The 204,272-nt window shown below is 67.5% G+C and carries 184 protein-coding genes, 2 tRNA genes and 1 riboswitch; of the genes, 82 read left to right on the top strand and 104 right to left on the bottom strand.

Annotated features, from left to right (window positions below; translation table 11 throughout):
- Positions 1-693: 693 nt before the first annotated feature.
- Together ahcY and AB4Y94_RS12585 are read right to left on the bottom strand one after the other, a co-directional pair.
- A complete protein-coding gene (ahcY, locus tag AB4Y94_RS12590) occupies positions 694-2,181 on the bottom strand; it encodes an adenosylhomocysteinase (RefSeq protein WP_441728169.1) in 1,488 nt (495 codons plus the stop codon).
- 70 nt (positions 2,182-2,251) lie between these two features.
- Complete coding sequence (locus AB4Y94_RS12585) at positions 2,252-2,485, bottom strand: DUF3499 family protein (RefSeq protein ID WP_441728168.1); 234 nt, start codon at positions 2,483-2,485, stop codon at positions 2,252-2,254.
- A gap of 45 nt (positions 2,486-2,530) precedes the next feature.
- Between AB4Y94_RS12585 and AB4Y94_RS12580 the strand changes: the two genes are divergently transcribed.
- Positions 2,531-2,977 carry a metallopeptidase family protein gene (locus AB4Y94_RS12580; RefSeq protein WP_441728167.1) on the top strand — a complete coding sequence of 149 codons (447 nt, stop codon included), beginning with the start codon at positions 2,531-2,533 and terminating at the stop codon, positions 2,975-2,977.
- Between the two features lie 60 nt (positions 2,978-3,037).
- Here AB4Y94_RS12580 and AB4Y94_RS12575 read toward each other — a convergent pair whose 3' ends face one another.
- The 6 genes from AB4Y94_RS12575 to AB4Y94_RS12550 all read right to left on the bottom strand — a co-directional run bounded on the left by AB4Y94_RS12575 (position 3,038) and on the right by AB4Y94_RS12550 (position 10,561).
- Complete coding sequence (locus AB4Y94_RS12575) at positions 3,038-3,544, bottom strand: hypothetical protein (protein WP_441728166.1); 507 nt, start codon at positions 3,542-3,544, stop codon at positions 3,038-3,040.
- Between the two features lie 478 nt (positions 3,545-4,022).
- On the bottom strand, positions 4,023-5,480 hold the full coding sequence (locus AB4Y94_RS12570; RefSeq protein WP_441728165.1) for a DUF5719 family protein: 1,458 nt from the start codon (positions 5,478-5,480) through the stop codon (positions 4,023-4,025).
- Entirely contained in the window at positions 5,470-8,700 is a 3,231-nt protein-coding gene (locus tag AB4Y94_RS12565) for a glycosyltransferase (RefSeq protein ID WP_441728164.1), read from the bottom strand. The genes AB4Y94_RS12570 and AB4Y94_RS12565 overlap by 11 nt, the downstream gene beginning before the upstream one ends.
- Positions 8,701-8,805: 105 nt before the next feature.
- Positions 8,806-9,126, bottom strand: a complete 321-nt coding sequence (locus tag AB4Y94_RS12560) for a WhiB family transcriptional regulator (RefSeq protein WP_441728176.1) — start codon at positions 9,124-9,126, stop codon at positions 8,806-8,808.
- A 204-nt stretch (positions 9,127-9,330) separates the two neighbouring features.
- A complete protein-coding gene (galE, locus tag AB4Y94_RS12555; RefSeq protein ID WP_441728163.1) occupies positions 9,331-10,296 on the bottom strand; it encodes a UDP-glucose 4-epimerase GalE in 966 nt (321 codons plus the stop codon).
- A 106-nt stretch (positions 10,297-10,402) separates the two neighbouring features.
- A complete protein-coding gene (locus AB4Y94_RS12550; RefSeq protein WP_441728162.1) occupies positions 10,403-10,561 on the bottom strand; it encodes a hypothetical protein in 159 nt (52 codons plus the stop codon).
- An 84-nt stretch (positions 10,562-10,645) separates the two neighbouring features.
- On the opposite strand from AB4Y94_RS12550, the gene AB4Y94_RS12545 reads away from it, so the two are divergent.
- On the top strand, positions 10,646-11,605 hold the full coding sequence (locus tag AB4Y94_RS12545) for a GlxA family transcriptional regulator (RefSeq protein WP_441728161.1): 960 nt from the start codon (positions 10,646-10,648) through the stop codon (positions 11,603-11,605).
- A gap of 10 nt (positions 11,606-11,615) precedes the next feature.
- Here AB4Y94_RS12545 and AB4Y94_RS12540 read toward each other — a convergent pair whose 3' ends face one another.
- Positions 11,616-12,380, bottom strand: a complete 765-nt coding sequence (locus AB4Y94_RS12540) for a hypothetical protein (protein WP_441728160.1) — start codon at positions 12,378-12,380, stop codon at positions 11,616-11,618.
- A 349-nt stretch (positions 12,381-12,729) separates the two neighbouring features.
- On the bottom strand, positions 12,730-14,100 hold the full coding sequence (gene manA, locus AB4Y94_RS12535; RefSeq protein ID WP_441728159.1) for a mannose-6-phosphate isomerase, class I: 1,371 nt from the start codon (positions 14,098-14,100) through the stop codon (positions 12,730-12,732).
- 124 nt (positions 14,101-14,224) lie between these two features.
- On the opposite strand from manA, the gene AB4Y94_RS12530 reads away from it, so the two are divergent.
- From AB4Y94_RS12530 to AB4Y94_RS12500, 7 genes are all read left to right on the top strand, one after another.
- Positions 14,225-15,403: an acyl-CoA dehydrogenase family protein gene (locus tag AB4Y94_RS12530; RefSeq protein ID WP_441728158.1), complete on the top strand. Its 1,179-nt coding sequence runs from the start codon at positions 14,225-14,227 to the stop codon at positions 15,401-15,403.
- 80 nt (positions 15,404-15,483) lie between these two features.
- Complete coding sequence (locus AB4Y94_RS12525) at positions 15,484-15,933, top strand: hypothetical protein (protein WP_441728157.1); 450 nt, start codon at positions 15,484-15,486, stop codon at positions 15,931-15,933.
- A complete protein-coding gene (locus AB4Y94_RS12520; RefSeq protein ID WP_441728156.1) occupies positions 15,930-17,159 on the top strand; it encodes an Nramp family divalent metal transporter in 1,230 nt (409 codons plus the stop codon). The genes AB4Y94_RS12525 and AB4Y94_RS12520 overlap by 4 nt, the downstream gene beginning before the upstream one ends.
- Positions 17,156-17,641, top strand: a complete 486-nt coding sequence (locus tag AB4Y94_RS12515; RefSeq protein WP_441728155.1) for a hypothetical protein — start codon at positions 17,156-17,158, stop codon at positions 17,639-17,641. Before AB4Y94_RS12520 ends, AB4Y94_RS12515 begins: the two co-directional genes overlap by 4 nt.
- Positions 17,628-17,990, top strand: a complete 363-nt coding sequence (locus AB4Y94_RS12510) for a PRC-barrel domain-containing protein (RefSeq protein WP_441728154.1) — start codon at positions 17,628-17,630, stop codon at positions 17,988-17,990. The genes AB4Y94_RS12515 and AB4Y94_RS12510 overlap by 14 nt, the downstream gene beginning before the upstream one ends.
- A 5-nt stretch (positions 17,991-17,995) precedes the next feature.
- Complete coding sequence (locus AB4Y94_RS12505; RefSeq protein ID WP_441728153.1) at positions 17,996-19,333, top strand: O-antigen ligase family protein; 1,338 nt, start codon at positions 17,996-17,998, stop codon at positions 19,331-19,333.
- A gap of 20 nt (positions 19,334-19,353) precedes the next feature.
- Complete coding sequence (locus tag AB4Y94_RS12500) at positions 19,354-20,652, top strand: O-antigen ligase family protein (protein WP_441728152.1); 1,299 nt, start codon at positions 19,354-19,356, stop codon at positions 20,650-20,652.
- A gap of 46 nt (positions 20,653-20,698) precedes the next feature.
- Here the strand turns inward: AB4Y94_RS12500 and AB4Y94_RS12495 are convergent, their stop codons facing one another.
- The 4 genes from AB4Y94_RS12495 to AB4Y94_RS12480 all read right to left on the bottom strand — a co-directional run bounded on the left by AB4Y94_RS12495 (position 20,699) and on the right by AB4Y94_RS12480 (position 24,160).
- Entirely contained in the window at positions 20,699-21,274 is a 576-nt protein-coding gene (locus AB4Y94_RS12495) for a hypothetical protein (protein WP_441728151.1), read from the bottom strand.
- Between the two features lie 106 nt (positions 21,275-21,380).
- The gene (locus AB4Y94_RS12490; RefSeq protein ID WP_441728150.1) at positions 21,381-22,373 is read right to left on the bottom strand and encodes a glycosyltransferase family 2 protein; all 993 of its coding nucleotides are present in this window, start codon (positions 22,371-22,373) and stop codon (positions 21,381-21,383) included.
- 81 nt (positions 22,374-22,454) lie between these two features.
- Positions 22,455-23,474 carry a lysylphosphatidylglycerol synthase domain-containing protein gene (locus AB4Y94_RS12485; protein ID WP_441728149.1) on the bottom strand — a complete coding sequence of 340 codons (1,020 nt, stop codon included), beginning with the start codon at positions 23,472-23,474 and terminating at the stop codon, positions 22,455-22,457.
- Positions 23,471-24,160 (bottom strand): acyl-ACP--UDP-N- acetylglucosamine O-acyltransferase, encoded by a 690-nt coding sequence (locus AB4Y94_RS12480; protein ID WP_441728148.1) that lies wholly within the window; start codon positions 24,158-24,160, stop codon positions 23,471-23,473. The genes AB4Y94_RS12485 and AB4Y94_RS12480 overlap by 4 nt, the downstream gene beginning before the upstream one ends.
- Positions 24,161-24,296: 136 nt before the next feature.
- On the opposite strand from AB4Y94_RS12480, the gene AB4Y94_RS12475 reads away from it, so the two are divergent.
- The gene (locus AB4Y94_RS12475; RefSeq protein ID WP_441728147.1) at positions 24,297-25,400 is read left to right on the top strand and encodes a DegT/DnrJ/EryC1/StrS family aminotransferase; all 1,104 of its coding nucleotides are present in this window, start codon (positions 24,297-24,299) and stop codon (positions 25,398-25,400) included.
- Positions 25,401-25,416: 16 nt separating this feature from the next.
- Positions 25,417-26,370: a Gfo/Idh/MocA family protein gene (locus tag AB4Y94_RS12470; RefSeq protein ID WP_441728146.1), complete on the top strand. Its 954-nt coding sequence runs from the start codon at positions 25,417-25,419 to the stop codon at positions 26,368-26,370.
- Here AB4Y94_RS12470 and AB4Y94_RS12465 read toward each other — a convergent pair.
- The 8 genes from AB4Y94_RS12465 to AB4Y94_RS12430 all read right to left on the bottom strand — a co-directional run bounded on the left by AB4Y94_RS12465 (position 26,367) and on the right by AB4Y94_RS12430 (position 34,472).
- Positions 26,367-27,578 (bottom strand): glycosyltransferase family 4 protein, encoded by a 1,212-nt coding sequence (locus tag AB4Y94_RS12465; protein ID WP_441728145.1) that lies wholly within the window; start codon positions 27,576-27,578, stop codon positions 26,367-26,369. The two genes, AB4Y94_RS12470 and AB4Y94_RS12465, sit on opposite strands and share 4 nt — an antisense overlap.
- Positions 27,575-27,919: a DapH/DapD/GlmU-related protein gene (locus AB4Y94_RS12460; RefSeq protein WP_441728144.1), complete on the bottom strand. Its 345-nt coding sequence runs from the start codon at positions 27,917-27,919 to the stop codon at positions 27,575-27,577. Before AB4Y94_RS12460 ends, AB4Y94_RS12465 begins: the two co-directional genes overlap by 4 nt.
- A gap of 104 nt (positions 27,920-28,023) precedes the next feature.
- On the bottom strand, positions 28,024-28,968 hold the full coding sequence (locus AB4Y94_RS12455) for an NAD-dependent epimerase/dehydratase family protein (RefSeq protein WP_441728143.1): 945 nt from the start codon (positions 28,966-28,968) through the stop codon (positions 28,024-28,026).
- A 50-nt stretch (positions 28,969-29,018) separates the two neighbouring features.
- Positions 29,019-30,149, bottom strand: coding sequence for a DegT/DnrJ/EryC1/StrS family aminotransferase (locus AB4Y94_RS12450; protein ID WP_441728142.1), 1,131 nt, complete (start codon positions 30,147-30,149; stop codon positions 29,019-29,021).
- A 159-nt stretch (positions 30,150-30,308) separates the two neighbouring features.
- Positions 30,309-31,640, bottom strand: coding sequence for a hypothetical protein (locus tag AB4Y94_RS12445; RefSeq protein ID WP_441728141.1), 1,332 nt, complete (start codon positions 31,638-31,640; stop codon positions 30,309-30,311).
- 138 nt (positions 31,641-31,778) lie between these two features.
- Positions 31,779-33,320, bottom strand: coding sequence for a DUF2142 domain-containing protein (locus AB4Y94_RS12440; protein WP_441728140.1), 1,542 nt, complete (start codon positions 33,318-33,320; stop codon positions 31,779-31,781).
- A complete protein-coding gene (locus tag AB4Y94_RS12435) occupies positions 33,317-33,739 on the bottom strand; it encodes a DUF2304 domain-containing protein (protein WP_441728139.1) in 423 nt (140 codons plus the stop codon). The genes AB4Y94_RS12440 and AB4Y94_RS12435 overlap by 4 nt, the downstream gene beginning before the upstream one ends.
- A gap of 4 nt (positions 33,740-33,743) precedes the next feature.
- Positions 33,744-34,472, bottom strand: a complete 729-nt coding sequence (locus AB4Y94_RS12430; protein WP_441728138.1) for a glycosyltransferase family 2 protein — start codon at positions 34,470-34,472, stop codon at positions 33,744-33,746.
- A gap of 188 nt (positions 34,473-34,660) precedes the next feature.
- On the opposite strand from AB4Y94_RS12430, the gene AB4Y94_RS12425 reads away from it, so the two are divergent.
- The 3 genes from AB4Y94_RS12425 to AB4Y94_RS12415 are packed head-to-tail and all read left to right on the top strand — an operon-like array spanning position 34,661 to position 38,087.
- A complete protein-coding gene (locus AB4Y94_RS12425; protein ID WP_441728137.1) occupies positions 34,661-35,707 on the top strand; it encodes a glycosyltransferase family 2 protein in 1,047 nt (348 codons plus the stop codon).
- Positions 35,704-36,804, top strand: a complete 1,101-nt coding sequence (locus AB4Y94_RS12420; RefSeq protein WP_441728136.1) for a UDP-N-acetylglucosamine 2-epimerase — start codon at positions 35,704-35,706, stop codon at positions 36,802-36,804. Before AB4Y94_RS12425 ends, AB4Y94_RS12420 begins: the two co-directional genes overlap by 4 nt.
- 8 nt (positions 36,805-36,812) lie before the next feature.
- The gene (locus AB4Y94_RS12415) at positions 36,813-38,087 is read left to right on the top strand and encodes a lipopolysaccharide biosynthesis protein (protein WP_441728135.1); all 1,275 of its coding nucleotides are present in this window, start codon (positions 36,813-36,815) and stop codon (positions 38,085-38,087) included.
- A gap of 32 nt (positions 38,088-38,119) precedes the next feature.
- Here the strand turns inward: AB4Y94_RS12415 and AB4Y94_RS12410 are convergent, their stop codons facing one another.
- Both AB4Y94_RS12410 and AB4Y94_RS12405 read right to left on the bottom strand, forming a co-directional pair.
- Positions 38,120-39,277 (bottom strand): acyltransferase family protein, encoded by a 1,158-nt coding sequence (locus AB4Y94_RS12410; RefSeq protein WP_441728134.1) that lies wholly within the window; start codon positions 39,275-39,277, stop codon positions 38,120-38,122.
- Between the two features lie 109 nt (positions 39,278-39,386).
- Complete coding sequence (locus tag AB4Y94_RS12405; protein ID WP_441728133.1) at positions 39,387-41,678, bottom strand: hypothetical protein; 2,292 nt, start codon at positions 41,676-41,678, stop codon at positions 39,387-39,389.
- Between the two features lie 661 nt (positions 41,679-42,339).
- Here AB4Y94_RS12405 and AB4Y94_RS12400 point away from each other — a divergent pair.
- Together AB4Y94_RS12400 and AB4Y94_RS12395 are read left to right on the top strand one after the other, a co-directional pair.
- Entirely contained in the window at positions 42,340-43,266 is a 927-nt protein-coding gene (locus tag AB4Y94_RS12400; RefSeq protein WP_441728132.1) for an ABC transporter permease, read from the top strand.
- Positions 43,267-44,427 carry an ABC transporter ATP-binding protein gene (locus AB4Y94_RS12395; RefSeq protein WP_441728131.1) on the top strand — a complete coding sequence of 387 codons (1,161 nt, stop codon included), beginning with the start codon at positions 43,267-43,269 and terminating at the stop codon, positions 44,425-44,427. It begins immediately after the preceding gene.
- A 51-nt stretch (positions 44,428-44,478) separates the two neighbouring features.
- Here the strand turns inward: AB4Y94_RS12395 and AB4Y94_RS12390 are convergent, their stop codons facing one another.
- Genes AB4Y94_RS12390 through AB4Y94_RS12380 form a run of 3 tightly spaced genes read right to left on the bottom strand, consistent with a single transcriptional unit; the run spans position 44,479 to position 47,621 of the window.
- The gene (locus tag AB4Y94_RS12390; protein WP_441728130.1) at positions 44,479-45,456 is read right to left on the bottom strand and encodes a glycosyltransferase family 2 protein; all 978 of its coding nucleotides are present in this window, start codon (positions 45,454-45,456) and stop codon (positions 44,479-44,481) included.
- Positions 45,449-46,363 (bottom strand): NAD-dependent epimerase/dehydratase family protein, encoded by a 915-nt coding sequence (locus tag AB4Y94_RS12385; protein ID WP_441728129.1) that lies wholly within the window; start codon positions 46,361-46,363, stop codon positions 45,449-45,451. Before AB4Y94_RS12385 ends, AB4Y94_RS12390 begins: the two co-directional genes overlap by 8 nt.
- Positions 46,364-46,370: 7 nt before the next feature.
- Positions 46,371-47,621 (bottom strand): rhamnosyltransferase WsaF family glycosyltransferase, encoded by a 1,251-nt coding sequence (locus AB4Y94_RS12380; protein ID WP_441728128.1) that lies wholly within the window; start codon positions 47,619-47,621, stop codon positions 46,371-46,373.
- A 228-nt stretch (positions 47,622-47,849) separates the two neighbouring features.
- Between AB4Y94_RS12380 and AB4Y94_RS12375 the strand changes: the two genes are divergently transcribed.
- Positions 47,850-48,689 (top strand): glycosyltransferase family 2 protein, encoded by an 840-nt coding sequence (locus tag AB4Y94_RS12375; RefSeq protein WP_441728127.1) that lies wholly within the window; start codon positions 47,850-47,852, stop codon positions 48,687-48,689.
- Positions 48,690-48,691: 2 nt separating this feature from the next.
- Here the strand turns inward: AB4Y94_RS12375 and rfbA are convergent, their stop codons facing one another.
- The 3 genes from rfbA to AB4Y94_RS12360 are packed head-to-tail and all read right to left on the bottom strand — an operon-like array spanning position 48,692 to position 51,179.
- Positions 48,692-49,579 (bottom strand): glucose-1-phosphate thymidylyltransferase RfbA, encoded by an 888-nt coding sequence (gene rfbA / locus AB4Y94_RS12370; protein ID WP_441728126.1) that lies wholly within the window; start codon positions 49,577-49,579, stop codon positions 48,692-48,694.
- Positions 49,580-49,581: 2 nt separating this feature from the next.
- Complete coding sequence (locus AB4Y94_RS12365) at positions 49,582-50,193, bottom strand: dTDP-4-dehydrorhamnose 3,5-epimerase family protein (protein ID WP_441728125.1); 612 nt, start codon at positions 50,191-50,193, stop codon at positions 49,582-49,584.
- Positions 50,194-50,240: 47 nt separating this feature from the next.
- On the bottom strand, positions 50,241-51,179 hold the full coding sequence (locus AB4Y94_RS12360; protein WP_441728124.1) for a class I SAM-dependent methyltransferase: 939 nt from the start codon (positions 51,177-51,179) through the stop codon (positions 50,241-50,243).
- Positions 51,180-51,343: 164 nt separating this feature from the next.
- Here AB4Y94_RS12360 and rfbB point away from each other — a divergent pair, with 164 nt between their 5' ends.
- The 4 genes from rfbB to AB4Y94_RS12340 all read left to right on the top strand — a co-directional run bounded on the left by rfbB (position 51,344) and on the right by AB4Y94_RS12340 (position 55,231).
- Positions 51,344-52,330, top strand: a complete 987-nt coding sequence (gene rfbB, locus AB4Y94_RS12355; protein WP_441728123.1) for a dTDP-glucose 4,6-dehydratase — start codon at positions 51,344-51,346, stop codon at positions 52,328-52,330.
- 165 nt (positions 52,331-52,495) lie between these two features.
- Complete coding sequence (gene rfbD / locus AB4Y94_RS12350; protein WP_441728122.1) at positions 52,496-53,347, top strand: dTDP-4-dehydrorhamnose reductase; 852 nt, start codon at positions 52,496-52,498, stop codon at positions 53,345-53,347.
- On the top strand, positions 53,344-54,516 hold the full coding sequence (locus AB4Y94_RS12345) for a glycosyltransferase family 4 protein (protein WP_441728121.1): 1,173 nt from the start codon (positions 53,344-53,346) through the stop codon (positions 54,514-54,516). Before rfbD ends, AB4Y94_RS12345 begins: the two co-directional genes overlap by 4 nt.
- Positions 54,517-54,577: 61 nt before the next feature.
- The gene (locus AB4Y94_RS12340) at positions 54,578-55,231 is read left to right on the top strand and encodes a Pr6Pr family membrane protein (RefSeq protein ID WP_441728120.1); all 654 of its coding nucleotides are present in this window, start codon (positions 54,578-54,580) and stop codon (positions 55,229-55,231) included.
- Positions 55,232-55,300: 69 nt separating this feature from the next.
- On the opposite strand, the gene AB4Y94_RS12335 is transcribed toward AB4Y94_RS12340, so the two are convergent.
- From AB4Y94_RS12335 to AB4Y94_RS12315, 5 genes are all read right to left on the bottom strand, one after another.
- On the bottom strand, positions 55,301-56,752 hold the full coding sequence (locus tag AB4Y94_RS12335) for an FAD-dependent oxidoreductase (RefSeq protein WP_441728119.1): 1,452 nt from the start codon (positions 56,750-56,752) through the stop codon (positions 55,301-55,303).
- 100 nt (positions 56,753-56,852) lie between these two features.
- The gene (locus AB4Y94_RS12330; RefSeq protein WP_441728118.1) at positions 56,853-58,061 is read right to left on the bottom strand and encodes an acyltransferase family protein; all 1,209 of its coding nucleotides are present in this window, start codon (positions 58,059-58,061) and stop codon (positions 56,853-56,855) included.
- 8 nt (positions 58,062-58,069) lie between these two features.
- Complete coding sequence (locus AB4Y94_RS12325) at positions 58,070-59,431, bottom strand: LCP family protein (RefSeq protein WP_441728117.1); 1,362 nt, start codon at positions 59,429-59,431, stop codon at positions 58,070-58,072.
- Positions 59,428-59,895: a 5-(carboxyamino)imidazole ribonucleotide mutase gene (purE, locus tag AB4Y94_RS12320; RefSeq protein WP_441728175.1), complete on the bottom strand. Its 468-nt coding sequence runs from the start codon at positions 59,893-59,895 to the stop codon at positions 59,428-59,430. The genes AB4Y94_RS12325 and purE overlap by 4 nt, the downstream gene beginning before the upstream one ends.
- A gap of 101 nt (positions 59,896-59,996) precedes the next feature.
- Positions 59,997-61,163, bottom strand: coding sequence for a 5-(carboxyamino)imidazole ribonucleotide synthase (locus tag AB4Y94_RS12315; protein ID WP_441728116.1), 1,167 nt, complete (start codon positions 61,161-61,163; stop codon positions 59,997-59,999).
- Between the two features lie 109 nt (positions 61,164-61,272).
- Here AB4Y94_RS12315 and AB4Y94_RS12310 point away from each other — a divergent pair, with 109 nt between their 5' ends.
- On the top strand, positions 61,273-61,815 hold the full coding sequence (locus AB4Y94_RS12310) for a GtrA family protein (RefSeq protein WP_441728115.1): 543 nt from the start codon (positions 61,273-61,275) through the stop codon (positions 61,813-61,815).
- Here AB4Y94_RS12310 and AB4Y94_RS12305 read toward each other — a convergent pair.
- Both AB4Y94_RS12305 and AB4Y94_RS12300 read right to left on the bottom strand, forming a co-directional pair.
- The gene (locus AB4Y94_RS12305) at positions 61,812-62,414 is read right to left on the bottom strand and encodes a PH domain-containing protein (protein ID WP_441728114.1); all 603 of its coding nucleotides are present in this window, start codon (positions 62,412-62,414) and stop codon (positions 61,812-61,814) included. The genes AB4Y94_RS12310 and AB4Y94_RS12305 overlap by 4 nt on opposite strands.
- 6 nt (positions 62,415-62,420) lie before the next feature.
- Positions 62,421-63,353, bottom strand: coding sequence for a biotin--[acetyl-CoA-carboxylase] ligase (locus AB4Y94_RS12300; protein ID WP_441728113.1), 933 nt, complete (start codon positions 63,351-63,353; stop codon positions 62,421-62,423).
- Positions 63,354-63,606: 253 nt separating this feature from the next.
- Between AB4Y94_RS12300 and AB4Y94_RS12295 the strand changes: the two genes are divergently transcribed.
- Both AB4Y94_RS12295 and AB4Y94_RS12290 read left to right on the top strand, forming a co-directional pair.
- Positions 63,607-65,178, top strand: coding sequence for an acyl-CoA carboxylase subunit beta (locus AB4Y94_RS12295; RefSeq protein ID WP_441728174.1), 1,572 nt, complete (start codon positions 63,607-63,609; stop codon positions 65,176-65,178).
- A gap of 9 nt (positions 65,179-65,187) precedes the next feature.
- Positions 65,188-65,442, top strand: a complete 255-nt coding sequence (locus AB4Y94_RS12290) for an acyl-CoA carboxylase epsilon subunit (RefSeq protein ID WP_441728112.1) — start codon at positions 65,188-65,190, stop codon at positions 65,440-65,442.
- Between the two features lie 275 nt (positions 65,443-65,717).
- Here the strand turns inward: AB4Y94_RS12290 and AB4Y94_RS12285 are convergent, their stop codons facing one another.
- Genes AB4Y94_RS12285 through AB4Y94_RS12270 form a run of 4 tightly spaced genes read right to left on the bottom strand, consistent with a single transcriptional unit; the run spans position 65,718 to position 70,186 of the window.
- Positions 65,718-66,737 carry a hypothetical protein gene (locus AB4Y94_RS12285; protein ID WP_441728111.1) on the bottom strand — a complete coding sequence of 340 codons (1,020 nt, stop codon included), beginning with the start codon at positions 66,735-66,737 and terminating at the stop codon, positions 65,718-65,720.
- Positions 66,734-68,152, bottom strand: coding sequence for a sensor histidine kinase (locus AB4Y94_RS12280; RefSeq protein ID WP_441728110.1), 1,419 nt, complete (start codon positions 68,150-68,152; stop codon positions 66,734-66,736). Before AB4Y94_RS12280 ends, AB4Y94_RS12285 begins: the two co-directional genes overlap by 4 nt.
- A complete protein-coding gene (locus AB4Y94_RS12275) occupies positions 68,139-68,852 on the bottom strand; it encodes a response regulator transcription factor (protein ID WP_441728109.1) in 714 nt (237 codons plus the stop codon). The genes AB4Y94_RS12280 and AB4Y94_RS12275 overlap by 14 nt, the downstream gene beginning before the upstream one ends.
- Before the next feature lie 41 nt (positions 68,853-68,893).
- Complete coding sequence (locus AB4Y94_RS12270; RefSeq protein WP_441728108.1) at positions 68,894-70,186, bottom strand: class I SAM-dependent RNA methyltransferase; 1,293 nt, start codon at positions 70,184-70,186, stop codon at positions 68,894-68,896.
- Positions 70,187-70,276: 90 nt separating this feature from the next.
- Between AB4Y94_RS12270 and AB4Y94_RS12265 the strand changes: the two genes are divergently transcribed.
- Both AB4Y94_RS12265 and AB4Y94_RS12260 read left to right on the top strand, forming a co-directional pair.
- Entirely contained in the window at positions 70,277-70,993 is a 717-nt protein-coding gene (locus tag AB4Y94_RS12265) for a Maf family protein (protein ID WP_441728107.1), read from the top strand.
- A gap of 131 nt (positions 70,994-71,124) precedes the next feature.
- Positions 71,125-72,909, top strand: a complete 1,785-nt coding sequence (locus AB4Y94_RS12260; RefSeq protein ID WP_441728106.1) for an acetyl/propionyl/methylcrotonyl-CoA carboxylase subunit alpha — start codon at positions 71,125-71,127, stop codon at positions 72,907-72,909.
- 734 nt (positions 72,910-73,643) lie between these two features.
- Here the strand turns inward: AB4Y94_RS12260 and AB4Y94_RS12255 are convergent.
- Complete coding sequence (locus AB4Y94_RS12255; RefSeq protein ID WP_441728105.1) at positions 73,644-75,080, bottom strand: NAD(P)H-quinone dehydrogenase; 1,437 nt, start codon at positions 75,078-75,080, stop codon at positions 73,644-73,646.
- Between the two features lie 302 nt (positions 75,081-75,382).
- Here AB4Y94_RS12255 and AB4Y94_RS12250 point away from each other — a divergent pair, with 302 nt between their 5' ends.
- The 3 genes from AB4Y94_RS12250 (at position 75,383) to AB4Y94_RS12240 (ending at position 79,469) form a co-directional block, all read left to right on the top strand.
- Positions 75,383-76,216: a purine-nucleoside phosphorylase gene (locus tag AB4Y94_RS12250; RefSeq protein WP_441728104.1), complete on the top strand. Its 834-nt coding sequence runs from the start codon at positions 75,383-75,385 to the stop codon at positions 76,214-76,216.
- 92 nt (positions 76,217-76,308) lie between these two features.
- Positions 76,309-78,048: a phospho-sugar mutase gene (locus tag AB4Y94_RS12245; protein WP_441728173.1), complete on the top strand. Its 1,740-nt coding sequence runs from the start codon at positions 76,309-76,311 to the stop codon at positions 78,046-78,048.
- Between the two features lie 119 nt (positions 78,049-78,167).
- Positions 78,168-79,469, top strand: a complete 1,302-nt coding sequence (locus AB4Y94_RS12240) for a hypothetical protein (protein WP_441728103.1) — start codon at positions 78,168-78,170, stop codon at positions 79,467-79,469.
- A gap of 306 nt (positions 79,470-79,775) precedes the next feature.
- Here AB4Y94_RS12240 and AB4Y94_RS12235 read toward each other — a convergent pair whose 3' ends face one another.
- The 3 genes from AB4Y94_RS12235 to AB4Y94_RS12225 are packed head-to-tail and all read right to left on the bottom strand — an operon-like array spanning position 79,776 to position 81,693.
- Entirely contained in the window at positions 79,776-80,048 is a 273-nt protein-coding gene (locus tag AB4Y94_RS12235; protein WP_441728102.1) for a PTS sugar transporter subunit IIB, read from the bottom strand.
- Positions 80,045-80,518 carry a PTS sugar transporter subunit IIA gene (locus AB4Y94_RS12230; RefSeq protein ID WP_441728101.1) on the bottom strand — a complete coding sequence of 158 codons (474 nt, stop codon included), beginning with the start codon at positions 80,516-80,518 and terminating at the stop codon, positions 80,045-80,047. Before AB4Y94_RS12230 ends, AB4Y94_RS12235 begins: the two co-directional genes overlap by 4 nt.
- Positions 80,519-80,571: 53 nt before the next feature.
- Positions 80,572-81,693 carry an adenosine deaminase gene (locus tag AB4Y94_RS12225; protein ID WP_441728100.1) on the bottom strand — a complete coding sequence of 374 codons (1,122 nt, stop codon included), beginning with the start codon at positions 81,691-81,693 and terminating at the stop codon, positions 80,572-80,574.
- 450 nt (positions 81,694-82,143) lie between these two features.
- Here AB4Y94_RS12225 and uriH point away from each other — a divergent pair, with 450 nt between their 5' ends.
- The gene (uriH, locus tag AB4Y94_RS12220) at positions 82,144-83,088 is read left to right on the top strand and encodes a uridine-preferring nucleoside hydrolase UriH (protein ID WP_441728099.1); all 945 of its coding nucleotides are present in this window, start codon (positions 82,144-82,146) and stop codon (positions 83,086-83,088) included.
- A 63-nt stretch (positions 83,089-83,151) separates the two neighbouring features.
- Here the strand turns inward: uriH and AB4Y94_RS12215 are convergent, their stop codons facing one another.
- From AB4Y94_RS12215 to AB4Y94_RS12180, 8 genes are all read right to left on the bottom strand, one after another.
- Positions 83,152-84,468, bottom strand: a complete 1,317-nt coding sequence (locus tag AB4Y94_RS12215) for a thymidine phosphorylase (RefSeq protein ID WP_441728098.1) — start codon at positions 84,466-84,468, stop codon at positions 83,152-83,154.
- Complete coding sequence (locus tag AB4Y94_RS12210) at positions 84,468-84,902, bottom strand: cytidine deaminase (protein WP_441728097.1); 435 nt, start codon at positions 84,900-84,902, stop codon at positions 84,468-84,470. The genes AB4Y94_RS12215 and AB4Y94_RS12210 overlap by 1 nt, the downstream gene beginning before the upstream one ends.
- A 5-nt stretch (positions 84,903-84,907) precedes the next feature.
- Positions 84,908-86,194 carry an ABC transporter permease gene (locus AB4Y94_RS12205; RefSeq protein ID WP_441728096.1) on the bottom strand — a complete coding sequence of 429 codons (1,287 nt, stop codon included), beginning with the start codon at positions 86,192-86,194 and terminating at the stop codon, positions 84,908-84,910.
- Positions 86,191-87,585, bottom strand: coding sequence for an ABC transporter permease (locus AB4Y94_RS12200; RefSeq protein ID WP_441728095.1), 1,395 nt, complete (start codon positions 87,583-87,585; stop codon positions 86,191-86,193). Before AB4Y94_RS12200 ends, AB4Y94_RS12205 begins: the two co-directional genes overlap by 4 nt.
- On the bottom strand, positions 87,582-89,102 hold the full coding sequence (locus AB4Y94_RS12195; protein WP_441728094.1) for an ABC transporter ATP-binding protein: 1,521 nt from the start codon (positions 89,100-89,102) through the stop codon (positions 87,582-87,584). The genes AB4Y94_RS12200 and AB4Y94_RS12195 overlap by 4 nt, the downstream gene beginning before the upstream one ends.
- Positions 89,103-89,248: 146 nt before the next feature.
- Positions 89,249-90,334 (bottom strand): BMP family lipoprotein, encoded by a 1,086-nt coding sequence (locus tag AB4Y94_RS12190; protein WP_441728093.1) that lies wholly within the window; start codon positions 90,332-90,334, stop codon positions 89,249-89,251.
- 144 nt (positions 90,335-90,478) lie between these two features.
- Positions 90,479-91,549, bottom strand: coding sequence for a BMP family lipoprotein (locus AB4Y94_RS12185; protein ID WP_441728092.1), 1,071 nt, complete (start codon positions 91,547-91,549; stop codon positions 90,479-90,481).
- Between the two features lie 63 nt (positions 91,550-91,612).
- Positions 91,613-92,731 (bottom strand): mannose-1-phosphate guanylyltransferase, encoded by a 1,119-nt coding sequence (locus AB4Y94_RS12180; protein WP_441728091.1) that lies wholly within the window; start codon positions 92,729-92,731, stop codon positions 91,613-91,615.
- A 193-nt stretch (positions 92,732-92,924) separates the two neighbouring features.
- Here AB4Y94_RS12180 and AB4Y94_RS12175 point away from each other — a divergent pair, with 193 nt between their 5' ends.
- From AB4Y94_RS12175 to AB4Y94_RS12155, 5 genes are all read left to right on the top strand, one after another.
- The gene (locus AB4Y94_RS12175) at positions 92,925-94,079 is read left to right on the top strand and encodes a glycosyltransferase family 4 protein (protein WP_441728090.1); all 1,155 of its coding nucleotides are present in this window, start codon (positions 92,925-92,927) and stop codon (positions 94,077-94,079) included.
- A gap of 110 nt (positions 94,080-94,189) precedes the next feature.
- Positions 94,190-94,606, top strand: coding sequence for a succinate dehydrogenase, cytochrome b556 subunit (gene sdhC / locus AB4Y94_RS12170; protein WP_441728089.1), 417 nt, complete (start codon positions 94,190-94,192; stop codon positions 94,604-94,606).
- A 14-nt stretch (positions 94,607-94,620) separates the two neighbouring features.
- The gene (locus AB4Y94_RS12165) at positions 94,621-95,073 is read left to right on the top strand and encodes a succinate dehydrogenase hydrophobic membrane anchor subunit (RefSeq protein WP_441728088.1); all 453 of its coding nucleotides are present in this window, start codon (positions 94,621-94,623) and stop codon (positions 95,071-95,073) included.
- Positions 95,074-95,091: 18 nt separating this feature from the next.
- Positions 95,092-96,909 carry a succinate dehydrogenase flavoprotein subunit gene (gene sdhA, locus AB4Y94_RS12160; RefSeq protein ID WP_441728087.1) on the top strand — a complete coding sequence of 606 codons (1,818 nt, stop codon included), beginning with the start codon at positions 95,092-95,094 and terminating at the stop codon, positions 96,907-96,909.
- Position 96,910: 1 nt separating this feature from the next.
- Positions 96,911-97,669: a succinate dehydrogenase iron-sulfur subunit gene (locus AB4Y94_RS12155; RefSeq protein WP_441728086.1), complete on the top strand. Its 759-nt coding sequence runs from the start codon at positions 96,911-96,913 to the stop codon at positions 97,667-97,669.
- Positions 97,670-97,817: 148 nt separating this feature from the next.
- On the opposite strand, the gene AB4Y94_RS12150 is transcribed toward AB4Y94_RS12155, so the two are convergent.
- Positions 97,818-98,384 carry a hypothetical protein gene (locus AB4Y94_RS12150; protein ID WP_441728085.1) on the bottom strand — a complete coding sequence of 189 codons (567 nt, stop codon included), beginning with the start codon at positions 98,382-98,384 and terminating at the stop codon, positions 97,818-97,820.
- A gap of 156 nt (positions 98,385-98,540) precedes the next feature.
- Between AB4Y94_RS12150 and AB4Y94_RS12145 the strand changes: the two genes are divergently transcribed.
- Genes AB4Y94_RS12145 through AB4Y94_RS12125 form a run of 5 tightly spaced genes read left to right on the top strand, consistent with a single transcriptional unit; the run spans position 98,541 to position 102,786 of the window.
- Entirely contained in the window at positions 98,541-99,545 is a 1,005-nt protein-coding gene (locus AB4Y94_RS12145) for a YihY/virulence factor BrkB family protein (protein ID WP_441728084.1), read from the top strand.
- A 43-nt stretch (positions 99,546-99,588) separates the two neighbouring features.
- Complete coding sequence (locus AB4Y94_RS12140) at positions 99,589-100,428, top strand: exodeoxyribonuclease III (protein WP_441728083.1); 840 nt, start codon at positions 99,589-99,591, stop codon at positions 100,426-100,428.
- A gap of 32 nt (positions 100,429-100,460) precedes the next feature.
- Positions 100,461-101,474 (top strand): tryptophan--tRNA ligase, encoded by a 1,014-nt coding sequence (trpS, locus tag AB4Y94_RS12135; RefSeq protein WP_441728082.1) that lies wholly within the window; start codon positions 100,461-100,463, stop codon positions 101,472-101,474.
- The gene (locus AB4Y94_RS12130) at positions 101,471-102,037 is read left to right on the top strand and encodes a GNAT family N-acetyltransferase (RefSeq protein ID WP_441728081.1); all 567 of its coding nucleotides are present in this window, start codon (positions 101,471-101,473) and stop codon (positions 102,035-102,037) included. Before trpS ends, AB4Y94_RS12130 begins: the two co-directional genes overlap by 4 nt.
- Positions 102,037-102,786 carry an HAD family hydrolase gene (locus AB4Y94_RS12125; RefSeq protein WP_441728080.1) on the top strand — a complete coding sequence of 250 codons (750 nt, stop codon included), beginning with the start codon at positions 102,037-102,039 and terminating at the stop codon, positions 102,784-102,786. The genes AB4Y94_RS12130 and AB4Y94_RS12125 overlap by 1 nt, the downstream gene beginning before the upstream one ends.
- A 204-nt stretch (positions 102,787-102,990) precedes the next feature.
- Here the strand turns inward: AB4Y94_RS12125 and AB4Y94_RS12120 are convergent, their stop codons facing one another.
- Positions 102,991-103,875, bottom strand: coding sequence for a hypothetical protein (locus AB4Y94_RS12120; RefSeq protein WP_441728079.1), 885 nt, complete (start codon positions 103,873-103,875; stop codon positions 102,991-102,993).
- Between the two features lie 747 nt (positions 103,876-104,622).
- Positions 104,623-104,755: riboswitch (FMN riboswitch) on the top strand.
- Positions 104,756-105,288: 533 nt separating this feature from the next.
- On the opposite strand from AB4Y94_RS12120, the gene ribD reads away from it, so the two are divergent.
- The 4 genes from ribD to ribH are packed head-to-tail and all read left to right on the top strand — an operon-like array spanning position 105,289 to position 108,887.
- A complete protein-coding gene (ribD, locus tag AB4Y94_RS12115) occupies positions 105,289-106,389 on the top strand; it encodes a bifunctional diaminohydroxyphosphoribosylaminopyrimidine deaminase/5-amino-6-(5-phosphoribosylamino)uracil reductase RibD (protein ID WP_441728172.1) in 1,101 nt (366 codons plus the stop codon).
- Between the two features lie 46 nt (positions 106,390-106,435).
- Entirely contained in the window at positions 106,436-107,161 is a 726-nt protein-coding gene (locus AB4Y94_RS12110; RefSeq protein ID WP_441728078.1) for a riboflavin synthase, read from the top strand.
- Complete coding sequence (gene ribB / locus AB4Y94_RS12105) at positions 107,158-108,420, top strand: 3,4-dihydroxy-2-butanone-4-phosphate synthase (RefSeq protein ID WP_441728077.1); 1,263 nt, start codon at positions 107,158-107,160, stop codon at positions 108,418-108,420. Before AB4Y94_RS12110 ends, ribB begins: the two co-directional genes overlap by 4 nt.
- Entirely contained in the window at positions 108,417-108,887 is a 471-nt protein-coding gene (gene ribH / locus AB4Y94_RS12100) for a 6,7-dimethyl-8-ribityllumazine synthase (RefSeq protein WP_441728076.1), read from the top strand. Before ribB ends, ribH begins: the two co-directional genes overlap by 4 nt.
- Before the next feature lie 71 nt (positions 108,888-108,958).
- Here the strand turns inward: ribH and AB4Y94_RS12095 are convergent, their stop codons facing one another.
- On the bottom strand, positions 108,959-109,405 hold the full coding sequence (locus AB4Y94_RS12095) for a DUF2269 family protein (protein WP_441728075.1): 447 nt from the start codon (positions 109,403-109,405) through the stop codon (positions 108,959-108,961).
- 220 nt (positions 109,406-109,625) lie between these two features.
- Here AB4Y94_RS12095 and AB4Y94_RS12090 point away from each other — a divergent pair, with 220 nt between their 5' ends.
- From AB4Y94_RS12090 to AB4Y94_RS12065, 6 genes are all read left to right on the top strand, one after another.
- Entirely contained in the window at positions 109,626-109,907 is a 282-nt protein-coding gene (locus AB4Y94_RS12090) for a hypothetical protein (protein ID WP_441728074.1), read from the top strand.
- A gap of 349 nt (positions 109,908-110,256) precedes the next feature.
- The gene (locus AB4Y94_RS12085) at positions 110,257-111,627 is read left to right on the top strand and encodes an MFS transporter (RefSeq protein WP_441728073.1); all 1,371 of its coding nucleotides are present in this window, start codon (positions 110,257-110,259) and stop codon (positions 111,625-111,627) included.
- Positions 111,628-112,212: 585 nt separating this feature from the next.
- Complete coding sequence (locus tag AB4Y94_RS12080; protein ID WP_441728072.1) at positions 112,213-113,313, top strand: cupin domain-containing protein; 1,101 nt, start codon at positions 112,213-112,215, stop codon at positions 113,311-113,313.
- Positions 113,310-114,146 (top strand): fumarylacetoacetate hydrolase family protein, encoded by an 837-nt coding sequence (locus AB4Y94_RS12075; protein WP_441728071.1) that lies wholly within the window; start codon positions 113,310-113,312, stop codon positions 114,144-114,146. Before AB4Y94_RS12080 ends, AB4Y94_RS12075 begins: the two co-directional genes overlap by 4 nt.
- The gene (locus tag AB4Y94_RS12070) at positions 114,146-114,958 is read left to right on the top strand and encodes a maleylpyruvate isomerase family mycothiol-dependent enzyme (RefSeq protein WP_441728070.1); all 813 of its coding nucleotides are present in this window, start codon (positions 114,146-114,148) and stop codon (positions 114,956-114,958) included. The genes AB4Y94_RS12075 and AB4Y94_RS12070 overlap by 1 nt, the downstream gene beginning before the upstream one ends.
- A gap of 92 nt (positions 114,959-115,050) precedes the next feature.
- On the top strand, positions 115,051-115,539 hold the full coding sequence (locus AB4Y94_RS12065) for a MarR family winged helix-turn-helix transcriptional regulator (RefSeq protein WP_441728069.1): 489 nt from the start codon (positions 115,051-115,053) through the stop codon (positions 115,537-115,539).
- 87 nt (positions 115,540-115,626) lie between these two features.
- Here the strand turns inward: AB4Y94_RS12065 and AB4Y94_RS12060 are convergent, their stop codons facing one another.
- Positions 115,627-116,910 (bottom strand): FAD-dependent monooxygenase, encoded by a 1,284-nt coding sequence (locus tag AB4Y94_RS12060; RefSeq protein WP_441728068.1) that lies wholly within the window; start codon positions 116,908-116,910, stop codon positions 115,627-115,629.
- A 104-nt stretch (positions 116,911-117,014) separates the two neighbouring features.
- Here AB4Y94_RS12060 and AB4Y94_RS12055 point away from each other — a divergent pair, with 104 nt between their 5' ends.
- Positions 117,015-117,803: an IclR family transcriptional regulator gene (locus AB4Y94_RS12055; protein ID WP_441728067.1), complete on the top strand. Its 789-nt coding sequence runs from the start codon at positions 117,015-117,017 to the stop codon at positions 117,801-117,803.
- Here the strand turns inward: AB4Y94_RS12055 and AB4Y94_RS12050 are convergent.
- The 3 genes from AB4Y94_RS12050 to AB4Y94_RS12040 all read right to left on the bottom strand — a co-directional run bounded on the left by AB4Y94_RS12050 (position 117,800) and on the right by AB4Y94_RS12040 (position 120,519).
- Positions 117,800-118,630 (bottom strand): ABC transporter permease, encoded by an 831-nt coding sequence (locus tag AB4Y94_RS12050; protein ID WP_441728066.1) that lies wholly within the window; start codon positions 118,628-118,630, stop codon positions 117,800-117,802. The two genes, AB4Y94_RS12055 and AB4Y94_RS12050, sit on opposite strands and share 4 nt — an antisense overlap.
- A gap of 67 nt (positions 118,631-118,697) precedes the next feature.
- Entirely contained in the window at positions 118,698-119,582 is an 885-nt protein-coding gene (locus AB4Y94_RS12045; protein ID WP_441728065.1) for an ABC transporter permease, read from the bottom strand.
- Positions 119,583-119,592: 10 nt separating this feature from the next.
- Complete coding sequence (locus tag AB4Y94_RS12040; protein ID WP_441728064.1) at positions 119,593-120,519, bottom strand: ABC transporter ATP-binding protein; 927 nt, start codon at positions 120,517-120,519, stop codon at positions 119,593-119,595.
- 471 nt (positions 120,520-120,990) lie between these two features.
- Between AB4Y94_RS12040 and AB4Y94_RS12035 the strand changes: the two genes are divergently transcribed.
- Together AB4Y94_RS12035 and AB4Y94_RS12030 are read left to right on the top strand one after the other, a co-directional pair.
- Positions 120,991-121,206 carry a hypothetical protein gene (locus AB4Y94_RS12035; RefSeq protein WP_441728063.1) on the top strand — a complete coding sequence of 72 codons (216 nt, stop codon included), beginning with the start codon at positions 120,991-120,993 and terminating at the stop codon, positions 121,204-121,206.
- A 70-nt stretch (positions 121,207-121,276) separates the two neighbouring features.
- Positions 121,277-123,193, top strand: a complete 1,917-nt coding sequence (locus AB4Y94_RS12030) for an ABC transporter ATP-binding protein (RefSeq protein WP_441728062.1) — start codon at positions 121,277-121,279, stop codon at positions 123,191-123,193.
- A gap of 194 nt (positions 123,194-123,387) precedes the next feature.
- Here AB4Y94_RS12030 and AB4Y94_RS12025 read toward each other — a convergent pair whose 3' ends face one another.
- From AB4Y94_RS12025 to AB4Y94_RS12015, 3 genes are all read right to left on the bottom strand, one after another.
- Positions 123,388-124,884, bottom strand: a complete 1,497-nt coding sequence (locus AB4Y94_RS12025) for an MFS transporter (protein ID WP_441728061.1) — start codon at positions 124,882-124,884, stop codon at positions 123,388-123,390.
- A gap of 69 nt (positions 124,885-124,953) precedes the next feature.
- On the bottom strand, positions 124,954-128,061 hold the full coding sequence (locus AB4Y94_RS12020) for an alpha-mannosidase (RefSeq protein ID WP_441728060.1): 3,108 nt from the start codon (positions 128,059-128,061) through the stop codon (positions 124,954-124,956).
- A gap of 110 nt (positions 128,062-128,171) precedes the next feature.
- Positions 128,172-130,025: a phosphoenolpyruvate carboxykinase (GTP) gene (locus AB4Y94_RS12015; protein WP_441728059.1), complete on the bottom strand. Its 1,854-nt coding sequence runs from the start codon at positions 130,023-130,025 to the stop codon at positions 128,172-128,174.
- A gap of 119 nt (positions 130,026-130,144) precedes the next feature.
- On the opposite strand from AB4Y94_RS12015, the gene AB4Y94_RS12010 reads away from it, so the two are divergent.
- Complete coding sequence (locus AB4Y94_RS12010) at positions 130,145-131,587, top strand: helix-turn-helix domain-containing protein (RefSeq protein WP_441728058.1); 1,443 nt, start codon at positions 130,145-130,147, stop codon at positions 131,585-131,587.
- 89 nt (positions 131,588-131,676) lie between these two features.
- Here AB4Y94_RS12010 and AB4Y94_RS12005 read toward each other — a convergent pair whose 3' ends face one another.
- The 7 genes from AB4Y94_RS12005 to AB4Y94_RS11975 all read right to left on the bottom strand — a co-directional run bounded on the left by AB4Y94_RS12005 (position 131,677) and on the right by AB4Y94_RS11975 (position 139,312).
- A complete protein-coding gene (locus AB4Y94_RS12005; RefSeq protein ID WP_441728057.1) occupies positions 131,677-132,279 on the bottom strand; it encodes a TetR/AcrR family transcriptional regulator in 603 nt (200 codons plus the stop codon).
- Positions 132,272-133,156, bottom strand: a complete 885-nt coding sequence (locus AB4Y94_RS12000; RefSeq protein WP_441728056.1) for an alpha/beta fold hydrolase — start codon at positions 133,154-133,156, stop codon at positions 132,272-132,274. Before AB4Y94_RS12000 ends, AB4Y94_RS12005 begins: the two co-directional genes overlap by 8 nt.
- Positions 133,157-133,204: 48 nt before the next feature.
- Entirely contained in the window at positions 133,205-134,020 is an 816-nt protein-coding gene (locus tag AB4Y94_RS11995; protein ID WP_441728055.1) for a M23 family metallopeptidase, read from the bottom strand.
- 188 nt (positions 134,021-134,208) lie between these two features.
- Positions 134,209-134,976 carry a 3-hydroxyacyl-CoA dehydrogenase gene (locus AB4Y94_RS11990; RefSeq protein WP_441728054.1) on the bottom strand — a complete coding sequence of 256 codons (768 nt, stop codon included), beginning with the start codon at positions 134,974-134,976 and terminating at the stop codon, positions 134,209-134,211.
- Position 134,977: 1 nt separating this feature from the next.
- Entirely contained in the window at positions 134,978-136,186 is a 1,209-nt protein-coding gene (locus AB4Y94_RS11985; protein ID WP_441728053.1) for a thiolase family protein, read from the bottom strand.
- A gap of 112 nt (positions 136,187-136,298) precedes the next feature.
- Positions 136,299-137,096 carry a TrmH family RNA methyltransferase gene (locus AB4Y94_RS11980; RefSeq protein WP_441728052.1) on the bottom strand — a complete coding sequence of 266 codons (798 nt, stop codon included), beginning with the start codon at positions 137,094-137,096 and terminating at the stop codon, positions 136,299-136,301.
- 716 nt (positions 137,097-137,812) lie between these two features.
- Positions 137,813-139,312 (bottom strand): NAD-dependent succinate-semialdehyde dehydrogenase, encoded by a 1,500-nt coding sequence (locus tag AB4Y94_RS11975; protein WP_441728051.1) that lies wholly within the window; start codon positions 139,310-139,312, stop codon positions 137,813-137,815.
- 209 nt (positions 139,313-139,521) lie between these two features.
- On the opposite strand from AB4Y94_RS11975, the gene AB4Y94_RS11970 reads away from it, so the two are divergent.
- From AB4Y94_RS11970 to AB4Y94_RS11940, 7 genes are all read left to right on the top strand, one after another.
- Positions 139,522-140,247, top strand: coding sequence for an IclR family transcriptional regulator (locus AB4Y94_RS11970; RefSeq protein WP_441728050.1), 726 nt, complete (start codon positions 139,522-139,524; stop codon positions 140,245-140,247).
- 178 nt (positions 140,248-140,425) lie between these two features.
- Positions 140,426-141,907 carry a fumarylacetoacetate hydrolase family protein gene (locus AB4Y94_RS11965; RefSeq protein ID WP_441728049.1) on the top strand — a complete coding sequence of 494 codons (1,482 nt, stop codon included), beginning with the start codon at positions 140,426-140,428 and terminating at the stop codon, positions 141,905-141,907.
- Positions 141,892-142,677 (top strand): GntR family transcriptional regulator, encoded by a 786-nt coding sequence (locus tag AB4Y94_RS11960; protein WP_441728048.1) that lies wholly within the window; start codon positions 141,892-141,894, stop codon positions 142,675-142,677. The genes AB4Y94_RS11965 and AB4Y94_RS11960 overlap by 16 nt, the downstream gene beginning before the upstream one ends.
- 2 nt (positions 142,678-142,679) lie before the next feature.
- Positions 142,680-144,227 carry a 5-carboxymethyl-2-hydroxymuconate semialdehyde dehydrogenase gene (gene hpaE, locus AB4Y94_RS11955; protein ID WP_441728047.1) on the top strand — a complete coding sequence of 516 codons (1,548 nt, stop codon included), beginning with the start codon at positions 142,680-142,682 and terminating at the stop codon, positions 144,225-144,227.
- Between the two features lie 91 nt (positions 144,228-144,318).
- Positions 144,319-145,404 (top strand): 3,4-dihydroxyphenylacetate 2,3-dioxygenase, encoded by a 1,086-nt coding sequence (hpaD, locus tag AB4Y94_RS11950; protein WP_441728046.1) that lies wholly within the window; start codon positions 144,319-144,321, stop codon positions 145,402-145,404.
- Positions 145,405-145,406: 2 nt separating this feature from the next.
- Positions 145,407-146,192 carry a 2-oxo-hept-4-ene-1,7-dioate hydratase gene (gene hpaH / locus AB4Y94_RS11945; RefSeq protein ID WP_441728045.1) on the top strand — a complete coding sequence of 262 codons (786 nt, stop codon included), beginning with the start codon at positions 145,407-145,409 and terminating at the stop codon, positions 146,190-146,192.
- Entirely contained in the window at positions 146,177-146,995 is an 819-nt protein-coding gene (locus AB4Y94_RS11940) for an HpcH/HpaI aldolase family protein (RefSeq protein WP_441728044.1), read from the top strand. Before hpaH ends, AB4Y94_RS11940 begins: the two co-directional genes overlap by 16 nt.
- A gap of 57 nt (positions 146,996-147,052) precedes the next feature.
- On the opposite strand, the gene AB4Y94_RS11935 is transcribed toward AB4Y94_RS11940, so the two are convergent.
- From AB4Y94_RS11935 to topA, 16 genes are all read right to left on the bottom strand, one after another.
- Positions 147,053-147,385, bottom strand: coding sequence for a hypothetical protein (locus AB4Y94_RS11935; protein WP_441728043.1), 333 nt, complete (start codon positions 147,383-147,385; stop codon positions 147,053-147,055).
- Between the two features lie 103 nt (positions 147,386-147,488).
- Complete coding sequence (locus AB4Y94_RS11930; protein WP_441728042.1) at positions 147,489-148,202, bottom strand: GAF and ANTAR domain-containing protein; 714 nt, start codon at positions 148,200-148,202, stop codon at positions 147,489-147,491.
- A 9-nt stretch (positions 148,203-148,211) separates the two neighbouring features.
- Positions 148,212-148,970 carry a GAF and ANTAR domain-containing protein gene (locus AB4Y94_RS11925; RefSeq protein WP_441728041.1) on the bottom strand — a complete coding sequence of 253 codons (759 nt, stop codon included), beginning with the start codon at positions 148,968-148,970 and terminating at the stop codon, positions 148,212-148,214.
- Between the two features lie 10 nt (positions 148,971-148,980).
- Entirely contained in the window at positions 148,981-149,316 is a 336-nt protein-coding gene (locus AB4Y94_RS11920; RefSeq protein WP_441728040.1) for a DUF7882 family protein, read from the bottom strand.
- A 53-nt stretch (positions 149,317-149,369) separates the two neighbouring features.
- Entirely contained in the window at positions 149,370-149,708 is a 339-nt protein-coding gene (locus tag AB4Y94_RS11915; RefSeq protein ID WP_441728039.1) for a hypothetical protein, read from the bottom strand.
- Between the two features lie 57 nt (positions 149,709-149,765).
- Positions 149,766-150,497, bottom strand: a complete 732-nt coding sequence (locus AB4Y94_RS11910) for an alpha/beta fold hydrolase (protein ID WP_441728038.1) — start codon at positions 150,495-150,497, stop codon at positions 149,766-149,768.
- 79 nt (positions 150,498-150,576) lie between these two features.
- Positions 150,577-151,176, bottom strand: a complete 600-nt coding sequence (locus tag AB4Y94_RS11905) for an isochorismatase family protein (protein ID WP_441728037.1) — start codon at positions 151,174-151,176, stop codon at positions 150,577-150,579.
- A 77-nt stretch (positions 151,177-151,253) separates the two neighbouring features.
- Positions 151,254-152,669 (bottom strand): D-alanyl-D-alanine carboxypeptidase/D-alanyl-D-alanine endopeptidase, encoded by a 1,416-nt coding sequence (dacB, locus tag AB4Y94_RS11900; RefSeq protein ID WP_441728036.1) that lies wholly within the window; start codon positions 152,667-152,669, stop codon positions 151,254-151,256.
- A gap of 190 nt (positions 152,670-152,859) precedes the next feature.
- A complete protein-coding gene (locus AB4Y94_RS11895) occupies positions 152,860-153,843 on the bottom strand; it encodes a Gfo/Idh/MocA family protein (RefSeq protein ID WP_441728035.1) in 984 nt (327 codons plus the stop codon).
- Between the two features lie 2 nt (positions 153,844-153,845).
- The gene (locus AB4Y94_RS11890; RefSeq protein WP_441728034.1) at positions 153,846-154,553 is read right to left on the bottom strand and encodes a DUF998 domain-containing protein; all 708 of its coding nucleotides are present in this window, start codon (positions 154,551-154,553) and stop codon (positions 153,846-153,848) included.
- Positions 154,554-154,765: 212 nt separating this feature from the next.
- A tRNA-Thr gene (locus AB4Y94_RS11885) sits at positions 154,766-154,838 on the bottom strand.
- Positions 154,839-154,888: 50 nt separating this feature from the next.
- Positions 154,889-155,524 (bottom strand): TetR family transcriptional regulator, encoded by a 636-nt coding sequence (locus AB4Y94_RS11880; RefSeq protein WP_441728033.1) that lies wholly within the window; start codon positions 155,522-155,524, stop codon positions 154,889-154,891.
- A gap of 74 nt (positions 155,525-155,598) precedes the next feature.
- Positions 155,599-157,107: an alpha/beta hydrolase gene (locus tag AB4Y94_RS11875; protein WP_441728171.1), complete on the bottom strand. Its 1,509-nt coding sequence runs from the start codon at positions 157,105-157,107 to the stop codon at positions 155,599-155,601.
- A 74-nt stretch (positions 157,108-157,181) separates the two neighbouring features.
- Positions 157,182-158,381, bottom strand: coding sequence for a DNA polymerase III subunit delta' (locus AB4Y94_RS11870; protein ID WP_441728032.1), 1,200 nt, complete (start codon positions 158,379-158,381; stop codon positions 157,182-157,184).
- 297 nt (positions 158,382-158,678) lie between these two features.
- Positions 158,679-159,308: a dTMP kinase gene (tmk, locus tag AB4Y94_RS11865; protein ID WP_441728031.1), complete on the bottom strand. Its 630-nt coding sequence runs from the start codon at positions 159,306-159,308 to the stop codon at positions 158,679-158,681.
- Positions 159,305-162,286 carry a type I DNA topoisomerase gene (gene topA, locus AB4Y94_RS11860; RefSeq protein WP_441728030.1) on the bottom strand — a complete coding sequence of 994 codons (2,982 nt, stop codon included), beginning with the start codon at positions 162,284-162,286 and terminating at the stop codon, positions 159,305-159,307. Before topA ends, tmk begins: the two co-directional genes overlap by 4 nt.
- Before the next feature lie 223 nt (positions 162,287-162,509).
- Here topA and AB4Y94_RS11855 point away from each other — a divergent pair, with 223 nt between their 5' ends.
- On the top strand, positions 162,510-162,746 hold the full coding sequence (locus tag AB4Y94_RS11855; protein WP_441728029.1) for a hypothetical protein: 237 nt from the start codon (positions 162,510-162,512) through the stop codon (positions 162,744-162,746).
- 62 nt (positions 162,747-162,808) lie between these two features.
- Here the strand turns inward: AB4Y94_RS11855 and AB4Y94_RS11850 are convergent, their stop codons facing one another.
- From AB4Y94_RS11850 to AB4Y94_RS11830, 5 genes are all read right to left on the bottom strand, one after another.
- A complete protein-coding gene (locus AB4Y94_RS11850; RefSeq protein ID WP_441728028.1) occupies positions 162,809-163,174 on the bottom strand; it encodes an Rv3654c family TadE-like protein in 366 nt (121 codons plus the stop codon).
- Positions 163,150-163,566 carry a TadE family type IV pilus minor pilin gene (locus AB4Y94_RS11845; RefSeq protein ID WP_441728027.1) on the bottom strand — a complete coding sequence of 139 codons (417 nt, stop codon included), beginning with the start codon at positions 163,564-163,566 and terminating at the stop codon, positions 163,150-163,152. Before AB4Y94_RS11845 ends, AB4Y94_RS11850 begins: the two co-directional genes overlap by 25 nt.
- The gene (locus AB4Y94_RS11840; protein WP_441728026.1) at positions 163,547-163,813 is read right to left on the bottom strand and encodes a DUF4244 domain-containing protein; all 267 of its coding nucleotides are present in this window, start codon (positions 163,811-163,813) and stop codon (positions 163,547-163,549) included. The genes AB4Y94_RS11845 and AB4Y94_RS11840 overlap by 20 nt, the downstream gene beginning before the upstream one ends.
- Positions 163,814-163,964: 151 nt before the next feature.
- Positions 163,965-165,026: a type II secretion system F family protein gene (locus AB4Y94_RS11835; protein ID WP_441728025.1), complete on the bottom strand. Its 1,062-nt coding sequence runs from the start codon at positions 165,024-165,026 to the stop codon at positions 163,965-163,967.
- Positions 165,023-166,174: a TadA family conjugal transfer-associated ATPase gene (locus tag AB4Y94_RS11830; protein WP_441728024.1), complete on the bottom strand. Its 1,152-nt coding sequence runs from the start codon at positions 166,172-166,174 to the stop codon at positions 165,023-165,025. The genes AB4Y94_RS11835 and AB4Y94_RS11830 overlap by 4 nt, the downstream gene beginning before the upstream one ends.
- Positions 166,175-166,745: 571 nt before the next feature.
- Here AB4Y94_RS11830 and acs point away from each other — a divergent pair.
- Positions 166,746-168,692 carry an acetate--CoA ligase gene (acs, locus tag AB4Y94_RS11825; protein ID WP_441728023.1) on the top strand — a complete coding sequence of 649 codons (1,947 nt, stop codon included), beginning with the start codon at positions 166,746-166,748 and terminating at the stop codon, positions 168,690-168,692.
- 128 nt (positions 168,693-168,820) lie between these two features.
- Here acs and AB4Y94_RS11820 read toward each other — a convergent pair whose 3' ends face one another.
- Together AB4Y94_RS11820 and AB4Y94_RS11815 are read right to left on the bottom strand one after the other, a co-directional pair.
- Positions 168,821-169,291: a RidA family protein gene (locus AB4Y94_RS11820; protein ID WP_441728022.1), complete on the bottom strand. Its 471-nt coding sequence runs from the start codon at positions 169,289-169,291 to the stop codon at positions 168,821-168,823.
- A 2-nt stretch (positions 169,292-169,293) separates the two neighbouring features.
- A complete protein-coding gene (locus tag AB4Y94_RS11815; RefSeq protein ID WP_441728021.1) occupies positions 169,294-169,467 on the bottom strand; it encodes a hypothetical protein in 174 nt (57 codons plus the stop codon).
- Between the two features lie 50 nt (positions 169,468-169,517).
- Between AB4Y94_RS11815 and AB4Y94_RS11810 the strand changes: the two genes are divergently transcribed.
- The 5 genes from AB4Y94_RS11810 (at position 169,518) to AB4Y94_RS11790 (ending at position 174,293) form a co-directional block, all read left to right on the top strand.
- The gene (locus tag AB4Y94_RS11810) at positions 169,518-172,070 is read left to right on the top strand and encodes a transglycosylase domain-containing protein (protein WP_441728020.1); all 2,553 of its coding nucleotides are present in this window, start codon (positions 169,518-169,520) and stop codon (positions 172,068-172,070) included.
- Between the two features lie 56 nt (positions 172,071-172,126).
- Entirely contained in the window at positions 172,127-173,062 is a 936-nt protein-coding gene (locus AB4Y94_RS11805) for a metallophosphoesterase (RefSeq protein ID WP_441728170.1), read from the top strand.
- Positions 173,063-173,333: 271 nt separating this feature from the next.
- A tRNA-Pro gene (locus tag AB4Y94_RS11800) sits at positions 173,334-173,407 on the top strand.
- Positions 173,408-173,481: 74 nt separating this feature from the next.
- Entirely contained in the window at positions 173,482-173,841 is a 360-nt protein-coding gene (locus AB4Y94_RS11795; RefSeq protein WP_441728019.1) for a nuclear transport factor 2 family protein, read from the top strand.
- Positions 173,811-174,293, top strand: coding sequence for a VanZ family protein (locus AB4Y94_RS11790; protein WP_441728018.1), 483 nt, complete (start codon positions 173,811-173,813; stop codon positions 174,291-174,293). Before AB4Y94_RS11795 ends, AB4Y94_RS11790 begins: the two co-directional genes overlap by 31 nt.
- Here the strand turns inward: AB4Y94_RS11790 and AB4Y94_RS11785 are convergent.
- Positions 174,290-175,489, bottom strand: coding sequence for an LCP family protein (locus AB4Y94_RS11785; protein WP_441728017.1), 1,200 nt, complete (start codon positions 175,487-175,489; stop codon positions 174,290-174,292). The genes AB4Y94_RS11790 and AB4Y94_RS11785 overlap by 4 nt on opposite strands.
- A gap of 266 nt (positions 175,490-175,755) precedes the next feature.
- Between AB4Y94_RS11785 and AB4Y94_RS11780 the strand changes: the two genes are divergently transcribed.
- From AB4Y94_RS11780 to AB4Y94_RS11745, 8 genes are all read left to right on the top strand, one after another.
- Complete coding sequence (locus AB4Y94_RS11780; protein ID WP_441728016.1) at positions 175,756-176,850, top strand: acyltransferase family protein; 1,095 nt, start codon at positions 175,756-175,758, stop codon at positions 176,848-176,850.
- A gap of 3 nt (positions 176,851-176,853) precedes the next feature.
- Positions 176,854-178,338, top strand: coding sequence for an O-antigen ligase family protein (locus AB4Y94_RS11775; RefSeq protein ID WP_441728015.1), 1,485 nt, complete (start codon positions 176,854-176,856; stop codon positions 178,336-178,338).
- Between the two features lies 1 nt (position 178,339).
- Positions 178,340-179,410, top strand: a complete 1,071-nt coding sequence (locus tag AB4Y94_RS11770; RefSeq protein WP_441728014.1) for a glycosyltransferase — start codon at positions 178,340-178,342, stop codon at positions 179,408-179,410.
- Entirely contained in the window at positions 179,407-182,514 is a 3,108-nt protein-coding gene (locus AB4Y94_RS11765) for an oligosaccharide flippase family protein (protein ID WP_441728013.1), read from the top strand. Before AB4Y94_RS11770 ends, AB4Y94_RS11765 begins: the two co-directional genes overlap by 4 nt.
- Positions 182,511-183,983: a glycosyltransferase gene (locus AB4Y94_RS11760; protein ID WP_441728012.1), complete on the top strand. Its 1,473-nt coding sequence runs from the start codon at positions 182,511-182,513 to the stop codon at positions 183,981-183,983. Before AB4Y94_RS11765 ends, AB4Y94_RS11760 begins: the two co-directional genes overlap by 4 nt.
- Complete coding sequence (locus AB4Y94_RS11755) at positions 183,980-185,095, top strand: hypothetical protein (protein ID WP_441728011.1); 1,116 nt, start codon at positions 183,980-183,982, stop codon at positions 185,093-185,095. Before AB4Y94_RS11760 ends, AB4Y94_RS11755 begins: the two co-directional genes overlap by 4 nt.
- On the top strand, positions 185,092-186,171 hold the full coding sequence (locus AB4Y94_RS11750; RefSeq protein ID WP_441728010.1) for a glycosyltransferase family 2 protein: 1,080 nt from the start codon (positions 185,092-185,094) through the stop codon (positions 186,169-186,171). The genes AB4Y94_RS11755 and AB4Y94_RS11750 overlap by 4 nt, the downstream gene beginning before the upstream one ends.
- 271 nt (positions 186,172-186,442) lie before the next feature.
- Positions 186,443-188,809: a NosD domain-containing protein gene (locus AB4Y94_RS11745; RefSeq protein ID WP_441728009.1), complete on the top strand. Its 2,367-nt coding sequence runs from the start codon at positions 186,443-186,445 to the stop codon at positions 188,807-188,809.
- A 418-nt stretch (positions 188,810-189,227) separates the two neighbouring features.
- On the opposite strand, the gene AB4Y94_RS11740 is transcribed toward AB4Y94_RS11745, so the two are convergent.
- The 7 genes from AB4Y94_RS11740 to AB4Y94_RS11710 form a co-directional block, all read right to left on the bottom strand.
- Positions 189,228-190,331 (bottom strand): glycosyltransferase family 4 protein, encoded by a 1,104-nt coding sequence (locus AB4Y94_RS11740; protein ID WP_441728008.1) that lies wholly within the window; start codon positions 190,329-190,331, stop codon positions 189,228-189,230.
- A complete protein-coding gene (locus AB4Y94_RS11735; protein WP_441728007.1) occupies positions 190,328-191,737 on the bottom strand; it encodes a polysaccharide pyruvyl transferase family protein in 1,410 nt (469 codons plus the stop codon). The genes AB4Y94_RS11740 and AB4Y94_RS11735 overlap by 4 nt, the downstream gene beginning before the upstream one ends.
- 3 nt (positions 191,738-191,740) lie before the next feature.
- Positions 191,741-192,697 carry a glycosyltransferase gene (locus AB4Y94_RS11730; protein ID WP_441728006.1) on the bottom strand — a complete coding sequence of 319 codons (957 nt, stop codon included), beginning with the start codon at positions 192,695-192,697 and terminating at the stop codon, positions 191,741-191,743.
- Between the two features lie 88 nt (positions 192,698-192,785).
- On the bottom strand, positions 192,786-193,721 hold the full coding sequence (locus AB4Y94_RS11725) for a hypothetical protein (RefSeq protein ID WP_441728005.1): 936 nt from the start codon (positions 193,719-193,721) through the stop codon (positions 192,786-192,788).
- Positions 193,714-195,372, bottom strand: coding sequence for a polysaccharide biosynthesis tyrosine autokinase (locus AB4Y94_RS11720; RefSeq protein ID WP_441728004.1), 1,659 nt, complete (start codon positions 195,370-195,372; stop codon positions 193,714-193,716). Before AB4Y94_RS11720 ends, AB4Y94_RS11725 begins: the two co-directional genes overlap by 8 nt.
- 175 nt (positions 195,373-195,547) lie before the next feature.
- Positions 195,548-196,513, bottom strand: coding sequence for an alpha/beta hydrolase (locus tag AB4Y94_RS11715; RefSeq protein ID WP_441728003.1), 966 nt, complete (start codon positions 196,511-196,513; stop codon positions 195,548-195,550).
- Positions 196,510-197,565, bottom strand: coding sequence for an acyltransferase family protein (locus AB4Y94_RS11710; RefSeq protein WP_441728002.1), 1,056 nt, complete (start codon positions 197,563-197,565; stop codon positions 196,510-196,512). The genes AB4Y94_RS11715 and AB4Y94_RS11710 overlap by 4 nt, the downstream gene beginning before the upstream one ends.
- 134 nt (positions 197,566-197,699) lie before the next feature.
- Here AB4Y94_RS11710 and AB4Y94_RS11705 point away from each other — a divergent pair, with 134 nt between their 5' ends.
- Positions 197,700-198,215: an acyltransferase gene (locus AB4Y94_RS11705; protein WP_441728001.1), complete on the top strand. Its 516-nt coding sequence runs from the start codon at positions 197,700-197,702 to the stop codon at positions 198,213-198,215.
- Positions 198,216-198,256: 41 nt separating this feature from the next.
- Here the strand turns inward: AB4Y94_RS11705 and AB4Y94_RS11700 are convergent, their stop codons facing one another.
- Positions 198,257-198,961 (bottom strand): SOS response-associated peptidase, encoded by a 705-nt coding sequence (locus tag AB4Y94_RS11700; protein ID WP_441728000.1) that lies wholly within the window; start codon positions 198,959-198,961, stop codon positions 198,257-198,259.
- A 68-nt stretch (positions 198,962-199,029) separates the two neighbouring features.
- Here AB4Y94_RS11700 and AB4Y94_RS11695 point away from each other — a divergent pair, with 68 nt between their 5' ends.
- The gene (locus AB4Y94_RS11695; RefSeq protein ID WP_441727999.1) at positions 199,030-199,191 is read left to right on the top strand and encodes a hypothetical protein; all 162 of its coding nucleotides are present in this window, start codon (positions 199,030-199,032) and stop codon (positions 199,189-199,191) included.
- 17 nt (positions 199,192-199,208) lie between these two features.
- Here the strand turns inward: AB4Y94_RS11695 and AB4Y94_RS11690 are convergent, their stop codons facing one another.
- A complete protein-coding gene (locus tag AB4Y94_RS11690) occupies positions 199,209-199,952 on the bottom strand; it encodes a GDSL-type esterase/lipase family protein (protein ID WP_441727998.1) in 744 nt (247 codons plus the stop codon).
- A 217-nt stretch (positions 199,953-200,169) separates the two neighbouring features.
- Between AB4Y94_RS11690 and AB4Y94_RS11685 the strand changes: the two genes are divergently transcribed.
- The 4 genes from AB4Y94_RS11685 (at position 200,170) to AB4Y94_RS11670 (ending at position 202,213) form a co-directional block, all read left to right on the top strand.
- Positions 200,170-200,727, top strand: coding sequence for a hypothetical protein (locus AB4Y94_RS11685; RefSeq protein WP_441727997.1), 558 nt, complete (start codon positions 200,170-200,172; stop codon positions 200,725-200,727).
- A gap of 23 nt (positions 200,728-200,750) precedes the next feature.
- Positions 200,751-201,122, top strand: coding sequence for a hypothetical protein (locus AB4Y94_RS11680; protein WP_441727996.1), 372 nt, complete (start codon positions 200,751-200,753; stop codon positions 201,120-201,122).
- An 82-nt stretch (positions 201,123-201,204) separates the two neighbouring features.
- On the top strand, positions 201,205-201,582 hold the full coding sequence (locus AB4Y94_RS11675; protein ID WP_441727995.1) for a hypothetical protein: 378 nt from the start codon (positions 201,205-201,207) through the stop codon (positions 201,580-201,582).
- A gap of 58 nt (positions 201,583-201,640) precedes the next feature.
- Positions 201,641-202,213 (top strand): HhH-GPD-type base excision DNA repair protein, encoded by a 573-nt coding sequence (locus AB4Y94_RS11670; protein ID WP_441727994.1) that lies wholly within the window; start codon positions 201,641-201,643, stop codon positions 202,211-202,213.
- Between the two features lie 156 nt (positions 202,214-202,369).
- On the opposite strand, the gene AB4Y94_RS11665 is transcribed toward AB4Y94_RS11670, so the two are convergent.
- Entirely contained in the window at positions 202,370-203,989 is a 1,620-nt protein-coding gene (locus tag AB4Y94_RS11665) for a deoxyguanosinetriphosphate triphosphohydrolase family protein (RefSeq protein ID WP_441727993.1), read from the bottom strand.
- Positions 203,990-204,272 lie beyond the last annotated feature (283 nt).

Genomic DNA, 204,272 nt, shown 5'->3' with positions numbered 1-204,272 from the left:
GAGCCAGGATCAAACTCTCCGTAAATGTTTGATTGCACGACCACCGAAGTGACCGGCACATCTAGAGTGCCCAGCCGCCGGAATAGGCGAACCAGACACAAGTTTGAAACTGACAGAACAAATCATTACTGACTTGCTTTGTTGTTTAATTGTTTTCCAAAGGAATCTCATACGCGGTACCCCCTAGAAAGGAGCCCTACGAACGAGGTTTTTGGCATTTGACATTGTGCACGCTGTTGAGTTCTCAAGGATCGGACGCACCCGACTTCAGGCCTTACGGCTGTCGCTCCGGGGCAACTTCTCTACCTTACCCACTGGCCTTTCGCCTGTCAAATCGAGCGTTTCGCGCCATCCGGACGGTGTTGAACACATGCCCGAACCACGCCACTCGAACCGGCAAACAGTCCTGTGGGAGGATTTTTAATCGTAGGCGTCAAAGCAGCTTCCTACAAGAGGAATTGTTTGCTTTTCAGCTTAGGATTTGGTCCCGCTTGAGGCCGGGAAGCTCTTCGGCTTTCCCGCACCTGTGGGGTGACGAGAGATGACATTACGCGGATTCCGGGGGGCCCGCAAATTGCGCGTGCAGCCCGGGCGTGTCACGCTCTTCACCCCGCGAAACCGGGGCTGTCGCCGCCCCACCGCAGGCGGCATCGACGACAACCCCGGTTTCAGCGGGATGGGCAACCGGGCGGATCAGTAGCGGTAGTGGTCGACCTTGTACGGACCGTCGACGGGTACGCCGATGTATGCGGACTGCTCCGGCGTCAGCGTGGTCAGCTCGACCCCCAGAGCGTCGAGGTGCAGCCGCGCCACCTTCTCGTCCAGATGCTTGGGCAGCACGTACACGCCGATCGGGTACTGCTCCGGGTAGCAGTACAGCTCGATCTGCGCGAGCACCTGGTTCGTGAAGGAGTTGCTCATCACGAACGACGGATGTCCGGTGGCGTTACCGAGGTTCATCAGTCGCCCTTCGGAGAGCACCAGGATGCTGCGCCCAGTCGGCAGCCGCCACTCGTGCACCTGCGGCTTGATCTGCACCCTCACCGCACCCTCGAGGGACTCCAGTCCGGCCATGTCGATCTCATTGTCGAAGTGGCCGACATTCGCCACGATCGCGAGGTGCTTCATACCAAGCATGTGCTCCGTCGTGATGACGTTGAAGTTTCCGGTGCCGCTGACGAAGATGTCGACCTGGTCGACCACCGACTCGATGCGCGCGACCTGGAAGCCGTCCATCGCGGCCTGCAGCGCGTTGATCGGGTCGATCTCGCTCACGATCACCCGTGCGCCCTGGCCGCGCAGGGCCTCGGCGGCTCCCTTGCCGACGTCACCGTAACCTGCGACGAAGACGACCTTTCCGCCGATCAGCACATCCGTTGCCCGGTTCAGTCCGTCAGGCAGTGAGTGACGGATGCCGTACTTGTTGTCGAACTTGGACTTGGTCACCGAGTCGTTGACGTTTATCGCCGGGAACAGCAGCTGCCCCGCGGCGGCGAGCTCGTACAGCCGGTGCACGCCGGTCGTGGTCTCCTCCGTGACGCCCTTGATCTCACTGGCGATACGGGTCCACCGGTCCTCGGAGAGGTCGAGCGAGCGGCGCAGGGTGTCGAGCACGACCGCGTATTCGTGACTGTCGGCATCCGTGGCGGCGGGGACGGCGCGGGCCTGCTCGAACTCGCGTCCCTTGTGCACCAGCATGGTGGCGTCGCCACCGTCGTCGAGGATCATGTTCGGGCCGGCCCAGGTCTCCCCCGCGGCGGCGGCCTCGACGCTCCAGTCGAAGATCTGCTCGGTGCACCACCAGTACTCCTCGAGCGTCTCGCCCTTCCAGGCGAACACCGGAACCCCGGCCGGCTGCTCGGGTGTGCCGTTGGGGCCGACCACGATCGCGGCGGCCGCTTCGTTCTGGGTGGAAAAAATGTTGCAGCTGGCCCAGCGCACCTGTGCGCCCAGGGCGACAAGGGTTTCGATCAGCACCGCGGTCTGCACTGTCATGTGCAGCGAGCCGGCGATGCGGGCGTTGGCGAGGGGCTTCGACTCGCCGAACTCGGCGCGGAGAGCCATGAGTCCGGGCATCTCGTTCTCGGCGAGGCGCAGCTGGTGGCGGCCCTCCTCGGCGAGGGACAGGTCGGCGACCTTGTAGGACGGAACGGTGGACGTGGGCGGTGAGACGACAGTCATGCGACTATCTAAGCATTCCGCCCCCCAAGACGGAGGGTCAGCCTCACGGGGGCGCGCGCAGGTGCCGGGCTTAGGCGCCGGAGCCGGCCTCGTCGAAGAGGTCGCCCATCACCTTGTGCCGCACGACCTGCCACCCCTTCGGTGCGGAGGTGCGCTGGGCGTGCCGCTCGCACAGGTCATAGGTGTGCGGCTCGTGGGTAGCCGAGAGCGGGCCCAGGACAGCCATGGAATCGGCGTACACATAGGTGAGCGTGGCCACGGCCGGGTCCGGGCAGGTGATTCGGGAACACGGCCTGTTTGACATCGCCTTTCAGAGTACCCTCACCGGCAGCGGAAGTAGGATGGCGACATGCCCAGGTCACGTCGTTCCGCTGCTCCGGCGCCCCTGCAGCGCGGGCGGGGACACGACCGCCACGGCCGCGGCATCCGTAGTTCTGCGACCGGTCCCTACCTTCCGCCGTTGCGCACCCGGATCGACCTGTTCGACATGACTGTCGCCTCGACGGTCGAATATCTGCGCGGGGTGTGGCCGGATGAGCTGGGAGACGTGAGCTTCGAAATCGCCGCGGGCCCGCACGCCGTCGTCCCCGGTGTCGGGGTGGAGCGATGGGCCGTCAACGCCGCGGCCCGGCGGGTGATGTTCTACCGTCTCCCGATCCAGCGGCTGAGCCGCCTGCACCGCGACGACGAGCTGCACCAGCGCATGGTGATCGAGAGTTGTGTGTTCCGCGCGGTCGCGGAGTTGCTGGGCAAGGACCCGTGGGACCTCGCGCCGGAGCGCTTCCGGCACTTCTAGGCTGCGGTTTCAAGCGGATGCCGCTCCGCCGGCCCCGGCGTCAGGCGCTGCCGGTCGGGTTCAGTCTTCGCTGCCTCGTTGCCATCGCCCGCTGGCGTCGCCGGTTGCAAGCACGAGGGCGGCAACCGACATGGCGAGCATGATGATGCCGAGCGGGTTCGAGAGGCCGACCACGAGGTCGAGGCTCTCGGATGAGGTGAGGCTGCTGAGGATGGTCTGCAGCCCGGTCGCCGTGATGTCGGGAATGGTGAACCCCAGCAGGATGCCACAGGCCCACGCGACGGCAAGGGTCGCGATGGTGGCGGGCCGGGTCGGGCGGCCGCGGTGGGCGGTGCGCACGAGGGCGAGTCCGATGAAAAGGTGCAGTACGACCAGCACCAGGCCGAGGGTGAAGGCGAACACCGGGGTCAGGTCGCCGCCGATGCCGAAGAGGTGGCGTCCGCCGACGACCCAGGCAGCGAGGACGACCCCGCCGAACGCGACGATAACGCCGGGAACCGTCGACCGGGGCCCGGTCGGGGCCGGTATCTCGTTGCCGGCTGCCGCGTGGGAGCTCGCTGTGTTCACGTACTACAGGGTATCGCCGGGGACTCGGTGCGGCGGCGGCTGTGGCGGGTGGCGGTGGCGGGTGGCGGGTGGCGGTGGCGGGTGAGCCGATGCGCACGAGGCGGCCGACGGCATCCGCTCGGATGCGCGACGAACGGCCTCCTGAGAGCTGGTATCCCGGCACGAAAACATCATGCCGGGCCGCCAACGGCTCGATCGGTGATGTTTTGGTGCACCGAGCGCCGATTCGTGCTGTTTTGGCGCACACGGGAGGTGAGCGGATGCACCTAGGGCGGCCGACGGCATCCGCTCGCGTGCCAGAACGTGGCGCGGCTTCCTTCGCGCTGCGGTTTTGTCCACGCGCGCATGGCATGCCAGCCGCGCGTGGACAAATCCTCAGCGCGAGGGAAAAGAAAGCGGCGCGAGGGAATGGAAGGGGAGGGAAGGCGGAAGAGGGAAGGCAGCCGAGAAGAGGGTGCAGCCGGTGCGCCTCGAGGGGTTAGTGCGCGTAGACCCTGATCGGCGTGGCCAGAGGCCCGGCCGGACTCACCGGGAAGGACGACAACTGGCCGTCCCCGGTGTATCCGACCGACGCGACGATGTGCTTCGCGCCGGTGACGATGTAGCGCCCGGACGGCGCAAACGGCGCGATGATCGACTCGCCGGACGGAACCGTCAGTCGCACTGACACACCGGCGACGTCGGTGACCGTGAGGTCGGCATCCGCTTGGCCCGCGTTGTAGAGATGCAGGCTGGGCGACGGGCCGTCCGCCACGGCGACCATGAAGCTGTCGGTGAGGGTGCCGGAGGCGGCGAACCAGGCGAAGTCCTTGCCGGTGGTGCCCGCGGTGGACGTGCGGGCGGCGGCGACGATCGGCTTGTCGGCGGTGAGCCGCACGGTGAAGCTGCCCGGGGCGAGGCTGTCGAGTGGCACCTCGGTGGCGACACCCGGTTCCAGATTGACCTTGAGCGATGTTCCGCCGGCGGTGCCGTCTTCGCTGATCAGCCCCACCTGCACGGTGGCGTGCTCGGTCCCGGGCACCATCACCCGCACGGTGGAACTCTCGTCGGTGAACTCGTCATCGGCGGATGCCACCGAACCCGCCGGCGGCGGCGTGATGATGACGCCGGGGATCGTCTGCTCGAGCGCGGCCGGGCTGGTCGGCCCGATCATCTCGACGCCACTGGGCTGGATGCCGTGGATCACGCTCTGCTCGAGCGACGCCGCGACTTGCCCGCCGCGCGCCTCGACATGCACGATCGGTGACTTGAGGTTCGGTGCGAGGCCGGCGAGCGAGACGATCCGCTGGGTGCCCGGCTGCACCAGGATCCCCGTCGACCCGGGCGCGTCGATGCGGCCGGTCTCGCTGTACACGGTCAGGTTGACGGTCGCGAGCACGGTGCTCGGGTTGCTCAGCAAGACAAGGCTGGTGTGGCCGATGTCGGTGGACCCGCCGACCAGCCAGCTGTCGCTGACAGCTTCGGCGCAAGCCGAGGCGGCGAACCCGGCGATGGTCTCCCCGGCAGCGGTCTGGGATTGGCTGCCGGCGACCAGCGGTGCAGCGGAAGCCCCGGGTTCGACCGGCACACTCAGCAGTTGCGGGGTGCCGTCGCTGCCGGCATCGGCGTTATCGACGGCATTGAGGTCGGTGACCTCCGGGCGGATGTCCTTCGTGTCGTTTGCGGACGCCCTGGCCCCGAAAACGCTTACCGCCGAGCCGACCGATGTCGCAGCGGATGCCTGGCTCGAGTCCTCGGCCAGCGTCAGCAGCGGACCAGCGCAGACGCGCTGCTGCTGGCCGGGCTGCGGGTCGATGACAGCGGATGGCGGCGTCTTCTGGACGGTTGGCCAGTCCACCACAGCGCCGGCACTGACGGCGGCCGCGATCACGGCGAGTCCGACGAGGCCGGCGGCGGCGCGCGCGCCCAGGATGGCAACTCCGCGCTTAGTGGGCATTGGTCTCGTCCTTGATCGTGTGGTGGATCGTGTCGTCGGCGTCGGTGCTGGCCGTGTCGGTGCTGGCCGTGTCGGTGCTGGCCGTGTCGGTGCTGGCCGGGCTGTTCTGGCTGCTCGGGCCAGTGGATGCCGTGTCGCCGGCAGGTGCGTCGGCTCCCTCCCCGTGAGGTACGTATAACGCACCTTCGTTGGCGTCGGGAAGGTGCGTTATACGTACCTCAGTGGCGGGGGCGGAGGCGGGGGCGGAGGCGGAAGCGTCGGCGGAAGCGTCAGCAGAAGCGTCCCCGGCCGTCGGAGCAGTTGCCGCAGGAGCGGAGGCCGCGGCAGCATCCGCCGCGCCAGCCCGGGCAGCGCGCTTCTTCTCCCTGGCGGCGCGTCGGATGGCCTCGCGGTTCGCCAGGCGCACGGCTTCACGGTTCGCACCGGTCGGGATTGAGAGCAGCACAGTCGCACCGAACACCAGAACGAGGGCCAGCAGGGAGAACAGGCGGAACGGTTCCCCGGCGTTCGGCGGGATTTGTCCGGCGCCCGCGGCATCCGCTGTCGCCTCATGCTGCCAGAGCCGTCCGAAGTCGGTGTCCCCCACCGGGGCGAGGGCCGCATTGCCGTCCAGGGCCGTGGTGGCGCGGAGCATCGCGTCGGCCGCGTCGGGACTGACCGGCGCGGCGGCCCCGGGGCCGGTGGTCACGACATCCGGTGGACGCAGCACCACGAAACGGATGCCGAACTTCGCCAGCTGCCCTGTCGCGTCGAGTCCGCTGCGGGAGACGAGGTTCCCGGCGAGGGTGGCCAGCTCCTTTTCGGCGGCAGAGAGCGTGGTGTCGGTGGCGCCGAGGGTCGACTGGTCGTCCAGCGTGACCCCGGGTCCGCGCACGACGGTCGCGCGAATCCCACCGTCTGGCTGCGGCACGATCTCGAGGGTGCCGACTCGGCTCGTCGTCGCCGCTTCCGCCGTGACGAAAGCGGGCAGCGAGCGCTCCCCGCCCTTGGCGACCACTGATGTGCCGAGCGCCATCGACGCGGCCAGCGGCGCGGCGACGATGAGCGCACCGACCGCGGCGGCAATAGCCGGCACCAGCGCGTAGCTGCGGGCGTTCCGGAACGCGAACAGTGCGGCCCCGATGATGCCCATCCAGTACAGGCTGAGCCCGGAACCCGCCCAGACGCTCGCGGTCTGGCTGCCGACGGAACTGAGGAAGAGGTGGGTCGCCGCGAGCGCCGTGGCGAGGCCGAACAGCGCGGCCACGAGAGCGAAGGCGGCGCTGCGGGCTCCGGGAAGGAAGAGCGAAACCACGGCCGGCACGGCCAAGAGCGCCAGCAGGAACGGCACGACGATCACAGCGTTGACTGTCGGTACACCGAGGGCGGTGAGAATCGGCAGCCACCCGCCCAGCTCGCCGGTCGGGAAGCCGAGCAGCAGCTGCCAGAACGAGGCGGGCGGGTCGAACACGGGTGCGCCGGGGTCGGCCAGGAGAGCGAGCCAGTTGCCGCGCATGCCCTGGTCGATGATGAGCGGCGCGGCCAGGACCAGCGCCGGGATCGGGATGCCGATGAACCGCATGATGCTGCGCCCGCTGACGACCACGCAGATCAGCCAGCCCGCCACAAGCGCGGGGGCCAGCGAGGGCGCACAGGCGACGATCGCAGCGAACAGCAGGGCAGCGGATGCCGATGCCGACCACGAGCGCGCCGCCGAGTACCCCGCGAAGAACAGCCACGGCAGCAGCAGGTGCACCAGCACGGCGGACGGACGGCCGGCGGCGATGGCGCTCAGGAATGGTGGCGCCAGCACCCAGAGGATAGCCACGATCGCGCGGAGCCCGCCGCGGTCGGTCAGTCGGGTGGCGGCCATCCAGGCACCGAAGGCAGCCAGCGGAAGGGCGGCGAAGTAGAGGAGCACCAAGGCGAAGGACGGCGCCCAGAAGGTGAGCGAGCCGAGCACCGCGAGCACTGCGGCGAACGGGTCGGCGGCGCCGACGAAGCCGAGGCCGGTGTCGCGCCAGCCGTAGAGCATGGTCTGCCAGAGTTCGGCCGGGGAATCATCGAGCGGGAGGAGTCCCCCACCGCTGAGGGTCTGGGCACCGAGCAGCGGGGCGAGGATCCCGACGCCCAGCACAGCGGCGGCGAGCACGGTCCAGGCGCCCCCACCGGAGAAGAAGCGGATCTCCGGGCGCGCGCCGCGGATGCCGGCCAGGCTCGCTTCGCGGCGGAGCGCGTGCCGTCGCCTCACTTCGGCAGCGGTGATCCGCAGCGTCGCGATCGATCCCCAGCCGAGCTTCCGGGTGGCCGCGAACTGCTTGCGGGCTGCGCCAACGCGCATCCCGTTGAAGGCGACGGCGAGGGCGGCGGCGAATTCGCCGAGGATGGCCCCCGGTTCCTTGCGCAGGAGTTGCCAGATGGAGCGGAGGAACGCCAACGGCACCAGCGAGAGCCAGTGGAACGGGACCGCGGCAGCCGGCGCGTAGACCATCCGGCGGTGCAACTGCGCGGTGCGGATGACCCGCAGCCGGCGGCGCCGCCACTTGCCACGGGATGATCCGTTGAGCCCGGCGACGCCGTCACCGGCAGAGGTGACCCTGGCCGACGGCGCGACCGAAACCCGGTAGCCGGCCAGCCGCACCCGGATGCAGAAATCCAGCGAGTCGTCGACGACCGGGAGGGCAGGGTCGAAACCGGCCAGCTGCTCCCACACCGTGTGCCGCACCAGCATGCCGGCGGCGCTCACCGCGAGCACGTCGCTCAGGTCGTCGTGCTGGCCCTGGTCGAGCTCGCTCTCCACCAGGGTCACCGTCGTGCCGAAGGGAGTGATCGAATGACCGAATTCGTGGATGTAATCGGAGGCGTCCCACTCCATGATCTTGGGACCGGCGACCGCGACCGAGGGTGCGATTTCGAGTTCGCCGAGCAGGGTGGCCAGCGCGGTGGGCTCCGGCGCGGCGTCCTGGGCCAGCAGCCAGAGCATCTCGTTGTCATCCTGCGGCGGGGCTGTGACGCGGACCGCGGCGTTGATCGCCTGGCCGAATGTGAGGTCGGCGTCGGCGGCGATGAACTGCGTGGGACCGAAAGCGGCGAGCATCGCGGCCGTCGCATCCGTTGACCCGCAGTCAACAGTGATCACGATGTCCGGCGGGCGGGTCTGGGATTTCAGCGCCTCGAGAGTTCGCTCAAGGTGTTTCGCGCCATTACGGGCGACAAGGATGGCGGTGACTCTCGGTTGCATAACGGGGACAGCCTAGGTCGGGTAACGCCCGACACCGCTCAATGACAGGGGCGCGCCCGAAATCGGTGCGCGAAATGGCGCGGCCGGGTGGGGAAAGGCGGGAAGTTAGCCGGCGCGCTTTCGAAGTTTGCGGCGTTCGCGTTCGGAGAGGCCGCCCCAGATGCCGAAGCGTTCGTCGTTGGCCAGCGCGTACTCGAGGCACTGCGCCCTGACCTCGCATGAGGCACAGATCTTCTTGGCGTCGCGGGTCGACCCGCCTTTTTCGGGGAAGAAAGCCTCGGGGTCCGTCTGTGCGCAGAGGGAATCCGACTGCCACGCCAGCGGGTTGTCTTCGGTCGCTTCTTTGCGAACTCCCGGAACTCCCAAACGAACAGGATCGATGAACCAGTCATCGGGTACCCCGGAACGATACTCAGGTATAGCCATATCGTCTCCCACCCATTGTGCCAACGCCCAAGGTTTGCGCGTCACTGACTAATTACACCGGTGTAGTTCCCTCGCGTCAAGTCGCAAATCATAAACTCTCAATATTCGCTGGAGGGTTTCGACGCGCCGGGGGCCTCTAACGATTCTGGCTGTGGGCGAACAGGCGGCACGGACGGCGCCTGGTTCGCCCGCCTTGAATCAGATTCAGGCGGATGCCGCCTGCCGCGACTCCCAGGCGCTCCGCACCATGTCCTCGAGGCTGTGTCGCATCCGCCAGTCGAGGTCGCGCGCGGCGAGCTCGCCGGACGCAACGATGCGATCCGGGTCACCCGGTCGGCGCGGGCCGATCTCCGGTTCGAAGTCGATCCCGGAGACGCGGGCGACCGTGTCCATGATCTGCCTCACCGAAACGCCCAGGCCGGAGCCGAGGTTGTAAACCGGTTCGATGGGCTGGCCGGCGTCGAGGCGCCGGGCGGCAGCGACGTGGGAGGCGGCCAGGTCCGCGACGTGGATGTAGTCGCGCACGCAGGTGCCGTCGGGGGTGGCGTAATCATCACCGTTGATGCGCGGGACGCGGCCATCGACCAGGGCGTCGAAGACACGTGGGAACAGGTTGTGCGGGCTGGTGTCACGAAGATCGGCAGCGCCGGAGCCGACCACGTTGAAGTAGCGGAGACTGGTGTGCCTGAGCCCGGCGGCCACGGACTGGTCGCGCAGCAGCCACTCCCCGATCAGCTTGGACTCGCCGTAGGGCGATTCCGGGCTCTTCGGGGTGTCCTCGGTGACCAGGTCGGTGTGCGGGGTGCCGTACACGGCGGCGCTCGACGAGAACACCATGTTGGTCACGCCGGTCTGCTGCATCGCGGCCAGCAGGACAGCCGTTGCGGTGACGTTCTGCTCGTAGGTGTGCAGCGGGCGCTGAACCGAGACACCGGCGTACTTGTATCCGGCAACGTGCACCACCCCGGTGATGGAGTGCTTGCTGAGCGTGGTCGTGAGCAGCTCGCCGTCAAGGATGGTGCCGCGCGCGAACGGAACGCCGTCGGGTACGAAGCTCCGGTGACCACTGGACAGATCGTCGACCACGACGACGTCGATTCCCTCAGCCCGGAACGCACGAACTACGTGGGACCCGATGTAGCCGGCCCCCCCGGTGACAAGCCAAGCCATGTGACACCCTCGCTGGTTGCTCGAGCGCTCGCGCGCTGCGTGCGGCAGACTCCTGTCGCCGCTTCGAATCCAACACTAGCGGGGCGTCAGAGAGGGCCGGTGGTGATCAGCCGATGAGCTGGCCGCGGCCGGGACTGAACGCCTCAGGACCCCGGTTGCGCTCTCGGATCTCCGGGCGACCGTAACCGTCGTCCTTCAACTTGAGGATTGACGCCAGCACACCCCAGAGCACCAACGCGGCGATGACTATCAAGATGAGTACCATGGCAGAAATTCTATGTATTGCGATTTCCTGCCGCGAGTGGCAGGATTGCCACTGATCGACATATTTCTGCCAAAGGAGCGGGACATGCTCAACAAGGTCGTCTGCGTCACCCTCCCCGGCATGGCGCCGTTCGAATTCGGGGTGCTCTGCGAGGTCTTCGGCATCGACCGGAGCGAACAGGGCGGCCCGAGCTTCGACTTCCACGTCACCGCGGCGGAACCCGGGCCGGTTCGCACCAAACTCGGCTTCGACATCATCGTGACGGAAGATCTCGCATCCGCTGACGACGCCGACCTGATCGCGATCCCGGCTTACCTGGCCGGTACGGACATCCACCCGGAGGTCCTCCGCGTGGTGCGCGAGGCGGAGGCGCGCGGCGCCTGGGTGCTCAGCGTGTGCAGTGGGGCGTTCGTGCTGGGAGCGGCGGGCATCCTGGACGGCCGGCGCAGCACGACGCACTGGATGTACACGGACGACCTCGCCCAGGCATACCCGCGGACGACCGTTGACCCCGACGTGCTCTTCGTCGAGGACCGCAGGGTTGTCACCGGCGCCGGTACCGCGGCCGGCATTGACGCCGCCCTGCACATCGTGCGCAAGGAACTCGGCGCCGCTGCGGCGAACAACATCGCCAAGCGGATGGTCGTTCCCCCGCAGCGCGACGGCGGCCAGTCGCAGTTCATCCAGTCACCGGTGGTCGAATGCCAGAGTGACTCCTTCGCGGCCGTGACGGAGTGGATGCTGAAGAACCTCGAGCAGGAACTGACGGTGGACCAGCTGGCGCGCCAATCGCTGATGTCGTCGCGCACCTTCGCCCGCCGGTTCCGCGCCGAGCTCGGGACGACGCCGACCGCGTGGCTCAACCGGCAGCGCCTGCTGCGAGCGCAGCAGCTGCTCGAGGAGACCGACCGGGGCCTTGAGGAGATCGCGAGTGATACCGGCTTCGGCGGGGCAGCGGTAATGCGGCACCACTTCATCAAGGTGTTGCAGACCACGCCGACCGCGTACCGCCGCACGTTCGGCAGCCAGCGCGTCGCCAGCTGAACGTTCCCGCCTATCGTCCGCTGGTTGCAACCTTCGGGACGTCGCCGCATCGGGACTCCATCGCGGCGGTAACCCGCGCGTCATCAGCGGGCAGGCCCGTCGCCACCTGTGAGGAGCCGCCGTTCACCGCCTCGGCGCCGTCCTTCGATACGTCCACCAGGGTCTGCGTGATGTCGTAGAGGTTGTCGTCACCACGGCTGGCGAGCAGGCCGAGCAACTGGCGGCCACCGTTGTCAGTGGCGCAGGAGACGCCGGTGCCCGTGTCGCCGAACCCGTTCAGTAGGAAGCGGTAGGGTTCGCCGTCCACTCCCTTCGTGGTGACGAAGGCGCAGTCGACGAAGGCGTGCAGGGTGGCAGTGCGGCTGTCGTCGAGCACCGTGATCACCACCTCGGTCTCGAGGGGCGCGGACCAGCCGCTGTGCCTTCCCGGGCCGGCGAGGTCGTCCCTCAGCACGATTGTCGCGCCCGACGCGGTCTGGATGCCGTACTCGAATTGCGGGGACTCGGCGTAGAACTCGGTGTCGGGCCGGCCGTCGCCGTCGACATCATCGATGGTCGCGACATCCGAGCCGCTCGGGATACTCCCGCCGTTCGCGGCGCACCCGGCGGATGGGCCGGTGGGTGGGGCCGAGGACGTGGGCGTCGACGCAGTCGAGGCGGCGGTCGGCGTCGCACTGGAACCCTGATCTGGCCCCACACTGGTGCATCCGGCGAGCACCAGGGACAGTCCGACCATCCACAGCAACCCCAGTCCGGGTTTTCGGTGTGCGCTCATCTGGTCAGTCTGCTCGGTGGCGCGCCGCGCGTCTATGTTCAGCGTCGTCCTCCAGCGATTCGGTGGCCAGTTAAGGAGAATGCTGCCACCGCAACAGGATCCACCCGGAATTCCGGGCCACCCCGTGGGGCGCCGCGGCCCCGCGACGGGAATCTCCGGAGTCAGCCCCGGGTCTTCGTCCTCCCGCGGTCATAACTCCTGCGATTCGCTGAGCATTGCAGCGGACTTCGGCGGAATGATGCGGAGTCTGGTGAGGGCGCCGTCGAATAGCAGGAGTTATGCAGGCCAGGGGGCAGCACCCCAGCGGTTGAGGCGGAAAAGCGAGCCGCATCGGCCGGGGAGGGCTTGATCAGGCGGCTGTGGTGGCCAGGAAGACCTCGCCGGCGCCGGCGAAGGTGAGCGTGCCCTCGTCGGGCGTGATGTAGACCGCCTGGCCGCGTTTCAGGGAAACGGATGACGTCGCACCGGCCACCAGGAACCCGCCGGCCGTGCAAATGGCGATCCCCGGTCCGGCCAGGGTGACTTGGCGCATCGGCACCGCCGGCTGCGGCCCGGTCGAGCCCCCCGCCGGAGCCGATGCCGAAACCGCGGTCGGTGCCGAAGCCGGGACCACGCTCGGTGCCGATGGCGTGGCCTCGAGGTGCACCAGCTCGAAATCCGGCACGTCCGGCCGGTACACGGCCACTCCCGGAGACGACTCCGGCACGGGCTCGAGGTATGGCACCGGGACCGGCTCGAAGTTCAGCACCTCCAGCAGCTCGTCGACGTCGATGTGCTTCGGGGTGAGCCCCCCACGCAGCACGTTGTCCGACGCTGCCATCAGTTCCACCCCGAGCCCGGAGAGGTAGGCGTGGATGTTCCCGGCCGGCAGGTACAGCACCTCGCCGCGCCGAAGCGACACCCGGTTCAGGAGCAGCGAGATCACGATGCCGGGGTCACCGGGATAGACGGAGGCCAGCGACTGCACCGTCGCGAGCTCCCTCTGGAAGTCCACCTGGGCCCCGCCGGACGCCAGGAACGCGGCTTGCGCGGCGAGCGCCGTCACGCGTTCCACCAGCCACGACACCTCGCCGCTGTCCTCACCCCGCCCGTCGCGGAGCAACCAGTCGACGGCGTCGCGGAGCGGGTCAGGACTGGAAAGCCGGCTCTCGAGCGCATCAAGCGCGGCCGGCTGCGGGTCATCCATGGTGGCGTCCAACACCCGCAGTTCCTCAAGCAGCGAGCGCACCGAGGACAGAGCCCGGAAACCGCACAGGGCCTCGAAGTTCTCGCTCAGCGCGTAGATCAGCTCGGGCTTGTGGAACGGGTCCTTATAATTGCGGTCCGCGGCGTCCAGCGGCACGCCCGCCTCGTTCTCCAGCTGGAACCCCTCGCGGGCCTGCGCTGGCGTCGGGTGGGCCTGCAGCGAGAGCGGGCTCCCGGCGGCGAGGATCTTCAGCAGGAACGGCAACCGCGGCGCGCCGGCATCGGCGAAGAGCGACCCGGGCTGCGACCAGCCCGCACCCAGCGCGGCGCCGGGAGAGGAGGCGATCCACGACGCCACGTCCGAGGCGCCGCCGACGGCTGACGGGTCGAGGATCCGGGACGGCGATCCGGCGTGCGCCCCGAGCCACAACTCGGCCTCCGGCTTTCCGGACGGTGGCGTTCCGAGTAGCGAAGCGATCGCGGTGTGTGAACCCCAGGCATAGTCCCGCGGTGTATTGGTGATGCCCACAAACATGCTGCGCTCCTGCTCTCGCGGTTTAGACCAAACTACCAATCGCTTTGAGCCGGCCGGCGTGCAGCCTTAGGCTGACGGACACTGGCCGCCCGAGTGGGCGGTCGCCGTCTGTAATGGAGCGACAATGACCTTCGAGATACTCGGCAGCGACTTCTACGGATACCAGAGCCTGCTGACGGACCGGGAACAGTCGGCGCTCTCCGACATCCGCGCCTACCTCGAGTCCGACGTTCGGCCGATCGTGAACGGATGCTGGGAACGCGCCGAATTCCCCGCTGAGATCGTGAAGCCGCTGGCCCAACTCGGCGCATACTCGTTCGCCTGGCCGGAGACCCGCTCGTTCGAGAATTCCGCCGTGTTCCGCGGTTTCGTGGCCCTGGAACTGGCGCGGGTGGACGCATCCGTCGCCACCTTCGTCGGCGTGCAGAACGGGCTGGCCATGGGCAGCATCTCCATCACCGGCTCGCAGGAGCAACGCGACGAGTGGTTGCCCAGGCTGGCGAGTGGCGACGTGGTCGGGGCGTTCGCACTCACCGAGCCACTGTCGGGCTCCGACTCGGCGCAGGGCCTCCGCACCGTCGCCACCCGCGACGGCGACAACTGGGTGCTGAACGGCTCCAAGCGCTGGATCGGCAACGCCACCTTCTCCGACATCGTGATCGTCTGGGCGAAGGATGCCGCTGACGGTCAAGTGAAGGGATTCATCGTCCCGACCGACACGGCCGGCTACACCGCCACCCCGATCGAGAACAAGATCAGCCTGCGTTCGGTCCAGAACGCCGACATCACGCTCGAGAACGTGGTGGTGCCGGAGAGCCTGCGGCTGCAGAACGCGAACTCCTTCAAGGACACCGCCAAGGTGCTCCGGCAGACCCGCGCCGAGGTGTCGTGGGCGGCCGTCGGGAACGCGATCGGCGCGTACGACGCGGCCGTCGCCTACTCCAAGGAGCGGGTGCAGTTCGGCAAGGAGATCGGCGGCCACCAGCTGGTGCAGGACCTCCTGGTCAAGAGTCTCGGCAACATCACCGCGTCGATCGGCATGGTCGTGCGGGTGTCGCAGATGCTCGACGAGGGCACCCAGCGCGATGAACACTCCGCCCTCGCGAAGTCGTTCACGACGACCAAGATGCGGGAGACCGTCAGCTGGTGCCGTGAACTGTTCGGCGGCAACGGGATCACCCTCGACTACGACGTAGCCCGGTTCTTCGCTGACGCGGAGGCCATCTACTCCTACGAGGGCACCCAGGAGATGAACACTCTGATCGTTGGCCGGTCCATCACGGGCACGGCCGCATTCGTCTGAGCGTCTTCGCGTTCTGACCCGCGTTCGGGCGTCACCATCGCTCCTTGTCGAGCGAGAGAACCGGCGCTACCGTCACAGTTATGGCGCATTCGCGACGCTCCGTCGCCCTCTTCGGTTCACTCGTCATCGCCCTGCTCCTGGCCGGGTGCGCGTCGACCGGGGACCAAGTGGACTCCGCGATCCGCGCGTCTAACTCCGCCGTGCAGTCGGCCACGCTCGGCCTCACCTTGCACGGCGACGACCGCGCCACTGACGCGGTGACCGCCACGACGCTCGACGACGCCAGGACCGAGCTGGTCGCGGAGGGCACAACGGTCAGCGAACTGTCCGCGGCCTCCCCATCGGAAGCCCGTAACCGCCAGTCGGCGCTCACGCTGATCCGTGCCGCAACGGATGCCGTCAATGACGCCTCAGACTCGCTCTCGGCCGGTCGGAACCTCGCCACCCCGACGGCCACGCTCAAGTCCGTCGGGAAAAAGCTCACCGCGCAGGTGAAACAGGCAGAACAACGCTCGGAGCAGACCCAGTGAAGCGCCTGTTCGGGGTCGCCCTCGGCATCCTGACCGCCATCGGCGGGTTCGTCGACATCGGCGACCTGGTCACCAACGCTGTGGTCGGCTCACGATTCGGCCTCAGCCTGGTCTGGGTGGTGCTCGTCGGCGTCGCCGGCATCTGTTTGTTCGCCAACATGTCCGGGCGGGTCGCCGCCGTGAGCGGCCGGGCGACATTCGAGATCATCCGGGAGCGGATCGGCCCCCGCGCAGGCCTCGCGAACCTGGGGGCGTCGTTCTTCATCAACCTGATGACCCTGACTGCCGAAATCGGCGGCATCGCCCTCGCCATGCAACTGGCTACCAGCGTCGAACCGATGCTCTGGATGCCGATCGCCGCCTTCGCCGTCTGGATCGTGATCTGGCGGGCGAAATTCAAGATCCTGGAGAACGTGACCGGGCTCCTCGGTCTCACCCTGATCGTCTTCGCCGTCGCGGTCTTCATGCTCGGACCGAACTGGAGCGACCTCGCCCAGCAGGCCATCCAACCGACAGTGCCGGCCAAGGAACAGCCGACAACCTACTGGTACTACGCGATCGCCCTCTTCGGCGCGGCGATGACCCCGTACGAGGTGTTCTTCTTCTCCTCCGGCGCGATCGAAGAGAAATGGACCGCGAAGGACCTCGGCCAGTCGCGGATCAACGTGCTCGTCGGTTTCCCGCTCGGCGGCCTGCTGTCGATCGCGATCGCGGCCTGCGCGACAATCGTGCTGCTGCCGAAGTCGATCAATGTGACCTCGCTGTCCCAGGTGGCGCTGCCGGTCGCGGAGGCGGGCGGAAAGGTCGCCCTCGCGTTCGTGATCGTCGGGATCCTCGCCGCGACCTTCGGCGCGGCCCTGGAAACAACATTGTCGAGCGGGTACACGCTCGCCCAGTACTTCGGCTGGTCCTGGGGCAAGTTCCGTCGTCCGGCGGAGGCCGCCCGGTTCCACCTGTCGATGATCATCTGCCTCGTCATCGGGGTCGGGGTGCTCATGACCGGCGCTGATCCGATCCTCATCACCGAATACTCGGTGGTGTTCTCGGCGATCGCGCTTCCCCTGACCTACCTGCCGATCCTGATCGTCTCCAACGACCCGCAATACATGGGCAAACACGTGAACGGGCGGGCGACCAACGCCATGGGCATGGTCTACCTCGTCATCATCGTCGTCGCGGCAGTCACGGCGATCCCCCTCATGATCATCACAGGAGCAGGAGCATGAGTATGAATACCAGCCGCAACCCCGCGTCGAGCAACAAGGCCGCCGGCACCGCCGCCACCCGCACTGCCTCCAGCCGTGTCGAACCCACCCTGCTCGAGGCGCCGCCCCCCGTGGCCGGGCTCGTGCTGGACGCCCAGCTGCACCTGCTCGACCGGCAGGTGCTCGACCGCAACGATGTGCCGGTGACCACGGTCGACGACATCGAGATCACCGGCATCGACTTCGACGAGCCGATCGAACCCGGCTCCCCGGCGCCGACGATCTGCGCGCTCCTCACCGGACCGGTGCTGGCGACCCGCATTTTCGGGGGCCGGCCGCCGGAATCGCGGTGGGAGCGCATCCGCTGGTCGCACATCGCCGACATCGACACCGTGGTGACCCTCGGTGTGGACGGCGACTCGCTCGACCTCACCTGGACCGAGCGTTGGGTGCGCGACAAGGTGATCGGACGCATCCCGGGAGGCCGCCATGATCCTGAGTGACCTGCTCGGACGCCCAGTGGTCGACGCCGACGGCACTCGGCTCGGCACCGTGCTCGACCTGCGCTTCGTCATCGACGGCGCCCCCGGCCAACTGCTCGCCGACGCCCGGCTCGACGGCCTGGTGGTGAGCCCCCGGAGCCGCCGCTCCTACCTCGGCTACGAACGCGCCGAGGTGAACGCCCCGGCGATCATCAACGCGATCGTGAATTGGCTGCACCGGGGCACCTTCTATGTGACGTGGGAAGCGGTGGCGGTGGTCGACAGGGACCAGGTGCAGTTGCGGCCCGGCTATCGCCGGTTCGACGCCCGCATGCCCGCCCGGCACGTGGGAACCACGCCACTATCCTGAGAGCTATGCCACCCGTCCGCAGCCGCTTCGTCATTCGCACGTTTGCGACGCTCGTTCTGTTCACGGTGCTGGCCGGACAGTTCTGGCGGAATCTCCTCGGTTGGTGGGGATTCGGAGCGATCGCGCTCGTCGTCGTGGTCGGCAGCCTCATCGGCCTGGCCCGACTCAAGCCGGACTGGATGTGGCGGAAGTTCCCGAAGTCGCTCGGCGTCTTCCTGGTGCTGGCCACCCTCTCCATCGCCTGGTCGTTCTACCCTGGCTGGAGCGCCCTCGGCGTCGGCCTGCAGTGGATCACCACGATCGCAGCCCTGTTCCTCGCCCTGAGCCTCACCTGGCACGAGTTGCTCCGCGCTCTCGGAGCCGCTCTGCGCTGGGCGCTCGGCCTCTCACTCCTGTTCGAGCTCATCGTGGCGGTGTTCATCCGCCACGCCATCCTGCCGTTCTGGGTCTCCTACGACCTGGAGAAGATCCCGGCCGCCTTCTACTGGTCGCGGGGGCTGCTGCTGACCGGCGGACCGATCGAAGGCATCGTCGCCAATCGCAACCTGCTCGGATTCCTGGCGCTGCTTGCGGTCATCGTCTTCGCCGTGCAGCTCACGGCCGGAACGGTCAAGCGCGGCTGGGGCATCGGCTGGCTGGTTCTCGCCGCGGGGATGCTGGGGCTCACCCGGTCCGCCACGGTCACGGTGGCGGCGGCGGCGGTCGCCGTGGTGTTCCTGTTCGCGCTGTGGGCGCGGCACCGCGGACCCGACCGGCGACGCACCGTTTACGCGGTGGCGGCGGCATCCGTTGCCGCAGTGATCGCCGCGCTGGCCCTGTTCGCCCCGTGGCTGCTGAGCCTGCTCGGCAAGAGCGACGATCTGACCGGCCGCTTCGACATCTGGGGCGCGGTGGTGCAGCTGGCCAGCCAGCGGTCCGCGTTCGGGTGGGGGTGGGTGAGCTACTGGAACCCGTTCGTTGAGCCCTTCGACGGGCTGGCGGTGCGCAAGGGCGTCGAGTACCTGCAGGCGCACAACGCGTGGCTGGACGTGTGGCTCCAGCTCGGAGTGATCGGCGTGGTCGCCTTCGCCGCCCTGGTGCTGTCGACACTGTGGCGGTCCTGGTTCCTGGCCGTCGACCGGCCGGTGTCGGCGATGGCGCCGCCGATCGAGCCCGTCGCGGTGATCGAGCGCGCTCCGGTGACCTACCCCGCGTCCACCCTCCTCCCCCTGCTGCTCATGGCGGCGCTGCTGGCGCAGAGCCTGGCCGAGAGCCGGCTGCTGATCGAATACGGCTGGGTGCTGCTGGTGGTGCTGGCCGTCACGACGAAACGGCAGCAGGCGACCATGGCCACGATGCCGTAACCCGGTACCGTGGGAACCACATGAATGCGCGTCCGAACGCCCCGCTGCCCGACCTCGTTCGGCACTTCTTCGAGTCGCCGCGGTTCGCGTCGGCGCTGACCCTGGTTGCCATCGCTACCGCGTTCTCCACCAACCTGATTCGCAGCCTGATCGGCTGGCCGGGGCTGATCGGCGTCATCGCGGGTATCGCAGTGCTGTGCACGCTCTCGATGTACGCCCGCCGCGCCGGTATCGAATGGCACGGCCTACTGCCGATCTCGATCATCGTGTTCATCGGCTGGAGCGCCATCTCGGTGTTCTGGAGCGGCTACAACTGGATCTCCGTCGGCGGCGTCGCCTACCAGCTGGGGTTCGCCTTCCTCGCCCTCTATGTGGGTCTGGTGCGCGACACCATCCAGATCGTGCGCGCCGTCGGCGACGTACTGCGGGTCCTGCTCGGGGTGTCGATCGTGCTCGAGGTGCTCTCCGGGCTGCTGCTCGACCTCCCGATCGAGTTCCTCGGGATCGAAGGCAACATCGCCAGTCTCGGCCCGATCCAGGGCATCTTCGGCTCCCGGAACACGCTCGCCCTGGTCGCCCTGATCGCCGCAATCACCTTCATCGTGGAGCTGCGGGCGCGCTCCGTGGTGCGAGGCCTCGGCGTCGGCTCCCTCTGGCTCGCCGCGATCTGCCTGGTGCTCACCCGCTCCCCCGTCATCATCGTCGCCTCACTCGTGGTGGCCATCGCGGCCCTCGCGCTGTACACGCTGCGCCGAACCCCGGTCGAAGGCCGATGGATGCTGCAGATCGGCCTCCTGGGCGCCACCATCGTCGCCGGCATTGGCGGATGGATCGCCCGGGCCCGCATCGTGGAGTACCTCAACGCGGGCAGCGAGTTCGAGGTGCGCGTCACGCTGTGGCGCGAGATGTGGCGGTTGGTGGGACTGCATCCGCTGGAGGGCTGGGGCTGGGCCGGTCTCTGGCCGCAAACCGTCACCCCCTACGGATGGCTGGAGTTCGTCACCCGCAGACCGCACGACACCGGGCTGAACGCATTCCTCGACGTCTACTTTCAGATCGGCCTGATCGGTTTCATCGCCTTCGTCGTGCTGTTCGGGCTCGCCTTCGTGCGATCCTGGCTGTTGGCGTCGAACAAACGCCCGGTCGTGTTCGTCTGGCCGGCCCTGGTGCTTGTGGTCTTGCTCGTGGTCTCCGCCGCGGAGAGCACCGTGCTGGCGGAGTTCGGCTGGATGCTGCTGCTGGTCTGCTCGGTCAAGGCCGCGCAGGGCATGAGCTGGCGGAGCGCGCTGCCCCGGAGCCCCCGCGTAGACGTGACCTGACCCGACGCAGTCAGAAGATTTCGTTGACGGATCGCGAGAGTGTGAATCAGCGCCCCGAATCGGCGACACACGTAACACCCGACTCACGTGACGTGCATGTGACTCCGGTCAGGCTCAAGGATTCGCCATAGGGCAGGACCCGTACCTCGCCGTCGAAAGCGCCGATGAACGGCGCATCGTTGCGGCAACTCGGTTTGGGCTTCGCCTGGCCTATGCTTTCAATCCCGCCGGTGTAGTGAACTTCAGCTGGACACGGGTCGTTCGCATCCCCCCGCTGTGGAAGCGGGAAGTCGAACTCCTTGAGAGCGCAACCCCAGAACACCTCGGCGTCGGAGGAGTACTTGTAAATTCCGCACCCGATATTTCCGCTGGGGGTGCGAAAGTCGACGCCCGTCTCCGCGGATTGCGTGAACTGCGAGTAGAGGGCGGGGTCGGCGGAAGAGGCAGACGTCGCATCGGGCGTCGGATCCGCCGAGGCGGTCGGCGTCGGCGTGACTGGTTCATCGGTCGAAGACACCACCGGCGACCGCCCAGCCGGGAGCGGCTCTTCCGCCTGACCGGCGCAGCCTGTCAGCGCTACAGCGATGAGTAGTGGAAGTGCTAGCCCTACGAATACTCGCATTCGTCATCCTTCACCTCGCCCAGCCGTGCGTGAAGTCCAGGGGGACGCTTGTGAAGTCTCGTTGGCGGCACGCGGCCGGGTGAACCGGGCGCTCCAAACCGGTAAGTCAGACCGGCTGCACTAGGTCACGCAGCACATCCTGAAGGCCCAAGCCGTAGCGGTTGTAGGCTCCGGTTCGCCACTCCTGCAGGATCGGTCGGACGCGCAGGAGCCGGGCAGCGGGCAGCATATTGCGCATTTGATCATGTGCGACCTTGGCGTCGATCTTGGCAAGTGTTCCCGGCGACACGACAGGCCGGAAATCGCGCGCGCGCTCCTGTAATGCTTCGGCTCGAGCAAGCAGTCGTCGATTGCGCGCCGAACGAGGCGCGCGCAGTCGTCCCAGCTTGCCTGCGGCGTCAAGGCTTGAGGCGCCGATCTGATTTCCGCCGTGTTGCCGATAATCGATGAGCGCCTCGGCAAGCAGATCGACCTCCCCCGTCACTGCCCCGACCATCGCCAGCCACTCGTCGTGCACCCAAGATTCGGGAAACGGGACAGCGCGCTCGACCAGATTGCGACGCACCATGGTTGTTGCTCCGGTGACGATATTGCGGCGAAGCAGGGCATCGAGAGCACGTCCCTGGTGCACCGAATCTTCGTCTGACCTCGATACGCCAAGTGTGGCGAGAAGGGTTAGTCCGGTGGGCTTCCCCTTCGCGTCAACGAGGCGCGCGTCGGAGCTGAGAAGCAATAAATTCGGTCGACGCCCGAACTCAGCGACCATTCGTTCGAAGCGTTGTGGGTGCCAAAGATCGTCCTGATCGCTCAGTGCAATCAAATCGCCGTTGCATGCGGTCAGCGCTTGCTCGAAGTTTCTCGTGACACCGAGCGGTTCAGCGTTCCGAAGGATGCGCGGCATCACGGCACAAGCGCGGTTTTCGGCTTGAAACTCCTCGATCGTGTCGGCGACAAGGTCGAGAGTGCCGTCAGACGAGCCGTCGTCGGAGATGACAATCTCATCTGGAACAAGTGTCTGCTGCAGGATGCTGCGGATCTGTTCCTGAATGAATGCTGCGCCGTTGTACGTGCACAGCGCCACTGACGTTACCTGTGACATCGCGAGTCGCGCCTCTGTCCAACGGACAGCACACCGAGGACCATGCCGGACATCGCTGTCTGAGACCCCCTGGTCTGCGGCTCAGCGGTCGTCATGACGGTCGGCATTGTAGATTTCTCCCTCCTGCAGGTGCCCGTAGGCGTCATCCGACTGGAACCTCGCGCTCTCAGCCGCGATGCGCCTTCTCAGGATGACGGCGAAGAGCACTGCCACTCCAGCGGCAAGCAGGTCGGCGGCCGAAAACAACATTCGGGATACAAGGCTCATTGCGGTGGCTTGGGGCACAGTCAGAAGGAGGGTCATTGCAGCCACGAGGATCGCCTCTCGCACGCCGACGCCCGAGGGGAAGACGAAGGCAAAAAGCCCAACCGTGAACCCCAGTGACATGGCTCCGGTCAAGAGGATGAGGGTTCCGAAATCGGGATCGACGAGGGAGTTGACCAGCACCCACAGGTGCACGCCATACAAGACGTAGGACAGCAGTGCCCACGCGACAGCGCGAATCACGACGCCGAACGTCACTTCGTGCTCGAGCGGTGAACGACGAAACAGCTTGAGCACGAGGGACGCGAGCCATGTCATCACGCGCGGATGCAGACAGACGAGCCCGATGGGAAGCAAGAGGAAGAACCACAGCAGGTAAGCGTGCCCCTCAACCACCACAGGAAGGGCGAGCGATCCGAGGATGAGTGAAGAGACGACGCCTATGCCCGCCGCGTAGAGCCCCGCCACGAGCACCCTCGGTCGGAGGATGCCATATTGCCGGCCGAGTTCCATCTGCATCACGTAGGACCAGACCGAACCCGGCACGTATTTGCCCAACTGGCCGACAAGCATCACCTGCGCTCCGCGCGCTACGGGAACGCGCGGGCCCAGGCCGTTGAGCACCGTGACCCAACTCATCGTGCCGGCGGAAAGCCCGGCAAGGACCAGCGCGAACGATAGCACCAGCGACTGCCAGGAGATTTCGGCGAGTGCTTGAGACACGGCTCGCCATTGGCTAACCAGATAGAACACCGAGAATCCGACGACAACGGCGAGGAGCACATAGCGGAGCACGAGGAAGATCTGCGGCGCTTTGTCCTTGGTCCACGTGCTCAAACGATCGCTCCCTGGAACCAAGCGACATCAGCCTGCATGTCAGCAATATTCGCGGCCGTCCCCGGGTATCCGGCATGGGAGGCGAGCCTGGTTATCTCCTCCACCGTCGAACGGCTGATTCCCGCGCGTTCCAGACCCACTGAGTTGATCCCGTCCGCCCGGCAGGGGCTTCCATATGCCTTGGAAAACGGGGGAATGTCCCTCGTGACCACGGATGACATTCCAACCATCGCGAGGGCACCGACCACCCTGCGTTGATGAACCGTCGTTCCGAGACCCAGGTTCGCTCCGCGGCCGATCTTCACATGCCCGCCGAGAGCCACACCGGAGGCAAGAGTCACGCCGTCGGCCAAACTGCAGTCATGTGCCACGTACACCCGGTTCATGATGAAGAGGTCATTTGCCAGCATCGTGGGTTCGTGCCAGCCCCCATGCACCTGCACGTCTTCCCGCAGGACATTCCTGTCACCCAGCGTGACACCGGGTCCTACGCCCGATGCGATCCAATCCTGCGGATGCGGAAATCCCCTGACCTCCGGTGGGCAGCCAATCTTCACACCGGCACCGATCCAGTTGTCATCCCCGATGACCACGTTCCCGCCGATGACGGCATACGGACCGATTACGTTGCCGGTGCCCACAGTGACATGTGGGCCAATGATAGCCGTCGGGTGCACATGATTCATCGGGTGAGTCTTCCCTGGTCTGCAGTGTCGCTGCCGGTACCGCGCCGATCGCTGCGGTCCTCGTTCTTGGCACGCCCTAGGATGGTTGGGTGTTTGCGTAGCCGCAACATCCGAAGCGAAAAGAACAGTGGGTTTCATGATACCGATAACGGTGGTCGAGTTTGGCGAAGCAGAGGAGGCGCTGGTTCTGGAGGTGCTCCGGTCCGGAAACATCGCACAGGGACCCAAGGTCAAGCAGCTCGAGGACGCGTTTGCTCAACTCGTCGGCGTGAAGCATGCGATTGCCGTCAACAACGGCACGACCTCGCTGGTGGCAGCCATTGAAGTGCTGGACCTCCAGCCCGGCGACGAAGTCCTCACCAGCCCGTTCACGTTCGTTGCAACACTCAACGCGATCCTCGAAGCGGGGGCGACAGCGACGTTCGCCGACATCAGCGAAGACGACTTCAACGTGACAGCTGCTACCCTCTCGGCCGCACTCACCGATCGCACCCGTGTCCTGATGCCCGTGCACCTTTATGGGCAGATAGCCGACATGGAAGGAATCTCAGGACTGGCGGCAGAGAAGAATCTCGGGATCGTCGAGGACTCGGCGCAGTCCCATGGTTCTACTCAGAACGGACGCGGGGCAGGCAGCTTCGGCCTGGGATCGTTCTCGTTCTATGCAACCAAGAACCTGACAACCGGTGAAGGCGGGATGATCACCACCGACGACGACGTTCTCGCCGATCGTTTGAGGGTCCTCCGCAACCAGGGCATGAGGGCGCGCTACCAGTACGAAGTCGCTGGGCACAACTACCGGCTGACAGACCTGCAGGCGGCGGTCGGCATCCCGCAGATCGGTCGCTACGAGGCTCTCGTCGCCGCGCGCCAGCGCAACGCCGCCTACCTCGCCGCCGGCCTCAGCAGTGTGCCCGGCATTGTCACGCCACGGCAGCTAGACGGCCGCCGGCACGTTTGGCATCAGTTCACCATCAGGGTCACTCCTGAGTCCGGTGTCACCCGCGAAGAGTTCGTCGCCAAGCTCGGGGAGTTCGGCGTCGGCGCGGGGATCTACTATCCGAAACTCGTGTTCGATTACGAGACGTACCATAATCGCGACGACGTGAAGGTCGGCACGTACCCGGTGGCCGAACGCATCGTACGTGAGGTGGTCTCCATTCCGGTGCATCAGAATCTGTCAGCGTCAGATCTCGACACGATCATCGAAGGCGTCGCCCGCGCGGCGTCGGCAAACTAAGAGGAGACTGCGCTCTATGTCCAACCCCCGAATCCTGCTCATCGGTGCCGGCTCTATGGGTTCTCTGCACGCCAGAGTCATCTTCCAGTCGCCGCTCGCGGAGTTGGCTACTGTGGTCGACCCGCGCCGGGACGTGGGTGGCGTCATTGCCGAGCGTTTCGGTGCCACGTGGTCACCGGAGTTGGAGAGTCTCGACGGTATCGACGGCGTTGTCATCGCGGCGGCAACCGAGGCGCATCATGCACTTGCGCTCCAGGTCTTGAGGGCGGGCATTCCCCTTCTGGTCGAGAAACCCGTCGCCGACGGGCTCGACAAGACGCTTGAGATTCTGGGACTCGCCGGCGACCTTGGCGTGCCCATCATGTGCGGGCTACTTGAACGCTTCAACCCGGCGGTCATGACGGCGAAAGCGCTCTTGAAGGATCCCGTGTATGTCACAGCCACCCGTCATTCCCCATACGCTCCGCGAATTCGCACCGGCGTGAGCTGGGACCTGTTGGTTCACGACGTCGATCTGGCGGTGGGCATCCTGGGCGGCGCCCCGAACGTGGTCTCCGGGTCATTGGCCAAGTTCCACCCTGACTCCGTCCCCGGGGCAGAGGACGTCGCCGAGGTCGTACTCGGTTTCGAGTCCGGCGCTATCGCTCACATCTCGGCCAGTAGGGTGGGGCAGCGGAAAATCCGGTCGCTGAGCATCCACGAGCTCGATAGGTTGGTCGAGGTGGATCTTCTCCGACGCGACGTCACGGTCTACCACCACGTTTCCAGCGAAGCGGCCAACGATGACGGACGCGGCTTCAAACAACAGACGGTCATCGAGATTCCCGAACTGATCACGTCGCAGGAGCCCTTGGCAGCCCAGTTGCAGCACTTCACCGGTTTGATCGAGGGAACGGTTGATGCTGACATCGAGCGAGAGTCGATTATTCCGAGCCACAGCGTCGTCGAGCAACTCAAGCAGCTTCGCTAGGGCCGCCCGGCGGCCATGTCGCCGAGCACCTGAAGGTGTTTTTCAGCGACCTTCTCGATGGTGAAGTGCTCGTCGATCAAACCCCGTGCATTTCCGGCCACTTGGGCACGCGCTGCAGCCGGATCGGCCAGTACCTTCATGATCGTCCGAGCGAGCGCTTCCGGGTCCGCACGTTCGTCCAGTGGTCCGTAGAACGGGGCGACGAACAGCTCCCGGCCGTCCACGACCTCGAATTCAACGAAGTTGTCCGGGCGGATGGCGGCAACGACCGGAATGCCCACGGCGAGGGCCTCCAGACTCGCTGTTCCGAAACCCTGGCCCTCCAACTCGTGCACCTCGAGATCCGCAGCGGCGAGGTAATCAGGAATATCGCCTTGCGGCAGCGGGCCAAGCGCGAGAATCGCATGGTCCACACCGAGTGCTTTCGCCCTGTGCAGGAACTCGTCGTGATAGACGCGGCCGATGACAACGACCGCTGTGTCCGGATACCTTTCCAAAACGGTCGGCAATGCTTCGACCAGAGCGACCCGGCTGCGCTGCGGAATGACGTGACCGAGGGAGAGAAGAATATGCCGATCCCCCAGTTTGTGCCGCTCTCGAGCGACTGTGGCATTCCCGCCTCGCAGCGCGTTCGGGTCGATCCCGACGGGAATGTACGTCTTACCCGATATGGAGCGTCGGTATCTGGAGTGGATGTAGTTGTCCATCAGCACATCCATCACGACCAGCTTCGGTCGGTGCAATTTCATCAACGGGTTGACGAGCAGCGCATCACCCATTCGATAGATGAAGTTGTTGAGCGCGTTCGGGCTGTAGAGACGCGTGTGGATGCTGAGCAGTGTTGGGACCGTGTGTTTGCGAGCCCAGGCACCTGAGATCCATGTCAGGTCGAAGAATTGCCCGTGTTGGTGGATCACGTCTGGCCTGAACCCGTCGAGCAGGTCGTAGACCGTTCTCTTCGCCGTGGGAGACACAGTGAACGCGATGTCGAAGTTCGCTGCGAAGCGAGTCTTGGGCAATGTCCAGGCGGGGACCCTGACGATGCGCAAGCCGTCACGGCTCTCCTCCGCCGGCGCACCCTGGTACCCGGCGGTCAGGACGAGTACTTCGTGGCCCGCTTGCGCATACTTCTTCGCCAAATGGTCTGCGAGGTGCGCAGATCCTCCAGGGCGCGGCGGGAAGAAGTTGTTTACTACGACGATTCTCATGCCGGCGCTTCACCGATGATCTGCGGGTTGGACGGGTCACTGAGGTCGACGTGGCCGACGACTCGTGCCGGCACACCGGCTACGACGGTTCGGGCAGCGATGTGATGCGTGACGACGGACCCGGCCCCCACAATCGCCTCATCGCCGATGGTGACGCCCATGTTCACGACCGCATTCGCCCCGATGAAAACGCGATCACCGATGCTGACGGCAGCCTGGTCGACAGTCGGGTATTCACGACCGGAGATGCAGCGCCGCGCACTGCTATGGGTATAGATGTGAACGCCGGAGGCGATGTCGCACCCGGCGCCGATCCTGAGCCCACCGGATCCGTCGATCACGGTGAAGGCACCAATCCAGGTGCCTTCACCGATCGATGGATTGCCGACAATCCAAGCCTGCTCGTGGTACGGATTCGCTGGGAGCCTGCCAGGCGTGCCCGGACTCACTGGTTCTGGGTCTCGAAACGGATGAGGTCCGTCATACCCTCGCCCACCGGGATCGTGTATTCGAAGCCGATGACGTCCTTTGCCCGCTGCACATCCGCCGCCCGACGGCTCACCAGCACATCACGCGGATTGAAAATCGGTTCCACGTCGACGCCGATCGCGTCGATCAGGATGCGCGCCAGCTCGGCGACACTGGTGTCAATGCCTGTGCCGACGTTTATCGGTACGTTGCCCTGCTCGGAGTCCACGGCGAGGACTACTGCGCGCGCGATGTCGTGCACGTGGATGAAGTCCATCGACTGCTCGCCCTTGCCGTCGATGATCGGCGCCTCGCCCTTGCGCAGTCGGTTGACGAAGTGGTTGATCACGGAGGTGTAATACGCCGTGGTCTTCTGTCCGGGGCCGTACACGTTGAAGAACCGCAGCGCGATCCAGGAGAGACCGGTACGACGCTGGTAGTAGGCGAGGAGGTCTTCGCCGGTGCGCTTGCCGATGCAGTACGGAGTCAGCGGGCTGAGGGTGTCGTCCTCGTGCATGGGCAGCTTGTCCGGGTCACCGTAAACGGAGGCGCTGGATGCGTACACAATCCGCTTGATTCCCTGCTCGGCAGCCGCAGCGAACACGTTGTGCGATCCGACGATGTTCACGTCGACGGAGCTGAACGGGTCAGCAACGCTCTTGTTGATGGAATCGGCAGCCAGGTGGATGACGCGGGTACAGCCCTTCATCGCGGCGGCGACTGCGGCGCCGGAGCGTACGTCCTGGTCGATGACCTCAACATTTCCAGTTGCGACCAGCGCGTTTGCGCGGTCGCGATCCCCGCGGACCATGTTGTCGAAAATGCGAACCCTGTAGCCCTTTTCGAGTAGCTGATTCACGACATGAAGTCCGATGAAGCCGGCGCCGCCGGTGATGAATACTGTCTCGTTTTTCGGTGCCACTATGTTCGTTCCTTCTGTTGTCTGCGGTTTCACGAGTCGGTGTGTTCCGGTCAGGATCCGATGGCGGCGCGCAGGGTTGCTGCAACGCGGTCCACTTCATCCTCGCTGAGGTTGGCATGCATCGGGATGGCCAGGTGCCGCAGGAACAGGTCGGCGCTGACGGGAAGATGACCGGAGAAGCCGTATACGGGCTGAATATGCGACGCGTAGGTTCCGAAGTTGCACTGGATGCCGTTGGCTTTGAGGTAGGTGGCGACCCTGCCGCGGTCGACGTCGGGGTCCAGGGTGACCACGTACGACTGCCACGGGTGCACCCGATCCTCCAGAGCGACCGGCGTGGTGACGCCGTCGAGGTCGCCCAGGAGTTCGCCGTACTGGGCGGCGACCGCCTGACGGGCGGCGACCAACGTGGTCAACCGGTCCAGCTGAGCGAGCATGATGCCTGCCGCGACGTCGGAGAGTCGATAGTTGAAGCCCAGTTCGTCAAAGGTCGGGATGGGCAGGTCGGTGCTGTTCTCTCGCGACAGGGCCGGTGCGATGCCATAGGTGTGCAGTTTCCGCGCGTGAGCGGCCAGGTCCGACTTGTTGGTTGTGAGAGCTCCGCCCTCGCCCGCGGTGATCCCCTTGCGGCCATGGAAGCTGAAGGTGGCGATGTCAGCCAGGCTGCCCGCCGGTCGACCCTTGTAACTGGCCCCCGCCGAACAGGCGGCGTCTTCCATCAACCACAGGCCGTGCCTATCGGCAATGGCGCGGAGTTCGTCATAATCTGCGGGCTGCCCGAACACGTCGACGGCGAGGATGCCGACGGTGCGTGGGGTGATGGCGGCCTCAACCGCCGCAGGGTCAACGCTCCAGATGTCCGGGCGGATGTCGGCGAAGACCGGCGTTGCGCCGGTCCACGCGACAGAGTGCCCGGTGGCAGGGAACGTATAGTCGCCGACGATGACTTCGTCGCCAGCCTGCGCGCCGAGCACGGTCAGCCCGAGATGCAGTGCGGCACCGCAATTGTTCGTGGCTAGCGCGTCGGTTACCCCGGTGACCTCAGCGAATCGTTGCTCGAATTTCTGGCAGGTCGGCCCGGCGCCGGAGAGCCAGCCTGAGGCAAACACATCAGCGATTGCTCTCAGTTCTTCCTCACCAACGGTGGGCTGGCCGAGTGACACGACATCTGACAAGAACATCCTCAATCTCTTGAATTGGCACCTATCGGTGCACACCCCGGCATAGTCTAATCGTCCCCCGGTCCGACGAATTGAGCCCACGCTCAGCCGAGCAGCAAGCATCGCTCACGGAGGGAACGCTTCCATCCTCCATTGGCACGTGTGCCTCTCTACGCGTCCTCACGCAAAGCGGCAAGCGAAAACGACCACAAAGACGAGCAGGAGGACTGCGTAAGCTGTCGCGATCAAACGGGACGACTTTGACGTCATGAGCATTCCCGCAGCGAGGAGGAATCCCGGTAGGACGGGAGCGCCGTATCGCGGCGGCAGCTGAAAGAACATGCCTTGTATCGCCACCATCGCCACCACAAGGACCGGAGCAAAGATTGTGGCCGAAATCGCCACAGTCCAGGCGAGGGCGTTCTCGAGTATTCCGACCTTGCGGACGAGCAACCACCCGATGACTCCAGCCACGCATAGCCATGATGCCGGAGCGATTAGGAAGCCCGGTATCGTGTATGCAAATGAACCGGCGCCGCCCGTCACGACGACGTTCGCATTGATCGTGCCGGGCAAGAAATTCATGAGCTGTTCACCCAGGCCCAATTGGCCGAGGGTCGGTCGAGCGAGGATCTCTTGATAGGGGGGATCTCCCACGGCAATGGCCGCCCGGATGGTCAACCAAAGTAATTCCGACGCCCCCGCGGCAACAAGTATGACCATGGCAAGGCGGATGAGATGCCAAGGACGCGGCAACTCGTCCTCCGCCATACCCCTCCGTTGCGCGACGATCTTTGCCACAGCGACAACAACGAGAAGGAGAACCACAAGGCCCACCGCGAGCATGTTAGTGACCTTGAACAACACCGCCGCGGATCCGAGTGGGACCAGCCACCAGCCCGTCATGCCGCCCTGCAAATACCTGATGGCCACCCAGAGCATAAGCGCACCGAAGAAAAACGACGGCGCGTCGGTGTTGACGTAGGTGTACGTCCACCAGGCGAAAGGCGTTGCGATGAAAACGAGCCCCAACGCAAGAATGGCGAGCTTTGGAACTCGCATCGCTCGCATCAGAAGGTAGAACGCCAGCAGCCCGCCAGCAAGCCAGAAGAAGCCGGTCAGCCGGTAGGACGGCACCTCGCCCAGTGCCGTCAGGGTCTGAATGACTTTGCCCGCCAGCCAGGTCAGGACGAAATAGAGCGGCGTGTAGGCGTCGGCTGATGTCAGTCCTTCTTGCGGATACAGCCCCCGCTGGGACTCGTACACGCTGCCACACGGTGCTCCCATTGCGCCGTAGGGCTTGACTCCCTCACACGACATTTGTTGCAGAGCCTGGTGACCGATGGCCTCTCCCTGCTGGGCAATCACGTCACTCGGAAACTTGAAAAGGTAGTCGAGATAGACCCATTCATCGATCGGCGATATCTGGTCGGTATGCCTCAGGGCAACAGCGAGGCACATTGCGAGTGCCGCGAGAATCAGAAGCGCCGGTACACCGAACCGATACGCCATCGGTTGGATTCGGCTCAGTGCAATCTGTACCCGGATTCCGGCACCAGTTCTCGAGCTAACGCGTAACAATTCACTACAACCTTCATGATGGTGGTCCGCTGCGCAGGCTTAGCTCTGCCGGGAACGGTTATCCGATCACTATAGGCGAGGCGTTGCCACGGCCTCAGCAGGAGCGTCGCGCGTGGTTGACCTCACCGGATCGCGCTGGCGAGAGAATGAGTACACGATGAGGCCGGCAAGCATGAGGCCGAAAGCCATGGTGCCGGTGTACCACATGCCCATCGGGCTGATGGGAAGGCCCCACCACCACTCAACGGACAGGTCAAGGTCCAGGCCCGCGAGGTCAACCCCGGTCACGTATCTCTCGATGTTCACATGCAGCGCGACGGCATTGGCCAGGAAGATACCACTCGCCGCTCCCACGAGCTGGACTCGCGACAGCGCGTTTCGGCTGATTCCGAAGAGTGACACACCGGCGAACATGATGAGCAGTGGGTAGATATAGCGCGGCTGCACGTAGGACCCTACGACCACTCGATCGTGAAGCAGAATGTACATCGGGACCACTACCAGGCTTCCGCCCACCATCGCGAGGGAAAGCCCCTTCCGCCAGTCCAGTGTCCGCACACCTACGAACACAACCGCAGAGAACACCGCGACAATCGTTACCCACACGATGCCAGGAAGATCTGTGTCCAGCCACCCAAGGCCCCAGAACCCGAGCGCACCGATCCACAACTGTGGAAGGAGTTGCAGGTTCAGTATGGCCAGGCCGGCGAGATTCCCCCCCGGATCGCCGTCGAACGCTTCTGGATTCAACACCCCGGATTGGCTTCCGGACAGGAAGAGAATTCCAGACACAATGGCGAGCAGCAAGGGCAAAATCGCCAGCACCGCGTAGCGTCGTGTCTTCTCGACCGTCAGGACTACGCCGACGGCCATAGCCAACACGCCGTAAACCGCCGCGTCCGTCCGCGCCCCGGCGCCCACGACTGTCAGGACCGCCGCTAGTATCCCGAGTCCGAAACGTCGTGACAGCCGTTCCTCTTGGAAATACGCGGTGACGGCGATCCACAGGGTCAATGCAGAGATGACTGCCCAGCCACTGGGGTTCACACTCGGGACAAGGAACATACCGAGCGGGACGATGGAAATCGCACCACCCCAGACAAATGGGACCCGTCGCGGCTGCGGCAGGAGGAAGAAGAGCAGCGTCCCAAGGGCGACAGCAAGGAAGGCGTTGAACACGCGCATGAGAGTGATGGACAGGGAAATGTCAGGTCCCGCGAAGACGCTCATCACTGCATAGAAAACCGGCGGGTAGCCGCCGGTGAAATTGCCCCGGTTGGTGTTCGTCATGACGTCTGACGGCTTTTCCGGACACGACGCGCTGGCCATCGGCTGGCCGGCGTAACACTGACTCGCCTCGAGCAGGGCGGCGGGGACCCTTCGCTGGCTTGATGCATCCCCGGTCTCGCACAATCCCTCTCGGATGCCGCCACCGCACCAGATGCTCGCCATGTGGTAGTCGTCATCCGGGCTGGACCCAACCGGCGACGCAAGAGCCCAGCTCACCAGAGCCACGAACAGCATGACGGGGACCAGGACCGCGGGGAGCACGCGTGCGAGGGGGCGGCGTCCGACCATGAATTTCTCCGACGCCTGAAAGCGAGATGTCATCTCTCCACTTCCTCGTTCACAGCCCGCTCATCCCTGCCTACTTCGCTCAATCCGAATTCCTCTGTGTGCAAGCGACCTTCAAGGGAGCGAATGCGCAAGTCCTGGAGCGCAGACATCTCGGCGAGCGTCCGTGTCTCGTTCTCGAGATCGGTGAGTTCGGCGCTGTGCTGGAGGCAAACCAGCACAAGGACCGCGATGCTTACAAAGAAGACGAGGTTCGTCGGAAGGCTCACACCGACCAGGTGCGCGGCGAAGGCGAGCACTCCCGGGAAGATGCCGATGACCAATGCCAACGTCCCGGCTATCAACCACCATACGGCATGTCGTTCCCTCAGCCGCCGCCGGCGGAGCATCTCGACGACAACCCCCAGCGTCACGAGCGACGAGAGAATCCCAAATACGTACGCAACCGCGCTCACAGCATCAAGCTTTCACTGCAAGCGACGACGCGGGGCGCAGCAGAGCAAACCCGAGAGCGAGGAAAGCGCGGCCCAAATAAGTTGCCGCCTTCACTGCATGATGCGATGGCTGCCCTCCAGCTCGAGGCCGCATGGACACGGGCACCTGTTCTATGACGCATCCGGCGCGCGAGGCAATCACCAACGCTTCGACCGTGTCGCCAAGGTATTCTGCCGGAAGGTGTGACGCGAACAGGCGCACCGCCCGGGGTCCGCACGCCTTGAAACCCGATGTTGTATCGGTCAGCCGGGTTCCCGCAGTACGGCTGAGGATTGCCGCTAGAACCGACATGGCGAACTTGCGTAGTCCTCGAACTGCATACTCTCCCTCGCCGGCGAAACGCGCACCAATGACAACATCCGCCCGAGCCAAGCAGGCGAGAAGTGCCGGCACGTTAGCTGGGTCGTGCTGGCCGTCCGAATCGATCTGAACGACGTTGTCATATCCGTTTTCGAGTGCGTATTTGAAGCCGAGCCTCATCGCTCCCCCGACACCAAGGTTGAACGGGAGCACAGCGACAAGGGCCCCTGCCTCCCGGGCGCGGCGCGTCGTGTCGTCGGAGGACCCATCATTGACGACGAGGCAGCATGCGTCGGGCAGCTTCGAGCGGACTTCCCTGATCACGTTCCCGACCGCTTCTTCCTCATTAAACGCAGGCATCACGATAAGAGTGCGTTCGAGCAAGGGTCCCATGGACACCATACTAACGAGGTGGTGCCTGTCAATCTGGGCGTCCCTCTGGCGGAGCGCTGACTCCGCCCTCGCCGGACCCTCAGAAACCAGCTGGGTAGAATACGACAGGAGGGCAGCCCACCTCACAGTATTCGGGCAAGAAGGAGCAGTGCTTGGAGCAGGCGAGGGACAGTACGATCGCGCCATCGGTGTCCGTCGTGATCCCGGCATACAATTCAGCACGGTGGCTGGCTTCGACGATCGCGGCGCTCACAGTAGCGCTGCACCGGACCGCCTGGACCCCGGAAGTCATCATCGTCGACGACGGCTCCACCGATGACACGATCGCGGTCGTGAACGCGATCGCCGCATCAGCGCCGTACCCGGTTCGACTTCTCAACCAAGAAGAAAACAAGGGACGTTTTCTCGCACGTTGGGAGGGGGTCAGAGCCGCCCATGCTCGCTCACTGCTCATCCTCGACGCCCGGGTCACCATGCATCCGGATTCCCTCAGATACCTCCAAGGCTCAACTCCGAACGGCGCTACGACTGGTCCGTGGAACGGCCATGTCATCACCGAACCGCTGTCGCCACTCGTGGGTCGGTTCTGGGAAGTCCCGACGCACCTGTTCTGGGGAGAGTACCTGGCAAAGCCCCGGCCTATGGTCATCACACCCGAAAACTTCGACAAGGTTCCCAAAGGCACCGGGTGCCTCTTCATCGACAAGGAACTGTACCTGGACGCGTGCACCGCGTCGTGGCCGGAAGAAAACGCCCACCTCGTCTCGGACGATACGAAACTGCTGCGGTTCATCGCGGCTCACTCTCCGATCCGGATCGATCCCGGTTTCTCCGCTACTTATCTGCCCCGCACAACAGTCTCAGGATTCCTGACGCATAGCTGGGACCGGGGGACGCTGTTCGTGGACAGCTACGCAGGCACCAGCCGCCTCCGAAACGTGATCCTCAGGAGCCTCGTTGTGGCACCGCCAGCGGTGCTTGCGTTGCTGGTCGTCCTCGCGGTGTTCGGCCAGTGGTCCGTCGTCGCCTGGCTGGCCGCTGTCGTCCTGTTCGGCCTTCTCATACCCGCCGCCGCCGCCGCCCTTCGCGCCTGCCCGCCTCGCGCCTGCCTGGCCTATCTCGTATTCATCCTCCCCTTCGGCGCCTGCTTTTGGGCGGGACTCACCAGGGGCACGATACTTCACCGAAAGTCTTTCGCCCTGCGGGAGCCGCTCACACAAGGGGTTAATCCGTGATCATCTTCATCTTTGGAACAACGGCAGAGGCGATCAAGGTCGCCCCTATCGCCCGGAGGCTACAGGAACGCCACATCCCTTACCAGCTGTGGCTCACTATGCAGCACACCACAGCCTTGAGGAACATTCTCCCCGAGCTCGGGCTGCGTATGCCGGACCGCCTGATCGCTGACGGCCGCAACGGGCAACCCTTACGTGGATTCGCGGATGTCGCCCACTGGCTATGGCAGATCCTTCGATGGCTCCGGAGGAACGGGAGGGGTCTCCGGCAGTCCTTGCCGTCGAATACCGTCATCGTGGTCCACGGCGACACCCTGACGAGTGTTGTCGGGGCGCTCATCGCACGGAGGCTCAAGGTGCAGTGCGCACACGTCGAGGCCGGTCTTCGCTCGGGCAATTGGCGCCATCCTTTCCCCGAGGAACTCGACAGGAGGATCGTCGGGGCTCTCGCATCAATCCACTACACGCCTTCTGAAGAAGCGACGAACAACCTGGCCGCAAAACGGAACGTCGTCCACACGGAGGGGAACACGGTGATCGACGCCGTGCTCGACCAAGGCGACGATGCCGGCTCGAATGGCGAGAAGTTCGGCGTTGTCCTTCTCCATCGGTTTGAGTTCATCTCCAACCAGCCGCTCGTGGAGGAAACAGTCTCCATCCTGGCCGCCACAAGCCCGTATCCGCTGAAGTTGATTGTGGACGCGTACTCCGAACATGCGGTCAAGGAAGCAGCCCTCAGCCACGGCAAGGGACGATTGACTCCCCAACCAAAGCTGAGCCATCAGGAGTTCGTCGGCTTGATGAAAGGCGCCGAGTTCATCGTCACGGACTCCGGAGGCATTCAAGCGGAGACGGCTCTCCTCGGAGTCCCGACGCTCATCCACCGTAAGACGACGGAGCAGGGTGAAGGCCTCGGAGCGAACATCGTGCTCTCGGAGTGGAAGTCCGAGCGGTTGTCCGCTTTCCTGAAGAATTTCGGATCATATCGGCGTCCCATCCAACGACCGGAACATTCGCCGTCCGACATCGTGGTGAACGACCTCGTCGCGAGAGGGTTCGCCACAAGCGACGCCCCACGACAGAGTTCCCCCTTTTAGGAGAGCGTATGTCGGCTAGGAGGATCGGTGGTCTCGTTTCACAGCACGGACGAGCGATCCTGGAAATTGGACTGGTCAGTGTTTTGGGAATTCTCGCGACAGCAGGATTCCAGATTGTGTCGCTTCGCGGCCTCGGCGCGGAACAATACGGGCTGCTGGCTTCTTTTCTCGCGCTGATCAACGTCGCTGCGATCGGGAGCTCGGCGTTGAGAAATTCGGTTGCAGTGACCACTGCGGACGTCACGCGACCGCCGCAAGCCAGGAACCCGCGTCGTGGCCGACTGGACAGCTCGATGATCGAGGCGCTTGTCCTCGGCGGAGCATGCACATGCGCCATCGTGTTCCTGTCGCCATGGTTGGCAAGCTCGTTGGCCGCCAATGCTCCGGCTGTCATTTTCACCGCAGCAGCGATGGTCCCATACTTTCTTTTTTCCCGCGCCCAGGGCCTGCTCCAGGGCTCAGGGGACTCTCGATCCGTCGTTTGGTGGTCCACAGGCGCACAACTCGTCCAGATTGCCCTCGCCGTCGCGGCACTTCTTCTGGGCTTCGGCCCCTTGGGGATTCTGGCCGCCCTGGTTCTTACCGCCGCCTTCGGCGCTTTCGGCGCCAGCATCCAAGCTCGAGGTTTTGGGGTTCCCGGCGTCCGCAGGCCGTTCTCGTTCAACAGTTCTGTCGTCCTCCTGATCACGATCGCATTCGCCTGGCTGACCAACATTGACGTTGTGCTCGTCCGGGCTGGAGCTCCTGAAGATGTCGCCGGCGCTTACGCCGCCGCGGCCGTCCTGGTGAAGACGACGCTAATCATCCCGGCGACGCTCGCCTTGTACCTGCTTCCCCGCTTTGTGAGCCGTCGGAAGGATGCCGCGATGACGAGGCTCGGAGTCAATGTCACGCTCGGAATCACATTGATGGCGGGTCTCGCAATGTTCTTCGTCGTGCTGTTGGGCGGTCCGTTGATCGTGCAGCTTCTCTTCGGCCCCGGCTACCAAGCGAGTGGAAGGATTCTGCCTTGGTTCGCATTGGCGTGGTTGCCGTGGGCATTGGTCCAGGGCGTATTGACCAGGCTGACGGCCGCCAGCTCGAAGGTTGCGCTTGCGGTTCTCGTGCTGGCGATAGTCGGCCAATGGATCACAGCGACAATTCTCCTCCCCAACGTATTCGCCATGATCCTGGCGAATGGCTGCCTGGGTCTCGTAGTCTTCGTCTGCCTCTTTGTGATCCACCTTCGCCCCGGGCTGTCCGGTAAAGGCGCTCTGCCCGCGAGCCACGTCATCCACGCCTAGCACCGGACTGCGCCGAGTGTGCCTGGGCTGGCCTATTTCGCGTCAACCCCCGGATGCGCGCTCCTCGTGCTTCGGGCCTCTGAACGGCTACGAATCCCGGTCCCCACTCGTTTGGACAAGTCGTGTGCTGGCTTCTCCACGAAACGATGGAACAGCACGGCCAGAATGAAGCTCAGCGCAACGGCAAGAAGTGCGGAGAACTTTCCAATGTGCAGCGCAAAGGCCACCGCGATGACGATCGGCAGATGGACCAAATACAAGCTGTAGGAAATCGTGCCGAGGTAAACCAACGGTCGCCAACTCAGCAATGCGGTGAGGGGCCCCCACAGCTGTGCGGTCACGATCAGCAAGCAAATGCCCACGAGCACGACAGGCAGGGTTGTTACCCGTGGCGGTAGCCCAATGTGCTGCAGCGATGGCCCGAGGAGGAAGAAGGAGCTGAGTGCACAGACGCTGGAAAGCGCCAGCACTGAACCAAGAACGTGCGATCTGCGACTGCCTGTTGCCAGGAAGGAGGAGAAGAAGCGTGCGACCTGCGGCCAATGCTGGGCAAGCAGCGCACCGAAGAAGAAGATGGGAAGGTACGACGTCGTGGGATCGTTGTGGGACCAGCCGGCGATGCAGGCGAGTCCCGCCGTGATTCCCGCGGCAAACGGATGTCGCCGCACCAGGAAGACGTAGAGCGGCAGCGCGAGGGAGAAGAGGACTTCCCACTGCAATGACCATAGAACTCCCAGCGAGGTCGAAGTTCCGCCGATCAGCGTGACATCGCGAAGAATCGAGCCCAAGGCGTAGTCGGTGGGGAGGCCATCAAGTGTGCCCCCGTCACTCGGTGTTGCGACATGAGGAACCAGAGCGTATGAGATCCACGCGAGCCCGATCGCGAACAGGACCGGCAGATAGAGCCGAACGATTCTGCTCGGATAATATGCCTCCCAGGAAAACGACGGTCGCAAAGCTGACCTCGTGAGCACGAAACCGGAGAGCACGAAGAAGAGCCACACCGACTCTGCGCCGAGCCACAGCGAATGCAAAGGCGTGTAAGCAAGCAGATTGTTGACAACGCCGGTCACCGGAGTGAGCTGGATTGCGGACTGGAGCGCCGGAAAATTGGTCGCGAGCGTGTGGTAGAGGAGTACTGCTACGGCGGCAATCCCGCGCAGCGAGTCCAGCTCTCTATTTCTCGTCACGCTTCTCCATCACCGCTGCAAGGTGTTCGCAGCTCCCTGAAACTTTACCGGAGGGCGCTCACCCGGAATTACGCCGAATCGGCGCGGATCAACGGGTGGTGAGCCGTCGTCAGGCGTTCGGTCCAGTCGGGATTGCAGCCGCGAACGATTGCACCACATTCAGCCAGCTGCCATTACCGATCAGCTCTCCGAGGCGAGCCATCGAGGTCACCGGCCGCTTTTGCCCTGCCACCAGCTGGAAGATTGCCCCATCCGCTGTCCTGATGAACGATGGCGCCGGGGCACCCTGCTTCATCTGGCCGCAGGTGAACTGGTCGACGGCCACGTAATCGAATGGATACAAGGACTCGCGCGATGCATCCACGGGATGCACCTGGCCGCCCGCAGACACATACTTCTGGGGTCCGCATGACAGGGCAAACTTCATGAGTTTCGCGTGCAGCGGATAGGCCTGCAGGATGTCTTCGCTGGCGTACACCAGCCCCCCGAATCCCGCTTCTGACGGGAAAACAAAGTCCGAGAAGGCAATTCTGCTGGTCACCCCGTCGATGAAGTACACCGTTGCGTTCTGCGGCGATCGTACGAGAGTTCCTGCCGTCAGGGCGACCGGACCAGTGGTCAGCATTGAGATCACGCTGCTGGGGACGACCGAAATAACAGGACTACCGTCTGTGGTAAGGGCGAGCAGTGCTCCCCAACCACTGATCGGGCGGATGTCGTTGGCCATGACAATGTACACGCTTGCTGATTCAGGCGACTTGATGAAGGAGCCGGCTTGGATCAGGCCCTTGGCAGGGTACGAATCGGTGAATCCCGGGGCAACCGCAATCGGGGCGTGAGCGTCCGAGAGGCCCCCCGCCGTGAGTTCGTAGCGACCGTCGGACGCGAGCACGTTCACGGGGCCACCGCCATTCGCTGTGACCAATCCTGAGAACTGTTTCGGGGCGGCCGGGATCAGCGCCATGCTTGCAGCGGACAGGGCCCCGGTCGTTCGAGCCACCGCTCCTATTGAGCCTTCGGAGCCACGAGCGATTCCGTGGCGCAGCCCTCCAGCCAGAAGCACGTAATCCCGCGTTGACCGCGTGAGCGCGAAGGCACTGTCGCGGATCACGGGAGCGGCGAGGGGAAGAGTGGCAACGGCTCCTTCCGTCAGGACGTTGTATCCGGAGGGGAGGCCGGCAAGAGCCTGGGACTGGTCGTCGAGAATCTCACGCTTCGTGCCAGCAGTGACGAAATAGCGGTTTCCCGCGGTTGTGCCGAGCACCGGGCCCAATGCGGGACCGGTGGAAAACGACGCGATCTGCGCGTCGGTCAACTGAACGTAGCCATCAGCCGCGCACGATCCCCCGTAGTCAACCGCCTGGCCGCAGGACACGACGGGAAGCTTGATCCCAGCATCGTAGAAGTAAATGGCACCGTTGTTGGCGCGAATGGTCCGTCCGACCAAGTGGGACGTTGTGAAGCGGTCCAGGTAGCTTTGGGAGACAAATCCGACTTGACCCAAAGGAGAGAGAGCCCCGACGATGTCCATGCTGGGGACGGGGTACTTGTAGTCGCCCGAAACCAGGAAGACACTCGCGTTGCTTGGCGTGCGGAGCAGGCTGGAGGACACGTTCGGGGACCCGAACCAATCGGTGAACATCCGCCAGAAGTTTCGGTTCCCATACGCGCCACAGGCGTCTCCGGTGCCGTACAGGTTGGCGAGTGCACTCGCGTTGGGCTGGTAGGGCGTGTAGTTGTAAAGGCCGGCAGTTGCCTGGTTCTGGATGAGCACGGCGCTCGACCCACACGCGGCATTCGGATTGAAGCGGATGTTGTTCACGCGTCCGGCAATGTGATTCCAACCGGTCGGGTTGGCCGCGTAACGCTTGAATTGCAGCGCCGCCATGTAAACCTGGTTGAAGAAGCCATAGTACGCGGTGTCGCAGTCCGCCGTGTCGGGGCAGCCATAACCGGTTGCGGAACGGTACTGCCTCTCTGTGGGCCAGGTGTCCGTCACGAGGCCCTGCTCCTTTTCGAGGAGTACGAGGAGCGCCTTCTGACTGATCCCGCACGCGATGCCGACCCTCGTGATGATGGTCGCTGCGCTTTCGCTCGGCGCGCCCAGATACGAATTACAGCGTCCTGCTTCGGCCGCGCGAGTCGTTGTGGCCTGACTGTAATTCTTGAGACAGGTGTAGCCCGACCTGCAGGCCGACACCTTCGAGTCCAGAAAACTTTGCACCTCAGAAGCAACCATCGCGCCACCGTCGAAGAACGTGGCGTCACTGATGATGTTGCCTGGATCGAACTGACGGGCATCCGCCGCCTGGGCAGCGGGCGCCGGGCCTGAAACAACCGTGACTCCCGCCCCGAGAAGGGCAAACGCGACCGCCACGGCCAGGATGCGCTTGAGTTTCACGGAATCTCCAAATTCACAGGGGATGACGTCACCGATCCAGATGACACCGACGAGTATGCGAGGGTCACAGTCCACGACCCTCGGCTGAAGTCAGACGTTGGAACGCTGACAGATCCGCACGATGTGCTCATCCTGTCAGCCTGCCCAGTGGTCTTGGAGACAAATTCTGATCCATTACCCGCGAATTGAAATTCACAGGCTCCACCGTCTTCGACGAATCCGGCGACAAATCCGGAGACCGTGACGTGTAGGCCGTCGACATCCACTGCCGCGACGACGATCGACGCGTCTGCCGTCGGTGTCGGCTCTGGCGTGGGCTTTGCTTCCGGCGAAGGTTCAGACGGTGCAATAGAACCTGTCGTTTGGGGCGCCGGCGGGTCGGCTGTGCAGGCGGAAAACAGCACAGCGGTCATCACCGCGACAACCGTCGCAGCGCTCCAAGCCGCTCGTCCCCTCACGCCCACCCCCAACATGCTGTCGCCGCTGACACGGCTCTGAATAGACTATCGCCCTGATGCGTTGGATGGTCAGAAGCCAGCACACAGATATTTCACCTAGAATCAACGCTGTTCCCTATATGGACGAATGAGACCGGCCCGAATCCTGGTGGATCTTCGGAGGCCCCGAACAAAGTGGGCGGTCGACCTGACCAGAAATGAGCATGATGGAGGCTGACGCCCGCACGCGCGCAGCGACAATCGCAGCAGAGCCACTCGAGCTGATAGGACAGAGCTCGGGCTTTATCAAGGGAAGTTCGAAGTCCCTGGCGGAAATCTGGGGCCAGCGGGAACTTCTCGGGCTGCTCGTGCGGCGTGAGGTCAAGGCCCGCTACAAGAACAGCTCCCTCGGGATCGTCTGGAGCCTTTTCCGGCCGCTGGTCCAGCTGCTCATCTACTACTTCGCCATTGGCCAGATTTTGGGTGCAGCCCGCGCTGTCCCTGATTTTGCGATTTTTGTCTTCATCGGGCTGACAGTGTGGAGTTTGTTCAGCGAGATTGTCTCGAGCAGCACAACCTCCATGCTCGCCAATGCCGGTCTTGTGAAGAAGGTGTACCTTCCTCGGGAGATCTTCCCTCTCAGCTCCGTCGGCGGGGCGCTATTCAACTTCCTCGTGCAGGTCGTCGTCTTACTTGTCGCTATCGCCGTCGTGTCGCACTTTCCCGCTGATGCGCGCCTGTTGCTCGCTCCCGTCGCCGTCGTGACACTTGTCGCTTTCGCGACGGCGATCGGGCTCGTGCTTTCCGCCGTCAACGTCTATCTGCGCGACACTGAGCACCTCGTCGAGATCGCGCTCGTTGTGCTCTTCTGGACGTCGCCCGTGGTGTACTCGTTCACCTTTGTGCACAACGCCCTGCACGGGAACTGGCTGGAACAGCTCTACCTGGCGAACCCCGTGACGATAGTCATCATCGCCATGCAGAAGGCACTCTGGGAGGCGGGCAGCTCCGCCACAGGGGCCCTGCAGCAGGCCTGGCCGCCGAACCTCGAACTGAGATTGCTTCTTACGCTGGCGGCGAGCCTGGTGCTGCTATGGCTAGCTCAACGGCTTTTCTCACGACTACAGGGCAATTTCGCCCAGGAGCTCTAAATGACTTCTCCCACCCTGGTCCGACTGGACGACGTCTCCAAACGCTTCATCCTCCACAAGGACAAGTCGCTCAAAGAACGCATCGTGAATTTCAGCACTTCGCGTAAGCACCGTGACGATTTCTGGGCTCTGCGGGATGTGAACTTCGATATCCATCTGGGGACCACCGTGGGGCTGGTCGGGCACAACGGTTCAGGCAAGAGCACGCTGCTCAAGGTGATCGGCGGAATCCTTCAACCGACCACGGGTACGGTTGCTCGCAGAGGACGGTTGGCGGCCCTCCTCGAGCTGGGAGCGGGATTCCACCAGGATCTCACCGGCAGGGAGAACGTCTACCTCAACGCCGCCATCCTGGGCCTGTCGCGGACTGAGACCGAGAAAGTCTTCGACGAAATCATTGATTTCTCGGGAATCGAATCGTTCATCGACACGCAGGTCAAGTTTTACAGTTCCGGTATGTACGTGCGCCTTGCCTTCGCCGTCGCAGTGCACGTCAACCCGGATCTCCTCCTCGTCGACGAAGTGCTCGCGGTGGGCGACGAGCCGTTCCAGCGCAAATGCATGCAGAAGATCGCCCAGTTCCAGAGCGAAGGGCGCACGATTGTCCTCGTGAGCCATTCGGCAGACCAAGTCGGCACGCTCTGCGACCGCGTCATGGTGCTGCACGGCGGACTCGTGCTTCACGACGGCGACCCTGCTGAGGGCATCCGGATCCTGCGCGACGGATATGAGACCGACAGAAAGGCCGACCCGCACCTGGCGTCGACGACTCCGCCGTACATGTTCGAGTCGGTAACTGCCACAACGCACGTGACGGAGCGTGGGGTGGACATCGAAGTGGATGTTCGGGTTGAGATTCATGACCCGCAACCGGATTGGGGCATCGGATTGTCCATCGACACCCCGTTGGGGGCCACCCTCTACGCGGTAACCACCTTCGACATGGATGTGTCGCTCCCCAACGTGCGCGGCGTCCACGATGTGACCTTCACATTTCCGAACGTGAGCGCCGGCGCCGGCAAATACATCTTCAACTTCGGACTCGGCAACCGATCGGGAACCAACTGGGACCAAGCGCCGGCGTCCGCCAGCTTCGATATGCCCCCTACCGCCATCGGGCACGGCATACTGCGCCTCGAGCCGACAGTGGTCGCGCACTAGTCCAGCCTCGCCCGTCCTCTTCACAACGGCCGCAGCCGGGTCTCTCGAGCATCAGGCGGTCTTTCGGCTGTGCTCCAGGGAATCGGCGCGAAGAGCTTCGTCGTCGGCGAGGTCAACCAGTGTGGACGACCGGTAGCTTCTCCACTTGGTGACTTGATAGAGGGGATTCACGATCAACCAGTAGAGTTTCCGTTTCCGGCTGAAGTCGCTGTCGCGCAGGATTCTCAGCGTGTCGCCTGCAATACCACGGATAGTCAGGCGCAGCTGATCCCGGCCCGACATCTCGGGAATCAAAAATCCGATTTGGCGAAGACCGACGGTTTCATCGAAGATACGACGGCGGTACTCGGCCCTGGTCAGATCATTTGAGTGTTCGACAGCCGCCCGACCTGCGTACGCCTTGTGATAGCCGGCCTCGATCAGGTCCTTGCCGAACAGCTGGTCCTCGGCATACCGCACGTCGCGATACGGAATCGTGTTGAGGAGGAACTCACGGCGAGCCGCTGAGTTGACGTCAGAGTAGAACCCGATGGCGTTGAGGACGCCTTCGCTTTGCACAAACGAGTCCTTGTAGAAGATCGACGTTCCAAAATCGGGTCCGAAGCCAGCGAAAACACCTTGGATCTCATACTTCAGCAGTGGGAAGCAACGGCTTCTGGGCACCTGCTTTCCCATGACGGCAACGATCCGGTCATCCAGTTCGAACGGTTTCAAGAGCTCGTACAGCCAACGGTTGGAAACCGGTACGGCATCGTGAGTCAAGTATGCGATGAACTCGCCGTGCGCCAATTCAGCGGCGAGGTTTCGCGTCTTGCCATGGCCGAAGTCGGCGTTCGCGATCTTGTGCAGGCGAACCGTCGGAAAACGAGCAACAGCGGCGAGTGTGCCGTCGGTCGACCCCGAATCGATGACGAGTACTTCAACGCTCCCCTGCAGCTCCTGCGTTGTCACCTGTTCGAGGATTCGCTCGATGTAGTCCGCTCCGTTGTAGGTCAGGATGGCTACAGTGGCGCGTGGGGTTTCAGGCATCAATTTGTTCCTGGATCTCGTTGTAGACGAAACGGACACCGTCGTCCAGTGCTGTCAGGCGTGCCTCACCGAACTCGTCGCGGTACCGCGAAGTGTCAAGGACGACACGGTCCACGAAGGTGAGAGGCCGCGGGTGGTCCTCGATCGGGAAGTCAACCCCGGTTACGCGGCGCAGCGAATCGATCACTTCATTGACGGAGTAGCCCTTGCCGCTGCCGAGGTTGTAAAGGTCGTATCGGGTCGGCGTGCCGACGAATGGGATGATCATGCGCACGAGGTCTTCGACGTAGACATAGTCGCGGACCATGGATCCATCGCCCAGCCGAACCACGGGGCTTCCGAGCGCAATCTGTCGGAGCGCGATAGGGATGAGCCCCTGCTTCCGGTTCGGCTTTTGTCTGGTCCCGTACGGATTCGACACGCGAAACGATGTCGAATTAAGGCCGTGCTTGGTTCGGAAGTAGTCGAGGTAATGCTCGATCGTAAGCTTGCCGATTCCGTACGGTGAAATCGGGAGGGCGCGATCGGTCTCCGAATAATCCGACTTGCCCTGGGGGCCGTAAATCGCCCCTCCGGTCGAGGAGAAATAGAAGCGCTGAATTCCCGCTTCGACCGACGTCTCCAGAAGCTCGACCGTCTGAGCGAGGTTGGTGCGGATATCCAGTGTCGGGTCGCTCTCCGCCGTGGCGGGGGTGGTCGTCGACAGGAAATGGAATACGTACTCCTGTCCGGCGACGGCCTCTTCGAGGTCAGACCGGCTGAGAAATTCCCCAACCATGATTCTGGGTGAGGTCGCGGTGAAGGTCGGCACTGTTGAGCTGAACCGGTCGAAGGCGGTTACCTCATGACCGGCGGAAGCGAGGGCATCGACGAGGTGTGAACCGATGAAACCATTCGCGCCGATCACGACCGCCTTAGCCACGCATGACCCTTTCAAACGAGTCAAGGAACTGGCGTCCAGAGTCCTGCCAGTTGACCGCGAGCACCGATTCTGACATGGCGGTGGAACGCTCAACGGCTTCGGGGTGATCGATCACGTCGGCAAGTTTCCGAGCAATCGCGATGGGAGACGGCGGGACGTAGGCGATGTACGGGTTGTCGGACACCATACGGTTGTTGGGCCCGTCGTTCACTACGGGCGTCACACCGCTGGACAGCAACTCAAGCGGGAGAAGTGACATGTTGGACAATGAGAGGACCAAGCCTGCTGCGCAGCGGTTGTAAACCGAATTGAGTTCTGAAATGTCGAGGCTCGACAGATTCGTGTAAGTGAACGGAATGTCCCAGTTGGAGACGTCCCAGCCGGCCAGGTTGATGCGAACATCAGGTTTGAGCCTCGCGAATTCCGCCAGCGCCATAAGCCCGAACTCAAAGGCCCGGCGCGGCGTAACCGGTCGGGCGTAGAAGAACACTTCGTTGCGCGGGCCGAAGTTCGTCACGCTGTAATGGGTCTTGTCAACGGCGAAGTCGAAGTGGTCCGTGGTCATTCCGTATTCGGATGCGAGCTTGTGCGCGAGCCAGCTACCAGCCGTGATTCCATGGAAGCCGAATTTGTAAGTATTCTCGGCCAGCAGCGACTGAGTCCCCAGCGGGTAGAAGCTGGCCTCATAGTCCTGCACGAAATAGAAGCGTCGTGCCGCCGATTTGTCGAGATACACCGGGTAAGCGGTCTCCCAACCGGTGGCGAAGATCGCTTCGGCTCCCGCGTGTACGCCTCGGCTCGGGTCGTACATCGAAATGTCCGCCGCGACCTCGGGATACGCCGAAGCGGTACGCAACATCGCGCGGATGTCGGTGATGCTCACCGGGTGTTCATCCGTCGTATACAGGTAAATCGTGCAGCGGTGACCAGCCTTCTCCGCGAAATCGATGAACCTGAACAGGTTCTGGTGTCCGCCACTCTCAAGGCCAGGGGGCGACATGATCCAGGCTATGTCGACCGGGCCCTCCTGGACCGAAATCGGCGCAGTGCGCCACTCCGACGGCTGCGTCCAGTCCAGGCGCGCGGCTTCATCAGCCCTGACCAACATGATGGGCTTGTACACCGTCAGCTTCTGGCTCGCCTTGGCGAGGCTCCGCGCGGCGAACGCACGTGGCCCCTCAGCCCGCAAGACGCGGACCGGTCTCATCGCGGCACGCGAACCTTTGGCGACCAGGCTCCCCACGCCTTCTTCCCTCAGGATTCGGGCGCTCCGGCTCACAATGCTCACAAGGTGCCTCTCGCTTGTGCCGACAGAGTGTTTTCAGTGAGAGTTCGCATAACCATGCAAGTGTACCAATCGGCACCGCTCCGCCCCGCGGCTCAGCATCCGAGGACAGGTCGCCGAGGCTCTCACGGTCCAAAGGTATGCTTGAGGGTGATGTCAAATCCTCTCCTCGAGTCCACCGTCGTCGTGACCGTGACCTACAACTCGAGCACCCATCTCATGGGATTTCTCGATTCGGTGCGCACGAGTGAAGACGTCGCCATGCCGGTGATCGTCGCCGACAATTGCTCGGCGGATCTGGACGCTGTCAGAGGGATCACCCGCACATACGAGAGCCGTTTGGTGGAAATGGCTTCCAACCTCGGCTACGGCGGTGCGATCAATGCCGCGATCTCCATGCTACCGGCGCAGGTTCAATATGTCCTGATCTCCAACCCGGATGTGCAACTGCACCCCGGAGCGACGAGTGCGATGCTCGACGTGATCGCCAACGACACCCAGGTGGGTTCCGTGGGACCTCGCGTCCTCAACGTCGACGGCAGCACCTATCCGTCCGGACGACAACTTCCCTCCCTGCGTACCGGCGTCGGCCATGCGCTGTTTGCCCGAATCTGGCCGGACAATCCCTGGACGCGGGCGTATCGGGCCGGAAGCGACGGTGGGGACGCCCGGCGGTCCGTTGGCTGGCTTTCGGGATCCTGCCTCCTGGTGCGGCGCACGGCATTCGAGGAGGTGCAGGGGTTCGACGAAGGATTTTTCATGTACTTCGAAGATGTGGATCTCGGGTACCGGCTGGGGAAGGCGGGGTGGAAGAACGTGTATACGCCGAGTGCGACGGTGGTCCACACGGGGGCTCACTCCACCAGCACAGAATCGGAGAAGATGCTTCGCGCCCACCACGACAGCGCTTACCGTTATCTGGAGAAGAAGTACTCCGGTCCTTTTCTTGCGCCCGTCCGTTGGGTTCTCAAGGCCGGCCTGAGCTTGCGGCTCCGGCTCCTGGCGCGAGGCCAGCGCACGCCCTGATCTCAGTTTTCGCGTGAATCCAAACCGCCATCGGAGACCAGCCCGACGAGGTACCGCCCGTATCCGCTCTTCTTGAGCGGTTCGGCCAGAATCCGAAGCTGTCCGTCACCGATCCACCCAGCTCGCCAGGCGATCTCCTCAATGCAGCCGACCTTGAAGCCCTGGCGATCCTCAATAACGCGGACATACTCTGAGGCCTGCATCATCGATTCGAAGGTTCCCGTGTCGAGCCACGCCGTTCCGCGGTCGAGCACCTGCACGTGCAACGTGCCCTGCTCGAGGTATCGCTCGTTGACAGTGCTTATCTCCAATTCCCCGCGCGCACTCGGCTTGATAGTCTTGGCGATCGCCACCACCGAATTGTCGTAGAAGTAGAGTCCGGGAACGGCGTAGTTGCTCTTCGGCTTGACCGGCTTCTCCTCAATGGAAAGTGCGGTCATGGACTCGTCGAACTCGACAACACCATAGGACGTGGGGTTGCTGACGTGGTACGCGAAGATACGCGCCCCTTTGAGATCGGCGTTGCCGCGCAATGAGGCGCCCAGTCCGGCACCGTGGAAGATATTGTCACCGAGTACGAGCGCAACGCTCTGGTCGCCGATGAATTCCTCGCCGATGATGAACGCCTGGGCGAGGCCATCCGGCGACGGCTGCACGGCGTACTCGATGCTGATGCCGAGCGCCGACCCGTCACCGAGGAGGGCGCGGAACTGCTCGTTGTACTCGGGGGTCGTGATGATGAGGATCTCGTTGATGTCGGCCATCATCAGCGTCGACAACGGGTAGTAGATCATCGGCTTGTCGTAGATGGGCATCAGCTGCTTGGAAATGCCCTTGGTGATCGGCCACAACCGGGTACCCGAACCGCCGGCCAGGATGATTCCGCGCATGGTCAGTTGCCTCCGTTGTTGAGCGACTGGTAAAAGGCCCGGGTTGCGGCCCAGGCGGGAAGCGATCCGGCTGCTGCGGCGGCCGAGAGTCCCGGCGCGTCGGTGTCTTTCGGAGAGAGCAGGGGCTCGCCAGCTTCTGGCGGGAATACCAGCGCCACATCGGGGTCGAGCGGGTTGATGCCGTGCTCACGGGACGGGTTGAACACGTCCGTCACGAGGTAGCTCACGGTGGCGTTGTCGGTCAGTGCCACGAAGCAGTGGCCGAGGCCTTCCGCAATGTAGATTGCGCGCCGGTCAGTGTCGTCGAGCAGCACCGTGTCCCATTGTCCGAAGGTCGGTGAGCCGACGCGAATGTCGATCACGTAGTCGAGAACAGCACCATGAGCGGCCGTAACATACTTGGCCTGGCCCACCGGAATGTCGGCGAAATGGATACCGCGCACCACACCCCGTTTCGATACCGACGTATTCGCCTGACGAAGGTTCAAAGAGTGCCCGATAGTCTCCTCAAGCTTGTCGAAGCGGTACCACTCGAGGAATACGCCTCTGTCGTCGCCGAACTGCTTGGGGGTGATCTCATAAGAGTCGGGGATTTTCAGTTCACGGATGAGCACTGGTCAAGTCTACCAATTAGGTCTTTTGCAACTGAGCCGGGTGCCGGTCAACCTCGACGTCCATGAATGACATCGCTGGCCTTGCGCAACGGTCCAGTGACTTTCCAGCTGGTGCTCTGCCGGAGCTCGTTGATTTCGGCCCCGAGTCCGACCAGTGACTGATCACGAGCCGCAACCTCGTGTTGAGCCTTCTCGAGTTCGCCACGCAACGACGCAGCCTCGCTCAGGGCCGCCTCGAGCGCATGTTGGCGGGTGACAGCAGCCCCCAACGCCTCGTAGGCGGCTCGGATGTCGTCGCGGTGATCGGCCGAGGCGTCGACAAGGGACTGCAAGCGCTCGGGAACGTCGGTGCCGACCGCGAGAACCCCGAGCCCGTGATTGTGTGTGAAGTCAAAGGATGGGAACTGACGGGATACCTCGGCCCAGAACTGCCAGACGCCGAAGCCTTCCTGGTGTTCCGCGATGTCGTGGAAGATCACGACTCCACGGTCGGTGAGCTTTGGCAGCCACGCCTCGAAGTCGTGACGAACGTCGTCGTACCCATGGCGTCCGTCAATGTGCAGGAGATCGACGGAGGCATCGGGGATCGAGCCGAGGCTGTCGTCGAAATAGCCGCGCAACAGCCTTGAAAACGAGGAGTACTCGGCGGAGTTGATTGCAGTGACGCTCTCGAATACGTCCTCACCGTAAAAACCCGCCTGGTCGTCACCCTCCCAGCTGTCGAGGGCAAAGGCCTTCGTGCGGAGGCCCAACCGGCGTATCGCCTCGCAGAACACAAAATATGAGAATCCGTTGTGCGTACCGAGTTCGACAATCGATGCCGGTCGGATCGCGTCAACCAGCCAATACGCAAACGGCGCGTGCTCAAGCCAGGCCGAGTCGACCACGTGGCGCGGCATCCAGTACGACACGTCGCTGATCCACGGTTCACTGTTCACGGTGCTGGCCCCGCTCGTCGGTTCAAGTACTGTCGGAAATTCGGTCATTGGTGGCTCCCCGTGCGTCATTGCGTGGAAAGTCGGTGCTTCCCTGGTGAAGTCCAGCTTTCCAGCTCCCGACGGGATCAACAACTAATCGCGAACGGAGTTCCCAGAATGCCGTCCGATAGAATCGCTGAGGCCCACAAGCGAACGGAACGGTTACCTCACCTATGAAGATCCTCGTCACCGGCGGCGCCGGCTTTATCGGCTCGAACTTCGTTCGCCGCACACTGGAAGACGCCTACCCCGGGCTGGAAGGCGCAGATGTCGTCGTGCTCGACGCGCTCACCTACTCCGGTAACCTGGCCAACCTCGCATCCGTCGCCGACTCCCCCCGGTACAGCTTCATCAAGGGCGACATCCGCGACGGCGCCCTGCTCGACCAGCTGTTCACCGACATCGACGCGGTTGTGCACTTCGCCGCCGAATCCCACGTGGACCGCTCGGTGCGCGACGCCTCCATCTTCGTCGAGACCAACGTGCTGGGCACCCAGCAGCTGCTCGACGCGGCCCTGCGCAACAACCTCAAGCGCTTCGTGCATGTCTCGACCGATGAGGTTTACGGTTCCATTGCCGAAGGTTCATGGGATGAGGAACGGCCGCTTGAACCGAACTCGCCGTACTCCGCGTCGAAGGCCGGCAGCGACCTGCTCGCCCGCAGCTACCACCGCACCCACGGCTTGAACGTGTCGATCACGCGCTGCTCGAACAACTACGGGCCCTACCACTTCCCCGAGAAGGTCATCCCGCTGTTCGTCACGAACCTGATCGATGACAAGCACGTTCCGCTCTATGGTGAGGGCAACAACATCCGTGATTGGTTGCACGTCGACGACCACACCCGCGGCATCGCCATGGTGCTGGTGAACGGCCGCGCCGGCGAAATCTACAACGTCGGTGGCGGCACCGAACTCACCAACAAGGAGCTCACCCAGCTGCTCCTCGACGCCACCGGCAAGGACTGGTCGTATGTCGACCGCGTGACCGACCGCCTCGGCCACGACCTGCGCTACTCGGTGGACATCTCCAAGATCCAGGCTGAGCTGGGCTACCTGCCACAGGTCCCGTTCGAACAAGGTCTGGCCGACGTGGTGCAGTGGTACCGCGACAACCGCGAGTGGTGGGAGCCGCTGAAGGCCCGCGCGGCGCTGAACTGACGCGACTGATCGAGCTGGATCTCGACACGCTCGATCACCGCCCGACACGCTCGATCACGGCACTCGACAAAGCTCGACCACCGATCTCGACAGGCTCCATCGCCGCGGTGTCGACGGGGCTCACCAATGTGGGCGGCCCCAGTGTTGCCAGAGTTTAGGAGAGACATGAAATACCTCATCACCGGGGCCACCGGCATGCTGGGACGCGACATGCAGGCCGCCCTCGACGGGCGTTCGTTCACCGCGTTGGGTCGCGCCGACCTCGACGTCACCGACCTCGCAGCGGTAACGGATGCCGTCGCCGGCCACGACGTGATCATCAATGCGGCCGCCTACACGAAGGTCGACGATGCGGAGTCGAACGAGGACGCGGCGTACGCCGTGAACGCCGTCGGTGCACGAAACTTGGCCCGTGCCGCATCCGCCGGTTCGGCGAAACTTGTGCAGGTCTCCACTGACTATGTGTTCAACGGCAACGCCACGACGCCGTACCAGGAAGACACGCCCGTCGACCCGATCTCGGCGTACGGCCGCACCAAGGCCGCCGGCGAGCAGTTCGCACTCGAGGAGAACCCGGCAGGCTCTTACATCGTGCGCACAGCGTGGCTCTACGGCGCGCACGGACCGAACTTTGCGAAGACCATGCTGCGGCTGGCGGGCTCGCACGAAACGGTCAACGTCGTTGACGACCAGCTCGGCCAGCCCACCTGGACGGCGGATCTCGCGCGGCACATCGTGCTGCTGCTCGATTCGGACGCCCCGGCGGGCGTCTACCACGGCACCAACTCCGGCATCGCCAGCTGGTACGACTTCGCGCGCGCGGTGTTCGCAGCGGGCGGCCTTGACCCGGAGCGGGTGCTGCCGACCGACAGCAGCCAGTTCGTGCGCCCCGCGCCACGGCCCGCATATTCGGTGCTCGGTCATGACGCCTGGCAGCGCGCCGGGATCGAACCGATGCGAGACTGGAAACTGGCGCTGGACGAGGCAGCGGCCGCTGGAGTCCTTGGAGGGTCATGATCACGCTGCGGGTTGTCGTCGACCAGATGGTCGCGCCAGTGCCCGGGAGCCTGGGCCGCTACACCGAGGAGCTCACCAAAGCCCTCATCGCGACAGCACCCAAGGACTGCGTCGTCGAGGGGATTGTCTCCTCATCGCCGCATGAGCAATACGAGTACCTGGAGACTGCGCTGCCGGGCCTCGCCTCGCTGTACAAGACCACCCTGTCGCGCCGGGAACTGGCCAGGGCGTGGCAACTGGGCGTGACGACCTCGCCCGGGCCGGGCATGATCCACTCCCCCGGGCTGCTGGCGCCGCTGCGGAAGCACGACATCCTCAATGACGGCACCCAGGTGGCCGTCACCGTGCACGACGTGTTGGCGTGGACACACCCGGAATCCCTCACGCCGACCACCGTTGCCTGGACCAAGAGCATGATGAAGCGCGCCCGGAAGCACGCCGACGCGGTCGTCGTGCCCAGCCATGCAGTGGCCGACCAGTTGGCACTCATCGTTGACTTCGGCGACCGGGTGCGGGTGATCGGCATGGCTGTTCCGAGCGCGATGCGTCTGCCGTCGGGCTCGCTCGACCCGCGCTCAACCGACGGCGCAGCGCTCATCTCAGCCCAGGCCGCGGCGCTGGACTTGCCCGCGGAGTACATCCTCACCGCGGGGACGCTCGAGCCTCGGAAGGCGATCACGTCGCTGATCACCGCGCTCGGCATGCCCGGCGCACCCGACGTTCCGCTGATCGTGCTGGGTCCGGATTCATGGGGCGAAATCGAACTCGCATCCGTTGCCGATGAGGCCGGGCTCCCGCCCGGGCGGGTACGCGCGCTGCCCGGGCTGAGCGACGCCGAACTGGCCGTGGTGATGGCGCGGGCGTCGGTGTTCGTCTACCCGAGCCTCGACGAGGGGTTCGGGCTGCCGATCATCCAGGCATTCCATTTCGGCACCCCGGTGATCCATTCCGATGCGCCGGCGCTCGTGGAGACGGGCGGCGAGGCCGGCCTTGTCGTCGAACGCGATGACGCTCCCGGGTACCCGGGAAGATTGCTGGAGGCACTGAACCGGGTGCTGGAGGACACCACCCTGGCCGACCGCCTCAGAATTGTCGGCAGCGACCGCGCCAAGGCCTTCAACTGGCGGGACTCTGCCGAGCGAGTATGGCAGCTGCACGCTGACCTCTGAGGCCCCCGGGATGCAGACATGAACGCATGGCGTCGCATCACGGCTCGGACCGGTGTTTCGGGTGCGTAGGATTTTCGGTGCCGCCCGCTTACTCGCCGCCCTCACCGGAGTGGTGGCGCTGGTCGGTGACTTCAACTACACCCTCGGCACCAGCCCGTTCGCCATCGGGAACTTCTTCAGCTACTTCACCGTGCAGAGCATGATCCTCGGCATCGCGGTGTTCATTCTCGCCGCCGTCAATGCTCTCCGCCAGCCGGTCGACCCGCTCTGGCTGGACATGGTGCGCCTGATCGCCACCACGTTCATGGTGGTGTCGGGAATTGTGTTCGGATTCATCCTGGTCGAGGGGACACTCCGGGGGATTCCGGTGTGGTCGCCGTGGTCGAGCCAGATTCTGCACTTCTGGCTTCCCGGCTTCGCCCTGCTGGACTGGCTGTTCGCGCCCGGTCGCGACGCACCGTGGAAGACGATCCCGTGGGTACTGGTGTTCCCGTCGGTATGGGTGGTGTTCACGATGATCCGCGGCACGTTCGTGTACTGGTACCCGTACTTCTTCCTCGACCCGGCAATCGTCGAGATCCCGTTCGAATTCGGGCTCTACCTGTGCGCCATCATCGCGATCTTCACCGGGATCACGGCGCTGCTGCTGGCAATCAGCCGCCTGCCGAGACTGGAGCATCTCCGGGAACGGTGGGGGCGCCGGCGGCTGCGCTGACCCCATGGTCGAGACAGTGGTCGAGCCCGTCGAGACCGGGGCTCGACTACCGGGCTCGACCACCGAAGGCTAGGGCGTGGGCGTCGGCGTCGGCGTCGGCGTGCCAGTCGCCGCCGGGTCGAAGAAGGCCTCCAGGTTCGCGAGGGCACCGTTCAGAGCGTCGTCGTCGCTGCCCTTGGCCTGGGCCTTCGCCGCGTCTCCCCCGACCAGCGCAACCAGCACCGGTTCGCCGGTGAGCGGCATCAGGTTGTACCAGAGCGGATACGCCGGGTCCCCGCCGACAATCGTCCACACCGTCGCGTCCGTCGACCAGAAGGGCTGATCGAAACGCAGCACCAGCTTCTCCTGCAGGCCCATGCCGAGGGAGCCGATCGCGCCGCGGTGAGCGAACGGGAGCGGTGGGTCGAAATCGATCGAGTTCGACTGGAGCACCCCGAGCGGCACCGTGATGATCACCCGGTCGGCGGAGAGCGACTCGCCACGCGAGAGCCGCAGGCTGACACCTTGTTCGGAGTAGGTCACCGCGCTGACAGTGCTGTTCGGGAGGATGTCCAATCCCTCCAATTGCGCAGAGACGACGGCGTCGAACGCGCCGGTGACGAATCGGTCGTCCTCGTGGCTCAGTGTGGGATCGCCGGCGTACCAGGAGGACAACTGGCTGGCGTTGGCGCCGGTCGGCGCCACGACATCCGTTGTCACGTAGGTAGCGAGGCGGTCGGCATCCGAGACGCCGGCATCATCCGGATCCGTAGTCACCTTGTCGGAGCCTGAGCCGGTGAGGGCGTCCGCGATCGACACATCGGCCGGCTGGGCGACTGCCCACTCGATCGCGGCAGTCACCGCATCGGGGCCGGTCGTCTTCGGTTCAACGGATGCGCCACTGCCGGTGCGCTGCTCTGGGTTGACGGTGAAGGATGCCACGTCAACGCCCAGCTGCACGAGGTCGTCGACCAGGGTGTTCTTCGACGATTCACGCACCCATTCCGCTCCGAGGTCGATCGGAAACGGCCAGTCGTTGCTTTCGACCGAGTGGATGCGGCCCCCGGAGCGTTCCCTGCCCTCGATGACCACCACGTTGAAGCCGGCATCGGCAAGCACACGGGCGGCCGTCGCGCCGGCCATGCCCGCGCCGACCACGGCGATCCGCTCTCCTGCACCGGCCGCGCTGATGGCCTGCCCGGCGGCACGGCGGCCTGACGCGCGGGCGCCCTGCACCGTGCCGGGATTGGTGGCATCGGTATGCTCGCCGGCGAGGAAGACGCGGTCCTCGACCGGCTCGGTCAGCGCGGTGCGCTGCTCAGGGCTGGAGCCGACAGTCTGGTAGCTGGCAGCGCCACGGGAGAAGGGGTCGGTGGACCATGAGGTCCGCTGGAAGGCGCTCGGCTTCGGCACGTTGCCGGTCGGCGGGTTCGGGGTGGCCGTGGCGGTGGGGCTGGGGGTGGGCTTTTCAGGCGTGCAGGCGGCGACGGCCAGGACCGTGAGCCCCGACATCGTTCCGAGCAGAAAGGTTCGCCGCTTCATAGTCATCCCTCGGTCACTGTAGCCGGGGGCGGGGGCGGATGCCAACGGCGGCTCGCCGTGGCCGCGCCCCAACGGGTGCCAGCGCCCAAGCTGCCGTTCGTCACACTATGGAAGCCGTCTTCTCGCTGTCCGACGCGCTCGACTTGTGCATGACACGAGTGACCCACCCGCCGATGTCGCGCGACCAACCGTGGCTGCGTGACTCGACCAGCCAATAGAAGCAGATGGCAACGATGACCGCCAGGACCAGACCGATAACCATAGCGACGGCCTGCGGCATGCCCCGGAGCAGATGGCTCGTGAAAATCAGAACCGGGACATGAATGAGGTAAAGGCTGAACGAGATCGAGCCGAGGTACTTCAGTGGCCTGCCGCGCAAGAGCCGTCCGAGTGCCGGCCAGCCCAGTGCCGACACCACGAGCCCGCCGGCGGCAAGGGGCGTGAGTGCGTGGAGCGCACCGGTGACGTAGGCAAACTCCGGCGAAAGCGGACCCGTGAGCCAAGCGCCTACCAGCAGTAGGGCAGAAATTGCGAGGATCGCGGTCCACGTGAGGTTGCGCAACCGGGTGCGGTTGACGCGGCGCGCCAGCGACTCGATCCGGGAGAGATTCGTGGCGATTACCGCACCCACCAGGAAGACCGGCAGGTAAGTAAGCCCTCCTGATCCGGCCTGGGTGCCGAGCCACATGACAATGCAGCAGAGGCCAACGACCGCAGGCCACCAGTTGCGCGCCCACACCGCCACCACGATGAACATGGGCAACGCTAGGGAGAACAGCAACTCCCATTGCAGCGACCAAAGGGGGTTGTTGATGAGGAAGTCCCCTCCGAGCAGATCCACTCCACGCACGACCCGGTCCCACGTCAATGCGGGGATGCTGTAGGTGTTCAGCCAGGTTGCCCCTGACTGGAAGGCGTTTTGGGGCACCAACGAAATGAGCAGTGCCGCCAGGAGGACTGATGCCACAACGGGAATGAACAACCTCACCACTCGGCGCGGATAGTACGACATCCAGTTGAAGGTTCCAGCGCGCAGCACGGGCAGCGTCAAGACCAGCCCGCTCAACACGAAGAATACGACGACGGCTTCTCCGCCGGCACTGACGAGTTTCAGAGGACTGTAGCTGAGCCACCACAGGAGCGAATCCCGACCTGGAAGGGTCCCTCCCAAATACACGGCGGAAATCCCTGGGGTCAGAAGGAGCGTGTGGTGAAGCAGGACGACTGCGGCGGCAAGTCCACGAAGACCATCCAGTGCACCGAGGCGCGATGGCGGTAAGACGAGGCTCGGCTGGCCGATACTGGTCACGAGGCCTCCTAGTCGGCTGACGGGCTGGGCGGTGGCGCCAAGGCGGCACTGATCAGCGCACGGATCTGATCGTAGTCCGGATCCTCAGGGTCGATGTTGTTCTCAGGCGTCAACTGCACAGGGACGATCGGTAGTTTCTTGGTCTTTGAAGCCAAGTCGACGAAGTAGCCGAGCATTCCTTGCGGGATGTCGGTCTTGACGACTTGGGCACCGGCGGCAGCAACGGCCTGAAACTTGGTGAGCACATTCGCTGGATTCGCCTGCGCGAGGATCGCTTCCTCCAACTGGTGCTGGCGGTTCATCCGGTCGTAGTCGCTCGTGCCGTGCCGCGATCGCGCGTACCAGAGGGCGTGATAGCCGTCCATGTGCTGCTTGCCGGGCTCGAACCAGAACGCCACCGTAGTGAAGGTCTCGTCGGTGTGTACCGGGACGCGTTCCGTGACGTTGACATCGACGCCACCGAGCGAGTCCACGAGATCGGCGAAGCCCTGCATGTCGATGAGGACGTAATACTGGATCGTCAGGCCGGTGATGCCTTCGGCGGCGTCGCGCATGCCCTCGATCCCCGGCTCACTGCCTTCGGCCACCGCGTTGGGGTACATCTCCGGGCTTTTCAATTCCACCTCGGTGAACACCGAGTTGAGCATGCAGGCGTCCACCTCGCATCCGTCGATCGCGCCATAGCCTTCCGGGTATACGGCGGCGAGGGGCGAATCAGCGGGGAATGGGAAGTCGACGAGGTTGCGCGGGAGGCCGATCATCGCGGCTTTGCCCGTCTCCGCGTCGATGCTGACCACGGAGATGCTGTCGGGGCGAAGGCCGTCACGGTCGGGCCCGGCGTCGCCGCCGAGGAGGAGGACGTTGTATCGTCCGTCGACCGGCGGTTCGGTGGGGCCGGCGACGAAGACCGAGGACAGGAACCCGCTGGCCGTGGTGGCGACGTAAGCGCCGTAGGCGGCGGTTCCGCAGACCGCGACCATGACGATGGTGGTGAAGACGGCGATCAGCGGCCTGGCCTTCGGCGCCGCGCGCACCAGCCGCACCAGCCGCAGGGTGTCGAGCGTGAGGATCAGCCAGACCACGGCGTAGAACGCGAGCACCAGTGCGGCGACCCACAGGCCGATCGTGTTGGTGAAGATCGTGAACACCATGGTGGGCCAGAGCAGGTATGACACCCCGACGAGGAGGGCGAGCGCCAGCAGCATGAGGGTCGCGCCCAGCCCGAACCGACCCAGCCGGCGACTGCCGGCGAGCACCTGCGCGGAGCCCGGGATGAGGACGTTGAGTACGACAAGCCACCAGCCCCGCCGGGTCATGACCTGGGGCGAGGTGAGATTGGGATGCCGGATCGGGCTGCTCACGCTGCTCATAGCTTCGTTTGCAAGTCGCTGTTCTTCTGCTCCACCAGCGCCGCGAGGGAATCGGCGTAGTCCGCGAGTTGGGCCTGCAGGCCGGTGTCGGAGGTGGCGAGTATCTTCACTGCCATGAGCCCCGCGTTGCGCGCACCGCCGATGGAGACCGTGGCGACCGGGACACCGGCCGGCATCTGCACGATCGACAGCAACGAGTCGAGGCCGTCGAGGCGGCCGAGCGGCACGGGCACGCCGACAACGGGCAGGGTCGTGACCGCCGCGAGCATGCCGGGGAGGTGGGCCGCGCCGCCGGCGCCCGCGATGATCACCTTGAGTCCACGCCCGACGGCGCTCGTTCCGTAGTCGATCATTTTCTGCGGGGTGCGGTGGGCGGAGACGACCTGCACTTCGAACGGGACGCCGAAGTCGCGGAGCAGCTGCGCCGCGTCGCTCATCACGGACCAGTCGGAGTCAGACCCCATCACGACGCCCACCACGGGTGCTGCGGCGCTGGGCGTTCCGGGGTCTACCGACACGCTGTCGGACTGCGGAGAGTTCTCTGGCACGCAGTCGATCTTATGGGTCAGTCCTGAAAGAAGGCCGCAGTGGCACGCGCTTCGTAGGCGACATCGTCCAGATCATCGCCGCCCGCGGTGACGTGTCCCACCTTGCGGCCCGGCCGTGGCGACTTGCCGTAGTTGTGCACCTTCACCGTCGGGTGCGCCGACAGCGCCGCCGGGTACCGGTCGAACAGCGTTCCGGTCGCCGGGCCGCCGAGGATGTTCACCATGACGGTCCACGGGTCGCGGGCCCCGGTTGCCCCGAGCGGAAGGTCGAGCACCGCGCGCAGGTGCTGCTCGAACTGGCTGGTCGTGGAGCCATCCATCGACCAGTGGCCGCTGTTGTGCGGCCGCATCGCCAGCTCGTTGACCAGCAGGCGCTCATCCGTTGTTTCGAAGAGTTCGACGGCCATGACGCCGGTGACGCCGATGCCCTCGGCGACCGCGATGGCGATGTCGCCGGCGATGTCGGCGAGCTTGCCCGCGGAAGCCGGGGCGGGGGCGATGACCTCGGCGCAGACGCCGTTCCGCTGCACCGTCTCGACGACCGGCCAGGCGAGGATCTCGCCCGAGGGGCGGCGTGCGACCAGTTGCGCCAGTTCGCGCCGGAAGTCCACCAGCTCCTCCACCAGGAGCGCCCCGCCGTTGGCGTCTTCCGCGAGCGCGGCGAACCAGTCGTCGGCGTCATGCGCGTGCGACACGACGCGCACGCCTTTGCCGTCGTAGCCGCCGCGAGCCGTCTTCACCACGGCGCGGCCGTCGTGAGCGGCGAGGAACTCGCCCAGTTGTTCCGGGTTCTCGACCCGGGCCCAGTCCGGCACCGGCAGCCCGAGATCGCTGAGCTTCTGGCGCATCAGCAGCTTGTCCTGCGCGTACAACAGTGCGTCAGGGCCGGGGTGCACGGGCACGCCGCGTTCCACCAGTTCGCGGAGGATCTCCTGCGGAACGTGCTCGTGGTCGAAGGTGATCACGTCGACGGTCTCGGCGAACGCGAGCACGACATCGCGGTCACGGTAATCGCCGACGCCGAGTGCCGCCAGGTCGGCGGACATCCCCTCGTCCTCCGCCAGTACCCGAATCTCGATGCCGAGGTTCACCGCCGCGGGGATCATCATCCGGGCCAGCTGGCCTCCGCCGATGACACCAACAATCGTCGCCATGTGTTCACCAATTTCTGTGCGAGCTTTCATATCGCCATAACGCAAATCTCAGGATGCGCCGCCGGCAGCGCCGTAGACTGCCGATCGCTTTGTTCTATCTTTGCTCAGTTGAGTCGATGCACGCGACCGGACCGGATACATGACGACACTCGCCGAGAACCGCAACCGCCTGTGGCCATTCCTGGCCCAAGTGGCCAAGTTCGGTGCCGTCGGGCTGGTCGGATTCGCGGTCGACGTGACCGTGTTCAACCTGTTGCGAACTACGGTCTTCGACCCGCACCTGGTGCATGCCGGCCCGATCTACGCGAAAGTGGTCTCCACCGTGCTGGCGATCCTCGCGAACTGGGTCGGCAACCGTTACTGGACGTTCAGCCGTGACCGCCAGTCACAGACCCTGCGTGAGGGAATCGAGTTCTTCGCGGTCAGCCTGGCGGGCATGGGGATCGGACTGCTCTGCCTGTGGTTCACCCACTACGTCCTCGGCCACACCAGCGTGCTGGCCGACAACATCTCGTCGAACGTGATCGGCCTCGCCCTCGGGGCGGTATTCCGCTTCGTGCTCTACCGGTACTGGGTGTTCGCTCCGAGCCGGCGGGCGGCATCCGTTGTGCCTGACGGCACCGGTGCCCGGCAGGTGGCCACGCGCTCCAACCCCACGGTCTCGCCGTCGGCCGGCGCCTAACGGCGGCGCGACTTCGACAGGGTCGACCAGCGCACGGAATCATCGCCGAGCTCCGAGGAGACCCGGCCGGTGGCCGCCTGGTCCTGGCGGCGAATGCCGATCATGGTCTGCGAGCTTTCCATCAGGTCGTGCAGCGCCTTTTGCACGAGGTCGGCGTTCGGCACATCCTTCAACACGAGCGGATGCTCCATCCCCGAGTTGATGCGCACGTCGCCGGACCCGAACGCCGACTGCAGCCAGGACTTCCGCACCGTCACGTCGTAGCCGCGGCTGTGCAGCAGCTCCTGCCGGGTGCGCACGAAGAAGCCATGGCGGAAGATGATGCGGCGGGTGGTGATCGTGTACCGCCGGTTCAGCCAGAACACCAGCGGCAGCAGCCACAAGACCACGATCAGGAACGCGGCGCCGGGGATGACGGCGGCGTTCTGCCACCGCTCGGGCAGGTTGCCGTAGAAGTAACCCGTGGCCCCACATACCGCGAGCAGCAGAAGGGTCGGCCAGAACAAAGCGCGGGCGTGCGGACGCAGGCGCGCGATAATGCGCTCGGCCGGAGGATCGGCGGCCGGCGCACCATAGGTCGCACCAGCACTATTCGTCATATCCAATTAATACCGTAGGTGGGTCACATCTCCGGCGGCGACAGCCTGCAGCTCGTTATCTGCCTGGTCGCGCACCACCAATCGGCCGTGCACATCGAGGTCAACGGCCGTGCCGACCAGGTCGGCGCCACCGGGGAGCTCCACCCGCACGGCTTCGCCGAGGGTGCCGCAGAGTTCTGCGACTTCTGCCCGCAGTCCACTGGCGACCGGGTCGCCGCCGGCCGCCAGGTACCGGCGGTAGAGCCGGCCGAGTTCGGTCAGGTACCGGGCGAGGACCGCGTCGGGGTCGGGGGCACGGCCGGTGACCAGCAGCAGCGACGTGGAGGTGAGTGTGGGCAGGTCATGCTCGTCGAGTGCCACATTGAGGCCCGCGCCGACGACGAGGCCGTTGGCGCCGGGCAGCAGCTCCGAGAGGATGCCCGAGACCTTGTACCCATCGATCAACACATCGTTCGGCCACTTCAGGGTGACCTCGTGGCGCGGCGCCGCGTCTTCCGGCTCGGTGCCGTTGTGCGCCGGATTCTTCTTGCCGCTGGACTTGCCAGTGCGCTGGCCGTCACTCGGGGCGTGAGCCGCTGCGGCGGCCGTGGCGGTGGCGGCCTCGACCACCTCGCGGACGGCGATGGTCATCGCGGCGCCGGCGAGGAGCGGGAACCAACCGAAATGCTCCGCGCCGAGCGGCTCCCGGTTCACCGAGGGGCGAAGCAGCACCGAGATCGCCAGGGATTTGCCCGTCGGGGCGAGCCACGAGCGACCGAGTCGGCCGCGACCCTGGGTCTGGCTGTCGGTGACGACCACGGACAGGTCGGGCCAGGCGGCGGCATCCGTTCCCATGGCGTGCTCGACCAGCACATCGTTGGTCGACCCGGCCTCCGGCAGGTATTCGAAGCGCGCGACCGCCTCCCGGCTCAACGCGAATTCGCGGTCTGTGACATCCATGCGGCCCTCTTCCCGTGCACAACTCCTGCAATTCTCTCGGAAAGTGACCAAAAGGGCACTCTGGAGCCTCGAACCGCTCGAATTGCAGGAATTGTGAAACGGGCGGGGGCCGCAACAACCGGATGGAGCCCGAAACAAGGGATTCGTCCAGCGAACCCGGCCAGATTTGTAGACAATCGTCAACGGTTGGCCGGAAGGACTGGCCGGTAGAGTGAACGGCGTGACTGAGAACACCCCCGCTTCGGCCAACGACATGTACACGACTGCCGGACGGCTCGCTGACCTCAAGGAGCGCTATCACGAAGCCGTGACAGCAAGTGGCGAGGCCGCCATCCAGAAGCAGCACGCCAAGGGCAAGATGACGGCGCGGGAGCGGATCGCCGAGTTGCTCGACCATGGCTCGTTCGTGGAGCTCGATGAGTTCGTGCGACACCGCACCCACGCGTTCGGCATGGACAAGAAGCGCCCATACGGCGACGCCGTCGTCACCGGGACCGGCACCATCCACGGCCGCCAGGTCGCGGTGTACTCGCAGGACTTCACCATCTTCGGCGGTTCGCTCGGCGAGGTCGCCGGCGAGAAGATCATCAAGGTGATGGACCTGGCGTTGAAGACCGGGGTGCCCATCATCGGCATCCTCGACTCCGGCGGAGCGCGGATCCAGGAGGGCGTCGTCGCCCTCGGCAAGTACGGCGAGATCTTCCGACGCAACACGGCCGCATCCGGCGTGATCCCGCAGATCTCGATCATCTGCGGCCCCGCGGCCGGTGGCGCGGTCTACTCCCCCGCCCTCACCGACTTCGTGATCATGGTCGACAAAACCAGCCAGATGTTCGTCACCGGCCCCGACGTGATCAAGACCGTCACCGGTGAAGACGTGGGCATGGAGGAGCTCGGCGGGGCCCTCACCCACAACAAGGTCTCCGGCGTCGCGCACTACCTGGCCAGCGACGAGTCCGACGCTCTCGACTACGCGCGCACCCTGCTCAGCTTCCTGCCCGACAACAACCTGGCCGAGCTGCCGGTGTTCGACAGCGAGGTCGAGCTCGAGACAACGGATGCCGACCGCAAGCTCAATACGATCATCCCGGACGCGCCCAACCAGCCCTACGACGTGAAGACGGTGATCGAGCACATCGTCGACCACGGCGACTTCCTCGAGACCCAGCCGCTGTTCGCACCGAACATCGTGGTCGGCTTCGCCCGGGTGGAAGGCCGCTCGGTCGGTATCGTCGCCAACCAGCCCAACGCCATGGCGGGCACCCTGAACATCGAGGCGGGCGAGAAGGCGGCCCGGTTCGTGCGGTTCTGCGACGCCTTCTCGATCCCCATCCTCACCCTTGTCGACGTGCCCGGTTACCTCCCCGGCACCGAGCAGGAGTGGACCGGCGTTATCCGCCGCGGCGCGAAGTTGCTCTACGCCTACGCCGAGGCCACTGTGCCGCTGGTGACCGTGATCCTGCGCAAGGCGTACGGCGGCGCGTACATCGTGATGGGTTCCAAGCAGCTCGGCGCCGACATGAACCTCGCCTGGCCGACCGCGGAGATCGCCGTGATGGGCGGTCAGGGTGCCGTGAATATCCTGTACCGCGCCGAGATCAAGAAGGCCGAAGACGCCGGTGAGGATGTCGCCGCGGTGCGCACGCACCTGGCCAACGAGTACACCTACAACGTGGCCAGCCCGTTCCTGGCCGCCGAGCGCGGCGAGCTCGACGGCGTGATCGAGCCGGCTGCAACCCGGGTCTCGATCACCAAGGCGCTCCGGGCGCTCCGCACCAAGCGGGCCAGCCTGCCGCCCAAGAAGCACGGGAACATCCCGCTCTAGGCGGGCGTCATGGCAGCGGCAGTGACACCAAGTGGTGCGACACCGGAGCACTTCGACCGGTCCCAGCTCGAATTCGTGACCCGCGGCGTCAGCGACGCCGAGGTCGCGGCCGTGACAGCCCTGCTGCGCGGCCTGCTGCAGGAGGAATCGGATCAGCTTCGCCGGTCACCGCAGCGCACCCGGAGTGCGTGGGACCGCGGCCAGCGCGCCATCCGCTCCAAGGTCGAGCCCGGGGCCGGCCGCTGGAGAAGCTTCACCGGCTGAGCGGATGCGGCCTGTCCCCCTAAATGACGACTTTGAGCGGGCCGTCGGCCAGTGCACTATAGATAGTGCTAGGTGTCTCGCTTGCGAGTAACACCACCAATCATTCGCCCACTAGGGTAAGCAGGCGAATGCTTTGGGGGCGAGTCAGGGTGATATTCGGGTTGTCGCCCTGACTCGGAACTTCGAAAGGGGATCGGCTTCGGCCGGTCCCCTTTTCGGGTCTCGGCGGGCTCGGGGTCTCGACAGGCTCGGGTCTCGACAAGCTCGACGGGCGGTCAGGCAGGGACGCGCGGGATCTCCAGCCACAGGTCGACCTCGTCGTCTGAGGAGTCCTGGCCGAGGGCGCTGACGCTGGTGTCTGCGCTGCTGAGTCCGACGACCGTGACGGCGGTCGCAGACCCGTCGGCCGCGGTGCGCGCGATGATCTTGTCGGCCGCGGTCCGGCCGATCGCCGCCGCGAGCTTGTTCAGCACGACCTCCAGCTCGCTGTCCCCGAGGTCGTCGAGGCCGCCCTCGTCGAGCAGGGTGACGATAGCGCCGCGGCGGCGGGCCGCCATGACCTCCTGCCGCACCTGGTCGTTCAGTAGCTTGCGGCCGCGGATCTCGTCCCGAATCGCCGCCTCGAGGTAACGGCACTCCTCTCGCTGCAACTCGGTGAGTTCGCCGCCACGGTCGACGATGCGGCGCAGCATCGGCGCGGCCAGCCGGTTGGTGTGCGCGAGTCGCACCTGGCGCTCGTACAGGTGCGCCTCCTGGGCGGCCTGCCATTCGGTCGCCTCCCGCTCAGCCAGCGCGTACTGCCGGGCGTCGCGCCCGGCCTTGGCCAGTGCACGGGCCAGCAGCACTGCCGCTGCCACCCAGACCATGCTGCCGATGGCCCCGGAGGACGGCAACGCCCCCGGACCGGCCCACACGACCGTGTGCAAGCCGAGGAAGCCCACCCCGATCCAGGCCACAGTCTGCCGTTTGCGGGTGGCCGTGATCGTCATCAGCGTGCCGACCGCCGCCACATACCAGGTGGCGTAGCCGTTGGCGGCAGACCCGTCGAGCTGGCTCGCGACCAGGAGCGGCAGGGCGGCGGACACCGCGAGGTTGAAGAACGACAGCCACACCGGCATCCGCATCGGGCTGGTCGGCCAGAGGCTGAAGATCGTGGCCACGCCGTACAGGATCATCGCCGCGATCGACGGGATGGGCGAGTCCGGGGTGCCGAGGGAGTAGATGCCGAGCACAATGTGGTAGCCGGAGAACAGGGCGGCCAGCCCGAGGACCAACCCGCGGGGAACGGTGATCATGCGAGCCCACCCGGCCGATCGTCCGCAGTATCGTCGAGGCCGAGGGCGGGCAGTTCAGCGGCGGAGAACTGGCTGACCAGCCGGTCGGATTTCGCATCGGGCCGTGGCCACTCGATCCGCACCGAAGTGCCGTGACCCGGCCTGGTGCGCACGGTGACGGCGCCACCGGCGCTGATCACGCGCTCCTGGATCGAGATCCGGAGGCCCAACCGCTCAGTGGGGACGGCATCGAGGTCGAACCCGATTCCCGCGTCGGCGACCTCGATGGTGCACCCGCCATTCCGGTTGGAACTGAGGGTGAGTGTTCGTGAGAGTGAGGCATCCGCTGGGCCGGCGTGTTGCATGCTGTTGACCATGGCCTGCACGGTCGCCGAGTAGAGGGCGTCACTCGTGTGCACGGGGAGGGCGAGGAACTCACTACCGTCTTCGATGATGGTGAACGGGCCGGCAAAGGCATTCGCCGCCTGACGGATGCGGTGACTCAGCCGGGTGAACGGGATCACGGTCTCGTCGCCGACCGGCACCTGGCCGGCGTCATTGAGCCGGGCGATCGCCTGCCGCGCCATGTCCGCGGCCAGCTCCGCCTCCTGGGGACTGCGTGCGGCGGCGGCGGAGAGGAGCGTGGTGAGCACGCTGTCGTGCACGATCGAGTCCACCTCGACCCGCTCGATCTCGGTGGCATGCTGGCGCACCGCCATCCCGTACTTGCCCAGGGCGTTGGACTGGGCGATGTCCACGGCCGCTGTCGCCTGCCGCAGCATGAAGATGATGATCAGCACCACCTGGCCGAGCAGGATCGCGTACACCGCGTCGAGGGAGGCCAGGACCACGTCGGCACCGCCGCCCGAGGGCAGCATCCGGATCGCGCCGTAGGTCAGCGGTGCGATTAAGGTGTACGCGGCCGCCCACCAGAGCGGGAACGCGATCGCGGCATAGGACGTGGCCACCGTGCACACGTACCAGAGCCAGGGCTTGCCATCAAGGACCTGGCTCGGGTCGCGCGAGAGGAACGGCCACGCGACGAGGGCCAAGAGGTAGATGATGGCGCCGGCGCCGGTGGCGGTCCGGATGTGCGACTTGACGATGGTGGCGAGCACGACCAGGAGAATCACCAGCCCGAGCACCAGGGGGCTGATGAGGCCGAGGAGGGGAAGCCGCTCGTCGGCCTGCCCCAGCATGACCGGCAGCGACTGCAGCGCGAAGACCAGCCCGATCCCGCCGACGGCGCGGGACAGCACGGTCTCGATCTGCCGCTGGCTGATCGGGTTCAGCGGCGATTTCGCTTCGCCCAGCCGGTCGGAGCCAGGCTTGACGGAGGCGGGTTTGCCCTGCTTGGCAGGCTTGGCCTGGCGGGCCCGGGTCAGCGGCCGGCCCGATGACGGCCCGCCGGTCTCCGCGGGCTCAGGCGCGCGCATCCCCGCCGTCCGGGTCGAGCCCGGGCAGGATGCCGTCTTCCACGGCACGGCGCAGGAGGTCGACCTTGGTGGGCGCGGGACGCCCGACTTCGACGTATTTGACCCGGATCCGGTCGAGGTATTCACGGGCGGTGGAGTGCGCGATGCCGAGTTGCATGGCCACCATCTTCAGCGGCAGCCCCGAGGCGTACAAGTGCAGCACGTCCCGTTCACGGCGGCCGAGCTGGGCCTTGGCGAAGTCACGGTCGGCGTCGATCGCGGTGGCCCACTCGAGGTTGTTCAGCACGTCGCCGCGGGCAACGGATGCCACGGCCGCCATCACCGTCGTGGTCGGCGACGACTTCGGGATCACCCCGGCGGCACCCGCGGCGATGGCCTCGCGTACCGACGCCACCCGGTCGGCGATGCTGTGCACGAGCACCGCGGCGCCGGTCGACTGCACCAGGTGCACGTTCTCCGTCACGACCGAGCCGTCACCGAGGGAGAGGTCGAGTACGATCACGTCGCAGACCCGTCCGGCGAGGCCGTCGACCAGTTCTCGCACTGTCGCCGCGGTGAGGATCACCTGGAATCCGGCGTTCTCGCACGCGGCGCTGAGCCCGAGTCGCACCGATTCATGGTCGTCGACGATGCCGACGCGAACCGGGTGACCGGTCGTCGCGTCGGCTGGGGGCGGGGCTGTGGTGGCTGTAGGGCTCACGATGCGGATTGTCCTTTGTTCATTGACTGAGCCAACGATAGCTATTTCGAGAGCAGGGCGACGGCTTCGACATGATGAGTATTGGGAAACAGGTCGAATGCCCGCAGGGTTTTCAGCTGGTAACCGTGCCCGGCGAACAGCGCGACGTCCCGGGCGAGTGCCACCGGGTCGCACGCCACATAGACCACCTGCGCAGGACCCAGGGTGCCGAGCTGGTCGACGACCTCCCGCCCGGCGCCGGAACGCGGCGGGTCGAGCACGACTGTCGCCGCGGCCAGCCGGCTGCGCTCCGCGGCACTGGCCTCGCTGACCAGGCGGCGGAGGAACCGGTCGACCCGGTCGGTCTGCGCGCTGGCGCCCACCCATTCGGCCAGGTTCGCGGAGGCGAAGTCGGTCGCCTGCGCGTCGCTTTCCACCGAGGTGACGCGAGTGGTGGGCCCGAACTTGTCCCCGACGGCGGCGGCGAGGAGGCCCACGCCGCCGTACAGGTCGAGATTGGCCGCCCGCGGGTCGAACGCCGTTTCGTCAATGGCCTCCTGAACCGCGCGGTACAGCGTTTCTGCGGCGCTGGAGTGCACCTGCCAGAAGCCGGCGGCGTCGAGCTGGAACTCCCGCTCGCCGACGCGCTCACGAATCAGGTTCGGCGGGGTGGCCTTGCGCTTGCCCCTGGCGTCGCGCTCGGCCACGAGCACCTGCACCGCGCCATCGGTCGGGGCGACGATGTCAACGGATGCCGCGCCGGGGAACAGCTGGTCAAGTGGTGCGGCGGCCTCGACGGCGCGTTCCGCCAGCGGCAGGTCGTCGACCTCGATCACCCGGTGGGAGCGGGCCGCGAACGGTCCGATCGAGCCGTCGTCCGCCACGTGCAGGCTGATCCGGGTGCGCCAGCCGGTGCCGTCCAGCTCGTCCCCGGGCGAGGCGTTCGCGCCCACCGGGACCGGCTCGACCGAGGCATCCGTTTCGATGTGGGCCATGCGGCTCATGGCGTCGGCGAGCACCCGGCGCTTGAGTTCGCGCTGGAAACCCAGTTCGATGTGGCCGAATTCGGCGCCGCCGGCGCGGTCCTCCGGGGCCCGCTCGAGGGCAGCGGCCGACCAGATGTGCGGCTGCCGCTCGGGGGCGGCGGTGAGCACCTCGACGGTGTCGGCGCGCCAGAAGCTCTTATGGTTGGCGTCGGTGAGCCGGGCGCGCACCCGCTCGCCCGGGAGGGTGTCGCTGACGAAGATCACTCGGCCTTCGTGCCGGGCGACGAAGATACCGCCGTGGGCTACGTTGGTGACGTCGAGTTCGAGTTCGGTGCCGACGCCGGCCTGGTTGTCATTGCTGGTGCCCATCTATCGAGCATCCCATACCGCTTCGACGGCCGCACGCCGCGGGCTGTCACTGGCGGTCACTGGGCTGTCGCTGAACAGTTGAAAGGAACTATGCGCCTCTATCTCGCCTCCACGTCCCCCGCCCGGCTGACCCTGCTGCGGTCGGCGGGAATCGAGCCGGTCACCATCGCCCCGGAGGTGGACGAGGACGCGGTCGCCGCGGCGGCGGCCGCCGTGCAGGGCACGCCGCTCACCCCTCACCATGTGGTGGAGCTGCTCGCCAGGGCCAAGGCCGAAGCGGCCGTGGAGTTGCTCGCCGCAGCCGCGGACGGCACGGGTGCTGTCGACGGGACGGGTGGGGTCGACGGGACGGGTGCTGTCGACGGGACGGGTGCGGTCGACGGGCTGATCCTCGGCGGTGACTCGGTGTTCGTGCTCGACGGTGTGATCTACGGAAAGCCGCACACCGCCGAGAAGGCGCGCGAACGTTGGCAGTTGCAGCGCGGCCGCACCGGGCAGTTGTTCTCCGGGCACTGGCTCATCGAGCACGCCGGCGGCCGCGTCGGCCGCTCATCCGGGGCTGTCGCGGTGGCCGACGTCACCTTCGCAGACGACATCACCGATGCCGAACTCGACGCCTACATCGCCACGGGTGAGCCGCTCTTCGTCGCGGGCGCCTTCACCATCGACAGCCTCGGCGCGCCGTTCATCACCCACATCGACGGCGACCCCTCCACGGTGATCGGGCTCTCCCTCCCGACGCTCCGACGGCTGGTCAATGGCCTGGGGTATGCGTGGCCGAGCCTGTGGAATCGCCCGCGCGCCTGACCGGCGCCGGGCCGGGGTCGGGACCACCGGCGACGTGGATCCGCAACTGTAGACATCCGTCACGGTTTGGCTCATATTTTTGTGGGACGGAACCAAAAACGCCGAGAGACGGCGGAATAAGCTAAGGGACTGTGCCACGTATAACGAAGGTCCTCATAGCCAATCGTGGCGAAATCGCCGTGCGGGTGATCAGAGCCGCGAAAGACAGCGGCATCACCTCGGTCGCCGTCTACGCCGACCAGGATCGGGACGCACTCCACGCCCGCCTCGCCGATGAGGCCTACGGGCTCGACGGAAGCACCAGCGGCGACACCTACCTCGTGATCGACAAGATCCTCTCCATCGCGCGTCGGGCCGGCGCTGACGCCGTGCACCCCGGCTACGGCTTCCTCGCCGAGAATGCCGACTTCGCGCGTGCTGTGATTTCGGCAGGGCTGGTCTGGATCGGGCCGTCGCCCGAGGCGATCGAGCAGCTCGGCGACAAGGTCTCCGCCCGGCACATCGCCGAGAAGGTGGGCGCACCGATGGCGCCCGGCACCCTGAACCCGGTGACGGATGCCGCCGAGGTACTCGACTTCATCGACCAGCACGGGCTGCCGGTTGCGATCAAGGCCGCGTTCGGCGGCGGCGGTCGGGGCCTCAAGGTGGCGCGCACCCGCGAGGAAGTGCCTGAGCTGTTCGACTCGGCGACCCGTGAAGCCGTGGCTGCCTTCGGCCGCGGCGAGTGCTTCGTGGAGAAGTACCTCGATGCGCCGCGTCACGTGGAGACCCAGTGCCTGGCCGATGCGCACGGCAACGTGGTCGTCATCTCCACCCGCGACTGCTCGCTGCAGCGCCGCCACCAGAAGCTCGTCGAGGAGGCGCCCGCGCCGTTCCTCACCGAGGCCCAGACGGCCGAGCTGTACCGGGCGTCGAAGGCGATCCTGGCCGAGGTCGGTTACCTCGGCGCCGGCACCTGCGAGTTCCTGATCGGCCAGGACGGGACCGTGTCCTTCCTCGAGGTCAACACCCGCCTGCAGGTCGAGCATCCGGTGTCCGAAGAGGTCACCGGCATCGACCTGGTGCGGGAGCAGTTCCGCATCGCCGAAGGCGGCGTGCTGGACTACGACGACCCCGTCCCCGTCGGCCACTCCTTCGAATTCCGCATCAACGGTGAGGATGCCGGCCGCGGGTTCATCCCCTCCCCCGGACCGGTGCACGTGTTCCGCCCGGCCGGTGGCCCCGGCGTGCGCGTGGACAGTGGAGTCCAGGCCGGCGACGTGATTTCCGGATCGTTCGACTCGCTGCTCGCGAAGCTGATCGTCACCGGCGCCACCCGCGAGGAAGCGCTGGACCGTGCCCGCCGCGCGCTCGACGAGTTCGAGGTCGCCGGGTTGCCCACTGTGCTGCCGTTCCACCGGGCGATCGTGCGCGACCCGGCCTTCGCTCCGGCTGACGGCGAACCGTTCTCGGTGTACACCAGGTGGATCGAGACCGAGTTCGAAAACCACATCGAGCCCTGGAGCGGCAGCCTCGACGACACCGCGCCCGCCGACAAGCGGCACAGTGTGGTGGTGGAGGTCGAAGGCCGCCGCATCGAAGTGATCTTGCCGTCCCGCTTGATGCCGGGCGCCGCGTCCGAGAACACGGCCGGCCCCGCGCCGCGTCGTCGCGCCGGGGCGCACGCCGTGCGCTCCGCCACCGGCGACGCCGTGAAGGCGCCGATGCAGGCCACAGTTGTGAAGGTGGCCGTCGTCGAGGGCGACGTCGTCGTCAAGGGCGACCTGCTGCTGGTGCTCGAAGCGATGAAGATGGAGCAGCCCCTCACCGCGCACAAGGACGGTGTAGTCGGACCGGTGGCCGCGACGGTCGGGTCGACCGTGTCGAGCGGGCACCTGCTGCTCAGCGTCCTCGACGCCGCCGGGGTCGCCGCCTAGCTCCTCGCGCCCACCGCGGCTTGTCCGCCGCATCGCGTGCCATTGTGTGTTCTCTCCGCGGCCCTTGCGGCTCCAGGACCGCTCGACGAGGCCGGCTCTCGTCGCCGCCGCGTGGCTAACTCCTGCAATTTGTGCGCTTTGCGACGGCGCCGCCCCGCGATTCCGGGGGAGTGTGGCCGGGCGCAGTACGAATTGCAGGAGTTACGCACGGGTCGCTGGGGCCGGTGCGGGCGGGGAGCGCCGGGCACGGGGCTGTTGAGCGACGGGCCGGGGCGATGGGGCAACGGGCCCGGGCGGTGGGGCAACGAGCCCGGGGCGGTGGGGCAACGAGCCCGGGGCGGTGGGGCAGTCGGACGGGCCCGGGCGGTGGGGCAACGAGCCCGGGGCGGTGGGGCAATCGGACGGGCCCCGTAAGGCACTGGACGGGCCCGTGAGCCAGCGGGCCGGTCCCGTGGGGCAATGGGCCGGGTCGATGGTTCCAGACCCGGGCGTGCGACACCGACTGTCGTGGCTCCCGCATGGCTAACTCCTGCAATCCGCGAGTGGAGCGTAGGCGCCGCCGCGTGATTCCGGGGAAGTGTGGCCGGGCGCAGTACGAATTGCAGGAGTTACGCACCGGGCGTTGGCTAGAAGTACCGGAATTCGGCTTCCGCGGAGGGAATGACCAGCGGATAGCAGCAGCCAGCAGCCAGCAGCCAGCAGCCAGCAGCCAGCAGCCAGCAGCCAGCAGGACGCTAGCGGACGATGTGCATCGCGCGGGCGGCATCCGTTATCGAGCCGGACAGCGACGGGTAGACCGGGAAGGCGCGGGCGACCTGGTCAACGGTGAGCCGGTGCTCGACCGCGAGGGCGAGCGGGAAGATGAGCTCGCTGGCCTTGGGGGCGACGATGACGCCGCCGATGACGGTGCCGCTGCCGGTGCGGGCGAACAGCTTGACGAAGCCGTCCTTGATCCCCATCATCTTGGCGCGCGGGTTCGATGCGAGCGGCAGTTTGTAGATGTCGCCCTGCGCGATGCCCTCTTCGATCTGCTTCTGGGTCCAGCCGACCGTGGCGATCTCCGGCTGGGTGAAGATATTGGAGGCCACGTTGCGGATCTCGATCGGGTTCACCGCATCGCCCATCGCGTGCAACATCGCGGTGCGGCCGGCCATCGAGGCGACGGATGCCAGCGGCAGCTCGGTCGTGCAGTCACCGGCCGCGTAGACGTTCGGCATCGACGTGCGCGACACTCGGTTGACCCGGATGTGCCCCGATTCGGTGAGTTGGATCCCGGCCTCTTCCAGGCCGATCCCGGCGGTGTTCGGCACGGACCCGACGGCCATCAAGCAGTGGCTGCCCTCGACGGTACGGCCGTCGGACAGGGTGGCGAGAACGCCGTCCGTGGTGCGCACGATCGACGAGGCGCGGGACTTCGAGAGCACGACCATTCCGTTGCGCTTGAACACGTCCTCGATGACCCGGGCGGCGTCGGCGTCCTCGCCGGGCAGCACCTGGTCGCGGCTGGAGATGAGGGTGACGTCAGCGCCGAGGGCGCGGTACGCGGAGGCGAACTCGGCGCCGGTCACGCCGGACCCGACCACGATCAGGTGCTCGGGGACTGCCTTGAGGTTGTAGAGCTGGGTCCAGGTGAGGATGCGTTCCCCGTCGGGGACGGCCGTGTCCAGGATGCGCGGGCTTGCACCCACCGACACCACCAGGGTGTCGGCCTCTATCCGGTCGAAGTCGGTGCCGGAATCGCCGGGAGCGGTGGACACGATGATGCCACTGGTTCCGTCAAGTCTGCCCTCACCGTGGACCAGGCGCACGCCGGCATGGATCAGGCTGGCCTTGAGGTCCTCGGACTGTTGCCGGGCCAGGCTGAGCAGCCGCTTGTTCACGGCGGCGAGGTTGATCGCGACATCGGGGCGGGCGGGCTTGCCGCTGGCGCCGCGCACGAAGAATTGCACGCCCAGGTCGGTGGCGTCGCCGATCGAGTTCGACGCTTCCGCAGTCGCGATCAGCGACTTCGAGGGCACGACGTCGGTGATCACGGCGGATCCGCCGACCCCGACCCGTTCAACCAGGGTCACGTCGGCGCCCTGTTGCGCTCCCGCCAGCGCCGCTTCGTAACCGCCAGGCCCTCCGCCGAGTACTGCAATGCGCTGCTTGCGTTCGAACTCATAGGCCATTGCTCTATTCTCTCCCACCCGCTTGCAGTGCGACAAAACGGATGCCGTCGGCCGGCGCGGCTGGGTCCGCCGGCGGCGTGGGTGCGGGCGGGCGACGGTGGGCCGCGGCGGGCGGGCAGCAGCGGGCGGGCCGCACGTCGGCGCGACTTGATCGGCCGGCGGCGGGCGACCGGCCTGAGCGGGCGCGGACACGGTGGCGGGCTGTGTCGCGGTGGGGTTGCCGGCATCCGGTGCCTGCTGCTCATCTGAGCGCCGAAACCCGAATTCGCACTCCGAATGAATGGGGGAATTAGAGTGATGGGATGCTGAAGACCCAGACCAACCCACTCGACGCGCCCGAGGCTGACCCGTTCGACGTCGCACGGACTGCCGCCGCCGAGATCGCCGCCGCGACCGGCGTCCCACGGCACGACATCGCGCTCACCCTGGGCAGTGGGTGGGGCAAGGCCGCCGACCTGATCGGCGAGACCACGCACACCATCCCGGCCCACGAGATCACCGGGTTCAGTGCGCCAGCGCTGGAGGGGCACGTCGGAACGCTGCGCTCGGTGCTGACGCCGGACGGCAAGCGCGCCCTGGTGATCGGCGCGCGCACCCACTACTACGAGGGGCACGGGGTGCGCCGGGTGGTGCACAGCGTGCGCACGGCGGCAGCGACCGGGGCGACCACGATGATCCTCACCAACGGCGCGGGCGGGATCAAGGAGTACTGGACGCCCGGCACCCCGGTGCTGATCAGCGACCACATCAACCTCACGGCGGACTCGCCGCTCGAGGGTGCAACGTTCATCGACCTCACGGACCTGTACTCCACGCGGCTGCGCGACCTCGCGCGCAGCATCGACGCATCGCTCGATGAGGGCGTGTATTGCCAGTTCCGCGGACCGCACTACGAGACGCCGGCCGAAGTGCAGATGGCGAAGACTATCGGCGGGCACATCGTAGGGATGTCCACCGCGCTGGAGGCGATCGCAGCCCGCCAGGCCGGAATGGAGATCCTCGGGCTGTCGCTCATCACCAACCTGGCGGCGGGCATCCAGAAGTCGCCGCTCAGCCACGGCGAAGTGATCGAGGCCGGCAAGAACGCCGAGGCCGCAATCAGTGCCCTTCTGGCCAAGATCGTGGCCGCACTGTGAGTGGGCGTCACGCCGGCACCCCCGGCGGCGAAGCCGCGGACCACACTTGGGGCGGTTCCGAAGAGGGCCTTCCACCAACCCAGGCGATTCCGGTGCTGCCCCCTGACGCGGCGACCGATGCCCCGGGTACAGATGCCCCGGTCATCGCCACTGCCGAAGCCTGGCTCGCCCAGGATCCCGACCCGGAGACCCAGGCCCAACTGCGCCTCCTGCTCTCCGGCGCGCACAGCGGCGACGCTGCGGCGATCGCCGACCTGCACTCCCGCTTCGACCAGCGGCTGGCCTTCGGCACCGCGGGGCTCCGCGGCGAAATCGCGGCAGGCTCCAACCGGATGAACCGCGTACTGGTTTCGCAGGCCGCGGCCGGCCTGGCCGCCTACCTGCTGGAGCAACACGCAAACGGCAGTGGCGCATCCGTCGTGATCGGCTACGACGGACGCAAGAACTCGCAGGTCTTCGCGAAGGACACCGCCGAGCTGATGGCCGGCGTCGGGGTGCGCGCCATCCTGCTGCCGCGGCTGCTGCCGACGCCGGTGCTCGCGTTCGCGGTGCGCCACCTCGATGCCAGCGCGGGCGTGATGGTGACCGCGTCGCACAATCCGCCGAATGACAACGGCTACAAGGTGTACCTCGGCGGCGAGAACGAGGGGTCGCAGATCGTCGCGCCCGACGACGCCCTGATTGCGGCATCGATTGTGAACGTCGCCGCGACCCAGCTGGTGCCGGAGATGCCGCGCGGGGAATATGAGACGGCGGACGAGTCGGTCGTGCAGGCCTATGTCGACGCCACAGCGAGTGTCGCCGCTCCCCCGCGCGCCCAGGTCAACGCGGTGTACACGGCCATGCACGGCGTCGGCTGGGACACCACCCGACGCGTCCTGGAGGCGGCCGGCTTCGAGTTGCCCACCCTGGTCGACGCGCAGATCGCGCCGAACCCGGCCTTCCCGACCGTGGCGTTCCCGAACCCCGAAGAACCCGGCGCGATGGACCTCTCTTATGAGACGGCCCGCGAGGTCGATGCCGAGCTGATCATCGCGAACGACCCGGATGCCGACCGGCTGGCGGTGGCGATTCCCGACCCGTCATCGCCGGACGGCTACCGTCGGCTGAGCGGCAACGAGGTCGGGGCGATCCTCGGTTGGCGTGCCGCCATTTTGGCGACGGATGCCGCGCGTGCGGCCGGCGCGGGCGACCGCGGTCCGGTGGGCACGCTCGCCTGTTCCATCGTGTCGACTCCGGCGCTTGCCGCCGTCGCCGACGCCTACGGGCTGGACTTCGCGGACACACTCACCGGGTTCAAGTGGGTGTCCCGTGCTCCCGGCCTGATCTTCGGCTTCGAAGAGGCGCTCGGCTACCTGGTGAACCCGGGGACGGTGCGGGACAAGGACGGCATCTCCGCCGCCGCCGCGTTCCTCTCCCTGGCCAGCGAGCTGAAGGCCGACGGCGTCACCATCGCCTCGCACCTGGACGCGTTCAGCGAGAAGTTCGGGCATTACGCGTCGGGGCAGATCTCCGTGCGCGTGACGGACCTGGCGCAGATCACCACGGTGATGACCCGGTTACGGGACACGCCTCCGGCCCTGGTGGGCGGCATCCGCGTCGATCGCATCGAAGACCTCAAGGACGGCTTCGAAGGACTGCCGCCGAGCGATGTGCTTCGGATCTGGCTTGCCGACGGGTCGCGGGTGATGGTGCGGCCGAGCGGCACCGAACCGAAGCTCAAGGTGTACCTCGACACCCACAGCTCCGACGGAACCGTGCCGGAGCGAAAGTCTGCGGCGGCGGCGGCGCTGGCCTCACTCGACGCCGGGATGCGCGAGCTGATCGGGTAGCTCTCGGTCGGTCGCGCCGCTGAAGCACGTGTAACGCACCTTCGTTTGCGCCGGGAGGGCGCGTTATACGTATTTCTGCGAGCGGTCGAGTGGGTGGGGGCGTATGCCAGACTGACCGCATGAGTACTGTGGGCGCACGGGTACGGGTCAACGGCGACCTGTGGCTGGCGTTGGCGGCGGTGGCGGCGTCTGTCGTGGGGACTGGCCTGACGTGGGTCGGCTGGGTGAGCCTCGGACAATCCGACTCCAGCCCGGTGCGGATCGTGGCGCTCGCCCTGACCGGCTGCCTCGCCCCCGGCCTGCTGGTGGCGGCGGTGATCCGGCTGCTGTGGCGGCGCGGCGCGATGTCCGGCCGCATGGCGGTCGTCGCGGCGTCGCTCGGCGGCATCGCCCTGGCCGCAGCAACTATGACGGCACTCTCGTTCGGCCGGGGCATCGCCGAGGCGGACGGCGAGGCGCCTCAGACACTCTTCGCCGACCTCGTGTTGGTGTTCTTCGCCACCGCCATTGTTCTCGGCACGGTCGCAGTCGCGCTCGTGTTCGGCAGTGTGCTGGGCCGAACCAGCCTCCACCGGGGGCTCGTGACCGTCAGCTCGATCGTCATCGGACTCGTCGGGGTGGTCCCGATTGGGGTAGCACTCATGACCGGGACCACCCTCTTGGCCATCGCCTTCGTTGCCGTGCTCCTGGTCCTCCAGTCGCGGCAGGCGGCGCTGGTCGGCGGCGCCAGCCGCGTTGGTTCGACGATGCTCCGAAGCGAACCGGGCACCACAGGGACAAGCGAGACGGCACCGAGCGTTTCCGGCGTGCGCGCGACGCCGGCCGGTCGGGCTGTCGGGCGGGCACCGCTCGTGCTCGCACTGGCCAGCAGCTTGCTGGGACTGTGCGCCGCTGCGTTCGCCCTCTCGGGAAGCGTCTGGCCGCTCGGCGCGGGACCGGAGTTCGACAGCACCTCGGCCATGGGCTACGGCGTCGCGGCAGGGCTGGTCGCGGCGATTCCTCTCGTCGCGGCGCTGGCGCTGACGGTTGCGCGGCGCCGACCGCGGCATCCGTTGTGGTGGTCGACCTGGGCGCCGACCGGCCTGATCTGTGCGGCGCTGCTGATGGTCGCTGCGACGTCGCTGCAGAATGCGCTGAGCGGCGGCAGCGGGACCCTCCTCGGCTGGAACCTGCTGGCCTGGGGCCTGGCGCTGTATGCCGCGGGCATTGCCCTCGTCGTCGGGATGCGAGTGCCGCTGAGCGGGATGGGACGCGTGGCGACGTCCGTTCTGATCGGCGCCGGAGTCGCTGCGGCGACGGCCTTCGGCACGTTTGCACTCCCATTCGTGGCCCCACTGGTCGCGATTGCGCTGGCTTTCTGGGTCATCCCGAGACTGAACGGGCGCGAGGTGGGTTCTGCCGGCACCGAAATCGCCGGCTGACAGCGCGGTCGTCTGCACAACTCCTGCAATCCGCACGGCGGCTGATACCAGATCCGCGGAATCCCGCGGCCGGGGGTACAGTCTGTGCGCGGTTTGCAGGAGTTGTGCGCGCGGGCCCCACGAGACCGGCCGCGGGCAGAGGGTTTCGTCGGCTGCGGAGTCCCACCGACGGAGAAATCGGCCGCAGTGGGTGAGCCGGGGCGCCGGCCAGTCGGACTCAGTCTTGGCGCGGGCGACCTGAGACGGGGCGGGCGACCTGAGACGGGGCGGGCGACTTGAGCCGGGGCGGGTGACCGGCGCCGGGGCTCAGCCCAGCGCGGCCTCGAGTTTTGCGCTGATCTCGTCCAGGTCGAAGTAGTTGTCGATCACGATCACGTCGGCGTTGGTCTTGCCGATTGCCCCCACCAGCTCCGACGAGGTGAGAATCACCTGGGCGTCGGAGGCCACCGCGGCGACGCTGGCGACGTCCGATGCGGTCACGTTGGCGTCGATGCCGAGCCGGTCGAGTGCCCGCTCGGCGTTGACCTTGAGGATCGCCGAGGTGCCGATCCCGATCCCGCAGATGGCGACGATCTTCACGGTGCCGCCCGGTTCACTCCGGCGCCCGACGTGGTGCCGAGGAGTGAGCGGATACCGTCGGCATCCGTCGCCCGCGCCAGCGCCGGGATCACGCTGGCGTCGTTGAAGACGTTCGCCAGCTCAGAGACGAATCGCACGTGCTCGTCGGAGCTGGTGACGGCCAGGCCGACGATCACGGAGACGGGGTCGTTGTGCGGGTGCCCGAAGTTCACCGGGTCGGCCAGGGTGACTACGCTGAGCCCCTCGGTGAGCACGTCCTTGCCGGGGCGGGCGTGGGCCAGAGCCAGACCAGGGGCGATCACGATGTAGGCGCCGAATTCGTCGATCACGCCGACCATCCGTTCGGTGTAGCCATCGGTCGTCGCACCGGAGCGGGCCAGCGCGGCTCCGGCGGCGGCCACCGCCGCCCGCCAATCGGCAACGTGCAGGCCGATGGCAATGGCGGCGTCTGGCAGGGGAGGAAGCGGCATGGTGGCTTTCAGGGGGAATCGGTGGCGAGGCGGGTGGTGCGGACGATCGGCCGTCAGGCCGTTTCGAAGCCGGCGGAAATCGCATCCGTCAGTTCTTCACGGTCTTCGAGCGGCAGGAACGCGGCCTGCGCGGCGTTGAGCTGGAAGACCTCGAGGTCGTCGAGGTCGTAGCCGAACGCGTCGCTGAGGAGGGCGAGTTCCTTGGTGAGGCTGGTGTTGCTCATCAGCCGGTTGTCGGTGTTCACCGTCACCCGGAAATCGAGCTGGTAGAGGAGGTCGAACGGGTGGTCGAGGAGGTCCTGGCCCCAGGCCGCGATCGCGCCGGTCTGCAGGTTCGACGAGGGCGCCAGCTCCAGCGTGATCTCGCGGTCGCGCACCCACTGGGCGACCGGCCCGAGCGTGACGAAGGTGTTCTCGTCGTCTTCCCTCTCCACGGTGATGTCCTCGGCCAGGCGCACGCCGTGCCCGAGGCGCAGCGCACGACCGTCGAACAGGGCGCCACGGATGCTGTCCAGCCCGTCGGCCTCGCCGGCGTGCACCGTGACGGGGAAGAATTCCTTTGCCAGGAAGTCGAAGGCGGCCACGTGGTTGCGGGCCGGGAATCCGAGTTCGGCGCCGGCGATGTCGAAGCCGACGACGCCGTTGGTGCGGTGGCGGAGGGCCAGCTCGGCGATCTCCATGCCGCGGTTGTTGTGGCGCATCGCGGTGACCAGCTGGCCGATGCGGATTCGCGAGCCGGACTGCCCCACGTGCTCGATCCCGGCCTCGATGCCTTCCTGCACCGCTTCGACGGCCTGGTCGAGCGTGAGGCCACGGGCGAGGTGCTGCTCGGGGGCCCAGCGGAGTTCGCCGTAGATGACGCCATCGCGGCCGAGGTCCTCGACGAACTCCCTGGCCACCCTGGCAAGGCCCTCGCGGGTCTGCATCACGGCCGTGGTGATGTCGAAGGTCTTCAGGTACTCGACCAGCGAGCCGGAGTTCGACTGGTCCTCGAACCAGGTTCCGAGGGTGGCGGCATCCGTTGCGGGAAGTTCGAAACCGATCGCGTCGGCCAGTTCGATGATCGTTTGCGGGCGCAGGCCACCGTCGAGGTGGTCGTGCAGCGAGATCTTGGGGAGCGAGTTGATGCTCGTTCCGCCGCCGGGCAACAGGTATTCCTCGATGGTCGCGTTCACGGTGTCTAATCTATCGGCGCGCGGGCGATTCCCGTCTCTCGGTTTGCTGAACGTCCGCTGCACGTTCAGGCGCGTCGGCGCTGCCTGTTCATACTGCGGTTTCGTGCAGCGGTTTCGTGCGCGCGGTTTCGTACGCGCGGGGGTTTCCTGCGCCACCTGCCGCTTTTCTCCGTTCGCGCTGAGGATTCGGCCACGCGCGGCGGGCATGCCATGCGCGCGTGGCATGTTCCTCAGCGCGAGCACGTTTGCTCAGCGCGTGCACGTTTCCTGCGCCACCTGCCGCCCTTTCCTCCGTTCGCGCTGAGGATTCGGCCACGCGCGGCGGGCCTGCCATGCGCGCGGAGCGCTTTCCTCAGCGCGTGGCATTTTCCTCAGCGCGAGGACGTTTCCCCAGCGGGAGCGGATGCCGCGGGGCGGCCGACGAGGGCTGGTTACCGTAGATTTGACGGCATGCCGACCAAGATCATCCTCGACTGCGACCCGGGCCACGACGACGCGATTGCGATGCTGCTCGCGCACGGCAACCCGGAGATCGACCTGGTGGCTGTCACCACAGTGATGGGCAACCAGACCCTGGACAAGGTCACCCGTAACGCCCTCTCGGTCGCCCGGGTGGCCGGCATCACCGGTGTGCCGTTCGCCGCCGGGTGCGCGCGTCCATTGGTGCGGGAGATCGAGACGGCGCCGTCGATCCACGGGGAATCCGGGCTGGACGGCCCGGTGCTGCCCGAGCCGACCATCGCGCTTGATTCGCGGCACGCCGTCGACCTCATCATCGACACGATCATGGCCCACGATCCGGGCGAGATCACCCTGGTGCCCACCGGCGCGCTCACCAACATCGCCCTCGCGGTGCGGAAGGAGCCGCGCATTGCGGCCCGGGTGAAGGAGGTGGTGCTGATGGGCGGCGGATACCACGTGGGCAACTGGTCGGCCACCGCCGAGTTCAACATCGTGATCGACCCGGAGGCCGCGCACATCGTGTTCAACGAGAAGTGGCCGCTCACCATGATCGGGCTTGACCTCACCCACCAGGCCCTCGCCACCCCCGACGTGGCGGCGCGGATCGCCGCCGTCGGCACCGCCCCGGCCCGGTTCGTCGGCGAACTGCTCGAGTTCTTCGCCCACACCTACAAGGACGCGCAGGGCTTCGAGCACCCGCCGGTGCACGACCCGTGCGCCGTCGCCTACGTGATCGACCCTTCCGTGATCGCGGTGCGCCGGGCGCCGCTCGACGTCGAGCTCACCGGAACGCTCACCCTCGGCATGACGGTGGCCGACTTCCGGTCGCCGGCGCCGGACGACTGCACCACCCAGGTCGCGACCGACCTCGACCACGAGAAGTTCTGGTCACTGATCATCGACGCGCTGGAACGGATCGGCGACCCCGCGTAGCCGCCACCCCGTCGCGTCTCCCGCCGAACCAGGCCGGCGCGACGGGGAACGAACGGCGGCCGGTCAGCCGATGCGGTCGGCGATCAACGGGCCGCCGTCCCGGACGGGGTCGCCCGGGTCGCCGATCCGGTAGGCACCCTCGACCGACTCGAGCGCGCGCGGGAAGCGGGCGGGTTCGTCGGCGCTGAGCGTGAACAGGGGCTGGCCCTTGGTGACGGTGTCGCCGGGCTTGGCGTGCAGGTCGACGCCCGCGGAGTGCTGCACCGGGTCGCCCTTCCGGGCCCGCCCGGCGCCGAGACGCCAGGCCGCGATGCCAAACGGCAGTGCGTCCTGCTGCACGAGCACACCGTCGCGCTCCGCGACCACGGTGTGCGTCTCCTTCGCAACCGGCAACGCCGCATCCGGGTCACCTCCCTGCGCGCGAATCACCTGACGCCACTTGTCCATCGCGCGGCCGTCGGCAAGCGCCGCCTCCACGTCGACGTCGGTCCGGCCGGCCAGCGCGAGCATCTCCCGGGCCAGCGCCACCGTGAGCAGGGCGATGTCGGCCGGGCCGCCGCCGGCGAGCACCTCCACCGATTCGCGCACCTCGTTGGCGTTGCCGATGGCCAGGCCCAGCGGCACGTTCATGTTCGTCAGCAGAGCGGATGTCGCCACACCGGCATCCTGCCCGAGGGCGACCATGGTGCGTGCGAGTTCCCGCGACTGCTCGATGTCTTTGAGGAAAGCGCCGGAGCCGAACTTCACGTCGAGCACGAGCGCCTTGGTTCCCTCGGCGATCTTCTTCGACATGATCGAGGAGGCGATCAGCGGGATCGACTCGACCGTTCCGGTGATGTCGCGGAGCGCGTACAGCTTGCCGTCCGCCGGGGCCAGGCCGCTGCCGGCGGCAGAGATCACACCGCCGACGTCCCGCAGCTGGGCGAACATCTCCTCATTGCTGAGGTTCGCCCGCCAACCGGGGATCGACTCCAGCTTGTCGAGCGTTCCGCCGGTGTGGCCGAGCCCGCGGCCGGAGAGCTGCGGCACGGCGACGCCGAATACGGCGACGAGCGGCATCAGCGGGAGGGTGATCTTGTCGCCCACCCCGCCGGTGGAGTGCTTGTCGGTGGTGGGTTTGCCGAGGTCCTCGAAACTCATCCGCTCGCCGCTGTTGATCATCGCGAGGGTGAGTTCCTTGATCTCGGCCCTGGTCATCCCGTTCAGGTAGATGGCCATGATCATCGCGGCCATCTGCTCGTCGCCGACGTAGCCGCGGGTGTAGGCGTCGATCAGCCAGGCGACCTGCGCCTCTGACAGTTCGCCCCGGTCGCGTTTGGTGTGGATCAGGTCGACGACGTCGAACGGTTCGACAGCGCCGGCTACAGGAGGTGATGCCATCAGCGTTCCGTTCCGTAAGCGTTGAGGGTGCGTGGCCCGAACGCGTCGGGCAGCACCTCATCGATGGTGCGGATGCCGGAGACGGTCTCCAGCAGCATTCCCGGCGCGGCGTGTTCGAACAGGAGCTGCCGGCAGCGGCCGCACGGCATCAGGGTGGTCCCCTCGCCGTCCACGCAGGTGAAGGCGACCAGTTGCCCGCCTCCGGTCATGTGCAGGCTCGACACCAGCGCGCACTCGGCGCACAGGGTGAGCCCGTACGAGGCGTTCTCGACGTTGCATCCGCTGATCACGCGGCCGTCGGTGACAAGCGCGGCGGCGCCGACCGGGAAGTGCGAATACGGCACGTAGGCGTTCGTCATGGCGGCCGCTGCGGCCTCCCGCAGCACGCTCCAGTCGATGTCGCCGGAGACCGGCACGGCCGGGTTTCCTGTCATGCCGCTCATTTGATGTACGGCTTTCCGTCGGCGGCCGGCGCCCTGGACTTGCCGACCAGGCCCGCGACCGCGAGGATCGTGACGACGTACGGCAGCATGAGCATGAACTCGCTCGGCACGGGCGAACCGATGATGCCGATCACGTTCTGCAGGTTGGTCGCGAAGCCGAAGAGGAGGGCCGCGAGGGTGGCCTTGATCGGGTCCCACTGGCCGAAGATCACCGCCGCGAGGGCGATGAAGCCGGCGCCGGCGGTCATCTCCTTGTTGAACGAACCGACCGAACCGAGGGTGAAGTACGCCCCGCCGAGGCCGGCGACCGCGCCCGCGAGCGACACGTTCCAGAACCGGGTGACGCCGACCTTGATGCCGACGGTGTCGGCGGCCTGCGGGTGCTCACCGACGGCCCGGACGCGCAGCCCCCACCGGGTGCGGAACAGGCCGAACCAGACGGCGAAGACCGCGATGTACATGATGTAGATGATGATGGTCTGCTGGAACAGCAGCGGGCCGATGATCGGGATCTCACTGAGCAGCGGGATGTTGATGCGCTGGAACCGCGGCGGGGAGTTCAGCGCCCCCGGGTTGGCCGTCATCACGGTGGAATACAGGAAATTGGTGAGGCCGGTCACGAGCACGTTCAACACCACGCCGACGATGATCTGGTCGACGATGTACTTGATCGAGAACGCGGCGAGCACGAACGACACCAGGGTGCCGGCCACCATCGCGCCGATCAGGCCGAGGTACGGCGACCGGGTGACCGAGGCGATCATGGCAGAGACGAACGCGCCGGCGAGCATCTGGCCCTCGATGGCGATGTTGACCACACCGCTGCGTTCGGAGATCACGCCGCCGAGGGCGCCGAAGATCAGCGGGGCGCTCAGTGCAACGGTCCCCAGCAGCAGCCCGTAGACCGGAATGGATGCGCCGGCGCCGGCCCAGGTGAGGAAGGCGACCAGGAACAGGAAACCGAAGATCGCGACCAGCCACAGCGGAACCTTGCGATCGGCGCGCACCATCCAGACGCCGAGGATCGTGATCAGTGCCATCAGGACGGTCATGATGACGCAGGTCGCCGTGGTCGGCACGTCGATAGCCGGCAGCTGGACCAGGTTGCGGTCCTGGGTGAGCCGGAACTGGGTCGATCCCGGGCGGGCCAGGAGCACGAACAGGACGAGGGAGAGGACCGTGACAACGCCGAAGGCAATGGGGGCCTTCCAGCTCTTGAGCACCGTCTTCTCGAGGACGATCGGGGCGACTGCCCCGTTAGGAGCCTGCTGGATTGTGGTCATTTCAGGGCACCGGCCTTCTGCCGCTGAGGCGTTCTCTGTTGCGATGCTTTCCGGAAGACGCCGGGGGTGGGCAGCCGGAACACCGCGCGCACGAGCGGCGGGGCGGCGATGAACAGCACGATCAGCGACTGCATGACCAGCACGATGTCGATCGGAACCCCCGCGGCGGCCTGCATGGAGAAGCCGCCGGCCTTGAAGGCGCCGAAGAGGATGCCGGCCAGGAAGATTCCCCAGGGGCGGGAGCGTCCGAGCAACGCCACGGTGATCGCATCGAACCCGATGCCGGCGTCGATGCCGGAGCTGAAGCCGGTGGTGACGGTCCCGAGGATCTGGGACACCCCGGCCAGGCCCACCAGGGCCCCGGAGATGACCATCACCCAGATGAAGATGTTGCCGACGTTGATGCCGGCGACCCGTGCGGCGTTGGGGTTCTCGCCGACGGCCCGGAACTTGAAGCCGAGGCTCGACCGGGCGAGGATCCACCAGACCACGATGGTCGCGATGATCGCGAAGATGAAGCCGAGGTTGAGGCTGTACTGGTCGCCCAGCAGCTTCGGGAAGATCGCGGTGTCCTTCATCGCCGGCGACTTGGGGTTGTTCGAGCCGGGCGCCTGCAGGGCTCCGGGGGTGCGGAGCAGGTAGGCGATCAGGTAGAACCCGACGTAGTTGAGCATGATGGTCGTGATGACCTCGTTCGCCCCGGTTCGGGCTTTCAGCAGCCCGACCAGGCCGGCCCAGAGCGCCCCGCCGATCATGCCGCCGATGATGGCGACGATCATGTGGATGCCGGCCGGCAGCTCGAGCGAGAATCCGATCCAGCCGGCGACCCCGATCGCGATGAGCATCTGGCCGCGCCCACCGATGTTGAACATCCCGGCGCGGAACCCCAGGCCGACACCGAGTCCGGCGATGATCAACGGCGTCGCGAAGGTGAGGGTCTGGGTGAGCGGCTTGATCCCATCGGCGAATCCCGGGCGCCGGAAATTGTAGATCGCACCCTGGAACAGCGCGGAGTACGCGCTCGAGACCGACTGCCATGCGGCACCCAGCATGTCCCCCGGGCGGGAGAAGAAGTAGCCGGCGGCCGCCTGCACGTTCGGGTCGGTGAGGGCGATCAGGATGCCGCCGACGATCAGTGCCAGCAGGATCGACAGGACGGAGATCATCGCCGACCCCCCGACGATCTCATTCAGCACGACCCGGGTGCGGGACGGCGGCTCCTGGCCGGCGCGGATCGCGGCGCTCGCGGCCTCCGTTGTGACGGCTCCGGTTGTCCCGTCCTGGGCCTCGGCGGCCCGGGCGGCGTCCTCATCCGCTCCCGACGGCGCGGCTTCGGTGCCCTCACGACCCGGCGGCACCTGGCCGCGGCGGGGAACTTGTGGATCGCTCATGCTGCTACTCCGGTTTCGGGCACGGGTTCTCCGGCCATCATCAATCCGAGGACGTCACGCGGGGTGTCACCCGGGACGATGCCGACGATTCCGCCGCGGTACATCACTGCGATCCGGTCGGCGAGAGCGGTGACCTCGTCAAGTTCGGTTGACACCACGATCACGGCCACGCCCGAGTCGCGGGCGGCGATGATCTGCCCGTGCACGAATTCGATCGAGCCGACGTCGAGGCCACGGGTGGGCTGCGCGGCGACGAACAACCGCAGTTCACGGCTGAGTTCCCGCGCCAGCACCACCTTTTGCTGGTTTCCACCCGACAGCTTCCCGACCGGGGTGGTGATGCCCTGTGCCCGGATGTCGAATTCCTTCAGCTTCTTCTGTGCGAATTCGGCGAGGTAACGCAGCTGGAGGCCCGCGGATCTCACGAACGGGTGGCCGTCGGAGCGGTCGAGCATGAGGTTCTCGGCGATCGTGAACGCGCCGACCAGGCCGTCCTCGTTGCGGTCCTCCGGAACGAATCCGACCCCGGAGTCGAGCACATTCTTGACGCTCAGCTTGCGCAGCGACCGGCCACCGAGGGTGATCTCCCCGGTCACCCGCGGCTGCAGGCCCATGATTGCTTCGGTGAGCTCGGTCTGCCCGTTGCCCTGCACCCCGGCGATGGCGAGGACCTCGCCCTCCCTCACGTCGAAGCTCACCCGGTTCACGACCAGCTGGCCGTGCTGGTCGATGACCGACAGGTCGGAAACCATGAGTGCGGGCTCTCCCGGCTTGGCCGGGCCCTTGTCGATCATCAGGTCGACGGCGCGTCCCACCATCAGCGACGCGAGTTCCTCGTTGGTGGCGGTCGGTGAAGCCTCGCCGACCACTTTGCCCAAACGGATGACGGTGATGCGGTCGGCGACTTCGCGCACCTCGCGCAGTTTGTGCGTGATGAACACGATCGCGGTGCCGGACGCCTTGAGCTGCTTCATGATCGCCATCAGCTCGTCGGTCTCCTGCGGGGTGAGCACGGCGGTCGGTTCGTCGAAGACGAGCACTTTCGCGTCCCGGGAGAGTGCCTTGATGATTTCGACTCGCTGCTGCACACCGACGGGCAGGTCCTCGACCAGCGCGTCCGGGTCGAGGTTGAAGCCGAACCGGTCGGAGAGCTCGCGCACGGTCTTGCGGGTGGCCTCGACGTCGAGTCGCCCGCCGAACGTGGTCTCCTCATGCCCGAGCATGACGTTCTCGGCGACGGTGAAGACGGGGATCAGCATGAAGTGCTGGTGCACCATGCCGATCCCGGCGGCCATCGCATCGCCGGGGCCCTGGAAGTGCTGCACCTCGTCATCGAGGAGGATCTCACCTTCTTCGGCCTGGTACAGGCCGTAGAGCACGTTCATCAGCGTGGACTTGCCGGCGCCGTTCTCACCGAGGAGGCAGTGGATCTCGCCGGGTTCGACGGTGAGGCTGATGTGATCGTTGGCGACGAGCGAACCGAATCGCTTGGTGATGCCGCGAAGTTCGAGCTTCATGGTTAGTCAATCTACCTTCCGGCGTCCGCTCCGTTGCGTCCATCCAGGGTCTGGTTCTGGGGTCTGGTCTAATCGGGTGCTGCTCGGGTTAATCAGTGCCGGGGAGGCCAGCTGGGCAGCTGGCCTCCCCGACGCCTGTGTTGGTGCTACTTCGGTGACGAGGGCGACTCGACCTTGATCGAGCCGTCGATGATACCGGCCTTGATGGTGTCCAGTTCACCCTTCAGCGCCGGGTCGACCTTGGACTCGTAGTCGTGGAACGGGGCCAGTCCGACGCCGTCGTTCTTCAGGTTGCCCACGTACGGGGACTTGTCGAACTTGCCTGCTCCGGCAGTGGAGACGACATCTTCGACGCCCGGCTTGATGCCCTTCATCACCGAGGTGAGGAACAGGTCTGCGTTGGCCGTGTCGGTCTGGGTGACGTCGGCGTCGACGCCGATCAGGACGATCCCCTTGTTCGCGTCGCGCACAGCCTCGGCCGCACTCTTGTAGATCGGGCCACCGACCGGCATGATCACGTCGGCGTTCTGGTCGATCAGGCCCTGTGCCGCCTGCTTCGCGTCGGTGCCGGCGTCGAAGCCGCCGGTGAAGGTGCCGTTCTGGCTTGCGACGTCCCAGCCCTTGACCTGGACGTTCTTGCCCTTCTGCTTGTTGAAGTAGTTCACGCCGTCAACGAAGCCGTCCATGAAGATCGTGACCGGCGGGATGGGCAGGCCGCCGAAGGTTCCGACGACGCCGGTCTTCGAGTAGCTGGCGGCAGCGTAGCCGCCCATGAATGCGGACTGGGCGGTGTCGAAGACCAGGGACTTGACGTTCGAGGCGTCGATCGAGCTGTCATCTATGATCGCGAAGTCGACGTCGGAGTTCGCGGCGGCGGCATCCTTGGTGGCAGCGGCGAGGTTGAAGCCGACCGTCACGATCAGCTTGCAGCCCTGGTCGATCAGGTTGGTGATATTCGGCGCGTAGTCGGTGTCGGAGCTGGACTGGACGCTGATCGGCTTGACGCCGAGCTTGTCCGCCGCTGCCTTCAGGCCCTCGAGGCCGAGCTGGTTGAACGACTTGTCGTCGAACCCGCCGGCGTCTGAGACCATGCAGGGAACGAAGTCGCTGGCGGCCTTGCCGGTGTCGCTGGACCCGCCGGTGGACGGGGCTGGGGCACAGGCTGCCAGGAGGGCGAGGACGCCCACCATGGTGAGACCGCTGAGCGCGGCCTTACGGGTTGTGATGCTCAAGAATGACCTCCAAGGTGCGGCCCTGCCCTGGGCAGGGGCTGTGTGGCTACAGGCTACCGAACAATGTCCTGCTCAGATGAGCAAAATCGGATCGTCGTTGAACAGTTACCAACCCGAAATCATCGGGCGCCCAACCGGCCGCGTTCACCTCGGGGAACTGGGGCTGTCGGCGGTGACGATGCCGGCGATGATCGCGGCCCGGATCTGGTCCACTTCCTTGGCCAGGGCATCCGTCACCAGCGCGGCGCGGTCATGGAACGGCGCGATCTCGACGCCACCGTTCTTGAGCGTGCCGACGAAAGGCGTGTTGTCGAACTTGCCGTTCATGTCGTCCCCGACGATGGCGACCACGGCGTCCTGCGTGTTCTTCAGCACGCTGGTGAGAACGATCGGCCGGTACTCGGCCGGCAGCGTCTCGTAGCCGTCACTGTCGACCCAGATCAGCGAAGCCGTCCCGGACTCGAGCACCGCGGCCGCGGCACCCTCGCCGACCTGCCCGGCGACCGGGAGGATGACGTCTGCGCCCTGGTCGATCAGGCCCTGGGCGAATGACTTGCCCTTGTTCACGTCTTCGAAGTCGCCGGTGAACGAGCCGTCCTGCGTCGCCTTGTCCCAGCCGAGGAGCAAGACCTGGGTGCCGTGCACTTCGTTGTACTTGGCGACGCCGTCGGAGAAGCCGTCCATGAACAGGGTGACGGGCGGCTGGTTGCCGCCGCCGAAGGTGCCGACCTTGCCGGTCTTGCTCACGCCCGCCGCGAGGTAACCGGCCAGGTAGGCGGCCTGCGCGGTGTCGAACACGATCGGCTTGATGTTGGGGCCATCCACCTGCTCGTCGACGATGGAGAAGTGGATGTCGGGGTTCTTCGCGGCCTCAGCGGTCGTGGCGTCGGCCAGCTCGAAACCGACCGTCAGCACGAACTGGCATCCGCTGCCCACCGCTTCGGACACGTTCGGGGCGAGGTCGGTCTCCGTGGTGGAGACGAGCGCGCTCACGTCGATGCCGAACTTCTGCTTGGCCTGTTGCAGGCCCTCCCAGCTCGACTGGTTGAAGGAGCGGTCCTGCAGACCGCCTGAGTTCGTCACCATCCGGGCGCAATAGGAGCTGTCGGGGCTGTTGGTTGCCGTGCTCTTCTCTGGCGCGGGCGCGCAGGCGGCGAGGACGGCAACGGATGCCAGGACGACGACAACGGGGAGGATGAAACGACGGCGTGACATGGGGTGCCCCTTGAGCTGTGGAGTGCTGTGTGTGTTGAGTCTAGGAGATTGCGGATCCGAGGGTCAGAGCACGTCGCTGGAGCCGGAGAGCTTCAGCGCGTCCACGACGGACTTCACCTTCTGGGCGTTCGCGCTGGTGGTGACCAGGAGCGCATCGGGGGTGTCGACCACGACGATGTCCTGCACGCCGACCAGCGCGATCATCCGCCCGGTGTGGCTGACGACGATGCCGCTGGACGAGTCCGCCAGCACCCTGGCGCCCTCGCCGAGGATGGCCAGGTCCCGCTTGCGCCCCCCGGAATGCAGCTTGGCGATGGAGGCGAAGTCCCCCACGTCGTCCCAGTCGAACTGCCCGGGAATCACGGCCAGCTTGCCCTTCGCGGCGACCGGTTCGGCGACGGAATAGTCGATGGCGATCTTCTTCAGCCTCGGCCAGACCTGGTCGACCACGGCCCCGCGCGCCGGGGTGTCCCAGGCGTCCGCGAGTTCCAGCAGCCCGGCGTGCAGCTCGGGCTCCGACGCGGCGATCTCCTCGAGCAGCCGGTCGGCGCGGGCGATGAACATGCCGGCGTTCCAGAGGTAGTGGCCGTTGGCGAGGTAGCGCTTGGCTGTGGCGAGGTTCGGCTTCTCCACGAATGAACCGACCGAGAGCGCGTTCGGCGCCCCATCGATCTGGAGCGGCCTGGAGCACTTGATGTAACCGAAGGCGATGGCGGGCTCAGCCGGCTGGATGCCGATCGTGACGATGTAGCCGGCATCCGCTGCCACGACCGCCTCACGCACCGCCTGGTGGAACAGCGGCGCGCTCTTGATCACGTGGTCGGCGGCGAAGGACCCGATGATGACGCCGGGCTCTCGCTTCTGCAGGATCGCCGCGGCCAGCCCGATCGCGGCGGTGGACTCCTTGGGCTCGCTCTCGAGCACCACGTTGGGGTCGGCCAGTTCGGGCAGTTGCGCCTCCACTGCCGCGCGGTGGGCGCGGCCGGTGACCACCATGATCCGCTGGTCGCCGGACAGGGGCGCCAGCCGGTCCCAGGTGTCACGGAGCAGTGTCTGCCCGGACCCGGTGAGGTCGTGCAGGAACTTCGGCGCGTCGGCGCGGGAGAGCGGCCAGAGCCGCGAACCGATGCCGCCGGCCGGAATCACACTGTAGAAGCGGTCGAGTGCTGAAGAGTCAGGCATCCAGCCAGACTACCCGGGCATATCCGAGTGGCCTTCTCCGGCCGATACCGCGCAGAGTCAAGGAGGATCGAGGCCGGTGTGCCGCATGCGGGCGAGCTGCCCCTGATTCTCCTGAATACGTGCGGCCAGTCACCGAAGCGGGCGTTCACCGGCGCGTAACCGGCGGGCCATTCCGCCCGAATAGGGTGCGGGCATGCGGGTCGCGGTCATCAGCGAGAGCTTCCTCCCCACGGTGAGCGGGGTCACCACGAGCGTCTGCAAGGTGCTCGAACACCTGGCCGCGCACGGGCACGACGCGCTGGTCATCGCGCCGGCGGGAGCCCCGGCCGAGTACGCCGGGTTCCCGGTGCACACCGTCCCCGCCGTCGCCTACCGGCAGTTCCCGGTCGGGGTGCCGAGCCCTCAGGTGCAGCGCTTGCTCGCCGGGTTCCGCCCCGATGTGCTCCACGCCGCCTCGCCGTTCCTGCTCGGAGCGCAGGGCATCGCCGCGGCAAACCGGCTCGGCATTCCCTCGGTCGCCGTGTTCCAGACCGATGTCGCCGGGTACGCCCGCCGCAACCACCTCGGCCGTGCCTCCCGGCTCGCCTGGCGCCTGGTGAAGTGGGTGCACGACGGCGCCGACCTCACCCTGGTGCCCTCGACCGCCTCCATGCGCGACGTGCAGCGCGCGGGTTTGGCCCGCCTCGATTTCTGGGCCCGCGGCGTCGACCTCGACGGTTTCCACCCGAACCGGCGCGACGACCCCGCCGCAGCCCTGCTGCGCGGCCGGCTCTCCCCCGCGGGCGAAACGGTGATCGGCTACGTCGGCCGGATCGCGCCCGAGAAACAGGTGGAGCGGATGCGCGCCCTCCGCGGGATGCGCGGCTTCAGCCTGGCCATCGTCGGCGACGGACCGTCGCTGCCCGCGGTGCAGCGGGAGCTGTCCGGTATGCCCGTGACCTGGCTGGGCCGCCTGTCCGGGTCGGCGTTGCGGGACGCGTACGCCGGCTTCGACATGTTCCTGCACACCGGGACCGAGGAGACGTTCGGCCAGACCATCCAGGAGGCGCACGCCGCCGGGCTGCCGGTCGTGGCCCCGCGCGCGGGCGGACCGGTCGACCTCGTCGACCACGGACGCGACGGATTCCTGTTCCGGCCGGACGACGACGCCGACCTCCGCCACTTTTCGTCGCAGCTCGTCGACGACGGCGCGCTCCGGCGCCGGATGGGAGAGGCGGGCCGACGGGCGGTGCTCGGCCGGTCGTGGGAGCGGGTCTGCACCGACCTGCTCGGCCACTACGACCGGGTCATCGACCACCGCCTGGCTTTGCGGGCGGTGGCCAGCGTGCCGCTCCGGCTGCAACGTTAGGCTGCCCTAAGAAAAAATCCTGTGAGGCGGCACATAAGATGGATGTGCGTTCATTCACGCGTTCACGGCCCCCACGTGCGAGGCCACGATGAAGCCTGGGAGGGTTGTTCATGCCAGATCAAACGGCGGGAACCCTGACATATCAGCAACGGACGACCTCGCGTCGCCCCGCAGGAACCCTGTACCGGGGCCGGGAAGGCATGTGGTCGTGGGTGCTGCACCGCATCACCGGCGTCGCGATCTTCTTCTTCCTGCTGGTGCACATCCTCGACACGGCACTGGTGCGCATCAGCCCCGAGGCGTACAACACGGTGATCAGCACCTACCAGACGCCGATCATGGGCCTCGGTGAGACGGCCCTCGTCGCCGCGATCGTCTTCCACGCGTTCAACGGGATCCGGATCATCCTGATCGACTTCTGGAACGCCAAGTACTCGAAGATCATGTTCTACGTGGTCATCGGCCTCTGGGTGGTCACGATGCTCGGCTTTGCCCCCCGCCACCTGATGAACGTCTTCAGCCACTAGGAGGGGGAACAGACATGTCAACCGCTATTGAAGCCCCCCGCAGCCCCTACACCCGTACGCCCCGCAAGCGCGGCGTGAACTGGGAGAAGTGGGGCTGGATCTACATGCGCGTCTCCGGCGTCGTCCTGGTGGTGCTGATCTTCGGCCACCTGTTCGTGAACCTCATGGTCGGCGAAGGCGTCGACGCACTGAACTTCGCGTTCGTCGCCGGCAAACTGGCCACCCCGTTCTGGCAGATCTGGGACGTCCTGATGCTCTGGCTCGCCCTGATCCACGGCGGCAACGGCATGCGCACGCTGGTCAACGACTACGCCTCCGCCCCGCTGGTTCGCGGCATCCTCAAGTCGGCCATCCTCGCCGCCGTTGTCGTGCTCATCGTGCTCGGCACGCTCGTGGTCTTCACGTTCGACCCGTGCCCGGCCGGTTCGCCCGCCGATCTTCTTCCCTCGTTCTGCTCGGCCAGCTAGGAGCTGCAAAAACAAACCATGTCAACGGATGCCACTGTGACCGCGCCCTCGGAGTCCACCGTCATCGACGGTGTGCACTACCACCAGTACGACATTGTGATTGTGGGAGCGGGTGGTGCCGGCATGCGTGCCGCCATCGAAGCCGGGCCCGGCGCCCGGACCGCCGTGATCTCCAAGCTCTACCCGACCCGCTCGCACACCGGAGCGGCGCAGGGCGGCATGGCTGCCGCCCTCGCCAACGTCGAGGAAGACAACTGGGAGTGGCACACCTTTGACACGGTCAAGGGCGGCGACTACCTCGTCGACCAGGATGCCGCGGAGATCCTGGCCAAGGAGGCCATCGACGCGGTCATCGACCTCGAGAACATGGGCCTGCCGTTCAACCGCACCCCGGAGGGCAAGATCGACCAGCGCCGCTTCGGCGGCCACACCCGCGACCACGGCAAGAGCCCGGTGCGCCGCGCCTGCTACGCCGCCGACCGCACCGGCCACATGATCCTCCAGACGCTGTACCAGAACTGCGTCAAGCGTGGCATCAACTTCTTCAACGAGTTCTACGTGCTCGACCTGATCATGACCGAGGTCGACGGAGTGAAGAAGCCGTCCGGCGTCGTCGCATACGACCTCTCGTCCGGCGAGCTGCACGTGTTCCAGGCCAAGGCGTTCATCTTCGCCACCGGTGGCTTCGGGAAGATCTTCAAGACCACCTCCAACGCCCACACCCTCACCGGTGACGGCGTCGGCATCATCTGGCGCAAGGGCCTCCCGCTGGAGGACATGGAGTTCTTCCAGTTCCACCCGACCGGCCTGGCCGGGCTCGGCATCCTCCTCACCGAGGGAGCCCGCGGCGAGGGTGCGATCCTCCGGAACGCCAGCGGTGAACGGTTCATGGAGCGCTACGCCCCGACCATCAAGGACCTCGCCCCGCGCGACATCGTCGCCCGCTGCATGGTGAAAGAGGTCGCAGAGGGTCGCGGCGCCGGCCCGAACAAGGACTACGTGTACCTCGACTGCACCCACCTCGGCGCCGAGGTCCTCGAGACCAAGCTTCCCGACATCACCGAGTTCGCCCGCACCTACCTCGGCGTCGACCCGGTCACGGAGCCGGTGCCGGTGATGCCGACCGCGCACTACGCAATGGGCGGAATCCCGACCAACGTCAACGCCGAGGTGCTCAGCGACAACACCACCGTCGTCCCCGGCCTCTACGCCGCCGGCGAGTGCGCCTGCGTCTCGGTGCACGGCTCCAACCGCCTCGGCACCAACTCGCTGCTCGACATCAACGTATTCGGCAAGCGCGCCGGCAACAACGCCGTCGCCTACGTCAAGACGGTCGACTTCACGCCGCTGCCTGAGGGTGCCGCTGACTTCGTTCGGAACCTGCTTGAGGGCATCCGCTCGTCCACCGGCACCGAGCGCATCTCCGTGCTGCGCAAGGAGCTGCAGGAGATGATGGACACCAAGGCGCAGGTGTTCCGCACCGACGAGTCGCTGGCCGAGGTCACCCAGACCATCCACCAGCTGCGCGAGCGCTACAAGAACATCGGCGTGCAGGACAAGGGCCGCCGGTTCAACACCGACCTGCTCGAAGCGGTGGAGCTCGGCTTCCTGCTCGACCTCGCCGAAGTCGTCGTGTTCTCGGCCCGCAACCGCAAGGAAAGCCGTGGCGGCCACATGCGCGACGACTACCCCGACCGCGACGACGCCAACTACATGAAGCACACCATGGCGTACCTGACCGGGGACCCGCACTCAGCGGATGCCGGAGACCACATTTCGCTGGACTGGAAGCCCGTCGTCATCACGCGCTACCAGCCCATGGAGAGGAAGTACTGACGTGAGCACTGCCACCATCGACAAGCCGGCCGTCCCCGAGACGATCGAGTCGTTCACCGTCACCCTCATCATCCGCCGCTTCGACCCCGAAGTGGACGACGAGCCGCGCTGGCAGGACTTCGACGTCGAGATGTTCCCGACCGACCGCATCCTGGACGCGCTGCACAAGATCAAGTGGGAGCAGGACGGTTCGCTCAGCTTCCGCCGCTCCTGCGCGCACGGCGTCTGCGGTTCGGACGCGATGCGCATCAACGGTCGCAACCGACTGGCCTGCAAGACACTGATCAAGGACCTCGACATCACCAAGCCCGTCTACGTGGAGGCCATCAAGGGCCTGCCGCTGGAGAAGGACCTGATCGTCGACATGGAGCCGTTCTTCGACTCGTTCCGCGAAGTGCAGCCGTTCCTGGTCTCCAAGCAGGCCCCCAAGGACGGCAAGGAGCGCATCCAGACCGTCGCCGAGCGCGCCCGCTTCGACGACACCACCAAGTGCATCCTCTGCGCCGCCTGCACCTCGAGCTGCCCGATCTTCTGGACCGACGGCCAGTACTTCGGCCCGGCCGCGATCGTCAACGCGCACCGCTTCATCTTCGACTCGCGCGACGACAACGCCGCCGTGCGACTCGACATCCTCAACGACCAGGAAGGCGTGTGGCGCTGCCGCACCACCTTCAACTGCACCGAGGCGTGCCCACGTGGCATCCAGGTGACGCAGGCGATCGCCGAGGTCAAGCAGGCGATCATGCGGGGCAAGGCGTAGGTCTCGGTTCCGCATCGTCGTCGGCCCCACCCGGCCGGCGGCGACAGCGGATGTGCCGGTGCCGGTGCCGGTGCCGGTGCCGGTGGCCGCATCGTCGCCGGCTGCGGCGCGTCGGTTGCTCGTCGACTACTGCTCGACTACTGCTCGTCTATTGCTCGTCGAAGTCGTCGCTGCGGCTCCGCAGCGCAAACAGCGCCAGCAGGGCTGAGAGCACGACCAGCGCCCCGGCCAGCGGCAGCAGCCGGACCGCGGCGAATCCGGCGGGGGCCGGCTGCGACTCCGGGGCCGGCACGAAGTGTTCGGTGGCCAGGACGCCGCGGGCGTGGGCGCGCCACGCGACATCCTGGCCAGCGCCGGTGGCGGCCAGAGCAAGCTCGATGACGCCACCTCCCCCAGGTCCGACCGCGCCAGTGTCGGGTTTAGCGACGGTCAGGGTGATCGACGGGTTCATGCCGATCGGGGTGGAGGTAGCCGACGGCGCCGCCTCGGGTTGCGGCGCCGTCGGCGGTTCGGGGATTGAAAGCCGGCCCGGGAACGAGTGTTCGCTGGCCTTCGTCAGCGCCTCGTCGGCATCCGCTGTGGCAGCGTGAGCGGTGCCTGTCGAAATCGCGGCGAGCAGCAGCACTGCGACCGCCGCGATGGCGCAGTAGGCAGGAACAGTGCGCGGGGAATGGGTGGTTTCCGCGTTCTGCAACGTGCGCTGGGGTGTCGACATGACAAACCATCCATGTTCGGGTATGGATAGCCGGCTCGGGTTGGGTCAGCACTGGAATACTGGCAGAGCGCGAACCGGGGGCACAAGACTTGAGCACCCCTCAAGTAGTGTTTGCGCCCCGAATTGGGGGCGTTGTCGCGCGGCTAGGCTGGCCCGATGACGATCATCGCCATCATCGACCGGGTCAAGGCCCTGAAGGTGGTGCGGGTTGTCGTGCACTACTCGGAGAGCAGTGGCGCGATCCTCGCCGGCGGCATGTCATACCAGGCCATTTTCGCTGTCTTCGCTGCGCTCTGGGTGGGCTTCTCCATCATCGGGCTGTGGCTTTCATCGAACAGCGAGCTGACCGATTCGCTCTACGCCCTGATCAACCAGTCCATCCCCGGATTGATCGGCGCCAACGGGATCATCGACCCCAGCCAGCTCGCCGCCGCGAGCGTTCTCAGCTGGACCGGGGCGGTGGCCCTCGTCGGCCTCCTGCTGACGGCCCTGGGCTGGTTGTCCACTACGGCGCAGGCGGTGCGCACCATTTTCGGCATGCCGCGGAACACCACGTTCTTCCTGCTGGTGAAGCTTCGCGAGCTGGGCCTCGGAATCCTCTTCGGGCTCACCCTCATCGTGTCGGCCCTGATCTCGCTCGGCAGCACGTCCACGCTCAGCTGGCTGTTCAGCCTCGCCGGCCTTCCGGAGGACTCGTTCTGGTTCACCGCCACAGCACGCGGCTCCGGCCTGCTGCTGGTGCTGCTGATCGACACCGTCACCCTGGCTGCCCTGTTCCGGGTGCTGTCGCAGGTGCGCATCCCGCTCCCCCGGCTGGCTGCCGGGTCGCTGCTCGGGGCGATCGCACTGGGAGTGCTCAAGGTCCTGGGGTCCACCCTTCTCGGCGGCGCAGGGCGCAACCCGCTGTTGGCCACCTTCGCCGTGATCCTCGGGCTCCTGATCTGGTTCAACCTGACCAGCACCGTGACACTGCTCGCCGCGTCCTGGATCGCGGTCGGCATGACGGATGCCGGGTTGTCGCCCGAGCGGACGCGAGCGGTGATGCCCGATCCGGGGGCTGCGGCTGGGGCGAGTGCTGGGCCGGGGGCAGGTGTTGCGGGGGCTGGCGCGGCCGGGGAAGGCGCCGCCCGGACTGGCGCGACCGGGGGGCGGGGAGCCTGACGGCCGAACCGGTGCTGTCGGCGGCCCAAACTAGAATTGAGCCATGTCGACGTCCAAGCCGCTGCGCATTGCCACCATCAACACCAACGGCGTCCGCGCCGCGTACCGCAAGGGCATGGGCGACTGGCTGGAGAACCGCGACGTCGACATCCTCGCCCTCCAGGAGGTACGCGCGTCCACCGAAGACCTGGAGGCGCTGCTGGGCCCCGAGTGGTCGATCATCCACGATGCCGCCACGGCCAAGGGCCGCGCCGGCGTGGCCCTGGCCAGCCGGTCGTCGGCGTCGATCCACCGGGTGGAACTGGGCGCGGAGGACTTCGACAGCGCCGGCCGCTGGCTTGAGGCCGACTACGAGGTCAACGGCACCATCGTCACGGTCGTGAGCACCTATGTGCACTCCGGCGAGGCCGGCCACCCGAAGCAGGACGAGAAGATCACTTTCCTCGACGCGATGCTCGCCCGGCTGCCGGAAATCGAGGCGCACAGCGAGCACGCCGTGATACTCGGCGACCTCAACGTGGGCCACCGCACGCTGGACATCAAGAACTGGCGCGGGAACGTGAAGCGCGCCGGATTCCTGCCCGAGGAGCGCGCATACTTCGACCGCATCGTCGGCGCGGAAGACCACGAGCAGTACAACGCCGGGGCCGGCCTCGGCTGGGTCGACGTCGGGCGTAAGTGGGCCGGCGAAGTCGACGGACCGTACACCTGGTGGTCCTGGCGCGGACAGGCCTTCGACAACGACTCCGGTTGGCGGATCGACTACCAGCTCGCAACCAGTCGGCTGGCCGCATCCGTTGTCAACTACGCCGTCGACCGGGCCGCGGCCTACGACGAACGATGGTCGGACCACACGCCTGTCGTCGTCGACTACGCCATCTGACCACCCCTTCGCTTCACGAGAGTTTCTTCACTATGACCACAAAGACCCGCCTGTACTCCGGCATGCAACCGTCGGCCGAGTCGCTGCAGATCGGCAACTACATCGGTGCCCTCCTCAATTGGAAGGCCCTGCAGGAGACGCACGACGCGTTCTTCTCGATCGTCGACCTGCACGCCCTGACCGTGCCGCAGGACCCTGCCCTGCTGGCCGCCAACACCCGCCGCACCGCCGCGCAATACATCGCCGCGGGCATCGACCCGGCGTCGTCGACGCTGTACGTGCAGTCGCACGTGCCAGCCCACGCCGAGCTGGCGTGGCTACTGAACACCATCACCGGGTTCGGCGAGGCCAGCCGGATGACCCAGTTCAAGGACAAGTCCGCCCGGCACGGCGCCGAGGCGACCACCGTCGGGTTGTTCGCCTACCCGGTGCTGATGGCCGCGGACATCCTCCTCTACGACACGGAGATCGTGCCGGTCGGCGAGGACCAGCGCCAGCACGTCGAACTCACCCGCGACCTCGCCACCCGGTTCAACGCCCGCTTCGGCGAGACGTTCGTGGTGCCGGAGGCCTCGATCGTGCGCGAGACGGCGAAGATCTACGACCTGCAGAACCCGACCGCGAAGATGTCGAAGTCCGCCGAGTCGCATGCCGGGGTGCTGTGGATGCTCGACGAGCCGTCCGTCACCGCCAAGAAGATCATGCGGGCAGTGACGGATGCAGAGGGCGGCGTGGTGTTCGACCGTGAGAACAAGCCCGGGGTGGCGAACCTGCTCACCATCTATTCCAGCATCACCGGGCGCACCATCGCCTCACTCGAGGACGAATACGCCGGCCGCGGCTACGGTGACTTCAAGAAGGGCCTCGCCGAGGTGGTGACCGGAACGTTCGGGCCGGTCCGGCAGCGAGTCATCGAGATGCTCGACGACCCCGCCGAGCTCGATCGGACCCTCGCCGCGAACGCGGACCGTGCGGCGGCGGTCGCCGGCGAGACCCTGGCGCGGGCCTACGACCGCGTCGGGCTGCTGCGGGGCCGTACCCGATGAGGCCGGTCGAGCTGGAGTCACCGCTGCTGCGCCTGGACCAGCCGGTACTCACCGACGCCGAGTCGATGTATGAGTTCTGCCAGGATCCGCTGTTCGAACGTTTCCTCACCGTCCCGTGGCCCTACAACCTCTCCGACGCTGAAACATTCATCGAACGGTACATACCGGGAGCGTGGAAGGCCGACCGGGAGTACACCTGGGCGTTGCGCGCCCCCGGCCGCCCCGAACTGCTCGGCGTCATCGGCCTGCGTCTGCCCAGCGGGTCGATCGGGTTCTGGCTCGGTTCCCCCCACCGCGGCAACGGCTACATTGCCGAGGCATTGCGGATGGTCGCCGATTGGGCCTTCGCGGAGGGGATCGTCGACGCGATCCACTGGGAATGCCTGATCGGGAACAGAGCGTCGGCACGTGTTGCCCGGAAGACCGGGTTCACCTTCACCGGGCAGGGACCGTCACTGGCCCCCTACCGCGACGGGTCGCATCCGCTGTCATGGCAGGGCTGGTTGAAGGCCTCGGACGAACGCGCCACGAAGGACGGGTGGCCCGCGGAGGTCACGGGCTGATGGGCGGCCGAGAAGCGGCGCCGGAAGTCGTGCTGTTCGACCTCGACGACACCCTCTTCGCACACCGGGAAGTCGTTGACGCGGCCATCGTGCGGCACCTCCACGCGGTGGGCGGCCCGTTCACGGCGGTCGACCCGTCGGCGGCCGTCACCCTCTGGTATGCCCTCGAGGAGGAGCACTACCACTCCTACCTGGCGGGCGCGCTGGACTTCCAGGGGCAGCGGAGGGCCCGGGCCCGCGATTTCGCGGCCGCCCACGGCGTGGAGCTCACCGAAGCCGAGGCCGGGGCATGGTTCGACGCCTACTTCGCCCACTACGAGAGTGGCTGGAGGCTGCACGACGACACGCTGCCCTGCCTGGATGCGCTCGAGGCGGCGTTGCCCGGGGTGCGATTCGGGCTGATCACCAATGCCGGGCTCGCGTACCAGCTGCGGAAGCTTGAGTTCACCGGCCTGGCCGAGCGGATCGAGCATGTGGTCGCGTCGGGCGCGCTTGGGTTCACCAAGCCGGATGCGCGGATCTTCACCCACGCCTGCGATGTCTTCGGTGTGGCTCCTGCGGCGGCGGCCTACGTCGGCGACCGGCTGCGGACCGACGCGATCGGGGCCGCGGGGGCCGGCCTGACCGGCGTCTGGCTCGACCGACGCGGCGCATCCGTCGCTGAGGCTGATGCCCTCGACGCGGCGCGACTCGGCGTGGTCCGCATCAGCGGCCTGGCCGAGTTGCCGGCCGCCCTCACCGCCGCCTGACGCGCCTCTGGGTGCCCGCGGGGGCCCGCCGGTGCCCACGGGGGCCGGCTTGGGTGCCCGCGGGGGCCTGCTGGGTGCCCGCGATGGTCTGCTGGTGCCTCCGCTCTCACCCCCCACGCATAACTCCTGCAATTCGTCGCCCGACCGACATGAGCGCTGCTCTATCTCGCGGAAGTTCCCCCCTGGCGGCGCGGACTGCAGGAGTTATGCGCGAGTGCTTCCGTTGCGACAGATTTGAACCAGCTCCCTGACCGCCCGGACCACGCCCTCGGGGTGGAACATGATGTCCTGGTAGAGGACGCGCAACGAGACGTAGTGCAGTTCAGCAAGACGGCGGTCGCGGGTTCGATCGCGGACGTGTTCGTCCCACGACTTGTGGTGTGCCTGGCTGTCGGCCTCCAACACGACGCATTCCTCGACCACCATGTCGACTCGTCCGACACCTGGGATCCATACCTGAATGTGACACCTCATGCCCGCGTCCACGATGAGCCGGCGCAACACCGTCTCCTGCCCCGCATCGGCTCGCGCATCGATCTGAAGCTGCAATCCACTGTGCTTCGCCGGAACCGCAGCGAAAATCTCGGGAAGGTCGCTTGTCTGAATCTTCCCGTCGTGGAGTGCGGTGTCCAAAGCGGCAAGAGCGAAGTTCGCCGTTTGGCACCGAATGATGTGCGCCAAGGCGTCTCTGGCCCCCACGCAGTATTCCGTGCCGTCCGCAGTGTCGATCAGCGGCCACCAGTGCACCGTGACGCCGTCGCGCTGGCCGGCGGAGAGAGGAAGTCGTCGCTGCCCGGGGTTTCGCAATCGCGATGCGGACCGCTCCACATGGAGGTGGGTGAATCGCGAGTCGAACACAAATATCCCGAGTTCCCGTGCTGCGGAGATGCACGTCAGCCGGCCACCGACCCGTACTGCTTCAACGGTGTGCCGATCAGTGCCCGGCAGCGCATAGTGATCGCGACGAACGCGGATCAGCTCCGCGGATCGGACCGCTTCGGTAATGGCGTGCCCGGTCAGCCCCGACCCAATCAGGTCGCCGCGCGAAAAGATGCGGCGAGTTCCAAATTCAGCGTCCGAATATTCCATACTGACGAGGGTGGACGCCCGAAAGTCTCGTCGGGGACGCAACCGACGGATCTGTGGAGAGGCCGCTGCGACATTCTCCTGTGCATAACTCCTGCAATCAGCCTCAACGGGGCGGGCGCTGCGGTGCGGCCCGGGAAGCGACGGGAGCCGCATCATCGGAAGGCAGGAGTTATGCCGGGCAGCTTGCGACGCCCGGGGCCTTCCAGCACCGGCCGCACCGTGGAACTGTATTCGCCCGCTGCGTTCCCGCTCTCGCTCCGTTCGGCTCCGTTCCGCTCCTGCGCTCCCGCTCCGTTCGGCTCCGTTCCGCTCCTACGTTCCCGCTGCGTTCCCGCTCCCGTTCCCGTTCCCGTTCCCGTTCCCGTTCCCGTTCCCGCTGCGTTCCCGCTCCGCTCCCGTTCCCGTTCCCGCTCCATACCCGCTACCCTCCCGCTCCGTTCCGCTCCGGTTCCCGCTCCCGCTCCGGTTCCCGCTCCCGCTCCCGCTCCCGTTCCGCTCCGTTGCCGCTCCGTTCCGCTCCGGTTCCTGTTGCGGCTCGCGCCGCGCCCGGGATCGTAACTCCTGCAAAATGTTGTGACCCCAGTTTGCCGGACGCGGAAACATGCGGTTGCTGACTACAGCACGATCAAATAGCAGGAATAATGCAGCGGGCGGCGGCCGCACACGGCGCACATTGTGTTTAAAAGGCGGGAATGTGACGCGGGAATAACTCAAGTGGACGCGCGTTGAGCTATAACTGAGAGAAGAAACGTGCTCCGGGGTCGGTGTGAATCCGAACCGGCGGTGAAAGTCCGCGAGCCGTTCCGTTCGAAAGGGCGAAACGGTTGAGCTGGTGAAATTCCAGCACCGACGGTTAAAGTCCGGATGGGAGGCGCACGGGTCGGTTGGATTCTCGAATCCGATCGGCAGGTTTCGCGTTGCGCGACCGCACCCCGGAGTTCGTACCAGACGAATGAGGAGCGGATGCCTGATATGGCGAGCGCAGAGACGGCACCGATTGCCGCGCCCGACGCGGCAACCAAGCGCGCGACGTCGAGCGCCGCTGTACCTGCGGACGACCGCGTTGACGTTGGCGTCGACGTTGCCGGGGCCGGCAACGCGGACGTTGCCCCGGCCGGCAACGCGGACGTTGCTCCGGCCGGCAGCGCGAACACCACCCAACCCGGCAGTGCGGACGTTAACGGAGCAGGCCGTGCGGACCTTGCGGGTTCCGGTGGCACAAATGTTGCCGGAGCAGGCAGCGCAGACCTGGTGGATGCAGGCAGCACGAACGCAGCCGAAGCCGGCAGTGCGGAGGACGTTACGACGGACGTTGCGGCTGCTGGAAGCGCGGATGTCGCTGCTGGCGGCTGGTCGAGCGTTCCCGCAGGCGACCGCGCCGAGGGTCGCTTCGGCATCGAGTACGCATCCGTGATGCGCCGCGCCCTCGAGCTGGCCGCAAACGGACCAGCCGCCGGCGTCAACCCGCGGGTCGGCTGCGTCATCCTGGATGCGAACGGCCACACCATCGCCGAAGGCTGGCACCGGGGCGCCGGCACAGCCCACGCCGAGGTCGACGCGCTCGCCCAGCTTCCGGCCGGCGCCGGACGTGGCGCCACTGCCGTCGTCACCCTCGAGCCGTGCAACCACACCGGCCGAACCGGCCCCTGCGCCGTCGCCCTGATCGACGCCGGCGTGTCCCGGGTCGTCTACGCGGTGAGCGATCCCGGCGAACACTCGTCGGGCGGGGCCGAGCGGCTCCGCGCCGCCCACGTCGAAGTCGAGTCCGGTGTGCTTCTCGACGAGGCCGCCGTATTCCTCGGCGACTGGCTCACCGCCGCCCGCCTCGGCCGGCCATTCGTCACCCTGAAATGGGCGTCGAGCCTCGACGGTCGTGCCGCCGCCGCCGACGGCACCAGCCAGTGGATCACGGGACCCGCCGCCCGCGCTGACGTTCACCGCCGCCGCGCCGCCGTTGGAGCCATCGTGGTCGGCACCGGCACGGCCCTCGCCGACGATCCTGCGCTCACTGCTCGCGGCGCCGACGGCCGGCTCCTGCCCCAACAGCCGGTCCCCGTCGTCATCGGCACCCGCAGCATTCCGGGCAGCGCCGCGATTTACTCGCACCCGCATGCCCCGCTCTTCTTCGGGCACGACGATGACGCCGTCGGTATGAGCAGCAGTGACAGCAGCAGCAACGGCGGAAGCGAAACCGCGGCGGCCCCCGGCATCGACCTCAGCGGTGTGCTCGAAGACCTGCACAGCCGCGGCATTCACCGGGTCTTCATCGAGGGCGGTCCTACCTTGGCCAGCGCCTTCGTCAGCGCCGGACTGGTCGACGAATACCTCGTCTACCTCGCCCCCACGCTGCTCGGCGGCAGTCGACTCGCCCTCGGCGACATCGGCGTCGACACGATCGGCGAGCAACGCCGGCTCCGCATCGACAGCGTCGAACGGCTCGGAGACGACATCCTCCTCGTCGCCCACCCGGCGAACGCCGACAGCCCCACACCAGCCCCTGGCCACACGCCCTGACCCGCACCAACACACGCACCGACTCACGCACCGACAAGGAACCAACATGTTCACCGGAATCATCGAAGACATCGGCACGATTGAACGCATCGACAGATCAGCGGATGCGGCCCGCCTCACCATCCGCGGACCCCGCGTGCTCGAAGGGGTCCGCCACGGCGACTCCATCTCGGTCAGCGGCGTCTGCCTCACCGTCGTGGCGAGCACCGCCGACACCTTCACCGCCGATGTGATGGCCCAGACACTGACCATGTCGACCCTCGACGGTGCCGTCGACGGCGCATCCGTCAACCTGGAACGCGCCGCCCTCGTCGGCGACCGCCTCGGCGGCCACATCGTGCAGGGCCACATCGACGGGACTAGCACCGTGCTCGCCATCACGCCCGGCGACGGCTGGCAGGTGCTGCGCTTCAGCCTCTCCCCCGCCCTCGCGCCGCTCGTCACCAGCAAGGGGTCCATCGCGATCGACGGCGTCTCACTCACCGTGAGCAACATCAGCGACGCAACCGAGCCCCGGCAATGGTTCGAGGTCTCGCTGATCCCGGAGACCCTCACAGCCACCACCCTGGGGCGACGTGCCGTCGGCGACACGGTCAACATCGAGACCGACATCCTGGCGCGCCACGTCGAGCGGATGCTGGCTCTCGCCACCGCGGGCGGCCTCGCCGGCCAGGCCGCGGCATCCGTCGCCACACCCCACGCGACCACAGAATCCACCCTCACCGCAGCGAACATCGCCGCAGCAGACACAACCACCAGGAGCGCATCATGAGCCTCGCCGATATCCCCACCGCCCTTGAGGCCCTCCGCCTCGGCAAGCCGGTGATCGTCGCGGACGACGAGGGCCGCGAAAACGAAGGCGATGTGATCATCTCCGCCGAACTGGCCACCCAGGAATGGATCGCCTGGATGGTGCGCAACACCTCCGGATTCATCTGCGCGCCGATGAGCAACGACATCGCCGACAAGCTCGACCTGCCGGTGATGGTGCTCGCCAACGAAGATCCGCGCGGCACCAACTACACCGTCACCGTCGACGCCGCCGACCGGCTCAGCACCGGTATCAGCGCGGCCGACCGGGCCCACACGCTGCGCGTGCTCGCCGACCCGACCTCCGAGCCGTCGAGCCTCAATCGCCCCGGGCACATCCTGCCCCTGCGGGCGATGGACGGTGGCGTGCGCGAGCGGGACGGCCACACCGAAGCCGCCGTCGACCTGATGAAGCTGGCCGGCCTGGTGCCGGTCGGGGCGATCTCCGAGATCGTGGCCGAGGACGGCGAGATGATGCGGCTGCCCGCCCTGATCGAGCTCGGCGAGCGCGAGGGCATACCGGTGATCACGATCGCCGAGCTTATCGACTACCTGCAGGAATTCCACTGCGACACCGATCTGCCCACCATCAGCGCCATCCTCGAGTCGCCGCGGGTGGACTTCGAGGTGGAGACCACCGTCCCCACCACCCACGGCCCGTTCAAGGTGCGCGCGTACCGCGACCGGATGACCGGCGCCGACCACGTCGCCTTCGTGGCGGGCACCCCCGCCAACGGCACGCTGGTGCGGGTGCACTCCGAGTGCCTCACCGGTGAAGCGTTCGGATCGCTCAAGTGCGAGTGCGGGCCGCAGCTCGACGCTGCGCTGGACACCATCCAGACCGAGGGCGGCATCGTCATCTACCTACGCGGCCACGAGGGCCGGGGCATCGGCCTGATCAACAAACTCCGCGCCTACAAACTGCAGGAAGACGGGCTCGACACCCTCGACGCCAACCTCGCCCTGGGGCTTCCGGCGGACGCCCGCGACTACGGCGCCGCGACCGGCATCCTCGACGAGATGGGCATCGCCTCCATCCGGCTGCTCACCAACAACCCGGAGAAGGTGCGCCAGCTCGAGGCGCGCGGGGTCACCATCACCGAGCGGGTTCCGCTGGTCGTCGGGGTCGGCGACCACAACGAAGGCTACCTCGCCACCAAGCGTGACCGCATGGGCCACCAGATCGAATCGCACGACATCGTGAAAGGAACCGCACTATGAGCGGAGCAGGATCGCCCGAACTCGAGGTTGACGGCACCGGCCTCACCATCGTGATCGTCGCCGGGCAGTGGCACGAGGTGATCACCGACGGACTGATCGCCGGCGCCACCCGCGTCCTGGAGTCTTCGGGCGCCACCTTCTCCGTGGTGCGCGTTCCCGGCAGTTTCGAACTCCCGCTGGCGAGCAAGGTCGCGCTGGAGAGCGGAGCGGATGCCGTCGTCGCCCTCGGAGTCATCATCCGTGGCGGAACACCGCACTTTGAATACGTATCGGCAGCGGCAACGGATGGCCTCACCCGGGTTGCGCTGGACACCGGAAAGCCGGTCGGATTCGGCCTGCTGACCCTCGATGACGAGCAGCAGGGACTGGATCGTGCCGGTCTGCCCGGTTCCAAGGAGGACAAGGGCGAGGAAGCGGCATCCGCTGCACTGGTCACCGCCCGCCTGCTGGCCGGACTCCGCGGCTAGACCGAAGCATTGGTCGAGCTGGTCGAGGCTCAGCGGTCTCGACCAGTTCGATCAACGGTATGGACGGAGCGCTACGGCTTCCACACCATGAGCACGACCACGGCGACCAGCAACAGCGAGGCGACCCCGCTGCCGGCGGCGATCGCCGGATAACGCGGGGCGGCGCCGGTGGCGAGACCGCCGCTGCCGGCGAGCGCTTCGGCAGCCTTGCGCATGGTCGGAACGACCAGGAACAGGGTGAGGCCGAGTGCGATCACGTAGAGGATGATCGACCAGAGGATCCACGGCGTCGTGATGGACAGGTTGAGCTTCGGGTCCGCGGTCCCCATCACACCGAAGCCGAAGACGACGACCACCAGCGACAGCAGGCTGAAGATGTTGGTGGACTTCGCCAGCACCTCCACCTGGGAGCCGTTGCCGGCCCGGATCGCGCGCATCGCGGTCATCGGCAGGATCGCCATCGGGCCGACGATGAAGACGGCCGTCACAACGTGCAGGATGTTCAACACTGTTTCCATGCCCCCAGCCTAGCCAGCCGTTCGCGCTGTGCTTTCCGGCACGCGCTGTGCTTTCGTACACGCGCTGACCTTTCCGGCACGCGCTGACGTTTCGTACACGCGCTGACCTTTCCGGCACGCGCTGCGGGCGTGCCCGCCGCGCGTGGCCAAAACCGCAGCGCGACGGGACGGAGAGTGTCGCACGGGGTTTGGAGAGTGTCGCACGGGGTTTAATGAGCGGATGTTCACCCACATCGCGATCCACCACCCCCGTCCCGAGTACCGCGACGAGCTGATCGGCTCGATGAAACGGGTCGCGTCCGCCGCGGAAGGGTCAGCGGGCCTGGTACGCATCGGTCCTTGGCGCGAGGAAAGCGGCGATCGCCTGGTCGGCCTGTCGATCTGGGAGAGCAAGGCTGCGTTCGACGCGGCCGGCCCGGCCATTTTCGCTGCCGTCGCCGACGACCCCTTCGACCTGTGGGATTCGCGGCCGCCGGAGAGTTTCCACCTCGAGGAGCTGTAGCCCGCCGTCGCACATCAGTGCCAGCCCGTCGCGCTGAGGTTTTCGCCACGCGCGGAGGGCCTGCCATCCGCGTGTGGCCAGAACCACAGCGCGAGGGAGGGACGAGGGGCGAGGGGCGAGGGGCGAGGGGGCGAGGGGGCAGGGTCGGGCAGCAGGCCCGCAGGCCCGCAGGCCCGCAGGCCTCGGTGTGATGCGATTTCTCCGCGACTCCATGCGGGCGTATGGTAATTGACGGCCGCCACAAGCGGCCGCTCTCTTTGTCCGTGCCACTCGCTGCCGCCGACGCCTGACCGACGCCCGCGCTTTCGTGGCCTTTGTCCGCACTATTTTCGAAAGCCGCACCTCTTCTATGTCAGCACCCACAACATCCGTCGCGCCGGGGGCCACGTCCGCGCCGGCCAATCCGCGCAGCCGCGTGATCCTCGCCAGCCTAATCGGCACGACCATCGAGTTCTACGACTTCTACGTGTACGCGACGGCGGCGGTGCTGGTCTTCCCGCACCTGTTCTTCCCCACCGGCAACGAAACCACCGCGCTGCTGTCGTCGTTCGCCGTGTTCGGGGCCGCGATGGTCGCCCGTCCGCTCGGGGCCGTGTTCTTCGGCCACCTCGGCGACAAGGTCGGGCGCAAGACCACGCTGGTGGCGGCCCTGCTCACGATGGGCATCGCCACCTTCCTGATCGGCGTGCTGCCGACCTACGCGATCGTGGGCTGGTTCGCCCCGTTGCTGCTGGTGCTGCTGCGCCTCGCCCAGGGCTTCGCACTCGGCGGCGAGTGGAGCGGTGCGGCCCTGGTCGCGACCGAGAACGCCCCGAAGGGCAAGCGCGCCTGGTACGGCACCTTCCCGCAGATGGGGGCGCCGATCGGCTTCATCATCGCCAACGGCCTGTTCCTGCTGATCGCGCTGATCCTCCCGTCGACCGACCCGACCCGTCCGTCCGACGCGTTCCTCGACTGGGGCTGGCGGATCCCGTTCCTGTTCTCCGCCGTCATGGTCATCGTCGGCCTCTGGGTGCGCATGCGCCTGGTGGAGAGCGACGCGTTCACCAATACCGTCAAGCGCGGCAAGGTCGTCAAACTGCCACTCGGCGCCGTGATCAAGTCCAACTGGCGCCAGCTGGTCCTCGGCACATTCTTCATGCTCGCCACCTACGTGCTGTTCTACCTGATGACCACGTTCTCGCTCAGCTACGGCCGCGCGCCCCTGGTGGCGAACGAGGTCTCGAAACTGCCCGGCCTCGGCTACAGCTACAACACCTTCGTGTTGATGCTGATCGCCGGCGTCGTGTTCTTCGGCATCTTCACGCTGCTGTCCGGCCCGTGGGCGGACAAGTTCGGACGCCGCAAGACGCTGATCTGGGTCACCCTCGGCATCATCGTCTTCGGCCTGCTCTGGGTGCCGCTGCTCGGCGCGGGCTTCATCGGCGTGATGGCGTGGCTGATCATCGGATTCTCGCTGATGGGCATGACGTTCGGCCCGATGGGCGCCTTGCTGCCCGAGCTGTTCCCGACCAACGTGCGGTACACCGGCTCCGGCGTCTCCTACAACGTCAGCTCGATCCTCGGCGCCGCGGTGGCCCCGTTCATCGCGGTCTGGCTGTGGGGCCTCGCTGACGGAAGCCCGTTCCTGGTAGGCGTGTACCTCGCCGTCATGGCCGTGATCACGCTCATCGCGCTGCTGCTCGGCAAGGAGACCAAGGACGTCGACATCGACCGCTGAGTCGGTACTGATTCAGCACCACGCATTTCGAATCGAGCGGATGCCCCGGCCACGTTGGCCGGGGCATCCGTCGCTGGCGAGGGCATCCGCTCGTTGTCCGGGCGTCCGTCGTTGGCCGGGGCATCCGCCCGTTTGCCGCTGCTCGGCCTGCGATCCGGCTGCGCCCCCGCGGATACGCGTGCAATCGGGTGCGATCGCATGCAATCGGGTGCAATCGCATCACGCTTCGTGCACCGGCGTGCTTCGCGCTGAGGAATTGACCACGCGCTGTGGGCCTGCCATCCGCGCGAGGTCAAATCGTCAGCGCGTGCAAGAAAAGTCAGCGTGAGGGAAACCATTCGACAGCGCCGAGGGGGCGAAAACCTCAGCGTGTGCAGGAATCCGCAGCGCGACGGGGGCAAGCACGGCGGGCGCACGCAAGGATCCTCAGCGCGACGGGGAAGCACGGCGCGGGTACGGCGCGGGGAAGCACGCCTCCGCGGCGCGGGGACGGATGCTCGGCATTCGCGCGTAATACGCGTGCGGAACCCCGCCCCGAGCCATATAGTTGGCGTACTGACTAATTCGATTCGAGGAGGAATGCGGATGCCTGAGGGTCCCGACCTGATGAACGCCCCGGTCGACGCTGCCACGCAGCTCGAGCTCGACCGGCTCTACGCGGGCTTCGAGGCGGAGAACCTCGCCCCGCTGTGGACGCAGCTGGGCGACCTGATGCCGATGGTCCCCGCGCCGAAGGCGGTCCCCCATGTCTGGCGCTGGAAGACCCTCTACGACCTGGCTCGGCGCAGCGGCGACCTGGTGCCGGTGGGACGCGGCGGCGAGCGCCGGGCGATCGGCCTGGCCAACCCCGGGCTCGGCGGCGCCGCGTACGCGACGTCCACCCTGTGGTGCGCGATCCAATACCTCGGCGGCCACGAGACCGCTCCCGAGCACCGGCACAGCCAGAACGCCTTCCGGTTCGTGATCGAGGGCGAAGGCGTCTGGACTGTCGTCAACGGCGACCCGGTCGCCATGCGGCGCGGGGACTTCCTGCTCACCAGCGCCTGGAATTTCCACGGCCACCACAACGACACCGCGAACCCGATGGCCTGGATCGACGGCCTCGACATCCCGCTTGCCCACTACATCGACTCCGGCTTCTTCGAGTTCGGCTCCGAGCGCGTCACCGATGAGGCGTCCCCGTCGATCTCGCGGTCCGAGCGGCTCTGGAGCCATCCGGGTCTTCGCCCGCTGTCGGTGCCCGACGCCCAGGTCGCCAGTCCCCTGGCCGCCTACCGCTGGGAGCACACCGACGCCGCCCTCCGCGAGCAGCTCGCGCTCGAGGATGAGGGCTACCCGGCCACCCTCGCGCCCGGCCACGCCGGCATCCGCTTCAGCAACCCCACCACCGGCGGCGACGTGATGCCCACCCTGCGGGCAGAATTCCACCGCCTTCGGGCGGGAGCGTCCACTGACCCGCGGCACGAGGTCGGCTCATCCGTCTGGCAGGTGTTCGAGGGCAGCGGCACGGTCGTGCTCGGTGACACCGAGCAGCGGCTGGAGACCGGCGACCTGTTCGTGGTGCCCTCCTGGGTGCCGTGGTCGCTGCATGCCGACACCCAATTCGACCTGTTCCGTTTCTCCGACGCCCCACTCATGGAGCGTCTCCACCTGAACCGCACCTATGTACCGGAGGTCTCCCGATGAAGCTTGCCACCCTGAAACTGTCCGACGGCACGCGTGCCGTGCGCATCGACGAGGACTCCGCCGTGGAGATCCCGGGCTACGCGAACGTGGGCGAGCTGCTCGCCGCGGCAGACTGGTCGACGGCGGTCGACGGCGCGGCCGGCCCGTCGCATCCGCTCGCCGACATCATGGACGACCAGTGGGCCGCCGTGATCCCCCGGCCGGGCAAGATCGTCTGCGTCGGCCTCAACTACCGCAACCACATTCTCGAGATGGGCCGCGAGCTGCCCGAATTCCCGACGCTGTTCGCCAAGTTCCCCGAGGCGCTCATCGGCCCGTTCGACGACATCGACCTGTCGACAGTCTCCGACCAGGTGGACTGGGAGGGTGAGCTCGCGCTCATCATCGGCACCACCGCCCGCAAGGTGGGCGTCGACACGGCGGCCTCGCACATCGCAGGCTTCGCCGTGCTCAACGACGTGACGATGCGCGACTACCAGTACCGCACCCCGCAGTGGCTGCAGGGCAAGACGTTCGAGGGCACCACCCCGCTCGGGCCGTTCCTGGTCAGCCCCGACGAGGTTCCAGCGGATGCCCGCCTGCGGACGCTCGTCAACGGCGAGGTCGTGCAGGATGTTCCGCTCGAAGACCTGGTGTTCGACCCGGCAACGCTGGTGGCCTACATCTCGGAGATCATCACCCTGAACCCGGGCGACGTGATCGCCACCGGCACGCCCGGCGGCGTAGGCCACGCCCGGAAGCCCGCCCGCTACCTCGCCGCCGGCGACGTGCTGGAGACCCGGATCGACGGCGTCGGCGCCCAGCGCAACGTCGCCGGCCGCCAGGGTGAGTAATGAACGCGCGGCACGACCAGGTCACCGACCCGGAGGTGCAGCGCACGTTGCTGCTCGCCCGGCGGGGTCAGGCCTATTTCAGCCGTAAGCTCGCCGAGCTCACCGACGCAGAGCTCTACCAAGCGTCGCTCCTGCCCGGCTGGAGCCGCGCGCACGTCGTCGCCCACGTCGGCTACAACGCCCGCGCACTCACCCGGCTGCTCGAATGGGCGAACACCGGCGTGGAGTCGCCGATGTACGCCACCACGAGCCAGCGGAACCACGAAATCGAGCTGGGTGCCACGCTGCCGGCGGCGGCGCTTCGCAACCTGTCGGAGCACGCCGCCGTGCACCTCACGGTGGAGTGGCGCGACCTCCCCGCCGACAAGTGGACGGTGCCCGTGCGCACCGCACAGGGCCGCACCGTCCCGGTGAGCGAGACCGCCTGGATGCGCGCCCGCGAGGTGTGGCTGCACGCGATCGACCTGGACAACGGGGGACGCTTCAGCCACCTGCCCGACGAGTTCGTGCGCCGGCTGCTGCCGGAGATCGCCGCCACCTGGTCCACCCGGGCGACGACCGGAGCCGACCAGATCCCGGCCCTGGTGCTGCACCCGGGCCAGGACGACGTGATCCTGGTCACCGGTTCCGGCCAGGAGACGGATGCCGCGGCAGCGGATGCCGGGGCAGCGGATGCCGCCAGAACGGATGTCGCCCCAATGGACGTCTACGGCTCCTGGACCGACCTGCTCGCTTGGGCGACCGGCCGGACGGACAGCGGAGCGGTCGACGCCACCGGGCAACCGGCAGCCCACGCCCCCCGGTGGTTGTGACCGACGGCGTTGCACCGGACAGGGTTGTGACCGACGGCGTTGCACCGACTACGGTTTCAACGAACAGGGTTGTGGACGATACGGAGCGGACGATGGGTATCGACCCCGAGGTGCACGGCGACCTGCCGGACGAACTCCAGCCGTACAGCGGGTTCCTGATCCGGCGCGCGCAGCAGCTGCACCTCGACGTCTGGGCCGACGGGTCGTTCAACGGGATTACCGGAATCCAGTTCGGCGTGCTGGTGCTGGTGGAACGGCATCCGCTGCTCGACCAGAAGACCCTCGGCGCCCACCTGGCCCTGGACCGGTCGACCATCGCGGGAATCGTCTCGCGGCTGGAGCGGCAGGGGCTGATCACCCGGAGCGTCGGCGACGCTGATGCCCGCCGGCGCCTGCTCGAGCTCACACCGGCCGGCGCAGATGCACTCGTGGAACTGCGGAGGCACGCCGCGCTGGTCGACCAGCGCCTCACCGCGCCACTGTCCGAGCCGGAGCGGCTCGAGCTGCGGCGGCTGCTCGGCGTGCTGATCACGCACCACACCGCGCCGGCGGCCGGGGAATCTGAGTCGCTGCGCGAGTAGCGTGGGGCCACTCGCGGCGCGTTCGCCGGTCCCATGCTGCGGCCGCCGGTCCCGGTCAGGGGTGAGCGGCGTCAGGCGAGTGCCGCGTCAGGCGAGTGTGGCGACCTGGTCTGCGCCGTCCACGGAGGCGCTGCGAACGGATGCCCCGGTGCCCGTAGCCTCGCCCGCCGCCTTGTCCTGGTAGATCCAGTCTATGTAGTCGAAGTCATCGTTCGCGCGGTTGCGGAACAGCTCGTTGCGCAGCACGCGGGCGAAACCCTCGACATGCCAGGACTTGCCCCAGAGGCGGGCGTTCTTCTGGATGCGGGCGGTGCGAGCGGTGCGCACGGCCTGGTAGCTGGCGAACGCGTGCTGCCAGCCGTCCGCCGCCTCGGTGAACGCGGCGGCCACGAGCGCGTCGGCGATCGCCTCGGCGTCTTCGATGGCCTGGCACGCCCCCTGGGCCAGGTACTGCAGCATCGGATGGGCGGCGTCGCCGAGCAGCACCATGCGACCGTCGACCCAGGTGTCGATCGGCTCACGGTCGTACATCGGCCAGTTGCGGGTGCGGTCCAGGTGCTGGACGCCCTCACGGATCTCCGGCACGCACGCGGCGTAGGCGTCATCGAGTTCGCTCACTCCACCCCAGGGCACTTCGCCGCGCTCGTAGCCGGGCGAGTGGAAGACGGCGACCTGGTTGAGCATCGAGCCATTCCGCAGCAGATACCGCACCAGGTGGCAGCCCGGACCGACCCAGACGATCACGTCCTCCAGTTTGTCGGCATTCGGGACCTGGTCGATCGGGATGGCGCCGCGGTAGGCGACGTACCCGGAGGGAACCGGCTGGTCGTCGGAAAGCGTGGTCCGCAGCCTCGAGTTGAGGCCGTCGGCCGCGATGACGATGTCCGCCTCGTAGATCGTGCCGTCCTCTGCGGTCGCGCGGGCGCCGAATCCGTCACTCCGCACGTCGATGATCGTGGTGCCGGTGACGAGGTCCACCCCGGAATCCCGGGCGGCCTTGAGGATGATGGCGTGCAGGTCGGTGCGGTGCGCCACCACGTACGGGGCGCCGTAGCGCTCCGCGAATTCGCCGGTCAGTTCCTGCCGGGTGAGTTCTTCACCGGTGACCGCATCGAGCACGACGAGGTTCTGCGGGGTGACTCCCACGGCGATCACCTCGTCGAGCAGGCCCCACCGGCGGAGGATCCGGGTCGCGTTCGGACCGAGCTGAAGGCCCGCACCCACTTCGCCGAAGGCATCCGCTCGTTCGACCAGCGTGACGGCGACGCCGGTGCGACGGATGGCGGTGGCTGCGGCCAGGCCGCCGATGCCGCCTCCGACGACGAGGACGGTGCGGTCTGCGGACAGCGGGGCGGGAGTGATCTGGTTCATCGATCACCTCTCTGTGATCTTGGTGCGGCGGGCAGCGTCGGCGTTCGCGCCGAGGGTGTGTCCACTCTGCCGACGACGGCGGGGCGGTGCAATATGATTCTGTTGTGCAGAATGTACCCCTCGGGAAGCGGCCGCGATACGCGGTGGAGTCCGTCGACGGGGCGCTGCAGTTGTTGCAGATCCTCCGCGACGAGGGTGAACTGCGGGTCGGGGACGCCGCCCGGATGCTGGAGACATCGCCGTCGACCGCGCACCGGCTGCTGGCGATGCTCGTGTACCGCGGGTTCGCGGTGCAGGACGAGGGCCGGATGTACCTTCCCGGTCCCGGGATGAGCGTTCCGCCGGTGCGGTCCGGGTGGGCGCGCGAGATCCGCGACCTGACCCGGGACCGGTTCGAAGCGCTGGTCGCCGAGACCGGCGAGACCGCGAACCTGATGGTGCGGTTCGGGACCACGGTGCGGTTCATCGCCACCTTCGAGGCCAACGGCGCTTCACACGTGAGCGACCGCCGGGGGCAGGTACTGCCGGCGCGCCTGGCCTCGGGCGGCAAGGCCATGCTGGCGAACCTCAGCGACGCCGCACTCACCCGCCTGTACCGGTCTGAGGCGGCGGAGTTGAGCGGCGACCTGATGCCGGAGCGGGCCTTCGCCGCGTTCCAGCGGGAACTGAACGGGGTCAGGCGCCAGGGTTACGCCGTCAACCGGGAAGAGACCGAGCCCGGGGTGGGCGCGGTGGGCATGGCGTTGCCCTCCCCCGCCGGGGTGTCGCGGGTGGCGTTCTCGATCGCGGTGCCGGTGGAGCGGTTCAACCAGCGACTGGACATCACGCTGCTTGCTGCGGCACGGCGGTTCAGCGCCGACCTGGCCGACCTGCTGGGTGCCGGATCGGCCTAGTCCAGGAACAGCGCCCGGAGCCGCTTCGTCGTGAACACCAGCCCGACCAGGATCATCACCAGGTAGTAGAGCACGTGCCAGAGCAGGCCGACGCCGACGGCGCCGGTGGTGAGTCCGCGCACCAGCTCGACCCCGTGCCAGAGCGGCAGGGCCTGGATCACGTACTGGATTCCCTGCGGGTACACCGAGAGCGGATAGAAGGTGGCCGAGAACAGGAACATCGGCAGCATGAAGAAGTTGATCCAGTCCATCTGCTGGAACGTCTTCATGTAGCTGGTGATCGCCATCCCCAGGCTGGCGAAACCGAATGCGATCAGCAGGACCGCGGGCAGCGCCAGCAGCGCCCACCACGACAGGTTCAGCCCGAGGACCTGCATCACGACCATGAACCCTGTGGCGTACAGCGCCCCGCGCAGCAGCGCCAGCGAGATCTCGCCGAGCGCAACGTCAAGCGGGCCGAGCGACGTGGACAGCATCCCCTCGTAGAGCTTCGCGAAGTGCATCTTGAAGAACACGTTCCAGGTGGAGTCGTAGATGGCGCCGTTCATGGCGGCAACGGCCAGCAGCGCCGGCGCGATGAACGCCGCGTACGGCACCTCCTCCCCGCCCTGGGTGGTGATCGTGCCGACCAGCGCGCCGAGGCCCAGTCCCATCGAGAGGAGGTAGAAGATCGGCTCGAAGAAGCCGCTCAGCACCACCAGCCAGTTGGTGCTCTTCGTGGCCCGCCAGCCGCGCACCATCACGCTGCGCGCGTTCCCCGCGTAGAGGGAGCGCAGCGGTCGCTGCGGGGCGACGGATGCCGTCAGGTCGGTGTCGATGCCGGTCATGTGTCCAGCCCGCCCACTTGTGTCAGCCCGCTCACTTGTGTCAGCCCGCTCACTTGTGTCAGCCCGCTCACTTGTTCAACCTCCGCACGGTGACCCGCCGGGCCCACAACCAGCCGACCGCGAGCAACGCGGCGAGGTACAGCACGTGGGTGACCGTCAGCCAGATCGGCTCGACGGCTCCATAGGCGAACACCCGCGAGAGCTGGGTGCCGTGCCAGAGCGGGGAGATCCAGCCAATCCACTGCAGGTACACCGGCAGCACGGCCAGCGGGAAGAAGGTGCCGGAGAACAGGGTCATCGGGAGGATCACGAACCGCACGACCATGGCGATCTGGCCGGTGTCCTCGGTGAGGGTCGAGGTGTACCCCATCAACACGGCGCCGAACCCGAGCCCGGTGAGGAGCGACGAGAACACGACGAGGAAGCCGACCGGGGACGGGATCGCGCCGAACAGCAGCATGAACACGTAGAAGATGCCGCAGGTGACGAACATGCGCACCGCAACCGAGATGACGATGCCGTTCATGATCTGTCCGGGCTGGATCGGCGCGGCGTTCATGCCGTAGAAGATGGGGTTCCACTTGAAGCCGAGCAGGATCGGGTAGGTGAATTCCTCGGAGGCCACGGTGATCGCGGCACTGCAGAGGAGGGCCGGGGCGACGAAAGCGAGATAGCTCACGCCGTTGACCGCCCCGGCACCGAGGTTGCCGTCGACCAGGGTGGCCAGGCCGACGCCCATGGCGTAGAGGTAGATGATCGGGTTTCCGATCGCGGTCATCACGACGGTCTGCCCGTAGGAGCGCATCACCCGGAACCGGTGTTCGGCGACGTACCACGAGCCCCTCCGCCGAGCCTTGGCTGTCTCCCGGATCGCCCGGGTGCCGGGCGCACCGGACCCGGCCGCCTTGTCGGCGGGAGTGGCGGCATCCGCTGCTGTGTTGGGCTCGGTCATGCTGGAGCGCTCATTCGATCAGGCTCCGCCCGGTCAGCCGAAGGAAGACGTCTTCGAGGCTGGATCGGCGCACCAGGCTGGTGATCGGTTCGAGGCCCGCCTGCGTGATGCGCACCAGTTCCGCCTCGCCGTTGTCGGTGTAGACCAGGATGCGGTCGGGCAGCACCTCGAGGCGTTCGCCGATGCCGTTGAGCCGGGTAGCGACCTCGGCGTTGCGTTCGGAGCCGAAGCGCACTTCGAGTACCTCGCGGGTGGAGTAGCGGCGGATCAGGTCGGCCGGCGACCCCTCGGCCATGATCCTGCCCTTGTCAACGACGACCAGCCGGTCGCAGAGTTGCTCGGCCTCGTCCATGTAGTGCGTGGTGAGCAGGAGGGTCGTGCCCTGCTCCTTGAGCCGGAACAGGCGGTCCCAGAGGATGTGCCTGGCCTGCGGGTCGAGTCCCGTGGTCGGTTCGTCGAGGAGCAGGATCCGCGGGTCGTTGATCAGGGCGCGGGCGATGGTGAGGCGGCGTTTCATGCCGCCGGAGAGGTCGTCGACCTTCGCCTTGGCTTTGCCCTCGAGCTGGGCGAAGGCGAGGAGCTCGTCGGCGCGTTCGGCGACCTGCTTGCGCGGGAGGCCGAAGTAGCGGCCGTAGACCAGGAGGTTCTCCCGAACCCGGAGTTCGGCGTCCAGGTTGTCGGCCTGGGGCACGACGCCCAGGCGGGACCGGATTTCCGGCCCGTAGTGGTCGGGGTCGAGCCCGATGACGCTCAGGTTGCCGCTGGTTCGGGTGGAGACCGCGCCGACCATGCGCATCGTGGTGGACTTCCCCGCGCCGTTCGGGCCGAGCAGGCCGAACGACTCTCCCGGCGCAACCTCGAAGGAGATTCCGTCGACGGCGGCGAAGTCCTTGTACTTCTTGACGAGATTCTGGGCGACGATGACAGGTTCTGGCACAGTTCCCCAGCGTAGACCGGGCCACTGACATCCGGCAGCGCAGCCCCTCACCTCGTTGCCGCCCCTGTCCTCGTTGCCACCCCTGTCCTCGTTGCCGCCCCTCCCCCTCCTTGCCGCCCCTTCCCTCCTTGCCGCCCCTCCCCTCTCTCGCGCCGCGAGTGCGGGCAAAGTGCCGCCCCGGCCCGGTGGTAAGCGGCACTTTGACCGCACTCGCGGGAGGACTGGCGGCGGGGATGAGCACGGGCGCGGGAAATTGCACCGGGCGCGCGATATTGCGTCGGGCGCGCGACACTCCGTCGGGCGCGCGACACTCCGTCGGGCGCGCGATATTGCGTCGGGCGCCCGACACCCCGTCGGGCGCGGGGGATTTCGGGTGCCGGGAGCGTTTTCGCGCGCCGGGCGGAAGGGGCCAGCCGCGACATCCGTCAACCACGGTTGACGTGAGCGGATGCGTCAACTAGCGTTGACACCATGGGCAGCGATACTCTCTCCACATTGACCGGCGAGGCCGGTTCGGACGACCCGATCACCGCGCTGACGGCGGTCAAACGGATGCGCGTCGAACTGGACCGCGTCGAAGCGCTCGCCGTGCGCCGGGCCCGCAACGCGAACGCCTCCTGGCAGCTGATCGCGATCGCGCTCGGAGTCACCCGGCAGGCGGTGCACAAGAAGTACGGTCGCCACTAGGAGCAGGCCCCAGACCGAGTCGGCGCCCGCTCCCAGCGAACCCCGGAGCGATGACGGTTAAACTCGGTTGGTGAGCACCAGCACCAGCACCACCCGGCCATCCAGCACCCCACCAGTCGCGCCATCACGGGCGAGCGCCCGCGCGGCGCGGCGGAAGCGGGATGAAGCGGGACCACGCGCCAAGTTCAGCCAGCTGCTCCCCTACCTGTTCGAGCACAAGAAGGTGCTCGCGTTCGTCACAGTGCTCAGCGTCCTCGGCGCGGCAGCCAGCCTGGCCCAGCCACTCCTGGTCAGCCAGGTCATCGACATCGTCGGCAAGGGGCATCCGCTCGGGGGCATCGTCTGGGGGCTGATCGCCCTGGTCGTGGTGTCCGGGTTGATCAGCGGCTACCAGCACTACCTGCTGCAGCGCACGGGCGAGGGCGTGGTGCTCTCCAGCCGCAAGCGGTTGATCGGGCGGATGCTCCGCCTGCCGATCTCCGAGTTCGATACCCGCCGCACCGGTGACCTGGTCTCCCGTGTCGGCTCGGACACCACCTTGTTGCGCGCCGTTCTGACCCAGGGACTGGTCGAGGCGATCGGCGGTTCCCTCACGTTCGTCGGGGCCCTGATCGCGATGCTGGTCATCGACCCCGTGCTGCTGGGGCTCACGGTGCTCGTGATCGCCGTGTCGGTGGTCACTGTCACACTGTTGTCGCAGCGGATCCGCACCGCGAGTCACGCCGCGCAGGCCAAGGTCGGCGACCTGGCCTCGAGCGTGGAACGCGCCATCAGTGCGGTGCGCACCGTGCGCGCCTCCAACGCCACGGCTCGTGAGATCGCCGCAATCGAGGAGGATGCAACCGGTGCCTGGCGGATGGGAATCAAGGTCGCCAAGATCTCCGCCCTCGTGGTGCCGATCGCGGGCATCGCCATGCAGGTGTCATTCCTGGTCGTGCTCGGCGTCGGCGGATTCCGGGTAGCCAGTGGCGCCATTACGGTGGCGAACCTGGTCGCGTTCATCCTGTTCCTGTTCATGATGATCATGCCGCTCGGCCAGGCGTTCGGGGCTGTCACCTCGGTGAACTCGGCGCTCGGCGCACTCGGCCGGATCGAAGAGATCATCAACCTGCCGTCAGAGGACCAGTTCGACCGCGACATCGCCCCGCTGGCGATCACGGTGGGAGCCGCCAATGCGTCGGTGAATCCGGATGCCGCAGCTATCGCGTTCGAGGACGTTCACTTCGCGTATGCGGCGGCGCCTCTCGCCGATCCCGTGGCCGGGGACGGCGCGACACCCGTCGGCGCACCACCGGAGACGGAACGCGGGCCTGTGCTGCGCGGCGTGTCCTTCAGCGCTCCCCGCGGTCTGCGCACCGCACTGGTGGGCCCATCCGGTGCGGGCAAGAGCACGATCCTCGCCCTGATCGAGCGGTTCTACGATCCCAACACGGGCACGGTTCGGCTGGGCGGCCTGGACATCCGCTCACTCGATCGCACCGCCCTGCGATCGCAGATCGGTTACGTCGAGCAGGATGCCCCGGTGCTGGCCGGGTCCATTCGTGACAACCTCACACTGTCATCCCCTGACGCGACCGACGACGAGTGCATCGCAGTGCTCCACGCGGTGAATCTCACCGAGGTGCTCGAGCGCGACCCGGCAGGCCTCGGTGCACCGGTGGGCGAGGACGGTGTGATGCTCTCCGGAGGGGAACGCCAGCGTCTGGCGATCGCCCGCGCACTGCTCGCCGCGCCGCCGATCCTGTTGCTGGACGAGTCCACGTCGAGCCTCGACGGCGTGAACGAGCAGAAGATGCGCGCCGCGATCGACGCGGTCGCGGCGGATCGCACGCTGATCGTGATCGCGCACCGGCTGTCGACCGTCGTCGACTCCGACCAGATCGTAGTGCTCGACCACGGTCAGGTGGTCGGTACCGGAACGCACTCCGAGCTCGTAGCCAGCACACCGCTGTACCGGGAGTTGGCCAAGCACCAGCTGCTCGTCTAGGTCTGGGACTCCCTCGGCCCGGGCTCTCTATGCCCGGACACTCTCGGCCTTTCTGCTGAAGTACGTATAAACCACCTTCGTCGTCGAAACGAAGGTGGTTTATACGCGCCTCACCGCGGAAACGCAGCGCGAAAACGCAGCGCAGAAACGGGCCGCGGGACGACGCAGGACCGCGCGGGTACGACGAGCGGAGGCTACCCCAGGTGCGCGGCGGCCGGTACGGCCAGCAGGTCCGCCTTGTTCGGTCGGATCAGGAAGAACGAGACCGGCGCCGCGAGCAGCATCAATCCGGCCGCCCAGACGAAGACCACCGAGTATCCGCTGACGAAAGCCTCGAGTTGCGCCGTCGATGACACCGCGTGCGAACCGAGGTACCCGGACACCGCAGACGCGTACAGGGCGGTGAACAGTGCGGCACCCACAGACCCGCCGATCTGCTGGGTCGCGGTGACGGCTGCGCTGGCGACCCCGGCGTCGTGCTCGTCGATGCGGGCCAGCGCCACGTTCTGCAGTGGCACGAAGACCGCGGCGAGGCCGATGCCGAGCAGGATCACACCGGGGAGCACCTCAAACACAAAATTGCCCTGCACCGTGATGAACGAGAGCCAGAACAACCCAGAGGAGGCCACGATGGGCCCGACGGTCATCGGCAGGCGTACGCCCATCTTCGGCAGGATGCTGGAGAAGAACGGCGCGCAGACCATGATCGTGGCGGTCATCGGGAGCGACGCGACTCCGGCCTGCAGCGGCGTGTAGCCGAGCACGATCTGGAAGTAGAAGGTGAGGAAAAGCAGCGCCCCGATCAGCGCGGTTCCGTTGAGCGCGGAGACCAGGAACGCACCGGCCCGGATGCGGTTGGTGATTACCCGCAACGGCAGCAGCGGGTTCGTTGCCCGCTTCTCCACGAGCACGAACACCGTCATCAGCACAACGCCCACGGCGAGCGGCACGATGGTCTCCCACCGGCCCCATCCCGACTCGGCCTGGGAGAAGCCGAAGACCACGGATGCCAGCCCGGCGACGACGAGGATCGCGCCCGGCAGGTCGTACCGCGTGTTCCCGTGCGCGCGGCTTTCCCGGATCAGCGGGATTCCCGCCAGGATCGCGACCAGGGCGATCGGGATGTTGACCAGCAGGCACCAGTTCCAGTTGACGTACTCGGTGAGCACGCCGCCCAGCACCAGGCCCACCGCGGCACCGCCGCCGCCGATGGCGCCGAACACGGCGAAGGCCTTGATCCGGTCCGTGCCGCTGGGGAAGGTGAGGGTGAGGATGGCCAGGGCCGCCGGCGCCAGCAGCGCGGCGAACGCGCCCTGCAGGCCGCGGGCGATCAGGAGCTGCGTGGTGGACTCGGCCACGCCGCCGATCCCGGATGCGATCGCGAACCCGACCATGCCGACCAGGAAGGAGCGCTTGCGCCCCCAGTAGTCGGCGATGCGTCCACCGAGGAGCAGCAGCGAACCGAACGCCAACGCGTACACGGTGACCACCCAGGTGCGGTCGCCGTCCGACATGCCGAGCGCCGTCTGCGCGTCCGGCAGGGCGATGTTGACGATCGTGCTGTCGAGCACCACCATCAATTGCGACAGGGCGAGGACCGCGAGCAGCAACCAGCGACGCGGGTGCCCGGCATGGTTGGTGACGGTTGGTTCCGGGATGGTGGTCGGGCGTTCAGGCGCGGCGGTGCTCATCGAGACGGGTGTTCCTTATCGAACAGAGAGGGGGAATGGCCGTGCAGAAAAGCAGGCCCCAGAACCTTACTAGGTCGAGCTGGCCGGCACCCGCCCGCGGGTGAAGCGGAGGGTGACCAACTGGAACGGGCGCAGCTCGAGAATCGTCGCCTGGCCGTCGGCACCGACGACGGCACCGACGACGGCGCGGGGCTCGGCCACCGGGCGTTCCAGCAGGTCGGTCTCAACGCCATCCGCTGCGTCAAAACAGCGGATGACGCGCGCTCGCACCCGGGATCCGTGCGCTTCATAGAGACGCACGATCACGTCACCGCTGCGGTCTTCGGCCAGTTTGACCGCCTCGATGACGACGGCGGGGGTGTCCACCTCGAACAGCGGCGCGATCGCGTCGCCGGCAACACCCCCCACGGTGCGGAGCGGCAGGTTCAGCCGGTAGCCCTCGGCCACGGCGTCGGGGATCCCCGCCCCGACCAGCAGGGAGACGCCGAGCGCGTGCAGACCCTGGTCGGCCTCCGGGTCAGGGTACAGCGGCGCACGCAGCAGGGAGAGCCGCACCGTCGTCGCGGGACGACCCGCGGCATCCGTGGTTCGGGTGATGTCGTGGCCGTAGGTGGAATCGTTGGCGACGGCGACGCCGTAGCCGGGTTCGCCGACGTGAACCCAGCGGTGCGCAACGGTCTCGTACCGGGCGGCATCCCACGACGTGTTGGTGTGGGTGGGCCGGAAGACGTGGCCGAACTGGATCTCGGACGCCGCCCGCTCGGCGTGCACATCGAGCGGGAATGCCAGTTTCAGCATCTTCTGCCGTTCGTGCCAGTCGATCGAGAGGGCGAGGTCGATGGCGGCGCTGCCGGGCGCGAGGGAGATCTGCTCCACCAGGCTGGACGATCCGAAGCTGCGCGTCACCCGCACAACGGCGGTGGTCGCGTCGCCATTGGCGCCCGGTTCCGCTATGCCGCTCGAGATGATCTCGACGCTGTCGGCGTCGGTCAGGTCCCGCACTGTGTGCTTGTAGTCCGCGTCGAGGTCCCAGGCGTCCCACTGCGTGGGCGTGTCCCGGTGCAGCTGCAGCAGATTCCCACGGGAGCCGGCGGGGATCAGCTCACGGTCCGCCACCAGGTCGCGCACGGAGCTGAACAGCCCGTCGGCGTCGATCGTCACCGCCACGAACGCGTTCCGCACGACGGTCCCGGCCGGCGTGTGCTCGGCCGTTGCGCACACCGCCGCACCCACCCGGGCATCCGCCGCGCCCTCCGGCATCCCGCCGAGCGCCGGGACACCGCCGTGGGCGTATGGCCCTGCATTGACGGTGACCGACCCATCGCCCGCCCCCGTCAGCGCCCGCACCGACTCCTCGATCAGCGACCCGAGCACCCCGGCGACCTCGGCGTAGTTGCGCTCGGCCTCGCGATGCACCCAGCCGATCGACGAGCCGGGCAGGATGTCGTGGAACTGCTGCAGCAACACGGTGTGCCAAGCCGCCTCCACTGCGTCATACGGGTACTCGGCGAGTCCGCGAACGGATGCCGTCGCCGCCCATAACTCGGCCTCGCGCAAGAGGTGCTCACTGCGACGATTGCCCTGCTTGGTTCGGGCTTGCGAGGTGTAGGTGCCGCGGTGGAACTCGAGGTACAGCTCACCCGACCACACCGGCGGCGCTGCGTATTCGGCCTCCGCCGCCTCGAAGAAGCGCCTCGGCGTGGACAGGGAGACGGCCGATGAGCCCTCGAGCGACGCCGTACGCCGGGCGGCAGCGATCATCTCCCGGGTCGGCCCGCCGCCGCCGTCGCCCCAGCCGAACGGGATCAGTGAGGTGTTCGCCACCCCCTTCTCGGTGAACAGCCGCTCGGCCCTGGCCAGTTCCGCCCCGGAGAGCTGGGAGTTGTAGTCGGCGACCGGCGGGAAGTGCGTGAATATGCGGCTGCCGTCGATGCCCTCCCAGCGGAAGGTGTGGTGCGGGAAGACGTTGGTGTCGTTCCAGGAGACCTTCTGGGTGAGGAACCACCGCGACCCCGCCGCGACCGCGATCTGCGGAAGCGCCCCCGAGTAGCCGAACGAATCGGGCAGCCACACCTCGAGCGGCTCGACCCCGAACTCCTCCATGAAGAATCCCTTGCCGGCCACGAACTGGCGCACCAGCGCCTCGCCGCCGGGCATGTTGGTGTCCGACTCCACCCACATCCCGCCCACGGGCACGAAATTGCCGGCGACGACAGCGGCGCGGACCCGGTCGAACAACTCCGGGTAGTACTCCTTGAGCCAGGCGTACTGCTGCGCGCTCGACGCGGCGAAGGCGAAGTCCGGGTTCTCCTCGATCAGGGCGAGCACGTTCGAGAAGGTGCGGGCTACTTTCCGCACCGTCTCCCGCACCGGCCAGAGCCAGGCGCTGTCGATGTGGGCGTGGCCGACCGCGTGCATCCGGTGCGCGCTGGCGTTCGCCGGGCTGGCCAGCACTGCGGCGAGCACCCGGCGGCCAGCGGATGCCGTCCCGCACACGTCCTCCGGGTCGACCACGTCCAGGCACCGTTCGAGGGCGCGAAGGATTTCCGCACGCCGGGCGCCGCTGGCCGGAAGCTCCCGCATGAGCCCGTCGAGGGTCCAGATGTCCTGCGCGAGTTCCCAGGCGGGAACGTCGCGCACCGCGACATCCGCTTGCCTGAAGGTGTACCGCGGACCGGGCGTCGCGGTCCCCCATTCGCCGTCGGGTGTTGGCGCGAAGGTCCAGGCCTGGGACAGGTCGGGGTTCGATGCGGCTTCGACGTAGAGGTCGAGCGTGTCACCGGGGCGCGCGGTGGTCGGGATCCATCGGCTCAGGGACTCGATCGCCTTCACGATCACGCCGTCCGGCGTGTACGCGGTGCCCTCGGCCTGGAAACCGGGCACGGCAGCCGTGAAGCCCAGGTCCACGACGACCTCGATCGCGGCATCCGCGTCGAAGTCCCCCGGAACGATGCCGGTGAGGTGGAACCAGGTGGTTCCCCACGCCCGGCCCCAGTCGGTGCCGACGGGGAACGGCGTGAACGGTTGCCGCACCGCGTCGCTGAACGGCACCGGTTCCCCTGGCGCTTCCCACGCCTCCACCACGAGCGGCGACACCGCGCGGTACATCGCCGGCTGGAGGCGTTCCCGCACGAACCGGTCGATCCGCCCCTGGACAAGCTGTGCGTCGTCGTGCATGACTGCAGCCTACTCAGGGGCCCTCAACGCGCGTGAGGTGCCAACAAGCCCTAGTGGGCGACGACCGGGATTAGGACTTGTTGGCACCTCAGGGTGAAGCAGGGCGGATGCTACTGCTTCAGCTGGTAGCGCAGGCTCGCGAGCTCAGCGTGCAACGCGGCAGGCACCTTGGCGCCGAACTTGCCGAAGAACTCCTCGGTCAGGTCGCACTCGTCAAGCCAGGAGTCGCGGTCGACCCGGAACAGGTGCTCCACAGCATCCGCCGACAGGTCGAGACCGTCGAGGTTGAGGCCGTCCGCAGCCGGAAGCAGTCCGACCGGGGTTTCGAGCGCCGCGGCCTTCTTCTCGACCCGGCGGATGATCCACTCGATCACCCGGGAGTTCTCACTGAAGCCCGGCCACAGGAAGCTGCCGTCGTCGTCCTTGCGGAACCAGTTGACCTGGAAGATCGCCGGGGCGTTCACTCCGAGCTCCTTGCCCACCCGGAGCCAGTGCGCCCAGTAGTCGGCCATGTTGTACCCGCAGAACGGCAGCATCGCGAACGGGTCGCGGCGGAGTTCGCCGACGGTTCCCTCGGCTGCCGCGGTCTTCTCCGAGGAGATGGTGGCTCCCATGAACACGCCGTGCTTCCAGCTGCGCGCCTGGGCGACCAGCGGCACGTTGGTGGCGCGGCGGCCGCCGAACAGGATCGCGTCGATCGGCACGCCGTTGACGGCGTTCCAGTCGTCGGCGATGGACGGGCACTGCGCGGCAGCGACAGTGAACCGGGAGTTGGGGTGCGCCGCCGGGCGCCCGGAGTCGGGCGTCCAGTCGTTGCCTTCCCAGTCGATCAGGTGCGCGGGAGGGGTGTCGGTCAGGCCCTCCCACCAGACGTCGCCGTCGTCGCGCAGTGCCACGTTGGTGAAGATGGTGTTGCCCCACATCGTGTTCACGGCGGTGGGGTTGGTGGTCTCTCCGGTGCCGGGGGCCACGCCGAAGAAGCCGGCCTCGGGGTTGATCGCCCAGAGGCGGCCGTCCTCACCCTGGCGCATCCAGGCGATGTCGTCACCGATGGTCTCGACGGTCCAGCCCGGAATCGTCGGGCGCAGCATCGAGAGGTTGGTCTTGCCGCAGGCCGAGGGGAACGCGGCGGCAACGTGGTAGACGCCGCCCTCCGGCGAGGTGACCTTGATCAGCAGCATGTGCTCGGCGAGCCAGCCCTCGTCGCGGGCCATCACCGAGGCGATCCGCAGCGCGAACGCCTTCTTCGCCAGCAGCGCGTTGCCGCCGTAGCCGGAGCCGAACGAGTACACCTCGCGGGTCTCCGGGAACTGCACGATGTACTTCTCGTCCGCGCACGGCCATTCGACGTCGGAGCGACGGGTACCCGTCGGCGACACCAGCGGGTAGCCGACGCTGTGCACCGTGCGTACCCAGCTCTCACCGTCTTCGATCATGCGCACCACCTGCGCACCCATCCGGGTCATGATCCCCATGTTGAGCACCACGTAGGCGGAGTCGGTGATCTCCACGCCGAGCTGGGAGATCGGGCCGCCGAGCGGCCCCATCGAGAACGGCACCACGTACATGGTTCGGCCCCGCATGCTGCCGGCGAAGACGCCGGTGAGCGTCTCACGCATCTCGGCCGGGTCGGCCCAGTTGTTGGTGGGGCCGGCGTCGTCAGGGTCGACGGATGCGATGAAGGTGCGGTCCTCGACACGCGCGACGTCTTTCGGGTCCGAACGGGCAAGGAAGCTGTTGGGGCGCCATTCCGGGTTCAGCCGGGTCAGCTTTCCCTCGGCGACCAGCTGCTTGGCCAACGTGTCGGCCTCGCGCATGGAGCCGTCGCACCAGACGATCTCATCGGGGCGGGTGAGGCGGGCGATCTCGTCGACCCACGACTGCAGGTTGGGGTCGGTCGTCCCGGTGTGGGAGGTCGACTCGGGGGTTGCTCCGGTCTGCGTGTGGTGAGCTTCGAGGGTCATCGCCTGGCCTTTCCTTCGGGTGGGCAATTTTGTGCCTAAATCAACAATGATTCAAGATTTCGCCCTTGCCCAGCCCTTATCGCCGTTAAGAACGGAATATCTTTCGCTATTCTTAAGGAATGGCTTCCCACCCCACTGACCTCGTGACGCTCGGTCATCGCATCCGTCACTTCCGCGGCGAACACGGCCTGACGCTCGACCAGCTCGGCGAGCGTGTCGGCCTCGCCGGCAGCCAGCTCTCGCTGATCGAGAACGGGCGCCGGGAACCCAAGCTCAGCGTCCTCACCGAGATCGCCGCCTCGCTCGGTGTCGAGCTCACCGACTTGCTGAGCACCGAGGCGCCGAACACCCGGGCTGCGCTGGAGATCGAGCTGGCCCGGGCGCAGAAGAATCCGCTCTACGGCGCGCTCGGCCTGCCGGCGGTGAAGGTGACAAAGGGTATGCCTCTGGCGGCGCTCGAATCCCTGGTCGGGTTGCACCGGGAGCTGGCGCGCCGGGCGAGCGAGGCGATTGCGACGCCGGAGGAAGCCCGCCGGGCTAACACCGAGATGCGCGAGATGATGCGCGCGCGTAACAACTACATGCCGGACATCGAGGAACTGGTCGAGGAGCGGGTGCGGGCCTCCGGGCACGTGTCGGGGGCACTCACGCACCGCGAGGTCAGTGTGATGGCGGAGCAGCTCGGCTTCAGCCTCATCTACGTAAATGACCTGCCGCATTCGACCCGGTCGATCACCGACCTGGCCAACGGGCGCATCTACCTGCCCCCGGCGTCCATCCCGGGCGGCCACGGCCTGCGGTCGATGGCGTTGCAGGCCATGGCGCACCGGCTGCTCGGGCACCAGCGGCCCGACAGCTACGCCGAGTTCCTCTGGCAACGGCTCGAGATCAACTATTTCGCGGCCGCGTGCCTGATGCCGAGGGAAGCCGCCCTGTCGTTCCTGGCCGAGGCCAAGTCCGAGCGCGAGCTGGCCGTGGAGGATTTCCGTGACGCGTTCGGGGTAACCCACGAGGCGGCGGCACTGCGCTTCACCAACCTGGCCACCACGCACCTCGACATCCCGCTGCACTTCCTCCGGGTCAACGGCGACGGCGCCCTGCAGAAGGGCTACGAGAACGACGACCTGCCGCTGCCGGTGGACGTGACCGGGTCGATAGAGGGGCAATACGTGTGCAAGCAGTGGAGCGCCCGCAGCGCGTTCACCCACACCAACCGCACCACCGAGTTCTACCAGTACACCGACACTCCCGCCGGCACGTTCTGGTGCGCCACCCAGACCGGAGCCACGGATGCCGGTGAGTTCTCCATCAGCGTCGGGGTGCCGTTTGCGCAAGCGAAGTGGTTCCGCGGGCGGGAGACCACCCAGCGCGCGGTGTCACGCTGCCCGGACGAGTCCTGCTGCCGTCGCCCGTCCGGCGAGGTCGCGTCCCGCTGGGCCGGCCAGGCCTGGCCGAGCGCCCGACTGCACGCGCACGTGCTCTCACCGCTGCCCTCCGGTACCTTCCCGGGCGTCGACGACACCGAAGTCTACGAATTCCTCGAGTCGCACGCCGCCGAGTAGGTTCGCGCTCTTCCGGCCGGCCGGCGCCGCGTCGAGTGGCCCACTCGGCGGAGCTGCCGTCCAGCGATTCGCGTGGACCGCCGTGGCGGTCAGGCGTGCGCTTCGGGTGCAGCGGCGAGACGCTCGATTCCCGCAATCACTGTGTCGACGACCAGCGCGAAACTCCGGTCCAGGTCGTCGGGCAGGCCGAATCCGCCCCCGAGCTCGAGCACCACGAACCCGTGCAGCGCCGACCGGAGCAGTCGCACCGCGTCGACCGTGCGCTCCGGCGCGAGCCCGAAACCGCGCAGCACCCGGGCCAGCGCCGTGACCGTGGCGGCGCCGGCCTCCGTGAGTTCGGTGTCGTCGGGGTCGCCCGGGCGCCCCGCGACCTGGGTCGCCGCGTACCGGCCGGGGTGCCGGCCGGCGAATTCGCGCACCGCCGCCATGCTGGCCCGCAGCGCGTCCGGCCCGGCACGGCCGATCGATGCTGCTTCGATCACGGTGGTGAGCTCGGCGACGGATGCCACGGCGACGCTCCGTCGCAGGTCGGCCAGCGACCCGACGTGCTTGTAGAGGCTCGGCACCGCCACCCCGGTGCGGGCGGCGACCGCGGCGAGGCTGAGTCCGTCGAAGCCACCGGTGCCGCCCCCGTCGACCAGGTCCAGGGCGGCGTCGGTGACGGCCCGCCGGCTGAGACGTGCCCTAGGCACGCGACGCCCAGGCATCCGCTGGCCCGCGCAGCGAACCGAGGAACTCGAGCGTGGCGGGAACGGTGATGTCGGGCCGCTGCGCGTGCGGGTAGTGCCCGGCGTCCGGGACCAGTTCGGTGGTCACGCCAGCCGGCCCGTTGAGCCCGGCGAGCCACTCGTTCTCGGCGGCGGGATCCTTGTAGTCCGGGTCGCCGGTGCCGATGAAGGCGCGGATCGGGGCCGTGATCTCGCCGAGCCTGGCCTCAACAACCGAGTGGTCGAGGCTGAGCGCGAGGTCGCGGAATGAGCGCAGCCGGCCGGGTTCGCCCAGGCTGCTGCGGATGGCGGCCACGTGCTCTGGCAGCCACGGGGCCCGAACGCCGCGGTTGAGCGAACGGTAGTAGCCGGCCCAGAAGGCCGCTCCCCACGGCTTGGCGATCGCCGCGCGGTAGAGCGTGCGGTTCATCATGTGGACGAAACGGGACGCCGACGGTTCGCGCAGCATCGGGCCGTAGAGCACCAGGCCGGCAATTGCGGCCGGGCGCTCGGCGGCCGCCCAGGCCGCAGCGGCGGCACCCATCGAGTTGCCGAGCACCACCGCGGGGACGCCGAGTTCGTCGATCAGGGCGAGGATGTCCAGGGCTGTCGGGACGTCGCCGTGGGTGCGGAACGTGGTGTCGCTCTGGCCGTGGCCGCGGAGGTCCATCACGGCGACGCGGTGGCCGGCCGCCAGCAGCGGCGGCACCAGTTCCCGGAAGCTGGAGCGGAGGTCACCCATGCCGGGAACGGCGACCACGAGCGGGCCGGAGCCCTCGACCGAGTAGGCGATGCGTCCTTCCGGACGGGCCAGGTAGTGCACGCGCAAATACTGCGCTGACGGAGGGGTTGACGTGTCCATAGCCAAAAGGCTAATGCCATTAGCCTAGATGTGCAAGAGCCACTTTCTTCAGCTGGCGTACACGGCCAACCAGGCCAACGGGTCGGTGGGCTCGGTTCCCCCGAGCAGGATCTCGAAGTGCAGGTGCGGCCCGGTGCTTTGCCCGGTGCTTCCGACATTGCCGACGAGTTCGCCGGCCGTGACGGCCTGGCCCGCGCTCAACTGGAGCGAGCCCCGGATCATGTGCCCATAGACGCTGCTGACCTGGCGTCCGCCGATGATGTGGTCGATGACCGCGTGCACGCCGAGGCCGCCGTCGTCAACGGCGGAGACGGAGCGGACGACGCCGTCGGCGATGACCTGGATCGGGGACCCGACGCCGGGAGTGAGGTCGGCGCCCTTGTGGAACGTCGAGCAGCCCGCGCACGGGGCTTCGCGGGGACCATAGCTCCCGCTGACGGCCGTGGACGCTGACACCGGCCACAGTACGAGGCCGGAGGCGGTGTACGCGGCGGGCGCAGCGGCCGGGACGGCCAGCGGCGGGGGAACGGCGACGGTGTAGCCGTCGTGGGCAACCAGCGCGGGCGAGCCGGTGCCGGATTCGAGGGTTTGCACGGCCGCGACGACGGCGCCGGCCGGCGCGGTGGCAAGTACCTGGGCGCTGGCGGCCGCGGCCGGGACCGAGCAGGTGATGGCCATCAGGGCCACCGCGAGCATGGCGCCGCCGGCGGCGAGGCGGGTCCGCAGCGGCGAACGGAGCGAGTCCTGGTGCCGAATGCCGGCGCTCCGCGCAGACCGGGTGCGGCCACGGGGACGGGTGGGGACGTCGCTGGGCGAAGCGTGCCTGGGCGTGCGGGCAGAGGGCAGGGAGGAGGTAGGGGGCATGATGGTGCGACGAGGTGTGGGTCGGGGTGGATGGCGCAGCGAGTGGCGCGAAAGGCCGGGCGTGCGCAACGGGTATCCGAATACGGTACGCTGCGGGCCTGAAAAACCCCTGACCGGCCACGATCCCGTCCGGCCACGATCCCGTCCGGTACGACCGGGCCGGGCGCATCCGCTGGCCGGACGAGAGGTTACCGGGGCTGCATCCGGATCGCGCCGTCGAGCCGGATGGTCTCCCCGTTCAGCATCGGGTTCTCGATGATGTGCCGCACCAGGGCGGCGTACTCTGCCGGGTCCCCGAGGCGCGCCGGGTGCGGTACCTCGGCCCCGAGTGAATCGCGGACCTCCTGTGGCAAGGCGCGCAGCATCGGGGTGTCGAAGGTACCCGGCGCGATGGTCATCACCCGGATCAGCGACTTGGCGAATTCCCGGGCCAGCGGCAGGGTCATAGCGGCGACAGCACCCTTCGACGCCGAGTACGCAGCCTGCCCGATCTGCCCGTCGAACGCGGCGACGGATGCGGTGTTCACGATCACCCCGCGTTCCGGAGTCGGCCCGACCGGCTCGGTGGCCTGCATCGCGGCAGCGGCCAGCCGGATGGCGTTGTAGGTTCCGACCAGGTTCACCCGGATCACCCGCTCGAAGTCCTCCAGCGGCTGCGGGCCGTCGCGGCCGACAGTCCGGGCGCTCGGCGCGATACCGGCGCAGTTCACCACGATGCGCAGGGGGCCGAGCACGGTCGCCGCCTCGACGGCGTTGTGCACGTCGCCCGCGCTGGTGACATCGCCGGCGACGAACACGGCGCGGGAGCCGAGCGCCGCGACGATCTCGTTCCCGGGGGCGCCGGGCAGGTCCAGCAGAACGACGGCCGCCCCGGCGTCGTGCAGCGCGGTGGCGGTGGCCAGTCCGAGGCCGGACGCGGCTCCGGTGACCAGCGCGGAGCATCCGTGGATCAACACCTCAGAGCCTCTCGATGATGGTGGCGTTGGCCATTCCGCCGCCCTCACACATGGTCTGCAGGCCGTAGCGCCCGCCGAAGGACTCGAGCTCGTTGAGCAGCGTGCCGAGCAGCCGGGTGCCGGAAGAGCCGAGCGCATGCCCGAGCGCGATCGCGCCGCCGCTCGGGTTGACCTTGTCGGGATCAGCGCCGACGTCCCGCTGCCAGGCCAGTGGGACGCAGGCGAACGCCTCGTTCACCTCGTACACGTCGAGGTCGCCGATGCCGAGGCCGGACCGCTCGAGGATCCGCCTGGTCACCGGGATGACCCCGGTCAGCATGAGCAGCGGGTCGCTCCCGGTGACGGCGAAGCTGTGGAACCGGGCGCGCGGGATGAGCCCGAGCCCGGCGGCGCGGTCGGCGCTCATGATCAGGGCAGCGGATGCGCCGTCGGTCAGCGGTGAGGAATTGCCCGCGGTGATCTTCCAATCCAGTTTCGGAAAACGCTCAGCCAGGAGCGGCGTGTAGAAGGAGGGCTTCAGTCCGGCCAGGCCGTTGGCCGTTGTGCCGACCCGGATTGTCTCGTCGGTGGTGACGACGGTGCCGTCCGGAGTAGTGACCGCGACGATCTCATTGGCGAAGTTGCCGCTGTCGGAGGTGACGGTGGCCAGCCGGTGCGAGCGCGCGGCGAAGTTGTCGAGCTGTTCGCGGCTGAGGCCCCACTGGGCGCTGATCAGTTCGGCGGAGACGCCCTGGCTGACCAGGCCTTCGGGGTAGCGCTCGTGCATCAGCGTGCCGAACGGGTCCGGCCTGCCGTCGCCATCACCGTCGCCGTCGTCCCTCGACGAGCCGAGCGGAACCCGGCTCATCGACTCCACCCCGCAGGCGATGACCACCTCGTACTGCCCGGCAATCACGCCCTGGGCCGCGAAGGTCGCAGCCTGCTGGCTGGAGCCGCACTGCCGGTCGATGGTGGTCCCCGGCACAGTCTCCGGGAAGCCAGCAGACAACAACGCGGTGCGCGAGATGTTGTAGCTCTGCTCGCCGACCTGGCTGACGCATCCGCCGATCACGTCGTCGACAAGCGCCGGGTCGAGGTCGTTGCGGCTGACCAGTTCGGCGAGCACGCCGGCCAGGAGGTCGGCCGGGTGCACGCCGGAGAGGGCGCCACCGGGCTTGCCCCGGCCGGAGGGGGTGCGAACCACATCGATGATGACTGCATCGTTGCTCATGAGGCCCAGCCTAGGCCGACTGCCGCGCGGCGAGCAGGGCGGTGGGCGAGAGCCGGCGGCGCTCAGGCGGGCGGCGCACGCCGGCGGCGCTCGTAGCTGCCTCCGGGAGCGGTCAGCCGGAGAGGGCCCACATGGCGACTGCGCTGGCTGCGGCGACATTGAGCGAATCGATGCCGTGCTTCATCGGGATCTGCACCACAGTGTCCGCCGCGGCCAGGGCCTCCTCGGTGAGGCCGGGGCCCTCAGCGCCGAGGACCAAAGCCAGCCGTTCGTGGGACGAGCCGTCGAAATCGCGGAGGCTGACGGCATCCGCCGTCAATGCCAGCGCGGCGACGTGGAAGCCGTGCCGGCTGAGTAACTCGCGGGTGGCGGCCCAGTCGCCGGCACGAGTCCACGGCACTTGGAGCACGGTGCCCATCGAGACGCGGATGGCGCGGCGGTAGAACGGGTCGGAGCAGCGCGGGGTGACCAGGACGGCGTCCGCGCCGATAGCGCCGGCTGAACGGAAAATGGCGCCCACGTTGGTGGGGTCCGCGACGTTTTCGAGGATCACGATGCGCCGGGCATGCTCGAGGAGTTCGTCGGGGTCCGGCAGCGCCGGCCGGTGCATGGAAGCGATCAGGCCGCGGTGCAGGATGTAGCCGGTGAGTTCGGCGAGGAGCTCGCCGGGTCCGGAGAACACCGGGACGGTGGCGCCGACCAGGGCGACCGCCTCATCGACCGTGCCGCCGAGGGCGAGCACCGAGCGCGGGAGGTGGCCGGAGGCGAGCGCGCGCTCGAGCACGAGCGCCGATTCGGCCAGATAGAGGCCGTGCTCGCTGCCGCGCGCCTTCTTGAGCGCGACATCGGTGAGGTGGGAATAGTCGGCCAGCCGCGGATCGCTGAGGTCACTGATCTCGATCACGGGCACCCCAGAATCCTACCGAGGCGGCGGTGGGGCGAAGCCGCCTCAGCGCAGCGGTCCTGTCCCGGCCAAGCGTCGTGGCACGCGTCATCCGAGGGCCACGTGCATAACTCCTGCTATCCGCGATTCCACGGGAACAACATCCGCGGAATGCAGCGGAAGTGGAGACCCGCCGTCGACGAATTGCAGGAGTTGCGCACCGGGGCGGCAATCACGGCAGCGGGGCCCGGCCCGGAAGCCCGGCAGCAATACCGGACGCACGACGGCAGCACGGGGGCGGCGGCCACGGCAGCGGGGCCCTGCCCGGACGCACGACGGCAGCACGGGGGCGGCGGCCACGGCAGCGGGGCCCGGCCCGGAAGCACGGCGGCAGCACGGAGTCGCCTCAGCGCAGCCGTCCTGTCACGGGACTGGCATCGTGGCACGCGTCATCCGAGGGCCACGTGCATAACTCCTGCTATCCGCGGTCCCACCGGAACTATATTCTCGGAATGAAGCGGAAGTGGAGACCCGCCGTCGACGAATTGCAGGAGTTACGCACGGGGGGGGCGGCGGCCACGGCAGCGGGCCCGGCCCGAAGCCCGGCGAAAGCACAGAGCCGCCTCAGCGCAGCCGTCCTGTCGCGGCGGCAGAACCGGGGGGCGCGGCGGCAGCGGGGCACCGCCCGGAATCACCCAGCAGCGCCCGGAGGGCGCGTGCCCTCCGGGCGCCGGAGGCGCCAGTCAGACAGCGAATGGGTCGGGCGTCAGCGTGTACTTCGTGGAGAGGTACTCGTGGATTCCCTCGAAACCGCCCTCTCGGCCGAGCCCGGACTGCTTGACCCCGCCGAACGGCGCCGCGGCGTTGGAGATCACGCCCAGGTTCAGGCCCATCATGCCGGTCTGGAGGCGATCGATCATCCGCTGCCCACGTGCGAGGTCCCGGGTGTACACGTAACTGACCAGCCCGTATTCGGTGTCGTTGGCGATGCGCACGGCATCGTCCTCGTCGGTGAACGGGGTGATCGAGAGCACCGGCCCGAAGATCTCTTCGCGCAGGATGTCGCTTCCCGGTTTCACCCCGGAGATCACGGTCGGCTCGTAGAACGTTCCCTCGCCCTCGATGGCCGACCCGCCGGTGAGCAGGGTCGCGCCACGACCGACGGCGTCCTGGACCAGCGCCGCAGCCTTCGCGACCGCCTTGTCGTCGATCAGCGGCCCGATGGTCACGCCGTCTTCGGTGCCACGGCCGATCGTGAACGCCTTGACCTTGTCGGTGACGCGGCGGGCGAACTCGTCGGCGATCGACTCGTGCACGATGAACCGGTTCGCGGCGGTGCAGGCCTGCCCGATGTTGCGGAATTTGGCCGCGATCGCGCCGGCGACGGCCTTGTCCAGGTCGGCGTCCTCGAACACGACGAACGGGGCGTTGCCGCCGAGCTCCATCGAGGTGCGCAGCACTCCCTGCGCCGACTGCTTGATCAGGTTCTGCCCGACCGGCGTCGAGCCGGTGAACGAGAGCTTGCGCAGTCGCGGGTCGGCGATGATCGGCGCGGACACCTCTGACGTCTGCGATGTCGTGATCACATTGACCACGCCCGCGGGGAGGCCCGCCTCGGCCAGCAGCGCCACCAGGAACAGGGTGCTCAGCGGGGTCAGCGCCGCCGGCTTGATCACGACGGTGCAGCCCGCGGCGAGCGCGGGAGCGATCTTGCGGGTGGCCATGGCGAGGGGGAAGTTCCACGGGGTGATCAGGTAGCACGGGCCGACCGGATGCTGCGACACGATCATCCGCCCGGTGCCCTCCGGGTTGGTCCCGTAGCGGCCGGTGATCCGCACCGCCTCCTCGCTGAACCAGCGCAGGAACTCGCCCCCGTAGGCGACCTCGCCGAGCGACTCGGCCAGCGGCTTCCCCATCTCCAGGGTCATCAGCAGTGCGAAGTCGTCCTTGCGCTCCTGCAGCAGGTCGAAGGTGCGGCGCAGGATCTCCCCGCGCACCCGCGGCGGAGTCGCCGCCCAGCTCTCCTGCGCGGCGACGGCCGCGTCGAGGGCCGCCGCGCCATCGGCGACAGATGCATCGGCGATGGTCTTGACGACCTTGCCGGTCGCCGGGTCCTGCACGGTGAGGGTGCGCCCACCCACAGCGTCCACCCACTCCCCATTGATGAACAGCTGGCCGGGCACGCGCGCGAGAAGCGCTGCCTCCGCGTTCGACGTGGTGCTCTCTACCGTGGTCTGGGACATGTTTCCTCCTTGAAAAGTCTGGGTCAAATCTATCGGCTTAGGCCGTCCGACTCCGCGACCGCATTGGTGCAGCGGATGCGACGGCTTCAGCCGGCACACAACCGCAGTGAGCGCCGGACGATGTGCGCAAGGCGCGGGCAGCTCAAATTCGATAATAGAACTTCGCGTTCGATAGAGGGACGCTCCGCCGTCGATGGGAGAATACCGACGTGACCTCCTCCCCCGCTGCGCGCGCCGCTGCCACGACGCCGCATTCGCAGACCCTGTCGCGCGGCATCCGCGTGCTGGAGATCCTCGCGGAGTCGGACACCCCGCTGAGCATCGCCGAGCTCTCCGCAGCCCTGGGCGTGCACCGTTCGATCGCCTACCGCATCCTTCGGACGCTGGAAGATCATGGTCTCGTCATTCGGGATGCCGCCGGTGCGGTGCTGCTCGGACCCCGCATGGCCGCTCTCGCCCGGGGCGTCTCCCGCGACCTGCAGGCCGCTGCGCTGCCCGAACTGACCGCGGTGGCCAATGAGCTCGGGATGACGGCGTTCGTGGCGGTGCTCGACCGCGACGAGGTCGTCACGCTGGTCAGTGTCGAGCCGAGGCACGCCCACGCGACCGTCGCGCAGCGGCCGGGCACGCGGCATCCGCTCGCTGTCGGTGCGCCGGGTATCGCGATCCAGTCCAGCTTGAGCGCCGCCCAATTGGCGATGCTGGCCCCGAGCGAGGTGCGTTCGGATGCCGCGCGGGAGGTCCGTGAGATCGGCTTCGCGCGCAGCCATGACGAGGTGATCCCCGGGATGTCCTCTGTGGCGGTGCCGCTGGTGCTCCCCGGCCGGGCGCCGGCCGCCGTGGCGGTGGTGTACATCGCCAACGGCCAGGACGCCGCCACCGCCGCAGCCCGGCTCGCCGTTGCAGCGGCGGCCATCCGCACCGACCTCGGCTGAGTCACGGCGGCGGCCCGAACCGGCACCTCTGCAGGCCCGAAGGTGCACCCCGCAGGCCCCGACGCGCGCCCGGCGCAGGCCCGAACGGGCACCCCTGGGGCCCCCAACAGGAACCCTTGCATTCGCCGCGCGATCGTATATCATTTGAAATACGAACGCAGCGCCGCGAGAGGAACTCATGTCGCAGGACCCCACACCATTCGCCGTGACCCCGGGGAAGGTGATCGCACTGCACCTGAACTATCCCTCCCGCATCGCGCAGCGCGGCCGCGTTCCGGAGCAGCCCTCCTATTTCCTGAAGCCGGGCACGTCGGTGAGCGCATCCGGCACCCCGATCGAACGCCCGGCCGGCACCGAGCTGCTCGCCTTCGAGGGTGAGATCGCCCTGGTCATCGGCCGGAGCATCCGTCGGGTGAACCCGGAGGAGGGCTGGGCCGCGGTCTCGGGCGTCACCGCCGCGAACGACTTCGGCGTCTACGACCTGCGCCACGCCGACAAGGGCTCGAACCTGAAGTCCAAGGGCGGCGACGGGTTCACCCCGCTCGGCCCGGCGGTGATCAACGCATCAGACGTCGAACCGGATGCCCTCCGCGTGCGCACCTGGGTCAACGGCGAGTTGGTGCAGGAGGACACGACGTCGGAATTGGCCTTCCCGTTCGGCCGACTGGTCGCCGACCTCTCGCAGTTGATGACGCTGGAGCCGGGCGACGTGATCCTCACCGGAACGCCAGCCGGATCCTCCGTGGTCCAGCCCGGCGACGTCGTCGAGGTCGAAGTGGATGCCCCGACCGCGCCCGGCGCGCCCAGCACCGGGCGACTGGTCACGCCGGTCGTCGCGGGCACGGTTCCGATGGCCGAATTCGGCGCCGGCCCCCAGATCGACGACCTGCAGCGGGCCGAGGCATGGGGGTCCGCGGAGGCTGCCGGGCTCCCGGTGGTCGAGCCTGTCGAGACCCGCCCGTCCGCCCTCCTCACCGACGAATTGAAGGCGAAAATCAACTCCGTCGGCACCGCCACCCTCAGCGCCCAGCTGCGCAAGCGGGGGCTGAACAACGTTTCGATCGACGGGCTCCAGTCCACCCGGCCGACCGCTCGCCTGGTCGGCCTGGCACGCACCCTGCGGTTCATTCCCAACCGGGAGGATCTCTTCGCTTCCCACGGCGGCGGCTACAACGCACAAAAGCGCGCCTTCGATTCGCTGGGTCCGGGCGACGTGCTGGTGATCGAGGCCCGCGGCGAGACCGGCACCGGCACGGTCGGCGACATCCTCGCCCTCCGTGCCCAGGTCAACGGCGCTGCCGGCCTGGTAACGGATGGCGGGGTACGCGACGTGGCCGCCGTCTCCGCCCTCGAGATCCCCACGTACTTCGCCAACGCGCATCCGGCGGTGCTCGGCCGCAGGCATGTGCCCTGGGACACCGACCTCACCATCGCCTGCGGCGGCGCGGCCGTGCAGCCCGGTGACGTGATCGTCGGCGACGCCGACGGGGTGCTGGTGATCCCGGCGCGGCTGATCGAGGAAGTCGTCGCAGACGCGATCGAGCAGGAGCGCGAGGAAACCTTCATCGCCCTCATGGTCGCGGCCGGTGAGGGAGTCGATGGACTGTATCCGATGAACGCGGAGTGGAAGGGACGGTACCAGGAATGGCTGCGGAAGTAGCGGACTGGACACTTCGGCACCCCCAGGACGGCACCGTGCCGACCACCGGCGCCCGCTCGACCACCGGCGTCAGCAAGTCGCAGCTGGCCTACCAGTGGATCAAGGCACGCATCACCGACGGCACCTTCACGCCGGGATACCGGCTGGTGCTCGGCACCATCGGCAAGGAATTGGGCATCAGCGTCGTTCCGGTGCGGGAGGCCGTCCGCCGGCTGGAGGCCGAGAGACTCGTTACCTTCGAGCGCAATGTGGGCGCCCAGGTCGCAATGATCGAGGAGACCGAATACCTCTTCACGATGCAGACCCTGAGCGTCGTCGAGGGCGTCGCGACCGCCCTGTCCGCGCCTTTCATCACCGCCGTCGACATCGCACGAGCCCGCACGGTCAACCAGGCGATGAACGCCTCCCTCGACGACCTCGATCCGCACCGGTTCACCGAACTCAACCTCGAGTTCCATTCGATCCTGTTCGAGGACTGCCCGAACCCGCACATCCTCGACCTCGTGCACCGCGGCTGGAACCGGATGAATGTCCTGCGCGACTCGACGTTCAGCTTCGTGCCCGGTCGGGCTCGCGAATCCGTCGCGGAGCACGAGAACCTGCTGCGCCTGATCGAGTCCGGAGCGGATGCGCTCGTGCTCGAGTTGGCCGCGCGCGGCCACCGCACCGGCACGCTGGATGCCTTCCTCGCCTACCAGGCCTCACACCAGGCGCCAGAGGCCACGCCCCTCTCCGCTGACCCGACCGCCGCAACACGAAAGAGAGCCTGACCATGGCCCAGCCGACCGCGCCCGGGCAGACCGCATCCGTGCGGACCACCCACTATTTCCCCGAGAACCTGCCAACGAGCATCCGTCACTTCATCAACGGCGAGTTCGTCGACAGCCTGGGCGGCGCGACATTCGACGTGCTCGACCCGGTGTCGAACCAGACCTACGCCACGGCTGCCGCCGGGCAGAAGGAAGACATCGACCTCGCCGTCAGAGCGGCGACCGACGCATTCAGGAACGGCCCCTGGCCACGGATGCTTCCCCGCGCTCGCGCCCGGGTGCTGAACCGGATCGCCGACGCCATCGAAGCCCAGGATGCCCGGCTCGCCGAGCTCGAGTGCTTCGACACCGGGCTGCCGATCACGCAGGCCCTCGGCCAGGCGCAGCGGGCGGCCGAGAACTTCCGGTTCTTCGCCGACCTGATCGTTGCGCAGACCGACGACGCCTTCTCGGTTCCGGGTCGCCAGCTCAACTACGTCAACCGCAAGCCGGTGGGCGTGGCCGGGCTGATCACCCCGTGGAACACGCCGTTCATGCTGGAAAGTTGGAAGCTCGCCCCCGCGCTGGCGTCCGGCTGCACCGTGGTACTGAAACCTGCCGAGTTCACGCCGCTGTCGGCGAGCCTGTGGGCGGAGATCTTCCGCGATGCAGGGGTGCCGGAGGGGGTGTTCAACCTGGTCAACGGTCTCGGCGAGGAGGCGGGGGATGCGCTGGTGAAGCACCCAGGTGTGCCGCTCATCTCGTTCACCGGCGAGACCACAACGGGGCAGACCATCTATCGCAACTGCGCCGCCAACCTCAAGGGCATGTCGATGGAACTCGGCGGAAAATCGCCGGCCGTCGTCTTCGCCGACGCCGACCTCGATGCGGCCATCGATTCGACCCTGTTCGGCGTCTTCTCGTTGAACGGCGAGCGCTGCACCGCCGGGTCGCGCATCCTCGTGGAACGGAGCATCTACGACGACTTCTGCGAGCGCTACGCCGCCCGCGCCGCACACATCGTCGTCGGCGACCCGCATGACCCGGCGACGGAGGTCGGCGCGCTCGTGCACCCCGAGCACTACGACAAGGTGATGAGCTATGTCGAGATCGGCAAGGGCGAGGGCCGGCTGCTGGCCGGCGGCGGACGCCCGGAAGGACTGCCCGACTGGCTGGCCGGCGGCAACTACGTCTCCCCCACCGTCTTCGCCGATGTCGCGCCGAGCGCCCGCATCTTCCAGGAGGAGATCTTCGGGCCGGTGGTGGCGATCACGCCGTTCGACACCGAGGAGGAGGCCCTGGCGCTGGCCAACGGCGTCAAGTACGGCCTGGCGGCGTACATCTGGACCAGCACCCTCGAACGCGCGCACAGGTTCGCGCAGTCCGTCGACTCTGGCATGGTCTGGCTGAACTCGCACAACGTGCGCGACCTCCGCACACCGTTCGGCGGGGTGAAGGCATCAGGCCTCGGCCACGAGGGCGGATACCGGTCGATCGACTTCTACACCGAGCAGCAGGCCGTGCACATCACCCTGGGGGAGGTGCACACCGCCCGCTTCGGCGCCCACTGAGACGGTGGTCGAGCCTGTCGAGACCCGATCGCGACAGGCTCGATCACCGCGACAAGCTCGATCACCGCGACCCACTCAACGAGGAGACCCCATGGCCGACCACAATCCCAACCCCATCCCCACGCCGTCCTCTGTGCCGCCGGACATCCTGCGCTGCGCCTACATGGAGCTGATCGTCACCGACCTCGCGAAGTCGCGTGAGTTCTATGTCGACATCCTCGGGCTGTACGTGACCGAGGAGACGGACACCGAGATCTACCTCCGCTCATTCGAGGAGTTCATCCACCACAACCTGGTGCTGAAGGAGGGGCCGGTCGCCGCCGCCGCCGCGTTCTCCTACCGGGTGCGGAGCCCGAAGGACCTCGACCTGGCGGTCGCGTTCTACACCGAACTCGGATGCCGCGTCGAGCGCCGCTCGGAGGGGTTCGTGACGGGCATCGGCGACTCGGTGCGGGTCGAGGACCCGCTCGGCTTCCCGTATGAGTTCTTCTACGACGCCCTGCACGTCGAGCGCCTCGCCTGGCGCTACGAATTGTACGGCCCGGGCGCCCTGGTGCGTCTGGACCACTTCAACCAGGTCACGCCAGACGTGCCCCGCGCCCGCAAGTACATGGAAGACCTCGGCTTCCGGGTCACCGAGGACATCCAGGATGAAGACGGTGTGACCTACGCCGCCTGGATGCGCCGGAAGGACACCGTGCACGACACCGCGCTCACCGGCGGCGACGGTCCGCGGATGCATCACATCGCGTTCTCGACGCACGAGAAGCACAACATCCTCTACATCTGCGACAAACTCGGCGCGCTGCGGAAGTCGGACCTGATCGAACGCGGCCCCGGACGCCACGGCGTCTCCAACGCGTTCTACCTCTACCTTCGCGACCCCGACGGTCACCGGATCGAGATCTACACCCAGGACTACTACACCGGCGACCCGGATAACCCCGTCGTCACCTGGGATGTGCACGACAACCAGCGTCGCGACTGGTGGGGTAACCCGGTTGTCCCGAGCTGGTACACCGATGCCTCCCCGGTGCTCGACCTGGACGGTACACCGCAGCCTCTGGTCACCCGCCACGACCCGGGCGAACTCGATGTCACGATCGGCGCGGACGGGTTCTCGTACACTCGCAAAGATGACACCGAAAAGGGCTTCAAGCTCGGGAACACGCTCTAGAAATGCTTGATTCATCAGTCATTGGGGAGATCGCCGACGAACTCGTGGAGGCCGGTAGAACCCGGGCCACCGTCCCCCTGCTGACCGTTCGCCATCCCGGCATGACGGTCGACGACGCCTATGCCGTGCAAAGACTGTGGGCGGAACGCGGTGTCGCGGCCGGCCGCCGTCTCGTCGGACGCAAGATCGGCCTCACCTCCAAGGTCATGCAGGTTGCCACCGGCATCACCGAACCCGACTACGGCGTGATCTTCGGTGACGAAGTCCACCAGAACGGTGCGAGCATCCGCTTCGACAGCTTCTCGAACGTGCGGATCGAGGTCGAACTGGCGTTCGTGCTCGGCAAGCCGCTCAGCGGGCCCGACTGCACGATCTTCGACGTGCTGGCTGCGACGGACTATGTCGTGCCGGCCCTCGAGATCCTCAGCTCCCGCATCGAGATGGCGGGCCGCACCATCGTCGACACCATCTCGGACAACGCGGCGATGGGCGGCATGGTGCTCGGCGGCAACCCGGTGAAGGTCGGGGACGTCGACCTGCGCTGGGTGTCAGCCCTGCTCTACCGCAACCAGACCATCGAGGAGACGGGAGTGGCCGCGGCGGTGCTCGGTCACCCCGCTGCGGGCGTCTACTGGCTGGCCAACAAACTCGCCCAGCACGGCGCCGGTCTGAAGGCCGGCGAGATCATCCTGGCCGGCTCGTTCACCCGGCCGATGTGGGTGGAGAAGGGCGACACCGTGCACGCCGACTATGGACCACTAGGAGCAATCACATGCCGATTCGAGTGAGCGCCGAGCGCACCTTCCGCGACGCGCTGGCGAGCGCGACCCGGCCGCAGATCGGGATGTGGGTGTGCTCCGGTAGTCCCCTCGTCGCCGAGATCTGCGCGGGAAGCGGGCTCGACTGGCTGCTGATCGACACCGAACACAGCCCGAACGGGCTGGAGTCGACGCTCAGCCAGTTGCAGGCCGTGCACGGGTACCCGATCGTTCCGCTGGTGCGCGCCCCGACCGGAGAGCGCGTCATCGTGAAGCAACTCCTCGACCTCGGTGCGCAGAACCTGCTGATCCCGATGATCGACACCGCCGACCAGGCCCGCGACATGGTGGCAGCGGTGCGGTACCCGCCGCAGGGCGTCCGCGGGGTCGGCAGCGCCCTCGCCCGGGCTTCGCGCTGGAACCGCATCGAGGATTATCTTGCCAATGCCAACGAGACGATTGCCCTGTTCGTACAGATCGAGACAACGGATGCCGTGGCGAACGTCGCCGAGATCGCCGCCGTCACGGGCATCGACGGCCTCTTCGTCGGCCCGTCGGACCTTGCGGCGTCCATGGGCCTGCTCGGCCAGCAGGACCACCCCGACGTCATCGCGGCCGTCTCGCACTGCATCCGCACGGTGTCCGCGCTCGGCAAACCCGTGGGCGTCAACGCGTTCGCGCCGGCCACGGCAGGGCGCTACCTCGACGCAGGGGCCGACTTCGTGCTGGTGGGCGCGGATGTGGCGATTCTCGCCCGGGCATCAGAGAAACTCGCGGAGACCTTCATGGGCGCAGGCCCGGGCGCCGAAGCGGAACCACGGCCCAGCTACTGAACAGGAGAGGGGGCGGTCACGACCCGAATACGCGACCGCCCCAGGGGTTGGTGCGCTTCACCAACCCAGTTCGGTGATCAGTGCCAAATTCTCCTCGTTCATCGGCTCTCCCCGTTGCACCGGCTGTGGAGTGGTGTGGCTGGCCAGGAAGTCGACTTCGTCCGGATCCACGAGTTCCGGCGTGTCGACGGACGCCGGCACGCTCACCAGCGGACTGCCGTAACCGACGGTGAGCTGTGCCCTCACCGGAACTCCTCCCTCGTCGATGATCGGAATATCGACCAGATCGTTCGTGCGCCGACTCGGGAGGGCGTTCGAATAATCCATCAGTGCGCTGCCGATATCACTACCCGTCAGAATCGACCCACCGGTATGAAAGATGCGCATCATGTCGGACCTCCGTTGCTCTCGATGCGAACATCAAGCCGGGGTCAGGGGCTCTATCCAGATTTTACTCCCGGGCCCGACAATACGCACCGGGGACATTCAATTGCTACAGGTCAAACGAATGCCTGACCACATCGTCCGCGACCTGCACCAGTGGGAGCCGGTGCGACCGGGCATAGTCACGAAGGACAGTGAAGGCCTCGTCCATGTCGACCTGGCGCCGGTGGGCCACCACTCCCTTGGCCTGCTCGATCGTGACCCGGCTGTTGAGCGCATGCTGGAGTTGCTGCCTGGCCAGGTCGCTCTCACGGATTGCGCGTTCCTGAAGAATGCTGATGGTCGCCACATCGGCGAGCGCCTGCACCATCCTCGAGTCGCGCTCGTCGAGTCCTCCGGTTTCGTCCCAGAACAGGTTGAGCGACCCGATCATGTCGTCCCGTAGTCGCAGCGGTGCGGCATGGAGTGAGATGAATCCCTGCTCCAGCGCACCACTCCGGAACTGTGGCCACTTCTCCGTCAGGACTCGCAGGTCGTCGACGGATACCGAACGGCCCGTGGTGTAGCACTCGAAGCAGGGACCGCCGCCCAGGCGCAGTTGCAGGAGTTCCACGAGCCGGCTGCGTTCATTGGTGGACGCGACGACTTCAAGATCGCCGCTCTCATCGGCCAACAGGATGCCTCCCGCCGACGCTCCGAAGAGCATCGCGCAATTCTCCATGAGGGTGTGGAGCATATCAACAACGTCGTAGCCGACGACCAGCGTGTCGGCCAATGTCACAAAGGTCTCGACGAGTTGAGTGTCGCGCATGTTTGCCGCCATGATCCGATCCTAAATCTCAGGGTTGTTCGAAGAGAGGTCAAGTCGCCGTTCGACGATTTCAGTCGCGACCTCGCGCACAGATCGACCCGCGGAGAACGCGTGGCCCCGGATGACGATCAAGGCGTCGGACGCCGAGAGGCCCAGCTGTGCCAATACCATCCCGGTCGCCTGGTGGACGACTCGTCGTGAGAGCCGGGCATCCGTTTCGGGGTCGTCCAACCCGTACCGATCGCTCTCGCTCAGCGCCTTGCGCAACACCTGTCTGGCGGCGATCGCGGCCAGCCCCTCCGCCCCTTCGACTTGGGTCTCGGTGAGGGAGCCGGGTTCCCGCGCGTACAGGTCGACAGCCCCGATGACGAGGGAACCCACGATCAGCGGGAAGGCGAACAGCGCCCCGACGCCGTCATTCCGGATGGCCTCGCTGAAGACGGGCCAGGATGATTGGGATCCGCGTTGGACGTCGCCCGTCAGGACCGGCCGCCTGGTGGAACGGGCCTGCCAGCAGGGTCCCTCACCGATGTCGATCTGGAGTTCGTCGAGCCGTGCAGCCTGCTTGTCTGACGCGCAGACGGTCTCAGTTCCGAACGTTTCGCCCAGGATCGAGACGGCGGCGCCGGCAACCGGCAGCGCACCGACGAAGGGCGCACACAGGCTGGTCTTACGCTCATACGCGTTCGACAGCTCGTCCGCGGCAGCGGCGAAGCCCGCTCGCTCTGGCTCGTCTTCAGGATAGTCCGATGCCGCGTCCACGGCGTGGAAAGCCGACACCGACCAGCGTTCAGCCCGGCCGGTCGCCCGGGTGGTCGCCGTGCCCTTCTTCCGGCTCCGGCACCAGTTGCAGTCCGCCTGCGCTGTTCGCGGTGACCAGCAACTCATCGATCCAGGCGCGGTTGAGGGTCGGCTGCCGGCTGCCGTTGAACACGAATTGGAGCGGGATGCTCGGATGCAGCCAGATCGTGCTCCGTCCGCCCCCACCTTCGGAGCCGTGTTGCCACGACATGGCGAACTTCTCATCCCGGCGCAATTTGGCCAGGATCGCGACTTTGAGGTGGGCGAGCGCCCGGTCCTCGATCTCGATCGCAGTGCCCGCCGAACCGTAAATCAGCTTGCCCATGGTGTCCTCGCTGTTTCGTCCCCGGGATGGCTCGAAAGCGGTGACGAACGGAGCTACTCCAGGTCCTCATCCTCGAATATAGAGGTGTCGGGAGCCGGAGTCATAGTGGCAACGTTGGGATGGTCCAGGGTGCGAACCCGGTCTTGAAGTCGACCCACCGTGTCGCCGGTGTCCGGATCCGGGTATCCGCTTTCCACGTGGACCGCGGAAAGCTGGCTGGCCGGCCCGACCACCAGCCGCACCGTGAGCACGTCACCGTTCGTGTCGACGGCCGGCACCTCGACAACGTCGGCGTTCTGGCTGCGACCGAGCGCCGCGGTGAGATCCACCAATGCGTCCGCGACCGAGTCGGTGGTCAGGAACGACTCGCCGGCATAGGAAACCCGTTTCATGCCTTCACTGTGACCCCGGTCACCACATCGGCCAATGGGGTTGACGTCACGGAAGAATCAGGCCAGAAAGGCGAGTGCCGCCGGTGTGAACTGGGGCGACGCCAACGCATTCAGGTGGGTGCGGCCGGGGAGTTCGAGGTAGCCGGCGCCTCGCGCGCGGGCGACCTGGTCGACGCCGACCGGGATGGGGTCGGCACCACCGGCGACGTAGAGCACCGGAAGGCCGGGAGCGACGTCGAGGGACGCCCCGGCGACTCCCTGCACACACGCCAACAGGGCGAGCCGGTCGGCACCTGCGTTGACCGCGGCACCCACGACCGCGGTGATCGTCGGGTCGTCCGGAATGACGCCGTCGATGACAAAGCGGCGCACGGCGTCCAGGTCCCAGGTGGCGAAGAGTTCGAGGGGGCCGGCACCGCCGAGCACAATTTTCCGGATCCGCTCGGGCGCCAGCCGGCTGAGCGCCGCAACCACCCGGGAACCCATCGAATAGCCGATCACGTCGACCTGGTCCAGCTCGAGCTGATCGAGCACGGCGACGAGGTCGGCGGCCAGTTGCCGGGGCGCGTAATCTGCGGCGCGGTGCGGCTTGTCGCTGCGGCCGTGGCCGCGGAGGTCGGGGGTGATCGCGCCGCGGCCGGCCTCGCCCAACGCGGCAACCCAGCCGGTGCGGCGCCACGTCGCATCCGCTGTGGACGCGAATCCATGCACCAGCAGTGTCGGCCGGTCGCCTGGCGCGAAGTCGTAGGCGATCCGCACCCCGTCGAGGCGCCGCGCGAAGTCGGTCACTCGCCCGCCCCGCTCCGCGAACCTGCACTTGTTGGGGTTATAACGCACGGATAACCCCAACAAATGCGTACTCGCGGGATCATGCGGCGGGGGTGACGGCGGCGGAGGTGGCGAGTTCGGCACCGGCGTGGGCGAGTTCGGCGAGGGCTGCTTCACTCGCGTCCCGAGCCACACCGGCGACCAGGTCGGTCAGCACGCGCACGCGCTGGCCGTGTTCGAGGGCATCCATGGCCGAGGCGCGCACGCAGTGGTCTGTGGCCAGGCCCACGATGTCGACATCCGTCACGCCGTGCGAGGTGAGTAGCTCACCCACCGTCTCGCCGGTGTCGGTGGTGCCCTCGAAGATGGAATATGCGGGCTTGCCCTGGCCCTTGCGGATATGGAAGGAGACCGTGTCGGTCGCCAGCGCCGGATGGTATTCGGCCCCGGTGGTACCGGCGACGCAGTGCACCGGCCAGCTGGTCACGTAGTCCGGTGCTGCGTCGCGCGCGAAATGGCCGCCGTTGTCGTTGTCGATGTCGTGCCAGTCCCGGGATGCGAAGACGTAGCCGTAGGAGTCGGCATGCTCGGCGAGCAGCCTGCTCACCCCGGCCGCGACCGCGGCACCGCCCTCAACGCCGAGGGCTCCTCCCTCGGTGAAATCGTTCTGCACATCAATGATGAATAGTGCCCGGGTCATGCTTCACTCCTCATTCGTCAGTATCTCTTCGTCAGTGTCCACATCACTGTCTTCCTGAGCGGATGACTTTCGGCGAGTCAGTAGTTGGAAAGGTTGTTCCCGCAGCGGAAGAAACCGGTGGTGATGGTGTCGAGCGCGGTCTTGGCGTTGTCGCTGACATCGCCGAGAGCGTAGATGGCGAAGGTGAGCGGTGTGCCGTCGGCCGAGTGGATGATGCCGGCCAGCGTATACCCGGTGTCGATCCATCCGGTCTTCGCAAAGACCGCGCCGTCGGCCGCGGCGTTGACGCCGCTGAACCGGTCACTGTAGGAGAGTGATCCGGTCTTGCCGGCGACCGGCAAGCCGTCGTAGATGACGCCGAGGTTGCCTTCACGGGCGTTGATCTTGATGAACAGCCGGGTGAGGTAGGACGGCGGCACAGCGTTGTTGTCGCTGAGCCCCGACCCGTCGGCGATGACAATACCGGCGGTGTCGATACCGTACGGCGCCAGGCCGTCGACGGTCGCCTTCTGCAGCGCACCGAACGTGTTTCCGGCGCCGGCCTTGACGGCGGTGAGCCGGGCGAGCATCTCCGCGAGCGCATTGTCGGAGACGATGAGGGCTTGCTGGATCAGGGTGGACACCGGCTGCGACTGCACCGATGCCAGGGCGGCCGCGCCGGCCGGAGCGGTGCCGCGGGTGACCGTGACACCGGGTGCGCCGGCATCGGCCAAGGCGTCGGCGAAGGCGGCGCCGGCCCGCCCGATCGGGTCACCACTGCGCGCCGATGTGCTGCGGGCCGGATTGTCCCGGTCACCGTCGACTTGCAGTGCGGTTATCTCGGGCATGTAACCGTCACGCAGCTCCTTGCGGTTCCAGCTCGGTTCCCATCCCGGGTCGCCGAACATCGAGGAGTCGAGCACCAGGCTGCTGATCGGCGTCCCGGCCGTGGCAGGATCAGCCTGCCAGGCGGCGACGGTCTGGGCGGCCAGCGTGTCCAGGTGCGGCGCGCCCGCATAGGCGGATTCCTGGCCGGAGGGCAGCCGGGACAGGGTGAGGTCTCCCCCTCCGACGAGTACGACGGACCCCGGCTCCGCGCCCCTGGCGACGGTCGTGGTGGCGCGGTAGTCGGGGCCGAGCACGCTCAGAGCGGCGGCCGAGGTGAGTACTTTCAGCACGCTGGCCGTGCGCGAGGGCGTGGTGCCGCCCCGGTCGAACAGCACTTCACCGGTGGTTGCGTTGGTCACCTGGGCCTGGAAGTTGGCGAGCCTCGGGTCGGTGGCCAGCCCGGCGACGGAGCACGTGCGCACCCGGCTCGCTGCGGTGGCGGCGCCAGGCACCGGGCGCGGAGGCGGTGTGGTAATCGTGGGGGTGGGCGAGACGGCGACGATCGCCCGCGGGGACGGGTCAGACGTGCCGGTGGCTGCTCCCGCGAACACCGCTCCGGTTCCGAGCAGCGCAAACGCCACGACACCGGCCGCCACGATCGCGGTCGTGCGGCGCCGCCGTTTCATCCCTGTTTCCCGTGTTTCCCGTTCCTCCACCCGAGCATTTTACCGGTGCATTGTGGGAGGAAGCCGGGTGTCGATCGAGGCTCCCGGCTCCGCGAAAACGCACTTGTTGGGTCTAAAACGCTCTCATAAACCCAACTACTGCGGGTTCGCGGGAGAACACGGCGGGCCTGGGAGGCTCGGCTCGGGCCTCTTACTCGCCCGGGTAGCGCAAGCCGATCTGGCGGCGGATCTCGTCGAGGGTCTCCATGATGGCCACCGATTCCTCGCCGGAGAGGATGTCGCTGCTGGTCTTGCCTGCGGCGACAAGCTGCTCCGCCTCGGCGGCCTGGAAGTGCATGCCGCGGCCGGTGACCTCAGCGGTGAACGTCTCGACGACGTCGCCCGCGGCGTCGTAGTGGCGGAAGGTCGTCGGCGAGTACCAGACCGCATCGATCTCGATGCGCCCCTCGGTGCCGAGGATCGTGGCCCTGTTGGGCCCCTGGGTGTCACTGGCCGACACGGTGGACGCGATCTGCCCGCCGGGGTAGCGGAAGACGGTGGCGACCTGGGCATCCGCTCCGGTGTCCTTGAACGACGCGGCGGCCAGGATGGTCTCCGGGCGTCCGAACAGGGCGGATGCGAACGACAACGGGTAGATGCCGAGGTCGAGCAGCGCGCCGCCGCCGAGTTCGAGCGCGTTGATGCGGTGCGCCGGGTCGTCCGGGAGGTCCTGGGTGTGGTCGGCGATGAGGGTGTGCACGTCGCCGAGCGCGCCGGTCGCGAGGATCTCGCGCAGGCGCACCATGTGCGGCAGGAAACGGGTCCACATCGCCTCGAGGACCAGCAGGTTCTTCGCCGCCCCGAGATCAACGATCTCGCGAGCTTCGCGGGCGTTCAGCGCGATCGGTTTCTCGATCACGACGTGCTTGCCGCCATTCAGCGCCAGCGCCGCGTTTTCGGCGTGGAACGGATGCGGCGTGGACACGTAGATGATGTCGACGTCGGGGTCGGCGACGAGGGCTTCATAGCTCGCGTGGGCGTTGGGGATGCCGAACTGCGCGGCGAAAGCGTCGGCTGACGGCTGCGATCGTGAGCCGACCGCCTGCACGGTGAAGCCGTTGAGCACCAGGTCATTGGCGAAGGCGTGGGCGATTCCGCCGGTGGCAAGGACTCCCCAGCGCAGTGCATCAGTCATGATCAGAGCCTACCGATGTCCGGTAGATGACGGATGCCCGCACAGACGACAAAAGTCCAGCCGAGGATCCCGACCAGGCAGATCCGCTCGGCAAGGCCGAGTATCCAGGGCGTCACCGTGAAGCTGAGGCCCAACGCCACCAGCCCGACGGTAGCCAGTGCCGCGAAGCCGATCGCGGCCCGGCGGGTAGCGCGGCCGTGCGGCGCCCGACCGGGGCAGACGGCCAGCACCCAGCTCGTCAGCACGAGGACGGCCGCGAGGGCGGCGACGAAGCCGACTGTTGCAACGGTGAGGTGCACGATGCCGACGCTGGTGTGCGTGATGACGGGAACGCCGTCCTCTCCGGCCCCGCCCGCGGGGGCCACATCGGTGGGGAAGAACGCCAGGAGCGCCGACGCCGCTCCCCCGGCGGCGAGGAGCGACACGCCCACCGTGCGACGTCGCGCCGAACGGCCGACCCTCCGGATGGCGAGGATCGCGCACGCCGTCGTGGCGGCCCGGCCGAGGAAGTTGAGGTTCATGATCCAGCCGAACGGGCCGACCGCGAGGTTGCTCTCGGCGTCGCGCACGGCGCTGTAATGCGGGAGCAGGAATTGGAGGACGACGTCAACCGCGACGTAGGCGATCACGCCGACCATCGCGGCGGTCGCGAACCGGCGCCGCCGGGTCGTCGCATCCGTCGTCACCGGCGTGGTCGCATCCGCTGTCACCGGCCCAGCCTCTCACGCGCGCCAGCCGCTCGCCCGCGCAGGGTGCAAGATGAGATTTCGTCGGCAAAGCTCTGGCGTGTCGCACGAGCCGGAGCGTATCCTGCGGATACCCGAACAGACCCGGTCCCCGTCCCCATGAACCACGGTGGCCGGGTCGCGGTCTGTGGCGAGGCCTGCAGCGAGGGTCGCGGTGGGTGAGCAGCACTCTACTGGGCCGCCTATCAGAATCGAACTGATGACCTATTCATTACGAGTGAATCGCTCTACCGACTGAGCTAAGGCGGCGTGTTCCACAGGATTTCCTCGCGGAAATCTCGGTGACACAGCATCAAAGCTTACCGGGTCTGGCGGGTGATGTTGTACACCGCGGTGAATGAGGCATGCACCTGCTCGGAGAGCGGCGTCGCCCCTGCGCCCTCCGCCCACCGGCGCCAGGCATGACGCGTGGCGGCGACGGCCACCAGGGTGAGGAGCAGCGCACGGTCGGCGAGCGCGGCCTGGTCGTCCGCCAACTCGGGATGATCGGCGAGGAACCGTCGTTCGATGACGGTCTGCAGGCGCTGTTCGAAGTCCCGCATGGTGGCCACCCGCATGCCGAACAAGTACGTGTTTCCCTTCAGCACCGCCCGGCGGAGCTGATGGATCTCGCGGTCGTCCTCGACGCGCTTGAGGCTCGCGGACATCAGGTCGGCCAGGCCCGCCATGATGTCACCCCGGCCGCCGTTGACGAACCGCTCGATTTCGTCCGATGCGGCGAGGCCGGGGACGTCTCCCACCAGCGCGGCGTCCTTGGACGGGAAGTAGTTGAAGAACGTACGCGGGGAGATGTTGGCCACCCGGCTGATGTCGTCGACGGTGACCTTGTCGATGCCGCGTTCGAGGGAGAGGGTCAGTACCGCATGCTGGATGGCCCGCCGCGTCGCGAGGCGCTTTCGTTCCCGGAGGCCCGGTCCTTCAGGTGTCGGGGACATAGGCTAATCATTCCACGGAGCGGTCGCGACCGGACCGGCAACCGGTCGAGTGCGTCGGTGGTTGGGTCAGGGCGTCAGCACTTCGGATCGTTCTTCGGCACTGTCCCGTCCAGCAGGTAGTTGTCGACCGCGTCGTTCACGCAGGAGTTCGACTTGTTGTATGCCGTGTGCCCCTCACCGGTGTAGGTGACCAGGTGGCCGCTGTCGAGCTGACGGGCCAGGTTCTGCGCCCAGACGTACGGCGTCGCCGGATCGTTCGTCGTGCCGACGACGAGAATGGGGTCGGCGCCGCTGGCGTGGAGCGCGGTGCGCTCCCCTGCGAACGTGTACGGCCAGTTGGCGCAACTGATGTCGCCGAACGTCATGTACTTTCCGATCACCGGCGCGGCCTTCTCCAGTTCGGCCGCCTGGGCGCGCATCGAGGCCGGGTCGTCGTTGTAGCCGTAGTCGACGCAGTTGATCGCGGTGAACGCCTCCGACGAGTTGTCCGCATAGCTGCCGTCTGGGTTGCGTCCGTTGTAGGCGTCGGCGAACTGGAAGGCGTAGGCGGCGTCCCCCTGCATGACGCTGGCGAACATATCCCTGAGGTACTTCCACGCCGTCGCCTGGTAGAGCGGGTAGATGATCGCCGTGAGGAGCGCGCTGGAGCCGAGCCGACGGCCATCCGCTGCGGTGATCGGGCTGGCGTCAACGGAGTCGAGCAGCGCACGGACGGTGGCCATACCCTCGTCCACGCTTCCGGTGAACGGGCATTTCGAGGCCGCGAGGCAGTCGGTGAGGAAGGCGCGCAGGGCGCTTTCGAAGCCTTCGGCCTGGATGCGGGTCACATCGAAGTTGCTGGTCGACGGGTCGACCGCGCCGTCGAGCACGAGGCGCCCGACCTTCTTCGGATACAGGTTGGCATAGGTCGCGCCGAGGAAGGTTCCGTAGGAGTATCCCAGGTAGTTCAGGGTCGTGTCGCCGAGTGCCGCCCTCAGCAGGTCGAGGTCGCGGGCGGCGTTGATGGTGTCGACGTGGCCGAGCAGGGCCCCGGTGTTGGCCTGGCACGCGGCGCCGAAGTCGGCGGCTGACTTCTCGAGTTCGGCGATCCAGGCGTCGCTCCCGCGTTGCGCATCGGGGAGGCCGTAGAGGTACTCGTCCATCTGGGCCGGCTCGTAGCATTTCACCGCCGACGAGCGTCCCACTCCGCGCGGGTCGAAGCCGACGATGTCGTAGCCGGTCCGCAGCTTCGCATCCGTTGCATAGTTGAGTGAATCCTTGATGAAGTCGTAACCGGATGCGCCGGGTCCGCCCGGGTTCACCAGCAACGACCCGAGCCGCTTGCCGGTCGCCGGGTGACGCACCAGGGCGAGGTTGATGTCGCCGGCGGCGGGGTCGGTCCAGTCCATCGGCGCCGTGGCGGTGGCGCACTGCAGCCCGGAGCCGCATTCCTTCCAGGCCAGGGTCTGGCTGTAGAACGGTTCCAGTGCGGCGTCGACCTTCTCTCCGGTCGGGGTGGACGTCGCCGGCGCCGGCTTCGGGAGGAACCAGGGCACGCATCCGCTCAACCCGAACGTGAGGGCGAGCGCGGCCGCCATCACCATGAGCGCACGAGCGTGGCGTCTGCTGGTCACTGATTCCTCTTTCGTGCCTGGTGTGGGGGTCGAGCTGGTCCGGGCTATCGGCGGATCGCCGACACCAGCATGGCCTCGAGGGCCAGCGCCGGGGCGACGTTCGATTCGATCCGCTGCCGAGCGAGCGCGATCGCGTCCATTGTCGCCAAGGTTGCTTCGGGTGTGCTGGATGCCGCTGCGGACTCCAACTCGCCCAGGATCTCGCGGTTGATCACCGACGCCGTGCGCCCCAGTTGCACCATGATGATGTCCCGGTAGAGCGTGGTGAGGTCGACCAGGATGCGATCGATGCCGTCGTTGAGGCTGCGCTTGGCACGCCGCTTCTGGTCGTCTTCCATGTCTTTGAGCTGGCTGCGCAGGCGCATCGGGATCGCCTGGCCGTCCTCGAGACCGAGCGAGCGCAGCACTCCGGCGCGCTCCTCGGCGTCTTTGAGCTCGGTGATGGCCTTGGCATCGTCCCCGGCGAGCGAGATCATGCGGGCGGCCGCGTTCACTGCGGTGGAGACCGAGCGGATGCCCAGCGCTGTTGCCAGCGTCTCCTCCCGTCGCGTGCGCGCTTCGGCGCTCGTGGCGAGGCGGTGCGCCATTCCGATGTGGCTCTGCGATTGCCGGGCGGCTCGCTCGGCAACCTGAGGGTCAACCCCGTCGCGGCGCACCAGCAGGTCGGCGACGTCATCGACGCTCGGAACCCGGAGGCGCACGGTGCGGACCCGGGAACGGATGGTGGGCAGGAGGTCGGCCTCGCTCGGGGCGCAGAGGATCCACACGGTTCGCTCCGGCGGTTCCTCGAGTTCTTTGAGCAACACGTTGGAGGTGACCTCGGTCATTCGGTCGGCGTCCTCGACGACGATCACCCGGTAGCGGCCGACCGAAGGCGAGTAGTGCGAGCGCTTCACGATCTCCCGCGCGGTGCCGATCTTGATGATGACCCCCTCGGTGGTCAACACGCCCAGATCGGGATGGCTGCGGGCCTCGACCTGGCGGCGGGTGGCTTCATCGCCCTCGGGGGTGCCGGGCGAGATGAGCGCCGTCGCGAAGGCGAACGCGAGGTTGGAGCGGCCAGACCCGGGCGGCCCGGTGATCAGCCAGGAGTGGGTCATCGAGCCGTGCGAGGCGGTGGGTGGAGGTGTTTCGGTGCTCGCGGCCGTCGAGGCCGTCGCGACCGACTCCCGCGGTTCCTCTGCGGCGGCACGGAAGATGGCGATCGCCTCGGCCTGTCCCGTCAGGTCGTCCCACACTGCCATGGGTCAAGGCTACCGTCCGCCGCTGACAGCCGGCTCCGCATGCGCGAGCCGCGGCATCCGCTCCCGCGCCAGGGTATAGGGCCGCGCCCGTCCGCTCGCGCTGAGGATTCCTGCACGCGCGGATGGCAGGCCCTCAGCGCGTGGTCACTTCCTCAGCGCGAGCGGGTGAAGGGGAGCGGGTGGGCGCGGGTGAAAGCAAGCAGGTGGGCGCGTGTGGGCGCGGATGAGGGCGGCAACAGCCCCGGCGGCCGGGCAGGGCCGGAGAATGCGGAGAGGACAGGGAGGACGGGCGCCGAGTCAGGCCCGGAGCGCGAGAATCTCAGCGACCTTCGAGCGGATGCTGTCGGCCAGCGTCTCCACCGGGAACGATGCGTCGAGCACGAGGAAACGGTCGGGCTCGGCGAGGGCCAACTCCAGGAAGGCCTCCCGCACCCTGCCGTGGAAGTCGTTCTTCTCCGCCTCCAGGCGGTCGAAGCGCTTGTTGTCGGCGTCGAGCCGGCCGCGCGCAACGGTCTCATCGAGGTCGAGCAGGATCGTGAGGTCGGGCAGCAGTCCCTCCGCCGCCCAGAGGGAGAGATCGCGCACTTCGCCGGCGCCGAGCACTCGGCCTGCGCCCTGGTAGGCGACGGACGAGTCGAGGTAGCGGTCCTGGATCACAATCTCGCCGCGCGCCAACGCCGGCCGCACCTTGGTCCCGATGTGCTGGGCACGGTCGGCCGCGTACAGCAGTGCCTCCGCGCGCGGGGAGATATCGCCACGGTGGTGCAGCACGATCTCGCGGATCTCGACGCCGACATCCGTTCCGCCGGGTTCGCGCGAACGCACCACCGTGTTGCCGAGCCCCTCGAGCCAGTCGGTCAGGAGCTTCGCCTGGGTGGACTTGCCGGAGCCGTCTCCGCCTTCGAACGTGATGAACAGGGCGGTCACGACGCGGGGGCCTCCGCGGCCGCCGCGGCTTTGTTGGCCGCCCTGGTCGCCGCCGCCTTCAGTGCCGCAGCCGAGCGCGCCGGACTGGTGGTCGGCACCTTCTTTGCAGCCGCAGCGGTGGCCTTTTTTGCGGGCGCCTTCTTCACCGCAACTTTCTTGGCGGGTGCCTTCTTGGCCGGCGCCTTCTTCGCGGGCGCCTTGGCGCGCGGCTTGGCCGGCCCCTTGGCACGCTTGTCGGCGAGCAGCTGTACCGCCCGGTCGAAATCGATGTCCTCGATCATCTCGGCCTTCGGGATCGTCGCGTTGGTCACGCCGTCGGTGACGTAGGCGCCGAAACGTCCGTCCTTGATCTTGATCGCCTTGCCGCTCTCCGGGTCAGGCGCCTCGAATTCCTTCAGCGCGCTGGAGGCGCGACGGGCACCGTACTTCGGCTGCGCGAACAGCTCGACGGCGCCCGGAAGGTCGATCTCGAAGATCTGGTCCTCGCTGGTGAGCGACCGGGTGTCGGTGCCTTTCTTCAAATACGGACCGAACTTGCCGCCCTGCGCGGTGATCTCGCTGCCGGTCTCGGGGTCGAGGCCGACGACCCGGGGCAGGTTGAGCAGCGCCAGCGCGGTGTCGAGGTCGATCGTGGCGAGATCCATCGACTTGAAAATGGATGCCGTGCGCGGCTTGGGACCGGCGGGCGCCTTCTTGGCCACCGGCTTCTTCTTCGGCTTGGTCGTGACCTCGCCGGTTGCCGGGTCGACGGTCTCGACAGGCTCGACCACCGCGGCGGCGGCCTCGTCAGCCGACACCTCGGGTTCGGGGTCAACCTCGGTGACATAGGGGCCGAACCGGCCGTCCTTGCCGACGACGAGCTTGCCGGTCTCCGGGTTGGTTCCGATGACGCGGTCGGTGATGACCGGGGCGTCGATAAGTTCGCGGGCCTTGGCCGGGGTCAGCTCGTCCGGCGCCAGGTCCGGCGGGATGTTGACGCGACGCGGCGGGACCGTGCCGTCCGGACCGACCGCGGCCGCGGCATCCGTGTCGACAACCTCGAGGTAGGGGCCGTACTTGCCGATGCGCAGCGTGATGTCGTCGCTGATCTTGACCGAGTTGACGGCGCGGGCGTCGATCTCACCGAGGTTGTCGATGACCTGGCGGAGACCGCGGTGCTTGTCGGAGCCGAAGTAGAAGCTGTTGAGCCAGTCGACCCGCTCCGCTTCGCCGTCGGCGATGCGGTCGAGGTCGTTCTCCATCTCTGCAGTGAAGTCGTATTCGACGAGGTCGCCGAAGTACTCTTCGAGCAGTCTCACCACGGAGAACGCGATCCAGTTGGGCACGAGGGCCTGGCCGCGCGGGGTGACATACCCGCGGTCGGTGATGGTCGAGATGATCGACGCGTATGTGGACGGACGCCCGATGCCGAGCTCCTCGAGCTTCTTCACCAGGCTCGCCTCGGTGTAGCGGGCGGCCGGGGTGGTTTCGTGCCCCTTGGCCTCAACCTCGAGCAGGTTGAGGGTCTGCCCCTCGGTGAGGGGCGGCAGCTTCGACTCGGTGGGGTCGGTCGGCGCGTTGCGCTCTTCGTCTCTTGATTCCTCGTAGGCGAGCATGAAGCCGCGGAAGGTGATCACGGTGCCGCTGGCGGCGAACTCGGCGATCGCACCGGATGCCGCGGGGTGCGCGGCCGTACCGGTCGGGCCGGCCGAGATGGTGACGGATGCCGTCGACCCGGTGGCGTCGGCCATCTGCGAGGCGACGGTGCGCTTCCAGATCAGGTCGTACAGCTTGAAGTCGTTGCCGCGGAGGCTCGACGACAGCGATGCCGGCGTGCGGAAGGTGTCGCCCGACGGGCGGATCGCCTCGTGCGCCTCCTGCGCGTTCTTGCTCTTGCCCTTGTAGAGGCGCGGCTTGTCGGGCACCGTCTCCGGGCCGTACAGCGCGGCGGCCTGCTTGCGGGCCGCGGTGATCGCCTGCTGCGAGAGCGACGGCGAGTCGGTTCGCATGTAGGTGATGTACCCGTTCTCATACAGCGACTGGGCGACGCTCATCGTCTGGCGAGCCGTGAACCGCAGCTTGCGCGCGGCCTCCTGCTGCAGCGTCGAGGTGGTGAACGGCGCGGCAGGGCTGCGGCGGTACGGCTTGGAGGCGACCCTGGTGACGGTGAGGTCGACGTCCGGCTGCTTCAGCGCTTCGGCGAGCGCGAGGGCGGATGCCTCGTCCAGCGTGGCCGCGGTGACCTTCGGCTTGAGCGCGCCGGTGTCGTCGAAGTCGCCGCCGGTGGCGATGCGGTCACCGTTCAGGCGCACCAGCTTGGCCTCGAAGGCGGTGGCGTCGGCGCTGCCGGCGCCAGCGGATGCCGCGAGCTGGGCGACCAGGTCCCAGTAGCTGGCGGAGACGAATGCCAGGCGTTCGCGCTCCCGGTCGACGACGAGTCGGGTGGCGGCGGACTGCACGCGACCGGCCGAAAGCCCCGGACCGACCTTGCGCCAGAGGACCGGGGAGATCTCGTAGCCGTACAGGCGGTCGAGGATGCGCCGGGTCTCCTGGGCGTCGACCAGGGCGGTGTCGAGGTCGCGGGTGTTGTCGACGGCCTGCAGGATGGCGTCTTTGGTGATTTCGTGGAACACCATGCGGCGAACCGGGACCTTGGGGGCCAGGACCTGCAGCAGGTGCCACGCGATGGCCTCGCCTTCGCGGTCCTCATCAGTTGCGAGGAGGAGTTCGTCGGCGTTCTTCATCGCGCGCTTCAGCTCGGCGACGGTCTTCTTCTTGGCGTCGGACACGACGTAGTACGGCTCGAAACCGTTCTCGACGTCCACGGAGAACTTCCCCAGCGGGCCCTTTTTCAGCTCCGGCGGCAGGTTCTTCGGTTCGATGAGGTCGCGGATGTGCCCGACCGAGGACAGTACCTCGTAGTCGTCGCCGAGATATCCGGCGATTGACTTCATCTTGGTCGGCGACTCAACGATGACCAGCTTCTTAGTGCCTGGCACCAGACTCCTCTTATATGCGTGTGTACTGCTTAAGTTGTGTGCGCGCTGTCAGCCCTGGACGTGCGCGATTGATCAAGGCACACCATACACATAGGAATGGAGTGACCGCCTAATCAAGTGTGCGCGCCTTCGACGGCGAGTGCACCGCACATCGTCGGCGAGTTCATCGCGTGTCGCTGCCGTTTACCCTTGCCAGTTTCCGGTTGGTGAGGACAATGGAGGCATGGCTACAGCATCCACGGACACCTATACCGCCAAGCTGACGGACGGCCCTCTCGAAGGAAAGACGATCACCACCCAGTTCCTGGATTCCGGTGAACCACAACCCCGACTCGAGATTCCGGCCGACTCCGGCAAGCGTTACCTCTACGCTCGAGGCTCCGGCCTCGAATTCGAGGCGGAGGGCTCCGAGCGTCCGACGGCCGTCGACTACCGCTACCTTGAGGCCCTCTTCGAATAGTAGCCCCCGACGGCCCGCCACCTGGCAGCGCGCGGCGACGCCCGGAGGGCGAGTGGGCCGTTTCAGCCATCGGGCGGTCCGGCCCGGGCCCGTGCGACGATGTCGAATCCCGCGACCGTGCGACCGACGGTGACGGATGCGATCAGTCCGTCGACCACGCACTCGCCGACGGATGCTCCGTTCAAGGCCGCTGCCGCTGCCGCCATCTCGCAGGGCACGCCGCCGATCGCGCCTGAGGCCGTGTCTGCTGCGGCCAGGGCTGCCGCGTCGGCCGCGTTGTGAACCGACTGCCCCACCGCCAGCAGGGCACAGGCTGGGACCACCAGGGCCGTCAGCATCATGGTCACCCCGATGACCGCCAGGCCGAGGATCGAACCGGATCCCCGGTCAGCGTCCAGCAGCCTTACAGTCCCCCGGCCAGCGCGCACGATTCCGCCTCCACCGTCAGGCCGAGTCCGGCGAACGGGCCGAATGTGCTCGGCGCCGCCAGATGGGCGCAGACGAATTCTCCCCGTCGCTCCGAGGTGAACGATGCGCCGGGAACAGCCACCCGAACCGGGCCGCCGGCTCGGGCGGCATCGTCCCCGCGGGCGAGGGAGCGGGCGGCGTCTGCGGCGGCGTTGGTCATGCGCACCTGCTGGCCGACGACCTGGACGGCACCGAGGCAGCAACCCAGCACCAGCACCACGGCCGGCAGCACCACGGCAAACTCCGCCGTGACGCTGCCGTCTTCCCGTCTGCTGGCCGGCTGTTGACCGGCCCACCGCCGCTCAGCCCACCGCCGCCTAGCCCACCGCTGCCTAGCCCACCGTGAGCGCATTGCGGACCAGTTCGGTGAGGATCCCGCGGACCTCGTCACCGCGGAGGATGATGATGAGCAGGCCAGCGAATCCCACCGCCGCCATGGTCGCAACGACGTACTCCGCCGTGGCCGCCCCCTCGTCGTCCGCGAGTCGCGACAACAGGCGGCGGGTCGCCGTTCGTCCCGCCATCACGGGGCCGGTGACAGTGGCCCTCAGGGTGGCACCTGCCCGCTCCGTTGCTCGCACCGGGGCTTGATTCGTCATGGGATTTCTCGCTTTCCGCGCCGGTGAGGTGATGGGGTGGCGCACTAGTGGTGATGGGATTGGGGTAACCCGAACGGACGGCACGAGCACGGCCAGCCTTGTCGATTCGGCGCGCCCACTGCGCGGCAACGGTGTGATCAGTGCAGAACTTTCACAACGTGGCAACTGTGGAGGAGAGCACACTGATCAGGAGCGGGACCACTCCGAGCAGCATGAAGGCGGGCAGCACGCAGACCGCGAGCGGGATCATGAGTGTGACCGAAAGTGTGGCGGCGCGGCGCTGCCCCTCGCTCCGGGTGGCGCGCCGCACCTGCTCGGCTTCGCTGCGCAGCAGTTCCGCCGCGGGCACACCTGCCCTCGTCGACAGCGTGAGCACGGGGCGGATCAACCGTTCGGAATTGGATCGGTCCAGCCCATACCGCTCCGCCGTGTCGTCGACCAGGCTGCGGGCTCGGTCAATTGAGCCGCCGCCGGCCATGCCGATTGCCGTGAGGTCCAGTTCCAGACCGGGAGCGGCATCCGTCAGCCGGGCAGCCCGGATCAGCCGCTGGTTCCAGCGTTGTCCCGCGAGCATCAGCGTGACGCCGCCGGCGAGGCATACCAGCCCGGGAACGGTCGCGAACAAGGTCTGCAGCGTGTTGAAACCCATCAGGCCGCCGAACACGATGCCGATCACCGGCAGCCCCATCACCAGACGGGCCGTGGCCGCGGGGCCGGCGAGGGCGACGTGCAGGTCGCGCTCGAGCTGACCGAGGTCGCGGAAGGAGGCCGCCAACGTGCGGAGGGACTCCGCCAGTGGCGCTCCCGCGCCGGTGGCCACGCGCCAGGCCGCGGCCAGGCCGAGCCAGGCGCGGCATACCTGGCCGTCGAACCGAGCGGCCTCCCGCGCGACGGCGTCCGCAATGCTGTCACCGAGCGAGCCGGCCGACGCGGCCGCTCGAATCACGGTCACGGTCGACGACTCGGCCGGGGCGGCGGCATGCTCGCCCGGGTAGCCGGCTGCGGCGGACTCGCCGGGGCGCTCGGGCACGTCGTCCGCGAGCTCGGGCACGAGGTAGGTCCAGGCCGACACCGGTGACACCCCCGCTGAGAGCAGCACCGCCAGCCGTTGCGCGACGGCCGCGACCTCCTCGATCGGCGGCTCCCTGGCCGTCCGGCGCCGCCGGCTCGACCGTCGACCTCCGGGCGCGGTTGTTCCGGCGCGGTGCCTCATGCCGCCTCAACGGCCAGGCGGCCGTGGGTGTCGAGGGTGAACCGCCCGAACTGGGCGATCCGCCTCACGTTGTCGGTGCGCTCCAGGTGCACCACGACGTTGATGGCGCTGACGGTCTGGCGAGCGATCGCGTCCTGGTTCATCCCGGCCAGGGCGCCGAGCGCCTCGAGCCGCGCCGGAACGTCGCGCAGCGAGTTGGCGTGGAGCGTGCCCGCCCCGCCGTCGTGCCCGGTGTTCAGAGCGGCCAGCAGCTCACGGATCTCGGCGCCGCGGCATTCGCCGAGGACCAGCCGGTCGGGGCGCATCCGCAGTGCTTCGCGGACCAGGGCCTCCAAACCGATCCGCCCGGCACCTTCGAGGTTCGCCTGCCTCGATTCGAGAGCCACGACGTGCGGGTGGTTGATTCGGAGTTCTGCGACGTCCTCGATCGCCACGATCCGCTCGTCCGGCGCGGCCTCCCCGAGCAGCGCCGAGAGCAGCGTGGTCTTTCCGCTGCCGGCGGCGCCGGTGATGAGGAAATTCTCCCGCGCGTCGATCGCCGCACGGAGTCGCCCGGCCAACCGGAGCGCCGGCTCCCCCGAACCGCACAGTCCGGCGTCGACGAGCGTCGACAAACTGAGCCGGTCGGCACGCGGCAACCGGATCGAGAGCAGGGTGCCGGTACTCGACACCGGCGGCAGCACCGCGTGCACACGGATGCCATCGGCCAACCGCACGTCGACGCACGGACTTGCCTCGTCGATGTGCCGGCCGCCGAGCGCGATCAAGCGCACCGCGAGTTCTCGGAGCGCGGCCTCATCCCGCCTCCAGTCGGGACGGAACTGTGGACCGGCGCCGGCGTCGACCCACAGCCCGGCATCACCGTTGATGAACAGGTCGGTGACGTTCGGCTCGGCGGCGAAGCCCGCCAGCGGTCCGAGGGCCGACACGTCACGGGTCGCGGTGCCCCCGTTCACGACAACGGGCGCCGGCCAGGCAGGGCGCGGGCCGTCGGATCGGACTGCGACGGATGCGTCAGCTCTGGCACCTGCGCCTGCGCCTGCGCCTGCGCGAGTTACCCCGACCGGGCGGTCCGGGTCGAACCAGGACGGCGCCGGGCGTTGTTCTGTCGATTCGTACGACGGGACTGCCACATACGGCTGGTACATGCGACGAAGGTACGCCGCGCGGTGATGCCGCTGAGCGCATCCGCTACCAATCGGTGCACAATCCGGCGCCCCCGCGGCCTGTGGAAAACGCGCCACCGCCGGGGGCGCGTTAAAAAGAAGGGGGCGGTACCTATTGGGGGGAACAGGTACCGCCTCGGTGCCGCGCTGATTGGGGGGAACCATGCGCGTCACAGGTCATGAACTCTCGTTCAGACGATCCCCAGCATACGCGGCAGCGGGGGTTTTACAAAGCCCCATGCCGTCAATATTGGGGGCACTCACAGAAACTCGATTCGTGACCCCCATCGGTCTCGCCCGGGAGGCGAGACGAGCGCGCGCCGAGACGGCGAAAATCGCGTGAAACGGCGGCCTGGACGGGCACCAGCGACAGCTGTGACAGTGCCGCGCCGAGCGGGTCGGCCGACGGGAGTAAGGTGCTGCAGGGGAGCGCGAACACCGTGAGGAGTCGCGCACCGCTCTGACCGGGTCACAGCGAACACCGCAGCCACGGCCAGAACGCACCGCACCGTCACAGCCAAACAGCACTTCGCAAAGGAGCGACACACCACCCATGACCGTTCAGATTGACCACCTGCTCGACGAGTCGCGTCGATTCCCACCCACCCCGGAGTTCGCCGACCAGGCCGTGGCCACCCCACAGCTCTACACGGACGCGGCCACCGACCGGCTCGCATTCTGGGCGGACCAGGCTCGCGACCTGCTGCACTGGGACACACCGTTCACGCGGACACTGGACTGGTCCAACCCGCCGTTCGCGAAGTGGTTCGACGACGGCCAGCTCAACGTCGCCTACAACTGCCTCGACCGCCACGTCGAAGCCGGCAACGGCGACCGGGTCGCCATCCACTTCGAAGGCGAACGAGGCGACTCCCGGGCGATCACCTACGCCGAGCTGACCGCCGAGGTCAAGCGGGCCGCCAACGTGCTGCTGAAGCTCGGCGTGAAGACCGGTGACCGCGTGGCGATCTACCTCCCGATGATCCCGGAGGCCGTGGTCGCGATGCTCGCCGTCGCGCGCGTCGGCGCGGTGCACTCGGTCGTGTTCGGTGGTTTCAGCGCCGAGAGCCTGCGCGCCCGCATCGACGACGCGAACGCGAAGCTCGTCATCACCTGCGACGGCGGCTACCGCAAGGGCAAGCCCACCTCGCTCAAGCCGGCAGTCGACGCCGCCCTCGTGAGCGGGGACTCCTCCGTCACCGACGTCCTGGTGGTCAAGCGCACCGGCGAAGACGTCGAGTGGAACGACCGTGACCTGTGGTGGCACGACGAACTCGCATCCGTCGACGCCGAGCACGAGGCGCAGAGCTTCCCGGCTGAGAATCCGCTGTTCATCCTGTACACCTCCGGCACCACCGGCAAGCCCAAGGGCATCCTGCACACCAGCGGCGGGTACCTCACCCAGTGCGCGTTCACCCACAAGAACGTCTTCGACTTCAAGGCCGAGACGGATGTCTACTGGTGCACCGCCGACGTCGGCTGGGTCACCGGCCACAGCTACGTGGTCTACGGGCCGCTCGCCAACGGCGCCACCCAGGTGCTGTACGAGGGCACCCCGGACACGCCGCACCCCGGCCGCTGGTGGGAACTGATCGAGAAGTACAAGGTATCGATCCTCTACACGGCCCCGACGGCGATCCGCACCTTCATGAAGCTCGGCCGCAAGATCCCGCAGCAGTTCGACCTGTCGAGCCTCCGCGTGCTCGGGTCGGTGGGCGAACCGATCAACCCTGAGGCCTGGATGTGGTACCGGGAGGTCATCGGCGGCAACGTCACCCCCGTGGTCGACACCTGGTGGCAGACCGAGACCGGCGCGATCATGGTGTCCGCCCTGGCCGGGCTGACCGCTACCAAGCCGGGTTCGGCGCAGGTGCCGATTCCCGGCATCAACGTCGACGTGGTCGATGACGACGGCAATCATGTCGGAGCCGGAAACGGCGGCCTGCTCGTGGTCACCGAGCCGTGGCCGTCGATGTTGCGCGGCATCTGGGGCGACCCGGAGCGGTTCAAGGAAACCTATTGGGACAAGTTCGGCGACAAGTATTTCGCCGGCGACGGCGCACGCCTCGACGATGACGGCGACATCTGGCTCCTCGGCCGGGTCGACGATGTCATGAACGTCTCCGGCCACCGTCTCTCGACGGCGGAGATCGAGTCGTCCCTGGTGGCGCATCCGCTGACCGCTGAAGCGGCCGTGGTCGGCGCATCCGACGAGACGACCGGCCAGGCCGTGGTGGCGTTCGTGATCATCAAGGCCAGCCAAGCGGATGCCGCCTCGCACGAGGACGTCGCGGAGATCCTGCGGGCGCACGTTGCGCAGCAGATCGGCGCCATCGCCCGGCCGCGGCAGATCTTCGTGGTGAGCGAACTGCCGAAAACCCGCTCCGGCAAGATCATGCGGCGGCTGCTGCGCGACCTGGCCGAGGGCCGCGAGATCGGCGACACCACCACGCTCGCGGACGCCACGATCATGCAGGTCATCACGGAGACGATGCGCTGACCCGTCCATCCCGCTCGCGCTGAGGAAATGACCACACGCTGAGGGCCTGCCCTCCGCGCGTGGAAGAATCCTCAGCGCGAGCGGGCAGGCGCAGGCGCAGGCGCGAGCGCGCGAGCGGGCAAGGGGGGTCAGGCGAAGGTGACGACGAGCTCCACCTCGACGGGCGAGTCCAGCGGCAACACCGCGACTCCGACCGCGGAGCGCGCGTGGATGCCACGGTCACCGAAGATCTCGCCGAGCACCTCGGACGCTCCGTTGATCACGCCGGGCTGCCCCGTGAACGACGGGGCGGATGCGACGAATCCGGTGACCTTGACAACCTGCGTCACCCGGTCCAGCGACCCGATCATCGATTTGACGGCCGCGAGGCCGTTGAGCGCCGACTGGCGGGCGAGGGCACGGGCGTCCTCGGCCGACACCAGGCCCTCGCCCTCACCGACCTTGCCGGTGGCCGGCAGCTGGCCGGACACCATCGGCAGCTGGCCGGAGGTGAAGACGAGGTTGCCCGACACGATCGCCGGAACGTACACGGCAACCGGGGGAACGACATCCGGTAGCTCGATGCCCAGCTCGGCCAGGCGTGCGTCGATCATCGACATGGTTACGCTCCCTCAGTCCCTGAGCCGGCAGCCGGGCGCTTGAGGTAGGCCACCAGGCCGCCCTCCGGGCCCGTGACGACCTGCACGAGTTCCCAGCCTTCAGCGCCCCAGTTGTTCAGAATCGCGGCCGTGTTGTGAATCATCAACGGCGTCGTGAGGTATTCCCAGGCCGGCATGTGGCTCCCATTCAGGTGGTTTTTCAGCTTTATCCCTTAGCCTCAATTCTATGTCTGCCAAAAATCGTACGGCGAAGGGCGTTGTCGGTGGCCTTCTGGGCTTCATCGGCATGAGCGCCGTCGCCGGTGTTCTCGTTACCGCTGCCGTCACCCCCGCCCTCGCGCTTTCCGGCATGGCGGCGACCAACACGATCAACGTCTTCGAGAACCTGCCGGACTACCTGGCCATCGACCAGTTGTCGCAGAAAAGCAATATCTACGCCACCCAGAGCGACGGGACGCCAGTTCTGCTGGCGTCGTTCTATGACCAGAACCGGGTCGAAGTCGGCTGGGACGGCATCAGCCAGTTCGTCAAGGACGCTGCTGTCGCCGGTGAGGACCCCCGCTTTTACGAGCACGGCGGCGTCGACCTGCAGGGCACCATCAAAGGCGCGGTGCAGACCGTGGCCAGCGGCAACACCCGCGGTGGCTCCTCGATCACCCAGCAGTATGTGAAGAACGTGCTGGTGCAAAAGTGCGAGGTGATGAACGACCTCAAGAAGCAGAAGACCTGTTATGAGGCGGCGACCGAGACCAGCCCAGACCGCAAGCTCAAGGAGATGCGCTTCGCCATCGGCGTGGAGAAGAAGTACTCCAAAGACGACATTCTCCGCCAGTACCTGAACATCACCGGCTTCGGTGGCACCGTCTACGGCATCGAGGCCGCGGCGAACTACTACTACAGCACCACGGCGGCGGCACTGACCCTGCCGCAGGCGGCGAGCCTGGTCGCGATCGTGAACAACCCGTACAAGTTCCAGCTCGACCGGCCGGAGAGCGAAGCCAACGGTGCAGCGAACGGATACGCCGCGAACAAGGAACGACGCGACTACATCCTTGGCGAGATGCTCAAGTACAAGAAGATCACGCAGGAAGAGCACGATGCGGCGATCGCGACGCCGATCGAGCCGGTGATCCAGGAACCCAGCACCGGATGCCAGACGGCCGGCGCCAATGCCTACTTCTGCGACTACGTGACCAAGATCCTGCAGAACGACCCGGTCTTCGGAGCGGATGAGGACACCCGCCTGACGAACTTCAAGCGCGGCGGTTACGACGTCTACACGACGCTCGACCTCGACCTGCAGAACGCAGCCGTGGCCACCATGAACGAGAACGTTCCGAAGGTCGCCGACGGTTGGCCGATGGGCAGCGTCATCAGCAGCGTGCAGGTCGGCACCGGCCGGGTACTGGCGATGACCCAGAACAAGGACTACAGCCAGGACCAGGCGACGCTCGACAGCGGCGCGAACTTCAGCGCCATCAACTACAACACCGACATCAACTACGGCGGCTCGAGCGGATTCCAGCCCGGGTCGACGTACAAGGTGTTCACCCTGGCCGAGTGGTTGAAGGAAGGACACTCGCTCAACGAGCGTGTCGATTCGCGGCGTAAGGCGAACTGGGGCACCTTCCAGGACAGCTGCGACGGCCCGCAGACCTACCCCGGCTGGAACCCGAAGAACGACTCCAACGAATCCGGCGCGAACTACAGCGCCCTGGAATCGACGATCAACTCCATCAACACGGGCTTCATCGGCATGGCCAAGAAGCTCGACCTGTGCGGCATCCGCAAGACCGCCGAGAGCTTCGGCGTGCACCGCGCCGATGGTGATCCCCTGCAGCAGGGCGCCAGCTCCGTGCTCGGGACCAACGAGATCGCCCCGCTGACCATGGCCGTCGCCTTTGCGGGGATCGCCAACAACGGCAACACCTGCTCGGCCATCGCGATCGACAAGATCGTGGGCCCGGACGGAACCGAGCAGCCGGTTCCGAAGTCGGCGTGCAAGCAGTCCGTCGATCCCGCCGCGGCCGCCGGAATGGTCTACGCGATGAAGCGGGTGCTGACCCAGGGCAGCGCGACGCAGTCATACGGAGCGACCTCACCGCGGGTGCCGATGATCGGCAAGACCGGAACCACCGACGGAAACGTGGACACCTGGATGAGCGGCGCGAGCACCAAGGTCGCCACGGTCGCCGGCGTCGTCAGCCTGCGCGGCGACGGCTCGGCAGGAACCAACCAGCGCAACTACCGTTTCGACAGCGGATCCGCCGCGACAGCACGTCACCGGATGTGGCCGGACGTGATGTCGGTGGCGAACGCCAAGTATGGCGGGGACGACTTCACCGAGGCGTCCACCAACGTGATCCGCGGCACCCAGGTCCCCGTTCCCGACCTGCGCGGCAAGTCGATGGCTGAGGCGCAGTCCGCGGTGGAGTCGGCCGGTTTCGTCTTCGCAGACGGCGGCGCCACCGATTCGGAGATGCCCGCCGGAACAGTCGCGAACACCGACCCGGCCGCCGGCAGCAGCACCGGGAAGGGATCGACGATCACCGTGTACTCGAGTAACGGGTCGATGGTCCTGCTCCCGAACGTCGTCGGCCAGGACGAGAACGCCGCCAAGACCGCCCTCAACGGCTTCGCCGTCGAGAAGCGCGACCAGGCAGTGACCGACCCCGCGCAGAACGGAAAGGTCATCGCGAGCGAGCCAGCCGCCGGCACTGCGGCGAAACCCGGCAGCACCGTGACCCTCGTCGTCGGCAAGCTCGGCGGCGGCGGTTGAGCAGAGGAGTGAACCCGCTCACCAGCGGCGGCAAGGTACTCGCAGCGGCGGCCGGTATGGCCGCCGGGGCGGGGCTTGCCGCGCTCGCGTGGGGGTCGCTGGTGGAACGGACGCAGTACACCCTGCGCGAGGTGACGGTACCGGTCCTGCCTGCCGGAGCCGACAGCATCCGTGTCCTGCATCTCTCGGACCTGCACATGGCCCCGTGGCAGCGGGACAAGCAGGACTGGGTGCGCACCCTCGCCGACCTCGCGCCCGACCTGGTCGTGGACACCGGCGACAACCTCGGCCATGCCGACGGGATCGCCGGCATCGCGTATGCGCTTGAACCGTTCGCGGGGATCCCCGGGGTGTTCGTGAACGGTTCGAACGACTACGTCGGCCCCCAACTGAAGAACCCGCTCAAGTATTTCGCGGGACCGTCGAAGCGGCGCATCGGTTCGCATGAACCGCTGGACATCGCCCGCCTGCACGGCGTCTTCGCCGACCTCGGCTGGACCGGCCTGAACAATGCGGCCGGCGCCCTCGACATCAACGGCACCCACCTCGAGTTGTTCGGCGTCGATGACCCGCACATCGGGCTGGACCGGCTGGAAGTCATCACGGGCGCCATCGACGAGTTGCGGGCCAGTGACCCGCTCTCCGATGAGACCTGGCCTGATCCGTCCGTGGCCGCCGACCCGCGCCCGACCGTGACCGTCGGCGTCGCGCACGCTCCGTACCAGCGGGTGCTGAACTCATTCGTGAACCACGGCGCCCAGCTGATCCTCGCCGGCCACACCCATGGCGGACAGGTCTGCGTGCCCGGGTTCGGCGCCCTCGTGACCAACTGCGACATCCCCCGCCGCCAGGTCAAGGGGCTCAGCCTCTGGAACGCCGGGCTGCACACCGCCTACCTCAACGTTTCGGCGGGCCTCGGCACGTCGATCTACGCGCCCGTTCGTTTCGCCTGCCCGCCCGAGGCCACGCTGCTGACGCTGACTGCTGCCTGAGCAACGGTGCCACCCCGGGAGCGGGAAAACGCTCCCGGCACCCGAAGCGGCACTCCGCCCGCCTCCGGGCACCCGAAAACGCTCCGGGCACCCGAAATACCCCGCGCCCCGTGCGTTCTTGCGCGCCCACGCGGCGCGGGCAGCAGCCGCGAGCCTGGCGGAGGGGATCGGGCGCGGTTCGGGGCCTCGACAGGCTCGACCACCGTCGGCCGAGCCCATGGCGTGCAACCCCCCGGCGCAGCGTCTATACTTATTGAGGCCCACGGGCCATCGGGGTATGGCGCAGCTTGGTAGCGCGCGTCGTTCGGGACGACGAGGTCGCAGGTTCAAATCCTGTTACCCCGACAGAATCACCAGCAACACCTGTGAAACGCTCCCGCCTCTTGAGGCGGGAGCGTTTCTGGTTGTACAACTGGGGCATGACTGCGAACGTAGCTGCCTGGATCGATGCGTACCGAGAGGCCTGGGAGTCGAATGACCCCGACGACATCAGGGCGTTGTTCACGGCGGATGCCACCTACCGCACCGAACCCTTCGCGGCGCCCTGGAGCGGCCACGACGAGATCGTCCGCGGATGGTTGGCGGCTGCGGACCAACCGGGTGACACCACATTCGACTGGACGACTCTGGCTGAAACGGATGACGTCGCCATCGTCGAAGGGACGACCCGGTATCGCGACGGCCGCTTCTACAGCAACCTGTGGGTGATCCGCCTGACCCCCGGTGGCCTCGCCCGCGAATTCACCGAGTGGTGGATGGACCAGTCGACCCCCTCGTGACGGTTGCAACGATAACCAGGCGGGTCACCCTGTGGCTCACCTTCGCCTATGTGGTGGTGCTGGCGCTGATCGCCTTCTGGCCGACACCGGTCGACCGGAATGCCCACGGCTCCCTGCTCGCTTTTATCTCCTGGCTGCACAATCACGGGGCGCCGCTCTGGGTGGACTACGACTTCGCCCAGTTCTCGGCGAACGTGGCGCTCTTCGTGCCGGTCGGGTTGTTCGTGGGGATGCTCGCCGGCGCACGCCGGTGGTGGCTCGGCATCGTGGTCGGGTTCTTCACGAGCTGCGCCATCGAAATCGGCCAATTCATGTTCCTGCCTGAGCGCTACGCCACCGTCGACGACGTCATCGCCAACACCATCGGCGCGGTGGTCGGCACGGTGGTTGCGCTGCTGGTGCTCTGGGCGATCCACGCCCGGCACGGCGCCCCGCGGCGGCGGGCGGCTTAGCGGGGCTCGCCGAAGGTGGCGGTGACGGCGTCGCGGCGGGCGGCATCCGTTGTCGGAAGGGTGAGGAAGACGACATCAGAGCGGATGTTCCGGAGCTCCAGCTGAAGATCGGCCAGGTAGCCGGAGGTGAGACCGGCGTCGACCGCGACGAACGGGGCCATTCGACGGGCGAGTTCGCTCAGGGTGCGGAGGGTGGTGAGCGTCTCAGCACGGACGGCGGCGGTGAGCATCGCCCGCAGGAGCAACTGCTGGACTTCGGCGCGGACGACACCGGTGCTGGTGCCGGGGGTGCCGGATGTGCTGGCCATGCCGGCGGTGCCGGGGGTGCCGGTCATGCCGGCGGCGCCGGGGGTGCCGGGGGTGCCGGCGTCCGGGCCACGGACCCAGTCCAGGGCTGAGGCACCCTTCAGGCGCACGGCACCGGCCGGGAAGGCGCGGCCGCCCGAGGTGAATCGCGCCGGGTTGTCCAGGGTGACGCCACCCAGGGTCTTCGTTGCTGCGGCGAAGCCGGCGAGGTCGACGGCGCCGACGTGGTCGATGTGGGTCGCCAGCAGGTCTTCCGCCGCCCGGACCGCACCGGCGACGCCGTCGGCGGCGAGCGCCGCGCGGATGCTCGTGTCGGCGGTCCCGGTGTCCGCGCCGGCGGCGACGGCAGGTGCAGAAGTGGGCGCGGCACCGGGATCGCTGTGCGGCACGGGCGCGGCACCGGAGTCGCTGAGCGGCACGGGCGCGGCACCGGAGTCGCTGTGCGGCACGGGCGCGGCACCAGGGTCGCTGAGCGGCACGGCCACTACCGAGACACTCTTCCGGTCGGCGGGCACGTGAACGACCATTGCGGCTCGCAACGCGTCGGCGGTCAGGAGCCCGAGCACGCCCTTCGCGGCCGGGGTGCTCGATGCGCCGACAGCGTTGCTGCCGCCGTCCACACCGAGGACCAGGATGTTCTGCACCGTGCCCGCGATCGCCGCCGGAGCGTCGGCGCGACCGGGAACACTGGGCCCACCAGCCGCGGGCTCCGTGCCGGGGCCCGGCAAGGCATCCGGAATCGTCTGGAACCGGCTGTTCAGGCCGGCGCCCACGTTCCATGCGTTCACACCCGCGACGCTCGCGACGGTGATCAGCAGCGCGCCGACCAGAGTGGCAGCGATCCACCAGGCCGTCCGGCCGGCAGGGAGCCGCGGCATCGGTTTTCGCATGGGCACCCTTCCTGTGACACTCGGGCGGACGGTGGCTTCACTCTAACCCTGCACCCTGTTGGTAACTCCTGCAGATCGGGCCCGGGGGTCGGGAGCAGCCCCGTGATTGCGTGGGACTGGTCGAGGCAGCACGACGAATTGCAGGAGTTACGAACAGGTGACCAGCCTGAGACGAACTCAAACCGGGTTCACCGATCCCTGTACCGCTCGCACCAAAGCGGTTATCGTAGCGAGAACGAGCCCACACCGACCCGACGGGAGGCATCGTGCCACGAACCCGAGTCGACTGGGTGGATGCGGCGAAGGGTGCTGCCATCATCCTTGTCGTGCTCATCCACTCGTCGCAGTGGACCACCCTCAGCGGCCTTGCGCCGCGCTACTGGACCACCATCAGCCTGGTGTTGGTGCTGTTCCTGATGCCGACGTTCTTCCTGGCCTCCGCCCTCTTCGCGCACACCATCGTGAACCGGTCCTGGCGGGAACTGTGGCGCACCCGGCTGAGCATCTTGGTCTGGGCGCTCCTGGTCTGGACGGTGGTGCGCTACCTCTATTTCCTCGCGGTCCCGAACCCCACCGGCATCGACGGCACCGCACTGGTCGACCTGGTCCTGGCCCCGGTCCGGCCGAGTAACGGGCTCTGGTTCCTCTACGCCCTCGCCCTGTTCTTCGTGGCCGCGAAGCTGATGCACGGGCGGGTCGACTGGCGCATCCAGCTGGGTGTCGCCGCGGCGCTGTCGGTGTGGTTCTTCGCCCGCGCGGACACCGGCAACATCGCCTGGAACGGCATGGGCCGCTATGTGTTCTTCTTCATGGTCGGCTATTTCTTCCATGGCGCCATCACCCGGTTCGTAGAACGGCGCGGCCTCCCCACCGGCCTGCTGTTCGCGGTGCTGTTCCTCGGCTTCGCCGCGATGGTGCTGGGTGTGCGCTCCCGGGTGCCGTTGATCACCGGGTCGCTGGTGGTCGCCAGCCTGCTGGCGATCGCGGCCGGCCTCCTCATCGCCCGCTACCTCACCCGGTTCAACGGGATGCGCTGGCTCCCCTACATCGGCCGCACCACCCTCCCGGTGTACGTGCTGCACATCTTCTTCGTCAACCTGCTCACCCTCGCGCTGGTTCCGGCGAGCGGGCAGGGCTGGCTGCGCGCGCTCGGCCCGGCACTGCCGGTGCTGGTCGCCGCGGTGTCCGTGGCGCTGGCGCTCGGCGTGTGGCGGGTCACCCGGGACCTCCCGGTGCTCCGCTACGGCTACGCGGTGCCGACCTGGTTCTCCGGCCGCCCACGCCCGGCCGTCGAACCGGTTGGCGCCGGTTCGGCCGGCAGCGGCGCGGTGGGCGCCGAGTCCGACAGGCGAGGGCGGTAGCGGATGCGCTGGTCGACAATGCGCGGGAACCGGCTGCGGGTGGCTGCCCTGGTTGTGTGCAGCGCGCTCGCGGTGCTGGCCGCCAGCGTGGTCCTCCCCCGTTACGTCACCGAGCTGGGATTCATCGTGGTGCCGTTGTTCGTCATCGCGGTCCTGGCGCTGGGGACGTTGTTCCTGATTCCGGTCGAGGTGATCCCCGCCGTGGCGCTCACGATCTTCGCCCTGCTGCCGCCGCGGGTGCTGCCCCAGGACGGCCCACTCGGCGCCCTGCCGCTGACCACGATCGTGCTGGTGGTGTGGGCGTTCCGCCGGATCGTGCTCGACCAGGGCAACGAGGCTCGAATCGGCGATGAAAACGCGACGCCCGGCGGCTCCACTCCCTTCAAGACGGCCACCGTCGTGTTCGGCGGCCTGTTCTTCCTCTGGGCGCTGGTCTCGGTTTTCCGCTCCCCCGACATGCAGACCTCGCTGGGCTGGCTGATCAGCTTCACCGCCGGCGCGCTCCTTCCGCTTGTCGTCGGCAGCGCCCGGCGCGAAGCCGCGCACCTGCAACGCACCTGGATGGTGCTCGGCGGCTGGCTGGGCGCGTACGCGCTGGTCGAGGCGATCCTGCACGCGAACCTGCTCTGGGGCGCCCTGTACAACCTGATCGGCCTTCCGAACGCGCAGCACTGGGCCGTGTACCGGGCCGGCGCCTCGTTCGGGCATCCGTTGCTCGCAGCCCTGTTCTTCGCCGTCGCCGTCGCCCTCGCCGTCGGTATCTGGCTCACCTCCCGCTCGGCCTGGGCCCTGGCCGCCGCCGTGTTCAGCGGCCTGGGACTTGCGGTGACGGTCTCCCGGGGCGCCATGCTCGCCGGTGCGGTGGCGGCCGCCTTCGCGTACCTCGCGGCCCTCCTGATCCGCGGTGAGAAGCGGTGGAGCCGCTTCGCCGCGGGCGCGGGCCTCGCGGTCGTGGGAGTCGTCGGAATCCTGCAGTTCGACGCGTTCTCCGCCCGCGACACCTCGGCGGAGGGCGAGCTCTCCACCGGCGCCCGCGACCTGGCCTGGTGGGTGGCCATCCAGGCCGGCCACCTCACCAACTGGATCGGCTCCGGCACCGGAACCTCCGGGATCACCGGTCGGCGGTTCACCGACGTCGTGATCGAGAACTCCCTGCTGCAGTTACTGATCGGCGTGGGAATCCCGGGCCTGCTGCTGTTCGCCCTGATGGTTGGTTCGGCGTTCTTCCACGCGCTCAGCATGCGGGCGGTGGGCGCCGCGGCCGGCATCCTCGCGTTCTCGATCTGCATCTCAAGCTTCAACGCGCTAGACGGCGTGCGTTCGATGCACCTGCTGCTCGGTTGCCTGTTCATCCTGACCCTCAACCCACCGGCGCCGGCCGGGTTCGCGACAGCGGATGCCGCTGTCGGGTCGAGAGCCGCGACCGGGGTTCCGGCCGCTCGGCTCGAGGCAGGACCGCGCGTGCCCATCACCGGAAGGAGAAAGTGACGTGGCGCCATCCTCCCCCACTTCCCCCCGCACCGGCCGGCCGCTGACCGTGCAGCTCTCGCTCAGCCCGCCGGACGGCACCACCCGCTACGTCGACCAGGTCGTGGAGGGTGCGCCGACGGACGTGGCCTTCCGTTTCTTCTCCTGGCGCGCGGCACTGTTCGGCGGGTACGACGTCTTCCACGTGCACTGGCCGGAGTTCCTGGTGCGCGACCCGCAGCCGGTGAAGGCATTCCTCCAGCGGCTCTCCCTCCGCGTCCTGCTCCTGCTGCTGCGGGTGCGACGGGTGCCGATCGTGCGAACGCTCCACAACCTGCGGCCGCACGAGTCCGGCCATGTTGCCGAAACCCGGGTGCTTGACGCGCTTGACCGTCGGACGGCGGCCTTCATCAAGCTCAATCCGACGACGCCGCTGCCCCCGAGCGCCTCGAATTCCGCCGAGGTGGTGACCATCCCGCACGGCCACTACCGCGGCCGGTTCCGGTCCGACGCACAGCCGGTACCAGGCCGCATCCTGCACTTCGGACTGATCCGCCGGTATAAGGGGGTGGAGACGCTGCTCGGCGTGTTCAGGTCCCTGGAGGATCCCGGGCTGCAGTTGCGCATCGTCGGGCGTCCGTCCGACGGCCTGGGGGAGGTCATCGAACGGGAACAGGCTTACGATGCCCGGGTGAGCTCTGTGCTCCGATTCGTGCAGGATGCCGAGCTCGTTGATGAGGTCGGCCACGCCGAGCTCGTTGTACTCCCGTACCGCGAGATGCACAACTCAGGGGCGATCCTGGTTGCCTTGTCGTTGAACCGGCCGGTCCTCGTTCCCTCGTCCCCGGCCAACGCGGTGCTCGCCGAGGAGGTCGGACCCGGCTGGGTGCACCAGTATGAGGGCGAACTCACCACGGAGATCCTGGGCGGCACACTCGACGACCTGCGTGCGCGCCCCCGCACAGAGCCGCCCCGGCTCGATGGTCGGGACTGGATGACCATCGGCGCTGCGACCAGCGGGGTGTACCGACGGGCCCTCGCCCGCAGCCGCCCGGCACGCGCTGACGCCGCAGCGCTCGAACCCGTGCGATGAGCGAGGACGCCGCCCGGGCAGCAGTGCCCGGTTTCCCCACCACAGTCGGCCTAGGCCGCACCGCGGGCAGGGGCGCGGCGACGACACTGAGCGGGCAGGTCATCCGCATCACCGTGCAACTGACCGGCATCATCATCCTGGGCCACCTGTTGGCGCCGAGCGACTACGGCCTCATCGCATCCGTCACCGCGGTCATCGGCATCGGGGAGGTATTCCGGGACTTCGGGCTGTCGTCGGCGGCCATCCAGGCGCGTCAGCTCAGCCGCCACCAGAAGGACAACCTGTTCTGGGTGAACAGTGCGATCGGCCTGGCGCTGACCGGGGTGGCGATCGCGTGCAGCGGCCTGATCGCCGGCCTGTACGGCGATGCGCGGCTCGGGCCGCTGACCCAGGTGCTCGCGTTCACCTTCCTCCTGAACGGGCTGGCCACCCAGTTCCGCGCTGACCTCAACCGCAACTTCCGTTTCGTCGCGCTGACCGGCACGGAGATCGCCGCGCAACTCGGCGGGCTGGTCATCGGGGTGGTGATGGCGACCACCGGGTGGGGTTACTGGTCGCTGGCGGGGCAGCAGGTGAGCCAGGGCGTCCTGGCGCTGCTGTTCCTGGTGCCGGTGACCAGGTGGTTCCCGCGCGGGTTCCACCGGGGCACAGACATCGGCCACTTCCTGCGCTTCGGCTCGAACGTCTTCGGCACCCAGATGCTCGGCTATGCCAGCCGCAACGTCGACTCCGTGGTGATCGGCGCGACACTCGGGCCCGGTCCGCTCGGCCTGTACAACCGGGCGTTCCAGTTGCTGCTGCTGCCGCTGAACCAGATCAACGCGCCGTCCACCCGGGTGGCGCTGCCCGTGCTGTCGCGGTTGCAGGACGAGCCGGAGCGGTATGGCCGGTTCATCACCCTCGGCCAGCGGATCATGCTGCACCTGGTGACCCTCGTGCTCGCGCTGGCCGCCGCGCAGGCCGCACCCATCATCCTGATCACTCTGGGCGACCAGTGGATCGGTTCGGCGCCGATCTTCCAGATCCTCAGCGTCGCCGGGTTCTTCCAGGTCGCCGGGTACGCCACGTACTGGGTGTTCCTCTCGAAGGGGCTGATGCGGCAGAACTTCTACTTCTCGCTGATCACCCGGCCGCTGCTGATCGTGTTCGTGCTGGTCGGTTCGTTGTGGGGCGTGTACGGGGTGGCCGCCGGCTACTCCATCGGCATGGCGCTGTCCTGGCCGTTCAGCCTGTGGTGGATCAGCCGGGTGTCCGATGCCCCGGCTCGCGACCTGTTCCTGGCCGGCGCCCGCGCCGCGGTCGGCTACGGGGTCGCCGCCATGGCGTCCGTCGCGGCGACGCTCTGGGTTCCGTCGGGGTGGCCGGTGGTGAGCCTGGTGGTGGGGGCGGCGGCGTTGTTCGCAGCGGTGGCGTTAATCGCACTGGCGTGGCCGGCGTTCCGGCGAGACGTGCTGGCGATCGTCGCGAGCCGGGAATTCCTGCTGGGGGCGCCCGGATCGGGTCGCCGGCGGATGCGCGGGCTGCAGCAACGCGGGCGGCGCACCTGGAATGCGCTGGTGGCCGCGTCCGGGGTGACGTCGGCCCTTGACCGGGTGGTGTTCCGGCGGGCTGTGCGCGGGGCCCGGGCAGAGGAGGCCGCGGATCCCGCCGCCGACGGGCGACGGTGGCACCTGCTGATCGCGCCGCCGGGGGCCGGCAACATCGGCGACCAGGCGATGGTCGAGGCGTTCCTCGAGAACACCACCGGCGACGTGCGGATCGTGGTGCGCACGATGAACGACCTCCGTCTCCCGGAGGCGCACGCCGCACGCGCCGACATGCACGCGCTGCCCGCACTGATCCACGGCGTTGAGACGGCGCACCGGCGCGACATCGCCGCGCTCGGCCGGCTGCTCTCCGCGGCCCGGTCGTTGACCGTGGTCGGCGCAGACGCGATGGACGGTGCGTACGACGCGCGGGCATCCGTTCGGCGAGCGGATGTCGCCACCCTGGCCGCGGGGATCGGTGTCGACGCGCGCATCCTCGGTTTCAGCTGGAACAGCCGGGCGCGGGCAGGTGCCCGCTGGGCGGTGCGGCGGGCGGGGCGCGCCGGGGTGCGGCTGCTGGTGCGCGACCCGATCTCCGGTGCCCGGGCGCGGCGTGCCGGGTTCCGCGGCGTCGTCGACACCGCCGATGCGGTGTTTGCCGCGCACACCGTCTCAGCCGATGTGGTCGACCGGCTGCTCGGCAGCTCACCGCCGGCCTACGCCGTGGTGAACCCGAGCGGCCTGGTCGGCCGCTCGATGGACCAGACGAGCGAGTACACGGTGATCGTGCGGGCCCTGCTCGAACGCGGGATCGGCGTGATCCTGCTGCCCCACGTCATCCGGTCGAGTGCGAGCGACCTGACCGCCTGCCGGGCGATCGCGGCGCGCGTCGATGATGCCCGCGTGGTGCTGGTCGACCAGCAGCTCAGCCCGGCCGAGGTGCGCGGGCTCTGCGCCTCCGCCCGACTGGTGGTGGCCGGGCGGATGCACCTGGCGATCCAATCGTTGTGGAGCGCGGTGCCGGCGATCACGCTGTCCACCCAGGGGAAGGTCGCGGGCCTGATGCAGTTGTTCGGCGCGAAGTGCGAGCGACTCTGCGTGACGCCCGGCGCCGGCCTCGCCCACCGGATTGTGCCGCTCGTCGACGAGTTGCTCGCCGATCGCGCGGGTTGGAGTGCCGGCGTCGTCGCGCGCCTGTCCGCCGTGCAGCACTTGGCCGACGTGAACTTCCAGGGGCTGAGGGCGGTCGACCGCGCGGGCGACGAGGCGGGTGGCGAGGCGGCCGACGTGGCGGCGTCGGTCGACCGCCCGGCGGCAGTAGACAGGGCGGCCGAGGCCGGCGAGCCCCTGCGTGCGGGAGCGGGCATGGCCGGCGTTGGAGCGGGAGCGGACGGGCGTCCGGGCGACGCCCTGCAGCTGGCCGGCGTCCCCGCACGCCCGGGAACCGGCTGGCCGGCCGGCCCGGCGAGCGCCGTGGTCAGCGGGGCCGCTCCGGTGGCCGGCCCGCACGGCGGCGCGCTTGTCACACCCCCCATCAGCTCACCGTTCAGTCCACCAGCGAGGCAGGAGACACCATGACACCCGCCGAAACCCCCACCCAGCCGCCATGGTCCCCGCAACGGATCCTGTTCGTGGTGTCGTCGCTCCACGGCGGCGGCGCGGAGTTCGTCGCCCGCACCTGGATGGGCTGGCTCGCCGAACGCGGGCACGATGTCTCGGTGGTGCTGGTGTCCGAGTCGCCAGGCGCGCGCGACTACCTCCCGGACGGCGTGCGCCTGCTGCGTTTGACCGCGCTCCCCGGACAGGTGGCCAAGGCCAATGCCCTGCGGGCACTGCTGTTCGCGACCAAACCGCAGGTCGCGATCGCCTTGCAAACACACCCGAACCTGGTGCTGCTTGCCGCGTCGCGCATGATGCCGCGCGCCGAGCGGCCGAAAGTGGTGATCAGCGAACGCAACGTCGTGTCGCTGGGGCTGCCGGGGGCATCCGCTTCACATCGCGCCAAGGTGCTTGCCGCACAGCGCCTCTACCGGCTCGCCGACCACGTGATCGCGATTTCGCACCCGGTCGCGGCGGAGTTGATCGCCGGGTTCGGCGTGCGCGGCGAGCGGGTGACCGTGGTGCCGAATCCGGCGACGGCCAAGGTGGCGGCCACTGTGGCGACGGCCACGGTGGCGACGGCCACGGTGGCGACGACGCGGGCAGCGGATGCCGTGGTGCTGGTCGCGACGGGCGGCGCGGGGAGGGATGTTGGCACAGTTTCGGGCGGCACTGTTACCGGCGGCACGGTTACCGGCGGCACGGTTACCGGCGGCACGGTTACCGGCGGCACTGTCCCGAGCGGCACTGTCCCGAGCGGCACGGTCCCTGGCGGCACGGTCCCTGGCGGCACGGTCCCTGGCGACACTGTCCCGAGCGGCACTGTCCCGAGCGCTGTCACGGGCGGTACGGATGGCTCGACCGGAACGGCCGGCGCGTCGGCGCGGCGACCGGGATCCGACCGCGGAATCCAGATCGTGGTCGTCTGCCGGCTGGTGCCCCAGAAGCGTCCGTTGCTCGCCATCGAGGCCGCCGCGGAGCTGGCCCGGCGCGGGATCAGCGTGGAGATCATGACATTCGGCGACGGTCCACTCCTGGGCGACCTCGCCGACGCCGCCGACCGAGTCGGCGTGGACTTCTGGCACCGCGGCTGGGTGGAGAACTGGTTCGCGGCGCTGGACGACAACGCCGTCGTGGTGCTCCCCTCGGATCGCGAGGGATTCGGCAACGTTTTAGTCGAAGCGGCAGCGGCCGGCTATCCTGCCGTCGCCGTGTCCGGCGCGCTCGGCGTGGCCGACGCCATCGTGCCCGGGATCACCGGCGAACTCGCGCTCTCGGCCAACCCGGTCGACCTCGCCGATGCGATCCTTCGAGCCGCCGACCTGCCACTGGACCGGGCGCTCATCGAGCCGTGGCTGCGCCGGTTCTCGGTCGAAGCCAGCGGTTCGGCGCTGGAGAGCGTGCTGGCGCGCACGGTGGGCGTCGCATCCGGGCAGCGGTACCCATGAAGATCTTCGCCTCCGTGCTGGGCCAGGTCGACAATGTGGGCGACACCGTGCTGCGCCGCGCCTTCCTGGAGGCGTTGCGCCCGGCCGGCGAACTGCAGCTCTTCGTCGGCGAACGCGACGACTCGTATCTCGGCGCCCTGGGCCTCACGGACGCCGATACGGTGTTCCGCTCGTCGGCGAGCTGGCGACGCGAGGTCTCACGCACCAGCCTGCGCGAGGCATCCGTTTACGCGTTCAACGCGGGCGAGATCGAGGTGCGCCGCTCCTACGCCGGGCAGTACCTCCGGCTCGCGCCCTTACTGCTCGCGTCTCGGCTTCGCGGGGGCCACGCAGTACATGCCGGTTTCGGCATACGTCGGCCGAGCTGGTGGCGGGTGCCGATCGGGGTGACGCTGCACATGTGTGACATCGTGTCCTGGCGCGACCACGAGAGCCGCGCGGCCATGGGCCTCGGCCGGGTGGCACCGGATTGGGCGTTCGCCGTCGGCTCCCCCGACGCGCACCTCACCACCGGCTGGAGCGACGCCGATCGCGGGCTGCTGGCGGTGTCGATGCGGTACAACGGACCGCGACCGGATGCGACCTGGACGCGCTCGGTACGCCGGCTCGCCGACCAGCACGGTCTGGAGATCGTCACGGTCGCCCAGATCCTGCGCGACGGACCCCTCGCGGCTGAACTGGCCGCCGAACTCGGGGGCACCGCGGTGGTCTGGAAGGGCCCGGACCACGCGGGGCAGGAGGCACGACTGCGCGAGACGTACCGGCACACCCGGCTGCTGGTCACCAACCGGCTGCACGCCGCGGTGATGGGCCTCACCGAGGGCGCGCTGCCGCTGGCACTGACGCAGGCCGGCAGCGTTCAGGGCAGCGTTCAGGGCACCGTCGCGAGCAGCGTACAGGGCACCGTCGCGGGCAGCGGCAAGGTTCCCCGGAGCCTTGCTGCCGCCGGGATCCTCGGCGTGTCCGTCGATGCCGGGCTCGCCGACTTCCCCGCCCTCGCGCGCACCGCCCGCGACGTGCTCAGCCGCCGGGAGCCGATCCTGCAGCACGTCGTCGACGCCCGCGCCGACCTCCGGACGCTCGGCGAGGACATCCGGAGGCTGGCAGTATGACGCGTCGCCGGGACCATGCTCCGCCCTCCGAGGATGCCGCCACGGAGCCGCCGACGGTCAGCATCATTGTCCCGGCGCACAATGCGGCCGACTACCTGGAGGCCACGGTCACGGGCCTCCTCGGACAGACTTTCGCCAGCACCGAGGTCATCGTCGTCGACGACGGTTCGACGGATGCCACGGCCGTCGTCGCACGCCGCCTCGCCGACCAGCACCCCCGGGTCCACTTCCTGTGGCAGCCCTTCAACGTCGGCGTCGCCCGGGCGCGCGAACGCGCCGTGCGACACGCCCGCGGCGCCTACCTGTGGTTCGTCGACGCCGACGACCGGCCGGTAACGGATGCCGTCTCCCGCCTCGTCTCCGCCGCCCGGCGTACCGACGCCGACGTGGTCATCTGCGGCGCCGAGTTCGTCTACCCGGACGGACACACGCGTGCGCTTCGGGCTCCACAGTTGCCGGTGCCGGTGTCAGGCGAGACGGCGTTCCGGATGCTGCTCCTGGGCGACATCAGCGGGCACCTGTGGAACAAACTGTTCCGTCGAACGCTGGCCGAGCGAATTGACTTCACCGCCGCGCGCGTGCACTCGGACCTCGCGATGACGGCCCAGCTCCTCGCCGCCGCACGGCAGGTCGCCGCCATCCCCGACATGCTCTACTCCTACATCCAGCGGCCCGGGTCGATCCTGCGTTCCGGGACACGGCGACTGGAATCCCTCGAGCTGGTCGAGCGGGCCGTCCGGGACGCGGCCGGCACCCTCGATCCGCACCTGCTTCGCTCCCGGCCGTATCGCTACTTCGAGCTTCGGTTCATCGCACTGTCGGGGCTGAAGGACGTGGTGACCGGGCCATATGATCGCGCCGAACGCACGGCTCTCGTCGCGACGCTGCGCCGCCGGGTCGGGCTCAACACATTCGTGGACCTCGTCGTCAGCCGCGACTGGAAGCGTCTGCTGCTCGCGGCGTCGGCGAAGCTCTCGGTGGGACTCCACCGGCTGGTGCTGCGGTTCGCCGGCGCAGACGAGCGCCTGCCCGCTGCAGGACACCCGACGGACAGCGCCCGGCACCGGGCGGTTTGACCGGCCGCAGTGCACCTGTATTTCATCCCTCCCGTTTCTATCGCCCCAGTTCATCCCTCGTTTCATCCCCCAGTTCATCCCTCGGTTCATCCCTCGGTTCATCCCTCGCGTTTCATCGCCCTCGGAAAGGCTGATTTTGGAGCATCCAGAACCCGAAGAAGGGCCGGTCAGCGGCCAGCTCGCCACGGAATCAGGGGCCGGCTCACTTTGAACACACAGAGGCCAACGCTTAGGGTGAGTGCGGCTCACTACTGAAAGGCCCCCCGACATCTTGGATATCCGCCCGACGCTCCGCACCTCGCTCCGCCGCACCATGCTCAACCGCACCGCACTCAACGGCACTCCGCTCAACCGCACCGCGCGCGCCACCCGCCGCAGCAGCTCCGCGCGCCCGAATATCCTGTTCCCCGCCGCTGTCGCGGTCGCCGTCGCCGGACTCCTCATCGGAACCATGGCTCCCCTGGCCGCCGCCCCGGCGAGCGCCGCAGTCTCCTCCGAGGCGAGCACTCTCGCGCCGACCATCATCGGGGCCGCCTCCAGCGACATCGCCTACGACGGCGCATGGCGTTCCACCGCCTCGACGAAGGATCAGAGCGGTGCGATCCGTTTCCTCTCCTCAGCCGGGTCGGCGTCGTACACCTTCACCGGAACATCCGTCGGCTGGGTCACCCGCCTCACCAGTTCGTCTGGCATCAGCACGGTCAGCATCGACGGCGCCGTGGTGGCGACTGTCGACGGCTACGCGGCAGAGACCGCTTACCGCCAGCTCGCATACGCCACCGACACCCTCGCGCCGGGCCAGCACACCATCACCGTCACCCGCACGGGGCAGAAGAACCCCGCGTCCACCGGAACCAACACGATCGTCGACGCTTTCGGCGTGGCCGATGTGGCCGTTCCCACGCCACCGGCAACCGATGCCCCGCTGCCGGTTCCCGCGCCCGAGTCCGTTCCCGCTCCCGAACCCACCCCCGCCCCTGAGGCCATCGAGGCCGACGCCGCGCCGGTTGACGCGACGCCCGTTGCCGCCGCACCAGCCGGTGTGACCGTCGGGGTGTACGAGAACACGTCGGCACCGGTGAAGTACTCCGGCGCCTGGCGCACCATGAACTCGGGCAGCGACAGCGGCGGGTCAAGCGAGTACCTGAACTCCGCCGGGTCGGCGACGCTCACCTTCACCGGCACCGCCGTGCAGTGGCTGAGCCGCGTCACACCGTCCTCGGGCATCGCCAACGTCTATCTCGACGGGGCGAAGACCACGGTCGACCGGTACTCGAAGTCCACCGCCTACCAGAAGGTCGTCTACTCACGCAGCGGTCTGGCCGACACAACGCACACGCTCACCATCGAGTGGAGCGGCACGGCCAACCCGGCGTCGTCCGGCAAGAACGTGATGATCGACGCGCTCGTCGTTCCCGACGTCGCACCGCCGGCCAAGCCGACGGCCCTCGCCGCATCCAACGCCTCGGGGAATGTGGCTCTGTCCTGGTCGGCCGGTACGTCACCCGACGTGGCAAGCTACCGCGTCTACAACGTCAGCCCGGCCGGAGCGTACTCCCTGATCGGACAGACGGCGAAGACCAGCACATCGTTCACGGTCCTGGGCGTGCCCGCCGACTCGAGCCAGTCGTACGCGGTCACCTCCGTCGACACCGCCGGCAATGAGTCGGCCCATTCGGCGGCGACAGCCGTCAAGACCGGCACCACCCCGGTGGGCAGCTACCGTTCGGCGAACTGCCCGGCTGCCACGGTGACCGTGTCCAACGCGAAGGACCTGATGAAGGCCGTCGCATCCGCTGCCCCGGGCGCTGTGATCAAGATGGCGGACGGCACCTACCGCGGCCAGATGAACCTCACCGCCAAGGGCACCGCGACCAAGCCGATCTGGCTGTGCGGTTCACGCAACGCCATCATCGACGGCGGCGGCATCACCAACAACCAGTCGCCGATCCAGGTCAACTACTCCTCCCACCTGATCGTCACCGGCATGACGGCGACCAACGGGCTTAAGGGCGTCACCGTGCGCGGGAGCGACCACATCACCATCTCGGACATGCTCGTTGAAGGGATCGGCTTCGAGGGCATCCACCTGCGGTCGAACACCACGGACAGCGTAGTTGTGGGCAACACGATCCGCAAGACCGGCCTGCTCAACAGCCTCTACGGCGAGGGCGTCTACATCGGCTCCTCCGATGCGAACTGGTGTGCGCTCACCAACTGCAACCCAGACAAGAGCGACCGGAACGCCGTGGTCGAGAACACCATCTCACACACCACCGCGGACATGGTCGAAGCCAAGGAGGGCACCACGGGTGGACTCATCCGCGGCAACTCGATGAACGGCACGGACGCGATGAACCACACCGAGTCGTGGATCATGGTCAGCGGCAATGGCTGGTCGGTCGTCGACAACTCCGGAACCCAAAGCAGCCTGAACGGGTTCCGGGTCAACGGCGCCACCGTCGGCTGGGGCTTCGGCAACCTGTTCGCCGGCAACACCGGTGCGGTGGATGCGGCCGGTTACGGCTTCAAGTTGTACGAGGTCAACGGCAAAGACACCAGCGGCACGCTCGTCTCCTGCGGCAACACGATGACCGGGGCCGCGGCGGGCTTCAGCAACGTGGCCTGCACGAAGTAGGACTGCGTTACTCCGGCCGGGCGCGCATTCCGCTCGGCCGGGCGTGCCAGCGCCCATTGCCGCTCCGGCGTGTTGCTAACTCCTGCAAAACGCGGCGGGGCCCACATCCCGGGCCCGGAATTCCGCGGATCGGGCGCTGCGCCACCTCGAATTGCAGGAGTTAGCAACGAGGGGGGGCGGGTCACCCGGGTTGCGACGGCTGCGGAGGGCGCCTCCGGGGTGCCGGGAGCGACCGGAGCGGTGGCGCTGGGCCGGCCGGGGCTCGGCGCCGCCCCGCCGGGAGCTCCAGCACCCGTTGCCGCCCCCGTGTGTTGCTAACTCCTGCAAAACGCGGCGGGGCCCACATCCCGGGCCCGGGATTCCGCGGATCGGGCGCTGCGCCTCCTCGAATTGCAGGAGTTAGCAACGAGGGGGCGCGTCACCCGGGCTGCGAACGGCTGCGGGGGGTGCCTCCAGGGTGCCGGGACCACCCAGAGCGTCGGCGCTGGGCGGCGCGACGCTCGAGTGCCAGCTTCCACACCGCCTCCACCCGCGGGAACACCGCGGCGGTGGAATAGGTGGCCTGGTACGAGGCGGATGCCCTGCTGGCGAGCCCGCCGCGGAACACCTCGTCGCTGATCACGAGCTGGAGCGCGTCGGTGAGCGCATCGACATCGCCCGGCTCGACCAGGACACCGGCGCCATCCCCCAGAACGGCGGGAATCCCGCCCACTGCCGTCGACACCACCGCGTTGGTCCGGGCCATCGCCTCGAGGATGAACATCGGCATGGCTTCGTCCCGCGACGGGAGCACCGCCACCGACGACCGATCCAGCAGCGCCATCAACGCGGCGTGATCCAGCGCTCCCGTGAACTCGGCGTCCGGGATAGCGTCCGGCGGCGGGGCGAGGTCAGGTTCGACGATCGGGCCTGCGACCACCAGCCTCCAGCCATGGCCGGGCATCCGCTCGGTCAGCGACCGCCAGGCGGACACCAGCACGTCGACGCCCTTCCGGCGCTTCACCGCACCCCCGAACACCACCAGCCGCTCCTTCAGCCGCGGCGCCCCGGCCGCCACGGCGTTCGGAACCATCACGACGTCGCCCGCCGGAACGAACCGTTCGGCGACGGAGTTGGACTCCTCCGACAGCGAGATCAGCACTGTCGCCGCCCGCAGGACGCGCCCGACGAGTCGTGGGTGTGCGTGCGCGAAGGCCCGGAACTCGCTCCCATGCAGGTGTCCGACCGTCGCGAACCCCCGCGCCCGCGCCACCAGCAGCAGGGCGCCTTCCCGCACGAACGACCCACGCTCCGAGAGGTGCACGACCACAACGGTGTTCTCGCGGCCTCGGAGGAGCAGGATCCGGCCGGCCGCGGACGCGGCGAGCCAGGCAGCACGGATGCCGGTGCTCCCGTCCCGCGAGGAGATCGCGCGGGTGTCGAAGTCGTCGAAGTCCCAGCCGAGGTATCCGTTGACCACCTGGGTCATGCCGCCGGCCACTTCACCGTGACGCCCGACGTGGACCGCGACGTTTCGTCTCATGAGCCGGCGCCGTCCCGCACGAAACCAGCATCGATCGGGGTTTCCGGCGCCAAAACATCAAAAACCGGGCCTTCCACGGGCGAAGCTGATGTCTTCGCGTCGGCGGCCGGCCCGGTGGTGGCCTTCGCGGTAGCGAGAGGCCCCGTGGTGGCGCGATGCCCGGCGGCGGTCGCGCCCTGCCCGGCGGCGGTCGCGGCATGCCCGGTGGCGGCGCCAGTCCCAGCGGCGGTCGCGGCTTGCCCGGTGGTGGAGCCAGTCCCGGCGGCGGTCGCGGCCTGCCCGGTGGCGGCGCSAGKCCCRGYGGCGGTCGCGGCTTGCCCGGCCGCCGCGGCCGGCACAGCGCCCAGCGTCCGGGCCACCCGGCCCCCGGCCTCTTCCAGCGCGGCCCTGGCCTGTTCCAGCTGCTCGAGCAGGATCGCCCGCCGCTGCAGAAGCCCCTCCATTCGCGCCACCAGGTCGGGCGTCCCGAGCCCCGCCGCCGCGCAGGCGACATCGTAGATCCCCGCGGCCGCGAAGTGCTGCGCGAGCTTGTCCGACCCGTCGAGCACCAGCCCCGCCGGCACCGCGCCCTCGGTGAGCGCCGCGATCAGCACGTGCAGCCGGTCGCTCACCACCACCGCCGCCCGCCGGTACAACGCCCGCAACCGCGCCTCCTGCTCGTCATGGCCGGTCCCGTCCCAAAGCAGGGCGCGTCCCCCCAGAGCGGATGCCAGTCGCCCCGACCGCTCGTCGTCGACGTGCACCTGGGTGGCGGACCAGATCGCCAGGCCGTGCCGCTCCGCGAACTGGCGGATCGCCTCCAGCCACTCCTCCGGAGGGTCCGGGCGCAGGTAGAGGTCCGACCGCATCGACACCACGAGCAGGTCCCGGACGCCCAGGCCCGGAGCGGAGGCGCCCGGCACCAGGCCAGCGGTCCCCTCCCCGAACCCCAGGTCCGGCATCACGCCTCCGCCGAGGTACCGCGCGGTCTCCGCATCCCGCCACAGCGACAGGTTCGACAACGCGATCGACGGGCGGATCAGCATCCGTGGCAGCGCCGAGAAGTTGCGGCTCCCCGCGCCGACCCGCACCGCGGCTCCCCCGCGTGCCCGGATCAGCGCCACGAGCGGCAGCATCGACAGGTGCTCCTTCATCCCGATCAGGGTGAGCTGGATCTCTCCCGGCTTGAACACGTACGATGCCTGCCCGCGGGCCGCGTGGGCCAGGCCGGCCGCGTACCAGGCGGCGAACGAGCGGTACCGCACATCCCCGGGTTTCAGCCCCAGCCCCTTGTCGTACCCGGCGGGGGACCTGCCGACATACACGTGCAGCCGGCCACACGGGCGCAACCAGTCGAGCAGGTGCCGCCGCAGCAGCACATCGCCGACGTTCTCGTACTGGCCCCGGCCGGGCACGAAGATCTCCACGCGTCAGAGCCCCAGTCCGACCGGGAGCGCCGGGTCCACCCGGCGCCGGGCTGCTGCATAGATGACATCAGCGGTCAGCTCGGGCGCGTCGACGGCTTCCACGACCCCGAGTGCCGACGCGAGTTCGGCGATCTGGGTCTGGTGGTCGTCGACGTGTTCTCCCCTGGCCTTCCGCCGGGTGACCAGCACCGGATAGATTCCGGCCTCGAGGAAAGCGATCAGGCTGCCGACGCCGGCGTGGGTGACCACGACATCCGCGTTCTCCGCCGCATCGTGGAAGTCGTTGAACAGCATCTGCCCGTACGCGCGCCCCGGCAGGTCATCCCGCTCGGTGTACCCGAGTTGCCAAACCGTGCGTTCGTCGGCCAGTCCGGTGGCCAGCACCGCGTCGACCATCGCGTCGAACCGGTAGCCCTCAATCGTGCCCAGCGTGACGAACAGGCTCGGCCGCTCTGCGGGGGGCTTCGGCAGGCTGCGGAAGGTGTTGAACACGCTCTGGTGCATCTGCCAGCGTCCGTGCGCCCACGACTCGTGCTGCGTGTGCATCTCCACGAGCCGACACGCCGCGAGGATACGCCCGCTGACCGACGGCCCCTCAACCCGGGACACACTCTCGATGTAGAGACTGGGGATGCCTTCCGCTGCTGCCAGCGGCAGCGCGGAGACGGCGATCGCCGAACCGGTGCTGACAACGCCGTCGAAGTGCTCATGCCGCAGCAACCGTTCGACGATCCATGCGGTGCGCATCACACCGCGCACGTCCCTGGGCCGCACATAGGGAACGAACAAGCGACGTTGTCCGGACAACAGGGAACGGGTCTGCGCCGAATCGAAGGTGACCCAGAGTGAGTTCGGCGCTGCCCCGAGGCCCGGCGCCAGGCGCGCCAACTCGGCGACGTGGCCGCCGGTCGATGCGACAAGCATCAACTTGCGGTCTGCTGGCGGATCTGTCGTTCCCATTGGCTTCCTCGTCATTTCGGGTGTTCGAGGTCGTGCTGGTTTCGAGCGGTGAGGGCGGTCGTGCTGGTTTCGAGCGGTGAGGGCGGTTCTACTTCCAGTTGTTTCCGTCGCGGGTCAGGGGTCCGATCTCGTCGCCGACCCAGAGCCACACGGTGTCTGCCCCGACCGCAACCTGCACGGTGCCGAGGTCGGCGTTGGTCGCATGGCAGCCGGCTGACGACCTGTCGCGCGGCGCAGCCTTGGGCGAGAAGATCTCCAGTTGCACCCCGGTGCACATCGGTGTGCCGATCGCGGCGACGATGTACCCCTGCTTGGTGCCGCCGAGGCTCACGGCGCCGGGCACCCAAAAGCCACTGTCCCAGGTCACCCCCGCGTCCTGCGAGCGGAACAGCCGCTCGTCGTCGCAGAGCACCGCGACGTTCACCTCGGTGCCGGCCTGCACGCTGTTGACCGCCGCGCAGGGCGTCGGCAGCGCGCCGGTGGGGGTGTTGATGCTCGCCGGGCTGCCGGGCACCACGAACCACGAGGTCACGGGCCCGTCAAGCGGATGCCACTTGTCCGCCCGGGAGATCGTGGTGAGCTGCTGGGGGGCACAGGCGTCGGGCATCTGACCGACGGCCGTCACCGCTCCGTTCAATCCACGCTCGAGGTCGAGCACCGAGGTCGCGCCCAGCGAACCGGCCGAGGTGGACGGCTTCCACGTGACGCCGGCATCCGTCGTGTATTCGAGGGTCACCGGGGTGCCGGGACAGGAGCCGGCCGGCGCCCGCCAGGCGGCCGTGGCACTCAGCGCGAGGAGCACCCGCGGCGGTGCCGGGTGCTTGGTCGCGGATGCCGTGGGCTGCGCCGTCGGCGTCGCCAACGCTGAGGGCGTGTACGGTTCAGAGCTGGCGGGGGTGTCCACCCGGGTCGCGGCCAGGGTGCCGACGACAAGGGCTGTCACTGCGACGAACAAGGCGGCGAGGAGCACCCTCGGCCAGACGCGCCGCTCCGGCGTGCCGTCAGCCTCGGTGCGCCTAGCCATCATGCGAACCGGCGGGCACCGCTGCCGGTTCGGCGCCCGGTGCCGAAGTTTCAGCCGTTGAACGGGGAGGGGTCTGCGCACCGCCGGGGGAAACCGCCGCGGCCGCAGCCCGCTTTCCGGTACTGGTTCCCGTCCTGGTGCCGACCCTGTCGCCGGCCCTGTCGCCGACGACATCGGCAGCCGGGCGCCCCTCGGTCTCGGGCGCAGCGACCGGCTGGCCCGCCGGTTCCGGCGCAGCCTTGTCCTCCCGCGACACCGTGCCCTCCCGCAGCGGGGAGCCGGCCTCGGCGTCCGGGCCGCGGGCGGGCAGCATCGTCATCACAGTGCCGACCGGAACCGTGCCGACGACCTCCAGGGCCTCGAGTGCCGCGCTGACCTCCGTGTCCTTCACCCGGCCGGACCCGACCACGAGCAGCGTGCCGGAGGTGAGCCGGCTGAGCACCGCCGCATCCGTCACCGACAGCACCGGCGGGGAGTCGACGAGCACGTAGTCGAAGTGGTCGGTGAGGGTCTCGAGCATCTCGGCCATCGCATCGGAGCCGAGCAGGTCACTCGGGTTCTGCGGGAGCCGCCCCGCTGGAAGTACCCGAAGGTTGCCTCGGACGCCCCACGGTTGCAGGGTCTCCTTGAGCGTCGCCGCACCGACCAGCACGTGGCTGAGGCCGGCGGCGGCGTCGATGCCGAGGTAGCGGGCGACGCGAGGTGCACGCAGGTCGGCGTCGACCAGCGCGACGGATGCGCCACCCTCGGCGAGCACGATGGCCAGGTTGAGCGCGGTGGTGGTCTTGCCCTCGCCGACCACCGCCGAGGTGACGAGGAGGCTGCGGGCCACTCGGGCTGCCGTTGGTCCGGGCCGTCCGGGCCCTGTCCCGAACGCTGCCGACCGGACGTTGGTCCGGAGCGCGCGGAACGCTTCGGCGCGGGCGCCGCGGGCGTTCTCCGCGTCGATCAGCGGCCGGCGCCGGGCACGCACGTCGGTGACGATTCCGCCGAGGACCGGGATCCGGGTAACGCGCGCGAGGTCGGCCCGGTTGTGGATCCGGCGGTCGGCGAGGCCGATCACGAGGGCGACGATGACGCCGATCACGAGGCCCAGCACCAGCCCGACCGCCAGGTTCAGGAGCACGTTCGGCTGCGCCGGGTTCTCCGGGGCGACCGCGGGTTGCAGCACCTCCACCTTCACCGGGCTGGCGCTGCCGTCGACCGGCTTCTCCAGCTGATTCACGACCACGTTGGAGAAACTGGAGGCGACAGCGCTGGAGAGGTCGGCGGCAGCGGCCGGAGTCTCCGCGAGCGCTGCGATCTCGATCACGACGGAGAGCGGTTCGACCGTCGCGGTCACCTCGCGGGCGAGGTCCTCGGCGGTGGTATCGAGCCCCAGGTCATTGATCACCGGGTCGAGGACCCGGGCGCTGGTGACCACTCCGACGTAGGAGGCCACCTTCTGTGCGGTGAAGTTGTTGCCCTGCACCAGGTCACCGGTGGTGGAGCCGGGCGCGATGACCACGGTGACATACAGCTTCGTCGACGCCTGGTACTGCACCGGCATCACCAGGGAGGCGATAGCGCCGCCGGCCAGTCCCACCAGCGCGAAGGCCAGAATCAGGATCCAGCTTTTCCGCACGATACGAACGAGTTTTCTCGGGTCCACAATCACTCTCCACGTCGGGCACTGCGATGGGGTTGGGCTCTGCGATCTCGAGGTTTATTCAACACCCCATACCCGTGGTCACGTAAGTCCCCGTGACCAGATGTTTCGATGCGCGACATCCGCCGGAAACGCTCCCCGCGGGTTGCGCGGCCGCGGGCTCGGCGTGCGCCCGGGCTCATCGCGGCGCATCCAGGTGCGAGTGCAGGAACGCCAACACTGCGCGGGTGGTCGTGGAATCGAGCAGCGAGATCGCGTGCTTCGAACCGGCTTTCAGGTCGAGTGTCACCGGGACGCCGGCCTTCTCGAGCGCGGCGTTCATCGCCTGCGCTTGCTGCTCCGGCACGATCTCGGCGGTCGACGCGGCGATGTAGAACGGCGGGTCAGTGGGGTCAACGGCGTACAGCGGCGACGCCGCACGGGCATCCGGACAGGACTCCGGCGACTCGCAGCCGAGGTAGGCGAGGATCAACCGCACCTCGGCCGCGCCGGGTTTGCCGAGCTTCAGCCCGCTTGCGGTGAGGTCCACCGCCGGGGAGAGCGCGACGACGGCTGCCACCCGCGTCGCCGTGGCTTTGTCGCCCGTGGTCCAGGTGCCCTCGCCAGCCACGCCCTGGGTCGCCGCGATGATGGCGCCGGCCGAGCTTCCGAACAGCGCGACGCGGGCCGGGTCGAGTTCGAACCGTTTCACCTGCGCGGGTTCCCGCAGCCAGGAGATGGCCGCCTTCACGTCGTCGACCTGCGCCGGGTAGGGGAAATTCGGCATCAGCCGGTAGTCGATGCTGAACGCCGCGAATCCGCTCGCGGCCAGTTCCCGGCAGATCCCCATCATCGATTCCTTGCCACCGGACTGGAATCCGCCGCCGTGCAACAGGATCACGGCCGGGGTGGCAGCGTCGCTCCGCGGCAGGCACGCATTCAGCTGCAGCTTCTTTCCCGAGGCGGTGGCGTAGACCAGGTTGCGGGTTCCGTGTGAACCCGCGGTGGGGGTGGGTGTCTCCTCGGCCGGCGGTGCCGCGGTGCAGCCGCCCAGCGCCAACACTGTAGCGAGTGCGCCGGCAACCACGGCGGCGAGCAGGGCGGGGACCGCGGGTGCGCCAGACCTCCTACGACGGATGCCCCAGGTACGGATACTCCGGCTCACGACGCCGACTCGACTTTCTTTCCAGCCCGTTTCGGGGTTGGTCGGCTGCGGAACGGACTCACCCAGAGCCAGTGGACCGGACGCAACAGCTTGGACAGGTACACCGAGGCCAGTAGCACCACCGCGGCCAGCAGGTACGGCGCCAGGTTCGCGAACTTCAACACGTGCACGCCGGCCAGCGGGGCGAGCGCCCAGAGCGCGATCGCGATCAGGAACAGGTGCACGAGGTAGATCTGGAAGCTCCGTTGCCCGAGCGCGCTGACCCAGCCGAGCCAGCGGAACCGCCGCAGGATGACCGACCAGGCGATACCCGCGCCCACCGCCACCACGCTTTCGAGCAGCACCAGCCCGGGGAGGCGCGAGGCGTGCAGGAGAACGATCACCGCGGCCAGGCCGGCGTAGGCGGCGGCCAGAACGATCGCGTGCCAGAGCCGCACCCGCGCCGCGAGTCGACAGGTCTGGTGCGGAACGAACATCGCAACCAGGAAGAACAGGAAGTCCTGGGCGACCCGGTCCCAGCCGACGTTGTTGGTGTCGAGCAGCCCGGTGGTCGTACTCGCGATGGCCAGCAGCACCGCGGCGGTGACCTGCGCCGGGCGCGGTACCCCGCGCACGAGCCAGGCCAGCAGGGTGAACACGGCGAGCGCCCAGACGAACCAGTAGCTGCTGGTCGGCCAGACCGGCAGCAGCAGCACGTTCAGCGGGTCGGTGGGGGCGCTCTCCGTGGCGCGCAGGTGCGGCACCAGCAGGTAGAACACCACCCGGATCAGCGACCACAACAGGTAGAGGTAGACCAGGGTGAGCAGTCGCCGGCGCCAGAGATCCTTGAATGACCAGGTGAGCATCCGCTGGCTGGTGAGACCGGCGACGAAGAAGAACAGCGGCATCGGATAGAACGCGAGCACCGCGCGAATGCGGGAGGTGCCTTCGGCCAGGTCGAGGGCGCTCAGGAACAGGCCGCAGTGGTAGAGCACCACGAGGATGATCGCGACGCCCTTGGCGAAGTCGACCCAGTCGCGGTTCTCGGCATGCCCGATTCGGGTGGAAGGCATGCGCCCCATTCAAGGGCACGCCGCCACCGCGTGCAACCAATCGCTGAAATTTGCTCAAACGGATGCCGTCGTCGACGTTTCGCCCTACGGTTGGGCAACGCCCTTGTTTGTGACACCGATCGAGACGGGTACTGATGAAGCTCTCGAACCTCCGGTACTGGATGCTCAGCCAGTGGAAGGGCACGGCCTCCGCATCCCGCAGCTTCGGGTGCCGGGTGGGCGAGGACTGCCGGATCCTCTCGAAGATCGTCACCAGTGAGCCGTGGCTGGTCTCGGTGGGTGACCGGGTCACGGTGAGCAGCGGCGTGCGGATCATCACGCACGACGGGACCGGCTGGCTCTACCGCGATAGACGAGGCCGGCGGTACCGGTACGCGCCGGTGAGCATCGGGTCCGACGTGTTCATCGGCGCGGGTGCGATCATCCTGCCGGGAGTGAGCATCGGCGACAACTGCGTGGTGGGGGCCGGTTCGGTGGTGACGAAGTCCGTGGCGGATGGCACCGTCGTAGCCGGAAACCCGGCCCGGGTGCTCGGCTCCTTCGCTGATCTCATGGTCCGCGTCGGCGACTGGCCCGCGGACGCCGACATGTCGGGGCAGAGCCACCGGGAACGGGTCGATTCGATCGCGGAGGCGATCCGGCGGGCCTAAGTGGCCCCAGACAGTGCCCCGGTCCCGAGCATTCCGCCCCTCTAGAGGTCGATGGGCTCGATCAAGGTCGGGTCGTCACGCGGGATGGACACGTCGCGCACACTGTTGACCCGCCGGGAGACCGGGTAGCTGGTGATCGTGGCGGCCACCGCAACCGAGGTGCGGTCGAGCATCGCGAGCATGACATCGGGTTGCTCGATCTTGACCGGGCGCAGCCAGTCCTCGAGCACGTCCGGGGTCAGGAACACCGGCATCCGGTCGTGGATCTCCCCCGACGCGTCGCGGGCTTCCCGGGTGATCACGGTCATGCTCAGGCCCCAGCTGCCGTCGTCCTCCTTCTTCGCCGAGTACAGGCCCGCCGCGGCGAGCACCGGCCGGGGACCGTGGATGAAGTGCGGCTGCTTGCCGTCGGGCAGGTCCTGCCATTCGTAATACCCGGTCATCGGCACGATGCATCGCTTGGCGGCGAACGCGGTGCGGAACAACCCGTTGGTGGCGACAGATTCCAGCCGGGCGTTGATCGGCGCCGGTCCCTTGGCCTTCGCCCAGGCGGGCTTCAGTCCCCAGCTGGCGACGTCGAGGGTGCGAGTGACGTCGCCGTGATGCTCCCTTTCCCGCACCATCGGCGCCGGATCGGTGGGGGCGATGTTGTAGCTGGGACGCCAGTCCCGGAAGTCGCCGCCCTCGGCGACGAACTCCTGGATCAGGTCGTCCGTGGACTGGTCCATCGCAAAGCGTCCGCACATGAGGTCAGGCTAGACGGGCGAGGCGGCATGAGCAACCGACAGGTCTGCGGGCCGGTAGAATTCGGCATATGGGGGAACAGATTCGCGGCCTGGTGCTGCGCTTGCGGGATCGCGTGCGTCGGTGCTCCCTCTGTGGAACCCAGATCCAGAAGGCGGCAGCCCGTTACGGCTCGTACCGTTTCTGCTCGGTTGACCACAAGTTCGAGTGGCACTACAGCTGCGTTCTGTAGTCACCGGCCCAGGCGGATCAGGCCTGGTCCTCGAGTAAGTCGGCGAGGCGGCCCGCCAGCACCACGCCCCACGGACCGTAGTCATTGGCGGTACGGAACCGGGTCGTCGACGACCGCGGCGCCGGCGGAAGCGGCACGAACGTCGCGTGAGCGGATGCAGCACACACCCGCTCCGTCAGCTGGTTCATGGCGCGGGCATGCCAGGCGGCGACCCCGCCGAGCGGCGTATCGAAGCCGGGGATGTTCCGGATCGGCTGGAGGCCGACCAGGATCAACTGCGTCGAGCGTGACGAATGCAGGCGCACGTAGTCGATCAGGTTGAACAGCCCACGCCGCCACGCATGGAGCGATGTGAGCGTGAACGCGTCGTTGCCTCCGATGGTGAGCACGATGGCGTCGTAGCGCCAGAGTTCGATCCGGGCGAGCTCGTCGATTGCCGAGGAAATGGTCGTGCGCGTATTCGCGACAACATCCACCTTCGCCCCGCGCCCGGTGCGCGCGGCGAGTTCTCGGCCGAGCGATCCCGGAAGCGCGAGCGCATGGCTGAACACGCCCCGGCCGACCGAAGCCCCACTGCCGAAGAGCAGCACCTGGTCGGTGTCAGGTCCGGCGACGACGACCGTCGGGGAGTCCGACGGTCGTGGCACGTCCGACATTTTTTCGTCGGCCGCCACTGCCCACACCCGCATGACGGGAAGCAGGGCCCAACGGGCGAGCCAGCGCACGGCATCCGTTTGGACTCTGGGGAACGCGTGCGGCACGATACCGATCCTAGGCTGCGCAACGAACGCGGACCGGCTGGGGCCCGCGCCACGATGATTTGCCCCCCAAACGTCCCCAGTTGAGGGGGCAAATGCCCCCAAGTAAAGAGTGTGGGCTGGTTTTTCGATTGATTCTCACTATCTTGAGAGCAGACCCCCAATGGGGGTCCGCCAGATTTCGGGACTGGGTTCATTCATTCGCGTGAAGGACTCCCCCGTGTTCAAGAAATCTCTCGCCATCTTCGCCATCGCCGCCGCCTCTTTCTTCGCCCTCGCGGCCCCGGCCGACGCGGTGACTCCCTACCCACCGGCCGGTCCGTGCGCAACCGTCAGCGGGACCGCCGCGCCGGGTGCGACGCTCGCTGTCGCCTTCAGCGACGGATGCTTCGCTCCCGACGAGCAATACGACGTCACCGTCACCGGTGCCGGCACCGTCATGCTCGACGGAGTCGCGACGGCGTCCATGCGCAAGGCAGCGACGTCATCCGGAGGCGGGGCGCTCCAGGTGACGCTCCCCCAGGACGCGACGGGCAGCTACGTTGTTGCCGCAGTGGGCGTGGCCTCACAGCGGTCGTGCTCGCTCACGCTGGATGTCGTGTCGTCACACCCGGCCGTGGTCACTCCAACAGCCGCTACGACGCCAGTGCTCGCGAGCACCGGTTATGACGTGCCGATGCCGGCTTTGTTGAGCGCGGGAGGCTTGATCCTGATCGGGGCGGCAATCGCGCTCGCCATGGCTCGTCGGGCTCGTTCGGGAGCGAATCGCTCCCGCTGACGACATGGGGATTATCCTGAGGCATGCGTCTCATCTGCACGGGAATCGCGATCTGCGCGGCGCTTATGCTGACCGGGTGCTCGACCGAACTCGAATCAGAGACGCCCACGCCGACTCCCACTTCGACGCCCACTCCCCTCTCTGATCAGGAGCGGCTCGACCAGGAACTGCGCACAGCGGTCAATGTCTACGGCCAGATCATCTGCACCAAGCTGGCCGAGAACCCGGATGCGCGGATCAGCGATGTCGTCGAATCCGTCGTGATCCGGTACGTGCCGGCGAGCGCCGCGACGGCGGACCGTCTGGGCGCCGCGCACCGGCTGCTCACCGACTCCGCCGCCCGGTATTGTCCAGACCAGGCAGCTCGGGTGGCGGAGGGTCTCGCCGAAGGCTAGCGTCCCACACGATCTGGCGCCGACACGCTCGCCACCGGAGATGGCGGCGGGCGGGCCATGGACGGCTCGGTATAGTCGTGGCATGCGGCTGACGGGGTGGAGTATCGCGATTGGTGGCGCACTGTTGCTGACGGGATGCACCGCTGCCCCTCCGCCGGAATCCTCGTCCCACGCCACGACACTCACCCCCACACCAACTCCGCTCTCCCAGCACGAGCTGCTCGACCAGCAGGTGCGCACGGCGGTCAACGTGTATGGCCAACTGGTGTGCACCAAGCTCGAGGAGATGCCCACCGCCACGATCAGCGCCCTGGTGGACTCCTTCGTCAGTCAGTACACAGTGGGGGGCGGCACCGACGCTGAACGCCTCGACACCGCGCATCGTATGCTCACCGGGGCGGTCGCGAAGTATTGCCCGGACCAGAGCGCGCGCGTCGCTGAGGGCATCGCCGCGGGATAGAGCTGCGATAGAGGGGATCGACCTGACGCGAACCGGCAATCGCTGCGAGGATGGGAACATGACCGCTAATCTGCACATCACCGGTGATGCCGCCGCCGACACGCTCCTGTCCGAGAGCCCGCTCGCGTTGTTGATCGGCATGCTGCTCGACCAGCAGGTGCCGATGGAAACGGCCTTCGCCGGGCCGCTGAAGATTTCGGAGCGGCTTGGTTCATTGGACGCCGAAACCGTTGCCGGCCAGGAAGCGGATGCCTTCGCCGAGCTGTTCCGCACGCCGCCGGCCGTGCACCGGTATCCGGGCAGCATGGCGGCACGCACGCAGGCACTCTGCCAGGCGATCGTCGATGACTGGAACGGCGACGCATCCGCTCTGTGGACTCGTGGCCAGCCCGACGGACCTGAGGTGTTGAAGCGGCTGAAGGCGCTGCCGGGTTTCGGCGAGCAGAAGGCGAAGATCTTTCTCGCGCTCCTGGGCAAGCAATACGGCTTCACCGGCGCCGGGTGGCGGGACGCGGCAGGGGCATATGGCGAACAGGACTGTCACCGGTCGGTGGCCGATATCGTGGACGCCAACTCGCTTGCGAAGGTGCGGGAGACCAAGCGCGCCGCGAAGGCCGCGGCCAAGAAGTAGGTAGCGGTCTCGACAATGTCGACCACCGGGGGCGCACGCTCGAGGGGTCTCGACAAGCTCGACCGCCGCTTGGTCTCGACAAGGTCGAGGGGTCTCGACAAGCTCGACCACCGCTTGGTCTCGACAGGCTCGACCACCGCTCCTCGACCACGGGGGCTACAGGCTGCGGCCGTCCTCCCAGAGGCGGTCTGAGGTACCGCTGATCAGCGCGGCGGCCGACATCGCCTGCGCATCGGTGAACGAGGCGATGTAGTCCAGGACTGCACGTGAACGCCCGAGGCGTACGACGTCGTGTCCGGTGCCCGCACTGCTGTCCCGATAGGCCTGCGTGGTCGACTCGACGGAATCGGTGAGCCGGCGCGGGGCTCGCGCCGCGTCATCCGGGTCGGTGAGCCAGGCGTGGAAGCCGGCGACCAGCGCCTCAAGTACCCGAGCCTGGCCCCGCTGATAGATGGTGAGGTCGGGGCGATCGAGCACGAACCGCGAGTGCACGAACTTGAGCACCACCACGTCGTGCCAGGCGTCCTCCCCCAACCGCACGTGGCCGCTGCGGATGTCGGGGTGTTTTTCCACCACAACGGATGCCTGCAGCCGGTCGATCCAGTGCCGCGTGAAGGCCGCCACGGCCCGGTCTGCGGCGATGCCGCCGTCGTACGGCATGGCGAGCAAGCCCTCGACCAGGCCAAGGTTCACTCGAAGTACCGCTTCACGGAACGCGTCCTGGTCGGCGATCCAGGCGTCCTTGCGTTGCACCGATCGCCAGGCCAGTTCGAGCGAATACCCGGGCGTGCGCAGCGAAGACTCGAGTTCCTCATGCGTGAGCCTTGCGAACGTGCCCTGGTTGGCGAGCCAGCTGGTGAGTTCGGCGGAGACCGGTGTGTGCTGCAGCACGCCGGCGCGGTAGAAGTCGTCGAGGTCGTGCACCGAGTAGGCGATGTCGTCGGCGATGTCCATGACCGAGCATTCCAGCGTCTGCTGGTGTGTTCCGATGTTCGGGTACGCGCTCCTGACCCTCGCCATTTCGGCAGCGTCGATCGAGTAGGCGGAGAATTTCTGCGCTCCGGCGGCGCGGTCGAGGCCGACACCGCGGGGTAGCTCACGTGCCGGACGCTCTTCGGTCGTCCACTCGTCGCGCGTCCACGGGTACTTCAGCACCGCGGCTCGCACCGCTGCGGTGAGGTTGAGCCCTCGCTCGGCGGCGTCGCAGGTGTCAAGGGTGGTGAGGATGCGGAAGGACTGGGCGTTGCCCTCGAAGCCGTCGGCGAGTCCGAGCTTGGCGCGCCCGAGGCGATCGAGCACCTGTTCGCCGAGGTGCCCGAACGGCGGGTGTCCGAGGTCGTGGGCGCTGGCGGCGGCCTGCACGACGACCAGGTCGCACCCGCCGAGCTCCGCGATGGTGCTGCGGCTTTCTTCGGTGCCGGTGCGCAGGCTGACCGCGATGGATCGCGCCACCGCCGTCACCTTCAGCGAATGGGTCAGCCGGTTGTGGATCGTTGTCCCCGACCCTGCCTGCGGTATCACCTGCGTGACGGCGGAGAGGCGGGAGAAATACGGCGAGAAGCGGATGCGCTCCAAGTCGACCCGGAATTCGTGGAAGCCGTTCTCCCCAGTGTCACCATGCGGCTCGTCGATATTGCGGCTGCGCGGGACGACGCCGTCGGTCGATGAAGCACGGTCAATCGATGCGGTGCCAATCGATGAGGTGCGCTTCGATGCGCCGTTCTTCGAGATTGCGTCATGCGAATTGGCGTCATGCGAGGGGGTGGAGATCTCCATCACACCAGACTGCACCATCCTGTGACGAGAAGCAGGCCGGGAGGGGGAGAGTCACCGAGGGCGTTCTGGCCGGCTGCTGTCAAGCTGTGGCTGGTAACGGTCAGGTTGTGACTGGCCACTGTCGGGTTGCGACTGCTTGCGGTGGGGTTGTGGTGGGTTATTGGATGCGGCCGCCGCGGCGGGGGGTTCTGGTGATGTCGATGCTGGCTGGGGGGATGAACCAGGGGATGTTGTCGATGATTTTGATGTCCCAGCCTTCGCTGTGGAGGAGGTGGTGGTGGGG

Origin of the sequence: Glaciibacter sp. 2TAF33 (assembly GCF_052114945.1) — a bacterium.
In the GTDB taxonomy this organism is placed as follows: domain Bacteria; phylum Actinomycetota; class Actinomycetes; order Actinomycetales; family Microbacteriaceae; genus Cryobacterium.
Note: the sequence above shows the minus strand (reverse complement) of the source record. Positions and strands in the feature narration are given on the sequence as shown.

Bases quoted from the DNA above. Each gene is read 5' to 3' on its own strand.
- ahcY (WP_441728169.1), bottom strand. From the start codon at position 2,181: ATGACTGTCGTCTCACCGCCCACGTCCACCGTTCCGTCCTACAAGGTC.
- AB4Y94_RS12585 (WP_441728168.1), bottom strand. From the start codon at position 2,485: ATGTCAAACAGGCCGTGTTCCCGAATCACCTGCCCGGACCCGGCCGTG.
- AB4Y94_RS12580 (WP_441728167.1), top strand. From the start codon at position 2,531: ATGCCCAGGTCACGTCGTTCCGCTGCTCCGGCGCCCCTGCAGCGCGGG.
- AB4Y94_RS12570 (WP_441728165.1), bottom strand. From the start codon at position 5,480: ATGCCCACTAAGCGCGGAGTTGCCATCCTGGGCGCGCGCGCCGCCGCC.
- AB4Y94_RS12565 (WP_441728164.1), bottom strand. From the start codon at position 8,700: ATGCAACCGAGAGTCACCGCCATCCTTGTCGCCCGTAATGGCGCGAAA.
- AB4Y94_RS12560 (WP_441728176.1), bottom strand. From the start codon at position 9,126: ATGGCTATACCTGAGTATCGTTCCGGGGTACCCGATGACTGGTTCATC.
- galE (WP_441728163.1), bottom strand. From the start codon at position 10,296: ATGGCTTGGCTTGTCACCGGGGGGGCCGGCTACATCGGGTCCCACGTA.
- AB4Y94_RS12550 (WP_441728162.1), bottom strand. From the start codon at position 10,561: ATGGTACTCATCTTGATAGTCATCGCCGCGTTGGTGCTCTGGGGTGTG.
- AB4Y94_RS12545 (WP_441728161.1), top strand. From the start codon at position 10,646: ATGCTCAACAAGGTCGTCTGCGTCACCCTCCCCGGCATGGCGCCGTTC.
- AB4Y94_RS12540 (WP_441728160.1), bottom strand. From the start codon at position 12,380: ATGAGCGCACACCGAAAACCCGGACTGGGGTTGCTGTGGATGGTCGGA.
- manA (WP_441728159.1), bottom strand. From the start codon at position 14,100: ATGTTTGTGGGCATCACCAATACACCGCGGGACTATGCCTGGGGTTCA.
- AB4Y94_RS12530 (WP_441728158.1), top strand. From the start codon at position 14,225: ATGACCTTCGAGATACTCGGCAGCGACTTCTACGGATACCAGAGCCTG.
- AB4Y94_RS12525 (WP_441728157.1), top strand. From the start codon at position 15,484: ATGGCGCATTCGCGACGCTCCGTCGCCCTCTTCGGTTCACTCGTCATC.
- AB4Y94_RS12515 (WP_441728155.1), top strand. From the start codon at position 17,156: ATGAGTATGAATACCAGCCGCAACCCCGCGTCGAGCAACAAGGCCGCC.
- AB4Y94_RS12510 (WP_441728154.1), top strand. From the start codon at position 17,628: ATGATCCTGAGTGACCTGCTCGGACGCCCAGTGGTCGACGCCGACGGC.
- AB4Y94_RS12505 (WP_441728153.1), top strand. From the start codon at position 17,996: ATGCCACCCGTCCGCAGCCGCTTCGTCATTCGCACGTTTGCGACGCTC.
- AB4Y94_RS12500 (WP_441728152.1), top strand. From the start codon at position 19,354: ATGAATGCGCGTCCGAACGCCCCGCTGCCCGACCTCGTTCGGCACTTC.
- AB4Y94_RS12495 (WP_441728151.1), bottom strand. From the start codon at position 21,274: ATGCGAGTATTCGTAGGGCTAGCACTTCCACTACTCATCGCTGTAGCG.
- AB4Y94_RS12490 (WP_441728150.1), bottom strand. From the start codon at position 22,373: ATGTCACAGGTAACGTCAGTGGCGCTGTGCACGTACAACGGCGCAGCA.
- AB4Y94_RS12480 (WP_441728148.1), bottom strand. From the start codon at position 24,160: ATGAATCATGTGCACCCGACGGCTATCATTGGCCCACATGTCACTGTG.
- AB4Y94_RS12475 (WP_441728147.1), top strand. From the start codon at position 24,297: ATGATACCGATAACGGTGGTCGAGTTTGGCGAAGCAGAGGAGGCGCTG.
- AB4Y94_RS12470 (WP_441728146.1), top strand. From the start codon at position 25,417: ATGTCCAACCCCCGAATCCTGCTCATCGGTGCCGGCTCTATGGGTTCT.
- AB4Y94_RS12465 (WP_441728145.1), bottom strand. From the start codon at position 27,578: ATGAGAATCGTCGTAGTAAACAACTTCTTCCCGCCGCGCCCTGGAGGA.
- AB4Y94_RS12450 (WP_441728142.1), bottom strand. From the start codon at position 30,149: ATGTTCTTGTCAGATGTCGTGTCACTCGGCCAGCCCACCGTTGGTGAG.
- AB4Y94_RS12445 (WP_441728141.1), bottom strand. From the start codon at position 31,640: ATGGCGTATCGGTTCGGTGTACCGGCGCTTCTGATTCTCGCGGCACTC.
- AB4Y94_RS12440 (WP_441728140.1), bottom strand. From the start codon at position 33,320: ATGACATCTCGCTTTCAGGCGTCGGAGAAATTCATGGTCGGACGCCGC.
- AB4Y94_RS12430 (WP_441728138.1), bottom strand. From the start codon at position 34,472: ATGGGACCCTTGCTCGAACGCACTCTTATCGTGATGCCTGCGTTTAAT.
- AB4Y94_RS12415 (WP_441728135.1), top strand. From the start codon at position 36,813: ATGTCGGCTAGGAGGATCGGTGGTCTCGTTTCACAGCACGGACGAGCG.
- AB4Y94_RS12400 (WP_441728132.1), top strand. From the start codon at position 42,340: ATGATGGAGGCTGACGCCCGCACGCGCGCAGCGACAATCGCAGCAGAG.
- AB4Y94_RS12395 (WP_441728131.1), top strand. From the start codon at position 43,267: ATGACTTCTCCCACCCTGGTCCGACTGGACGACGTCTCCAAACGCTTC.
- AB4Y94_RS12390 (WP_441728130.1), bottom strand. From the start codon at position 45,456: ATGCCTGAAACCCCACGCGCCACTGTAGCCATCCTGACCTACAACGGA.
- rfbA (WP_441728126.1), bottom strand. From the start codon at position 49,579: ATGCGCGGAATCATCCTGGCCGGCGGTTCGGGTACCCGGTTGTGGCCG.
- AB4Y94_RS12360 (WP_441728124.1), bottom strand. From the start codon at position 51,179: ATGACCGAATTTCCGACAGTACTTGAACCGACGAGCGGGGCCAGCACC.
- rfbB (WP_441728123.1), top strand. From the start codon at position 51,344: ATGAAGATCCTCGTCACCGGCGGCGCCGGCTTTATCGGCTCGAACTTC.
- rfbD (WP_441728122.1), top strand. From the start codon at position 52,496: ATGAAATACCTCATCACCGGGGCCACCGGCATGCTGGGACGCGACATG.
- AB4Y94_RS12345 (WP_441728121.1), top strand. From the start codon at position 53,344: ATGATCACGCTGCGGGTTGTCGTCGACCAGATGGTCGCGCCAGTGCCC.
- AB4Y94_RS12335 (WP_441728119.1), bottom strand. From the start codon at position 56,752: ATGAAGCGGCGAACCTTTCTGCTCGGAACGATGTCGGGGCTCACGGTC.
- AB4Y94_RS12325 (WP_441728117.1), bottom strand. From the start codon at position 59,431: ATGAGCAGCGTGAGCAGCCCGATCCGGCATCCCAATCTCACCTCGCCC.
- purE (WP_441728175.1), bottom strand. From the start codon at position 59,895: ATGGGGTCTGACTCCGACTGGTCCGTGATGAGCGACGCGGCGCAGCTG.
- AB4Y94_RS12315 (WP_441728116.1), bottom strand. From the start codon at position 61,163: ATGAAAGCTCGCACAGAAATTGGTGAACACATGGCGACGATTGTTGGT.
- AB4Y94_RS12310 (WP_441728115.1), top strand. From the start codon at position 61,273: ATGACGACACTCGCCGAGAACCGCAACCGCCTGTGGCCATTCCTGGCC.
- AB4Y94_RS12305 (WP_441728114.1), bottom strand. From the start codon at position 62,414: ATGACGAATAGTGCTGGTGCGACCTATGGTGCGCCGGCCGCCGATCCT.
- AB4Y94_RS12300 (WP_441728113.1), bottom strand. From the start codon at position 63,353: ATGGATGTCACAGACCGCGAATTCGCGTTGAGCCGGGAGGCGGTCGCG.
- AB4Y94_RS12295 (WP_441728174.1), top strand. From the start codon at position 63,607: ATGTACACGACTGCCGGACGGCTCGCTGACCTCAAGGAGCGCTATCAC.
- AB4Y94_RS12290 (WP_441728112.1), top strand. From the start codon at position 65,188: ATGGCAGCGGCAGTGACACCAAGTGGTGCGACACCGGAGCACTTCGAC.
- AB4Y94_RS12285 (WP_441728111.1), bottom strand. From the start codon at position 66,737: ATGATCACCGTTCCCCGCGGGTTGGTCCTCGGGCTGGCCGCCCTGTTC.
- AB4Y94_RS12280 (WP_441728110.1), bottom strand. From the start codon at position 68,152: ATGCGCGCGCCTGAGCCCGCGGAGACCGGCGGGCCGTCATCGGGCCGG.
- AB4Y94_RS12270 (WP_441728108.1), bottom strand. From the start codon at position 70,186: ATGGGCACCAGCAATGACAACCAGGCCGGCGTCGGCACCGAACTCGAA.
- AB4Y94_RS12265 (WP_441728107.1), top strand. From the start codon at position 70,277: ATGCGCCTCTATCTCGCCTCCACGTCCCCCGCCCGGCTGACCCTGCTG.
- AB4Y94_RS12255 (WP_441728105.1), bottom strand. From the start codon at position 75,080: ATGGCCTATGAGTTCGAACGCAAGCAGCGCATTGCAGTACTCGGCGGA.
- AB4Y94_RS12250 (WP_441728104.1), top strand. From the start codon at position 75,383: ATGCTGAAGACCCAGACCAACCCACTCGACGCGCCCGAGGCTGACCCG.
- AB4Y94_RS12240 (WP_441728103.1), top strand. From the start codon at position 78,168: ATGAGTACTGTGGGCGCACGGGTACGGGTCAACGGCGACCTGTGGCTG.
- AB4Y94_RS12230 (WP_441728101.1), bottom strand. From the start codon at position 80,518: ATGCCGCTTCCTCCCCTGCCAGACGCCGCCATTGCCATCGGCCTGCAC.
- uriH (WP_441728099.1), top strand. From the start codon at position 82,144: ATGCCGACCAAGATCATCCTCGACTGCGACCCGGGCCACGACGACGCG.
- AB4Y94_RS12215 (WP_441728098.1), bottom strand. From the start codon at position 84,468: ATGGCATCACCTCCTGTAGCCGGCGCTGTCGAACCGTTCGACGTCGTC.
- AB4Y94_RS12210 (WP_441728097.1), bottom strand. From the start codon at position 84,902: ATGACAGGAAACCCGGCCGTGCCGGTCTCCGGCGACATCGACTGGAGC.
- AB4Y94_RS12205 (WP_441728096.1), bottom strand. From the start codon at position 86,194: ATGACCACAATCCAGCAGGCTCCTAACGGGGCAGTCGCCCCGATCGTC.
- AB4Y94_RS12200 (WP_441728095.1), bottom strand. From the start codon at position 87,585: ATGAGCGATCCACAAGTTCCCCGCCGCGGCCAGGTGCCGCCGGGTCGT.
- AB4Y94_RS12195 (WP_441728094.1), bottom strand. From the start codon at position 89,102: ATGAAGCTCGAACTTCGCGGCATCACCAAGCGATTCGGTTCGCTCGTC.
- AB4Y94_RS12185 (WP_441728092.1), bottom strand. From the start codon at position 91,549: ATGTCACGCCGTCGTTTCATCCTCCCCGTTGTCGTCGTCCTGGCATCC.
- AB4Y94_RS12180 (WP_441728091.1), bottom strand. From the start codon at position 92,731: ATGCCTGACTCTTCAGCACTCGACCGCTTCTACAGTGTGATTCCGGCC.
- AB4Y94_RS12175 (WP_441728090.1), top strand. From the start codon at position 92,925: ATGCGGGTCGCGGTCATCAGCGAGAGCTTCCTCCCCACGGTGAGCGGG.
- sdhC (WP_441728089.1), top strand. From the start codon at position 94,190: ATGCCAGATCAAACGGCGGGAACCCTGACATATCAGCAACGGACGACC.
- AB4Y94_RS12165 (WP_441728088.1), top strand. From the start codon at position 94,621: ATGTCAACCGCTATTGAAGCCCCCCGCAGCCCCTACACCCGTACGCCC.
- sdhA (WP_441728087.1), top strand. From the start codon at position 95,092: ATGTCAACGGATGCCACTGTGACCGCGCCCTCGGAGTCCACCGTCATC.
- AB4Y94_RS12150 (WP_441728085.1), bottom strand. From the start codon at position 98,384: ATGTCGACACCCCAGCGCACGTTGCAGAACGCGGAAACCACCCATTCC.
- AB4Y94_RS12145 (WP_441728084.1), top strand. From the start codon at position 98,541: ATGACGATCATCGCCATCATCGACCGGGTCAAGGCCCTGAAGGTGGTG.
- AB4Y94_RS12140 (WP_441728083.1), top strand. From the start codon at position 99,589: ATGTCGACGTCCAAGCCGCTGCGCATTGCCACCATCAACACCAACGGC.
- trpS (WP_441728082.1), top strand. From the start codon at position 100,461: ATGACCACAAAGACCCGCCTGTACTCCGGCATGCAACCGTCGGCCGAG.
- AB4Y94_RS12130 (WP_441728081.1), top strand. From the start codon at position 101,471: ATGAGGCCGGTCGAGCTGGAGTCACCGCTGCTGCGCCTGGACCAGCCG.
- AB4Y94_RS12125 (WP_441728080.1), top strand. From the start codon at position 102,037: ATGGGCGGCCGAGAAGCGGCGCCGGAAGTCGTGCTGTTCGACCTCGAC.
- AB4Y94_RS12120 (WP_441728079.1), bottom strand. From the start codon at position 103,875: ATGGAATATTCGGACGCTGAATTTGGAACTCGCCGCATCTTTTCGCGC.
- ribD (WP_441728172.1), top strand. From the start codon at position 105,289: ATGCGCCGCGCCCTCGAGCTGGCCGCAAACGGACCAGCCGCCGGCGTC.
- AB4Y94_RS12110 (WP_441728078.1), top strand. From the start codon at position 106,436: ATGTTCACCGGAATCATCGAAGACATCGGCACGATTGAACGCATCGAC.
- ribB (WP_441728077.1), top strand. From the start codon at position 107,158: ATGAGCCTCGCCGATATCCCCACCGCCCTTGAGGCCCTCCGCCTCGGC.
- ribH (WP_441728076.1), top strand. From the start codon at position 108,417: ATGAGCGGAGCAGGATCGCCCGAACTCGAGGTTGACGGCACCGGCCTC.
- AB4Y94_RS12095 (WP_441728075.1), bottom strand. From the start codon at position 109,405: ATGGAAACAGTGTTGAACATCCTGCACGTTGTGACGGCCGTCTTCATC.
- AB4Y94_RS12090 (WP_441728074.1), top strand. From the start codon at position 109,626: ATGTTCACCCACATCGCGATCCACCACCCCCGTCCCGAGTACCGCGAC.
- AB4Y94_RS12085 (WP_441728073.1), top strand. From the start codon at position 110,257: ATGTCAGCACCCACAACATCCGTCGCGCCGGGGGCCACGTCCGCGCCG.
- AB4Y94_RS12080 (WP_441728072.1), top strand. From the start codon at position 112,213: ATGCCTGAGGGTCCCGACCTGATGAACGCCCCGGTCGACGCTGCCACG.
- AB4Y94_RS12075 (WP_441728071.1), top strand. From the start codon at position 113,310: ATGAAGCTTGCCACCCTGAAACTGTCCGACGGCACGCGTGCCGTGCGC.
- AB4Y94_RS12070 (WP_441728070.1), top strand. From the start codon at position 114,146: ATGAACGCGCGGCACGACCAGGTCACCGACCCGGAGGTGCAGCGCACG.
- AB4Y94_RS12065 (WP_441728069.1), top strand. From the start codon at position 115,051: ATGGGTATCGACCCCGAGGTGCACGGCGACCTGCCGGACGAACTCCAG.
- AB4Y94_RS12060 (WP_441728068.1), bottom strand. From the start codon at position 116,910: ATGAACCAGATCACTCCCGCCCCGCTGTCCGCAGACCGCACCGTCCTC.
- AB4Y94_RS12050 (WP_441728066.1), bottom strand. From the start codon at position 118,630: ATGACCGGCATCGACACCGACCTGACGGCATCCGTCGCCCCGCAGCGA.
- AB4Y94_RS12045 (WP_441728065.1), bottom strand. From the start codon at position 119,582: ATGACCGAGCCCAACACAGCAGCGGATGCCGCCACTCCCGCCGACAAG.
- AB4Y94_RS12035 (WP_441728063.1), top strand. From the start codon at position 120,991: ATGGGCAGCGATACTCTCTCCACATTGACCGGCGAGGCCGGTTCGGAC.
- AB4Y94_RS12025 (WP_441728061.1), bottom strand. From the start codon at position 124,884: ATGAGCACCGCCGCGCCTGAACGCCCGACCACCATCCCGGAACCAACC.
- AB4Y94_RS12020 (WP_441728060.1), bottom strand. From the start codon at position 128,061: ATGCACGACGACGCACAGCTTGTCCAGGGGCGGATCGACCGGTTCGTG.
- AB4Y94_RS12015 (WP_441728059.1), bottom strand. From the start codon at position 130,025: ATGACCCTCGAAGCTCACCACACGCAGACCGGAGCAACCCCCGAGTCG.
- AB4Y94_RS12010 (WP_441728058.1), top strand. From the start codon at position 130,145: ATGGCTTCCCACCCCACTGACCTCGTGACGCTCGGTCATCGCATCCGT.
- AB4Y94_RS12000 (WP_441728056.1), bottom strand. From the start codon at position 133,156: ATGGACACGTCAACCCCTCCGTCAGCGCAGTATTTGCGCGTGCACTAC.
- AB4Y94_RS11995 (WP_441728055.1), bottom strand. From the start codon at position 134,020: ATGCCCCCTACCTCCTCCCTGCCCTCTGCCCGCACGCCCAGGCACGCT.
- AB4Y94_RS11985 (WP_441728053.1), bottom strand. From the start codon at position 136,186: ATGAGCAACGATGCAGTCATCATCGATGTGGTTCGCACCCCCTCCGGC.
- AB4Y94_RS11975 (WP_441728051.1), bottom strand. From the start codon at position 139,312: ATGTCCCAGACCACGGTAGAGAGCACCACGTCGAACGCGGAGGCAGCG.
- AB4Y94_RS11965 (WP_441728049.1), top strand. From the start codon at position 140,426: ATGTCGCAGGACCCCACACCATTCGCCGTGACCCCGGGGAAGGTGATC.
- AB4Y94_RS11960 (WP_441728048.1), top strand. From the start codon at position 141,892: ATGGCTGCGGAAGTAGCGGACTGGACACTTCGGCACCCCCAGGACGGC.
- hpaE (WP_441728047.1), top strand. From the start codon at position 142,680: ATGGCCCAGCCGACCGCGCCCGGGCAGACCGCATCCGTGCGGACCACC.
- hpaD (WP_441728046.1), top strand. From the start codon at position 144,319: ATGGCCGACCACAATCCCAACCCCATCCCCACGCCGTCCTCTGTGCCG.
- hpaH (WP_441728045.1), top strand. From the start codon at position 145,407: ATGCTTGATTCATCAGTCATTGGGGAGATCGCCGACGAACTCGTGGAG.
- AB4Y94_RS11940 (WP_441728044.1), top strand. From the start codon at position 146,177: ATGCCGATTCGAGTGAGCGCCGAGCGCACCTTCCGCGACGCGCTGGCG.
- AB4Y94_RS11935 (WP_441728043.1), bottom strand. From the start codon at position 147,385: ATGATGCGCATCTTTCATACCGGTGGGTCGATTCTGACGGGTAGTGAT.
- AB4Y94_RS11930 (WP_441728042.1), bottom strand. From the start codon at position 148,202: ATGGCGGCAAACATGCGCGACACTCAACTCGTCGAGACCTTTGTGACA.
- AB4Y94_RS11920 (WP_441728040.1), bottom strand. From the start codon at position 149,316: ATGGGCAAGCTGATTTACGGTTCGGCGGGCACTGCGATCGAGATCGAG.
- AB4Y94_RS11915 (WP_441728039.1), bottom strand. From the start codon at position 149,708: ATGAAACGGGTTTCCTATGCCGGCGAGTCGTTCCTGACCACCGACTCG.
- AB4Y94_RS11905 (WP_441728037.1), bottom strand. From the start codon at position 151,176: ATGACCCGGGCACTATTCATCATTGATGTGCAGAACGATTTCACCGAG.
- dacB (WP_441728036.1), bottom strand. From the start codon at position 152,669: ATGAAACGGCGGCGCCGCACGACCGCGATCGTGGCGGCCGGTGTCGTG.
- AB4Y94_RS11895 (WP_441728035.1), bottom strand. From the start codon at position 153,843: ATGACTGATGCACTGCGCTGGGGAGTCCTTGCCACCGGCGGAATCGCC.
- AB4Y94_RS11880 (WP_441728033.1), bottom strand. From the start codon at position 155,524: ATGTCCCCGACACCTGAAGGACCGGGCCTCCGGGAACGAAAGCGCCTC.
- AB4Y94_RS11875 (WP_441728171.1), bottom strand. From the start codon at position 157,107: ATGGTGATGGCGGCCGCGCTCGCCCTCACGTTCGGGTTGAGCGGATGC.
- AB4Y94_RS11870 (WP_441728032.1), bottom strand. From the start codon at position 158,381: ATGGCAGTGTGGGACGACCTGACGGGACAGGCCGAGGCGATCGCCATC.
- AB4Y94_RS11855 (WP_441728029.1), top strand. From the start codon at position 162,510: ATGGCTACAGCATCCACGGACACCTATACCGCCAAGCTGACGGACGGC.
- AB4Y94_RS11845 (WP_441728027.1), bottom strand. From the start codon at position 163,566: ATGCGCTCACGGTGGGCTAGGCAGCGGTGGGCTAGGCGGCGGTGGGCT.
- AB4Y94_RS11840 (WP_441728026.1), bottom strand. From the start codon at position 163,813: ATGACGAATCAAGCCCCGGTGCGAGCAACGGAGCGGGCAGGTGCCACC.
- AB4Y94_RS11835 (WP_441728025.1), bottom strand. From the start codon at position 165,026: ATGAGGCACCGCGCCGGAACAACCGCGCCCGGAGGTCGACGGTCGAGC.
- AB4Y94_RS11830 (WP_441728024.1), bottom strand. From the start codon at position 166,174: ATGTACCAGCCGTATGTGGCAGTCCCGTCGTACGAATCGACAGAACAA.
- acs (WP_441728023.1), top strand. From the start codon at position 166,746: ATGACCGTTCAGATTGACCACCTGCTCGACGAGTCGCGTCGATTCCCA.
- AB4Y94_RS11820 (WP_441728022.1), bottom strand. From the start codon at position 169,291: ATGTCGATGATCGACGCACGCCTGGCCGAGCTGGGCATCGAGCTACCG.
- AB4Y94_RS11815 (WP_441728021.1), bottom strand. From the start codon at position 169,467: ATGCCGGCCTGGGAATACCTCACGACGCCGTTGATGATTCACAACACG.
- AB4Y94_RS11810 (WP_441728020.1), top strand. From the start codon at position 169,518: ATGTCTGCCAAAAATCGTACGGCGAAGGGCGTTGTCGGTGGCCTTCTG.
- AB4Y94_RS11805 (WP_441728170.1), top strand. From the start codon at position 172,127: ATGGCCGCCGGGGCGGGGCTTGCCGCGCTCGCGTGGGGGTCGCTGGTG.
- AB4Y94_RS11795 (WP_441728019.1), top strand. From the start codon at position 173,482: ATGACTGCGAACGTAGCTGCCTGGATCGATGCGTACCGAGAGGCCTGG.
- AB4Y94_RS11785 (WP_441728017.1), bottom strand. From the start codon at position 175,489: ATGCGAAAACCGATGCCGCGGCTCCCTGCCGGCCGGACGGCCTGGTGG.
- AB4Y94_RS11775 (WP_441728015.1), top strand. From the start codon at position 176,854: ATGCGCTGGTCGACAATGCGCGGGAACCGGCTGCGGGTGGCTGCCCTG.
- AB4Y94_RS11765 (WP_441728013.1), top strand. From the start codon at position 179,407: ATGAGCGAGGACGCCGCCCGGGCAGCAGTGCCCGGTTTCCCCACCACA.
- AB4Y94_RS11760 (WP_441728012.1), top strand. From the start codon at position 182,511: ATGACACCCGCCGAAACCCCCACCCAGCCGCCATGGTCCCCGCAACGG.
- AB4Y94_RS11755 (WP_441728011.1), top strand. From the start codon at position 183,980: ATGAAGATCTTCGCCTCCGTGCTGGGCCAGGTCGACAATGTGGGCGAC.
- AB4Y94_RS11750 (WP_441728010.1), top strand. From the start codon at position 185,092: ATGACGCGTCGCCGGGACCATGCTCCGCCCTCCGAGGATGCCGCCACG.
- AB4Y94_RS11740 (WP_441728008.1), bottom strand. From the start codon at position 190,331: ATGAGACGAAACGTCGCGGTCCACGTCGGGCGTCACGGTGAAGTGGCC.
- AB4Y94_RS11730 (WP_441728006.1), bottom strand. From the start codon at position 192,697: ATGGGAACGACAGATCCGCCAGCAGACCGCAAGTTGATGCTTGTCGCA.
- AB4Y94_RS11725 (WP_441728005.1), bottom strand. From the start codon at position 193,721: ATGGCTAGGCGCACCGAGGCTGACGGCACGCCGGAGCGGCGCGTCTGG.
- AB4Y94_RS11710 (WP_441728002.1), bottom strand. From the start codon at position 197,565: ATGCCTTCCACCCGAATCGGGCATGCCGAGAACCGCGACTGGGTCGAC.
- AB4Y94_RS11705 (WP_441728001.1), top strand. From the start codon at position 197,700: ATGAAGCTCTCGAACCTCCGGTACTGGATGCTCAGCCAGTGGAAGGGC.
- AB4Y94_RS11700 (WP_441728000.1), bottom strand. From the start codon at position 198,961: ATGTGCGGACGCTTTGCGATGGACCAGTCCACGGACGACCTGATCCAG.
- AB4Y94_RS11695 (WP_441727999.1), top strand. From the start codon at position 199,030: ATGGGGGAACAGATTCGCGGCCTGGTGCTGCGCTTGCGGGATCGCGTG.
- AB4Y94_RS11680 (WP_441727996.1), top strand. From the start codon at position 200,751: ATGCGTCTCATCTGCACGGGAATCGCGATCTGCGCGGCGCTTATGCTG.
- AB4Y94_RS11675 (WP_441727995.1), top strand. From the start codon at position 201,205: ATGCGGCTGACGGGGTGGAGTATCGCGATTGGTGGCGCACTGTTGCTG.
- AB4Y94_RS11670 (WP_441727994.1), top strand. From the start codon at position 201,641: ATGACCGCTAATCTGCACATCACCGGTGATGCCGCCGCCGACACGCTC.
- AB4Y94_RS11665 (WP_441727993.1), bottom strand. From the start codon at position 203,989: ATGGAGATCTCCACCCCCTCGCATGACGCCAATTCGCATGACGCAATC.